Annotated in this window: 193 protein-coding genes and 1 pseudogene (1 of these 194 cut by a window edge); 98 read left to right on the forward strand and 96 right to left on the reverse strand. The window is 51.0% G+C overall.

Going from position 1 to position 230,686, the window contains the following annotated elements; translation table 11 throughout:
* A partial coding sequence (locus EHSB41UT_RS13305; RefSeq protein WP_165767133.1) for an IS3 family transposase occupies positions 1-96 on the forward strand: 96 nt, incomplete at its 5' end.
* A 56-nt stretch (positions 97-152) separates the two neighbouring features.
* Here EHSB41UT_RS13305 and cfa read toward each other — a convergent pair.
* Positions 153-1,316 (reverse strand): cyclopropane fatty acyl phospholipid synthase, encoded by a 1,164-nt coding sequence (cfa, locus tag EHSB41UT_RS13310; protein ID WP_087110634.1) that lies wholly within the window; start codon positions 1,314-1,316, stop codon positions 153-155.
* Positions 1,317-1,832: 516 nt separating this feature from the next.
* Here cfa and hflK point away from each other — a divergent pair.
* Together hflK and hflC are read left to right on the forward strand one after the other, a co-directional pair.
* A complete protein-coding gene (gene hflK / locus EHSB41UT_RS13315) occupies positions 1,833-3,044 on the forward strand; it encodes an FtsH protease activity modulator HflK (RefSeq protein ID WP_242667310.1) in 1,212 nt (403 codons plus the stop codon).
* A complete protein-coding gene (gene hflC, locus EHSB41UT_RS13320) occupies positions 3,041-3,916 on the forward strand; it encodes a protease modulator HflC (RefSeq protein WP_087110636.1) in 876 nt (291 codons plus the stop codon). Before hflK ends, hflC begins: the two co-directional genes overlap by 4 nt.
* A 66-nt stretch (positions 3,917-3,982) precedes the next feature.
* Here hflC and EHSB41UT_RS13325 read toward each other — a convergent pair whose 3' ends face one another.
* Both EHSB41UT_RS13325 and EHSB41UT_RS13330 read right to left on the reverse strand, forming a co-directional pair.
* The gene (locus EHSB41UT_RS13325) at positions 3,983-5,827 is read right to left on the reverse strand and encodes an NEL-type E3 ubiquitin ligase domain-containing protein (protein WP_087110638.1); all 1,845 of its coding nucleotides are present in this window, start codon (positions 5,825-5,827) and stop codon (positions 3,983-3,985) included.
* 72 nt (positions 5,828-5,899) lie between these two features.
* Positions 5,900-6,784, reverse strand: coding sequence for a LysR substrate-binding domain-containing protein (locus tag EHSB41UT_RS13330; protein WP_207626642.1), 885 nt, complete (start codon positions 6,782-6,784; stop codon positions 5,900-5,902).
* Positions 6,785-6,932: 148 nt separating this feature from the next.
* On the opposite strand from EHSB41UT_RS13330, the gene EHSB41UT_RS13335 reads away from it, so the two are divergent.
* The 6 genes from EHSB41UT_RS13335 to EHSB41UT_RS13360 all read left to right on the forward strand — a co-directional run bounded on the left by EHSB41UT_RS13335 (position 6,933) and on the right by EHSB41UT_RS13360 (position 12,405).
* A complete protein-coding gene (locus EHSB41UT_RS13335; protein WP_087110640.1) occupies positions 6,933-8,063 on the forward strand; it encodes an S-(hydroxymethyl)glutathione dehydrogenase/class III alcohol dehydrogenase in 1,131 nt (376 codons plus the stop codon).
* 53 nt (positions 8,064-8,116) lie between these two features.
* A complete protein-coding gene (fghA, locus tag EHSB41UT_RS13340; protein WP_087110642.1) occupies positions 8,117-8,959 on the forward strand; it encodes an S-formylglutathione hydrolase in 843 nt (280 codons plus the stop codon).
* A gap of 50 nt (positions 8,960-9,009) precedes the next feature.
* A complete protein-coding gene (locus EHSB41UT_RS13345) occupies positions 9,010-9,276 on the forward strand; it encodes a DksA/TraR family C4-type zinc finger protein (RefSeq protein ID WP_087110644.1) in 267 nt (88 codons plus the stop codon).
* Positions 9,277-9,458: 182 nt separating this feature from the next.
* A complete protein-coding gene (locus tag EHSB41UT_RS13350) occupies positions 9,459-9,650 on the forward strand; it encodes a DUF2065 domain-containing protein (RefSeq protein WP_087110646.1) in 192 nt (63 codons plus the stop codon).
* Between the two features lie 197 nt (positions 9,651-9,847).
* Positions 9,848-11,029: an ATP phosphoribosyltransferase regulatory subunit gene (locus EHSB41UT_RS13355; RefSeq protein ID WP_087110648.1), complete on the forward strand. Its 1,182-nt coding sequence runs from the start codon at positions 9,848-9,850 to the stop codon at positions 11,027-11,029.
* 74 nt (positions 11,030-11,103) lie between these two features.
* The gene (locus EHSB41UT_RS13360; RefSeq protein ID WP_087110650.1) at positions 11,104-12,405 is read left to right on the forward strand and encodes an adenylosuccinate synthase; all 1,302 of its coding nucleotides are present in this window, start codon (positions 11,104-11,106) and stop codon (positions 12,403-12,405) included.
* 50 nt (positions 12,406-12,455) lie between these two features.
* On the opposite strand, the gene EHSB41UT_RS13365 is transcribed toward EHSB41UT_RS13360, so the two are convergent.
* Together EHSB41UT_RS13365 and EHSB41UT_RS13370 are read right to left on the reverse strand one after the other, a co-directional pair.
* Positions 12,456-13,106, reverse strand: coding sequence for a hypothetical protein (locus EHSB41UT_RS13365; RefSeq protein WP_087110652.1), 651 nt, complete (start codon positions 13,104-13,106; stop codon positions 12,456-12,458).
* 151 nt (positions 13,107-13,257) lie between these two features.
* Complete coding sequence (locus tag EHSB41UT_RS13370) at positions 13,258-13,887, reverse strand: LysE family translocator (RefSeq protein WP_087110654.1); 630 nt, start codon at positions 13,885-13,887, stop codon at positions 13,258-13,260.
* A 130-nt stretch (positions 13,888-14,017) separates the two neighbouring features.
* Here EHSB41UT_RS13370 and EHSB41UT_RS13375 point away from each other — a divergent pair, with 130 nt between their 5' ends.
* The 4 genes from EHSB41UT_RS13375 to EHSB41UT_RS13390 all read left to right on the forward strand — a co-directional run bounded on the left by EHSB41UT_RS13375 (position 14,018) and on the right by EHSB41UT_RS13390 (position 19,372).
* The gene (locus tag EHSB41UT_RS13375; RefSeq protein WP_087110656.1) at positions 14,018-14,530 is read left to right on the forward strand and encodes a DUF2780 domain-containing protein; all 513 of its coding nucleotides are present in this window, start codon (positions 14,018-14,020) and stop codon (positions 14,528-14,530) included.
* Positions 14,531-14,692: 162 nt separating this feature from the next.
* Positions 14,693-17,467, forward strand: coding sequence for a ribonuclease R (gene rnr / locus EHSB41UT_RS13380; protein ID WP_087110658.1), 2,775 nt, complete (start codon positions 14,693-14,695; stop codon positions 17,465-17,467).
* Positions 17,468-17,627: 160 nt separating this feature from the next.
* Positions 17,628-18,386, forward strand: coding sequence for a 23S rRNA (guanosine(2251)-2'-O)-methyltransferase RlmB (gene rlmB, locus EHSB41UT_RS13385; protein ID WP_087110660.1), 759 nt, complete (start codon positions 17,628-17,630; stop codon positions 18,384-18,386).
* 89 nt (positions 18,387-18,475) lie between these two features.
* Entirely contained in the window at positions 18,476-19,372 is an 897-nt protein-coding gene (locus EHSB41UT_RS13390) for a LysO family transporter (protein ID WP_087110662.1), read from the forward strand.
* Between the two features lie 58 nt (positions 19,373-19,430).
* On the opposite strand, the gene EHSB41UT_RS13395 is transcribed toward EHSB41UT_RS13390, so the two are convergent.
* The 6 genes from EHSB41UT_RS13395 to EHSB41UT_RS13420 form a co-directional block, all read right to left on the reverse strand.
* A complete protein-coding gene (locus EHSB41UT_RS13395; protein ID WP_087110664.1) occupies positions 19,431-20,630 on the reverse strand; it encodes a PcfJ domain-containing protein in 1,200 nt (399 codons plus the stop codon).
* Between the two features lie 123 nt (positions 20,631-20,753).
* Positions 20,754-21,215: a GNAT family N-acetyltransferase gene (locus EHSB41UT_RS13400; RefSeq protein ID WP_087110666.1), complete on the reverse strand. Its 462-nt coding sequence runs from the start codon at positions 21,213-21,215 to the stop codon at positions 20,754-20,756.
* A 23-nt stretch (positions 21,216-21,238) separates the two neighbouring features.
* A complete protein-coding gene (locus EHSB41UT_RS13405; protein WP_087110668.1) occupies positions 21,239-22,108 on the reverse strand; it encodes an alpha/beta hydrolase family protein in 870 nt (289 codons plus the stop codon).
* Between the two features lie 42 nt (positions 22,109-22,150).
* Positions 22,151-22,660 carry a gamma-glutamylcyclotransferase family protein gene (locus tag EHSB41UT_RS13410; RefSeq protein WP_087110670.1) on the reverse strand — a complete coding sequence of 170 codons (510 nt, stop codon included), beginning with the start codon at positions 22,658-22,660 and terminating at the stop codon, positions 22,151-22,153.
* A gap of 129 nt (positions 22,661-22,789) precedes the next feature.
* Positions 22,790-23,143, reverse strand: coding sequence for a DUF805 domain-containing protein (locus tag EHSB41UT_RS13415; RefSeq protein ID WP_087110672.1), 354 nt, complete (start codon positions 23,141-23,143; stop codon positions 22,790-22,792).
* Positions 23,144-23,334: 191 nt separating this feature from the next.
* Complete coding sequence (locus tag EHSB41UT_RS13420; RefSeq protein WP_133060510.1) at positions 23,335-24,216, reverse strand: DMT family transporter; 882 nt, start codon at positions 24,214-24,216, stop codon at positions 23,335-23,337.
* 258 nt (positions 24,217-24,474) lie between these two features.
* On the opposite strand from EHSB41UT_RS13420, the gene cuyB reads away from it, so the two are divergent.
* Positions 24,475-25,173: a cysteate racemase gene (cuyB, locus tag EHSB41UT_RS13425; protein ID WP_087110676.1), complete on the forward strand. Its 699-nt coding sequence runs from the start codon at positions 24,475-24,477 to the stop codon at positions 25,171-25,173.
* A 46-nt stretch (positions 25,174-25,219) separates the two neighbouring features.
* Complete coding sequence (locus EHSB41UT_RS13430) at positions 25,220-26,137, forward strand: LysR substrate-binding domain-containing protein (protein WP_207626644.1); 918 nt, start codon at positions 25,220-25,222, stop codon at positions 26,135-26,137.
* A 1-nt stretch (position 26,138) separates the two neighbouring features.
* On the opposite strand, the gene EHSB41UT_RS13435 is transcribed toward EHSB41UT_RS13430, so the two are convergent.
* A complete protein-coding gene (locus EHSB41UT_RS13435; RefSeq protein ID WP_087110678.1) occupies positions 26,139-27,110 on the reverse strand; it encodes a LysR family transcriptional regulator in 972 nt (323 codons plus the stop codon).
* 316 nt (positions 27,111-27,426) lie between these two features.
* On the opposite strand from EHSB41UT_RS13435, the gene EHSB41UT_RS13440 reads away from it, so the two are divergent.
* The 3 genes from EHSB41UT_RS13440 (at position 27,427) to EHSB41UT_RS13450 (ending at position 31,629) form a co-directional block, all read left to right on the forward strand.
* Positions 27,427-28,728: an anaerobic C4-dicarboxylate transporter gene (locus EHSB41UT_RS13440; RefSeq protein WP_087110680.1), complete on the forward strand. Its 1,302-nt coding sequence runs from the start codon at positions 27,427-27,429 to the stop codon at positions 28,726-28,728.
* A 92-nt stretch (positions 28,729-28,820) separates the two neighbouring features.
* Positions 28,821-30,254, forward strand: coding sequence for an aspartate ammonia-lyase (locus EHSB41UT_RS13445; RefSeq protein WP_087110682.1), 1,434 nt, complete (start codon positions 28,821-28,823; stop codon positions 30,252-30,254).
* Positions 30,247-31,629: an MmgE/PrpD family protein gene (locus EHSB41UT_RS13450; protein WP_087110684.1), complete on the forward strand. Its 1,383-nt coding sequence runs from the start codon at positions 30,247-30,249 to the stop codon at positions 31,627-31,629. The genes EHSB41UT_RS13445 and EHSB41UT_RS13450 overlap by 8 nt, the downstream gene beginning before the upstream one ends.
* 67 nt (positions 31,630-31,696) lie before the next feature.
* Here EHSB41UT_RS13450 and gorA read toward each other — a convergent pair whose 3' ends face one another.
* The 3 genes from gorA to EHSB41UT_RS13465 form a co-directional block, all read right to left on the reverse strand.
* Positions 31,697-33,052 (reverse strand): glutathione-disulfide reductase, encoded by a 1,356-nt coding sequence (gorA, locus tag EHSB41UT_RS13455; protein WP_087110686.1) that lies wholly within the window; start codon positions 33,050-33,052, stop codon positions 31,697-31,699.
* A 216-nt stretch (positions 33,053-33,268) separates the two neighbouring features.
* Positions 33,269-35,236: a bifunctional 2',3'-cyclic-nucleotide 2'-phosphodiesterase/3'-nucleotidase gene (locus EHSB41UT_RS13460; protein WP_087110688.1), complete on the reverse strand. Its 1,968-nt coding sequence runs from the start codon at positions 35,234-35,236 to the stop codon at positions 33,269-33,271.
* A gap of 85 nt (positions 35,237-35,321) precedes the next feature.
* The gene (locus EHSB41UT_RS13465) at positions 35,322-35,816 is read right to left on the reverse strand and encodes a M48 metallopeptidase family protein (RefSeq protein ID WP_087110690.1); all 495 of its coding nucleotides are present in this window, start codon (positions 35,814-35,816) and stop codon (positions 35,322-35,324) included.
* Positions 35,817-35,972: 156 nt separating this feature from the next.
* Between EHSB41UT_RS13465 and EHSB41UT_RS13470 the strand changes: the two genes are divergently transcribed.
* A complete protein-coding gene (locus tag EHSB41UT_RS13470) occupies positions 35,973-37,385 on the forward strand; it encodes an SEL1-like repeat protein (protein WP_087110693.1) in 1,413 nt (470 codons plus the stop codon).
* Between the two features lie 69 nt (positions 37,386-37,454).
* Here the strand turns inward: EHSB41UT_RS13470 and EHSB41UT_RS13475 are convergent, their stop codons facing one another.
* Positions 37,455-38,726, reverse strand: a complete 1,272-nt coding sequence (locus EHSB41UT_RS13475) for a dicarboxylate/amino acid:cation symporter (protein ID WP_087110695.1) — start codon at positions 38,724-38,726, stop codon at positions 37,455-37,457.
* A 340-nt stretch (positions 38,727-39,066) separates the two neighbouring features.
* Entirely contained in the window at positions 39,067-39,372 is a 306-nt protein-coding gene (locus EHSB41UT_RS13480; protein WP_087110696.1) for an Mpo1-like protein, read from the reverse strand.
* A gap of 164 nt (positions 39,373-39,536) precedes the next feature.
* Here EHSB41UT_RS13480 and EHSB41UT_RS13485 point away from each other — a divergent pair, with 164 nt between their 5' ends.
* From EHSB41UT_RS13485 to selD, 5 genes are all read left to right on the forward strand, one after another.
* A complete protein-coding gene (locus EHSB41UT_RS13485; RefSeq protein ID WP_165767261.1) occupies positions 39,537-40,421 on the forward strand; it encodes a class I SAM-dependent methyltransferase in 885 nt (294 codons plus the stop codon).
* 180 nt (positions 40,422-40,601) lie between these two features.
* Entirely contained in the window at positions 40,602-42,911 is a 2,310-nt protein-coding gene (locus tag EHSB41UT_RS13490; protein WP_087111222.1) for an Orn/Lys/Arg family decarboxylase, read from the forward strand.
* 70 nt (positions 42,912-42,981) lie between these two features.
* Positions 42,982-44,409 (forward strand): APC family permease, encoded by a 1,428-nt coding sequence (locus EHSB41UT_RS13495; protein WP_087110700.1) that lies wholly within the window; start codon positions 42,982-42,984, stop codon positions 44,407-44,409.
* On the forward strand, positions 44,399-45,751 hold the full coding sequence (locus EHSB41UT_RS13500) for an amino acid permease (protein ID WP_087110702.1): 1,353 nt from the start codon (positions 44,399-44,401) through the stop codon (positions 45,749-45,751). Before EHSB41UT_RS13495 ends, EHSB41UT_RS13500 begins: the two co-directional genes overlap by 11 nt.
* A 109-nt stretch (positions 45,752-45,860) precedes the next feature.
* Positions 45,861-46,901, forward strand: a complete 1,041-nt coding sequence (gene selD, locus EHSB41UT_RS13505; protein ID WP_087110704.1) for a selenide, water dikinase SelD — start codon at positions 45,861-45,863, stop codon at positions 46,899-46,901.
* A gap of 77 nt (positions 46,902-46,978) precedes the next feature.
* On the opposite strand, the gene EHSB41UT_RS13510 is transcribed toward selD, so the two are convergent.
* From EHSB41UT_RS13510 to EHSB41UT_RS13530, 5 genes are all read right to left on the reverse strand, one after another.
* Positions 46,979-47,221, reverse strand: a complete 243-nt coding sequence (locus EHSB41UT_RS13510) for a hypothetical protein (protein ID WP_087110706.1) — start codon at positions 47,219-47,221, stop codon at positions 46,979-46,981.
* Positions 47,222-47,466: 245 nt separating this feature from the next.
* Positions 47,467-47,898, reverse strand: a complete 432-nt coding sequence (locus tag EHSB41UT_RS13515) for a secondary thiamine-phosphate synthase enzyme YjbQ (RefSeq protein ID WP_087111224.1) — start codon at positions 47,896-47,898, stop codon at positions 47,467-47,469.
* A 131-nt stretch (positions 47,899-48,029) separates the two neighbouring features.
* Positions 48,030-49,124, reverse strand: a complete 1,095-nt coding sequence (locus EHSB41UT_RS13520) for a glutathione S-transferase family protein (RefSeq protein ID WP_087110708.1) — start codon at positions 49,122-49,124, stop codon at positions 48,030-48,032.
* A 134-nt stretch (positions 49,125-49,258) separates the two neighbouring features.
* Positions 49,259-50,758 carry a glycerol kinase GlpK gene (gene glpK, locus EHSB41UT_RS13525; RefSeq protein WP_087110710.1) on the reverse strand — a complete coding sequence of 500 codons (1,500 nt, stop codon included), beginning with the start codon at positions 50,756-50,758 and terminating at the stop codon, positions 49,259-49,261.
* A gap of 52 nt (positions 50,759-50,810) precedes the next feature.
* On the reverse strand, positions 50,811-51,698 hold the full coding sequence (locus EHSB41UT_RS13530) for an MIP/aquaporin family protein (protein WP_087110712.1): 888 nt from the start codon (positions 51,696-51,698) through the stop codon (positions 50,811-50,813).
* Positions 51,699-51,952: 254 nt separating this feature from the next.
* Between EHSB41UT_RS13530 and glpA the strand changes: the two genes are divergently transcribed.
* The 3 genes from glpA to glpC are packed head-to-tail and all read left to right on the forward strand — an operon-like array spanning position 51,953 to position 56,222.
* Positions 51,953-53,638, forward strand: a complete 1,686-nt coding sequence (gene glpA, locus EHSB41UT_RS13535) for an anaerobic glycerol-3-phosphate dehydrogenase subunit A (protein WP_087110714.1) — start codon at positions 51,953-51,955, stop codon at positions 53,636-53,638.
* Positions 53,635-54,984, forward strand: a complete 1,350-nt coding sequence (gene glpB / locus EHSB41UT_RS13540; protein ID WP_087110716.1) for a glycerol-3-phosphate dehydrogenase subunit GlpB — start codon at positions 53,635-53,637, stop codon at positions 54,982-54,984. The genes glpA and glpB overlap by 4 nt, the downstream gene beginning before the upstream one ends.
* Positions 54,981-56,222: an anaerobic glycerol-3-phosphate dehydrogenase subunit GlpC gene (glpC, locus tag EHSB41UT_RS13545; protein WP_087110718.1), complete on the forward strand. Its 1,242-nt coding sequence runs from the start codon at positions 54,981-54,983 to the stop codon at positions 56,220-56,222. Before glpB ends, glpC begins: the two co-directional genes overlap by 4 nt.
* Positions 56,223-56,296: 74 nt before the next feature.
* Here the strand turns inward: glpC and EHSB41UT_RS13550 are convergent, their stop codons facing one another.
* Positions 56,297-56,596 carry a SemiSWEET transporter gene (locus tag EHSB41UT_RS13550; RefSeq protein ID WP_242667311.1) on the reverse strand — a complete coding sequence of 100 codons (300 nt, stop codon included), beginning with the start codon at positions 56,594-56,596 and terminating at the stop codon, positions 56,297-56,299.
* A gap of 292 nt (positions 56,597-56,888) precedes the next feature.
* On the opposite strand from EHSB41UT_RS13550, the gene EHSB41UT_RS13555 reads away from it, so the two are divergent.
* The gene (locus EHSB41UT_RS13555; protein WP_133060511.1) at positions 56,889-59,180 is read left to right on the forward strand and encodes a hypothetical protein; all 2,292 of its coding nucleotides are present in this window, start codon (positions 56,889-56,891) and stop codon (positions 59,178-59,180) included.
* A gap of 3 nt (positions 59,181-59,183) precedes the next feature.
* Entirely contained in the window at positions 59,184-59,654 is a 471-nt protein-coding gene (locus tag EHSB41UT_RS13560; RefSeq protein WP_133060512.1) for a hypothetical protein, read from the forward strand.
* Here EHSB41UT_RS13560 and EHSB41UT_RS13565 read toward each other — a convergent pair.
* Positions 59,651-60,709: a metal-dependent hydrolase gene (locus tag EHSB41UT_RS13565; protein ID WP_087110724.1), complete on the reverse strand. Its 1,059-nt coding sequence runs from the start codon at positions 60,707-60,709 to the stop codon at positions 59,651-59,653. The two genes, EHSB41UT_RS13560 and EHSB41UT_RS13565, sit on opposite strands and share 4 nt — an antisense overlap.
* 21 nt (positions 60,710-60,730) lie before the next feature.
* Positions 60,731-63,454, reverse strand: a complete 2,724-nt coding sequence (locus EHSB41UT_RS13570; RefSeq protein WP_087110726.1) for an ankyrin repeat domain-containing protein — start codon at positions 63,452-63,454, stop codon at positions 60,731-60,733.
* A 200-nt stretch (positions 63,455-63,654) separates the two neighbouring features.
* On the opposite strand from EHSB41UT_RS13570, the gene EHSB41UT_RS13575 reads away from it, so the two are divergent.
* The 5 genes from EHSB41UT_RS13575 (at position 63,655) to EHSB41UT_RS13595 (ending at position 71,552) form a co-directional block, all read left to right on the forward strand.
* Positions 63,655-66,315: an RING finger protein gene (locus EHSB41UT_RS13575; RefSeq protein WP_133060513.1), complete on the forward strand. Its 2,661-nt coding sequence runs from the start codon at positions 63,655-63,657 to the stop codon at positions 66,313-66,315.
* Positions 66,316-66,809: 494 nt separating this feature from the next.
* Positions 66,810-68,213, forward strand: coding sequence for a COG3014 family protein (locus tag EHSB41UT_RS13580; RefSeq protein WP_087110731.1), 1,404 nt, complete (start codon positions 66,810-66,812; stop codon positions 68,211-68,213).
* A 14-nt stretch (positions 68,214-68,227) separates the two neighbouring features.
* Entirely contained in the window at positions 68,228-68,854 is a 627-nt protein-coding gene (gene lpoB / locus EHSB41UT_RS13585) for a penicillin-binding protein activator LpoB (RefSeq protein ID WP_087110733.1), read from the forward strand.
* 71 nt (positions 68,855-68,925) lie between these two features.
* A complete protein-coding gene (locus EHSB41UT_RS13590; RefSeq protein ID WP_087110735.1) occupies positions 68,926-70,362 on the forward strand; it encodes a DUF6844 domain-containing protein in 1,437 nt (478 codons plus the stop codon).
* A gap of 14 nt (positions 70,363-70,376) precedes the next feature.
* Positions 70,377-71,552, forward strand: coding sequence for a CsgG/HfaB family protein (locus EHSB41UT_RS13595; protein WP_087110737.1), 1,176 nt, complete (start codon positions 70,377-70,379; stop codon positions 71,550-71,552).
* 111 nt (positions 71,553-71,663) lie between these two features.
* Here EHSB41UT_RS13595 and EHSB41UT_RS13600 read toward each other — a convergent pair whose 3' ends face one another.
* Both EHSB41UT_RS13600 and glnK read right to left on the reverse strand, forming a co-directional pair.
* Positions 71,664-72,938 carry an ammonium transporter gene (locus EHSB41UT_RS13600; protein WP_087110739.1) on the reverse strand — a complete coding sequence of 425 codons (1,275 nt, stop codon included), beginning with the start codon at positions 72,936-72,938 and terminating at the stop codon, positions 71,664-71,666.
* Positions 72,939-73,042: 104 nt separating this feature from the next.
* Complete coding sequence (gene glnK, locus EHSB41UT_RS13605) at positions 73,043-73,381, reverse strand: P-II family nitrogen regulator (protein WP_087110741.1); 339 nt, start codon at positions 73,379-73,381, stop codon at positions 73,043-73,045.
* A gap of 601 nt (positions 73,382-73,982) precedes the next feature.
* Here glnK and EHSB41UT_RS13610 point away from each other — a divergent pair.
* A complete protein-coding gene (locus tag EHSB41UT_RS13610) occupies positions 73,983-74,246 on the forward strand; it encodes an accessory factor UbiK family protein (RefSeq protein WP_087110743.1) in 264 nt (87 codons plus the stop codon).
* Positions 74,247-74,306: 60 nt separating this feature from the next.
* Here the strand turns inward: EHSB41UT_RS13610 and EHSB41UT_RS13615 are convergent, their stop codons facing one another.
* From EHSB41UT_RS13615 to EHSB41UT_RS13625, 3 genes are all read right to left on the reverse strand, one after another.
* A complete protein-coding gene (locus tag EHSB41UT_RS13615) occupies positions 74,307-75,656 on the reverse strand; it encodes a hypothetical protein (protein WP_133060514.1) in 1,350 nt (449 codons plus the stop codon).
* 118 nt (positions 75,657-75,774) lie between these two features.
* Positions 75,775-76,203, reverse strand: a complete 429-nt coding sequence (locus EHSB41UT_RS13620; protein ID WP_087110746.1) for a hypothetical protein — start codon at positions 76,201-76,203, stop codon at positions 75,775-75,777.
* Between the two features lie 38 nt (positions 76,204-76,241).
* Positions 76,242-77,210: a LysR family transcriptional regulator gene (locus EHSB41UT_RS13625; RefSeq protein WP_087110748.1), complete on the reverse strand. Its 969-nt coding sequence runs from the start codon at positions 77,208-77,210 to the stop codon at positions 76,242-76,244.
* A gap of 151 nt (positions 77,211-77,361) precedes the next feature.
* On the opposite strand from EHSB41UT_RS13625, the gene metE reads away from it, so the two are divergent.
* Positions 77,362-79,701: a 5-methyltetrahydropteroyltriglutamate--homocysteine S-methyltransferase gene (gene metE, locus EHSB41UT_RS13630; RefSeq protein ID WP_087110750.1), complete on the forward strand. Its 2,340-nt coding sequence runs from the start codon at positions 77,362-77,364 to the stop codon at positions 79,699-79,701.
* Positions 79,702-79,736: 35 nt separating this feature from the next.
* Here the strand turns inward: metE and EHSB41UT_RS13635 are convergent, their stop codons facing one another.
* Entirely contained in the window at positions 79,737-80,783 is a 1,047-nt protein-coding gene (locus EHSB41UT_RS13635) for a protein kinase domain-containing protein (protein ID WP_087110752.1), read from the reverse strand.
* 94 nt (positions 80,784-80,877) lie between these two features.
* Here EHSB41UT_RS13635 and EHSB41UT_RS13640 point away from each other — a divergent pair, with 94 nt between their 5' ends.
* On the forward strand, positions 80,878-81,396 hold the full coding sequence (locus EHSB41UT_RS13640; RefSeq protein ID WP_087110753.1) for a (2Fe-2S)-binding protein: 519 nt from the start codon (positions 80,878-80,880) through the stop codon (positions 81,394-81,396).
* A 108-nt stretch (positions 81,397-81,504) separates the two neighbouring features.
* Positions 81,505-84,147, forward strand: coding sequence for a hypothetical protein (locus EHSB41UT_RS13645; protein ID WP_133060515.1), 2,643 nt, complete (start codon positions 81,505-81,507; stop codon positions 84,145-84,147).
* A gap of 29 nt (positions 84,148-84,176) precedes the next feature.
* Here EHSB41UT_RS13645 and EHSB41UT_RS13650 read toward each other — a convergent pair whose 3' ends face one another.
* The gene (locus tag EHSB41UT_RS13650) at positions 84,177-86,240 is read right to left on the reverse strand and encodes an NADPH-dependent 2,4-dienoyl-CoA reductase (RefSeq protein WP_087110757.1); all 2,064 of its coding nucleotides are present in this window, start codon (positions 86,238-86,240) and stop codon (positions 84,177-84,179) included.
* 231 nt (positions 86,241-86,471) lie between these two features.
* Here EHSB41UT_RS13650 and EHSB41UT_RS13655 point away from each other — a divergent pair, with 231 nt between their 5' ends.
* On the forward strand, positions 86,472-87,338 hold the full coding sequence (locus EHSB41UT_RS13655; RefSeq protein ID WP_087110759.1) for a glycerophosphodiester phosphodiesterase family protein: 867 nt from the start codon (positions 86,472-86,474) through the stop codon (positions 87,336-87,338).
* Between the two features lie 63 nt (positions 87,339-87,401).
* On the opposite strand, the gene EHSB41UT_RS13660 is transcribed toward EHSB41UT_RS13655, so the two are convergent.
* The 4 genes from EHSB41UT_RS13660 to EHSB41UT_RS13675 form a co-directional block, all read right to left on the reverse strand.
* Positions 87,402-88,205: a hypothetical protein gene (locus EHSB41UT_RS13660; protein ID WP_133060516.1), complete on the reverse strand. Its 804-nt coding sequence runs from the start codon at positions 88,203-88,205 to the stop codon at positions 87,402-87,404.
* Positions 88,189-88,809, reverse strand: coding sequence for a hypothetical protein (locus tag EHSB41UT_RS13665; protein ID WP_087110763.1), 621 nt, complete (start codon positions 88,807-88,809; stop codon positions 88,189-88,191). The genes EHSB41UT_RS13660 and EHSB41UT_RS13665 overlap by 17 nt, the downstream gene beginning before the upstream one ends.
* 159 nt (positions 88,810-88,968) lie before the next feature.
* Positions 88,969-91,089, reverse strand: a complete 2,121-nt coding sequence (locus EHSB41UT_RS13670; protein ID WP_087110765.1) for an FAD-dependent oxidoreductase — start codon at positions 91,087-91,089, stop codon at positions 88,969-88,971.
* A 102-nt stretch (positions 91,090-91,191) separates the two neighbouring features.
* The gene (locus EHSB41UT_RS13675; protein ID WP_087110767.1) at positions 91,192-93,906 is read right to left on the reverse strand and encodes a ubiquitin carboxyl-terminal hydrolase; all 2,715 of its coding nucleotides are present in this window, start codon (positions 93,904-93,906) and stop codon (positions 91,192-91,194) included.
* A gap of 202 nt (positions 93,907-94,108) precedes the next feature.
* Between EHSB41UT_RS13675 and hemB the strand changes: the two genes are divergently transcribed.
* Positions 94,109-95,119: a porphobilinogen synthase gene (gene hemB / locus EHSB41UT_RS13680; protein WP_087110769.1), complete on the forward strand. Its 1,011-nt coding sequence runs from the start codon at positions 94,109-94,111 to the stop codon at positions 95,117-95,119.
* Positions 95,120-95,182: 63 nt separating this feature from the next.
* Complete coding sequence (gene ppk1 / locus EHSB41UT_RS13685) at positions 95,183-97,363, forward strand: polyphosphate kinase 1 (RefSeq protein WP_087110771.1); 2,181 nt, start codon at positions 95,183-95,185, stop codon at positions 97,361-97,363.
* Between the two features lie 81 nt (positions 97,364-97,444).
* On the opposite strand, the gene EHSB41UT_RS13690 is transcribed toward ppk1, so the two are convergent.
* The 3 genes from EHSB41UT_RS13690 to EHSB41UT_RS13700 form a co-directional block, all read right to left on the reverse strand.
* A complete protein-coding gene (locus tag EHSB41UT_RS13690) occupies positions 97,445-98,293 on the reverse strand; it encodes a Cof-type HAD-IIB family hydrolase (RefSeq protein ID WP_242667312.1) in 849 nt (282 codons plus the stop codon).
* A 112-nt stretch (positions 98,294-98,405) separates the two neighbouring features.
* Complete coding sequence (locus EHSB41UT_RS13695) at positions 98,406-99,221, reverse strand: hypothetical protein (protein ID WP_087110775.1); 816 nt, start codon at positions 99,219-99,221, stop codon at positions 98,406-98,408.
* 20 nt (positions 99,222-99,241) lie between these two features.
* The gene (locus EHSB41UT_RS13700) at positions 99,242-100,729 is read right to left on the reverse strand and encodes a YifB family Mg chelatase-like AAA ATPase (protein ID WP_087110777.1); all 1,488 of its coding nucleotides are present in this window, start codon (positions 100,727-100,729) and stop codon (positions 99,242-99,244) included.
* 62 nt (positions 100,730-100,791) lie between these two features.
* Here EHSB41UT_RS13700 and EHSB41UT_RS13705 point away from each other — a divergent pair, with 62 nt between their 5' ends.
* From EHSB41UT_RS13705 to elbB, 4 genes are all read left to right on the forward strand, one after another.
* On the forward strand, positions 100,792-102,423 hold the full coding sequence (locus EHSB41UT_RS13705; protein WP_087110779.1) for a hypothetical protein: 1,632 nt from the start codon (positions 100,792-100,794) through the stop codon (positions 102,421-102,423).
* Between the two features lie 52 nt (positions 102,424-102,475).
* Positions 102,476-104,407 (forward strand): hypothetical protein, encoded by a 1,932-nt coding sequence (locus tag EHSB41UT_RS13710; protein WP_087110781.1) that lies wholly within the window; start codon positions 102,476-102,478, stop codon positions 104,405-104,407.
* Between the two features lie 11 nt (positions 104,408-104,418).
* On the forward strand, positions 104,419-104,817 hold the full coding sequence (locus tag EHSB41UT_RS13715; protein ID WP_087110783.1) for a hypothetical protein: 399 nt from the start codon (positions 104,419-104,421) through the stop codon (positions 104,815-104,817).
* 70 nt (positions 104,818-104,887) lie between these two features.
* Positions 104,888-105,559, forward strand: coding sequence for an isoprenoid biosynthesis glyoxalase ElbB (elbB, locus tag EHSB41UT_RS13720; RefSeq protein ID WP_087110785.1), 672 nt, complete (start codon positions 104,888-104,890; stop codon positions 105,557-105,559).
* Positions 105,560-105,585: 26 nt separating this feature from the next.
* On the opposite strand, the gene EHSB41UT_RS13725 is transcribed toward elbB, so the two are convergent.
* Complete coding sequence (locus tag EHSB41UT_RS13725) at positions 105,586-105,975, reverse strand: hypothetical protein (protein WP_087110787.1); 390 nt, start codon at positions 105,973-105,975, stop codon at positions 105,586-105,588.
* Between the two features lie 348 nt (positions 105,976-106,323).
* Between EHSB41UT_RS13725 and EHSB41UT_RS13730 the strand changes: the two genes are divergently transcribed.
* The 3 genes from EHSB41UT_RS13730 to EHSB41UT_RS13740 are packed head-to-tail and all read left to right on the forward strand — an operon-like array spanning position 106,324 to position 107,993.
* Positions 106,324-106,938: a dual OB domain-containing protein gene (locus EHSB41UT_RS13730; protein WP_087110789.1), complete on the forward strand. Its 615-nt coding sequence runs from the start codon at positions 106,324-106,326 to the stop codon at positions 106,936-106,938.
* Between the two features lie 7 nt (positions 106,939-106,945).
* A complete protein-coding gene (locus EHSB41UT_RS13735; protein WP_087110791.1) occupies positions 106,946-107,386 on the forward strand; it encodes a DUF488 domain-containing protein in 441 nt (146 codons plus the stop codon).
* A 1-nt stretch (position 107,387) separates the two neighbouring features.
* Positions 107,388-107,993 carry a DUF4326 domain-containing protein gene (locus EHSB41UT_RS13740; RefSeq protein ID WP_087110793.1) on the forward strand — a complete coding sequence of 202 codons (606 nt, stop codon included), beginning with the start codon at positions 107,388-107,390 and terminating at the stop codon, positions 107,991-107,993.
* Positions 107,994-108,067: 74 nt separating this feature from the next.
* On the opposite strand, the gene EHSB41UT_RS13745 is transcribed toward EHSB41UT_RS13740, so the two are convergent.
* From EHSB41UT_RS13745 to mltA, 14 genes are all read right to left on the reverse strand, one after another.
* Positions 108,068-109,465 (reverse strand): TRAP transporter large permease, encoded by a 1,398-nt coding sequence (locus EHSB41UT_RS13745; protein ID WP_087110795.1) that lies wholly within the window; start codon positions 109,463-109,465, stop codon positions 108,068-108,070.
* Positions 109,465-110,034 (reverse strand): TRAP transporter small permease, encoded by a 570-nt coding sequence (locus tag EHSB41UT_RS13750; protein WP_087110796.1) that lies wholly within the window; start codon positions 110,032-110,034, stop codon positions 109,465-109,467. The genes EHSB41UT_RS13745 and EHSB41UT_RS13750 overlap by 1 nt, the downstream gene beginning before the upstream one ends.
* A gap of 159 nt (positions 110,035-110,193) precedes the next feature.
* A complete protein-coding gene (locus tag EHSB41UT_RS13755; RefSeq protein ID WP_087110798.1) occupies positions 110,194-111,186 on the reverse strand; it encodes a TRAP transporter substrate-binding protein in 993 nt (330 codons plus the stop codon).
* Positions 111,187-111,406: 220 nt separating this feature from the next.
* The gene (locus EHSB41UT_RS13760) at positions 111,407-112,450 is read right to left on the reverse strand and encodes an acyltransferase (protein WP_087110800.1); all 1,044 of its coding nucleotides are present in this window, start codon (positions 112,448-112,450) and stop codon (positions 111,407-111,409) included.
* Between the two features lie 104 nt (positions 112,451-112,554).
* A complete protein-coding gene (locus tag EHSB41UT_RS13765; protein ID WP_087110802.1) occupies positions 112,555-113,874 on the reverse strand; it encodes a flavodoxin domain-containing protein in 1,320 nt (439 codons plus the stop codon).
* Between the two features lie 3 nt (positions 113,875-113,877).
* The gene (locus EHSB41UT_RS24955; protein WP_278248153.1) at positions 113,878-114,003 is read right to left on the reverse strand and encodes a hypothetical protein; all 126 of its coding nucleotides are present in this window, start codon (positions 114,001-114,003) and stop codon (positions 113,878-113,880) included.
* Positions 114,003-115,208: an FMN-binding protein gene (locus EHSB41UT_RS13770; protein WP_087110804.1), complete on the reverse strand. Its 1,206-nt coding sequence runs from the start codon at positions 115,206-115,208 to the stop codon at positions 114,003-114,005. Before EHSB41UT_RS13770 ends, EHSB41UT_RS24955 begins: the two co-directional genes overlap by 1 nt.
* A gap of 76 nt (positions 115,209-115,284) precedes the next feature.
* Entirely contained in the window at positions 115,285-116,019 is a 735-nt protein-coding gene (locus EHSB41UT_RS13775; RefSeq protein ID WP_165767262.1) for a tetratricopeptide repeat protein, read from the reverse strand.
* Positions 116,020-116,033: 14 nt separating this feature from the next.
* On the reverse strand, positions 116,034-116,327 hold the full coding sequence (locus EHSB41UT_RS24635) for a hypothetical protein (RefSeq protein ID WP_165767263.1): 294 nt from the start codon (positions 116,325-116,327) through the stop codon (positions 116,034-116,036).
* Between the two features lie 13 nt (positions 116,328-116,340).
* Entirely contained in the window at positions 116,341-117,681 is a 1,341-nt protein-coding gene (locus EHSB41UT_RS13780) for a reductive dehalogenase (RefSeq protein ID WP_165767264.1), read from the reverse strand.
* Between the two features lie 125 nt (positions 117,682-117,806).
* A complete protein-coding gene (locus tag EHSB41UT_RS13785) occupies positions 117,807-118,604 on the reverse strand; it encodes a response regulator transcription factor (RefSeq protein WP_087110809.1) in 798 nt (265 codons plus the stop codon).
* Positions 118,605-118,757: 153 nt separating this feature from the next.
* Positions 118,758-120,152 (reverse strand): sigma-54-dependent transcriptional regulator, encoded by a 1,395-nt coding sequence (locus tag EHSB41UT_RS13790; protein WP_087110811.1) that lies wholly within the window; start codon positions 120,150-120,152, stop codon positions 118,758-118,760.
* On the reverse strand, positions 120,142-121,956 hold the full coding sequence (locus EHSB41UT_RS13795; RefSeq protein WP_087110813.1) for an ATP-binding protein: 1,815 nt from the start codon (positions 121,954-121,956) through the stop codon (positions 120,142-120,144). Before EHSB41UT_RS13795 ends, EHSB41UT_RS13790 begins: the two co-directional genes overlap by 11 nt.
* 70 nt (positions 121,957-122,026) lie before the next feature.
* Complete coding sequence (gene mltA, locus EHSB41UT_RS13800; protein ID WP_087110815.1) at positions 122,027-123,175, reverse strand: murein transglycosylase A; 1,149 nt, start codon at positions 123,173-123,175, stop codon at positions 122,027-122,029.
* 155 nt (positions 123,176-123,330) lie between these two features.
* Between mltA and EHSB41UT_RS13805 the strand changes: the two genes are divergently transcribed.
* The gene (locus EHSB41UT_RS13805) at positions 123,331-123,810 is read left to right on the forward strand and encodes a glutathione peroxidase (RefSeq protein WP_087110817.1); all 480 of its coding nucleotides are present in this window, start codon (positions 123,331-123,333) and stop codon (positions 123,808-123,810) included.
* A gap of 285 nt (positions 123,811-124,095) precedes the next feature.
* Positions 124,096-124,806: an OmpW/AlkL family protein gene (locus tag EHSB41UT_RS13810; protein WP_087110819.1), complete on the forward strand. Its 711-nt coding sequence runs from the start codon at positions 124,096-124,098 to the stop codon at positions 124,804-124,806.
* Between the two features lie 68 nt (positions 124,807-124,874).
* Here the strand turns inward: EHSB41UT_RS13810 and EHSB41UT_RS13815 are convergent, their stop codons facing one another.
* Positions 124,875-125,747 (reverse strand): LysR family transcriptional regulator, encoded by an 873-nt coding sequence (locus EHSB41UT_RS13815; RefSeq protein WP_087110821.1) that lies wholly within the window; start codon positions 125,745-125,747, stop codon positions 124,875-124,877.
* A gap of 96 nt (positions 125,748-125,843) precedes the next feature.
* Here EHSB41UT_RS13815 and EHSB41UT_RS13820 point away from each other — a divergent pair, with 96 nt between their 5' ends.
* Positions 125,844-126,347 (forward strand): lactoylglutathione lyase family protein, encoded by a 504-nt coding sequence (locus tag EHSB41UT_RS13820; RefSeq protein WP_087110823.1) that lies wholly within the window; start codon positions 125,844-125,846, stop codon positions 126,345-126,347.
* 17 nt (positions 126,348-126,364) lie between these two features.
* On the opposite strand, the gene mutL is transcribed toward EHSB41UT_RS13820, so the two are convergent.
* A complete protein-coding gene (gene mutL, locus EHSB41UT_RS13825) occupies positions 126,365-128,293 on the reverse strand; it encodes a DNA mismatch repair endonuclease MutL (protein WP_087110825.1) in 1,929 nt (642 codons plus the stop codon).
* Positions 128,294-128,405: 112 nt separating this feature from the next.
* Between mutL and EHSB41UT_RS13830 the strand changes: the two genes are divergently transcribed.
* Complete coding sequence (locus tag EHSB41UT_RS13830) at positions 128,406-130,256, forward strand: hypothetical protein (RefSeq protein ID WP_087110827.1); 1,851 nt, start codon at positions 128,406-128,408, stop codon at positions 130,254-130,256.
* A 7-nt stretch (positions 130,257-130,263) separates the two neighbouring features.
* On the opposite strand, the gene EHSB41UT_RS13835 is transcribed toward EHSB41UT_RS13830, so the two are convergent.
* On the reverse strand, positions 130,264-133,119 hold the full coding sequence (locus EHSB41UT_RS13835) for a hypothetical protein (RefSeq protein ID WP_087110829.1): 2,856 nt from the start codon (positions 133,117-133,119) through the stop codon (positions 130,264-130,266).
* Between the two features lie 122 nt (positions 133,120-133,241).
* On the reverse strand, positions 133,242-133,568 hold the full coding sequence (cyaY, locus tag EHSB41UT_RS13840; protein ID WP_087110831.1) for an iron donor protein CyaY: 327 nt from the start codon (positions 133,566-133,568) through the stop codon (positions 133,242-133,244).
* Between the two features lie 204 nt (positions 133,569-133,772).
* On the opposite strand from cyaY, the pseudogene lptM reads away from it, so the two are divergent.
* The 5 genes and pseudogenes from lptM to xerC all read left to right on the forward strand — a co-directional run.
* Positions 133,773-133,880, forward strand: a pseudogene (gene lptM / locus EHSB41UT_RS13845) (LPS translocon maturation chaperone LptM); the annotation flags it as partial.
* A 41-nt stretch (positions 133,881-133,921) separates the two neighbouring features.
* Positions 133,922-135,196 carry a diaminopimelate decarboxylase gene (gene lysA / locus EHSB41UT_RS13850; protein ID WP_087110835.1) on the forward strand — a complete coding sequence of 425 codons (1,275 nt, stop codon included), beginning with the start codon at positions 133,922-133,924 and terminating at the stop codon, positions 135,194-135,196.
* Positions 135,187-136,017: a diaminopimelate epimerase gene (gene dapF / locus EHSB41UT_RS13855; RefSeq protein ID WP_087110837.1), complete on the forward strand. Its 831-nt coding sequence runs from the start codon at positions 135,187-135,189 to the stop codon at positions 136,015-136,017. Before lysA ends, dapF begins: the two co-directional genes overlap by 10 nt.
* Complete coding sequence (locus EHSB41UT_RS13860; RefSeq protein ID WP_087110838.1) at positions 136,014-136,745, forward strand: DUF484 family protein; 732 nt, start codon at positions 136,014-136,016, stop codon at positions 136,743-136,745. The genes dapF and EHSB41UT_RS13860 overlap by 4 nt, the downstream gene beginning before the upstream one ends.
* A 17-nt stretch (positions 136,746-136,762) precedes the next feature.
* Positions 136,763-137,662 carry a tyrosine recombinase XerC gene (xerC, locus tag EHSB41UT_RS13865; protein ID WP_087110840.1) on the forward strand — a complete coding sequence of 300 codons (900 nt, stop codon included), beginning with the start codon at positions 136,763-136,765 and terminating at the stop codon, positions 137,660-137,662.
* A gap of 18 nt (positions 137,663-137,680) precedes the next feature.
* Here the strand turns inward: xerC and EHSB41UT_RS13870 are convergent, their stop codons facing one another.
* The 6 genes from EHSB41UT_RS13870 to EHSB41UT_RS13895 form a co-directional block, all read right to left on the reverse strand.
* Positions 137,681-139,756 carry a M13-type metalloendopeptidase gene (locus EHSB41UT_RS13870; RefSeq protein WP_087110842.1) on the reverse strand — a complete coding sequence of 692 codons (2,076 nt, stop codon included), beginning with the start codon at positions 139,754-139,756 and terminating at the stop codon, positions 137,681-137,683.
* Positions 139,757-139,784: 28 nt separating this feature from the next.
* Complete coding sequence (locus EHSB41UT_RS13875; RefSeq protein ID WP_242667313.1) at positions 139,785-140,237, reverse strand: DoxX family protein; 453 nt, start codon at positions 140,235-140,237, stop codon at positions 139,785-139,787.
* Between the two features lie 19 nt (positions 140,238-140,256).
* A complete protein-coding gene (locus EHSB41UT_RS13880; RefSeq protein ID WP_087110844.1) occupies positions 140,257-140,997 on the reverse strand; it encodes an HvfC/BufC N-terminal domain-containing protein in 741 nt (246 codons plus the stop codon).
* Entirely contained in the window at positions 140,997-141,911 is a 915-nt protein-coding gene (locus tag EHSB41UT_RS13885; RefSeq protein ID WP_087110846.1) for an MbnB/TglH/ChrH family RiPP precursor modification enzyme, read from the reverse strand. The genes EHSB41UT_RS13880 and EHSB41UT_RS13885 overlap by 1 nt, the downstream gene beginning before the upstream one ends.
* Positions 141,912-141,944: 33 nt before the next feature.
* Entirely contained in the window at positions 141,945-142,232 is a 288-nt protein-coding gene (locus tag EHSB41UT_RS13890; RefSeq protein ID WP_087110848.1) for a BufA1 family periplasmic bufferin-type metallophore, read from the reverse strand.
* A gap of 145 nt (positions 142,233-142,377) precedes the next feature.
* The gene (locus EHSB41UT_RS13895; RefSeq protein ID WP_087110850.1) at positions 142,378-142,713 is read right to left on the reverse strand and encodes a hypothetical protein; all 336 of its coding nucleotides are present in this window, start codon (positions 142,711-142,713) and stop codon (positions 142,378-142,380) included.
* Between the two features lie 175 nt (positions 142,714-142,888).
* Here EHSB41UT_RS13895 and EHSB41UT_RS13900 point away from each other — a divergent pair, with 175 nt between their 5' ends.
* The 5 genes from EHSB41UT_RS13900 (at position 142,889) to EHSB41UT_RS13920 (ending at position 148,635) form a co-directional block, all read left to right on the forward strand.
* Positions 142,889-143,593 carry an HAD-IA family hydrolase gene (locus EHSB41UT_RS13900; protein WP_087110853.1) on the forward strand — a complete coding sequence of 235 codons (705 nt, stop codon included), beginning with the start codon at positions 142,889-142,891 and terminating at the stop codon, positions 143,591-143,593.
* A gap of 188 nt (positions 143,594-143,781) precedes the next feature.
* Positions 143,782-144,780 (forward strand): BMP family lipoprotein, encoded by a 999-nt coding sequence (locus EHSB41UT_RS13905; protein ID WP_087110855.1) that lies wholly within the window; start codon positions 143,782-143,784, stop codon positions 144,778-144,780.
* Between the two features lie 164 nt (positions 144,781-144,944).
* Positions 144,945-146,528 carry an ABC transporter ATP-binding protein gene (locus EHSB41UT_RS13910; protein WP_087110857.1) on the forward strand — a complete coding sequence of 528 codons (1,584 nt, stop codon included), beginning with the start codon at positions 144,945-144,947 and terminating at the stop codon, positions 146,526-146,528.
* Positions 146,525-147,646 carry an ABC transporter permease gene (locus tag EHSB41UT_RS13915; protein WP_087110859.1) on the forward strand — a complete coding sequence of 374 codons (1,122 nt, stop codon included), beginning with the start codon at positions 146,525-146,527 and terminating at the stop codon, positions 147,644-147,646. Before EHSB41UT_RS13910 ends, EHSB41UT_RS13915 begins: the two co-directional genes overlap by 4 nt.
* Positions 147,647-147,660: 14 nt before the next feature.
* The gene (locus EHSB41UT_RS13920) at positions 147,661-148,635 is read left to right on the forward strand and encodes an ABC transporter permease (RefSeq protein ID WP_087110861.1); all 975 of its coding nucleotides are present in this window, start codon (positions 147,661-147,663) and stop codon (positions 148,633-148,635) included.
* An 86-nt stretch (positions 148,636-148,721) separates the two neighbouring features.
* Here the strand turns inward: EHSB41UT_RS13920 and tenA are convergent, their stop codons facing one another.
* Positions 148,722-149,390: a thiaminase II gene (tenA, locus tag EHSB41UT_RS13925; RefSeq protein ID WP_087110863.1), complete on the reverse strand. Its 669-nt coding sequence runs from the start codon at positions 149,388-149,390 to the stop codon at positions 148,722-148,724.
* Positions 149,391-149,393: 3 nt separating this feature from the next.
* Complete coding sequence (thiD, locus tag EHSB41UT_RS13930; RefSeq protein ID WP_087110865.1) at positions 149,394-150,230, reverse strand: bifunctional hydroxymethylpyrimidine kinase/phosphomethylpyrimidine kinase; 837 nt, start codon at positions 150,228-150,230, stop codon at positions 149,394-149,396.
* A gap of 202 nt (positions 150,231-150,432) precedes the next feature.
* Here thiD and EHSB41UT_RS13935 point away from each other — a divergent pair, with 202 nt between their 5' ends.
* Positions 150,433-152,505 carry a hypothetical protein gene (locus EHSB41UT_RS13935; RefSeq protein WP_087110867.1) on the forward strand — a complete coding sequence of 691 codons (2,073 nt, stop codon included), beginning with the start codon at positions 150,433-150,435 and terminating at the stop codon, positions 152,503-152,505.
* A 323-nt stretch (positions 152,506-152,828) separates the two neighbouring features.
* On the opposite strand, the gene EHSB41UT_RS13940 is transcribed toward EHSB41UT_RS13935, so the two are convergent.
* The 4 genes from EHSB41UT_RS13940 to EHSB41UT_RS13955 all read right to left on the reverse strand — a co-directional run bounded on the left by EHSB41UT_RS13940 (position 152,829) and on the right by EHSB41UT_RS13955 (position 157,107).
* Entirely contained in the window at positions 152,829-154,631 is a 1,803-nt protein-coding gene (locus EHSB41UT_RS13940; RefSeq protein ID WP_087110871.1) for a hypothetical protein, read from the reverse strand.
* Positions 154,632-154,963: 332 nt separating this feature from the next.
* Entirely contained in the window at positions 154,964-155,278 is a 315-nt protein-coding gene (locus EHSB41UT_RS13945; protein ID WP_087110873.1) for a hypothetical protein, read from the reverse strand.
* A gap of 71 nt (positions 155,279-155,349) precedes the next feature.
* Positions 155,350-155,955 (reverse strand): 1-acyl-sn-glycerol-3-phosphate acyltransferase, encoded by a 606-nt coding sequence (locus EHSB41UT_RS13950; RefSeq protein WP_087110875.1) that lies wholly within the window; start codon positions 155,953-155,955, stop codon positions 155,350-155,352.
* Positions 155,956-156,069: 114 nt separating this feature from the next.
* A complete protein-coding gene (locus tag EHSB41UT_RS13955; protein WP_278248155.1) occupies positions 156,070-157,107 on the reverse strand; it encodes a protein kinase family protein in 1,038 nt (345 codons plus the stop codon).
* Between EHSB41UT_RS13955 and EHSB41UT_RS24840 the strand changes: the two genes are divergently transcribed.
* The gene (locus tag EHSB41UT_RS24840; RefSeq protein ID WP_242667332.1) at positions 157,066-157,227 is read left to right on the forward strand and encodes a hypothetical protein; all 162 of its coding nucleotides are present in this window, start codon (positions 157,066-157,068) and stop codon (positions 157,225-157,227) included. The two genes, EHSB41UT_RS13955 and EHSB41UT_RS24840, sit on opposite strands and share 42 nt — an antisense overlap.
* Before the next feature lie 190 nt (positions 157,228-157,417).
* Here the strand turns inward: EHSB41UT_RS24840 and mutM are convergent, their stop codons facing one another.
* Complete coding sequence (gene mutM, locus EHSB41UT_RS13960) at positions 157,418-158,233, reverse strand: bifunctional DNA-formamidopyrimidine glycosylase/DNA-(apurinic or apyrimidinic site) lyase (protein ID WP_087110879.1); 816 nt, start codon at positions 158,231-158,233, stop codon at positions 157,418-157,420.
* A 139-nt stretch (positions 158,234-158,372) separates the two neighbouring features.
* On the opposite strand from mutM, the gene EHSB41UT_RS13965 reads away from it, so the two are divergent.
* A complete protein-coding gene (locus EHSB41UT_RS13965; protein WP_133060517.1) occupies positions 158,373-159,110 on the forward strand; it encodes a hypothetical protein in 738 nt (245 codons plus the stop codon).
* A gap of 37 nt (positions 159,111-159,147) precedes the next feature.
* Here the strand turns inward: EHSB41UT_RS13965 and EHSB41UT_RS13970 are convergent, their stop codons facing one another.
* Entirely contained in the window at positions 159,148-159,531 is a 384-nt protein-coding gene (locus tag EHSB41UT_RS13970) for a hypothetical protein (RefSeq protein WP_087110883.1), read from the reverse strand.
* A 151-nt stretch (positions 159,532-159,682) separates the two neighbouring features.
* Between EHSB41UT_RS13970 and trpS the strand changes: the two genes are divergently transcribed.
* The 8 genes from trpS to EHSB41UT_RS14010 all read left to right on the forward strand — a co-directional run bounded on the left by trpS (position 159,683) and on the right by EHSB41UT_RS14010 (position 167,476).
* Complete coding sequence (gene trpS, locus EHSB41UT_RS13975; RefSeq protein WP_207626646.1) at positions 159,683-160,708, forward strand: tryptophan--tRNA ligase; 1,026 nt, start codon at positions 159,683-159,685, stop codon at positions 160,706-160,708.
* 122 nt (positions 160,709-160,830) lie between these two features.
* Positions 160,831-161,724 carry a hypothetical protein gene (locus EHSB41UT_RS13980; protein WP_133060518.1) on the forward strand — a complete coding sequence of 298 codons (894 nt, stop codon included), beginning with the start codon at positions 160,831-160,833 and terminating at the stop codon, positions 161,722-161,724.
* Positions 161,725-161,795: 71 nt separating this feature from the next.
* A complete protein-coding gene (locus EHSB41UT_RS13985; RefSeq protein ID WP_087110887.1) occupies positions 161,796-162,458 on the forward strand; it encodes an alpha/beta hydrolase in 663 nt (220 codons plus the stop codon).
* A gap of 252 nt (positions 162,459-162,710) precedes the next feature.
* On the forward strand, positions 162,711-163,724 hold the full coding sequence (locus tag EHSB41UT_RS13990) for a type IV toxin-antitoxin system AbiEi family antitoxin (RefSeq protein WP_087110889.1): 1,014 nt from the start codon (positions 162,711-162,713) through the stop codon (positions 163,722-163,724).
* Positions 163,705-164,574 (forward strand): nucleotidyl transferase AbiEii/AbiGii toxin family protein, encoded by an 870-nt coding sequence (locus EHSB41UT_RS13995; protein ID WP_165767266.1) that lies wholly within the window; start codon positions 163,705-163,707, stop codon positions 164,572-164,574. Before EHSB41UT_RS13990 ends, EHSB41UT_RS13995 begins: the two co-directional genes overlap by 20 nt.
* Before the next feature lie 129 nt (positions 164,575-164,703).
* On the forward strand, positions 164,704-166,083 hold the full coding sequence (gene dbpA, locus EHSB41UT_RS14000; protein ID WP_087110893.1) for an ATP-dependent RNA helicase DbpA: 1,380 nt from the start codon (positions 164,704-164,706) through the stop codon (positions 166,081-166,083).
* Between the two features lie 49 nt (positions 166,084-166,132).
* A complete protein-coding gene (locus EHSB41UT_RS14005; RefSeq protein WP_087110895.1) occupies positions 166,133-167,170 on the forward strand; it encodes a hypothetical protein in 1,038 nt (345 codons plus the stop codon).
* Positions 167,171-167,254: 84 nt separating this feature from the next.
* On the forward strand, positions 167,255-167,476 hold the full coding sequence (locus tag EHSB41UT_RS14010) for a DUF2835 family protein (RefSeq protein ID WP_087110897.1): 222 nt from the start codon (positions 167,255-167,257) through the stop codon (positions 167,474-167,476).
* A gap of 6 nt (positions 167,477-167,482) precedes the next feature.
* Here EHSB41UT_RS14010 and EHSB41UT_RS14015 read toward each other — a convergent pair whose 3' ends face one another.
* The 9 genes from EHSB41UT_RS14015 to EHSB41UT_RS14055 form a co-directional block, all read right to left on the reverse strand.
* Positions 167,483-168,550: a hypothetical protein gene (locus EHSB41UT_RS14015; protein WP_087110899.1), complete on the reverse strand. Its 1,068-nt coding sequence runs from the start codon at positions 168,548-168,550 to the stop codon at positions 167,483-167,485.
* Between the two features lie 101 nt (positions 168,551-168,651).
* Positions 168,652-168,903 carry a YfhL family 4Fe-4S dicluster ferredoxin gene (locus tag EHSB41UT_RS14020; protein ID WP_087110901.1) on the reverse strand — a complete coding sequence of 84 codons (252 nt, stop codon included), beginning with the start codon at positions 168,901-168,903 and terminating at the stop codon, positions 168,652-168,654.
* A gap of 34 nt (positions 168,904-168,937) precedes the next feature.
* On the reverse strand, positions 168,938-169,462 hold the full coding sequence (coaD, locus tag EHSB41UT_RS14025) for a pantetheine-phosphate adenylyltransferase (protein ID WP_087110903.1): 525 nt from the start codon (positions 169,460-169,462) through the stop codon (positions 168,938-168,940).
* A gap of 107 nt (positions 169,463-169,569) precedes the next feature.
* Positions 169,570-171,180, reverse strand: coding sequence for a GMC family oxidoreductase (locus EHSB41UT_RS14030; protein ID WP_087110905.1), 1,611 nt, complete (start codon positions 171,178-171,180; stop codon positions 169,570-169,572).
* 31 nt (positions 171,181-171,211) lie between these two features.
* The gene (locus EHSB41UT_RS14035; protein WP_087110907.1) at positions 171,212-171,805 is read right to left on the reverse strand and encodes a hypothetical protein; all 594 of its coding nucleotides are present in this window, start codon (positions 171,803-171,805) and stop codon (positions 171,212-171,214) included.
* A 151-nt stretch (positions 171,806-171,956) separates the two neighbouring features.
* Complete coding sequence (locus tag EHSB41UT_RS14040) at positions 171,957-173,435, reverse strand: coniferyl aldehyde dehydrogenase (RefSeq protein WP_242667314.1); 1,479 nt, start codon at positions 173,433-173,435, stop codon at positions 171,957-171,959.
* Positions 173,436-173,556: 121 nt separating this feature from the next.
* Positions 173,557-174,594, reverse strand: coding sequence for a hydrolase (locus EHSB41UT_RS14045; RefSeq protein WP_087110909.1), 1,038 nt, complete (start codon positions 174,592-174,594; stop codon positions 173,557-173,559).
* Between the two features lie 24 nt (positions 174,595-174,618).
* Positions 174,619-175,260, reverse strand: a complete 642-nt coding sequence (gene rsmD, locus EHSB41UT_RS14050) for a 16S rRNA (guanine(966)-N(2))-methyltransferase RsmD (RefSeq protein ID WP_087110911.1) — start codon at positions 175,258-175,260, stop codon at positions 174,619-174,621.
* 76 nt (positions 175,261-175,336) lie between these two features.
* On the reverse strand, positions 175,337-176,737 hold the full coding sequence (locus EHSB41UT_RS14055; protein WP_087110912.1) for a cation:proton antiporter: 1,401 nt from the start codon (positions 176,735-176,737) through the stop codon (positions 175,337-175,339).
* A 240-nt stretch (positions 176,738-176,977) separates the two neighbouring features.
* Here EHSB41UT_RS14055 and ftsY point away from each other — a divergent pair, with 240 nt between their 5' ends.
* From ftsY to EHSB41UT_RS14085, 6 genes are all read left to right on the forward strand, one after another.
* Entirely contained in the window at positions 176,978-178,333 is a 1,356-nt protein-coding gene (gene ftsY, locus EHSB41UT_RS14060) for a signal recognition particle-docking protein FtsY (RefSeq protein ID WP_087110914.1), read from the forward strand.
* A gap of 32 nt (positions 178,334-178,365) precedes the next feature.
* Positions 178,366-179,049 (forward strand): cell division ATP-binding protein FtsE, encoded by a 684-nt coding sequence (gene ftsE, locus EHSB41UT_RS14065; protein ID WP_087110916.1) that lies wholly within the window; start codon positions 178,366-178,368, stop codon positions 179,047-179,049.
* Positions 179,046-180,149: a permease-like cell division protein FtsX gene (ftsX, locus tag EHSB41UT_RS14070; protein ID WP_133060519.1), complete on the forward strand. Its 1,104-nt coding sequence runs from the start codon at positions 179,046-179,048 to the stop codon at positions 180,147-180,149. Before ftsE ends, ftsX begins: the two co-directional genes overlap by 4 nt.
* 149 nt (positions 180,150-180,298) lie before the next feature.
* On the forward strand, positions 180,299-181,750 hold the full coding sequence (locus tag EHSB41UT_RS14075) for a hypothetical protein (RefSeq protein WP_133060520.1): 1,452 nt from the start codon (positions 180,299-180,301) through the stop codon (positions 181,748-181,750).
* 146 nt (positions 181,751-181,896) lie between these two features.
* On the forward strand, positions 181,897-182,751 hold the full coding sequence (gene rpoH, locus EHSB41UT_RS14080; protein WP_087110923.1) for an RNA polymerase sigma factor RpoH: 855 nt from the start codon (positions 181,897-181,899) through the stop codon (positions 182,749-182,751).
* Positions 182,752-182,893: 142 nt separating this feature from the next.
* Positions 182,894-184,303 carry an APC family permease gene (locus tag EHSB41UT_RS14085; protein WP_087110925.1) on the forward strand — a complete coding sequence of 470 codons (1,410 nt, stop codon included), beginning with the start codon at positions 182,894-182,896 and terminating at the stop codon, positions 184,301-184,303.
* Positions 184,304-184,371: 68 nt separating this feature from the next.
* Here EHSB41UT_RS14085 and EHSB41UT_RS14090 read toward each other — a convergent pair whose 3' ends face one another.
* From EHSB41UT_RS14090 to rep, 3 genes are all read right to left on the reverse strand, one after another.
* Positions 184,372-185,610: a protein kinase domain-containing protein gene (locus EHSB41UT_RS14090; protein ID WP_087110927.1), complete on the reverse strand. Its 1,239-nt coding sequence runs from the start codon at positions 185,608-185,610 to the stop codon at positions 184,372-184,374.
* A 68-nt stretch (positions 185,611-185,678) separates the two neighbouring features.
* Entirely contained in the window at positions 185,679-186,881 is a 1,203-nt protein-coding gene (locus tag EHSB41UT_RS14095; RefSeq protein ID WP_133060521.1) for a DUF4922 domain-containing protein, read from the reverse strand.
* A gap of 70 nt (positions 186,882-186,951) precedes the next feature.
* The gene (gene rep / locus EHSB41UT_RS14100; protein ID WP_087110931.1) at positions 186,952-188,958 is read right to left on the reverse strand and encodes a DNA helicase Rep; all 2,007 of its coding nucleotides are present in this window, start codon (positions 188,956-188,958) and stop codon (positions 186,952-186,954) included.
* 160 nt (positions 188,959-189,118) lie between these two features.
* Here rep and EHSB41UT_RS14105 point away from each other — a divergent pair, with 160 nt between their 5' ends.
* Positions 189,119-190,525, forward strand: a complete 1,407-nt coding sequence (locus EHSB41UT_RS14105) for an MFS transporter (protein WP_087110933.1) — start codon at positions 189,119-189,121, stop codon at positions 190,523-190,525.
* 2 nt (positions 190,526-190,527) lie between these two features.
* Here the strand turns inward: EHSB41UT_RS14105 and ppx are convergent, their stop codons facing one another.
* Complete coding sequence (ppx, locus tag EHSB41UT_RS14110; protein ID WP_087110935.1) at positions 190,528-192,030, reverse strand: exopolyphosphatase; 1,503 nt, start codon at positions 192,028-192,030, stop codon at positions 190,528-190,530.
* Positions 192,031-192,253: 223 nt separating this feature from the next.
* Between ppx and trxA the strand changes: the two genes are divergently transcribed.
* Together trxA and rho are read left to right on the forward strand one after the other, a co-directional pair.
* Positions 192,254-192,577, forward strand: a complete 324-nt coding sequence (trxA, locus tag EHSB41UT_RS14115) for a thioredoxin TrxA (RefSeq protein ID WP_087110937.1) — start codon at positions 192,254-192,256, stop codon at positions 192,575-192,577.
* A 464-nt stretch (positions 192,578-193,041) separates the two neighbouring features.
* Positions 193,042-194,301 carry a transcription termination factor Rho gene (gene rho / locus EHSB41UT_RS14120; RefSeq protein ID WP_087110939.1) on the forward strand — a complete coding sequence of 420 codons (1,260 nt, stop codon included), beginning with the start codon at positions 193,042-193,044 and terminating at the stop codon, positions 194,299-194,301.
* A gap of 84 nt (positions 194,302-194,385) precedes the next feature.
* On the opposite strand, the gene EHSB41UT_RS14125 is transcribed toward rho, so the two are convergent.
* On the reverse strand, positions 194,386-195,165 hold the full coding sequence (locus EHSB41UT_RS14125; protein WP_087110941.1) for a class I SAM-dependent methyltransferase: 780 nt from the start codon (positions 195,163-195,165) through the stop codon (positions 194,386-194,388).
* A gap of 147 nt (positions 195,166-195,312) precedes the next feature.
* Here EHSB41UT_RS14125 and ubiD point away from each other — a divergent pair, with 147 nt between their 5' ends.
* The 4 genes from ubiD (at position 195,313) to EHSB41UT_RS14145 (ending at position 200,699) form a co-directional block, all read left to right on the forward strand.
* On the forward strand, positions 195,313-196,779 hold the full coding sequence (ubiD, locus tag EHSB41UT_RS14130) for a 4-hydroxy-3-polyprenylbenzoate decarboxylase (protein WP_087110943.1): 1,467 nt from the start codon (positions 195,313-195,315) through the stop codon (positions 196,777-196,779).
* 123 nt (positions 196,780-196,902) lie between these two features.
* Positions 196,903-198,603 (forward strand): hypothetical protein, encoded by a 1,701-nt coding sequence (locus tag EHSB41UT_RS14135; protein ID WP_087110945.1) that lies wholly within the window; start codon positions 196,903-196,905, stop codon positions 198,601-198,603.
* 71 nt (positions 198,604-198,674) lie between these two features.
* Complete coding sequence (locus EHSB41UT_RS14140) at positions 198,675-199,403, forward strand: hypothetical protein (RefSeq protein ID WP_087110947.1); 729 nt, start codon at positions 198,675-198,677, stop codon at positions 199,401-199,403.
* A 102-nt stretch (positions 199,404-199,505) separates the two neighbouring features.
* A complete protein-coding gene (locus tag EHSB41UT_RS14145) occupies positions 199,506-200,699 on the forward strand; it encodes an MFS transporter (protein ID WP_207626647.1) in 1,194 nt (397 codons plus the stop codon).
* Between the two features lie 44 nt (positions 200,700-200,743).
* Here EHSB41UT_RS14145 and EHSB41UT_RS14150 read toward each other — a convergent pair whose 3' ends face one another.
* The 5 genes from EHSB41UT_RS14150 to parC form a co-directional block, all read right to left on the reverse strand.
* Positions 200,744-201,601 (reverse strand): ABC transporter ATP-binding protein, encoded by an 858-nt coding sequence (locus EHSB41UT_RS14150; RefSeq protein ID WP_087110948.1) that lies wholly within the window; start codon positions 201,599-201,601, stop codon positions 200,744-200,746.
* 32 nt (positions 201,602-201,633) lie between these two features.
* Positions 201,634-202,635, reverse strand: a complete 1,002-nt coding sequence (locus EHSB41UT_RS14155) for an ABC transporter permease (RefSeq protein WP_415837427.1) — start codon at positions 202,633-202,635, stop codon at positions 201,634-201,636.
* Positions 202,632-204,023, reverse strand: coding sequence for an ABC transporter substrate-binding protein (locus EHSB41UT_RS14160; protein WP_087110950.1), 1,392 nt, complete (start codon positions 204,021-204,023; stop codon positions 202,632-202,634). Before EHSB41UT_RS14160 ends, EHSB41UT_RS14155 begins: the two co-directional genes overlap by 4 nt.
* Positions 204,024-204,358: 335 nt before the next feature.
* Complete coding sequence (locus EHSB41UT_RS14165) at positions 204,359-205,039, reverse strand: cold shock and DUF1294 domain-containing protein (protein WP_087110952.1); 681 nt, start codon at positions 205,037-205,039, stop codon at positions 204,359-204,361.
* 62 nt (positions 205,040-205,101) lie between these two features.
* Positions 205,102-207,354 carry a DNA topoisomerase IV subunit A gene (gene parC, locus EHSB41UT_RS14170; protein WP_087110954.1) on the reverse strand — a complete coding sequence of 751 codons (2,253 nt, stop codon included), beginning with the start codon at positions 207,352-207,354 and terminating at the stop codon, positions 205,102-205,104.
* 224 nt (positions 207,355-207,578) lie between these two features.
* Between parC and EHSB41UT_RS14175 the strand changes: the two genes are divergently transcribed.
* On the forward strand, positions 207,579-209,039 hold the full coding sequence (locus EHSB41UT_RS14175) for a hypothetical protein (RefSeq protein WP_133060522.1): 1,461 nt from the start codon (positions 207,579-207,581) through the stop codon (positions 209,037-209,039).
* A gap of 23 nt (positions 209,040-209,062) precedes the next feature.
* On the opposite strand, the gene EHSB41UT_RS14180 is transcribed toward EHSB41UT_RS14175, so the two are convergent.
* Positions 209,063-211,276 (reverse strand): DUF1631 domain-containing protein, encoded by a 2,214-nt coding sequence (locus EHSB41UT_RS14180; protein ID WP_087110958.1) that lies wholly within the window; start codon positions 211,274-211,276, stop codon positions 209,063-209,065.
* 115 nt (positions 211,277-211,391) lie between these two features.
* Positions 211,392-211,568: a hypothetical protein gene (locus EHSB41UT_RS24640; RefSeq protein WP_165767267.1), complete on the reverse strand. Its 177-nt coding sequence runs from the start codon at positions 211,566-211,568 to the stop codon at positions 211,392-211,394.
* Between the two features lie 246 nt (positions 211,569-211,814).
* Between EHSB41UT_RS24640 and EHSB41UT_RS14185 the strand changes: the two genes are divergently transcribed.
* The 3 genes from EHSB41UT_RS14185 (at position 211,815) to EHSB41UT_RS14195 (ending at position 215,141) form a co-directional block, all read left to right on the forward strand.
* Positions 211,815-212,894 carry an AraC family transcriptional regulator gene (locus tag EHSB41UT_RS14185; RefSeq protein WP_087110959.1) on the forward strand — a complete coding sequence of 360 codons (1,080 nt, stop codon included), beginning with the start codon at positions 211,815-211,817 and terminating at the stop codon, positions 212,892-212,894.
* Positions 212,895-213,216: 322 nt separating this feature from the next.
* Complete coding sequence (locus EHSB41UT_RS14190; RefSeq protein WP_087110961.1) at positions 213,217-213,714, forward strand: hypothetical protein; 498 nt, start codon at positions 213,217-213,219, stop codon at positions 213,712-213,714.
* Between the two features lie 137 nt (positions 213,715-213,851).
* The gene (locus EHSB41UT_RS14195) at positions 213,852-215,141 is read left to right on the forward strand and encodes a pentapeptide repeat-containing protein (RefSeq protein ID WP_087110963.1); all 1,290 of its coding nucleotides are present in this window, start codon (positions 213,852-213,854) and stop codon (positions 215,139-215,141) included.
* 68 nt (positions 215,142-215,209) lie between these two features.
* Here EHSB41UT_RS14195 and EHSB41UT_RS14200 read toward each other — a convergent pair whose 3' ends face one another.
* Positions 215,210-216,685 (reverse strand): YfcC family protein, encoded by a 1,476-nt coding sequence (locus EHSB41UT_RS14200; protein ID WP_087110965.1) that lies wholly within the window; start codon positions 216,683-216,685, stop codon positions 215,210-215,212.
* 496 nt (positions 216,686-217,181) lie between these two features.
* On the opposite strand from EHSB41UT_RS14200, the gene EHSB41UT_RS14205 reads away from it, so the two are divergent.
* A complete protein-coding gene (locus EHSB41UT_RS14205; protein WP_087111238.1) occupies positions 217,182-218,426 on the forward strand; it encodes an acetyl-CoA C-acetyltransferase in 1,245 nt (414 codons plus the stop codon).
* A 10-nt stretch (positions 218,427-218,436) separates the two neighbouring features.
* Entirely contained in the window at positions 218,437-220,587 is a 2,151-nt protein-coding gene (locus tag EHSB41UT_RS14210; RefSeq protein WP_087110967.1) for a 3-hydroxyacyl-CoA dehydrogenase NAD-binding domain-containing protein, read from the forward strand.
* Positions 220,588-220,604: 17 nt separating this feature from the next.
* Here EHSB41UT_RS14210 and EHSB41UT_RS14215 read toward each other — a convergent pair whose 3' ends face one another.
* Positions 220,605-222,128 (reverse strand): FAD-dependent oxidoreductase, encoded by a 1,524-nt coding sequence (locus EHSB41UT_RS14215; RefSeq protein ID WP_087110969.1) that lies wholly within the window; start codon positions 222,126-222,128, stop codon positions 220,605-220,607.
* A 100-nt stretch (positions 222,129-222,228) separates the two neighbouring features.
* Entirely contained in the window at positions 222,229-222,633 is a 405-nt protein-coding gene (gene rbsD / locus EHSB41UT_RS14220) for a D-ribose pyranase (protein WP_087110971.1), read from the reverse strand.
* Between the two features lie 194 nt (positions 222,634-222,827).
* Between rbsD and EHSB41UT_RS14225 the strand changes: the two genes are divergently transcribed.
* The 6 genes from EHSB41UT_RS14225 to EHSB41UT_RS14250 form a co-directional block, all read left to right on the forward strand.
* Positions 222,828-224,012 carry a CaiB/BaiF CoA transferase family protein gene (locus EHSB41UT_RS14225; protein WP_087110973.1) on the forward strand — a complete coding sequence of 395 codons (1,185 nt, stop codon included), beginning with the start codon at positions 222,828-222,830 and terminating at the stop codon, positions 224,010-224,012.
* A 67-nt stretch (positions 224,013-224,079) separates the two neighbouring features.
* Positions 224,080-224,982 carry a hypothetical protein gene (locus EHSB41UT_RS14230; protein ID WP_087110974.1) on the forward strand — a complete coding sequence of 301 codons (903 nt, stop codon included), beginning with the start codon at positions 224,080-224,082 and terminating at the stop codon, positions 224,980-224,982.
* Positions 224,983-225,080: 98 nt separating this feature from the next.
* A complete protein-coding gene (locus EHSB41UT_RS14235) occupies positions 225,081-226,235 on the forward strand; it encodes an isobutyryl-CoA dehydrogenase (protein WP_087110976.1) in 1,155 nt (384 codons plus the stop codon).
* Between the two features lie 62 nt (positions 226,236-226,297).
* Complete coding sequence (locus tag EHSB41UT_RS14240; RefSeq protein ID WP_087110978.1) at positions 226,298-227,074, forward strand: enoyl-CoA hydratase; 777 nt, start codon at positions 226,298-226,300, stop codon at positions 227,072-227,074.
* Between the two features lie 130 nt (positions 227,075-227,204).
* The gene (locus EHSB41UT_RS14245; RefSeq protein WP_133060523.1) at positions 227,205-230,219 is read left to right on the forward strand and encodes a hypothetical protein; all 3,015 of its coding nucleotides are present in this window, start codon (positions 227,205-227,207) and stop codon (positions 230,217-230,219) included.
* 251 nt (positions 230,220-230,470) lie between these two features.
* Positions 230,471-230,686, forward strand: partial view of a putative ATP-dependent zinc protease gene (locus EHSB41UT_RS14250; RefSeq protein WP_087110982.1) — the 5' end (the start) only. It continues 495 nt past the right edge of the window; 216 of the gene's 711 nt are visible here — the first part of the coding sequence; it begins with the start codon at positions 230,471-230,473; its stop codon lies off the right edge, out of view.

Here is a 230,686-nt window from a genome sequence, read left to right on the forward strand (position 1 = left end):
GAATACATCACGTATTACAATACGCGACGTATCAAGGTGAAACTAAAAGGCCTGACGCCGGCGGAGTGCCGAAGTCAGGCCTTGCAAGCCGCTTAACCAAAGTGTCCAACTTTATGGGGTCACTTCAATCTGCCTTGGTTGGTTTTTCTGTTTCAGCGCACTGTATCGTAACGACCGGGAGCGCAGGTTGGGCGGAATACAATCTGCCATAGCTCTAGTGCCCGGGCACGAAAGGCTCCGGCGCACTGCTGCAGGTAATAGCGCCACATGCGGTAGAACGTCTGGTCATACTTATTCGGATACTGCTTGATCAGGTCAGGCCATGTCGCTTCAAAATTTTTGTGCCAGGCCATCAGGGTTTTGTCGTAGTCCGGCCCAAAGTTGTGCCAGTCCTCCATCACCAGCAACCCTTCATAGGCTTGGCTGATCTGTACAGCAGAAGGAATTTTTCCGTTCGGGAAAATGTATTTCTGTATCCAGGGGTCACATTCTGAGCTGGTGATATTTCCTCCAATCGTATGCAGAAGAAAAATGCCATCAGGCTTCAGACACTTTGAGGCAACCTTGAAGTAGGTCTGGTAATTTTTCAGGCCGACATGCTCAAACATGCCCACGGATACAATACGGTCAAAATGACCTTCCAGCTCTCGGTAGTCTTCCAGCAAAACAGTGATGGGAAGGTCTTTATGCTTTTGCAGAATGAGTTGCTGCTGTTCTTTGGAAACCGTGATGCCGACAACGGCAACGCCGTATTTCTCTGCCGCATAATGGGCCAGTCCTCCCCAGCCGCAACCAATATCCAGCAGAGTCATGCCCGGTTCCAGTTTTAGTTTGCGGCAGATCAGATCGAGTTTGTTCTGTTGGGCTGCGGCAAGATTGTCTGCGTTTTTCCAGTAGCCACAGCTGTACTGCATGTAAGGGTCAAGCATACGTTCAAACAGTTCGTTGCCGGTGTCGTAGTGATGCTCGCCCACATGGAAGGCGCGCTTAACGGACTGCTGGTTCCAGACATGGCTGACAATCCATAAATAAATATGCTGCCAACGGGTCATGGACTCACCATCCTGCTCTTTCATCAGCAGCCGAAAGAACAGTTCATCCAGAGCATCACAGTCCCACCAACCTTCCATATAACTTTCACCCAGGCCCATGGAACGCTCTCTCTTTATGCGATCCAGAAGGTCGGGATTGTGAACAGTGATATCCCAGGCTCTGGGGCCGTTGAGTTTTATATCCGCCTCTTCCAGCCATGTTTCGACAATGTCCGGTGCATCGGCGTGAGTTTGATTGATGGCTGAGTCGCTATTCAGGGGCATCGTTCAATACCTGCTGCAGTCACTGGAACGAATCAATCAGAAAGGAAGTTCAGGATAGTGCAGCTTTCCCGAGCTAACCTGCACTATCCGGAACTATGCTGTTAAGTGATGCTTATATTTGTAGGCATCCGAATCAGGTTTTTTGCTGTATAAGTAAGGAAGCAAAGATACGGGTTCCTGCTTCTTTTGTACGAATGGCGCAAGTAGCGAACAAGAAATGATCAGGCTCAGTTTTCTGCCAAGGTTGCGTCAGCTATGGCAGTAACTCTACAATTTGCTGCAATGGCCGCAGTTATCTGGATGCCGTGAACAGCGCACGTGCAGACATGAGGTCGTTACCTGACAGGAGTCCATTGTGTGCATGCCGGGACCTTTCAAGGATCGGCTGGATTTCTGGACACTGTTTGTCGTCAGGTCTTTGTTACAGTAAAAGTTGTAATAACGGGCTTGAACAAACCGGCTTGTATTAACATGGCCTGTGACAAATGATTGTGTGAACAGTGGATGACAACGCTGATGACGGAGAACCTTATGGCCTGGAATGAGCCGGGTGGTAATAATCAGGACCCCTGGGGGGGCGGAAATAAAGGCAACAATCAGGGACCACCTGATCTGGATGAAGCCTTCCGTAAATTCCAACAGACACTGAAAGGCATCTTTGGTGGCAAAGGTGGTTCTAACGGAGGAAACCATTCCCGTGGCGGATCTGCCGGTCAGGGTGGGGGCGCTGGTCTGTGGATTGGTGTACTCGTCATAGCCGTGCTGGCCTACATCTGGAATGCCATTTACATCGTTGACGAAAAAGAGCGGGCAGTCATTCTGCGCTTTGGTAAATATGTTGAGACTGTTGATCCTGGTCTGAACATGTACTTCCCGCCGGTTGAAAGCAAATTCCAATATCCGGTTACCCAGATCAATACCTATCGTCTGAGTCAGAGCATGCTGACGGAAGACGAGAATATTGTCGAAGTGGCCATGTCTGTTCAGTACAACATCGCGGATCTGAAAGATTACGTCCTGAACGATTCCAACCCTGAGCAGTCCCTGAAGGAAGCCACTCAGAGTGCCCTGCGTCACGTAGTGGGCAGCTCCGAGATGGATATGGTTCTGACCGAAGGTCGTGCCGGTCTGGGTGAGGAAGTGAAGGAGCGTCTGCAGGATTACCTGGATCAGTACGGTTCCGGCCTCAACATTGTTCAGGTGAACATCGAGAGCTCCCAGCCTCCCCGTCAGGTTGTCGGTGCGTTCGATGACGTAATCCGTGCCCGTGAGGAAGAGCAGCGCGAAAAGAACAAGGCGGAAGCCTACGCCAACCAGATTATTCCTGAAGCCCGTGGTGACGCCCAGCGTATTCTGGAAGACGCCGAAGGTTACAAGCAGGAAGTGGTTTCTCGTGCAGAAGGTGACGCGGCGCGTTTCTCCAATCTGCTGGGCGAGTACAAGAAGGCTCCGGGTGTAACCCGCGAGCGTCTGTACATTGAAACCATGCAGGAACTGCTGGGTTCTACCAGCAAGGTTCTGGTTGATGTGGAAGGTGGCAACAACATGATGTATCTGCCGCTGGACAAACTGATGGATAGCAAAAAAGCCAAGGCTTCTGCCACTGGTATGAGTGCTCCGTCTCAGGTGACTCTGACCCAGGATGAAATCAGTGCGCTGGCCGATCAGGTCACGGCTGAAATCAACCGTCGTGTCAGCAGCACCCGTCAAGGGAGGACTGCACGATGAGTAATCGTCTGATATCTATTGTTATCGTTCTGGGTCTGGCGTTTATTGTCGGTGTCCAGAGCCTGTACATTGTGAACGAGCGTGAACGTGCGGTTCTGCTGCGCTTTGGTGAAATCGTCGATCCTGACGTTGAGCCAGGCCTGCATGTGAAGATCCCGTTCATCGACAAGGTGCGTGTATTTGACGGCCGCCTGATGGCGCTGGAAGTTCCACAGGCCCGTTTCCTGACTCTCGAGCAGAAAGCGGTAATCGTGGATGCCTACATCAAATGGCGCATCGAAGATGTTCAGAAGTTCTACAAGGCGACCAACGGTGATCTGTTCCGTGTGAAGCAGCTGCTGACCGCGCGTACCGACTCCAGCCTGCGTAACAGCTTCGGTGGTCTGACTCTGCACGAGGTGGTCTCTGGCCGTCGTGAAGAGATGATGCAGAACATCTCCGAAAGCCTGAACAAGGTGGCGATGGAAGAACTGGGTGTGGCTGTACGTGATGTGCGGGTTAAGAAAATCGACCTGCCTGAAGACGTAAGTGACTCCGTATTCCAGCGTATGGCTTCTGCCCGTGAAAAGGAAGCTCAGGAATACCGTTCCAAAGGTAAGGAAATGGGTAAAGGTGTGCGTGCAAACGCAGACCGTGAGCGCCGGGTGATTCTGGCGGACGCTTACCGCAAAGCAGAGATTCTGCGCGGTGAGGGTGATGCCCAGTCTGCGGCAATCTACGCCAAGGCTTACCAGCAGGATCCGGAGTTCTACTCCTTCTACCGTAGCCTGCAGGCTTACAAGGAATCCTTCAACAGCCCGTCCGACGTGCTGCTGCTGGAGCCTGACAGCGACTTCTTCAAGTTCCTGAACAAGTCTTCAGGCAACAAGTAAGCAATAAGCTGTTATAAAAACGCCCGCTTCATTTGAAGCGGGCGTTTTTGTTGGAGCGTTCTGCTTTTACTGGTCGTCGAGATAATCTTTCTGAGTGTAAGGTTTGCGCGGGTTTCCATGGATAATATCTATGGCGATATCCTTGTAGAGTTTGTCCGTTGCCGCGTTCTGCTCAAGCCTGAGCGCCTCGGATCGCGTCCGGATCTCTTCATCTGAATCCAACTGGTAAACATCCTCCAGCCGTTCATGGAAGCTTTCGCTCAGCTTAGCTTCATATCCTGCGTAATCTTGCTGCATTCTTGCTTTAAAAGGAGGCCAAAGCAGGAGTTCATCCGCCAGAGCACCATCATTCATACTCTCGCTGTAGGCTTTCACCGTAGCGAGCGCATCATTGAGCATCTTCCGGGTTACATAGGAATAAGCCGCATAGCGCATTTTCTGGCCGGGAGGGATAGGCAGGTCGAGTGCTTTTTGCAGCTCAAGCAGATAGATGAGTTTAACCTCAACATGGTCAGGTTTTGGCCCCTGCGAGTGTTTATAGTCGTGGAGTTGTTTCTGATAGGTTTCCTCAACCAGTTCTTCGACCTTTTGCAGGCGAAGCTCGCCGCGTTTGAGCTCAACCAGATCTTGCAGAGTGCCTTCTTTCTGGATTTTCGCAAACCGGGCGGCGACATACATATCGTTCAACACCTGCAGAGCACCGTCGGCACAGGTCTCGTTTATCTCGATCATATGCTCGGTACAGGCTGCCATAATATCCGGGTCTGCCTGCATCTGTTCGAGGACAGTAATAAGTGTTCTGGCTTCCTCTCTTGCTTTGGAGGGATTGGAATAGTCTTTAAATTCCATCAACTTGACTAAATAAACATTAAGGGCTGTTAGCGTGCGTTCACTGAAGGTTTTCTCAAAATTGTCGGGAAGCCTTTTGCCAGCCAGATGAAACCAGAGCTGTAATTTTTCATTCAGCGACATACGGGACGCTGCAACGTTTTTGCGTGGGCTTCTTACCACAATATCCATATCTCGGGTGCGATGAGAGAACATCCACTCTGCGACTTGCATAGGGGTGGGATTGTTGTTGTAAAAAAGAATGCGGCAAGGCTCGTGCTGTTCAAGCTCCAGTAGCTGGTCCGGAACCCTTTCAAACAAGTTGTGCTGAAGTTCAAGGTGCTCGAGGTGCTTAAGCCTCCCTAGTCCGTCTGGCAGGGTTGAAAGCGCGTTATAGCCGACACAGAGCTGCTCCAGCCTCTTTAGTGAGATGATTTCAGCAGGTAACTCCGTCAGCTGGTTGTACCCCAGATCCAATACTTTAAGGTTCTTGAGTGCAGAAACTTCGGCTGGCAGGCTGTTTAGCTTACAGCTGGCCAGTCTCAGACTGGATATCCACGAGAGTTCCCAGAGAGTGTCGGGGAGGCTGCCAAGGGAAAGGTCGCAAAGATTAATGGTGCTTGATCCCTGATTTACAGCATTCATAATCCGATGGGAGGCCTCCAGACGATGGCTTTTTTCACTATCGTTGGCCGCCTCGCTCACCCAGCGTGTCAATTGCTCGCCCTGTGTCGGGGAGAGCCCACTCAGATAACCTATTGCCCGATCAGCCAGCCGAACCAGAGGCGGAGCCGAACTTATTAGCGAGCGGCTTTTCTTCAGAAGGTAAAGAACGGGCTTGCCGACCAGGGCGGAAACAACCCTTTTTGTGCGGCTTTGCTGAGGCACAAGAAAATTGGGCGCAGTGTCGCTGGCAGTAATTCGACGCTCCTGAATCGATCTCTGCTCGACAGGCCTCTCGCCCGAGGTTGGAATCTGCGGTGTGACATTGGTGCCAGATGGCGGCAATGACTCTTTGGGAGGCAGTGGTTCCAGAGGTTGAGGGCTGGCTGGTTGTCCGGAAGGGGGGATTCTTGGTTCCATAATTTTATCTGTCCTGATCCTACAGGAAATATCGGGAACCAGAGCCGGATCATAAGTGGCAGCTCACCAGCATCACAGAGATGCGGATGTTTTCAGCTGCTCTTCCACCATACCGACAAAGCAGCGCAGAGCCTGGCTGGGATGGCGGTTGTTGGGATAAACGGCCCAGATATCTTCGTGTAGAGGCCGATACGACTCCATCAGCCGAATCAGACTGCCAGACTCCAGAGCCCCCCGAACGTAATGATCAGGGAGCTGGGCAATCCCCAACCCTTTACAGGCCGCCTCGACCAGAACCAGCCCGCTGTTGCAGCGAAACTCTCCCTTTACTCTCAGGGCAATATCCTGCCCGCCCTGATGGAAGTGCCAGATATCCGAAGTGCCAATCAGGCAACGGTGTTGGGCTAACTCATCGGGTCGCTCTGGTGTTCCTGAGAGCGAGAGGTATTCTGGGGAGGCGCAAACTGTCAGCCCCCGGGTAGCCAGTCGGCGGGCTTTCATGGTGGAGTCTGGCAACTTGCCGGTGCGGATGGCCAGATCAATACCCTCTTCAACCAGGTCGAGGCGATGGTTGGTCAGTACCAAATCTGCTTTTACATCTCGGTAGATGGCACAGAATTGAGTAAGCACCGGGGCAATCATCTGTTCACCAAAATTGGCCGGCGCCGTGATGCGAAGGTTGCCTCGAGGCTCGCTGTGCTGTTCGCTGATCTGCTGTTGAATATCGGACAGCGCATCAAGTAGTGGACGACAATGCTTGTACAGCGTCCGACCGCTGTCGGTCAGGCTGACCCGGCGGGTTGTGCGATAAAACAGTTGCGTAGATAAGCGGCTTTCAAGAAACGACACTTGTCTACTGACCTGTGCCGTCGATATGGCAAGTCGCTGGGCCGCCTGAGTAAAGGACTCACACTCGGCCACAGCTATAAACTCGTTTATGCCTTCCCACTGAATCATAGGATTGTTACTGTCAGGTAAAAATGAATTGCGGTGTGGCTAGATTATCACCTTCGGCTGAAAGAATAGAATGCATTCCTATTGTGAGGCCGTGCACTAGACACAAGATGTCTGCATAAAAGCCTGAATCTGTATAACGAGGACTGACATGACTGCATCTGTTCTGAAATCCCGCGCTGCGGTTGCCTGGGGAGCGGGTAAGCCGCTGACTATCGAGACTGTCGATGTCGCTCCACCAAAGGCCGGTGAAGTCCGTGTAAGAATTGTGGCAACCGGTGTTTGCCATACTGATGCCTTCACGCTTTCCGGTGATGATCCTGAAGGTATCTTCCCAGCCATTCTTGGTCATGAAGGTGCCGGTATTGTGGAGTCTGTCGGCGAAGGTGTAACCAGCGTACAGGTTGGCGACCATGTTATTCCGCTTTACACCCCGGAATGTGGTGAGTGTAAGTTCTGTAAATCCGGCAAGACCAACCTGTGCCAGAAGATTCGTGAGACCCAGGGCAAGGGCCTGATGCCGGATGGCACCACCCGCTTCTCTATCGATGGTCAGCCTATCTATCACTACATGGGTACTTCGACCTTCTCCGAGTACACCGTACTGCCAGAAATTTCTCTGGCAAAAATTAACCCTGAAGCGCCTCTGGAAGAGGTCTGCCTGCTGGGTTGTGGTGTCACCACCGGCATGGGTGCAGTAAGCAATACCGCTAAAGTAGAACCAGGCGACACGGTTGCTGTATTTGGTCTGGGCGGTATTGGTCTGTCCGTTATTATCGGTGCTGCAATGGCAGGTGCTGGCCGCATCATTGCTATTGATATTAACGAGAGCAAATTTGAGCTGGCTCGTAAGCTGGGCGCGACCGACTGCATCAACCCGAAGGATTACGACAAGTCCATTCAGGAAGTGATTGTTGAAATGACGGATGGTGGCGTTGAGTACTCCTTCGAGTGCATTGGTAATGTGCATGTGATGCGCAGTGCGCTGGAATGCTGCCACAAGGGTTGGGGTGAGTCTGTCATCATCGGTGTAGCCGGTGCCGGTCAGGAGATCAGCACCCGTCCATTCCAGCTGGTAACCGGTCGGGTATGGCGTGGTTCTGCTTTCGGTGGTGTGAAAGGCCGCTCCCAGCTGCCAGAGTATGTTGAGCGTTACATGAATGGTGAGTTCAAGTTGGATGACTTCATCACTCATACTATGAGCCTTGATGATATCAATGACGCTTTTGATCTGATGCACGAAGGCAAAAGCATTCGCACCGTTATCCACTATAACAAGTAAAACCATCCAGTAGCCGGCTCTTCATTGATGAAGGGCCGGTAGAGGTATCAAGCATGTCCCGACTCACTGAAGTGAGTGCCAATCGCAGCTTTGGGGGTTGGCACAAACAGTTTGAATTTGATTCCCAATCGTTGAACGGTAAAACCCGTTTCGCGATTTATCTGCCACCATCTGCCACTGCGGAAACGCCGGTTCCTGTTCTTTACTGGTTGTCAGGTCTGACCTGTACCGATGAGAACTTTATGCAGAAGGCTGGCGCTCACCGTGCCGCGGCTGAGCTGGGGATTGCCATTGTGGCTCCGGACACCAGCCCACGAGGTGAAGGTGCAGCAAATGCCGACCAGTATGATCTGGGGCAGGGTGCCGGGTTTTATCTGGATGCCTCGCAGCAGCCATGGGCCGAGCACTTCCGTATGGAAAGCTTCATTGTCGATGAGTTGCGCCAGATTGTGGAAGAAAGCTTCCCGGTGACCGGTGAGCGTTTTATCTCCGGACATTCCATGGGTGGTCACGGTGCTCTGGTGCTGTCTCTGCGCCATCCGGGTCTGTATCAGTCCGTATCGGCCTTCAGCCCAATCTGTAACCCGGTGAATGTTCCCTGGGGTATTGGTGCCTTTACTGCCTATCTTGGTGAAGAACAGAACCTGTGGGCAAGCCATGATGCCAGTGAGCTGATGCGTGCCTCCCAACCGGAACAGCATTGCCCGACTCTGGTGTCTCAGGGGCTGGCGGATCAGTTCCTCGAAGAGCAGCTGCACCCCCATGCACTGGTCAGCGCCGCCGAGCAGAGTGGTTATCCGCTTACGCTGGAACAGCACGAAGGCTATGACCATAGCTACTACTTTATTGCTTCGTTTATCGAACAGCATCTGCGGTTCCACCACGCCCAGAGGTAAAGCGTGCTATAAAACTGCAGTAGTCAGCAGGGTCGTCGCGGGAGGTTGTTATGGCCGGCGGATTTGCTAAAGATGGTGCGGTTAATGACCAGATTGAGGCTTCCCTTGATGATGCGGTGCGTGCTGCCCGCGCACAGCTGGGGCAAGGGGAAAGCGCTGAGTTCTGTGTGGATTGTGATGAGCCGATCCCTGAAGCCAGACGCAGGGCTTTGCCCGGTGTCCAGCGCTGCCTGAAGTGCCAAAGTGCATTGGATGGGCAGTTTCAGGCCGGCGCCCTGTATAACCGCCGAGGCAGTAAGGACAGCCAGTTACGTTAGGGGTTATGTAAAGTAACAATGCCTCAGGCTAAACATCCGGTAATTAATGTTACTTCAGTGAAGAATAAGGATGTTTAGCGGTTAACGTGCGGCGATCTAACATGATATGATCTTGCAAACCGGGTAGCGAACCCGGTTTTTTCGTGTGTGGCGTATGCTCACGGGTTCACTTTGGAGGGGTCATGGATTTCTGGCAGGAGTTAGGCGTTGCCTTCTGTCTGATGCTTGTGCTTGAGGGCATAATACCTTTCCTGTACCCGCAACGCTGGCGGCAACTGGTAGCACAGTTGGCCAAAGTCGATGATCGCAGCTTGAGAATCACCGGGCTGATCAGCATGATCATCGGTACCGGTCTGTTGTATCTCATACGTTGACGGGCCACACACATGATTACGCTCACTCAGATAACAAATAGGAAACAGGCTGCCGTTTTATGCAGTCTGGAAATAAAATCACCCTATCCGAGCGTAATGGAGCTGCAAGGCTCCGCTGCAAATAATAAGCTTCGTTTAAGCATTTCCAGAATTACAAAAGCAGTACCTGTCAGCAACAGAAACAGGAGATGGGGAGTATGACAATAGCGGATCGCTGGCTATTGCCCGATGGCATTGAGGAAGTCCTGCCACCAGAAGCCTGGAAAGTTGAGCATATGCGCCGGGATGTGCTGGATCTCTACAGCAGCTGGGGCTATGACCTTGTAATCCCCCCGCATATTGAATTCCTGGAATCCCTCTCGACAGGTTCAGGCAGTGATCTGGATCTGATGACCTTTAAGGTAACCGATCAATTATCCGGTCGTACTCTGGGTCTGCGGGCTGACACCACACCTGCTGTTGCCCGTATTGATGCCCACACCCTGCGCAAAGATTGCCCGGTTCGCCTCTGTTATGCCGGCAGTGTTTTCCATACCCGTCCAGCTTCCCTGACTGCTTCCCGCACACCGATTCAGGTGGGTGCTGAGCTGTATGGTCATGCCGGTCCGGAAAGCGATATGGAAGTGATTGCCCTGATGCTGGAAACTCTGGCATTGGCTGGCCTGTGCGCACCTTCCATGGATCTTGGACATGTCGGTATCTTCCGCCAGCTGATTGAAGAATCCGGTATCAGTAAGGCTGTGGAAGAGCAGTTGTTTGATGCACTGCAGCGCAAAGCTTCCGGCGAAATGAAAGCGATTCTTGTTGATGCCGGCATTGATGGTGATTATCAGGCCATGCTGATGGCGCTGCCTGATCTGTGTGGCGATATCTCTGTTTTGAATAAAGCCCGCAAACTGTTTGCGAAAGCGTCTCCGATTATTCTGGAGGCGGTGGATACGGTTGAGGCGATTGCTAAACGTATTCAGGCTTCTTACCCGGCAGTGTCCCTGTATTTCGATCTCGGCGAGCTGCGTGGCTATAACTACCATACGGGTGTCGTGTTTGCGGCCTATATGCCTAATGAAGGGCAGGCTGTTGCCAAAGGCGGCCGTTATGATGGTATTGGCGCCTCATTTGGCCGTGCTCGTCCGGCAACCGGATTTAGTACCGATCTGAAAGTTTTATTAAGGCTTGGAAATGCTCAGGACACTGATCTGCCAAGCCCGATACTCGCACCACCTGAAGCTGACCCTGCGATTGTGCGTAAGCTGCGCAGCCAGGGAGAGCGCGTGGTAAACCGTCTCTATGATCGACCAGACGCTGCACAGCGCCTTGGTTGTGATCGGGAACTCAAGCATGTGGATGGCCAGTGGCAGGTTGTTCCTGTTACCAGCTGAACCCAGGCATGGAGAATGGCTGAGCCGTAGACGGAAGTAGACGGCTTCGGTTTTTTTTTTAACGAGAAGATGTGATGGGCAAGAACGTTGTCATTCTGGGCACCCAATGGGGTGATGAAGGTAAAGGCAAGATCGTTGATCTGCTGACAGATCAGGCTTCTGCTGTTGTACGTTACCAGGGCGGCCATAACGCCGGCCATACTCTGGTGATCGACGGCGAGAAAACCGTTCTGCACCTGATCCCTTCCGGCATCCTGCGTGAAAACGTGACCTGCTACATCGGTAACGGTGTGGTACTGGCTCCAGATGCACTGCTGAAGGAAATGGCTGGCCTGGAAGCTCGTGGTGTTCCTGTTCGTGAGCGTCTGCGTATCAGCCCGGCCTGTCCGCTGATCCTGCCTTATCACGTTGCTCTGGATCAGGCCCGTGAAATCGCTCGTGGCGAAGCTAAGATCGGTACTACCGGTCGTGGTATCGGCCCTGCGTACGAAGACAAGGTTGCCCGTCGTGGTCTGCGTGTTTCCGACCTGATGCACCCAGAGCGTTTCGCCGTGAAACTGAAAGAAGTTATGGAATACCACAACTTCGCGCTGGAGCACTTCTACAAGGTTGAGCCTCTGAACTACGAAGAGGTTCTGGAGCAGTCTCTGGAGTGGGGCCGTCAGATCGAATCCATGGTTGACCGTGTGACTGACAACCTGCACGAGCGTCGTCGTAACGGTGAAAACATCCTTTTTGAAGGTGCCCAGGGTTCCCTGCTGGATATCGACCACGGTACTTACCCGTTCGTAACTTCCTCCAACACCACTGCTGGTGGCGTTGCTACCGGTTCCGGCGTTGGCCCTCTGTACCTGGATTACGTTCTGGGTATCACCAAGGCTTACACCACCCGCGTAGGTTCCGGTCCATTTCCGACTGAACTGTTCGACGAAACCGGCAACCATCTGGGCGTGAAAGGTAACGAGTTTGGTGCGACCACCGGCCGTAAGCGTCGTTGTGGCTGGCTGGACGCCGTTGCTCTGCGTCAGTCCGTACAGATCAACAGTGTGTCCGGCATCTGCCTGACCAAGCTGGACGTTCTGGATGGTCTGGAAACCGTGAAGATCTGTACCGGTTACACCAATGCCGCTGGTGAAGCGATCGTTACCCCTAACGATGCGGAAGAGTGGGAAGAAATCACCCCAGTCTACGAAGAGATGCCAGGCTGGTCCGAGACCACATTCGGTGCCAAGACTCTGGAAGAGCTGCCAGCCAACGCTATCAACTACATCAAGCGTGTAGAAGAAGTGATTGGTGCGCCGGTTGATATCATCTCTACCGGTCCAGACCGCGTAGAAACCATCATCCTGCGTCACTCCTTCGATTCACAGATCTGATTGGATATGTGATCTTTGCTACGGCTGCCTTGGCAGCCGTAGCAGCCCTATCAGGCTGCCAGCCCTGCTGTTTTATAAGCAGCCGTCAGAATAGAAAACCGCCCGAAAATCCCCCGGATATCTTCATAGGTCGCGCTGGGCTTCAGTCCGTGATCGCCCTGAATAGCGCTGGAGAAGCGGAAGCAGTGACCCATCGTGTAGTAGTAATCCGGAATAGGGTTGCATCCCATCAGCTGCAGATGATCAGCGAAATTGGTGAAGTCTGCCCACCCGTCAACTTCCTCGACAATCAAACTGTTGATTTTGATAATCGCAGCAAAGGGCAGCACTGCGAGACCAGCCAGTAAGGCTCTTTTGCGTGAGCATGGCTCAACAGATAGGCCATCCTTGGTATACGTTGGTGCATTCTCGGTAACAATAAGTGGCGCACCCTTGGTAATTGTCGTGAACAGTGCACTACCGGCACGGTCACACAGGCGGCTGATATTGCTCAGAACGTAGAAAGGATTAAAGGCTCTGGCCACATTGCGGACGGTTAGAGACTTATAAATAAGGGAACCGAGAGATTCCTGTGTGCCTCGCAATACCTGTCCTTTTCCCGGAAAGCTTTGCACGGCTTCAGCAGATTTTCGCTCGGTCTGCTGTTCTGGAGTGAATACATTCGTCTCAACACTGGACTGCTTTCTGTAGCGGACAGCCATAGCCACCTCCTGATATTCCCTTTCAGACAATTCCTCACTTACTTGGATACTGGCAGGCTGTTTAAGTTGCTAACAGCGATGTTGGCTCGACTAACACTTCCGGCAGGAAGGTTGGGTGTTCTAAGACCAAAGTCGTATTGCGCAGCGATCTTTATGCCCGATGAATAATCAGCCCCGCACCCAGAGCGACCAGCAGACCACCAGTGAGACCGTGAAAGACCCGCTCCACTTTTGGGTTGGTTAGCCACACTCGGGCTCTATGGATCATCAGGGCGATAAGGCTCTGCCAAGCCATGGCGATCACAAAGTGTATGGCGGCTAGTGTTAGCGACTGGCTGATAGCGTTGCCGGCTGGATCGATAAACTGGGGAAGGAAGGCCATATAGAAAACGACCGTTTTCGGATTCAGGGCATTGGACAAAAAGCCCTCCCGGAAAGAGCGTAAAGCGGAAAATGTGAGAGGCTGCGTATCACTGGCCGAAAGGGATTGCCCGCTTTTTCTTATCTGCTTCAAACTGCCAATACCCAGCCAGATCAGATAAGCCGCCCCTGCCAGTTTGAGCAGACTGAACAAACTGGCCGATTGCAGCAAAATAACGGATACGCCGGCCGCAGAGACCAGCGCATGCATAAACAGGGCGCTGCAGATACCCAGGCTGGTGATCAGACCATCTGCCAAACCACCACGACTGGTGTTACGCATGACAATCAGCGTATCGGCCCCGGGGGCAAGGGAGAGCAGTATAAGGGCAATAATGGCGGGCCAGAGTTCTATCGGCATGATCCGTTGCTTACCGGTTGTTGAAATCGGATGCAGCTTAACCGATTTTGAGATGTCAGGTGCTTTGCATTTTTTCTGTCAGGCTGATCTACTGCGATCATCTTTCATCTGATACGCGAATGCGCGCCCTATGAGCTTGAGATCATTACCTTTCCGTACCTTGCGTCTTGCCGGTGCTTTGCTGTTGTCCACGTCCCTGATGCTGTCCGGTCCTGTTGCTGCGGAAGAGCAACCACCGGTACTGATGCCGGAAATTATGGAACAGCTGAATATTTCCAAAGAGCAGGCCAATGCAAGCATGACTGCGCTTTTGGCCTTTGCCAAAGAACAGATGGATGCCGGCCACTTCGACAAGTTGGTAGCCGCGATGCCAGAAACAATGGCGCTGGTACAGAGCCTGCCAGAGAAAGCTGAAGAGTCAGGCTTCAGCCTGAGCAAACTGACTGGCGGTGCATCCGAGCTGTTAAGCCAGCTACAGGAGCAGGGGCTGAATGCAGAAAAGATGCAGCAGTTTGTGGATATGATTGTGCAGTATGTGAAAGAGAATGATGCCGAGATCGCTCAAACTCTGAAAGAAACTATCCCAACCAATGTTGAGGATGCAAAAAGCGCGGTTTTGAAATTTCTGCAGGAGCAGGAATAACCCCCATCTTTCGATTTCAGGTGATGTCAGCTGTACTGACATCACTGTCAGTCACTCCCCCCAAAACTTTCCATAAAGTCCCTGTTTCCCTGCATCCTTGTCATCGCCTGAATCCCGCTGTGGGCGTATACTTGGCGACATAAACCGTTTTTAGAGAAAAATATGTCCACATCATGGCGGTCCGATGACCCCGATGCCGGCCTTGAGGCCAGCAAATATGATAATCCTGTTCCCAGCCGTACCCTGATTCTCCAGCATCTGGAGAAGCGTGGTGCGCCGGCTCACTATGAGCTTTTGGTTCAGGAGTTCGGGATTGACGACGCCGACGAGCAGGAAGGCCTGCGGCGCCGGCTGATTGCCATGGTGCGGGATGGGCAGCTGATTCAGACTCGCAAGGGTGCCTTTGGTCCGCTCGATAAGATGGATCTGATTGTCGGGACCGTTCAAGGCCACCGTGATGGTTTTGGCTTTGTTATTCCCAAAGAAGGTGGCGATGATCTGTTCCTGACGGCTCGTCAGATGAAGGAGTTGTTCGACGGAGACCGCGTAGTCGTGCGGGAAACGGATGTTGATAACCGTGGTCGTCGTTACTGTGCTCTTGTCGATATTATCGAACGCAGCGTGACTCAGGTTGTCGGCCCTTACCATGAAGAAGATGGTCTGGGTTTTGTGGTGCCTGAAGGCCGTCGGATGACCAATGAAGTGGTTATCGAGCCAGGTGCCTTAACACCGACTCCGGGCCAGATTGTGCTGGTGGATATCAAGGAATACCCGACCCGTCGCCATATGGCGATTGGTGTGATCCGTGAGATTCTCGGTGATCGTATGGATGCGGGCATGGAGATTGATATTGCCCTGCGCAGCCATGAGATTCCTTTTGAGTGGCCGGAGGCGGTCAAGAAGGCAACCAAAAGCTTCAAGCCGGAAGTCGCCGAGAAAGACAAACAGCATCGTATAGATATGCGTGCAGTGCCGTTTGTAACCATCGATGGAGAAGATGCCCGTGACTTTGACGATGCGGTTTATGCCGAGAAGAAGCGCGGTGGCGGCTGGCGTCTGTTTGTAGCGATTGCCGATGTTTCCCATTATGTGAAACCAGGCTCGGCTCTGGACGATGAGGCGGTGAACCGCGGTAACTCGGTGTACTTCCCGGGTTATGTGGTCCCGATGCTTCCGGAGGTTCTCTCCAACGGTCTGTGTTCTCTGAACCCTCATGTTGACCGTCTGGCGATGATCTGTGAAATGACCATCAGCGCCAAGGGCAAGATGAGCGGCTATAAGTTCTACGAAGGCGTTATCTGCTCACACGCTCGTCTGACCTACACCAAGGTCGGCAAGATGCTTCAGGAAGCCGAGACGGAAGAAGGTGCTGCGCTGCGTGCGGAATACGCCGATGTGGTCAAGCATGTCGATACACTATACGACCTTTACCATGTACTGCGCAGCGTACGTGATGAGCGGGGCGCAATTGATTTCGAGACGACAGAGACCCGTATCGTCTTTGATCGTAACCGCAAGATTGAAAAGATTGTTCCTGTCGTTCGTAACGATGCCCACAAGCTGATCGAAGAGTGCATGCTGTGTGCGAACGTGGCGACGGCCAAGTTTCTTGAGAAGCATGAGCTGCCGGCACTCTATCGTGTGCACGAAGGCCCGACCGACAAGAAGCTGGAAAGCCTGAAGTCTTTCCTTGGTGAGCTGGGCTTGAGCCTGCCGGGCCGTAACCAGCCAACACCGAAAGATTATCAGCAACTGTTGAACTCTATTGCTGAGCGTGGCGATGCTCATGTGATTCAGGTGATGCTGCTGCGTTCCTTGAGTCAGGCGGTATACGACCCAGAGAACAACGGTCACTTTGGTTTGGCCTACTCAGCCTATGCTCACTTCACCTCGCCGATTCGCCGTTACCCGGATCTTTTGGTACATAGGGCGATTCGTTATGTGATTCGTTCCGAGCGTGAAACCAAGCATGTAGAGCGAGCAGAAGGTGCGAAGCCTCTCAAGAAGAACGCTATCTTCCCGTACGACTTCGAGCAGATGATCCAGTTGGGTGAACAGTGTTCCATGACCGAGCGTCGTGCGGATGATGCCACCCGTGATGTGACCGATTGGCTGAAGTGCGAATACATCCAGAACCATATTGGTGATGTTTTTGAAGGTGTGATCTCCACCGTGACCGGCTTTGGTCTGTTTGTGGAGCTGACCGATATCTTCGTCACCGGCTTGGTACATATCAGTGCACTGCCAGGTGATTACTATCACTATGATTCTGCTCAGCAGCGCTTGGTAGGCGAGCGCACCGCCATGAGCTTCCGTCTGGGTGATCCGGTGACCGTTCAGGTTGTGCGGGTTGATCTGGACGAGAAGAATATCGACTTTGAACTGGCCAATGCACCATCGGCCAGCCGTAAAGGTCGCCGCAAGACCGCCAAAGACCGTGATGGCTTTGCCAAAGACAAGGCCCGTGAGCGTGCTCAGTCCCGCCGCGCAACAGGTCGTAAGCCAAAGCCCAATGCCCCGGTCGAGCCGACGACAGCAGACAGCAGCTACCGTATGCGCCTGCTGGAAGAGCGTGGGAGAAAAGACGACGAGGTTTGGGAAAGCCGTCCTCCCTCGAGAAAAGGGCGCAAAGGTGCGACCTCTTCGCAGGAAGAAGGCAGCAAAGGGCGTAAGAAGTCCAAAGTCCGGAAGGACAAGGGTAAGCGGTCATCTGGCAAGAAAAAGGCGGCGGGCAAAACCGGACAGGTGAAAGCCAGTCAGGCGAAAGAGAGTGGTGTAAAGTCCACCCGTAAAAAGCCATCTGGTGCTAAACCTTCTACCAGTAAGGCATCTATCGGTAAAGCGTCTACCGGCAAGTCGTCGAACAACAAGAAGAGTTCTTCGACTGCGAACAAGCCTGCCCGTACGCCACGTAAGCGTCCGGCAAAAAAGTCTTAAATTAATTTCTCGTTCCTACGGTCCTCCGTAGGAACGCATACCTATCAAGATTAAGTTGTGAGTGGTATGGGTTACCACGCGGAGCGTGGGAACCAGGTTTATCCGATTTATTGAAAAGTGTTGTGAAGCCTGTCTTGTATAAGGCAGGCGGAGAGAGTGAATGACTGACAACGATATTTCCTTTGGTGTTCACGCCGTTCAGGCGCTGCTGGAAAGTCATCCAGACCAGATTATGGAAATCTGGTTCCAGAAAGGCCGCCGTGGTGGTCGGGTGGAAAAGCTGATCGAGGAAGCCCGTGATTCCGGCATCCCGGTCAAGTTTGTGGATCGTGACCGTATCGAACGCAAGGCAGGCAGTGAGCAGCAGGGTGCTGTTCATCAGGGCGTTCTGGCGTTGGTGCGTGCAGCCAAGGTGTACCGGGAGAATGACCTGTTTGCCCTGCTGGATGAGCTGGACAAGCCGCCATTCCTGCTGATCCTCGACAGCATCACCGATCCGCACAATCTGGGTGCCTGCATGCGTTCAGCCGATGCGGCCGGTGTTCAGGCGGTGATTGTGGCTCGTGACAAGTCTGCGCCGCTGAACTCTACCGCCCGTAAGGTAGCCTGTGGTGCTGCAGAAACCGTACCGCTGATTACTGTAACCAACCTGGCTCGAACCATGCGCGATCTGCAGGAGCGTGGCATCTGGCTGATTGGTGCGGCTGGTGAGGCCAGCAGCAATATCTATACTACCGACCTGAATGGCTCGGTGGGTATTGTGATGGGGGCTGAAGGCTCTGGTCTGCGTCGCCTGACCCGTGAGCATTGCGATGCGCTGGTGCATATCCCGATGGTGGGCAGTGTGAGCAGTCTGAACGTGTCGGTAGCGACGGGTATCTGCCTTTTTGAAGCGCTGCGTCAACGCACCCAGCACTGAGAAAAATAAAATACGACATTGGCACGAAGAGAGTATTCTCTTCGTGCCCCACATCTTGATAAAAACCATTACTTATAGAGTGAGATGTCATGAGCTTCGGAACATTGATGTTCTTCGTAGCCTTGTTTGCCGGATATGGAATCAGGGTTAATCGACCATCCATTTTAAAATGGATCAGCCAGTCCCTGCTTTGGATTACTCTGGGTATTCTGTTCCTTATGGGTTATGGCCTGGGCTCGTTGGACAATGTTGCCGAAAACCTCATGGTTGCACTGGAAATGGCACTGCTATTCCTTGTGTGTATCAGTCTTGCCAATCTTCTGGGGCTGTTCCCAGTTATCCGTATGACCACGGGTGAAGCCAGCGGAATACGCCCGCCGTTTATGACCATGCTTATGGAATCCTTGATGTTTGCCGGGGTGGTTGTACTGGGTCTGATCGCGGGTGTTCTTCTGAATAAGCCGTTTGCCCAACAGGAGATGCTGGCGAATGGGTTGCTCTACTGCATGTTGGTGCTGGTGGGTATCCAACTGCGCAGTGGTAATGTCGCTATCAAAGATGTTTTGCTTAACAAAACGGGTATGCGTATAGCGGCAACCGTGACAGTTACTGCCTTTTTTGGTGGTTTGATTGCTGGCTGGATTGCCGGTGTACCCGCCAATGTGTCTCTGGCTCTTGCCTCCGGCTTTGGCTGGTACTCCCTGAGCGGGATTATGATTGGGGATCAGCTGGGGCCAGTTTATGGCAGCGTGGCCTTTATGGTGGACTTGTCCCGTGAGCTGGTGGCGCTGCTGCTGATTCCCTTTGTGATTCGTCGCAATGCACCTATGGCCATTGGTTATGGTGGCGCAACAGCGATGGATTACACCTTGCCGGTGATCGAACGAACCGGCGGTGTGCATTGTGTACCGGTGGCGGTTGCCAGCGGCTTTATTCTTAGCCTCGCCGCACCGCTGCTGATACCGATGTTTCTCGGTGTAGCCTGATCATCTAAATCATGTTGTATTAAAAGGGCCGAATAGTTTTGCTATTCGGCCTTTTTGTTTAGCGGCTGGAAAGTACTTCAGCCATCCAGCTTCTGACTATATCCATGGTGTCTTTGCTGGCTGAGGCGTTCAACCTTCCTTTAACCTGTTCCAGTTTGACAACTTTTCCATCTCGCAGATTCAGGCCAATTGTGACTCGTTGCGGTTCCATCATGTGGTAGATATAGCTCTTCCCCTCCTGCACAGTGCGAACATAACTGCCCACACAATGATGCATAACCGATCCTTCTTTGATGAGTTCATCAGGTGTAGTGATCGGTTTTATTAGATCAGTGCCCGGATGCGGCGGTGCTGGGAATGGCAGAGGGCTCCCGTTCTCGTCTTTAAGCACGGAGACTCTTGCATTGTTGTACCTGCCGCCGTAAAGCTGAACAGCATGCCGGTCATGGATGCGATTCAAGGATTCTATGGTTCGGCACTGACGTAGCTGATGGTCCGCTCTCAAGCCCATGCGCAAACAGTCACGGAATAGCAGTAGCGCCTCCTGACGTTGCCAGTGGCAGTTAAGTTCGGCCATTGCATAAAACAGAGGATGACCAATCAGGTTCTCATTGTGATGCAGAAGCCCAAGGTGGACTTCAGTGATAACCGGTACATGACGCAGAGTATCCAGAGCCTGTGGGCGACTCCAGAGTTTGTGAATCTTGCGGTTTAAAGCATCATCCAGAATATCGGGCTGCAGGCGTTTCAACATACGTACGCTGGATGATGTGCCATGCAGCCCCATAGCGGATAAAACATTGGGCTGCTTGGAACGGAGTCCTCGCAGAATTGTTGATTCGCTGGCCTTCCGCTCCTGACAAAACGCCACCCAGAGCCACAGTAGAGTGGGATTGGATTTAAGAAGGTCACGTGCTTCTGGCCACTGGCTGACCAGCCGAAGGATCACAAACTGGTAACGGTAAAACCCGGAGAGTGCCTCCAGAAGATCTGCGGGAATGGTCTTCTGCCAGGCTGTGATATATGGGTTGTCGGTAGGCTTAAGAAGATCAATCCCAGGCTCTTCCAGGAGGTGAGAAGGTTCTTGCTCATGATAGATTTCACTGTACCAGTTCAGGGCGTCATCCCAGCCGGGAATGTACAGTCTACATGGGTATCTAAGTGCCTCGCTCCAGTCGATAGATAGCGTTTTCGTCTGGCTGCACCATTGCATCGGGTCTGGAGAATCCTGGGGCAGTGAAACCTGGGCCAGCGACATAAACAAGCAATCCCTTTCTAAACAATATCCATCATCAGTCTTTTAATTTGCCCCGCCTCCGGACGTTTATCAAGCTGGGTTATCCGGTAGACGGGAGGGATGGTGATTCAGTTGCCACACAAATCAAACCTTATACAGCACCCGTGCCTGGGGCTTAAAGCCAAGGGAGTCATAAAAGCTTTGTGCCTTGCTGTTAAACTCCAGCACTTCCAGCCGCAGCTCCTTTACATCCCTTGAGTTAGCCCAGTCCTGGCAGGCTTCCATCAGCCGTTTTCCTACACCTGATGCTTGACGTTGGTGATCAACCACAATGGTATTGATCCAGCACACCGGTTCTTTGGAGAGAAAAGGAACGGTTTCATTTTTGGTAATAGAGGCCAGTACAAAGCCCAGAATGACACCTTCGTTTTCGGCAACCAGATAGGTCCGGCTGTCGTCCTCAAAATTTTTGAACAGGTACTCCTGATCCTGATCAGAAGGCTCGTTAAAAATGCGGGATACATGCTGATGGTGTAACGCATTAATTTGTCGGAACAGTACCGCAATGGCGGGGAAGTCGTCCGATGTCGCTTTTCTTACAATCATAAATACTTCAATGCTTGTTGTTTTTAGTCTGCCAGGAAGTCCAGAGTCTCCTGCCAGAGGCTTTCTTTAAATCTGTCTTTATAGAAACCTGAGTGGTCAATGCGGGATGTATTGATGCTTTCTGGAGAGACGATTTTCACCGTTTTATTGGCATTGGGATAATAGTGCATCAGCTTCTTAACATTGCGCGGCGGAGCAATATCATCATCGGCAAAGCCATAGGAGAGAATGGGCTGGTTCAGCTTGTTGTAACCGCTTCTGTCCAGGTTAAAGGATTTATCCAGCAGATAATCCGGGCGGCTCATCCACTTGGCCCACTGCTTTACGATCGGTGCCGGCATGTTCTGATTACCAAGCCCCATAGCAACAGTTGGAAACGGATCTTTTATGGAGGCCACCAGAGGCAGGATGACTTTGGCGGTGAACAGGATTTTCAGGTTGGCCGGGAAGCTCCAGCGCTTCCAGTAAGGTGCCGATGAGGCAACAAAGATCATCTTGCGCAGATCAGAAGCGGATTCCGCCAGCCCGAGAACCTGTCCGCCAATACTGTGGCCGATATAGTAAAGCGGCAGGTTATAGTCTTTGGCGAATTGAATAACTGTTTCAATGTCTTTCTGCCCCCACTCGGCCATATCCATCGGCGCTTTGTGGTTTTTGCTCGTGCTTCTGCCGGTGTGGCGATAATCAAAAGAAATAACGTGGTAATTATTATCACGCAGGTGTAGAGCAAACTGCTCATAGAACTCCTGCTTTATACCCAGCGCACAGCCAAGAATAACAACACCTTTGGCAACGGGTGACCGGTAAATGGTTGCGGCCAGAGGAAAGCCGTCAGGGCAGATGATGGTGCACGCTTCAGTTACAGAATGTTTGGTTCTTGAGCACTCAGTCATAAAGCAGGAGCCTAAGTCGTTTATTGTTTTTATGCGGTCAATCTAACCGATGGCTGCGGCTCTGTGAATAGCCCGTTGGTGGTTGTCGCGTTCGCGGTCCGGATCTTCAACTGTGGTGATGGTTTTGATTTTGGCCGTAACGTAGGAGCTTGGCAGCCGCTGCTCTAAAGCGCCGATCAGAACATGGTTTACATACCAGGAGAAGGGTTTGATCAGGGCGCTGGTGTGAGTGGCGATATAGGTATGGGCAGAGGTTGTAATGCCGGAAGGGTTGCTGACCTCAATCAGCTGGTCTTCATAGCCACGTCCAACACCTTCAATTTCATCCAGCGTTTGCTTATCGTGGGGAGATATTCGGAACAGAACACCGTGAATAATATCGCTGGGGTTACCGGTAAAGCAGGCATCGCACTTTCCTGAACCATCCTGGCCCACCTTATGAAAGCGCAGATCATGCTGAGCAAGCTGATGATGGCCGAGAGGTTCGGCGCTGGGTATTCGAGCTCTCAGACGAGCCAGTGACATATTGGAGCCGTAGGCGAAATAATACATTTGTCGTTTTAATTGTTGCCTGTATTGGCAGTTATTATCTCCTTTAGCTCAGGTTGTTCAACAGCAGAAACCAACAAGGGAGCCATTTGGCTCCCTTGTCTAACTGAGAAGTCTTAACTGTGCGGGCTATTACGCTGCAGCAGACAGCTTAGGATTTTCACCCCAGTTATTTTTCTCTTTGCTGTCCTGAACCATAAAGAACAGCAGGACCAGGGTGCCGACCAGTGGAATCAGAGAAACCAGAATCCACCATCCGGAGCGCTCAGTGTCGTGCAAACGACGAATAGTGACGGCCAGAGTCGGGATGAAAGATGCGAGGACGTACAGGCCAGAAAGAATACCTGGCAGACCAATGATTCCTTCGACAACAGCCAGAGCGATGAACGCCAGCATGTGGAACAGGGTGAACATCCAGTACTCTTTACGACGGGCGCGGCCACTGAATACTGCGTACTGTTGGAAAACTTTAAGGTACCACTCCATGGGGATTTCCTTTTCTTTTTTATCTGTTGTTATTCGTTTTGCGCTTAAGCGATGAGAGGCTTTACAGAAGAATTGTTGGAACAATAACCGGCAAAGCAGCGGTAGTTTTTAACATCTCCACATGACAGTAGCAATACAAAGTGAATTGAATTCAGGTTATCCCGGCAGCTTGTGCTGCCGGGATATTCGTCTTATCGACGGCGGGCAATAAACAGGGCGGCCATAATCAGACCGCAGCCAACGGTTTGCAAAGAGGTCAGGGATTCACTGAGCCAGAAGGCACTCATCAGTGCGGTCCAAAGGGGTTCCAGCGTCATGATGACGGCAGCGGGGCCGGAGTCCAACCGTTTCTGGCACCAGACCAGCAGGAAGTAACGCACCGCGGTAGCAATGACGGCACTGGCCAGAAACCAGAGCCAGATATTCATGGGCACATTGGTTAAATCCCACTCTTCCATAGCCGCAGAAGCCAGCAGACAGCAGACCGCGACTGTAGAGAACTGCACAAAGGTCAGGGCATTCGAGGGAATAGATCGACCATCCCGACTGGTGAAAACAAACTGCAGAGCGATACCAAAGGCCGCAATCAGGTACAGCGCCTGACTGATCTCAAATTGCCAGGACGCGCGCAGTGATAAAAGGGCCAGTCCGGCAATGGTTACAGGTAAAGCCAGCAGTGTTGGTCTGGGGATTCGTTCACTGTAGAGAATACGACCCAACAGTGGTACCAGAATCATGGCAGTGCTGGCGATAAACGCACCTTCCCCCAGACTGCTGGAGTTGCTGATCGCCATAATCCAAACCATCAGGGCAACGCTTTGTGCCAGACCAATTCTTATCGATAACGCCAGATGGCGACCATTCATTCTTTTCAGGCTGTTGCGGCAAAAAGGCGCGATCAGGGCTGATGACAAAAGAAAGCGCAGCCCGATAAACAACAGCGGTGGAAGGCCGGCAATAGTTTCCTTGGAGAAAATCCATCCCATGGCTGCCAACAGGGTGACCAGTACCAGCACAAGACTGGCGACGGTGGACTCATTATCCCCTTTGAGCACCGATTGATACGCACTCACACACCGACTCCTTCATAAAAACAGTGTCCAAATATAGAAGGGAAATTCCCAGAGAGAGGCAGGTCGATTAACCGGACTCGTAAAGCGAGCGCTTTATATCACGAGTTGCCGTCGGGCGTGAGCCACTTGTTGCCATTTCGGCACTGCTCTTTCCATTTGGGCATTTCACAGTCGGAGGCTCCTGCGAAATGATGGGCACCGCTAACCGGTTCCGAAGCAAAGGTTATCTCTTAAATCGTTTTGCATGGGAGCAAAACAATGCTGGGTATTCTCGGTGGAATGGGTCCGCTTGCGACCATCGACTTTATGCAGAAAGTAGTTCTGGGCAGTCAGGTCGGCTGTGACCAGGAGCATATCCCCATTCTTGTTCATAACGTGCCACAGATTCCTGATCGCACCCGCTTTATTCTTAGCGGTGGTGAAGATCCGTTTCCGGCCATGCTGGATGGACTGCGTCGTCTGGAAGCCAGCGGTGCTTCCTGTGTGGTGATTCCGTGTAATACGGCGCACTACTGGTTTGAACGTCTGCAGGCGGAAACCAGCATGATCATGATCAGCATTCTGGATTGTGTGCTGGAAGAAGTGGCACTTCGTGGTCTGCATAAAGTTGGTATTATGGCCACCTCGGCAACCGTATCTGCCGGGATGTACCAGAAGCGTCTCGAACAGCAGGGTTGTGAAGCCATTATTCCGGATGAACTGAATCAGGAACGTATGATGGCGGCAATCTATGCCGTGAAAGCTGGCCGTATGGCAGAAGGCACCGAGATGATGGAAGCCATCTTCGCCAGCCTGCAGGAGCAGGGGGCTGAGGCAGTTGTACTCGGCTGCACAGAAATTCCTGTCGGTCTGGCGCGTCTGGCACTGGAGCAACCAGAGCTGTGTCTGGATGCCACGGCACTGTTGGCGAATGCCTGCGTGTACTGGTATTACGATAGTCACGCATTGGCGGCCTGATCGCACTCTGAAATACTCTGCCGCAGACCTCTTTTAAGGCAGCGGCATGAATCTGGAAACAAAGTGGCTGGAAGATTTTCTGGCCCTTGCGGACCTGCGTAATTTCTCCCGCGCAGCGCAGCAAAGGAATGTAACCCAGCCTGCTTTCGGGCGCCGGATTCGTGCGCTGGAGCAGGCTGTTGGTTTTGAACTGATTGATCGAAGTTCAACACCGGTGGGTTTAACAACCCAGGGACGACTGTTCCGCACAACGGCCCGTAACCTGATCCGACAGATGGAAGAAGGCCTGAACCAGATTCAGGGCATCTCCGGCCCGGGCTACCAGCCGATAGATTTTGCTGCTGCTCACTCTCTCTCCCTGTCGTTGCTGCCAAGCCTGCTGGAAGAGATGAGTCAGTTTGATGTGGTCAGCCGCAGCCGTGTCGAAAGTATCGATATGGACCTGGCGGTTGAAGCTTTGCAGCAGGGGCGCTGTGACTTCCTGCTGGGCTTTGATATTGAAGCCCTGATGCAGCCTCCATTCCTGAGCTTGCCACTGGGTAAGACATTTATGCGGCCAGTGTCGGCTGTTGATGCCAGTGGCGACCCTCTCTATTCCCTTACCTTGAATGATTCCCTGCCTGTACTGCGCTACAGCCCTGGCTCACATATGGGGCGGCGGGTGAATACGCTGTTAGGACGTTCTACTCTGAAACCTTCCTGTCACTCGGTGATGGAATCGTCCCTGACCGATTTGTTGAAGGTTATGGCCGTTAAAGGCGAGGGCGTCGCCTGGCTGCCGGATTACTCGACCGTTAATGAGCTTCGTAATGGCACACTGAAGCCTGCGGGAGGTGAGGAATGGTGTATCCCCCTGGATATCGTGCTGTATCGCAATGATATTCGCCTGCACCCCGGAGCTGAGAAATTCTGGTCCGTGCTGTCAAAGCAATGTGCTAACGGTTGGTCACTGTCATCTCAATAAATTAATCCGGGCAGTGGGTTATCTGAAAATCCCGGGCAGTGAACCAGGGAATATGCCGGTGGATAATTGGAAACACCTGCGAGTGAAACAACTCTTCGATCGACTGAAGAATATATTTCACCTGCGCGATATTCATATCGTTCCGGTAAATCAGTTGCAGTTCACGGAAATAACCGGGTTCCTTTAACGGGGCAAAACGCACTTCTGAGAGATGTTCGGAAGCCTGAGCCAGACAAAGAGGAGTGATAATGGTCCAGCCCATACCCTCTTTGACCATAGCCATAAGAGCCGTGGACGAATCGAACTCGAAGGTATTTTCCGCTTGCAGATTAAAGCGTTTCAGATAGTTTTCGGTCCAGCAGCCGCTGGAAGACGAGTTGGTAAAACGTAGTAAAGGTCGCTGGTGGCAGAGGATATCCAGCCGAATATCGGGGTAAGGGTAATCTTTTGGGATTGCTAGCAGATAAGCTTCCATCAGCACCCGGGTAATCACGCCATTCTCCGGAATGGAATTGGGCCCCATAGTGATAATCATATCCAGATCACCCTTATCAAAGGCTTCATGCAGGTAAGGGGCAATACCTGAGCGCACCTTGATCTTGCCGGAGTGATCATTCAAGCGACGAACCAGACCAGCGCCGATTGTTGAAGCCACTGAATCCACCATGCCAATACGAAGGCTTGCCAGTCTTCCGTCATCTTCAGAATTAAGCTGGCGCGCCAGTTTTTTCGCACGGGTCAGAATTTCCAGAGACTGTTGATAAAACAAATCACCAGATGGGGTAATGGATATACCCTTTCCCTGCCGGTTAATTAGCGTGCAGGCAATATCTTTTTCCAGCGTGGCAATCGTCTGTGAAACTGCAGACTGACTCCAGCCAAGACGCTTGGCGGCTGCTGTCATTCCTCCGCATTCCACAACGGCCACAAAGGTTTCCAGCATGCGGAAATTAAAGGGAAGAGTGTCTTTCATGGTGGGCTTTTAAATCAAAGATCTGGCTGTAATCAGCATTGTAAGAATGCTGAGAATCCGGTTATTGATTCAAATTAAAAGACACTGAATAAGTAAAAACAGGCTTACAGATAAGTGCGCACTTATGGAAGGTTCGCTTAGGGCGGCAATATGACATGAATCAATAATTAACGGGTCATGGGTTGATAATTTTCCTCTCGCTTCGGAGCTGATGTTGATTCGCACACAATCAATCTATGACTCCTTGTTTGTGGATAAAAAACCATTGCAGTGAATCTGCCCATAAACAGGACGTTATAAATAACAGGGTTTTGTTATGGCTTTGGTTCATTTGGCGATTGTTCTGGCCAGTATCTGGCTGGCGGCAAAAGTAGGCAGTATTGCCGTTGGTCTGGCCGGCGGTCTGGGCATGATCTTTATGACGCTGGTTCTCGGCGTTCAGCCTGGCAGCCCTCCAATCGATGTGATGATGATCATCATGGCGGTTATTGCGGCCGCTTCCACTATGCAGGCTGCTGGTGGTACTGATTATCTGATCGATATTTCTGCAAAAATTCTGAAACGTAACCCTCGTCGCATTACCTATGTGGCTCCGGTGATTGCCTGGTTTATGACCTTTATCTCCGGTACGGGTTACACCGTGTTTTCCATTCTTCCGGTTGTTTCTGAAGTGGCCAAGCGTTCCGGCGTTCGTCCATCCCGTCCGTTGAGTATGGCGGTAGTGGCTTCCCAGCTGGCGATTTCTGCTTCTCCAATCAGTGCGGCAATGGCAGCTCTTCTGGCTTCTATCGAGCCACTGGGTGTGAGCTTCCTGCAGATTATGGCGATCTGTGTGCCTGCCTCGTTTATCGGCACCATGATCGCAGCTTTTGTTGCTGACCGTATGGGCGTTGAGCTGGATGTTGACGCTATGTATCAGGAGCGTCTGAAGAAAGGCCAGGTCACCAAGCGCGATCTGGAAAGCTTCGAGATCAGAAAGGGTGCCAAGTCTTCTGTTCTGCTCTTCCTTGCTGCGACAGCAATGATTGTTGTGTATGCCGCACTGCCAGAACTGCGTCCGGCGTATGCAGACGGCACCAGCATGAGCACCACCCACATTATCGTGGTTCTGATGCTGGGCTTCTCCTGTATCAGCCTGCTGCTCAATAAGATTGACCCTGCAGAAATCGTGAACTCTTCAACCTTCCGTTCCGGTATGAGTGGCATCATCTGCATTCTGGGTATTGTTTGGCTGGGTACCACTCTGGTCAGCAACTACCTGCCGGAAATCAAGGAAACGGCCGCTGGTATTGTTGAAGCACACCCATGGACACTGGCCTTCATGCTGTTCGCTGTATGCATGATGATGTTCTCCCAGGGCGCGACCTCTGCCCTGATGGTGCCAACAGCGGTGGCTATCGGTATCGATCCATTCGTTGTTCTGGCTTCCTTTGCTGCCGTAACCGGTCTGTATGTTCTGCCAACTTACCCAACCAGTCTGGCAGCCATGGAAATTGACGACACCGGTACGACCCGCATTGGCAAACATATGTTTGACCACCCGTTCTTCCTGCCTGGTATCACCGGTGTGGTTGTTGGGGTAGGCGTCGGCTTCCTGATGGTACCGATGGTGTCCTGATCCCTGACCGCAAATAAAACGTCCCGAATTTATTGTCCTGATTGTTGCTACAGGGCTGGTTAAGTCCGGCCCTTTCCCCAGAGAGTTGAGAAATGCGTAAAGAAGTAGATGCCCTCGGTGAAATGGAACTTCCCAACGAAGTGTATTACGGCATCCAGACCGAGCGTGCCCGCCAGAACTTTGATGTCTCCGGCATTACCCATTACCAGGCACCGCGTTATATCTGGGCGGTAGCAGCAATCAAGATGGCAGCGGCACGTGCCAATGCCCGAGTTGACGCACTGGAACAAGAGATTGCCGATGCGATTTGTCAGGCCGCACAGGAAGTGATGGACGGCAAGCATGCCGACCAGTTCCCGATCGATATGTATCAGGGCGGTGGCGGTACCTCCACCAATATGAACGTGAATGAAGTGATTGGTAACCGTGCCAATGAAATCCTGACCGGTGCCAAAGGCTGTGACCGTGTTCACCCGAACACCCACGTGAATATGGGCCAGTCCACTAACGACGTCATTCCTGCGGCCATGAAGGTCTCCACCTGGTTCAACCTGCAGGAGCTGCTGGGCAATATGCCGGCGCTGATCAGCACCCTGCAGACCAAGGTTGATAGCTACAAACACATAGTCAAGCTGGGCCGCACCTGTATTCAGGATGCTGTGCCGATGACTATGGCTCAGCAGTTCAGCGGCTATCTGTCTCTGGCCGAGCGTATGCACCAGAAGATCAGTGCTGCGGCTCAGGACTGTCTGGAGCTGCCATTGGGAGCGACTGCTGTTGGCACCGGTCTGAGTGCCCGCGATGGTTATCTGGAATGTGTTTACCCAGAGCTGCAGGAAATCACCGGTGCGGACTTCAAGCCGGAGCATAACTTTTTCGACGGTCTGCAGAACGGCGATACCTATGTGGATATCCACGCCAATCTAAAGAAACTGGCGATGGGCCTGTCCAAGTTCGCCACTGACCTGCGCATTATGTCGTCCGGCCCGCGTGCCGGTATGAATGAGGTTGTGCTGCCAGCTGTACAGCCTGGCTCTTCCATTATGCCAGGCAAGATCAACCCGGTGATGCCGGAGTTAGTGAACCAGATCTGTTATCAGATCTGCGGTAATGATGTTGCCATCGGCATGGCGGTTGAAGGTGGTGAGCTGGATCTGAACGTATGGGAACCGGTCATCATCAAGAATATGGGCGAGTCCTGCACTCTGCTGACCAATACCGTCAAACTGTTTAACGACAAGTGTGTGGCCGGCCTGGAAATTAATGAAGAGGTGTGTCGAAAGTACGCAGAAGACACCACTGCACTGTCCACTATGATCGCTGCGATTTACGACTACCCAACCGGAAGCCGTGTAGCGAAGAAGGCATTCAAGGAAGGCAAGAGCGTCGGTGCAGTCACTCTGGAAGAAGGACTGATGACAGAAGCTCAGGTAAAGGAATACCTGGACCCAATGCTGATGACTGATCCTGTTGCCAGCGCACTGGCCGTACGTCGTGCCCGCAGGGAGCTTGGCATCGATGGCTGATTTAGAAAAGAACAGCGGTACGGTTCTGGAGCAGGCTGCCGGATTTGTGAGTCAGGTGTCTTACGATGACTTGCCACAATCCGTGGTTGAGATCAGCAAACGTGCTCTGATTGATTATGTGGGTGTCACCCTGGCTGGCGCAGATATGCCGGTCAGCACTCAGGTTCAGGCGTTCAGTGAACTGCAGTCAACCGCCGGTGATATTGCTGTCTTCGGTACCGACAAAGTCTATAACGCCAGTCACGCGGCACTGTGTAACGGTACGGCTTCTCACGCGCTGGACTTTGATGATGTGAGTTGGACGACCATCGGTCATCCAACGGTCAGTGTGGCACCTGTGTCGTTTGCCTGTGCCCAGCAGAAAGGGCTGACCGGCAAGGATGTGATTCTCTCCTACGCTGCCGGCGTAGAGGTGATGCACAAGATTGCCGGTCTGGTGATGCCGCAGACCTCTGACAAGGGCTGGCATACGACTCCTGTCTTTGGCTGTATCGGTGCAGCGGCGGCTTCCGCCTGGCTTTATAAAATGCCGGAAGAGGAAACCCGTAATGCTCTGGGTCTGGCTGTGACCATGGCATCCGGCGTGCGTGCCAACTTTGGTACCCGCACCAAGGCTTTTCATGCAGGCTGGAGTGCCTACAACGGCATTCAGGCAGCGATGTTTGCCCAGGCCGGTATCAACTCCCATCCGAATGCCATTGAAGGTCAGGATGGCTTTGCGCAGACCTTTGCCGGTATGGAGCTAAGAGTTGGTGACGTTGGCTACGGTAAGGACTGGGATCTGGATACGGCAGGTCTGGTATTCAAGCAGTACCCTTGCTGCAGCGGCAGCCATCCGGCGATTAATGCCTTTGATGATCTTCTTAAGGAGAAGCCGTTCTCTCTGGAAGATGTCGACAGCATTCATGTGGGTGTCAGCCTGCTGGGTCCTCGTGAACTGGTCAGCAATCATCCAATCAATGCTGTGCAGGCCAAGTTCTCCATGCAGTACGCTCTGGCTTCAAGACTGATTTACGGACAAGTCAGCCTGACCGAGTTCACGGATGAGAAGGTGATGGCGGATGATGTTCAGAACCTGATTCCCCGTATCACCATGGAAGTGGATGAGGATCTGGCCAAGCTGGGCTTTATCGGCACGGCACCTGCCAAAATCAGGGTCAGGCTGAAGTCTGGAGAGGAACTCTACACGTCATGTGATCTGGCGAAAGGAAACCCGGAAAAGCCTCTGACGGATGAAGAACTCTCAGCCAAGTTTATGGCCTGCGCTGCGCCAGTGATTGGTGAGAACAAAGCCATGGCTCTGCTGGAGAAACTGTTCATTCTTGAACAGATTGATTCACTGGATGAAGTGCTGGAGGTGATGGTTCCGAATTGAAGTTTGTGAGTACATCCTGATCCGGTAGAAATCCCGGGCCTGATGGCCCGGGATTTTTGCATGGAGCTTAACGCATCGTCACAAACTCTTCCGCAGACGTCGGATGCAGTGCCACGACAGAATCAAAGTCCGCTTTGGTTGCGCCCATCTTGATAGCTACAGCAAAGCCCTGAAGAATTTCATCCATGGCATAGCCGATGCCATGCAGGCCAACAATTTTTTCATCCTTGCCCACACAGATCAGCTTCATACGGGTTTGCTGACGGTGTGCGGTGACTGCCGTATACATTGCGGCAAAGGATGAGTTGTAAACCTTCACACAATCATGGCCGTACTCTTCTTTGGCCTGATCTTCGGTCAGGCCAATAGTACCGATGGGTGGATGACTGAAAACGACAGTCGGCACCAGCGAGTAATCCATCTTGGCTTCTGTCTGGCCACCGAACAGACGTTCGGACAGTGCCCGACCGGCTTTAACGGCAACCGGGGTCAGCTCAATACCGCCTTCCATAATGTCGCCCACCGCATGAATGTGAGGAACATTGGTGCGCTGGTATTCATCGACCGGCACATAACCACGATCGTTCACCTGCACGCCGGCAGCTGCCAGATGAATGCTGTCTGTGGATGGTTCACGGCCGATAGCCCAGATCAGGCAATCGATATTAAGGCTGGCGCCATTTTCCAGATTCAGTGTCAGGCTGCCATCATCGTTTTTAATAACGTCTTTTGGCGTGGAGTTAGTGTGCAGGGTTGGCCCTTCTTCGGCCATGATCTCGACCAGAGTGTCGGTAATCATTGGGTCGAAGGTGCGCAGTGGTGCCTGCTTGCGAACCAGAAGATGGGTCTCGCTGCCGAGAGAGTGCAGTACGCCAGCCAGCTCAACGGCGATATAGCCTGCACCGACAACAGCAACACGCTTGGGTTGTTCTTTCAGGGCGAAGAAACCGTTGGAATCAATGCCGTGTTCGGCGCCTGGAATGTTTGGGATTACCGGACGACCACCGACAGCGACGAGGATATTCTCAGCGGTGTACTGTTCGCCATTAACCTCAATCGTTTTGCTGTCGACAAAACGACCAAAGCCTCTTACCAGATTGACGCCGTTGCTTTCCAGTCCGCGGTTATAGCCTTGATGAATACGATCAATATAGGCTTCCCGGCTTTCGATCAGCTTGCCCCAGTCGAAGCTGTTGATGGTGGTATCAAAACCGTAATCCGGTCCATAGAGTTTGATGGCCTCGGCCACCTGAGCACCATGCCACATAACCTTTTTAGGAACACAGCCTACATTTACACAGGTGCCGCCAAGCTCCTTGGCTTCGATCAACAGAACATTGGCACCACGCATGGCTGCGCGGTTGGCTGACGCGATGCCACCAGAGCCCGCGCCGAGAACGATGTAGTCAAATTGCTGTGCCATTCGTTATTCCTTGTAAGACCCTTTGAGAGGTTAGCCCAGAGTAATACGGTTGTTTTACTCCGATTGGATGCACAGCTCAAACGAAAAGCATTAATCGCGGTAATAGAGTGTCTGGTGAGTGGTTCTTAGTTTGTTCGCCCATCAGCTCGGGAGCGCGGTAGATTTAGGACTTACAAAAAAAGCCCCGGGTGGGGCTTTCTTTGCATCGAGTCAGACTTATGGAGTCAGATCGATAGAGTACAGCGCAAAGCCATTCTCGTCAGTGCCGGCCTTGGTCACAGGATAAACAGAGCGTTCCTTGATGAACTTCTCAGCCTTCTCGGTGTTTGCAGTTTCAAACACAACATTGAGTTCAGTCTCAGTGTTGATTGGAGCAAAGCGCCAGTTGTTATCGGCAGTCGGCTTCACTTCGCCCTGTTCCTTGCTCACCTTGGCGATGTAGGCCGCCAGTACGGAGCGGGACTCGTCCGGGGAGTGGAATGCAAGGTTTTCAGTGCCGTTGCCCGGGAAGCTGCCGCCACCGGATGCACGGTAGTTGTTGGTTGCAACCAGGAACACCTGCTTGTCATCAACCGGCTTGCCGTTCCAGCTCAGGTTCTTGATACGACGGGCCTCCTTGCTGACCACTTCACCTTTCTCGTTGTAACGGGAAGGCTGGGTAATATCGATTTCGTAGTTCACGCCATCGATTACGTCGTAGTTGTAGGTGCGGAAGGTATCCCAGTTCAGCAGTGCCTGCTGAGCGGTGGAGTTCGGATCAATCTGGTTGAACATACCGGCAGAGCGTTCCAGCCACTCACGCAGTTCAGCACCGGTTACCTTCACAACAGACAGAGTGTTCGGGTAGAGGTACAGGTCAGCCGCGTTGCTGAAGGTCATAACGCCAGACTCAACTTCGGTGTAGTTGGTCGGATCGTTCTTGCGGCCGCCGGCCTTGAATGGCGCACCGGCAGACAGGATTGGCAGATCGGCCAGGTCAGGATCACCCTGAACAAAGTGCTTCACATAATCAACCTGAGCCTGGTTGACTATCTGAATGGTTGGATCGTCCTGAACCAGCGCCAGGAAGCTGTACATCACATCGGATGCCTTACCGATCGGGCGGTTAACAAAGGCATTGGTGGCAACGCGATCGTCTTCAACCAGCATGGACAGCTGCTTGTCGGCGTCTACCAGAGCAGTGCCGTCTTTCTCGGCGATAGCGCGGGTTTCTACCTTGCTGTCGATAACTTCCCACTTGCCGCTGCTGTTATCCAGTTTCAGGTCAACAATACCGATATGGCTGCCCCAGAAGCCCGGCATAACGGAAGGAACACCGTTGATGGTGCCTTTCTCAACATCCACACCGCGGATGTTGTTGAAGTCCATGGACGGGAACAGCGCGTGGCTGTGACCAAACATGATGGCATCGATATCAGCCACTTCAGATAAGTAGTAAACAGAGTTTTCAGCCAGCGCCTTGTAAGGTTCGCTGCTCAGGCCGGAGTGAGGAATGGCGATAACAACGTCTGCGCCTTTCTTCTTCATTTCCGGAACCAGCAGGCGGGCAGTGGCGGTCATGTCCATGGCGGACACCTTGCCTTCCAGATTCTTGCGATCCCACATCATGATCTGTGGCGGTACAAAACCGATGTAACCCACCTTGATGGAATGTGCGTTACCTTCTGCGTCGGTCACATTCATCTCTTTGATGAGATAAGGATCGATCAGGTAATCGTTGGTAGCCAGATCACGCACGTTGGCGCTGATGTAAGGGAAGTTGGCACCATTAATGGCGTTGTGGAAGTATTCCAGGCCATAGTTGAATTCGTGGTTACCCACGTTGCCCACATCGTAGTTCATCGCGTTCATGACTTTGTGAGTCGGGTGAACGTCGCCTTTTTTCAGACCTTCCGCTGCGCGCCAGTCACCCATCGGGGAGCCCTGGATCAAATCACCGTTATCAACGAGAACACTGTTTTTCGCTTCTTCACGCGCCTGCTTTACCAGAGTCGCGGTACGCACAAGACCAATACGGTTGGACTGGGTGTTTTTGTAGAAGTCGAAATCGAGGACGTTGGAGTGGATGTCGGTGGTTTCAATAACGCGGAGGTCAACGGTGGCGGCAGAGGCCAGACCTGAGAACACGATGCCCGCAGTCACGAGAGAGACTGCCTTGAACAGCGGGGTGAGCTTGGTATTCATTATTGAGCGATACCTTTCGTGGATTTGGTCAAGGTTAAAATTTATTCGTGCCCCATCCTATTGGGGATTACCGACATTGTTTCGGTTAATACAGTGTTTCACCGGTATCCAGCAGGGTGAGGTAAAGGCGCAGATCCAGTTCCAGCTGGTGGTAATCCGGCTCCATATAATTACACAGCTGATAGAACGCCTTGTTGTGATCCTTTTCTCGCAGATGCGCCAGCTCATGGACGACAATCATTTTCAGAAACTCTTCCGGTGCCAGCTTGAACACGGAAGCAATCCGAATCTCTTTCTTGGCCTTGAGCTTGTTGCCCTGAATCCGTGACGTCGTGACATGCATCCCGAGAGCATGCTTCATCACGTTGATCTTGTCGTCATAGACCACTTTGGTGATCGGCTGGGACTGTTTCAGATAACGGCTTTTCAGCGCCTGGGTATATTTGTACAACGCTTCATTGGAGCGCACGGCATGTGCCTGCGGATACTTCTTCAGCAGGTAAGGTTTTAGTCTGTTGTTGTCGAGCAGGTTCTGAGCCTGGCTGACTAATTGCTCAGGGTAACCCTGAAGATATTTCATTTTTGAGAGTGCAGAAAATAATAGAAGGGAAATTGTTCCTGTTTCGGGCGGGTGTGGCAATACAGCTTTGTCAGGATGGCTAACACGGTTGATATGCACCTGCCTGAGCATTTCCGTAACTATTGCCGTTTGAACGGATAATGATGGGGATGTTGCGTGTATACCATCACACCAGCGACTTATTATCAGACTGTACCGGCTGCTCCGGATGGCACAAATAACAATACCTCTGAGGCTTCTGAGACCAAGAGTGAGATCTTTCAGGGATATCCTCTGGAAGAGAGTGGCAGCTTCGGTGAGCGCGTTATCACACATGTGAACACTGATGAGCCGGAGGCCATAGCCTCGGTTGTCACGGTTTGCACTGAGTCGTCTGAGCTGTCTGATCAGAGCGATTTGGAAGAGCTGCCTCCTGCTGATTTACCCCGGCCTGATGATCAGGTGAATCGAGAAGAGTTTCTCATGGAGTTCCGAGCGCGGCTGGAGCTCCCTAAAATCATCAAAAAGAGTCACAAGTCTTCGAGCAAGCTCTGGCTGAAGGGGTGCTGGTTCCTGCTTAAAAAATCTTACTGGGAAGCAAAGACCATTTTTGAGGAAGCCTGTAGCGTTAATAACGTAAAGGCTCAAACGAATCTGGCGGCCATGCTGGTTTATGAGCGCAAGGATCGGGAGCGGGCAAAGTCTCTGCTGAACATCGCCGCATGCGGTGGCATCTTACCTGCCATTTATCATCTCGGGATGATGGAATTACAGGATGGGAAAAAACTCCATGCTGCGCAATGGCTGGCACAGGCTGCGGCCAGAGAACACGAAGGTGCTCTCAACTGGATCATGGATTCCATGCAAACGACACAGGCGAAGTTTTATCCTTTCTTTCTGTATCTGGCCGCGTCTAATCATATGGGCGACAGTCGTTCCGACTTGGGTGTGCTTGGCGCAGCTTCCTTGAACGCCTGCCTGCTCCAATACCATCTGCTTAATCTTAATTCCGGTGAGTCTGATTCTGATGCCGGGTCGGAATCTGAAAGCTTCACAGTTCTTCCGGGCTTTCAGGGGATATCGGCAGATCATAAGCAGTCGTTGAAGACACTGGCCATAACGCTGGATGAACTTATGACCGGCTATAGCCACTTTCAGAGCAATAAGAAATTTCAGACGCTTATGAAAGATATGGCCGATGCTGGCGTACCTGAGGCCTGCATCTTTCATTCCCTGCATCTTCAACATCTTGGTAATAAAGACGAGTCGGATAACTACAGTCAGCTGGCTACCGATCTGTTTGATGAAGAGGTTGAGCGGGATAAGGAAATACATCGTCAGGTAGCGGTGCAGATGTCGGTCTGGAATGGCCGATTAAGGTCACGTCCACATCCGCATGCTTCAGACGATAAAAGACAAAACAAGCTGTTAATAAGCGCCTTGAGAAAGGCGGGTGTTCGGAAGGCGACTTTGAAAACCAGACGCAAAGTACATTTTGATAGAAAGGGACCCCGTAAAGCGTTGTATTTGCGGGGCAGTGAATATACCCCGGCGCAGTTATATAACGTCCCGGGGAAGCATGCTTATTAAGTTCTGTTGTACTCACCATTAAAAAACGCCCCGAGGGGCGTTTTTTAATGCCGGTAAGAGCCGTGCTTTTTAGGCAGCAACTTCTCTGGCACTGGTATTGGATTCTTCATCCAGATCTTTTTCAGTGTGAGCAACGATGGTGCTGACAGAGGTATCACCCACCACGTTTACCACTGTGCAGGCAGCATCCAGAATCCGGTCAACCGCGATGATGATGCCCAGTGCTTCCGCTGGCAGACCCAGAGTGTGCAGCAGAACACCGGTAGTCACAACCGCACCGCCTGGGATACCACCGGTGGCGATAGCCAGCAGGAAGGTGGTGAAGCCCAGAGTAACAAGCTCAGAACCGTTCAGGGTAATGCCGTAGGCGTTGGCAACGAACATGGTTGCAACGGCCATGTAGATGGCTGCGCCGGACATGTTCATGGTGGCGCCCAGAGGTACCGCAAAACCGGCAACCCGTGGAGAGACATTCAGTTTGTCAGTCAGGGTGCGCAGGGTCACAGGAATGGTCGCATTGGAGCTGGCAGTCGACAGAGCGAACATCACCTGCTCACGAATCTTCATGATGAATTCGATCGGGTTACGGCCAGTGGTCAGGCTGATAACCAGCGGGTAGAACACGAACAACCAGATCACCATCACTGCGAGGCTGGTACCGACATAGCCCATTACGCTCAGGATGCTGTCCATATCCAGAGTTGCGCCCAGCTTGGCGGTCAGGAAGAACACACCGTATGGCGCCAGAGACATGATCATGGTGATCAGCTTCATCATCACGCTGTTGGCAACGGCAAAAGCCTTGCTGGCAGAGTGAGTGTCGTGGTTTTCCAATTTCTTGATGGCAACACCGGTGATGATGGCCATAAACAGAATCTGCAGGATGTTGCCTTCAGCAAAAGCCTGGAACGGGTTGGTCGGGATAATGCCGACAACCATGGCCAGCAGGGAAGGTGGCTCTTTCACGTTAATGGTCATGCTGGCGTCGGCAAGACCCAGATCGGCACCCAGGCCCGGCTGAATGAGTGAGGCCAGACCGATCGCAGCTGCGATGGCGATAACGGTGTTAACCAGATAAAGACCGAAGGTCTTGAAGCCCAGGCGGCCAAACTGACCAATGTCTTCAAGTGTACAGACCGCATTCACGATGGATACAAAGATCAGTGGTACAACGACCAGTTTGATCATGGCTACAAACAAAGAACCACCGGTGCCGAAAATATTTTCGACCAGGATGGTCTGCATAAAGCCATCAGGTGCTGAAGAAACCTGAATTAATCCGCCAATGATGAGACCGCCAAACAGGGCGATCAAAATGCGAGAGGCAAGGTTACTACTCATGTGCTGTCTCCCGGGGCACCGATGTGCCGATTTATAAGTTTTCGTAGTACGGCACGCACTCTATATAACCTGTAGGTATTTCTCAACAGTCTGAAAAATAAGAATTTTTTCGATGATTCATCTAAAAAAAACGAAATTTCAAATTATATGACTGGTGTTTGTGGGTTGAAGTCAAAAATAAACTTAGGTGGATACTGGTTGAGCAATATGAAAGGTCTAAAGGAGATTTTTACTACGGATTATACGTATTTATTTTGATGGGGTTTTTGTGTGTGAAAATTTGTTCAAAGCCCTGCTTTTTAGCGGGGCTTTTGAATAAATCATGGTCGAATTTGTTTATTTATTTGCGAAATCGACCCAGCAGAAAATCCTTCAGCATGACCCAGTCACCGAGGAAACTATAGAGGGGATATTGAAAGGTTGCTGGTTTGTTTTTCTCGAAAATGAAGTGTCCGACCCAGGCAAACCCGTAACCAACGACTGGCAGGAGCCAGAGCAGTTTGTACTGTTCAGTAAACAGGGCGTAGCCCAGAAGAGTCAGAACCAGCGTGCTGCCAATGTAGTGCAGGGCGCGGCAAACCGGATTGCTGTGTTCTTCAAGGTAATACGGATAGAACTCGGCAAAGGATGAGAATGTCTTTTCCATACAGGCTTCCGTTTAGAATTTTTATTAGACGGTAGCTCCATTCTTGCTGAAAACCACCGGCGATGAAAGTACCAAACATTTACGGCGGATTGGCCGGTAAGTACAGGGGCCGACATCTACACTCACATCCGTCCTGTGATTCAACAAGGTGGGGTGATCAACCAATGGAACCAAAGCGGCGGAGCCGGTTTGCCGGATGGGTAGCAGCTGCATGTCTTTCAGCAGGTGCCGTTACCAGTGGAGTCTCTCTGGCTGAAACCGATGATCAGTACACATTAAGCAACAAGTGGGAGAGTGCACGTAAAAGACTTGGCCTGCTGGAGGATTTCTCCAACCCCTTCACCTTTGATGCACTGGAAAAGGCCAATATCCAGCCGGGTTGGCACTGTCTTGATGCTGGTGCTGGTTTAGGAGGGATTACCCGCTGGCTGGCCCATAAGGTGGGGCCGGACGGTTCCGTGGATGCATTGGATATGGAGCCGGGATTTTTGAAAGAGATTCCGGATAAGAATGTGTATGTGCTTGAGCAGAATCTGGTGAATGACGATCTGCCTGAAGCGACCTATGACTTTATCTTTGCCCGTGATGTTTTAATGCATATTCCCCAGCAGGAGCTGGTTATCAATAAGCTTGTAAAAGCTTTGAAGCCCGGTGGCTTTTTAATGACTGAAGATCTTGGCGTTTTGCGTAAAGGCATTGCCTTTCAGAAGCTGACCGATAATCAGGCCGTTAATGATCTTGGTGCGGAGCTGTTTGAAGCTATTCAGGAAGGTGGTCATATGTCGTTCAGGGCAACTTTCGACAGTCCGTTCTATTTCCGGGAGGCTGGACTGATTGATGTCGAAAGTAACGGCGCAGTTCCCTTGGCCAGAGGTGGTTCGATTGAAGGTGAGGTGACAGAGCTATCTCTTCAACAACTCAAGCCACTCTTTATGAAGAAGGGATATGACGAAAAGAATTATGACATCTACATGCAAAGCTTTATGAATGAGAAATCACTGTGGTGGGGCTTTATTCGCGTAACCACTACAGGTCGTAAACCTTCCTGAAGTTGTAACATGCCCTCAATCGGGCTGGCTGAATGTCAGCCCATATCCGGCACAAATCCCAAGCTGGGGCTATTCTCTAAATCCGGTTGCTTAATGACCTTATGCGTATGACATATAACTGTCGCGTAATGGTTCAGGGTATCCATGTTTTGTCGTCGAATATCTGCCATGAGGTTGACCATGAAGATCGACAAGAGAGACTGGCCTGTTCTGATTATCTCTGCCCAGTTTGATGCTCCCAATGATGAAGGTTTCCGGCTGCGGGAGCTGGTGGATAACCTTGAAGAGGTTCAGGATCTTACTGTTCAACCGTCGTACAGCTATGAAGATGGTCTGGAGATCTTCATGTCTCAGGCGGATCTTGGTGCAGTTATCGTTGATTGGGATCTCCCAGCTGAGGTTGCCGGTGAAGAGATGGACCCGGAAGACTTTGTGATTGCCGTACGTAGCCGCAACAAACATATCCCGATAATTCTGCTGACTGAGCGTCTGGCGGCGGCCAATATTCCCACCAAGGTCTTGGAAGTTATTGATGATGCGCTCTGGAAAACGTCCGACACCATTGATTTCCTGGCCGGGCGCATCGAAGTCTTTGCCTCCAAATATATAGAAGGCATCTACCCACCATTCTTTGGTGAATTGGTTGAGTACGCGCAGGAATATAAATATGCCTGGCATACACCGGGACATATGGGCGGGCAGGGTTTTCTGCATAGTCCGGCCGGTGTGGCGATGCACAAGTTCTATGGGGAAAACGTATTCCGGGCCGACCTATCCATCTCGGTGCCAGAGCTGGGTTCTCTGCTGGACCATACCGGTGTTGTACGGGACGCAGAGGATAATTCCGCCCATGTCTTTGGCGCAGACGACACTTATTACGTTCTGAACGGGACATCCAATGTTAACCAGATCATCTGGCGCAGCCAGCTGGTTGAAGATGAAATCGCCTTTGTGGATCGTAACTGCCACAAGTCCCTGAACTACGCGATGGTCATTACCAACGCATACCCTGTTTATATGGTGCCTCGCCGTAATAAACGGGGGACGATTGGCCCATGTCGTTTATCCGAGTTCTCCAAGGATCTTATCCAGAAGAAAATCAGCGATGATCCACTGATCCCGGATGACAAGAAGAGTCAGAAGGTCAAAATGTCAGCCCTGACCAACTCCACCTACGATGGTATCTGCTACAACGTGGTGACCATCAAGCAGGAGTTGGAGCAGAGTGTGGAAAACCTGCACTTTGATGAGGCTTGGTACGCTTATGCGCGCTTCCATCCTATTTATGAAAATCACTATGGGATGGCAGATAAAGACCGCACTGAAAAATACCCGCCCATCTTTGTTTCCCATTCGACCCATAAGCTGCTGACTGCTTTCTCACAGGCTTCCATGCTGCATATCCGAAGCGGCAGCGAGGTTTCCATCAATCGAGATGAGTTTAATGAGTCGTATATGATGCACGGCTCAACCTCTCCCCAGTACAGCATGATTGCTTCGCTGGATGTCGCCACCAAAATGATGGACGACAATGGCTATATCCTGCTGAACGACAACATTCTGGAAGCGATTCGCCTGCGTCAGAAAGTCACCCGTATTGCCCGAGAGAAGAAAGGGGAAGGCAGCTGGTTCTTTGAAATGTGGCAGCCACGCATCGTTGACTATAAAGGTGCCAAAACACCGTTTGAGGATGTACCGGAAGAGTATCTGGCGGAAAACCAGAGTGTGTGGGTATTTGACAGCAAGGATAACTGGCACGGCTTCGAGGATATGGAAGAAGACTACGCCATGCTTGATCCTATCAAGCTGACCTTCATGACTCCGGGGCTTGATGAACACGGCAATATGCAAGATGACGGTATTCCTGCATCCATTGTGACGGATTATCTGATCAATCATGGCATCGTCTGTGAGAAAACAGATTATTACTCCTTCCTGCTTTTGAATTCTCTGGGTACGACAAAAGCCAAGCAGTGTTCACTGCTGACCGCACTGCTGCATTTCAAAGAGCTCTATGATCGTAATGCTCGATTGGATGAAGCTTTGCCTGAACTGGCGAAAAGCTATCCGGAAACCTATCGCGGTGTCGGACTGCATGACCACTGTCGTGCTATCCATCAGTACTTCAAGGAACACAGCATCCTCGACAAGATGCAGGCTGCCTTCCAGATCATCCCTGATCCGGTCATGAAACCTTCCGATGCCTACCATGCTGTGGTGCGCAAGCAGGTCGAGTTTGTCGAGCTGGATGATGCTGTTGATCGTGTACCGGCGGTGATGGTAGTTCCTTATCCTCCCGGCATTCCGATCATGATGGGTGGGGAAGCTATGAATGATAAGGCACGGCCTATCTTTGAGTACCTTCAGACCCGTCAGAACTTTGAGAATGAGTTCCCTGGCTATTCCGGTGATATTCATGGTGTGGAACGGGATCAGCGGGATGGAAAGTCGTTTTTCCGCCTGATGTGCATCAAGAAGGATGCGGTCTGATGACGTAGGGAAGGCCGGATTGTTTTTTCCGGCCTTCATCTCTTGCGTGAACTGGTGACTAAATACCGTTATGAGTGAACCGTCATCCCCGGCAGCCGAGTCTGAAAGCCATCTGAGCCTGTTCACATTAACCATGATTAATGTGGCAGCTATTCTGGCTATGCATGCTTTGCCCAGTCTTGCCGAGTACGGTTGTGCGCTGGTGTTTTACCTCGGTGCGGCGGCTTTGGGCTTTTTTATCCCGGCAGCTTTGATCTCTGCAGAACTGGCGTCAGGGTGGGAAGGCGAAGGCGGTGTTTACCTCTGGGTGACGGAAGCCTTTGGTCCCAAATGGGGATTGGTGGCTATTTTTATGCAGTGGGTTGAGAACCTACCCTGGTTTGCCATGGTTCTTGCCTTTGCTGCTTCAGCGTTTGCCTATCTGTTTGATCCTGTACTGGCGACCAATAAGTGGTTTGTTGTCGCATTTATCTGGTTTGGGTTGGCGATATCCACCTTGGTGAACTTGAGAGGCCTGAAGTTCTCCGCCTTCCTCAGTACATCTGGTGTATTGATTGGCACCATTTTCCCCTGTCTTGTGATTATTGCTCTGGGGGCGGTTTACTGGTTAAGAGGTGAGCCGCTGGCTCTGCAGTTCTCAGTGCCGGCGATGCTGCCGGATCTGGAGAACCCTCAACAGCTGATGCTGCTGGCTGTGATGCTGGTGTCGTTTACGGGCATCGAAATGTCCGCTGTTCATGTGACGGAAGTTAAGGATGCCGGGAAAACCTATCCCCGGGCGATTTTTATCTCCTGTGGGTTGATTATTATCTTGTCGATGTTGGCCGCATTGTCGATTGCATTGGTTATACCGGCAGATGATGTCAGCCTGAGTGCCGGTGTTTATCAGGCTCTTGCCAAGTTCTTTGCCATCTTTGGCATGCCGATGATGGCCCCGATCATCACTTTTCTGGTGGCCTACGGTGCGATGGTGATGGTGATCACCTGGATGATTGGTCCGTCCAAAGGGATTCGTGAGGCGGCAACGGAGGGCTATCTTCCTGAACTCTGGCGCAAGAAGAACGAATTTGGAATACCCGTCCATGTGCTGGCACTTCAGGCAGTGGTCTCAGGCATTCTTTCCATTGCCATCCTGTTTATGCCTTCGGTCAGCAGTGCTTTTATGCTGATGAATGCACTGGCGGCGCAGCTGTACCTGATCATGTATCTGCTGATGTTCGCTGCCATTATCCGTTTGCGCTACACCCATCCTCATGTGAAAAGAAGTTATCAGGTTCCCGGAGGGAAGGTCGGTATCTGGCTGGTGGCCGGGATCGCTATTCTCTCCAGCTGTTTTGTGTTTATAACCGGCTTTATTCCAACAGGCTCACTGCGTGAAAGTGTGGCGGGCATTGTCGGTTATGTCGGTTTTCTGTTGGTGGGCTGTCTGGTGTTTACAGCCCTGCCTTTGTGGTATTTCCATCGTTCAGGGCAGAGGAGTACGCGCCATGTCCAGTGATGCAGCGAAAGATCGTACGTCGGCGAAAAAGCTTGGTCTGGTTGGGGCCACCTATTTGATTGTATCCAGCCTTGCCGGCAGCGGTGTGATTGCACTCCCCCAACAGCTGGCTTTTACCGGCTCTATTACTCTGGTGTCTTTTATTCTGGTGACGATAGGCGCCTTGTGTCTGACCATGGTGTATGTACGGGCCGGGGAACGGTTTGAAGACCCAAGCCCAACTGCACTGGCCTCGACTGTCAGTCCGATTATCGGAGCCAAATGCGGTTTCTTTTATGTGTATGGCAACCTGATATCCAATGTTTCGATATTGATTGCCGGGCTGGGTTATCTGGCCATGTTTATTCCGCAACTGAATGATCCGATTGTATTGGGGATAACCATTATTGCCCTGATCTGGCTGTTTGTCGGGATGTCGTTGCGAGGTGTGGGCATCATTTCTCAGGTGGTGTCGATCACGGTCACCTTCCTGCTGATCGCTGTTGTTCTGACCAGCGTTTTGGGTTGGGTTGATTTCAGTCCGGACCAGTTCGGCAAGAACTGGAATGTCTCAGGCAGCGGCCCGGCACCCGCGATCATGGCGGGCTTTGCGATTTTGATCTTTTCCTATGTTGGTGTTGAGAGTGTAGCGACCAATGCTGAACAGATTGAGAACCCCAAAAGGGTCGTGCCACTGGCTACGATTATTGGCTTTTTGATTGTGGCGGCTTTTTACATTCTCTCTACCACGGTGATTGAGGGGATGTTTACAGCCAAGGAGATTCAGGATGCTCCTGCTTCTTTTGCGCTCTCTATGGAGAAAATTTTTGGCTCCATGTATGTCGGACATATTGTTTCCCTGGTGATGTCCGTAGCCTGTATTGCCAGCTTTATGGTGTGGGGGCTGAACTCGGTGAGTGCTGCGAAAACCAGTGCTGATAAAGGCTTTCTGCCCAAGGCTTACACCTATACCAACAAATACGGTATCGCCAGCAAGGGGCTGGTTATCAACGGTGTGATCATGACAGTGGTTGAGCTGATTCTGATGATGCTGGGCAGCAATATTGCCGAGGCCTTTAATCTCTCAGTGACCATCTCGGTTCTGTTGTTGCTGTTCCCTTATTTCTGGTCTGGTATTGCGTTGATCAAGAAGGACTATCAGGAAGGCGTCAAATCGACAACCAACAAGGTTTATGTTGCTCTGTCGTCCATCTTTCTTATCTCAGCCTTTGCGTCAGGTAACTTCGATGAACTGATGATCGTTATCGGCCTGAATATGATCGTTCCAGGCGTCTATGCGATTTTGATTAATGTGAAATTCGTTACCCTGAGCGATGATTTGAAGCCAGGTGGTTCAACCTAGCCAAATAAAAAGCGTATATCTCCTGTGGAGGCAGCTGCTGCAAATCGTGCTACATTCGTCCGCTTCGCTCCCTATTGAACGGAGCATGCTTTGAGAAGGTTATCTCACGATGAGTGAAGTCAAGCTGACGGAATACAGCCATGGGGCCGGTTGTGGATGCAAAATTGCGCCACAGGTTCTGGACCAGATTCTGCAGAGTAATATCAGCCTGCCAGAGTTTCCCGGGCTGCTGGTAGGCAACAGCTCCAAGGATGATGCGGCTGTTTTTGATATGGGCAATGGGGAAGGTGTGATCAGTACCACCGACTTCTTTATGCCGATAGTGGACGATCCTTTTGATTTTGGCCGTATTGCGGCCACCAATGCCATCAGCGATATCTATGCCATGGGTGGCACGCCAATGATGGCGATTGCGATTCTTGGCTGGCCGGTCAACCTGCTGGGGCCTGAAGTGGCTCAGAAAGTAATTGATGGCGGACGCCAGGCCTGTCTGGAGGCCGGAATTCCTCTGGCGGGTGGTCACAGCATTGATGCGCCTGAACCGATCTTTGGTCTGGCGGTGACTGGCCGTGTGGCTCTGGAAAATATCAAGCAGAACAACACGGCTCAGGCTGGCGACAAGCTGTTCCTGACCAAGCCTCTGGGTATCGGCATTCTGACTACGGCTCAGAAAAAGAAAAAACTACAGCCTGAACATACCCACATTGCCCGCGATGCCATGTGCACGATGAACAAGCCTGGTGCTGTATTCGGCCAACTGCTGGGTGTGAACGCCATGACAGACGTAACCGGCTTTGGCTTTATGGGCCACTTGCTGGAAATCTGTGAAGGCAGTGGTGTCAGCGCCATTATCCATGAGCAGGCTATTCCGCTGCTGCCTGAAGTGGAGCATTACCGCGAACTGGGTTGTGTGCCTGGCGGTACTGATCGCAACTTCGCCAGCTATGGTCACAAGCTCCCAGAGCTGACCGAGCGCCAGAAGCAGGTTCTGTGCGACCCGCAAACCAGCGGTGGTCTTCTGGTCTGTGTGTCAGAAGAGGCAGAGCTGGAGTTTTTGAAACTTGCTGCTGAGCAGGGCCTTGATCTGGAGTGCGTTGGTTTCCTGAAACCGGCAAATCCAGACAGTGATTCCCTGATTACAGTTCTGTAAGGGCTGAATAAGCTGAATAAAAAAGACCCGCTTCAAATGCGGGTCTTTTTTGGGGGCATAACGAACTGTATCTGGTATCAGATAGGACGATTGCCGTAATTGGATTCTGGTTTCTTGGGAGGGTCTGCGACTACGTTAGAGGGAACTTCGTGGATTTTACCGCCGTTGGCGAGATATTCCTGAATCTGTATCTCCATGAGCTCACGAAGACGCTTTCTTGATTCAACGGTGCGCTCTTCCGGGCCTTCATCCTTACTACCCAAATAGGAGAAATCTGGTCCGTTCGAGTCGGCCTTTCTGGTGGGCTTTTTCCGTGCCATAGTCCAGTCCTCTTGTTTATTCGTAGTCTCCTCGAGCCTCTGATTTCTCAGGATTCGGGATCAACCACTCGTTTTATTATTCTTATTGTTAGCGCAGACTCCTTGTCGCGCATTTTCCATTTATAAATCCTTTTTCTGAATCTTGCCAATAAATTTTTACAAATTCTTTTCAATACCTATGCTGACAATCAACTAATTAATTTCGGTCAGTCATGGCGACTATTTAACAAAGCCTGCAAAAACCTTTAGTTATTCGAGAGTTGACCCTGCAGGGTTGCCACAATATGGCGATGCCCACCGTGTTCCCGGTGCTCTCCCAGCCAGATGCCTTGCCAGGTTCCCATAGCCAATCGACCGTTCCGAATCGGGATGGTAAGGCTGGCTCCCATCAGGCTGCTTTTGATATGAGCCGGCATATCATCCGGGCCTTCGTCCTTGTGGAGATAGTAAGGCTGATTCTCCGGTACCAGCTTGTTGATATGACGCTCCATATCTTCCCGAACCGATGGATCGGCATTTTCATTCAGTGTTAATGAGGCCGAGGTATGCTGGATAAAAAGATGCAGCAGGCCAACTTCACACTCTGATATTTCAGGCAGTTCATTGATTATCAGATGGGTTATCAGATGATATCCGCGCGGATGGGGAGAAAGCCGAATCAGTTTCTGGTGCCACATCATGAAGTGCCCGTGATGATGGAAGTGAATAGACAGAGTTTAAATTTAAATAACCGGGGTGCTAGTTTATTTTGGGAAGATTCAGTGAGCTGGCTAGCACTGATCTTCCCGATACTTTATTGGTTTGCTGGTTATATCGCTTTATATAAACGGCAACGCTCCAGCTTTACCGGCGGCAATGGCTCTTCCAGCATTGCGCCGATATTGAGGTAGGCCAGCTCACTCTGCACCTGTTGTCGGGTAGCATCATTAAGCTGATGGTAAGCCTGATGAACCCGCTGCCACATCCAATAGCCATAAGTCAGGTTCAGCCTTGTGGCTTCTTCACTACCAATCTTAAGGGTGGCTTTCCCTAGAACCCTGGGCAGTTTGGTCTGTTCCGGATTTTGCTGATGCCACTCTCTAACCGCTGACAGAGATTGCTGAAGGAGTGGGAGATGGGTATCCCGCCAGATTGCCATCAACGGTTGGATATTCTCCAGAACCGTTTGTGGCGGGAGTGTATCTCCTGAGTAACTCTGACCTTGCTTCTGCAGCGTATGAATCCAGTTCACAACATGCTGATAGGGCGTGAACAGATCATCAGGATCCGGATCACGATACAAGTGTGCGTAGAGGGGGCCGTAGAGAGAAAAGTCGGCGAGACACGGTGAGCTACCCATAATAAACGGCTGCGAACTCAGAAGTTGGTTTAGGGCAGAAAGTGTTTCGTGGGTATTCTGCTCGAGGGCTTTTTCCATATTCGGCTTAATGCCAAGAATAGGCAGATAGCCGGACATCTTGTTGCCAAATTGCTTCGCCACAAATGTCTGAATAAAACTCGGCCACCAGGGTAGGGCACTTTTTCCGAATTCACGCATGATAAACGGACGGTTGCCCGGATAGTTCCATCGGTAGTGCAGAGCCGCCATAGGCAGCCACTCATCAGCAAACATCTCCAGAATCAGTTCGATAATATGGAGTGAAGGTGAGTCTGAAAAAGCTTTTGGGTTGGGGTTTTGGGATTCCAGTGCGTCGATAATGACACTGCTGTCCTGCAGCGGCTGCTCATCCTGATACACCACAGGCATGATGATCTGGCCGGCATCCTTTTTAATTTTGCCATTCAGGGTAAAGGCGCTGGGTACAATTTCCCGGTAGGGAATATTTTTGAAGTCCAGATAAGCACGCACTTTGGCAGTGTAGGGGCTCACCTGCCAGCCGTATAACGAGAGAGGCTTGTCCATATTGTTGTACTGGTTATGTATGGAACAGACACCATAAGCCGGTATTGGGCAGGGGACAAGTGAACGGCTAGATATGAAAAAGGCCCGTTCTCTGCATTCAACAGGGAACGGGCCTTGGAGACAGTCAGAAAGAATTAGTCTTCCTGTTCCCACTTCAGAGCGCGGTCAACCGCACGCTGCCAGCCTTTGTACAGCTTCTCGCGCTTCTCTTCTTCCATGGAAGGCTCGAAGGCGCGATCTTCGGAGATCTTGTCGCGCAGCTGATCCAGATCTTTCCAGTAACCTACAGCCAGACCGGCCAGGTAGGCTGCACCGGCAGCTGTTGTCTCGATAACTTTCGGACGAACAACCTTGGAGCCCAGAATGTCAGACTGGAACTGCATCAGGAAGTTGTTGGCAACTGCACCGCCGTCTACGTTCAGTTGGTTCAGCTCCAGACCGGAATCCTTCTGCATTGCATCCAGAACATCGCGGGACTGATAAGCCAGAGCTTCCAGAGTGGCGCGGACGATGTGGTTACGGTTAGCGCCGCGGGTTAGACCTACGATGGTGCCGCGAGCGTAAGCATCCCAGTAAGGTGCGCCCATGCCAACGAAGGCAGGAACCACGTAAACACCGTTGGTGTCGTCAACCTTGCTGGCGAAGTATTCGGAGTCAGCCGCATCACGGATCAAACCTAGCTCATCACGCAGCCACTGGATGCTGGCGCCGGCTACGAATACGGAACCTTCCAGAGCGTAGTTCACCTTGCCGTTCAGACCGTAGGCAATGGTGGTTACCAGACCGTTGGTGGACTTAACCGGCTCTTCACCCGTGTTCATCAGCAGGAAGCAGCCAGTACCGTAGGTGTTCTTGGCCATGCCCTTTTCCAGAGCCAGCTGGCCGAACAGAGCCGCCTGCTGGTCACCGGCGATACCGGCGATAGGCACCAGACTGGTGCCAACCTTGGCTTCACCATAAACCTCGGAGCTGGATTTCACTTCTGGCAGCATGCTGGCAGGAATATTCAGCGCCTTCAGCATCTTTTCGTCCCACTGCAGGGTCTTGATGTTGAACAGCATGGTACGGGAAGCGTTGGTCACGTCAGTCACGTGAGTGGCACCACGGGTCAGCTTCCAGGTCAGCCAGGTGTCGATAGTACCGAATAGCAGTTCGCCGTTTTCGGCCTTCTCACGGGCACCTTCCACGTGGTCCAGAATCCAGGCCACCTTGGTGCCGGAGAAGTAAGCGTCAACTACCAGACCGGTGTTTTCACGCACATAGTCTTCCAGACCATCACGCTTCAGTTGTTCGCAGATACCGGCGGTACGGCGGCACTGCCAGACGATGGCATTGTATACAGGCTTGCCGGTGTTCTTATCCCAGACGACAGTGGTCTCACGCTGGTTGGTGATACCAATCGCCGCGATCTGGGAAGGGTTGATGCCGGTCTTTTCCAGAACTTCAGTCAGAACACCACGTTGGGTTGCCCAGATCTCGATGGCATCGTGCTCAACCCAGCCAGCCTGTGGATAGTGCTGGGTGAATTCCTGCTGGGCAACGCCAACAATTTCACCGCTGTGGTTGAAGATAATGGCACGGCTGCTGGTGGTTCCCTGGTCGAGGGCAACAATGTATTTGTGTTCAGTAGTCATATTCAGATCATCCTGTATCTTTGATAAACAGTATCAGCGATGAAAAAAAGAATCAGGCTGTTTTGCTTTCGCGGGTATCCACTTCACAGCCAGGGGCACCGCATGCTGTTGCATCCAGCTTTTGCTCAGGGGCGCGGGTGTCAATTTCGCAACCAGGCGCACCACAAGACAGTTCTTTCAGATCCAGTTGCTTTTCGATGCAGCGGGTGTAGATAAACGCACCCAGGCTGGCACCAACGATTGGGCCAAGGATCGGTACCCAGAAGTAAGGGTTTTCACGTCCACCGGTCATGGCCAGAGAACCCCAGTCTGCCACCAGGGCGAACAATTTTGGACCAAAGTCACGGGCAGGGTTCATGGCAAAGCCAGTCAGAGGACCGAAAGAACAGCCAATGACAGCGATCAGCAGACCGATCAGTAGGGCGCTCATTGCACCTTTAGGGGCACCGTTACGGTTGTCACCCAGAGCCAGAATACAGCCCATCAGCAGCGCGGTAATAAATACTTCAATCAGGAAGGCGTGGCCATTGCTCAAAACAGCCATCGGGTAAGTAGAGAAGATGCCGGCAGTGGCCAGGGTTGCACCATTGGCAGCGTGGAATTCGGCAAACAGCGGCTGGTACATGGTGTAAACCAGCAGGGCACCAGTAAATGCGCCAGCGACTTGAGAAACAATGAACGGAACAATTTTGGCTTTTTCAAAGCCCTTGAAGATGCTGAGTGCAATGGTCACTGCCGGGTTCAGGTGTGCACCGGATACACCACCAGAGACGTAAATAGCAATGCTGACACCCAGACCCCAGACAACACTGATCTCCCATTGGCCAAATGAAGCGCCGGCCAGAACGAGAGCGGAAACAACCCCCGCACCAAAGATAATAATCAGGGCTGTACCGATAAACTCGGCCAGGCACTCACCAGCAAGTGTGCTTCTGTTCATGTATTAATTCCTGGAGTTAACGGAATAAAACAATAATTAACAAACCGTGCTGATTATTCGGATTGTTTGATTTTGTTGGTTGACGAGTGTCAATAAAACGTAATGTTTTAAATTCTGATAAATTTAGTAGTTTTCCATGCTCTAATTGTTTGAATTTTCAAAGCTTTTTGTTTTGTAAAGTTTGTCACGAGTCAAAACTAAACAACATCAGACAGGTTATTTTGCGCGCAATATTGAGCATTGGAGTGTGAACAATGAAACGTCTGGAGACAGATGTTGTCATTATCGGCGGTGGTGCAACCGGAGCCGGTGTGTTCCGTGATTGCTGCTTGCGCGGCATGCGCGCGATTCTTGTAGAACGCCATGATATTGCGACAGGAACAACAGGCCGGAACCACGGTCTTCTGCATTCCGGTGCACGTTACGCAGTCACCGACGGACACTCCGCTGCGGAATGTATTCGTGAAAACCGGACGCTCAAACATATTGCCCGACACTGTATTGAAAGTACGGACGGCCTGTTTATCTCTTTACCGGAAGATGGTCTTGAGTATCAGGCTGAGTTTATTAAAGGCTGTGCGACAGCTGGCATCCCTACGGAAATTCTGACACCGCAACAGGCTCTGGCACTGGAACCTTCGGTGAATCCTTCCTTAATTGGGGCGGTTCGTATTCCTGATGGCACTATTGATCCGTTCCGAATCACCTCTTCCAATATTCTTGATGCCCGTGAACATGGCGGCACACTGCTGACCGATACCAAAGCCACGGGCCTGATTATTCAACAGGGCCGGGTAGAAGGTATTACCTGCTGCGACCTGCGCACCGGCGAACGTTTTGAAATCCGTTCCCGTCAGGTGATTAACGCCACGGGTGCCTGGTGCCATGAAATCATGGAGTATGCCGATCTTTCGGTAGATATGTACCACTCCCGCGGAGCCCTGCTGATTATGGGGCACCGACTGAATAACATGGTGATCAACCGCTGTCGTAAGCCAGGTGACTCCGACATTCTGGTACCGGGCGACACCGTTTCTGTTATCGGCACCACTTCGACTCATGTGGGGCGCGATGAGCTGGAAAAGCTGGAAGTGAATGACGACGAAGTTCGTATGCTTCTGGAAGAAGGCTGCAAGCTGGCACCGTCCATGGCTTCAACCCGAATTCTGCGCGCTTACTGTGGAGTTCGACCTCTGGTATCGCTGTCCGGTGGTGGCTCTGACCGGACTATCAGCCGTGGGCTGGTCGCCATTGACCATGCCGATAACGACAACCTTCCAGGTTTGATTACCATTACTGGCGGCAAGTTGATGACTTATCGCCTGATGGCGGAAGTCGCGACGGATATGGCGGCCAAACATCTGGACATCAGCACACCTTGCACCACGGCCAGCGAGCCTCTTCCCGGTGCTCGCACGGGTGATGGTGATCGTTACCAGCATCTGGGCAGCCTGCCGAAGACCGTTTCCGGTTCAGCCGTTTACCGCCATGGTGAACGTGCCCGTAAATTTATTCGTGAAGACAACGCACCGGAAAAGCAGACTGAACTGGATAAGCTGGAAAGCAGTCCAAAGTGGCGTAACGCCGTCGTCTGTGAGTGTGAAGTTGTGACTCGCGGCGAGATTCTTTACGCGGTTGATAAGCTCAATGCCCGTTCGCTCTCCGACCTGCGCCGCAGAACCCGTATTGGAATGGGACCATGTCAGGGTGAAATGTGTGCCTGCAGAACCGCATCGCTGCTGGCGGCAACCCGCAGTGAAGTTGTTCCTCCCCTGAAGACCCTGCATGAGTTTGTGGATGAACGCTGGAAAGGTGTTCGCCCGGTGCTGTGGGGTGATGGCCTGCGGGAAGCCGAGTTCAGTTACTGGGTTCAGGAAGGCCTGCTGGGCCTGGGAAGTCTGGAACAGGATGACGACGAGCAACAGGGAGAGGCGCCATGAGGCATGAATGTCTGGTTATCGGCGGAGGCCTTGCTGGTCTGACTGCAGGCATACGCTGTGCAGAAGCCGGCCTGAAGGTTGCCGTAGTCACTTCCGGTGAGAGTGGTTTGTCGTTTGCTTCCGGAGCGATTGATGTTCTGGGTTATCAACCATCCGACAGCAGCCAGCCGATACGCTTTCCCTTTGAAGGCATCAGTGAGCTGGTGGCTAATCATCCCGAGCACCCTTATGCCTTTGTGGGCCGTGACGGTGTGGCTGAGGCCATGGACTGGTTTCAGGGGCAGCTGGCTGAAGGCGGGCTGAAAACCTTCACCTCTTACAGTGAAGAAAGTAATCAGTGGCGGGTTACCGCCACCGGTGCTCTGCGTCCAACATGGCTGATGCAGTCCGGCCCGGATTGTCTGCCATGGATACCGGCCAAGATGAAACGTGTCGTGTTTGCCAATATCTCCGGCTTTCTCGACTTTATGCCAGAGCTGGCTGCTCAGGGTTTAAAACGACACCCGTCATTCAGAAATGTTCAGGTCGATAGCCTGACCATTGATCTGCCCCTGGTGAATGGTCTGGGGGCTACAGCGGATACCATGCGTGCTCCGCAGCTCTGTCGCGCATTGGGTTCCCGTGATTTCGATATTATTGCTTCAACGTTGATCGAGAAGGTGCAGGATGCATCGCTGGTTGTGCTGCCTGCTTGTCTGGACAGTACTCTGGAAACTGTCCATTTAAATGATCTGCGTCGTCGGACTGGTCTGAATATTGTTGATGCCGCAACTCTGCCTCCATCACTGCCGGGCATGCATATTCATCAGGCTTTGCGTCACCGGTTTGCGGCTCTGGGTGGCTTCCTGATTCCGGCCACTGAGATCCGCCATGCGTTGGTGAAGGATGGTCGTGTACTCAGTGTGAGTAACGGCGAAGACTTGCTGTCTGCCGATCATTTTATTCTGGCCAGTGGCAGTTTCTTCAGCAAAGGTCTTCATGTAAATCCTGATCTGAATGCCAGCGAGCCCTTCACCCAGCCTCTGCTGGTGCGCGAACCTATCTTCGATCTGGATCTGACTATGCCGACCACATCACCGGCGGAGTTTAGTGATCGAAAATTCCTGTCCCGCAAAGGTCATGGCTTTATCCGCACCGGTGTAAAGCTGAATGCGGATGGACAGCCGGAAGTGAAGGGCAAGGCTCTACACAATCTGCATGTGGCCGGAACCATTCTGGGTGGATGTGATCCTGTACAGGAGTGTTCAGCCGGTGGCGTGTCTATCAGTACTGCCTGGCGGGCTGCCGGAAAGGTGGTTGCCGAGGTTCAGGCCGCAGCTGTGAATAAGGGCGGAGAGCAACCATGAGTCTGTTTGCCATCTTAAAGAGTTCAGGAACACAGTCTGGCCGTCTGACAGACCGTTCCTTTGACCAGTGCCTGAAATGTACAGCCTGTTCTTCCCAGTGTCCGGTTGCGGCTGTTCGTCCCGATTATCCGGGACCGAAGCAGTGCGGTCCGGATGGTGAACGTCTGCGTCTGAAAAGCCCGGACTTTCTGGATGAGGCTTTGAAATACTGTACCGGCTGCAAGCGTTGTGAAGTGGCCTGTCCATCCAATGTGCGTATTAGCGATATTATCGCTGCTGCCCGAACTACCTATGGTGACCAGAAGTTCAAGGTGCGTGAGTTTATGCTCAGTCACACAGATCTTATGGGAACTCTGACCCGCGGCAGTGCTCCGCTGGTTAATAAAATGACCGGGCTTAAGCCGGTGAAACTATTGTTGGATAAAGGTCTGGGAGTTGATCAGCGTCGTCAGTTCCCGCCTTATGCCAAGACCAGTTTCCGCAAGCAGTTTGAAACTGTAGCTGGCAGTCAGCAGCAATATGCACGTCAGATTTCGTACTTCCATGGTTGTTCCGTGAATTACAACATGCCGGAACTGGGTATGGATCTGGTGCGGGTGCTGAATGCGATGAATATTGGTGTGCGCCTGCTCAAGAAAGAGAAGTGCTGTGGCGTGCCGCTGGTGGCCAACGGCTTCCCGGATAAAGCACGCAAGAATGGCACACTGAATATTGCCAGCTTTGAGCAGGCCATGACGGAAGGTAGTGAAGGGATTCTGTCCACCTCATCCAGCTGCGCATTGATGCTGAAAGATGAATACCCGCATGTGCTGGGGCTTGATAACAGCAAGGTGCAATCCAATATCAGCTTTATTACCCGTTTTCTGGCCCATGAGTTTGAGGCTGGTAATAAACCAAAGATGAAGCCGGTGAATCTGAAAGTGGCCTATCACAGCCCATGTCACCTGATTAAAGCGGGTGGCGTGCTGCACACTCTGAATGTGTTGTGGGAGATTCCCGGTCTGGAGCTGCAACAGCTGAACAGTAACTGCTGCGGTATTGCCGGTACCTATGGCTTCAAGAAGGAAAACTACGAAACCGCTCAGGCGATCGGCAGCCCGCTGTTCAAGCAGATTGAAGAGAGTGGTGCCGATTACGTGGTGACTGATTGTGAAACCTGCAAGATGCAGGTGGAAATGAGCACCTCGAAAAAGGTTCTGCATCCACTTGAGTTGTTGAGAATGGCGCTGGTTGATTAATTACAGTCTTGAATGAACAAGGCCGCGTTTGGAGATATCCGACCGCGGCCTTTTTAATAGTGACTCTTGGGTGACTAGAGAGTTGTGGACTGAGTTGCTGTCTGATCTTTTCTTTCCCGAAAAATATCGCGAATTTTCATAATCAAAATAGTGCTGGAAAGAGCAAGCGTAATAACGTTGGCCACCATAATGGGCGCATCTTTGATAATAATGCCGTAGACCAGCCAGAAGAATACGCCGGTCACAAAGATCGAATACATACCAAGTGAAATCGAGCGGGTATCTTTGGTTTTTAGAATATGCAGCACTTGTGGAACAAAAGAGCAGGTTGTGCAAAAGGCGGCCATATAACCCAGGTAAACAACATCAGGCACGTTAACCATCTCCATGGTGTCAGGGAGCGAAGGACCCCGGCAGCTTCCGGGTTAGAACTATTTATGCCAGATAATTATTAAGGTTTTATAGATAGATACCACTGATAGGCATGCTCTTGATGGATAAAGACAAAAGCATGCCTTGAGTCCTGTTCGCATTCGTACCACTTATGGAGTGGTGAGGCTGATCTTGAAAATGTGAGTTGGATTAACCATTTGGTTCGCAGTAAAACCATTTGTAGGGCTTTCTTATATCTGTTTATGAATACGGAAAGTGATACAGGTGGTGAATATGCATGCAGGCAGAGGTCGGCGAACCCCATCTTCTTCATCCTCGACCCGACCGGGGGCAAGTGAATATGGCAGCTCCTCCCGTGGAGGCGATCGGCGTACCGCAGGCCGGGGGCGTGGTGGACATCAGGTGAGCAAGTCTCCTGGACAAACATACTCACAACCCAGCTCACAGGGGCCGGTTCAAAGTCAAAGCTGCTCTCTTAACCAGAGAGATGCCCGTTCCAGAGATAGCTTTCTGAGGGAGCTGGCGGGCGCTGGTGCGGCGTACGCCGGTTTTAAAGGAATACCCGCCTGTTCACAACATATCTGTAAAGAGATCGCGATAGCTCTGAAAAACAACAAACCCTGGGCAGCCTGGCAGGGTTTGTTCCGGCTCAATCTGAGTTTGGGAGATGCCGACAAAGTCAGCCTGATCGACAGATTGACCCATGAGGTCATTACTAAACTTCTGGATTTCAACTTCCTTTCCAGCCGGGCCCATCACGATGAAGTCTCTTTGGGGGAGCTGTTCCTGTTACAGCTATTGCCATCCTGTCTGCTGACTCATCATTTTAAAAATGAGATCGAACAGAAATACCATCACTTTGGTGGCATTCTGTTTATGGATCGGATTGAAGAGTTGAGACAAAAATCCCTTCGGATTCCAGAAGGGCAACAAACACCGGAAGGGCAGGAAGTCTGTGATGGTTATGTTGAACTGCTGGCATTGTGGCGCCCAGTACTGAGTCAGGCCCGCCTTAATGCCATTGCACCCGCCTTTGCCCGCCTGCTCAAACCGGCCAAGATAAAACTTGTTCAGCAAGGGATTAAAGAAGATTACTGGGAGTCCCTGCAGGGCGTGATGAAATTGCTGCCGCTGATGGATGCTTATGACAAGTGTGATGAACGCGGTGCTGCAGCTTTTCGCGGCAGCTGTCTCACGGCACTGAACAAAGCCTTAAACAAGCTGCCGGATCAAATTGTGGATAATCCGGACGCAACAGCCTCTCAAGCTCTCTTTCTTCTGCGCAGTGTGCTGATATCAAAAGCCTATCGCTGGCAAACCGATGATGCCTGCTGGAATCAGGAAGCCTTTCTTTTGAAAATCTGGCCTGCAGTGAAAGGATTCCCCAAAGAAGGAATCCATATTGCGGTACCCGATGTGCCGGAAGGTGGGCTGGAATCCGGTTGGAATGAACTGGTCAAAAATATGAAGACCAGAGGTTCAATGACGTTCGGCTGTGAGAGAGAGGTGAAATCAACCGTAGTACAGTGCCGCAATGCCGGTGATGTCTTGAGCTGTTTTATCATCACTTCACAGTTACTCAAGAAATATCCGCAATGCTTTGATCCGAAAATCTGCCGGGTTCAGTTTGAAATATTTGATGCAGCTCTGGAAGCAGTGAGCAGCACTTTGCTTCTGGATTGTGAGTTGACCACTGCAAATCAGATCACTACCCGTAATGCTTTGCTGTGGCTCAACCGTATTCTTGGCGACTGGTGTGGTGATGCTCTGATGTTGTCACAAAAGAGCCGGTGGGCGTTGGAGCGCCTTAATATGAGGGTCTATCAAAAGCAGATTGCACCCCTGCTGGAGAAGGCGAGTGCGCAGCCTACAAAGGAGCTGCAGATGAAGGAGTGTTTAAGGCTAGAGAGCCTTTATAACTCTATTATTCCCCATGTGAAGCACCGTGCTCTGGAGCAACATGTCACCGGATTGCTGCCGAAATGTAACCGGGAACAGCTGGCGCAATCCCTGCCGGAAGCCTCGGATAGAGCCGTTCGCAGGCTCTTGGGAGATGCTGTTGCCGATGAGTTTAAGGCTCTCCGAGCTTCTAAGCCGACACCTGTTTCCGAGCCTGTAACTGTTTCCAAGCCTTCAAACAAAGACGCGGAGTGCCCTGATAATCAGGCCTTTGCCGGTGAGATTCGTCAGCTGGCAAAGCAAAATCGGTATTCTGAAGCTGTTAATCAGCTGTTGAAGGCTGAGAACTTTGATTTCAGCTCTCAGGATGGGCTGGAGCTTTACCGTCAGCTTTGCCATGAAGTGATTGAAGTCGTGGAAGTGGCTGCTAGAGATAGTGCCAGTGATAAGATGAGTTCGGAGACTGAGATGCTTATCAGGCAGTGCCAGATTCTGGCTGATGGGGAGAATGCTGATCTGCCGGATCTGCAGGAAACCCTTTCCCGCTTGTTGCCAACGGAAGTAGCGCGCAAGAAAAATTCGAGCAATTTTGTGGGGAAAGACTATGTTGTTCAGCGGCCGACGCCACGGAGAGGTTTTGGTAGGAATGGACGTGGCAGGCATTAAATAATGAACAATGAATACGAAAGCGCTTTTATGAGAATAAGTATGAGAACAGGATTATTTAATTTATTCACTGTGGGCGCTTTGGTGATTTCCTCAAGCCTGGTTCATGCTGCGCTTCCTCCTGGGGCTTATGAGCATCTGCAGGAAAATGCTGAAGAATCTCTAACGGTTTTCGTATGCAAGGTTAATTCTGAGTTTCAATTCAATCGCTCTTTTGTGAATGCAGAAGTTATTATTGATAGTGTTGAGCGATCGGCTTCAGAGTTACAACGCAGGCAAAGAATTCCGATTCAATATGACATCTATCACGGCAGGTTAATCGGCCCCAGAAAAGCATTCTTGCTGGAAACGGGCCATACCTATCAGGTTTATCTAAATAACAGTGATGATGGTTATACGCTGGCAGCTTATGGTGAATCTTTCGTTAAGCTTGATAAGAAAAATACCGATTTAAGCTGCCAACAGATTGATTAGGATGAAGTGTTTTGAGCAGAGATTGATGTGCACAGACCACAATCACTAAAGCCAGCATCGATAGCCTGATCGCCCAGCAAACGCTCCTTCATCTTGCCAAGATTTTCTTTGATCGACATGCCTTCCATGCGATCAAGTCGAGTCGGTGTATGCAGCTGCCAGCTCTGGTTTTCACCCTGAGTTGCAAACTCAAACCGAAAAGCCAGACTGCCAACGACACCAATACGCAGATCCGACACTACAAGCCGACCGTTGTCTTGCTGATAGCTGACAAAGTCATGGGTAAAGGTTCGCAGGTCGTTCAAGAGCGTTGGCGTTTGCTCGAGAGGCCATTCACCCCGCAGCTGACGAATAAAACGAACTTCGTCGTCTTCGTCGAACAAAGATGCCAGCCCTTCCCAATAACTGTTGCCATCAAGAACCACCACTCGCCAGAGCACGGTATTTAATGGAGTCGGAGTAATAAAGACTTTCTCCTGCGGCAAGCCAAGGGCTTGAAGCGTGTTTTCAACACGGTTCTTGATAATGCCTTGTGAAATCAGACTCCAGCCCAGATAGCCGGTGGACAGAACCAGAGCAATGGCACTGTATCGCGCGGCTTTTCTATACCGGCTGGCGATGCCAAATCCGAGGGCAATCAGCAGTGGCAGCGTGTAGAGAGGATCAATAATAAATATGCTCGAAAGGGCGTAATAACCCTGAAACGGCCAGAGCAGCTGGGTGCCGTAGTTGGTGAAATAGTCCAGTAGCGGATGCGTGACCAATACCAAGAGTATCAGCATGAACACGCGGGTAAACGACCAATCCTGTACAGGTCGGAAGCGATGAATAAGCCATGCCAACAGCAGGGAAAAGGGAGGCAGTACCAGCAGAGAGTGGCTGAAACCACGGTGCTTTACGGTATTGCTGATATCGTTGCCGTAGTTAATTAGCACATCCAGATCGGGCAGTGTACCGAGCAGTGCTCCTGCGATCAGAACCTTGCCATTACAACGTTTTCCGGCAACCACTGCCGCAACAGAAGCGCCCAGAGCCGCCTGGGTTATAGAGTCCACGCCTACCCACCTTAATCATTATCAGGGAGTGATGATGCCTTTCTTTTTAGCAAAGGTCATCAAGGCCTGGAGCACGGAATCATTGAACTGTTGGGTGATATGCGACTGCTGTAGCGTGTAATGCTGTCGTGTTGTGGAGGTGTCGTTTAAGCAGTCCTCTATATAATCAGCCATAGCATCGGAAGAAGGGTCCAGTACCTGCATAAGAGCTGTTTTTTCCAATGCTCCAAGGCGGCCATGCTTTCCCTTTTCCAGCAAGCCTGCGACGGTGACCTGCTTCAGACCGCTGGCATCAACACTGTCTTCTGAAGCATAGAGGTATTGCATGATGGCCAGAAATTGCTGGTTGTTCTGCAGGTAATCAATTGCCTCCGCAAACTTGTCCTGCCCAACCAGCTCTTTTACTTCCGTCAATTTCTCTGCATCTACAATTGCTGGAATCAGCCTTAATTTGTAAGAGAACGCTTCTGCTTTCAGAGCTTCCAGTGGGTAGCCCATCTCCTTGGGGATGGGTGTATTGCCAAAAGGCAGGACTGATAGATAAGGGTGGCCGGTTTCTAAAAGGTGAGAGGTCGTGTTTGCACCTTCCACCAGTGCCGGCAGGTCGGATGATTGGATCAGATGTTCAAACACCGGCTTTGGAAGCTCTGGCAGTGCGCAAATGACGGTGTCTTTGCTTTGCGCAAGTTCAGCCAGCTTGCTGTCCATATCATCTTTCCCCGGATAGATAACCGGTATCTTGTTTGTTTCCAGCCAGGCTTTCGTTGTTTCAGACAGGCGAGATGGGTGGACATAGAGAATGGAAGGCTTGTCCTGTCGTTTAACGGCCTTGATCCAGCTTCCCATAATGGCACCGGCATCCTCACTGACATAAGGATGGTGCAGGCCATAAATCATCCCGCTATGCACATCACCATTGCGACTTGCTCGACAGATTTGTGCCAGACCCTGCGCATGGCTGGTATCAATAGGGCCTGGTTTGCTGGCCTGAATGGTTGATGTGATCCAGTCAGTCTCGTCAGTCAGAGTCTCTGTACGTGCAAGGGATTTGGGCGAACGATCCTGAGGGAAGCTGTTGGGTGGAAGCTTCAGTGGAGCTTTATCTGTCAGCCCTTGAGCCATACCGGTAAACATGGCCTGAAACTCCGAGGAGAAGCGGTAGGCTTTGAGTTCCAGATAATTATCCGGTGCATTATCGGTTCCCTGGTAACTGCTCCAGGCGGGATCATTAAAGCCCATCTCCAGTGCAGGTTCCATCTCAGGCCGATCATCATAATCGACAATATGAACCGTGCTTTTTCCGATGGTAATGTCCTGAGGAAGACCTTGTTTCGGATCGAAGCCGCAGTTCTCTGGGAGCAATAGCGCCAACTTGTGCCGGCCGACCTCTTTCATATCCAGTAGCTTTTGTTTCTGGTCTTCAGAAAGCTCAGAGGGGTTCAGATCAGAAAGTACCCTGCCTTCGAGTGACTCAAACTTGTCCGGAGCCGAAAGACGAAGCTGTATTTTCGGCGCACCCAGCTCAACAAGTCGATTAACCAGCATGACGCTGGCATTTTCATCGCCCAGTGAATAAAAGTTATCTTTGGTTTCCTGAGGGAAACAGGTGACTCGGGCATGGACACCAATAACACCAAGTCCTCTAGCCAGTTGTCGTGCTGTCTCTTCCAGTCTGGCATTGCCGGCAGGAACAGACGATTCCAGATTCAAAGCCTCAAGTGATGAATGTTCGCCTGAGGATGTTTCTGAAGCCTGCTGTTTCGGGAGGGCCAGATCGAGTGCTTCCAGAGTACCTGATTGGCTGGTGTGATCCGCTTCAGGTTCTGCCGCGAGCTTGAGGGGCGGTGTTACGGAAGTGGGCAGAAACGAGCGCATAAACTCTTTCACTGTCTGGCTGACACCTGCATCCAGAGAGGTCTTGCGGACAAAACCTGGCAGGTTCTGCTGCAGCCCTTCAATCTGCATCATTGTCTCCAGCAGCTGACATTTTTGATCGTCGGTCAGCTTGGTCGACGTCATCAGCCGGGCAAAAGGCGAATCAATACCCTGTGCTTCCATAAATTGTTGATGTGATATTCGCTCCAGCAGAAGCTGACAATTTTCAAAGCAGTCTCTTTCGCAGGCATGGTGCAGAGGTGTTCTTCCCCGGTGATCCTTTACACACAATGCGTCATCCGACAGGCTACCAAGGATGTCCTTTGATACCTGACCGGGCTGCTGAGCCAGATAATGCAGAGCTGTTATGCCAGTCACACGGTCTTTTTCCAGCAAAGGCTGGGTACCTTTGATTTTCACCGCCTCAGCCAGTGCTCCAGCATATTCGGGAGAGGTACAAAGCTTGATGATCACATTGCCCTGAAATCCGTGGGAAAGCTTGCTGCCTTTCAGCTCAAGAAATTCCGGATATTTAGTAACCAGCCAGGGATCTGTTTTGCACTGTGCTACAAGGCTATTAATCCCCTTACGCTTTAGAGCCTCTTCAAACTGGGCCGAGAGGTTTATTTCTTCCTCGCTGGATAGGTGAGGAGCAAAGCGGGGCGCGACAGTACGCTCTGCAAGAGGCTTTTCCCCATTTTCTGAAGAAGCCGTGCTCTTCGTTGCATGAGTGGACCCCTGCGGGCTTGATTCTTCAACCTTACGACCATCCCGCTGACCGGTTTTCTTGATATTGGCTTCAGAGTCGGAGGTCTCAGGCGTGCTGACGATACCGGAGGTGCTTGTGGAAGGTCTGGAGGGATGAGGCATGTGGTTTATCTGATTGTTAGTCCGTGTCCTTTAACGGTAGCTGACGGGTACTGATTGCAAAGAGTGCTTCCGTTGCCGTTTTGAAAGCCTGAGTCTAAGGACTAAACCCGTTATTTTAATTGCTACGAACGTACTTCAAATAACCGCCTAACCATAACTTACGTTGACTAGACTGCTCTGCCTTGTAACTGGGTTGCATCATGGCACAGGCGCAAAGCAGAGCAATGAAGAAAAGTATTTATCGTCGTCATAACAATAAAACGATCAGCGTAACGATAAGCAAAATTTTCATCCCTTTTTTTCTTATCGTTTTATCGCTCACGGCATCTGCCGGGAAAGATGGTGTGAAGTTTGACAAGAGTTTGGGCGTCTCTCGCTATGAGATGAGTCATATCCCAGCAAACTCTTTGCCTGGCTCCGCAACACCTGTGACACCTCTGAAAGAGTGCTCTTTTTGTAGTGATATCCCGCGCATGTCGCCTTATATCTGTTCCTCTTGTTCTGTATATGCCTGTCAAACGTGCGTTTCTGATTATCAGAAACAGGTCTTGAGTCATCCCGGTGGGGGGATCATGAACTGTCCTGATTGTCATAAAAAGATAGTCAGCGTTGCTTCCTCCTCATCAGAATCCACAGGTTTGGAACCTGATGGAGAGTTAAGTTCCAGAGCCAATATCTCAGAGGCGGATGATGGTCAGGGCAGTCGTTATCATTTGGTGGATGGATGGGGTGAGAGTCTTGGTTCACTGGATGTCCTGTGTGGTAACGAGGGATGTAGCTGGACCATGAAATATGGTGATGGAGAGGGGAAGGCTGAGTCGGACAAGCATGCCCGTAACTGCTCTTATGGTGAGGATGATTGCACCGCCGGTTGTGGTGAAAAAGTGAAACGAAACAATCCGGACGAGCATCAGAAAACCTGTGCCCATGCATTGGTTCCCTGCCCGGACTGTAACGGTAATATTGCACGAAAGTTAGTTGATGAACATCAAGGTAGCGATGATTGTCGACTGGAAAAGGCCGCTCTTTACATAGGGCGCCTGCAGTTGGATTCACCCGATGCACGGACAGTATTTGAACTCCATCAAGAGTTAGTCCGCAGCATGAGCCAGAAGATGAATAATCTGGAAGAGGTTAATAAGCAACTTCAGGCAAAAGTTGATCAGCAGAACTACCATTTACAGCTGCAAGCCAACGTCAATAAACATGAAGGAGATCAGATAATAGTTTTAAATCTGGATGGCCCACCGGACACGCCACTACCGGAAACGGGTCAAACCTATTTTTCAGAGCCATTCCGGATTGGTGGAAACTTGCGTGGTGATGCCCTGTTGATGATTGCTGTTTCTTATCCTGATGCACAGAGTAGCGATACAGAAACGTCAGGTAACGCTTATATTTATCTGTTGGGCAGTCAGAACGTATTGGATAGATTGGTTAAGCAGCATGAAACCATAGACGTTGATCTGCTGCTTCTTTATGACGGGGAAAAGTCTCGATCACCCATGCGTTTAACCTACCACCTGAGCAGCGTAAGTTATCAGGCTATCCAGCGTGCTCCCAAGATTGAGGGGGCGAGGTTTATCCCTCTTGGCTATGGCTCAGACCCGGCACTCAAGGAATGGTTGGTTCGACCTCAGCATATCAAAACACGGCGTGCTGCCATGCTGGTAAGAAACCGTAAAGAGACAGTGTCTCTTATGCCGCCCAGTGAACTCTCCTCTGCCTATCAACAAAGCCCTGTCGCGATTAGCGATAATGAACTTCATATCGCTATCAACTTTCATCACTTCCTCAGTGGCGGGAGGATTGATTACCGTTTTCTACTCAATGGCAAACCTTATACCGTAAACGTTCAGCTTGAACAGATAGCTACTGGTGTAAACGAAAATCACTCAGGCCAAGGCCGTGCGGTACAAGACAGCCATGTGATACTGGAGTTTATTGAAGATAGTTGGCCGATGGAGCCAAGGATTGGGCAAGGGGGGATTAGCGCTCATATCAGCCAGATTCATTATCAGGGCAATTCACCAGGCATCTTTTCCAATCAGGCCATCAAAGTAGGTTCGGAATCTTTCAGGGTTCCTATAGGGGGGAATCATCTGGCATTCAAACAGTTTGTGATCCGCTTTGCTCAGGAAGGTTCGTCTGATCGTTTTTTATTGTCGGAATTACCGCTGTCGCAGCATTCGCATTCGGCCGCCCATGGCAACAGCAATTTCCAACTGAAATCCTTGTTGCTTGCGTCGCAGGAGCGCGCGAGAGCTAAAGAGCAGCAATTTCAGAAGATCCTGAGCAACATTTCAGCCCAGCAGGATATTCGCTATGGAACAGTCAGTATTGATAATCAGAACAGTGCAATCACATGGGTCATCCCTGAAATGGAAGCCTGTCTGGCTTTGCAGCTGAACGAAGTGAAAACGTTGGAAGCCCGGGTTGGGGATTTCAACTACTGGTTGCGTTTTTATCTGTACGGAAATGGTATGTATAACTTTGCTATCTACGCGAATCAGGCAAGCTTTTTCTTCGGTGATCAACCAGGCAGTTTTAATAAGATGCGCTTTCACATGGCTGGGAATACCACTGAGGTTTATGATCTTGATGTGGGCAAATCGGGGCTGATTTTTGGCTCGGATATCTGGTATGCCATTACGCACCGGGGTTATGGTTGGCCAGGTTTGGTAGGGCTTTCGGATAGTAGTGCTGAGGTTAAGCCGGATGCGCAGGGGCAGCTGAAAGTGACACTCGAGTTTGTCAACGATCGCCCGGCGAGAAATGCATCTCGGCGGACAGTATCCTCAAATTCCCGCACCCGTGTTGTTCGGAATGGCGAGGAAGCTAACCGGCCGGAGCCAAGGTAGTAATTCGAGAAAAGGGCTGGCAGGTAACAGAGAGCTGGGAGAGTTAAAAAGACCCCGGTAATACGACATGTCGTGTTACCGGGGTCTTCTAAATCACAGTGTTTGCGATGGTATTAAAGCCCTTTCTGGGGACTGTGGATGGCCAATAGCATACTGTGACTTCGGTAAACAGGCATCATACAGAAAATAGTCAAAGGCAATCATAATTTAACAATGGTTCAATTATGAAAGCATCTGACTGTTCCTGCGATAGAAGAAATATAAGGAAGCAACTCTTGGGAACAGGTGTTGTCGATAAAATCAATTCAAATTTCAATATTGCCTGCAGGCTTGTATTAATTTTTAAAAGCAGTTTGATGCTTTTGTAAAAGAAGGCTGCCTAATATTGGGCTAGATCAATTTTTGGGAGCGAATCAATACTTATAATGCCGCACCTGTGTAAGTAGTAGTCATGATTTCCCTTTCAGTTATCACTCGCCTTGGTAAGTTTTTGAATGAGAACGAAATTTTTTGCGGCCACTCTGTCTTTCGCATTTCTGAGTGGCTGTACCACTATGGTTCAGCAAGTGACCTACGGCAGCTATGAAAAAAGTATCCTCTCTGGTCAAGTAGACCTTGCCACTGATGCCGCTATTGCCAAGGCTGATGTCAATGCAGAGACTGGAAAGGCTGAAGATCTACTGTGGTCTCTGGAAGCTGGAGCCCTGCTGCGTTTTAGCAAAAAATATGATGAGAGCACTGGCTTCTTTGATGACGCTGAAGCCTTGATGAAGCAGGAAGATACTGAACATTTGGGTAGTGAGGCTCTTGATGGAGCCAGTAGCCTATTGGTGAACGATTCCGTTGCCGATTACGAGCAGGCTCATTACGACGGTATTATGGCTAATACTTACAAAGCCCTGAACTTTATGTTTAATGGCGATAATTCTAATGCGCGGGTGGAATGGAACCGTGTCGATGATCGCCAGCGCCGTGCAGCCGAAGACTTCGCTGAAAAGATCGCAAAACTAAAAGAAGAGATCAGAGCCGAAAATGAAAAAGAGGATAACGATCAGTACCGCGAGGTTACCAATCAGAGCATAAGCCATGTTGAAGAACTGGTTGCCTCTCAGGGGATAGATTTTAGCGAATGGAAGGCGTACGGAAATTATGTGAACCCGTTTAGCACTTACATGCATGGCTTGTTCTTTATGCTGAATGCCCAAGGCAGTGGTGACTTCAGCAAAGCCTATGACAGCATGCGTCGCGTGGCTTCCATGACAGGAAACAGCACCGCCAAGTCTGATATGGTGCTGGCAGACAATCTATACCGTGGCCGCACGTCTCTCAAAAAAATGAAACCTACCGTCTGGGTTGTGTTTGAAAACGGCCTAGGCCCGAAGAAAGATGAGCTGCGCATTGACCTGCCAGTGTTCCTGGCTAGCGATAATGTTTCCTACAGCGGCATGGCCCTGCCGAAACTGGTTGAGCGTGAGCAGGCCTTCCCAACTTTGAGTATCAATGATACCGAAACACGCATTCTGTCCGAGATGGATCGTGTTGTGCAGGCTGAGTTCAAGGCGGAATTTCCTTATATCCTTACCCGTGAAGTTACCCGAACCGTACTCAAGACTATTGCTCAGAAGCAGCTGAATGATAAAGATCCCATGATGGGGCTGGCCGGTGCTATTGCACAGATGGCCACCACTGGTGCCGACCTGCGTATCTGGTACAGCCTCCCAAAGGATTTCCAGTTGGCCAAACTGAACAAACCCAAAAATGGTGCGCTCACCATCACGGCTCCGGGTATGGAAAGCCCGCTTAACGTTCAGCTTGATCCCAAAGCAAGGTTCAGCATTGTGTACGTGCGCGCGGTCAGCCCAACGGTTACCCCATCGATTGACGTAGTGAACATTTAACAGGAAGTATAAATATGAAAATGAAAGTACTGGCTGGCGTCATGATCAGTGCGACATTGCTGTCCGGTTGCGCCACTAAAACCTATTACGTCGATCAGATGACTGGTCAGGCTACCAAACAGGAAACTGTTGCAGGTTTGAATTACCGCGACTTTAGCGATGCGGCCAGCCAAATGGTGCAGAGCATGCTGAACAACCCACGTCTGCGTCATAAGGATGCTGATAAAGGTGCGGTAAATATCTTGGTGGTTTCCAACATAATCAACGATACCACGCAACGTATTGACACCGACCAGCTGACCAAAAAGATCCGTATTGATCTTCTGAATTCTGGCCAGTTTATTACAACTACAGCTGTAGGTCTGAACGGCGCTGAAGATGAGATGAGCCAGCGGGTGCGTGAGCTAAAGAGTTCCAAACTGGTCAACCAGGCAACGGTTAAAGGCAATAATACAGTTATTGCTCCGGATTACAGTCTGAGTGGAAAAATTATTCAGCGTAACTTTACCTTGAGCGATGATAAGCAGGAGATTAACTACTACCTGCAGATGACCATGACCCATCTGGAAACTGGGCTGGCGTTCTGGGAAGGTGAAGTACCCATCGTTAAGCAGGGCGATGGACGTTCTGTAAGCTGGTAATCCCAACATCATTTTATAAACACACCGGAGCAGGGGCATCTGCTCCGGTATTCTTATTGCCTGGGGAAAATATGGAATTTCGTAAAAAGGCCACTGTTGTCGCAGTAACTTGCGCCCTTTCTACCCTGTTTATTCTTCCTGTTGTGAAGGCTGAATCTCAACCGGCACCTGTTGTAAGTGCAGCTTCTGATGTGACAGATATGGCCCAGCCCGCCCAAACCACTCAAGAGGTTGTCGCTGCAGCGGAAGCGGGTGTCGATGATGCGATGGCAGATGTCGATCAGAAAGCCCAGCATTTGGTTAACAAACAAAAGGCTGTTTTGTTAAAAGCTGGGCGTAAGGATGTCCGGATCATGTATGGCACGGCTCTCATCAATGCCAAACCAGCGGACAGTGGCTGGGGTGATGCCCGTGTTATTGCTTACCAGCGTGCGGTGATGGCTGCCCGGGAGAAGTTGTTGAAGCAGCTCTACACCGAGGTTTCCAGTGAAATGTTACGTGAAAACTTTAGAACAAATCAGTTGCCACAGTTTTCCGAGGAAGAACTGCAGAATCAGGTGAGGATGGATGCTCTTCTGGATGTAGTGGTTGCTGTGGCGGATACCGCTCTTGATGGTCGTATTGAAAAAATGGGCATTGACAGCAGTGCCTATAAAAACGCCAACCCATCCAAACGTAAGGTCATGATGAAAAAGGCCTTCAGCAAAAGTACCAGTCGCATGTCAGAAGGTGAGTTGAGTGGGACTGTTGTTACCAAAACCTATGAAACGACTGACAGCAATGGCAATACTGCCGTTGCTGTAGTGCTCAGTACTTCTAATAAAATGAAGAACACTCTTGAAAACCTACAGCTTAGCAAAGGGAATATTAACCCTGATCCAGCCAAGGCCCGTATGCCTATTGCGGACTATCTGGAGAAAAATCGCGGTAATTTGATGTACCAGTACGGACTGAACCTGATTTATGACGAGCAAGGGTATCCAGTTCTTATCTCTTTCGCTCAGGCTGGCAACGATTGTAATCCAGTTGACTATGACGAGTGTGTAGACAATCGCGAGTTTGCGTTTATCGAAGCGGAGAACGATGCGTATTCACACTTTGCGGAAGCTTACAATCTGGTGGGCAAGCTTCAAACCTCTACGACCAAAGGTGAAGAAAAAATCAAGGATGCCACTATCACTAAAACCGAAGAGGGTATGGATACAACGGAAGGCACCGTTTCCCGCATTATTAAGGAAACTCGTCAATTGTCCGAGCAGCGCTCCAGTGTGAAGGATCTGGTGGGTATTCAGGAAGAGATGCGTTGGACTGAAAAGCACCCGGTTACAGGAAGGGAGATTAATGGTCTCGTGCTGACCTGGCATCCGGTCAATGAACAATCCATTCGTGCGTTCAAATCCAATAAACCAGAGCCGCAGCCTCAGACTCAATCTCCCCGTCAGCCTTCTTCTGCAGCTTCGGTGAATCAGGGAGCCGGTATGGATACTTTCGACGCCAGTGACTTCTAAGCGGGAGTATAAAGGTGAAGTACTTTAAAGGCATTCTTCTTGCCGCTGCGTTACTGCCGGCTATTGCCGGCGCAGCTATAGTGCAGGTTCAGGTGAAAGGGACTGGGCTGAGTGAAGATACTGCGGTTGAGTCTGCTCTTGTTCAGGCTTTGCGGCAGGTTCATGGTATGGATATCAAGAGTGTCCAGCAGAGCAGTCAGTTCCAGCAAAAAGCTGATGGTAAAGCGACCACTGAAGTGAATGTAAACCGTCAGTCTCGTATCGAAGCGGGCGGACAGATCGCCGGTTACGATATTATTGATAGTCAGTGTGGTGCGGATGGTTGCACCGCATCCTTGAATGTTCGGGTTCATAAATATGAAGTACCGGGGCTGGCAGGTGATAAGCGTCGCCGGATTGCTGTGCTTCCGTTTACAGGGGGTAAGGAGTTCCGCAAGCTGGTGGCCAGTCAGGTTCAGGAGCAGTTGGTACAGAGCCGCCGGTTTGCTGTGCTGGATCGTGAGCAGGAAGAGGCCTACAACGCTGAGAAATCTCTTTGGCAAAGTGGGGATGTGCCTTTGGCCGAAAAGGCCAGGCTGGGTAAGGTGCTGGGTCTTGACTACATCGTGACGGGTAGCATTGAGAAAGCAGGTGTTCATCGTTGGGCGGATAATGTCGCTTTGACTGGTGAGAGGGAAGATCATGTTCGCACCTATGCGACAGTTCGCTACCAAATCATTGCTATTGCAAGTCGTCAGGTAAAATGGTCAGACACGGTGACTGTTTCACTGACGGGGGTGGATAATCTGGAGCAGGGCGCTGTAGTAACTGGCGGAAAAATAGCTCAAGAGCTGCTGGATAATATTTACCCGATGCGCGTTGTTAGTTCCAGCAATGGTGAAATTATCCTGAATCAGGGCGGTAAAACCGTGAAGGTTGGGAGCCATTACCATATCTATGCGCTGGGCGAGATGATCGTTGATCCCTATACTAAGGAGCCACTGGGACAGTCGGAAACAAAAATCGCTACGGTCAAAGTGGTTCGGGTTCATCCAAAGATGTCCTACGCAACATTAGTAATGGGTGATTTAAATTCTATTCAGAACGGTTTTATCGCCCGCTCTGGTAGGGCACCACACTCTGCGTCAGGTAAAGAAAAACCAGTGAAGAGTAATGTGGTTGTTCCTGAATCCGGGGGCGTGATTCTCTAAATCCCTTCAAATAAAAAAGACCCCGGTAACGTGTGTGTATAGTTACCGGGGTCTTTCAGGTCACAGCTCTAGCAATATTATTGTTATCTGCGCCAGACTGTTTTTATTCGTTTACTTGCTGGCGGTAAACTCCGGATAAGCTTCCATTCCGCACTCAGCCAGATCCACACCTTCATACTCTTCTTCTTCGCTGACCCGGATGCCGGTGATCGCTTTCAGAATGCCCCAGACAATCAGGCTGGTTACGAATACCCATACAAAGATGGTTGCAGCGCCAATCAGCTGACCGGAGAAGGTGGAGCCATCGTTAGTCAGAGGTACGATCAGCAGGCCGAACAGACCAACGACACCGTGAACAGAGATGGCACCGACCGGATCATCAATCTTCAGCTTATCCAGAGCCAGGATAGAGAAGACTACGATCAGGCCACCAACCGCACCGAACAGGGTTGCCTGAATTGGTGTTGGGGTGCTTGGCTCTGCAGTGATGGCAACCAGACCAGCCAGTGCACCGTTGAGGCACATGGTCAGATCAGCCTTGCCGAACATCAGGCGGGCAGTAACCAGAGCAGCAACCAGACCACCGGCAGCAGCAGCGTTAGTGTTCAGGAACACCATGGCAACGCTGTTGGCGTTGGCGATATCGCCCAGCTTCAGAACAGAACCACCGTTGAAGCCGAACCAGCCCATCCACAGGATGAAGGTACCGAGAGTGGCCAGCGGCAGATTGGCACCAGGGATCGCATTGATCTCACCGCTCTTGCCGTACTTGCCTTTACGGGCACCCAGCAGCAGAACACCGGCCAGTGCTGCAGCAGCACCTGCCATATGAACGATGCCGGAACCTGCGAAGTCGGAAAAGCCCAGGTCGCTCAGGGTGTACATGCCGAATACTGCTTCGCCGCCCCAGGTCCATGCGCCTTCCATTGGGTAGATAAAGCCGGTCATGACTACGGCGAAGATCAGGAAGCTCCACAGCTTCATACGCTCGGCAACAGCACCGGATACGATGGACATCGCGGTGGCTACAAAGACCACCTGGAAGAAGAAGTCGGAAGCACCGGAGTAGATGGAGCCACCTTCAAAGCCATCTTCACGCGCTGCGAAAGAGGCCAGGGTTTCCTCAACATAACCATCACCCGTCAGTACGCCGCTCAGCAGTACGCCGCCGCCATACATAATGTCGTAACCGACAATCAGGTACATGGTGCAGGAGATCGCAAACAGTGCGACGTTCTTGGTCAGGATTTCAGTGGTGTTCTTGGAACGGACAAGACCGGCTTCCAACATGGCGAAGCCGGCCGCCATCCACATAACCAGTGCACCACACACCAGGAAATAAAAGGTGTCCATTGCATATTGCAAATGGAAGATTTGATTTTCCACGTCAGTACCCCCTCAGGATATTGTTATCTGCGCTGTTCCTGTTACCGGTTCAGAGCCTGCGTCTGCTGCCCACATCAGCAGTCGCAATCGATTTATTCTTGGTTTTAGATCGCAGCGGTGCCGGTCTCTCCGGTACGGATACGGATGGCCTGTTGCAGCTCGGTGACGAAGATCTTGCCGTCGCCGATCTTGCCGGTATTGGCCGCTTTGGTGATGGACTCGATAACCTGATCGAGCAGTTCGTCGCCGATAGCGACTTCAATTTTTACTTTGGGCAGGAAGTCCACGACGTACTCGGCACCACGATAGAGCTCGGTGTGACCTTTCTGACGACCGAAACCTTTTACTTCGGTGACGGTAATGCCCTGAACACCGATTTCGGACAGCGCTTCCCGAACATCATCGAGCTTGAAGGGCTTGATAATCGCTGAAACTAACTTCATTGCATGTCTCCTGATTTGTATGCCGGCTCCCGTGTGGAGCAGAAGCCAGGCTTTATTTGCAGCTAAGGCTTTGGTTAGCTTTGGAATCAGACTGTTGTTACCCAGTGATGATTCCGGTTGTCCTGAGGGAACAGGACAAGTTTACGCCTTTGGCCCAGGTCTTATAAGTGTTGTGCTGTGCCTTACATCGTTTGGCACCACTTATGGCTGCGGGTTACCCGGTGTACTTCTTGGTGAGCCTTTTCCGGGAAGCCCTCTGCAGCACTCCTCTTTCTGTGTTCAGCTTGTGACAGTCTTCTTCAGCTATTCGTTATGTGTGCGTTCAGAAACGGTCTGGCCGATATCAGTGATTGGTGTTTTGCAGTCATCGTGCCACCCGTGAAAACCATCGATTTTTCAATGAGTTAGGTCGAATTTGTAAGAAGAAGGTGGGGGATGTGTGCTAAAGAGGTGCGAGCTGATGCACCGTGCTCAAGTCTGGTTGTGGATGAATGCACGGTTTTGGTGCGTTGTCTTTTCAGGGAATGCACCACCCTGCTTTACCCACACGAGTGACATAGGTATTCTGCCGGTAATAATAATCCGGATGCCGGAGAGTAAGATGGTTGATAAAGCGGATTTCATTAATTCAGTTGCCGGGAAATTGCAGGGGCTGGTAAGCCAGGGACCCGGACAGCCGTTTCGTGAAGATTTTGAGAAAAATGTAAAAGCGGTTCTTGCTGGTGCATTCGGCCGGATGGAACTGCTGACCCGTGATGAATTCGATGCTCAGGCTGCGGTTCTGCAGCGCACCAGAGAGATGGTTGAAGCTCTGGAGAAGCGGGTGGCCGAGCTGGAGAAGAATCTCGACAAGCCAGCAGAGTAACGAGCAGGTCAAGATAAAAGGAAGGAGGCCTCGGCCTCCTTTTATTGTGCAGGTTTGATTCTAATAAAAGTGGCTCAGGCTTTTATTGAGCAGAGTCCGATACAACAAGCTTCTCAGGGAGTTGACTGTCCGCCACAGACCAATCCCTTTTCCTGGAATCCGGTGATCCTCCAGATTTTTTAGCTCTTCAGGCGTAACCTTTTCTGCATCCGTTCTGGTATTCAACCAAAGAACAGGCATCGGCTTGACCGTGAAAATGTTGCTGTCATTAACAGTGAAATCGACCAGAAGAAAACCGTTATCACCATGGCCAAACAGCTGCATATTTTTACCCTTGATGGCGGGCACTGTCAGTTTCTCGCTGGCTATACCCGGCAACAGGCTCTGGCGATTAAGAGCGTCTTCAGGCTGATCGAGAAAGACCTGCCAGAACACCTGATCATTCTCTGCCTTCCAGGGTAATATCTCAGTGAGTCGTTCAAAGAGGCCTTCTGTCAGCGGAGAGTACATCTCGTCGGATTTCTCCGTGAGGCTTCGGCCGGCAATATGATCGGTGATCCAGTCTGCATCACCGATATCACCGTCAGACGGCTCCACTCTCAGAACATTGCAGATCTGGTGCTGTAAAGCAGAGTTGTTCACAGTGGTATGCTTGTAGCTACAGATATTCAGTACCTTTATACCGGCAACGTCGCCGGGGTACAGCTGCACCTCATCAATATTATGATCCTGCAGATGGCACATCAGTTTTTGTAGTGCATTATCTGGCTCCATCTGGCAGAGACCTTTCTGCAGGCGCTCTTTATTGGGCGACAGATGGAATCTGGAACTGCTGGTGTTGGAGAAATGGATATTGGCAAATTTGCTGTCTTTTTTGCCCAGATGAACTTTGGATTTCCCAATCGGTGGGTTCAGCTGTTCGGTCACCTCTACCAGGGAGGGCATGGCAATCAGGAGTTCAGCAAGAATATCCATAGTCTGCATGAAGCTCTGCAAATCCTTATCAAACCCAGATCCTTTGTCTTTATCTGCTGCAGGCAGGACTTTTACTGCGGCTACGGTCTGGCGAATGATAAAGTCCATCCAGTCATTCGAGGTCGAGTAGTTGACCATCAAGTTGGCACCAAACAGCAGCATGGATGGGGAAAACATACGAGGCATCGCTGCATTCAACACATAGCTGCCAGCGACAGCGCTCACCATCGCTGAAAAGTGATCAAATTCCCGCTGGATATGCCAGGAGGTAAGCGTCTCTCCTGCAGGAATAAGGTGTTTTTCAAAACCTTCCGGCTGAACCGCAGACACACGTTGAGCCTCAGCGCTTGCCGCCTGTTGGCAAAGAGATAGGGAGAGCAATACCCCGACTGTTGATAACGCTTTTAACACACCCACTCTTGAGGAACGGATCATGGCTGCCACCGGTTCATGCTTCTCAGGTGACAGAAGAGGTTAGACCTTCATCAAGGCCGTGGTGTTGCGTTTTGTAAAGGCGTTGTTACCCGCTGTAGGGATGTTTTATTGGGGTTAATTATTGCGATGGCGCGTTTTGTTGTTGCTCCATCTGTTGTATTTCCTGCTGCTGCGCCTGCTTGTCACCGGGGACAGGGATGTCTTGAACAGCAGTCTGAGTACTCTGCTGTGGAGGGGGCTCGCTATCGATAATAACAGCCTGCTCATAGATCACGCCGTCACCCTGAATAATGGTTTCGGAGGCACCTTCCACGACAGCATCATCAGTAGCAGAAGAGGGTTGTTGGGAGGACTGGCTGGTATTTGACTCCAGACCGGTATTCGGAAGTTGTTCAGGAGTAGGAGCGTTATCCTGAGCATCACAGCCCGCAATGCAACAGGTGATAACAGCGATTATGAGACCTGGGAAAAAGCAGCGCAGGAAATGATTTACAGAAACTGTGCCGTATATATTGCGATGCTTTCCACCGTGAAGATAGACGTGCATGGTGCTACTCCTGAACCTGTTCTCTGATGTCATAACGCTCAGAGAACTGTGCTTAGAGAATAGCTAACCTCATTGGTTTTGCAGGGCCGAATTCCATCCAGACGACTGAAGCAGGTTTCTTTTGCTGTTTCCAGAAAGTCGACAATGTAAGGCTGTTCCTGATGCTCCGCACGGATGGCAGCATAGAGCGTGCACCAGATGCCCTGCTCTCCCAGTGGACGACACTGGATGTGGCTTTTGTCGAGATACTCGGCCAAAGCCCAATTTGGCAGCGCGCAGACACCACGCTGGCTGGCCACAAGTTGCAGCATCATTAGAGTCATTTCTGCGGTACGGGTTGCCGCCGGTTCTTCTCCGGCTTTATCCATAAAGTCCTTGAATACCGCCAGACGACTGTGTTCAACCGGATAGGTGATTAACGTCTCCTGTCTTAAGTCTGTGGGTGCAATCCACTCTTTCTGTGCCAGAGGGTGACGACGTGAAACAGCCAGCAGCATTTCATAATCAAACAGCGGGATATACACCAGCTCAGGGCTGAGCAGCGGGTCGGAGGTAATAACCAGATCAAGCTCGGCTCTTGCCAGTGCTGGCAGTGGTGCAAAGTTAAAGCCGCTGGCAAAGTCCATCTCCACTTCCGGCCAGTGCTCGCGATAACTGTCGATGGTTGGCATCAGCCACTGGAAGCAGCTATGACACTCGATGGCCATATGCAGGCGACCAGATTCTCCTCCTGCCAGCCGTAACAGATCCTGTTCAGCCAGTCTGATCTGTGGCAACAGATCATCCGCCAGAGTCAGCAGGCGCAGGCCCGCACTAGTAAAACGCAGGGGTTTGGATTTACGAACAAACAGCTCCATTCCAATCCGGCTTTCCAACTCCTTCACCTGATGAGAGAGCGCCGACTGGGTGAGATGCAGCATGCGAGCAGCCTCAACCAGGCTACCGGTCTGCCGGAGCGCGTTAAGAGTTTTGAGGTGATGCAGGCCAAGGCCGATCTGGTTGCTCATGGGCTGGTTACGTGTGTTGTTCTTTTATTAGCCAGGCAGTGTATATCAATTTTTCTCATTTTTAATATGAGAATAATGAGTTTGATTCAATTTGCGTGCTCCCCGAGACTTTATCCAACAGCAGCAGAACAACAAAACTTCCGGGTGGGCTATGTCTTTAAATCAGTCGTCTTCTAATCAATGCACCGCACACAATCTCGGTTTTCCGCGGATTGGTGCCGACCGTGAATTAAAGAAAGCACAGGAAGCTTACTGGAGCGGGAAAATATCCCGCAGTGAGTTGCTGGCTGAAGGCGCACGATTAAGAGCCCTTCACTGGCAGCAGCAAAAGCAGCAGGGGGTGGATCTGATTCCTGTGGGGGATTTTGCCTGGTACGACCAGGTGCTGAATACCTCTCTGATGCTGGGGGCTGTGCCAGAGCGCTTTCAGGATAATGGTGTCTCCCTAAAAGAGCAGGCCGAGGATATCGATACCCTGTTCCGCATAGCGCGGGGCAGGGCGCCCACCGGCAATCCGGCAGCGGCAAGTGAGATGACCAAGTGGTTTGATACCAACTATCACTACATCGTACCTGAGCTGAATAAGGAACAAAGCTTTGCCCTGAGCTGCAGGAGTATTATTGAAGAAGCCAAAGAAGCCCTTGCTCAGGGGCACACGATTAAACCTGTTCTTATTGGCCCTTTAACCTGGCTGTGGCTGGCAAAGATCAGAGGTGAAGACTTTGAACGGCTGGAGCTGCTGGAATCGCTTGTTGAGGTGTATGGAGAAGTCTTAAGTGAGCTGGCGGCACTGGGGGTTGAGTGGGTTCAAATCGATGAACCGATTCTGGTGCTTGAACTTCCATCCCGCTGGCTGAATGCCTTTGAAACGGTTTATAACCAGTTGCAGAGTGCGCCGGTTAAAATTCTTCTGGCCACTTATTTTGATGATCTGAATGGTCATACGGCTGTGGCAGCAAGCCTTCCCATTGCCGGGCTTCATATCGACCTGATTCGTGCTCCGGACCAGCTGACAACCGTGGTTGATAAACTCTCGCCCAATGCGGTGCTCTCGGTGGGTGTTGTGAATGGCCGCAATATCTGGCGAACAGATATCAGCACGGTGGTTGATCAGTTAAAGCCAGTGGCTGAACGTCTGGGAGAACGTCTCTGGATTGCACCATCCTGCTCGCTGCTACATGTACCAGTCGATCTGAACAGTGAGCAAGCCTTAGATGATGAGCTGACATCCTGGCTGGCCTTTGCCGTGCAAAAGTGTCGGGAAGTTTCTGTAATTGCCCGTACTCTTGGTGGTCAGGCGACACCGGAAGATAAAGCTCTGCAGGCCGAGGCTGATAGTGCACTGGCAAGCCGGGAACGTTCTTCAAGAGTCCATAACCCGGCTGTGGAACAGCGCGTTGCCGGTATGACTGGTGATATGGACCACCGACATGGGGCTTACCCGGAACGAGCGGCACGACAAAGGGAGAAACTGCATCTGCCGCTGTTGCCAACCACCACCATTGGTTCTTTCCCTCAGACAGGCGAGATACGCAAAGCCCGTCGCCAGTTCAAGAAAGGTGAGCTGAGTGAGCAGTCTTATCAGCAGGCCATGGAAGCCGAAATTTGTGATGCGGTTAAGCGGCAGGAGCAAATAGGTCTGGATGTGCTGGTGCATGGAGAAGCCGAACGTAATGATATGGTCGAATACTTTGGCGAGCAGCTGGATGGCTTTGCTTTCACCAATTATGGCTGGGTACAAAGTTACGGCAGCCGTTGTGTAAAACCTCCGATTATTTATGGTGATATTTCACGTCCGGAACCCATGACCGTGAACTGGAGCCGGTTTGCCCAGCAACAGACCAAACTGCCGATGAAAGGCATGCTGACCGGACCGGTGACTATCCTGTGCTGGTCTTTCCCCCGTGATGATGTGGACCGGAAAGAGTCCTGCCTGCAGTTGGCGCTGGCACTGCGTGATGAGGTGACTGATCTGGAGCAGGCTGGTATTGGCATTATTCAGATTGATGAGCCTGCAATTCGTGAAGGCCTGCCGTTGAAACAGCGCAACTGGCCGGCTTATTTGAATTGGGCGACAAAGTGCTTCCGTATCAGCGCCAGTGGGGTGAAGGATGAAACCCAGATTCACACCCATATGTGCTACAGCGAGTTTAACGACATTATCGAGTACATCGCCTCGATGGATGCGGATGTGATTACTATCGAAACATCCCGCTCGGATATGGAGCTGCTCGATGCCTTTGAGCAGTTTGAATACCCGAATGAGATCGGACCGGGTGTTTACGATATTCACTCCCCAAACGTGCCGGACAAAGCCTGGATCAAGCAGTTAATTCTTAAAGCTGCAGAGAAAGTTCCAGTAGAGAGACTGTGGATGAATCCAGACTGTGGCCTGAAAACCAGAGACTGGCCGGAGGTGGAAGCTGCGCTGGGCAATATGGTGGCCGTAGCCAGAGAGCTGAGAGAAGAGTTCCAGAAAAAGGCAGGGTGACTTTGATAGGGCGGTGGATCAGTCTGAACGTTATGTTACGTCTCAGACTGATCTATAACCTCATCAATCAGTGTGATGATGGCAGGAATATTCTGAGGGCGCTTGTCCGGGTTGAGACGCAGGCAGGGGCGAACAAGCTTTTCCATGCATACAGCCGCTGATCTCATATCCTTGTTTTTGAATTTTGGATCCGGGCTTGCCGGTGACTGTCGTACATCGGTGATGCTTTTCTGAATGGTCTTCTTTGACTGCTTCGTACCTGCCGTGGGTGGAGCCATTGCAACGACTTGTTGTTGCCACTTTGGGAGGATATGTCCGGTTACAAGGTCACAGGCAATATTACCAATGCCCCATATATCAACGCTGCTGGTGACTTTATGGGGGCTTTGATAATGATACTCCGGAGCCATGTGTTGGCAGACGATGCCAATTTTTCTACTTTTGATGGTGTGTTCATCGCGCGCCAAACCCAGATCAATAATTTTGGCGGTGCCGTCTTTGTGAATCATGACATTGGCGGACTTTACATCGCTATGACAGTGACCGGTCTTTCTGAACAAAAATTCCAACCCGCTGCAGACACCTTTCAGATATCCCATCCGGGTTCTCATTCCAAACAAGCGCAGTCCCTTTCTGGCGCACCGAAGAATCTTTTCATGGAGCGAGATATCACAGTGCTCCATCACCATAAGTATTCTGGTGCTTTGTGGTTCTTCAATGCGTGCACCGCCATAGAAGGCAACTATGTTTGGATGGCGGGCGCGCGAGAGCAGCTTCATCTCATTGATAAGAAAGCAGGGTTTTTCCGGCGTTAGATCTTCTTTTACCGCAAAGCTTTGCTGCTGGTGGTGAGGAACCCCACAGACAACTTTATACACCCTGCCAAAACCGCCTTCACCGAGAAGAGGGTTTAGGGGTTTGAGTCTATCCAGCACCTCACTGATTTCCTGATACGAGGAGTGGCCTTTGCACCAGGTCACTCTGCGGTTATCACGGGTGACTGATTCCATAACGTCATCAGTAGGAGGAGTTTGCTCTGAATAGGGTTTGCCAACCTGTTTGGAGAGTACCGGTGTCTGCATAGGTCAAGTTTTCCAAAATGATCAGGGCAGGCTATAGAGAAAGGCAGCAGTGCGGTATGACGAATGTGTTAGCAGGCATAACAGGTACGGAGCTATGGCAGAGATTGAGTTTTCGGTAAATGGTCAGCCGGTTCATGTACCTGAAGATAAGCAGGAGATGAGCCTGCTGGAATACCTGCAGGAAGAGATGAGGTTGACCGGTACCAAGTTCTGCTGCGGCATTGGTGTCTGCCAGGCCTGCACTGTCGCAGTGAAACAGAAAGGTAAGGATGAGCTGAAACCTACCGTCACCTGTGTCACGCCACTGAAAGCGGTTGATGGCTGGCGGATTCAGACAGTCGAAGGTGTTGCCTTGCCGGATGGCACGCTCCATCCGATACAGGCCGCCTTTCTGGATGAGTTCGCTTTTCAGTGTGGTTATTGCACGCCGGGTTTTCTGATGGCGTCGATCGCGTTATGGGAAAAACTCAAGAAGAAGCCTGTGCCCAAAGATAAGGTAAAAGATGTGGTCATGGATGCCATCGGTACCCATATTTGCCGTTGCACGGGCTATGTGCGTTATCACCATGCCCTGAGAAAAGTCATTCTGGCAGAGCCGGGGCTTACCGTATAAGCGTCAGTACCAGTTTTTATTTTGCCGTAAGACTGAAGAGCCTGAATCTCTTGTCTACACTCCTGCCCCCTTTATAGCCCCCACTAATAGAATCTTCAGGGCAGACTGGTGACTAAAACGATCAAAGGCTTCATGCCCGCTGGTAGCCATTGTCTTTTTATCATGAAGTGTCTGGCGGTCTGTATGGCAGTGGTGTGCTTTTCCAGCTATGTACTGGCAGGCAGTAAAGGTTTGCCATTTGACCAGCAGCTCGGTATCTACCGCTATGATCTCGACAGATTAACAGCCATCACCCCACATGAGGCTGGTAAGCAGGTTGCCCCTGTCGGTGTGTGCGCTCTCTGTAAAGACATTCCCGCCGCTGCGCCGCTTCACTGTTCATCCTGCACGGCTTATGCCTGTAAAAAATGCCTTGCTGATTATATCCAGTACAACATCGGAAGGCTGACCTGTCCGCAATGCAGTAGAAAGATTGTCAGTGCGACCACTAAGAGCAATGGACTCGCTCAGGAAGCGTCATCTTCAGAAACCGGGGATATCGATTTTTACCGTAAAGCACCGGAGGAGTCTCTTGAGCCGCAGGAGGTGCGTTACAACCTGGTCGATGGCTGGGATAAAAGCCTTGGAGCTATCGATGTTCTCTGCGATAACGAAGGCTGTCACTGGACCGTGGTTTATGGCGAGGGTGAGGGGGCTGAGGCCTATCAACAGCACAAAGATGAGTGCGAATATCAGGATGTTGACTGCCCACAGGGGTGTGGGGCGCAGGTTGTAAAAAACAGCCTTGATCTACATAAAGAGGTTTGCAGTAAGTCGGTTTTGAACTGCCCGGAGTGTGACCAAGCTTTATCTCGCGACGAACTGGAGCAACATAAGAACAGTAATAGTTGTAAGGTGCAGAAAGCGGCATATCTACTGGGGCAGATGTCGCTGGAAAGCTCGGACTCTCAACGTGTGATGAAAGAGCTACTGGCTGTTCAAAATGAACTGGCGGCCAGTATGCATAACCAGATTCAGGCGCTGGAAGCAGAAAGATCCAGTCTGGTTGCCAAGGTTGAGGCTCAGTCTCGCCAGCTGCATTTTTCATCTTCCCTGACCAGTCTGGAAGGCTGGCAGTTTGTTACTGTCAATCTGCTCGGAGAACCGGGAGCATCATTTCCGACGATGCGGAAAGTATATTACTCGGAACCTTTTACTGTGGCCGGCAATATCCATGGGCAGGCCCGGCTGGTTATTGCTGTGATCTATCATGGTTCCGCAAGGTTTGGCCATGGTTCTCCAGAAACCGCCGATGTTTATCTGCTAGGTGAACAGGCGCTTCTGAACAGAGTCAGGGATCAGCAGGAAACGGTCGAGGTTGATCTGGTATTTCTGTCACCGATCGATGCACAGGAATCCAGCCCGACATCGTCGATATTTCATCTGACTTCGGCGGGTTATCGGAGAACTGCGAATGCACCCAACACCGAGCTGATAAGCAAGCCCGGATTCCATCCCCTGAGTTATGGCAGCCATGCCAGTTATCGGAAATGGCTGATGGCGGATGAACATATCAAGTCACGGGCGGCTTCTATTTTTGTGCGCAATTCGCGCGGCGGCAGCCACAGGCTGGATCACCTGAGCCTGACACCGGCAGCCGGACTGGTATCCCGCTACCAGAGCAGTCCGGTGACTGTTTTTGACAGTGAGCTTCACATCCTTATTGCCCACAAAGATATTTTTGCTGGTGGTTACATCACCTACCCGCTGCTTATCGGTGAAAGAAAGTATGTTCTCTATGTGGGGAGACTTTCAGATACCCATCTCCAGATTCGATTTAATCGTGCCAATGGGGTTGAGAGAGCACAGAGAACCAGTCAGAACGCCATATTTGGCACAATGCTGATAACAGGCATCCAAAACGGAGTACTGTCTAAAGAATCCGTCCACACATGGGATCTTGAAACCGAGCACATGACGATTGCTAAAAGAAGTGGCGAGTATTCGGCATCCCAGGTTGTTCTCAGCTTTGCCAAGAGCCTTAATGAAGCTGCCCCTCGGCTGACTCTCTCGGATATACCTGAAGAAGAACGACCGCTCTCTGTCGCCCATCAAAATACCAATATTCAACTGAAATCCATGCTGCTGCAGCAGAAGGGAGAGTTACAGCAGCAGGGGGAAATGTATGACCGACGATTGAATCGCAGAGACCAGCAGCTCCAGCTGTTCCTTCGTACAATGGCACGAAATCAGACGTTGAGCTTTGGGGTCGCTCAGGTTAGCCGTGAAGCACAATCCATTATCTGGACAATTCCAGAGATGCAGCTTTGTATGGAGTCCCAGCTACAACGATTCAACACAAAGTCGGTCCGATTGGGGAATATGGAGTATTGGCTGAAATTTATCAGGGAAGATGACGGTGTTTATGGGATGTACCTGCGGGCAAAGCCTAAGGGTTGGCACTCCGATGGTCAGCCATCTTCTTTCAATAAAATTAATTTCACTTTCCAGAATACCGGCGCTGAATGGACGATGGATGTCGGGCATTCAAGACTTTTCCGTGATTCCGCAGTGTGGCGCGGGATTGTTGATACCGGGCATGGCTGGAGCCGCTTTATCAGCGTATCAACAGGAGATGGCTTAATGGAGACGAACGCCGATGGTCAGCTGACGGTTAAGGTACAGTTTATCCAAGAGCGTGCGGCAGCTGGCCGCCGACGTTTATCCAGTGGTGTAGTCGAGGACGAAAGAAGACCTCTGATGACAAACTGAATCAGAGGTCCGCTTTCTTATAGCGTGGTTTATAAAGCAGCCGCTAACTCACTGGCCAGACGAATAGCCCGCTTGGCATCCAGCTCGCCGGCAAATTCAGCACCGCCCACCAGATGCAGTTTGAACGGGCTGTTTTGCTCTTTGCCTAATTCCTGATGCAGCTGGTTCACGCTCACCTGACCGGCACACAGCACGACATGATCCACATCCAGTACTCGGGTCTCTTTCACTTCCTGACCCTGCTTACCGGTCGTGACGGTGATATGCAGACCTGCATCATCAACCTTGTCGTAGCTGACACCGCCGATGGTTTCGACCTTCTTCATCTTTACGACTGCACGGTGTACCCAGCCGGAGGTTTTGTTCAGCCCCTTACCGAAGTGTGTGCTCTTGCGCTGGAGCATGTAAACCTTGCGGGGAGATGGTTCAATCTCGGCAGGCTTCAGACCACCACGAATCTCGTTGGTGCTATCGACGCCCCACTCTTTCATCCAGGCTTCTTTATCCAGAGTGATCGAGTGGCCTTCGTGGGTCAGATATTCACACATATCAAAGCCGATACCACCGGCGCCCATAATGGCGACCTTGTTGCCCAGCTTCAAACCTTTGCTCAGCACTTCCTGATAGGTCACGACTTTCTCATGGTCCACACCCGGCATATTCGGGATACGTGGCGCGACACCGCTGGCGATAACGATATCGTCAAAGCCCATGGCTTTCAGTTCGTCGGATGAAACCTTGGTATTAAGCTTCAGATCAACATTGTGAATTTCGATCTGCTTCAGGTAGTAGCGAATCGTTTCACGGAACTCTTCCTTACCCGGAATCTTGCTGGCGTAGTTGAACTGGCCACCAATCTCGCTGTTGGCTTCAAACAGCGTCACATTATGTCCACGCTGTGCGGCAATGGTGGCACAGGCCAGACCGGCAGGACCGGCTCCGATAACCGCAACCTTGCGGGCATTGAGAACCGGCGTATAGAGCAGCTTGGTTTCATGGCCGGCACGCGGGTTGACCAGACAGCTGGCGCGCTTGTTTTCAAAAGCATGATCAAGGCAAGCCTGATTACAGGCGATACAGGTGTTGATCTCGTCAGCATGCCCGGCTGCGGCCTTGTTGACCCACTGTGGGTCTGCCAGGAACGGACGGGCCATGGAGATCATGTCTGCAGCACCGGAGCTGATAACTTCTTCGCCGGTATCCGGCATATTGATGCGGTTGGAAGCGACAACCGGGATTTTAACGGCGGCTTTCACCTTGGCAGTGACATCGACAAAGGCTGCACGAGGAACTGAGGTGACAATGGTCGGAACCCGAGCCTCATGCCAGCCGATACCGGTATTCAGTAGGGTCACACCGGATTGTTCCAGTGCCTGAGCCAGCTCGATGACTTCTTCAATCGTGGAGCCACCTTCCACCAGATCGAGCATGGACAGGCGGAACATAATAATAAAGTTCGGGCCGACGGCTTCACGGGTCTGGCGGGCAACTTCCAGGGCAAAACGCATCCGCTTCTCGTAGGTTCCGCCCCATTCATCGGTACGGTGGTTGGTACGGGCATTGAGCATCTGGCAGATGAAATAACCTTCCGAGCCCATAATCTCGATGCCATCGTAACCGGCTTTCTGAGCCAGCTTGGCGCAGCGCACATAGTCGTCGATGGTTTTGTAGATGCCTTTGCTGCTCAGCTCTTTCGGCTTGAATGGTGAGATCGGAGCCTTGATAGCGGAAGGCGCAACATTCAGCGGGGTGTAGCCATAACGGCCGGCATGGAGAACCTGCAGCAGAATCTTGCTGCCAGCCTCGTGTACAGCTGAAGTGACTTTCTTATGAAGCGGAACCTGCCAGCCACTGATCAGCTTGGAACCAAACGGCAGAAGATCACCAGCGCGGTTGGGAGAGAAACCACCGGTCACCATCAGGCCAACACCACCGCGAGCACGCTCGGCAAAATACTCGGCCATCTCACCGAAGTGCCAGGGGCGATCTTCCAGGCCAACGTGCATGGATCCCATCATCACCCGATTCTTCAGGGTGGTGAAGCCAAGGTCCAAAGGTTCCATCAGATGTGGGTAGTGGGTGTCGGTAGTCATCGGCAACTCTCAATCTTTGTTATGGCTTATAGCTTGTTATGAGCAGAACTATAGGTGGCTGAGAGTTCGGGGTAAATGATCGAACAGAGCAGAATACTGGCTAAATTGAGCAAGTTTTGTGATCAGCAGACACTGGTCTGGTATTCGTGGCCAGCGTAAGGATAATGGCGACAGGTTGTATAAAAAATAGCCGTTCGACCCATAGAATTATTAAAAGTATCAGGGCACCCGATGAATCGAATGACCAAAGGCCTTATTGGTGTGGGCGCAGTTTTGTCTGTAGCTTATCTCTGGCCAACCCCTCCCGCAGTAGAACATCCTTATTTTTCTAAGGTTTCAGAGCCGGAAATTATCGCCCATGGTGGCGGGCTGGGAGTGAGACCGGCCAATACTCTGGCGGCACTGGAACAGGCTGTTTCCGATAAGGCTGATGTTCTGGAAATCGATGTGCAGCTCACCAAAGATAATGAGCTGGTGGTTCTGCACGATGCCACGCTGGATCGTACAACTGATATAACCGGTGCGGTGCTGGAAATGACCCTGGCGGAAATCAAGAAAGCCAATGCCGGCGCTCATAAAACTCCTGCAGGCGAGGATTTCAGCCAGTTAAATATTCGCGTTCCAACGCTGGATGAGGCCCTGATCCAGTTCCCAGATAAGCGCTGGGTTATCGAGATAAAGAACTCCGGCACCAAGGGCGCGGCAGCACTGTGTGAACGTATTAAAAAATATGGGATTACCAATCAGGTGTTGGCGGCATCTTTCCATGATGATGCGATCGCAAGCTTCAGGGAGCAGTGCCCGGATGTTGCCACATCATCCTCCAGCGGAGAGTCCAGACTGTTTGTAATTGCCGCCAAGGTAGGCTTGTCACATCTTGTGCCAATGGATGCCGTTGCTATGCAACTGCCTCCTTCCAGTGGAGGGATAACAGTGCTGGATGCACAACTGCTGCGTGCAGCAAAAGCGCGAGGTATCAAGGTTCATGCCTGGACAATCAACGAAGCGGAAGAGATGCAAAGGTTGCTGGATATGCCGGTGGATGGAGTGATCACCGACTTTGTCGCGCGGGGAAATCAGGTGAAAAGTAGTCTGTGACAGACCGCGCTTATTTACTCCATCAATAGCAATGCACTCATTGATATTGATGGAGTTGCGAGGTTATTTCATGTTCATAGGTGGCGGAGTATTTGAGTCGCTCAGGATATGAAAGATGTCATCCGGAAGCTGTTCCTGGAAGTTGGGCTGAGCTTCAATATTTTCGTTAGCGGAATTCCATATTTGATAGGGGGTTACTCCAGACATGGTACTTGCCGTCAGGCCGGTCAAATTACCATCTGTCACACTAAGCCCTTTTACTTCCTGATAATGCTGTAGCTCATCACGCAGCTTTTGACTCATCCATGTGGTGCGTGTTCCGTGAGCCAGGCCTTCTACATTAAAGTGGTTGCCGGCAGCCTGATAAGCTTTCTGCTCAAAGACCCTGGAAGCCTGCGGGTTTGATGTTCTTAATGCCGCTGCCAGTTCCGTAAACACCTGACTGGCTTCTGCAGCACGATCTTCCTGCTCAAGCCGGATGCCAACTGCCGCCATGGCAAAGTTCAGTTCTTTTTTGGCTACGGGAATAGGGTTTTTAACTAAAGGACATCTGTGCCAGGAGTCTTGCTCATAGAGGTAAGATGACGGCATAACTTTAATGAAATCCCCGCTCTTGCAGGGAGGCATTATTTGCAGGTCACCCTCACTATTACTGAATAACTCTTGCCCTGAAGACGAGCCTCCGCGGAAGATCGTGGCTGTTTTAATGGCTACCGGACTACCGTTAACCTGATCAATGAGTTTGATCCAAATGTTATCCGGTTGTGTTGGTTGAGGTGTGTTTCCATCGACTACGTCTGTAGCACTAAGGTTGGCACACCAGAATACACCTGTCAGTAGAGCTAAAACCTTAGTCGACTGCATCATCCTTGTTCTCTATTTTGTTGATGGTTTGTGGCGCTTTTCTATTAGTAATCGCAATAATTATTTCAATAAAAATATAGATAGCTAGTAACAAACAGAGTGCAAAAAACCAATATAACATGAGCGTCGTTTTGTTGCTGATTAAATAACTCTCAATAGTTGGCAGGGTCATTTTAACAGTTGATTCACTTGTGAAATTCATGGAAAACCCGGTCTCTGATAGTACTGGTATAACTATCTCTACCCCGGCACCAGGTTGTAATTTAGGGAGCAGGGTTGAGTAATCATCACTTGAAGAGCATTTTGTTTTTATCTTGTTGGATTCTTCACGACTATGTAGGGTATGCCCGTGGTACTTGAAGTTAATATCTCCCTTTTGGTCACAGACACCCTCTGTATCTGCTTTAAAGTACAGGTCAATATCGTTAAAGCTCTTGTCTGTAGTTAAGTTATAGAACGATATGCTCCACGTTTTGCTCTTGTCATCATAGCCTGAAATCGTATATTCAATGATTGGTTGCTTGTTTAACTCGGCTAGAAGTTCGTTTCCAATCCAGCCTATTACAGACAGTACAATACCGGTTAAAAAGGCCGTATCCCTGATCATTAAGGTAAATTCCGTTTATTCTATTTTTAATTGTTTGTACGTTATCAAAATATGATGAATTGATAAAAGTGCCTGAGTGATTGATGACTTGAATATCGACACGTTGTTGAGGTCACGCCAAAGCCCGCATAAATTTGCGGGCTTTGGGTTTAAGAGGCTTTAGCTGCGGCTCCAGCGATGGAATTTTTCCAGTAGGTTCAGAACCTTCTCTGGTGCATGTGCTTTCTTCCACTCGCCCGCTGCGTACTTGTTGGTTTCCGACAGCGTTGGGTAGATATGAATGGTGCCAAGAATCTTGTTTAAGCCAAGTCCGTGCTTCATGGCAGTAATGTATTCGGTAATCAGTTCACCGGCGTGATAGCCCACGATCGTGCAACCCAGAATCTTATCCTTACCCGGTACGGTTAACACCTTGATAAAGCCTTTGGCCTCGCCGTCGGCCAGTGCACGATCGAGGTCGTCTATGCCGAAGCGGGTCACTTCATAAGCGATACCCTGCTCTTTCGCTTCTATCTCATTGAGGCCAACACGCGCGACTTCTGGATCAATAAACGTGGCCCAAGGCATCACCGAGTAATCGACCTTAAACTTCTTGAAACGTCCGAACAGGGCGTTCACTGCGGCATACCAGGCTTGATGGGCAGCCGCGTGGGTGAATTGATAAGGCCCGGCCACATCGCCGCAGGCATAGATATTTGGGTATCGGGTTTGCATGTACTCGTTAACGGTGAGCGTGCCGTTCGGGTTGGTTTCCAGTCCGAGGTTTTCCATACCCAGAGTCGATGTGTTGGCTTTGCGGCCTACGGCGAGCAGCACAACATCAAAGGCGATCTGGATTGTTTCGCCATTCTGTTCGGCGTCCAGCCACTGTCTGCCATCTTCCTTATGGAAGGCTACAGCCTTACAGCTGGTGCGCAGATCAATGCCATCTTTCCGGAACTGAGCCATTACGGCTTCAGCCACATCGGCATCTTCTCTCGGCAGAATCCGTTCGGATTGGTCAACCTGAATAACCTGTACGCCAAGACGCTGAAAAGCCTGAGACAGTTCTGAACCAATAGGCCCACCGCCCAGAACCAGCATTCGTTCCGGCTTCTCGCGAAGATTCCAGATGGTATCGGAGGTGTAATAGTCCACCTGATCCAGCCCGGGAATATTCGGCACGAAAGGCTGGCCACCGCTGGCGATAATAATGTTCTTCGCGGTAATGGTTTTGTCGCCGGTTTTTACTTCCCAGGGGGAAACCAGAGTGGCTGTGCCCTGGACACATTCCACGCCCAGACCTGTGTAGCGTTCTACGGAATCGTGTGGTTCCACCTGCTTGATAACATTTTGAACGCGCTCCATCACTGCCGGGAAATCAACCTCGACTTTAGCATTCTTAAGGCCAAACTCTTCGGCTCGTTCAACGTAATGGTGAATACGGGAAGAACGGATCAAAGCCTTGCTGGGCACACAACCGGTGTTCAGGCAGTCACCGCCCATCTTGTGCTTCTCAATCAGGGTGACTTTGGCTTTTACTGCCGCCGCAATATAGGCACTGACCAGTCCGCCGGAACCGGCGCCGATCACGGCCAGATTGGTATCGAAGGTGGTCGGCTTGTTGAACGGCTTATACACCTTGCGGCTGTTGATAAAGGCCATCAAACCTTTGGCAACCCAGGGGAAGGCTGCAAGCAGTACGAAAGAGAGGATCAGCTCCGGTGTGGCGATACCTTTGACGGAAAACTCTTCCACCTGACCGAGCTTAACACCGGCGTTCACATACACTGCGGTTCCTGCCAGCATGCCCAGCTGGCTGACCCAGTAATAGGTCCAGATCCGGATGCGAGTCAGGCCCATCACCAGATTGATCACCATAAACGGTACGGCAGGAATCAGACGCAGGCTGAACAGGTAGAAAGCCCCATCCTTTTCGACACCGCTATTGATGGTTTTCAGATAATTGCCAAAGCGACTCTGCACCCAATCCTGCAGGAGTGTGCGTGAAACCAGCATCGCCAAAGTGGCACCAATGGTGCTGGCAAAGGAGATGATTAACAGGCCTTCGGCAAAGCCGAACAGAGCACCGCCAAATAGCGTCATCACCGAGGCTATAGGGAGGGATAGGGCGGTCACCGTCACATAGATCAGAAAGAAGATAGTGGCGGTCAGCCCGGGGTTGTCCTGCTTCAGCCCACTGAAAAATTCAAAGGTCAGGTATTGAGACAATCCAAGACCGTAGAAAGCACCGAGTGCGGCCAGAATCACCGCCAGCAGCAACAGTTTCGATATTCTCATAAATACTGGAATCCATATTGGGGGTGGCTCTTATTGAGCCTTACGGCTTTAACCCGTTTATGGATTCAGTATGACGCTTTCAATGATTGGTGGCGATAAATGTTAGTGGCGATAATGGATGATGTAGGGATCCAGCTCCTGGGCTTCGATATAACTTCTCAGCACCTCCATGGGCGAGTGACTCCAGAAGCGGGCACTGGAGCTGAGCCGAGTGGCATAGGTTTGGGTATCGTCGTAAATAATCCACTCTCTGCCGCTGCGCACTGCGGTTATGTAGTGGCCGCCGTACAAGGTGCTGCCCTGGTGGAGAACCATGGCATCCGGTTCCATGGTGACGGTGTTGGTATGCGTTGCGGACAAGTTGCTTACCGGAACGGTAATCGCACCATTGCCCTTGAACAACCGACGAGTGAAGGTCCTGATCTTGCGGCCGTATTCTCCATAATTAAACATCTTGAACTGAATGCTCAGATGCTGAAGCTTGCCTGCCCGCTCGTTAGCAAGGAACTGACGTTTATAAAACGGCACTTTGACATTGGATACCCCTTTCAATCCCATGACAGCAGCATCAGCGGCATTGATGTGCAGGCGTTCCGAGCGTTCTCCGACCCACTCTTTTTTCAGGAAGTGCTTGTTCAGAAGAGCGTTCACGTCGTTAATTTTCTGAGCCTTGATATCCCGTTCATTCGGGAGATCAACGGGCAGAACATGAAACTGGTTTCGCTTATCCACATGGATTTTACTGCCTACCTGACCGTCGATGTGTACTTCCTTCTCATCAGCAATCACAACACTGCCAGCGGTGTTGCGCTGGAGCTGGAAGATATCCAGCAGCTCGGACATAAACTCCTGTGCATCTTCCTGGGAGAGGCGGTTCATGCGTTTGGGAGCAAGTATGCTTTCAAGTACTCCATACTCACCCGGAGTCGTATTGATAAACGCTTTGATTGCGTCGTACAGATCCCTCTGTAGCTTGTCTCTTTGTGCCTTAGTAAGTGCAGAAAAGCTTTCAAGTTTCATGCTGCGCATCAGGCCCAGAAAGGCTTCTTTCAAATCCTCATAAGCCTCTTTGGCATCGGCATCATCCATCAGGCGTTCAAAGAGTGTTTCGGAAAGATAACGGTCATGCTCAATGGCGTTCAGCTCTTCTGGCTGCAGAGTATGAGCAAGGTAAGTCAGGGTGGAGTTAAAGAAGCAGTTATTCCCCATATGCGTCAGGGTCGGTTCACCGGTCTGTTCCTCAACATATACATCACTGGCTGGCGCTTTTGCTCCGCCACTGGCTTCCAGTGCATGAACCAGATGCTGCTCCAGTAAAGTGGCCGACATATAATCGGAGGATTCCTTGCTGTGGCGACCGTAGTCATCATCTCCACCACCGCCAGAGCCACCTCCACCGCTCCCACCATAGCCGCCGCTTCCGGAAAACGGCCACAATCTGAACGGCCTGCTTGAGTGCGAAGTCTCAGCAACAGCATTTCCCAATCCCCATGCTCCCAAACCGCCGGTCAGCACAGAGGCACTGGCCACGCCGTAGTAACCCAGCCCTTTGCTCAGCAGGAGATCAGTTAGCAGATAAGCTGCGGTGTACGGAGCCAGAGACAACAGATCCGTCTGCCAGGGCTGTACTGTTTGCATCATCAGTGGCTGCACTGGAGCCACACGTTTGGGAATATCCAGCAGCCGTTCCGGTTCGGTGTAAAGCAGCAGAGGTTCATAGGCCGGAGGCATATAGTCTGCTGCTGGAAGGTTCAGAGCGCTGATATTCCAGGTCAGGGTCATCGGGCAGAGCAGCTTGTCCCGGCAGGGAGGCAGGGGAACCAGATAACGTTTCCCCAGAACCTTACCGGTGACCGGACGCAGCTCGATATTGTCTTCCGATTGATAACGATAGTAGCGGGTGCTTCCCGAGCGGGATTCCAGTTGTAGTGCGCCATTTGCACAGAGTTGTCTGCCACCTTGCTGTGTAGTGAGACATTGCAGCAATGAGCTGATCAGGTTTAGGCCGGCAGGTTGCAGCAGAGACAGAATCGGTGGAAAAAAACGGGCATCGACCGAGGCGAGATTATCAGTCAGAGCTGGCAAGGTAATAATATTGGTAATGCCTGAACCGTGCCCTGCGGTGATTTGCAGCGCCTGCTGCTGTTCGTGCCAGTAAATGCTGAGAAAATCACTGCCCTGCCTATCGAGTGTTTGTATGAAGTGGCTCAAAGGGGAGTTTGTTGTCAGTGTTTCATTGTCCAGACCGGTCAGAGTGACCGGTGGCAGTCGAAAGATCAGCTGCTGCGTCTGGTATTCCCGTCGAACCTCGATAGAAACTCTATTGGCCAGAGTCGGGTTATCGACAATGGCAATCCGATTGGATTGCCATTGCTCATTATTATTCCAGTGTTGCCAGAACAACCACCCCGGCAGGGCAAAGGCGGCCAGGCGGCCGGTCAGGGTTGGAAAAGCTCCGGTATAGCCCAGGGTTGTGGGAAGCTTGGCAACCGCTGCTGCTGATAAGGCTGCCAGAGAAACCAGAACGGTCTGACGGTTCAGGTGGCGATTATCAAAAAGCAGGCCACTCTTATAACCCGTCATCAGCCAGGAGCCGGACAGTCCTTCTCTGTAACTTTGTGGAGATAGGGCTGACGAGGTATGAGCTTCTGTACCGGGGGCGGAATCGGAGCTTCCACGAACAGCCTGATCATTAAACTGTTTAACCAGTCGGGCTTTTGCTGGAGATGGGTATAAAGCAGAAATAGCGAGCAGCAGAGTAAGCATGGCTGACAAAGCCAAGGAAAAATGCCACTTTTTTATTTCTGTAACTGGCATTTAGGACTCAGGTGCTCCCCCTCAAAAGAGCATTTAAAGTAGCAGTTTGTCCGGCTAATTCCCGTGCTGTGAAAAAAAACAATGTAACAGGTGTAATCCAGCATTCCCGCTGGTTTCATGGCTTAGGGAAACACGCCATAATAGGCGAATACCGAAGCCTCAGAATCGCCTCCAGAGAGGGAGTGCAGCAGGAGCCCTTGAAGTGAAATCTGTCCATCGTCCTTTTCCCGCCAGCCGTCCTCGCCGTATGCGTCGTGATGATTTTTCCCGTCGCCTGATGCGTGAGACCCGCCTGTCTGTTGATAACCTGATTTACCCGGTCTTTGTACTGGAAGGGGAACAGCAGCGTGAGCCTGTGGCCTCCATGCCGGGTGTCGAGCGGTTGAGCCTGGATGAATTGCTGAAAGATGCAGAAGAGTGGGTTGCCCTGGGTATTCCCGCGCTGGCGATCTTCCCTGTGGTGTCTTCTGATAAGAAATCTCTGGATGCCAGCGAAGCCTGGAACCCGGATGGTCTTGTGCCTCGCACTATCAAGGCTCTGAAGGATCGCTTCCCTGAGCTGGGCGTGATTACCGATGTGGCTCTGGATCCTTACACCAGCCATGGTCAGGATGGTCTGCTGGATGACACCGGCTATGTGATGAACGATGAAACTGTAACCGCTCTGGTTAAGCAGGCTTTAAGCCATGCCGAAGCCGGTGCGGATATTGTTGCACCTTCTGACATGATGGATGGTCGGGTCGGTGCAATCCGCACGGCACTGGAAGAGTCCGGTCATATTCACACCCGCATTCTTTCCTATGCCGCCAAGTATGCTTCCAGCTATTACGGTCCATTCCGTGATGCTGTGGGTTCAGCCGCTAACCTTGGTAAAGGTAACAAGTACAGCTACCAGATGGATCCGGCCAATCGTGAAGAAGCTCTGCACGAAGTCGCCATGGACCTGGAAGAAGGTGCCGACATGGTCATGGTGAAGCCGGGCATGCCTTATCTGGATGTTGTGCGGGATGTGAAAGAGAACTTTGGTGTGCCTACCTTTGTCTATCAGGTCAGCGGTGAGTACGCCATGCATATGGCCGCGGCTCAGAATGGCTGGCTGGATGGTGATGCGGTCATGATGGAAGGTCTGCTGGCCTGTCGTCGTGCCGGAGCAGATGCGATTCTGACGTACTTTGCTCCCCGCGCTGCAAAGATGCTCAAGGATCAGGGCTAAGCTTTTTCAAGGAATTTTCCAGAGCTCCGGGCAGGGGCTCTGACTGGGGGTTAGGGAGGCGTTATGAGTGATGTAGAGGTCGCAGGAAAAGAGAAGCCGGTAAGCGACACTGCCGAGGTAAAAGCTACCGAGGTTAAGGCTGCAGAGGTTGAGGCTCCAGAGCCCCCGCCCCTGTTGACGGATTACGACAACCCGGAATATTACATTAACCGGGAATTGAGTCATTTACAGTTCAATATCCGTGTTCTGGAACAGGCTCTTAACGAAGAACATCCATTGCTGGAGCGTCTGCGCTTTCTGCTGATTTTCTCCAGCAACATGGATGAGTTCTTTGAAATCCGTGTGTCCGGCCTCAAGCGCCAGATTGAGTTCTCCCGTGAGCAGGTTGGCCTGGACGGTATGCGTCCTGCTGATGTGCTTAAGGAAATCAATCGCATTACCCATGTTCAGGTTGAGCGTCAGTACAATATCCTCAACGAAATTCTGCTGCCGGAACTGCGTAAGAACGGTATCTACTTCCTGCGCCGGAATGAGTTTACCGATGCCCAGAAGAGCTGGATTCGCACCTTCTTCTTCCAGGAAGTGATGCCGATTATCAGCCCGATTGGTCTGGACCCTGCCCACCCGTTCCCCCGTCTGGCCAACAAGATTCTGAACTTTATCGTTGAGCTGGAAGGTAAAGACGCCTTCGGTCGTGAAACCGGTATGGCGATTATTCCTGCTCCGCGTTCATTGCCACGCTTTGTTCAGCTGCCTCGTCAGGTCTGCGACAAAGAAGGCGACCATTATGTATTCCTGTCGTCCATTATTCACCAGCATGCCGGCGACTTGTTCCCGGGCATGACTGTGAAGGGCTGTTATCAGTTCCGCCTGACCCGTAACAGTGACCTTAGCCTTGAGAATGATGAGGTTGAGGATCTGGCAACCGCGCTGCAGGGTGAACTGCTGTCCCGTAGTTACGGTGATGAGGTTCGTCTGGAAGTCGTGGATAACTGCCCACGTTATCTCTCGGACTTCCTGCTGAAACAGTTCGACCTGACTGAGGACGACCGTTACGAGATTAACGGTCCGGTTAACCTGACCCGTCTGATGGATGTCTGCAACAGCGAAAACCATCAGCATCTGCAGTTTGAACCGTTCACGCCGGGTTATCCGAAAGGATTGCCAACCAAGAGCGATCGCCTGATGGATGCTATCCAGAAGGAAGATGTTTTGCTGCTGCATCCGTTCCAGTCCTTCACGCCTGTTGTGGATATTCTGCGTCAGGCTGCCAAGGATCCATCGGTTCTGGCTATCAAACAGACGCTGTACCGGACCGGCGCTCACTCGCAGATGGTGGATGCGCTGGTGGATGCTGCCCGTCACGGTAAAGAAGTGACAGTGGTGGTAGAGATTCGCGCCCGCTTTGATGAGGAAGAGAACCTCAAGCTGGCCCGTCGTCTACAGGAAGCCGGAGCCGTTGTCGTATATGGTGTGGTAGGTTACAAGACCCACGCCAAGATGATGCTGATTGTGCGCCGTGAAGGTCGCAAGATAGTTCGCTATGCCCACGTCGGTACCGGTAACTATCACCAGGGTAATGCTCGTCTGTACACAGATTACAGCCTGCTGACCTGTGATCCGGATATCACCAGTGATGTGCATAAAGTCTTCCAGCAGCTGACCGGTATGGGCAAAGCTCTGCGGGTGAAGAAGCTATTCCACGCACCGTTTACCCTGAAGAAAGGCATTATCGACCTGATCAATCAGGAAGCCGAACGGGCACGTGCGGGTGAGAAGGCTCATATCATTATCAAGATCAATTCGGTCACTGAGCCGCAGGCGATCAAGGCTTTGTACAAGGCTTCTCAGGCCGGTGCCAAGGTGGATCTGATTGTGCGTGGTATCTGTTGTCTGCAGCCGGGAATTCCTGGGCTGTCAGAAAATATTACCGTGCGCTCGATTATCGGTCGCTTCCTTGAACATACCCGTGTCTTCTACTTCTATAACGGCGGTGAAGAGAAGGTGTATTGCGCCAGTGCCGACCTGATGACCCGTAACCTGGATCATCGTGTCGAAACCTGCTTCCCGATTGAGCATCCAAAGCATGTGATTCGCGTACGTCGGGAGTTGTCTGCTTACCTGTCTGACAATACTCGCAGCTTTATTCTGAAAGGCGATGGTGAGTACGAGCGTCGTGTGCCGGTACGGAATCAGAAGGAGCGCAATGCCCAGCTGACCCTGCTCGAGACTCTAGCTGTTTAAGTGCAGGCTGTTTAAAACGCAGACCAAAAAAGACCCCGGTCCACTCAGTGAGCCGGGGTCTTGTTCTATCAGGTCTGTAAATCAGGCTGTTTTGTACTTTGAGAGCAACTCTTCAAAATCACTTCCGCTGCGTGCTCCCTCAATAATCAGGTCCAGCACATCCAGAACGCCACCTTCATTGTTGCTGGCTGCGATAAAGCGGGCGGCAGCCTTGGCCTGCTCGCCAGCGTTATCCATGGCGAAGCCGAAGCCAGCGTGGGCCAGCATTTCCACATCATTATTGTTATCACCAAAGGCGATCACTTCACTGCGGTGGATATCAAGATGGCTCAACAATGCCTCAAGGCCATGTGCCTTGTGAACGCCCGGGATAATCAGATCGACAAACTGATGGCCGCTGGTCACCGGAATCAGGATACCCGGCAGTTCCTCGGTGATTGCGGTATTAAAGGTTGTCTCGCAGCCACCTTCCATATGGAGCGCGATTTTCATAATAGCGTCGTCGATCTCGCTATAGGAGCTGACAATCTTTAAGCGACCGTAGTAGCGCTTTGCCAGTTCCAGCTCATCAGGATTGATGGAATCCAGAACATAGGCACTGTCTTTACCGCAGATAATCGGTCGCAGGTTGGTATGGCTTTCGATAAAGCGGAAAACCTTTTGGGTGTCTTCCGGAGTCAGGTGGTCAATGCGCAGCTCATTGCCGCCATGGGTGACGTAAGCGCCGTTCTCAGCCACATAGGAAAAGTCGTAGCTATAGTCGTCAAAGTAGTTGTGCAGACGGTAGAGCTGGTTGCCACTGGCAACTACAAAGTGGATACCCAGCTCTTTCAACTGCTCGTACTGCTGCTGAAAACGAGCGCGGTCGTATGTTTTATCATCACGTAAAAATGTGCCGTCCATATCAACGGCGATCAGCTTGATAGTCATAGCTGTTATTTATAAACCTCAACCCACTGAGCGCAATGCCTGCCGCATTATTGGCAGATTTTCATTCGGTTAAAAATAGGCAATCGCACAATTTTATTGCGTTGGATCAGGGTTAGACCTCAGTTTCTCTAGAGGGACTATCCCCCGGCTTTTTAGGGGAAGGTGGCAGACTTCTAATAGCCGCTGGCGGTTCCTGCTCCATAGGTAAGACGGAAACAGGTCTGGATTTCGCTTTTGCTATTAACGCCGGGAGTTGGGACAGTACAAGGGTATTGCCTTCTAGTGTTTTTCCGATGCCTTTTAGTCGAAGCTTCTGATCCTTGTATTCAAGGTCATGCTGCTCTGAGGCTAGCATTTCAGTGAAGTTTGCATCGCTATTCATCTGCTCATCACACCAGCTGTGGAGATACTGGCACCAGAAGTTGGACACGGATTCATAAGAGGATTGATCCTTCTTCTCCTGAAAATAGACCAACAGAAACTCCATGCGCTGAAACTTCTCGATATTGCTGCACACGCTTTCTTTGTAGCCTTTGATCTTCTCCAGCTCTTTCTGCAGGGCCTTAGCCGGAGACTCACTGGAAAACTTGATCGAGGTGGGAATCACCTCGGCTTTATCCACAACCTTTGTGTCGAATATTTCACGGCAATTATTGGAGCAGGCAATACCTTCCCGGATATCTGCTGAGTGCGTCGCATTGAATCCAACTTTCCGTTCCCGGATACACTTTTTGGCATGCCGAACGGAGATCCCGTCAGTCTGGTCCGGCTGAATCCATGACAGTTTTTTGGTTGCCTTTAACAGGGCGACCTTATTTTGTGATGACGACGACTCGGAGAGAGGAATCGCGATAACTTTATTGTCTGCCGTTATCCCAACCAGGTGATCGCTGGGAGGGAGGCTCTTGATTTGAGTAAGTGGACCCATCGTAAAGCCTTCTCCAATGGCTAAAGGCGAAAGCCTGCAGCCTCTAATATATGGGAACGAGCAATATGCTCACTTCTTTCCATATCGGCCAAGGTGCGGGCAACCCGCAGTAATCGATGAATGCCACGACCAGATAAAGCCAGCTTCCCGGCAATGGTTTCCAACAGTTGGTGTTCTTCATTCTCGGTGCGGGCATGGTGCTGAAGTTGCTGTGGCGTCAGTGAGGCATTCAGGCATCCCTGACGAGCAAGGCAGTGCTCACGTATCCTGGCTACCCGCTCCCGTACGGCTGTCGAGCATTCCGGGGCATGATCAGGCCGGTTCAGCAAGGCACTGGCAGGAAGGCGTCCCACCTCTACTTGCATATCAATTCGGTCCATTAACGGCCCTGATAATTTTCTTCGGTACCTTTGCACCTGCTCCGGTGTGCAGGTGCAGGACTTGTCTTTGTCGCCCAGATACCCGCAGGGGCAGGGGTTCATGGCGGCCAGCAATTGGAAACGGGCGGGAAAGGTTACTTGGTGGTGGGCTCGGGAGATAACAATCTCCCCGGCTTCCAGCGGCTGGCGCAGAATCTCCAGGCTACGGCGGTCAAACTCCGGCAGTTCATCAAGAAATAAAACGCCTCTATGAGCAAGGCTAATCTCGCCTGGACGAGGATGTGAACCTCCGCCAGTCAGAGCCGTGCTCGAGGCTGTATGGTGAGGGGCTCGCCAGGGAGGTTGCCGCCATGCAGGAATCTCCTGGCTGCAAAGTGAGTGAATACTCGCAACCTCCAGGGCTTCCTTTTCAGAGAGCTTGGGGAGAATCGTGGGCAGACAGCGGGCGAGCATGGTCTTGCCGGTTCCGGGTGGGCCGCTAAACAGCAGGCCATGTCCACCTGCTGCTGCGGCTTCCAGCGCTCGGCGGGCTTTGAAATGCCCTTGAACTTGGGACAGATCATCCTGAAATGTGGTGAGTTCAAGTGCGGATGTTGAAACTGTCGGCTCCAGACGTCGGGAATGGTTCAGGTGACTGGTCGCCGCCAGCAGACAGTTGGCTCCAAACACCACAGCCTTGCTGCACAGGCTGGATTCCTGTGTGGAAGCTGACGGGATCAAAATATTCCGGCCCAGCTCACTGGCCGCCATCACGGCCGGAAGGATGCCGGGTACTGGCCGGAGTTCCCCTCCCAGAGCCAGTTCTCCCATGCATTCATAGTTCTCAAGAGCTTTGGCCGGTAGCTGGCTGGAAGCCATCAATATGCCCAGGGCGATTGGTAGATCGAATCTGCCGCCCTCCTTTGGAAGATCTGCCGGTGCCAGGTTAACGGTTATGCGCCTCGCAGGGAATTCAAAGCCCGCATTCAGGATCGCGCTGCGCACCCGATCCTTGCTTTCTCTCACGGCTGTTTCCGGCAGGCCGACAATATTAAGTGCTGGCAGTCCATTAGACAGGTGGACTTCAACCTGAACCTCCGGGGCGCTGATGCCCAGACGGGCTCGGGTACGGACAACAGCCAGTGACATAGGCTCGGTTCTCTCCAGGGTGGAAGAAAGCCGGCAAGTCTAGGCAATCAGGCAAGGATCGTATGGCAAGTGGAATTCAGGGGCCGTTGCTCCCTCCCAATCTCAATAACTTTCAGTCGAATGTGCAGTCCTTTGGCAATGTGGGCGCCTTTGGTGGGCACAATGTGTTTCAGGTTCTGGCTAATGTGAATATGCTGCTGAGCAATATTCAGATGCCTCAGCCCTATCAGTCCCGTCCCATCTTCAGTTATCAGTGCCAGCCGGCAGTCGTGACTTATTATGTCCAACAGCCTCCTTATCAACCGCCTGCACTTCAGCAGCGTCAGATTATGCCAATGCCGCCGGCCATCAGTTACTACCCGACTTATCCACCGCTGCCGCCAGCTCCGCCGATTATGAACCGGCCGGTCTATCCCATGCCCAATGCCATGCCGAGGCTGCCGCCGCCATCACAGCAGCTTTCACCGCAATTCTCGCCACAAATCACACAGCCCGCTGTACCGAAGCCTCCAATAATGGGGCAGCAGGGACCAGGGAAACCGCTGCCAATAGCGGCATCACCAAAGCCTGCGCCGAGCCCTGAAGCTCCCAAACCGCAGGAAGCAAAGCCAGCTCCTGAAGGACGTGCTGCTCCACAGCCAACAAAAGAGGTGGCGATTACAGAAGGCGGGATGTATCCGGACCTTTCCGAATATATGACGCCGGAAGCCAAAACGACCTCGGCTCCTCAGGAAAAGGCCCAGCCAGTAGCACCTGCACCACCACAGACCAGCTCTCCACAAGAGGGCACTCAAAAAACATCAGTACCGCCCCAAGCACCATCGTTGGATGGGCTGAATGATTTTATTAATCAAAAGAAGGCGGGTAAAAAGCCGGAGGCAAAGCAGCCAGAATCAGCCCCGCAGCCACAGAGTGGGCAAAAGACATCTGCACCACCCAAAGCACCTTCGCTGGATGGGCTGAATGATTTTATTAATCAAAAGAAGACGGGTAAAAAGCCGGAGGCCAAAAAGCCTGAGCCAACCCTGCAGCTGCAGGGAGGTTCAAAGACATCTGCACCGCCCAAAGCACCATCACTGGATGGTTTGAATGATTTTATTAACCAAAAGAAAGCAGGTAAGAAGCCAACCTTGAAATCTGAGGGGCAGGCTCCTCCTCCGCCGCCTGCACCTGAGATAAAAACGGGTAAGCCAGGCGATATTCCACAGCCACCCCCCATGGAAGACTTCAATGCTTTTGTTTCTAACCGAGGTAAGAACGCGAAGCCAAAAGTTGAGAACGAACCGGTTAAGCAACAGTCACCAAAGCCTCAGGAAAAGGAAGTTAAGAACTCCAGCGGACTGCTGTTCACAGACAGTGATCTTGAGAATGCTAAAACCAAGCTGAAGCCTTCATCTCAGCGTAAGGTGCCACCGAAGGAAGAAAACAAAAATACTTCGCGGGTTGGGCCCCATGGCATCTCGCTAGATGATCTGAAAAAGGGCCAGAAAGCTCTGAAAAAGGCATCGGTCCCCGAGAAAACAGAGAAGACTGAGAATAAAAAAGAGGCGGATACAGGCAGCCCTCTGTGGGATGTGGTGTCAAAGAATATGGAGGCCCGCAGAAGTGCCATGTTTGGCTCGGACAATATTGATGAAAACGGCAATATCATCGATGAGGGGAATGCTGGTGATGACTCTAAGTGGGATGACTAGCTCCGCTATATAGAGACTAATCTTTTAATAAACATGATTGCAGGGATGCAGGATGGCGTACGGGCCAAATAGTGCCGGAGGCGTACAGGTTACCTCCATTTTCCAGAATGGGAATTTGTCCCATGTACAGATGCAGCCAATGGTTGGGACGTTTGGACAGCACCATGTTCAGGCTCTGCAGCGCCCGCCAACCTACTATATGGCTCAACAGTGGCCGCCTTTCCCGGGGGGCTTTACCCAAACCTCCATGGTGAATCGGAATGTCAGTGTTCATGTGATGACGAACACTTACATGACGCCTCCCAAGCCTGCGGCCTACCCTCGGCAGGCTATGTCACAGCAGACTATGCCTCAGCAAATGCCTTCCTATGGGAACTGGACGCCACAGCCGCCACGGCCTCAGTATCAGCCAACGCAATACTATGCTCCGCAGCCTCAGCAACACTATTCTCAACAGCCCCAGAGCCGCCCCCAGCATCAGCCGGTGAATTATCAGCCTCCTGGTACAATGCCGCAGCAACAGCATCGGATGCCTACGCCTCCTCCGCAGACCGTTCCTACAAAGCCTGCTCCTACAAAAGCTGCGCCTCAAACTGCACCAAAGCCTAACCCTAAGCCGGTTCAGACAAATAATTATCAGGGCTATCCGGCACCTACCCGGACCAAGCCTGCTGTTGCCCCTAAGCCTGTCCGCACCGAGGTGAAGACTCCGGCTCCACAGCCGCAAAACAACGAGAAAACCCAACAGCCAGAGCAGACAAAACTAAAGACGGAATCCGCACCCGTTAAAACAGAGTCTTTTGATTGGCAGAAGCCTGCACCTCCCAAGAACTTCCGTGCGCCAGACGTTGCTCCTGAACCCAAGACGAAGCAGCCAGAGCCGGAAGTGGACCTGGGGTCATTTCCTGATGTTTCCACTGGCGATATTTATGAAACGATACCAGCCAGAGAGACTCAACAAAGCCAGAGCTTGCCTTCCTCTGACCAGCAGGAGGTCGCGGGCCAGAAGAAAAAATCGAAGAAAAAAGGTTTGGGCAGCAGGATCAAACAGGCTTTTACCCGGCGTAAAAACAAGGACTCTGGCCCAAGAGAGTTGGAAAGACGAGCTGCGCAACAGGGACCGAGAATCGAGAATATTTACAGCCCAGCCCCTAAAGGTGAACCGATTTATCAAAACACAGAAGGACGTGATCTGAAGTCTGAGCGGAAGCCGGTTGATCCAAATTACGCAACAGTGCTGAAGCGGGAAGAAAGACCGGAATCACCACTGTATGCAGACCCCAGTTCCCCCGAACTGCCTCCTCGCAGTTACATGCAGGATGACAAGTTTGTTTCGGAGCAGATCTACGATAATGCTCAGCTGAAAAGTAGGCCGGTGGAGCCTGAAATTGTGCAGACATCCGTTCCGGACGAGACTTACGAGCCTGTCGGAACCCCTCCAGTTGAAGAGATGGAAAGCAGTTTTATCGAGAGTGACGGTGATCCGATTTACGATAGCCTCAGATTCTCTTCGGCTGAGCTGGAAAGGCAGCAGCAAGAGTTTGATGCGCAGGTTAAAGGCAAAAAGTCTGTTATTCAGACCTTTACGAAGGCCAGAAAGAGTTACAACGGGAAAGTTGAGAAGCATGTAAAGCTTCTTAAGCAGATGAAAGCCGCTTTTGACAAAGGCGATAGTACTAAGGCCGGGCATCTTATGCAGAAGGCCAGTAATGGTCTTCAAGCTTTATCCAATGCAAATACAGCTATGGCCCTTGCTCAGGCTCAAGCAGGCACTGAACTGCTGGATGAGTTAACCCATGATTTGAGCAATGACACCATTAAAGACTTCCAGGCCCAATCTCAGAGATCAAACCAGCTGCTTGAATCGGTGCAGAGTTATCTCGAAGGCTATCAGCAGCATAGGTTTGTGGACAAGCAAACCCATTCAAAGCTGATGGCGAATGCCGATGCACTGGTTAAGGCTTTTGAGAAACATAAAAACTGACAGGACATCCCATGAGTGATTTAAGGACGAATCAGTCAACCCAGAGTGCTTCCCTGTGGGATAAAGCGATCAGCTTTTTTAAGGGTGAAGATATTGATAACAGCAAGCCTTCAGCGGTTGAAGGCAAGAGCTATCTCTCCAAATCTGGGAGTACAGCGCAGGGCACCAGACTGAGTGAGCGTAATATTCGTCGCCTCGATCAGCCGGCAGAGAAACCTTCCCCTGAAATGTATCAGGAAGCCATGGATGTGATTAGCCTTCGCGGTGCTATTCATGAGGCCAAAGACCAGCAGAAACTGGATGCTTTGCGTAATCAGATTAATAACGACCCCATGATCGACGGCCCCAACCGATCCTCCCTGAACCAGGCTATCGATAAGCGCGCCGAGAGTCTTATCAAAGCTCATTAGCCCTGCTCTGTTCAATCCTGCCAACCGGCTATATGCTGATGGCATCAATAAAGAGGGGTTGAGCAGAGCGATGTCACAAGAAAATACACCTAAAAAAGTTGCTGTTATCCTGTCTGGCTGTGGTGTCTATGACGGCTCCGAAATTTATGAAACGGTGCTGACCCTGCTGCGTCTTGACCAGAACGGCGCGACCTATCAGTGCTACGCTCCCGATGCTAACCAGCACCATGTGGTGAATCATATTACCGGTGAAGAGATGGCAGATACCCGTAATATGCTGGTGGAGGCTGCCCGCCTTGCCCGTGGTGATATCCGGGTTCTTAGTGATCTTGATAGTGCCAAATATGATGCACTGATTATTCCGGGTGGATTTGGGGCCGCTAAGAATCTGTGTGACTTTGCTTTCAAGGGCAAGGATGTGGAAGTACGTGCTGATGTGAAAGCTGCAGTGCAGAGCTTTAAGACTGATGGAAAGCCGGTTGGGCTGATGTGTATTGCGCCGGTGATGTCAGCGCATCTGTTTGGCGAGGGTGTTCAGTGCACTATCGGTAATGATGCCGATACGGCAGCAGCTGTATCCGCAACAGGCGCCGAGCACCAGGAGTGCCCGGTGCACGATATTATTGTGGATAGCTCCAACAAGCTGGTAACCACACCCGCCTATATGCTGGCCGGTTCAATCAGCGAAGCCGCCAGCGGTATCTTCAAGCTGGTGGATACCGTGCTTGGATTGACTGACTGATTTTGTTCTCTGCTCTGTATTGATGATCAATCAATGCAGAGCGTTCCCTCTACCACGCCGTTGGTCACCATCGTGTTGCAGCCGAAGCGATGGGTCGATGACATACATTGCCCCACAACCTTTGTGCCCGGTTCCACATGTTCCTCCACAATACAGCCGACCTGACACTCGCTGCTATCGGTACACGCCTTGCCGGCATCCGCAGTCGGCAGCACACAGGCAAAGGCTTGCAGTCTTCCCACTTTTCTCCAGGTTCCACTTTCCGCTTCGCAGGCCTGTTGGGTTTTGATGCTGTAGGCTCTGTCTGACAAAGACAGGGATGGATCAATCTCTGAAACAGTAGGCGACTGAGTTGTGCAGGCGGCCAGAAGAGTAGAGAAAGCAGCGATGGCTGCGATTTTCAGGGTGTTATTCATTGCGTTGTCTTGCGGTATCTGCGAGCTGAACGGGTTGTAGAACCATTCTATCCACAACACGGCCAGCAAAACAAAAAAGGGCCCTTGCGGGCCCAAACATGCAGTGCATGGTTACTGAAAGGCGGTTAGTAGCCTTTCAGTGAATCGATGTAATCTAGCCGCTATGTACGGGACCATACATAGCGGGATGGTATTAAAGGTGTGTTCCCTGATATAAATCAGGTTGTGGCAGTTAAACAAATAGTAGATTCATTGGATACACAGCTAAAGGAATTAGCCTTGTAGCAGTCCTGAAGCAAAAAAATTCAATCTAAGCCTTTGTTTGACAGAGGTTGAAGTTTGGTAAGTATGGAAAGAAGAATAATAGCTGTATTAGCAAACTCGGTTAAAAATCACGCACATTGTGTGGCGGGAAAGTGTATAAGGACAGGGGTGTGGATAAGGCCGGTATCCACACCTACGGGCGGAGGGTTAAATGATCAGCAGATACGTTATACGAATAAATATGGCTCTTACTCTGTAAAAGTTTTGCAGAAAATCGAGATGGAGTTTTCCGCTCATGCCCCATTAATTAATCAGCCAGAAAATTTCTTGATAAGTCATGTTCCTTGGCTGCAAAGATATAAGATTGATCCTTCTGAAATAGGCCAGTATCTGGACTATCCCTACAGTCTCTGGGGCGAGGGCGATAATGTTATTTTTGATTTTATTGCTAAGGGAGAGATAAAAATTGAACAATCCCTTCAGCTTGTGAGGGTGGACGGACTTCGGTTTTATCTCAATGCTAACAATAAAAGAAGAGCTTCATTTTTTTACAACAATATTCACTATGATCTAGCCGTTACGGATCCATTTTTTCATGAATACATCAATGGTGCCAAATCTCCAAATGGTATTCTTTGTATAAGTCTTGCTGGTGCTTGGGAAGGTCGGTGCTACAAGATTGTCGCTACAATATTTTAAGGTCTCTATGGATATTTATACGATTGGATTCACTCAAAAAAAAGCTGAAAAATTCTTTGGCTTCTTACGTACTCATGACATTAAAACTTTAGTTGATGTCAGGTTGAATAATGTTTCTCAGCTGTCAGGCTTTGCTAAGCGAGACGATCTTGCATTCTTTTTGAGAGAGCTATGTAATATTGACTATGAACATTTGCCAGAGTTAGCGCCCACTAAAAATATATTAAACGCCTACAAAAAAAAGGAGATATCTTGGCAGACTTATGAAGATAAATTTCTTAATTTAATGGCACAGAGAAATATTGAAAAAAGTGTAGCTCCTCAGCTTCTGGATAATGGTTGCTTGCTGTGTAGTGAGCATGAACCTCACTTTTGCCATAGAAGGCTCGTGGTAGAATATTTAAATGAAACGTCTGATCTTCAACTGTTTGTAAAGCACCTGTATTAGTATGAATGATGTATTAATTCTTTATCCCGCTGAGTTTCAGTGCTTCTCAAAGTTTGAGCGAAAAGTTCTGAAAATACTGTCGAATCTGCAGTTATTCCGGATATCTACTCTCTCGGATCATAATGGTTTTATTGCTCGACTGTGTCGAGAGTCTTTGACTCATGTGTCATACGCACAGCATGAGGTGGTTCCTTACAGTGAGGTAACTCACGCCATTATCTTTGATGATGGAGAGGAGTTTACGGAGGCGCAGGTACAGCTGAAGGAACAGGGTACACCATTTCGTATTATCCCTATTCAAATTACACGGGTTATCAACATCAAAAGGGAACAAGAGTACCAAGGTCTAAAAAGCACACCCAAATACGAATATATTGGACGTGGTGCAAAGTGGGGTAATCCTCACTCAATGTTTGAGGGGGGAGATGATAGAGAAGAGGTCATAAGAAAGTACGAGTATGATTTTCAATACGATAAATTCCCGCATCTAAAAAAAGACGATGTTTACGAACTCGCAGGTAAGCGCTTAGGGTGCTTTTGCAAGCCGGCCAGCTGCCATGGTGATGTGCTTGCAAAATACTTAAATAGTTGGGATGACGGTAAATAAGGATATTTAATTTATAACCCCAAAAAAGGGCCCTTGCGGGCCCAAACATGCAGTGCATGGTTACTGAAAGGCGGTTAGTAGCCTTTCAGTGAATCGATGTACTCAGGCAGCCACAGTGAGATCTCGGGAACATAGGTAATTAGTCCCAGGAAGATCAGCAACAGGCTCAGCCATGGCAGACAGGCTTTGATAACCCAGCCCATACTCTGTCCGGTTATCCCCGCCGTCACGAAGAGATTGAGTCCGACCGGCGGCGTCAGCATTCCTATCTCCATATTTACCACCATAATGATGCCGAGATGGATAGGATCGATACCCAGCTGTACGGCTATCGGGAACAGGATTGGCGCCATAATCAGCAGGATGGCTGAAGGCTCCATAAAGTTACCCGCCAGCAACAGCAACAGGTTTACGACAATCAAGAATGCCCAGGGTGGCAGCCCCATACCAACAATGCTTTCAGCGATAGCGTGAGGAATGCGTTCGGTAGTAAGTACATGGGCGAACAGGAAGGCGTTGGCAATAATAAACAACAGCATCAAACTGGTTTTGACCGCATCGCCAATAACCTTGTTCACTTCTTTATCTGTGGCAGAGCGGGGCAGTGCCAGAACCATCATGAACAGGTTACGGAAACCGGAACCGATAAGGGATTCACCCTCTTTGCGCCAGGCGACACCTTTCAACGGGCCGATATCCCGATAACCCAGCACGGCAATCAACCAGGCATAGATCGCAGCCACTGCCGCAGCTTCGGTTGGGCTGGCAATACCGCCATAGATAGAACCCAGTACGATCACGATCAGCATCAGGCCGCCCATGGCCTTAGCACCGGTGCCCATAAGGTGACCAACGCCTGGGAAAGGCTGGGATGGCAGGCCTTTAATGCGGGCAGCAATGTAGATGGCGATCATCAGGATACCGCCCATCATCAGACCCGGAATCATACCGGCCATAAACATCCGGGCAGCGGAGACTTCCGTGGCGGATGCATAAACCAGCATCACAATAGACGGCGGAATCAAAATACCCAGCGTACCTGCATTGGCGATAACACCGGCAGCAAACGACTGCGGATAGCCGGAGCGCACCATACCGGCAATAACAATACTGCCGATGGCCGCAACTGTGGCTGGAGAGGAGCCAGATACGGCGGCAAACAACATACAGGCCATAACCGATGCCATCGCAAGACCACCACGGATATGGCCGACACAGGCAATAGCAAAATCAATCAGACGTCGTGCAACACCACCGGTAGAAAGAAATGCAGACGACAGAATAAAGAAAGGAATCGCCAGCAAAGTGTAATGTTCAGAGGTCGCCTCGAACATTTTCAGGGCAACGGAGGCCAGCGAGTCATTGGAGCAGGCCAGTATGGTGACAATACTCGATAGACCCAAAGCAATCGCAATCGGCATGCCAATGAACATGCACAGGAACAGCAGGATAAACAGAGTTGCAGTAGCCATTAGCGCGCACCTCCGTTATTCATGCCAATCTCTTCATTAATTTCATCAGCCAGTTTCATACTTTCCTTGGCTTCATCGGCATGGTTGAAGCCATCGGCTTCCCCGGTAATCAATTGTTTCAACAGAACCAGCAGGCGAACGGCAAGCAGGGAAAAGCCAATCACGAGAATGGAGAGGGCTATCCATTTCGGGAAGGGCAGATCTTCCATCTCAATGCCGATCATTTTTATTTTGCTGACATAGATCCAGCCGCCATAAACAAACAGGCCGGAGTAAACCAGTCCCATCAGTACGGCGATAATGCCGGCAATACGACGAGGGAAGTCTGGAAGGAGTTTGACGAAGGCATCAACCCCGATATGAGCACCGGAGCGGATACCCCAGGAGGCACCAAACAGAACAAACCAGGCTGCCATATAGAGTGTGGCTTCCTGTGCCCACAGCAGGCCTGTGTCAAAGCCAAAACGAAGAACGGTTTCGGTAAAAACCAGTAAAGTTATGGCAACCAGAAGCAAGCGTAATATTGCTTCCTCCAGCCAGTGCAGGGAGTGAAGAAGGCGCGACAGCATGGATAGACCTTTCTTGTTCTTATGGTAATTGCGGCATCAGGGTATGGATTGATGTTGCCAAAGGCCATGGATGGCCTGAGAGCTTCGCAGGGCAGGATAGCCCTGTCGAAGCGGGCATAAATAATCCATACCCTGATGCCTTGGTAGCACGATAAATCGTTACTTCTGGTTTGCAGCCAGAGCCGCGTCGATCAGGTCTTTGCCGATCTCGTCTTCAAACTGCTTCCAGACAGGCTTCATGGCTTCAACCCACTGCTGACGCTCTGCATCGGTCATGGCGATAACCTTGCTGCGGCCAGAGTCGATGATGGCCTGACGGTCAGCCTTGGTCTTCTCGGCAGCGACTTCGTTACCGTAGGCGATAGCCTCTTTCAGAGACTTCTCAACAACCGGACGGATGTCGTCTGGCAGTCCCATCCAGAACTCTTTGGAGGTTACAACCATGTAGTCCAGCAGACCGTGGTTGGATTCGGTGATGTAAGGCTGAACTTCATGGAACTTCTTGGAGTAGATGTTGGACCATGGGTTTTCGGTGCCGTCTACAGCTTTGGTCTGCAGTAGAGTGAATACTTCAGAGAACGGCTTCTTCAGCGGGATGCCGCCAACCTGTTCAAACTGGGCGGCCAGAATGTCGGAAGTCTGGATACGGAACTTCTTGCCCTTGGCATCGGCTGGGGCTTTCAGAGGATCGTAGGCGGACAACTGCTTCATACCGTTATGGATATAACCGATACCCATCAGACCTTTGCGCTCAACAGACTTGAGCAGGCCCTGGCCGACTTCGCTCTGCTGGAAACGCTCAACGGCTTCCATATCTTCAAACAGGAATGGCAGATCGAAAACCTGCAGCTGCTTGGTGTACTTCTGGAACTTGGAGAGAGAAGGTGCAGCCAGCTGTACATCGCCCAGCAGCATGGCTTCCAGAACCTTGTTATCACCGAACAGCTGGGAGTTTGGGTAAACCTTGACGTCTACTTTGCCCGGCAGGCGTTCTTCAACCAGCTTTTCAAAGCGGATGGCCATTTTGCCTTTTGGGGTGTTTTCCGCCACAACGTGAGCGAACTTGATTTCGATAGGAGCAGCGTTAACAACAGGTGCGGCGAGAGCGGTGCAGGCTACGGCAGAGGCCAGCAGGGTTTTGATCATTTTCATGGTTTGGCTCTTATTGTTTTATTGGCTGTGATTTTTGTTTTGTCGGTAGTGATAAGAGCAAGAGCTTTGCCAATTTGCTGTTTTCTATGTTTAGTCTTTTAAAAACAATGGGTTATCTTTTTTTTGTTAAGGGCTGACATGATTTGAAATGGGTGGATAGCCACCCATTCTCTGTTTTTGTGTGTAGAGTAAACCACCCATTTTGTATGTTTGGTGATGGCTAAGCCGGAACCAACCAGGCTGTTGCCTTGAAACGAGACATTATCCAGACCAGTAACAAAGTCAGAGTGGTAACAATACCTGCCATCAAGGGAATGGTGAGCAGAGCAGGTTCAGGGGCAAAGTTCAGCTGACGAATCGGCCATAGAACAACAGGATGCAGCAGGTACAAGCCAAGGCTATAGCGACCAATAAAGCGCACCAGCGTCTTCCATCGTCCGGTAACCGCTGAGCCGTAATAATAAGCCAGCATAAATACCGTTGCGGCCACGACAGCGGTATTGAGTGTTTTGTAAGACGTCAGGCGTCCGGTGGTGTATTGCCCGGTGATATTGGACTGTTCCCAAATACCATAAACGCTTGAGAGCAAAGCCATTCCAGCCGCAAAGACGAGAGCCGTTCTGTATTCCTGTGCTATTGGCAATCGAATCAATGCATAACCGAGTACCAGATAACCGCCGTACATAACCGCATCGATCATCCAGGCAGATTTCACTCTCAGCAAATACAGCAAGGTCAGCGTCAGCCAGCCAAGAACCAGCATACGTAACTGGTCATCGCTTAGCTTCTGCACCCAGGGTGTCAGGAACGGTATCAGCAGATAGAGCGGGATAAAGTAGTAATAGAAACCAAGGTGATACCAGGTGGCTTTGCTCGGCAGATTTTCCAGCAAAGGCCATACCGGAGCGAAGTCATACGTCAGTTCTGTTCCATGCAATGTTGCACCGGCAAGGAAAGCGTAAAAGATCGACCAAATCAGAAAAGGAATCAAAACCTTGCTGACTCTGCGGGCCAGAAAATAGCGAAGATTGAACGGGCGGGTATCAGACAGCATCAGTGCACCGGTGATCATAATAAAGATCGGTACAGCCCATCGGCTGGCAACATTGAGACTGACGGCTGATAGCCAGTCGAAGGCTGGGATGACATCCAGAAGATCCCGGTAAGGACCGAGAACATGGATGATCACTACTGCGATGGCTGCAACAGCTCGCAGCAGCTCAATATAAAAGTAATCTGGACGGGTAGGCGTTGACTGACTCATGACATCCGGGCAACCACTCCAAGTTATAAACCGGAAGTTTACGGTCTTTGGAGTGGGCCCAGAATAGAGGTTTTTAGTATTTCTGCATTACTGCTGAAGCGAGCTTAGAACAGCTCGAAGCAGATTTGCTGGTCACGTTCCATGGCTTCCAGCTTCAGGGTGATGTCTTCAGAAGACAGACCACGTTCCGCCAGTGCCTGACGTGCCTGTCCAAGAATGGCATCACGCAGATCCTTACGACCACAAACGTACAGCTTGGCATTTCTGTCCAGAAGCCATTCAGCCAGACGCTCACGCTGCTGACCGAGTACATCCTGTACATAGACCTTGGCTTCGCTGTCACGGGAGAAGGCTGTCTCAAGGTGAGTCAGCTGGCCCTGTTCCAGCATGGCTTCCAGTTCATCCTGGTAATAGAAGTCAGCGGATGACTTGCGGTTACCAAACAGCAGCCAGTTCTCACCGGTGTGCTTACGATGCAGACGCTCCTGCAGCAGACACATCATTGGTGCGATACCGGCACCGGTCGCTACCATGATCATTGGATCTTCGGTTGCTGGTAGAGTCAGACCGCCACCGGCTTTCCACTGTGCTTTCAGCTGTGTGCCTGGCTCCAGATCGGAAGTCAGATAACGGGAGCAGGCGCCGTAAACCGTTTGACCATCCTGTTGATAGGACAGCAGGCCAACACACAGTTCGACATGGTTCTCACGAACGGAAGGACCGGACGAAATAGAGTAGAGACGCTCACGGTTATCACCCGGCGGAATCAGACCTAGCAGGTCACCAGCCTGATACTGGAATGCTGTCTCTTCGTGAATCTTGAACAGCAGGCGGTAGGCAATGTTACCTTCGCCAGTTTCGCCACACTCTTTACCCAGCTGCTTACGCTCAACCAGTTCGAGAGTGAGCTCTTTGGAAGTCTCTTCAATAGTAGCTGCGGCGCTGTTGATAGACAGCTTATCCTGCAGCCAGACCTGCATAGGCTCTACCGGATTGCCATCCACCAGAACCAGATCTTCCTCAAAGGATGCGCCCTGGTTAATCAGCTCCTTGTGGAACAGATGGCCGGCTTCACAGAACTTGGCATAGGCTTTGTCGCCAAGGGCAAACAGAGCGACCCTGGCATTCAGGGTTGGCAGTTGTTGCAGCTGGTCGTAGAACGCTACACCGTTGTCGGGTATTTCACCTTCACCACAGGTGCTCACCAGCATCAGAACCTGTTTGAAACGCTCCAGATCGGTTGGTTTCAAGTCAGCCAGAGAGCTGACTGATGCAGTCATCCCCTGAGAACGGATAATATTACCGGCCTGTTCAGCCAGATTCTTCGCGGTTCCGGTCTGGCTGGCGTAGCAGACCAGGATATCCCCTTCCTCATAAACCGGCCGGAACAGCAGGTTCATCAGAAAAAATTTCAGACGATCCATGTTTTACAGCCATCCCGACAGAGAGTTGATAAGGAACAGAGCGATAAAGCCTGTGGCAATCAGCATCAACAGGGTGGAGAGTGTGGTTCCAACCTTGGTCAGCTTGTTGTTAGAGCTGGTATTAGCCATTACTTCTTCCCGCCCTTGCACTGATAAACGACGCTGTTACGGATAGCAACCAGACGGTTCAGAGCCTCACCGGCCGGACACAGGTAACGGCAGAACATATTGGCAATAAAGAATGAACCGATAACGGTGGCCGGCATGATGTACCACTGCAGGCCTTCACCCTGCAGGGAGAAGATCATACCGAAAGGTTCGTAGGCACCAGCGGTCGGGTTGGCAGTCAGCAGACCGATAAACAGACCGGCCCAGAGACCAACCTTGGCCAGGGTGCGACCATAACGACGTACCATCGGATGCATCGGCAGGTTGATGTTGCCGACTTTGTTCAGCAGGAACTGCACGGCATGGAACGGGCAAATGTTACCGCAGTAGATATTCCGACCCAGAACAATAATGCCGCCAAAGACAGCACCCAGCAGAAGCCATAGACCCGGGTTTTCAGCGAGGCTTGGGACAAAGCCCATGATCAAGGCAGAGAAATTGGCGACACTGATCATCTGGTTAGCCATAAAGCCCAGCACTACAAGGCTGGACAGGGTGATACCGGTTTTCAGCCACTTGTTGTTGAGCTTGATGTTGATCAGTACCAGAGCAATCAGCAGGGCGAGAAGGCCATGGTTGAGGTTCAGATCCATCTCTTCGGTCAGTTCAACAGGGTCTTTGCCAAACTGTTCCGCAGCCAGATAGTGAGAAGCCATGACGTTGGCTTTCATAATCGCGTTGGAGCTGAGGGTGGCGCCGCTGACAATGTCGTAGTCTTTGCCGGGAACCGGAGTGATGTCAGCAGGCTTGCTTTCAAACTGGCGGGAGAAGGCTGCGTTACGCAGTTTCTGAATATACGCAGGCGTATCTTTGTGGGCGAGGATATCCAGCTTCTTGATGGTGCCATCCTGGTCAACAGTTGTTGCCAGAGTCAGTGGGCCGCCATAGCTGTTCTGGGTAGAGAGTGTGACCCAGTAATTCTGTTCACCGTCCTTGACCGACCAGGTCTGATCGAACTGTTTGGACTTTTCGATCTGTGCTTTTGGATACAGCGCCTGTATATCCTGTTCCCAGCCTGGTTCGTTCAGAGCTTTGCCAACAAAATAAGCGCCAATAAGACTTAATATGGCCAGTAACCGAAACAGCTTGCCAAGGTCGAACTCCCACCGTATTGGCTGCTGAACCGTGTTTTTGGCGCAGGATGATGTACAACCCTGACAGCTCACACGTATAACCTTTTCAGAAATTTAAAATAATAAAAGCATTCCGCCATCAACTTGACGGAATGCCTATGTTCAATGATTAGGAGTCAGATAGGGAATGGAGGGGAATACGTACTGCTTTGCGAGCTAAACGTACCTCTTCGCTATAACGACTGCGAATGGCCGGGTCTTGTACGACCAGTGTCTCATAGAGTTCCATGGCTTCGGCAAATTGCTGGTTGCGGTGCAGAGCCAGGAACAGCATTTCCATGGTTTCCATACGGTTTGGTGACACCCGGTCGGACTGGTTGAAAGCCTCTACGGCTTCTGCCGGCTTTTCCAGTTCCAGATAGCAGACACCCAGATAGTGCTGAGCCATCCAGAAGCTGCTGTGATCCTGTGGGATCACAGCAAAGTCTTCGATGGCCTGTTGCAGATCGCCAGACTCGAAGCGGGCCAGTCCACGGCCAAGGTGCGCATTACCTTCAGCAGGAGCCAGCTCCAGCGCCTTGGAGAACCAGGCAATGGACTGTTCCATATTATTCAGGGCCAGCGCGCACTTGCCAGCATTGAGGTAACCGGCGGGAACCTCAGGAGCAAGGCTGATAACTTGCTCAAAAGCCTCCCGCGCCTGTTCCATGTCCCCTTTCTGGAACAGACAGATACCACGGTTATAGTGGGCACCCGGAAACTCGGGTTGCTGCTGACAAACCTGGTCAAACATCATCAATGCCTGAGCCTGGTCGCCTTCCGCCAGGAACTGTGTACCCTGATGAAACAGCTGTTCTGTCGTGTTCTGCTGAACCTGTGCATCCAGCGTGGCTGATCCGCTCACTGTTAAATCCTGTGTTACTTCATTTGCTGAAAGGCTAAACGACCGCCCAGCGTGGTAATGACCAGGCCTGGCAGGAAGATAACCATCAGCCCCATACTGCCTGCCTGTGGTTCGCCTTCCAATACAGAACTTACGCACCATGCGATGGCCGCAATGATGGTCACCAGACCGATACCCAGAACAGACAGGCTGTTCATGCGCACTGGGTGATTCATTTTCAGCCAGATCAGACCGCCAACAGAGAGTGTGGTCAGCACACCCAGCATGAAGAACAGGACTTCAATACCGGTAAAAATTCCCAGAAACATAATCTTCTCCTTATCAGGCCCGGCCGTCGTACATTCTGTTCTTAGGACTCCAGAACTTGTCTACGGCCTTCGTGTTGAAGGTGTCGCCGAAGCCAAACCAGATATCCATCTCACGCATAAAGGTGTGCAGAGGTCCCGGCATAATAGAGTTCATCTTCTCGATCATGCGGTGCTGCCAGAAGTCCGGCTTGTTGTAAGGACAGGAAGTAATACAGGTTGCACAGTCGGTGCCACTTTCATGCCAGTAGTCACGGCACTTGCGGGCATCGGCGTACCACTTTTCAATACCCGGGTTATGGAAGTGCTGGAAACCACCTTCCGGTGCATCGAAGGTTGGCTTTTCATCACGACTCAGAGCCTTGGACGGGCAGGCATCGGAGCAGCGCTGGCAGCGTTCACAGAAAGACTTCACACCAAAGGTTTTGGCTTTGTCGTATTCAAAGAAGTCGAGGTCGGTATAGACCTTGGCCAGACGAACACGAGGGCCGTACTTGTAAGTCACCAGCAGGCCCATGCGGGAAGATTCACCCAGACCGGCGGAGATAGCATAAGGAACGCTCAGACCGAGGTCGTTACCACAGGCAACAGCGTTGTGTCCCATACCACGGATAAACTCGGCCAGCATACCGGCCGTGTGTTGCATACGGGCATAGCCGACAGCTGTCGCTGCACTGGAGACCTGAGTAGGGCCGGCTGACAGACTCTCGTAGTCCATCTCAAAGGCCATCACGATCACGCTCTTGGGCTTGAACGGAAAGTCATCCCAGGTCAGGTTCTCACCAGTGATGAAGTCATGGTGAGCGGAGTAGTCCCAGCGCCAGTCCTGACGGGTTATACCCACAAGGTCAGCACCGTACAGACGGGCGGCACGCTTCACGACATCAGAAGCCAGCTGACGGGACTCAAACTGATAAGGTTCACCTTGTGGTTTGAAGTGCCAGCCGTACTCACCCTGGTTCGGCTGACAGTACATGGAGAAGCCGGTGTTGCGGCGCTTAACACTCCATGGTGCAGCATTCATGGCGCTTTCAAAGCGGCGGAAGCCAGGCTGGGTGGTATCAATTTCAATACCGGTTGGCTTGGATTGGCCGTACTTGGCCATGTTCCGGCGATGGTTCTGAACAAACTCGTTGTTTTCAGAGTGGAACTGCTTGTAGTCAGGCTTAACCGGGTATGGAAAATCATCATGCTCAATAACCGGGAAGCTGGCAGACTCTGTGCCGGTCTCAGCGGCAGCAACGTTTGCGCTTAATGCTTGCCCTGCCAGCAGCATGGAACCACTGGCTACCCCGAACTTCAACAGACCACGACGGCTGAGGCCGACAGGTGCCTGATCGGTATTCTCCGCAGACATACTCATCACCCAATATGCGTATAAATTAACCTGGGTGTGGATTTTCAGGGAATGAGGGGTAAATAGAGACTAGGAATTTTTATAGTTTACCGAACCTTCACAAAACCTTGAGGGATGTAGGGTTTTTAGGACGGAATCACTCCCAGTCTATATGCCTGACTGACCAGATGGGTGCGGTTTTTGGCTTCCAGTTTGATCCGCAAATTATTAAGGTGATAGTCAACGCCCTTTTCCGTCAGGTTAATTTTATTGGCAATCGCTTTGGTCGAGTATCCTTCAGCCAACAGTTCAATAATCCGGCGTGCCTGAGGATGCATGTGCAGTTCCTGACTGTTCAGCGGTTTGAGCTGCTCGGCATATTGATCCATCAATTCAAGATACAAATGTCGTATCTCTTTGCTGAAAAAATACTTCTCTTTGCGCAGCCAGGGTTCCAGCTCACTGTTGTGCATGACACTGTGGAGCACGATACGCAGTTTCCAATCGTGCAGGGATTCGTTGGCGTCGCTGTGGCAGACCGGAACGATGAGTGTCGTTTTTAGGCCACGGCCAAAATAAAAATCCTGGCAGCCAGAAGGTGCGGTATCAAAGTCATACAAAAAGCTTTGTTGGGTTTGAAATGACCGATGATAATTCGCATCGGAGGATGCAAAGGTCTGCAGGTATTCCGCCCCAAAGGAACCAATGCTGTTTTGGTAGTTCTTATCAATAAACTTTAAACGCAACTTGTTGCCGAGAGTGTTCTCGAGTTCATTTGGCAACAAAGAGCCGGTATTTAGCTGCTCCGGGATACCCATGATCTTCACGGCTACCAGACCGGCCTGCTCCATTCGGGACAGGAAGTAATCAAGGAGTGATTCCGGGGATTCAGGCCGCAGGCCTGGCTCAATAAACGCCAGTTCATTACATGAGGATGATGTCACGCGTTAAACCTGATGGAGGTGGCCTTATAGGATTAGGTGCTGCTGTTGAATCATTTCCAGGCGGTTAGATGCAGCAATACCCCTATGTTAAACAGAGTTGATTGCTGCGATTTTGATGCAGGTCAGAAACGTGTCCTCCTCGCTGGTGCTGGGTCAAGGACTCTTAAACTGTTCTTTTTCCAAACCGTACTTTTTCATTTTTTCATACAGGGTTTTGCGGGCCACACCGAGATCGACCAGCGAGTCTTTGATCTTACCATGGCGCTCTTTCAGTGTTTGCTCAATTACCATGCGCTCAAACTGCTCTACCCGTTCCTGCAATGAGTTGCGGGATTGAATTTCCCTCTCAGTATCATCCGGCCGAAACTCGAAGTTCTGCATACATCCGGTAATAACGTGCCTTTCTGCCGTATTGCGCAGTTCCCGAACGTTACCCGGCCAGTGATGTTGCAGCAGGGAATCAACAAAATGAGGTTCCGGCGGTTGGTAGGTGCGTTGATAGCGCGCAGCCGCAATTAAGGCGAAGTGTTCAAACAGCAGTGGTACATCGCTGATACGTTCCCGTAGTGGTGGAATAGGCAGAGTCACCAGGTTCAAACGGTAATAGAGATCCTGGCGGAACTCGCCCTTGTCGGCCAGGGCCAGAAGGTCGGTTTTGGTGGCGGCAACAATGCGGATATCCAGAGGAACCAGACTGTTAGTTCCCAAAGGTTCAACAGCTCGCTCTTCCAGCACCCGCAGAATTTTAACCTGCAGGGATAAAGGCATGCTCTCGATCTCATCGAGGAACAGCGTACCTTTATTGGCATGTTCAAACTTTCCGACCCGTTTCTTCTCCGCGCCGGTAAAGGCGCCGGCCGCATGACCAAACAGTTCGGATTCAATCAGGTTCTCGGGTACAGCACCGCAGTTAATCGCCACAAACGGATGGTTGCGGCGTGTGCTTTGCTCATGCAGATAGCGGGCAACCAGTTCCTTACCGGTTCCGGTTTCACCATGAATCAGAATATCTGCCGGTGTATCAATCACCTGATGAATCTGGTTACGCAGACGACGAATGCCAGGCGTATTGCCAAGAATGCGGGGGCCGGGAGCGGATTGGGCTTCCAGCTCCAGACGCAGCTCACGATTCTCCTGTATCAGACGTCGCCGTTCCAAAGCCCTCTGCACGACGGAGATCAGATGCTTATTGGTGAAAGGCTTCTCAATAAAATCATGGGCACCTTCCCGCATAGCATTTACGGCGGTGGAAATATCCCCGTGGCCGGTTATCAGAATGACTGGAATATCCGGATCTATCTGGTGGGCCTGTTCCATCAACTCCAGACCATCCATGGGCGACATATTGATATCGGTGACAATCACCCCGGGGAAGTCCCGCTCCACATGTTCAAGAGCTAACGTGGCACCGGAAAAACACTGGCTGTGAATATCCGCCAGTTCAAAGGTCTGGGACAGACTGTTAAGAATGGCTTTGTCATCATCCACGACGATGACATGCTGGCCGAATCCCGAGTCAGTGCGTGAAGTGTTGGCATTATTCGGCATAGCACGGCTGCTCTGTTATTTGTTTCTGATGCCCAGTGTTGGTGTTGTTAGTCAGGGGCAGATGTACGGTAAAGCATGTACCGCTGTTATTTGTTTCACCGGTTGGACGGGCGGTAATAGTGCCATCCAGAGACTGAATAATATGGCGGGTAATGGATAACCCCAACCCTAAACCCTGATCAACAGTTCGTGTGGTGTAGAAGGGTTCAAAGATATTCTCAGGATCGTCATCTGGCAGGCCATGACCATTATCAATCACCCTTAATTCGAGATGTTGGTCGGAGCCGGTAAGCTGGATCAGGATTTCCGGTGACGGTTCTTCCCGAACAGCCTGAATCGCATTGGTGATCAGGTTCACGATTACCTGCTCCAGCCGAACCATATCACCCCGTACAAACAGGTTCGGGGTGTCAGAAATCTCCTGTACAAGAGCAACACCACTGCTTTTGAGGGAAGGCGCAAGGATTTTCAGGGAAGCTTGAATGGCTTCCGGCAGGCTGGTGATCTGATGGGTGTCATCGCTCTTTCTGGCAAAGGCCTTCAGCTGATGCACGATACTGCTCATGTGATCGGTCAGGTGTAGTATTTCATGCAGATTACTCTGAGCTGTTTCCTGCTTTCCTCTTTCAAGGAAGGCAATGGCATTTTCGGTATAGCTGCGAATCGCCGTAAGAGGCTGGTTCAGCTCATGGTTGATACCTGCTGACATCTGCCCCAGCACAGCCAGCTTGGCTGTCTGCACCAGTTGATGATTGGCGGCGCTGAGTTCTCGGGTGCGTTGCTGAACCTTGGTATTCAAAGTGTCACGGGCTTTTTGCAACGCCTTGAAACGGCGCCTGCGTTCACGCCAGTACAGCCAGCCGAACAGGGCCAGAATCAGAAAGCCTGCAGTAATCAGGATACTGACCAGCATGGTGGAATAGACAGAAGTCGTGCGGATAAACAGATACAGTTTCCAGTCGGCATCAGCCATGGACACCCGCTGCACCAGGAACTGCTCCGGAATCTGGCCGGGGATGCCGACCCTGCGAATCTCACTGTTGGTGCCTCCAAGGCTGTAAGGCTGAGATTGTTCCAGAAAATTCAGCAGCGGCAGGGTTCTATTGTCGTAGCGTCGTTCATTTTCCAGCTGCTTCTGCTGCTGTAGGCTAAGAGGTTGTAAGGTATGAAAGCGCCACTGCGCACGGGTACTTATAAACACGACACCATTGCTGTCGGTCACCACAAAGGCCGCTTCGTGTTGATCCCACGGGCTTTCCCAGGCGACTTCAATACCATCAAGATCCAGTTTAACCACCAGAACCCCGGCGGCTTTACCATTAATATCAATACGACGGGCAAAGTAATAACCACGGGTTTTGGAGGTCGTGCCCAAAGCTGAGTAATAACCTTCACCCTCAGCCATTGCCTGTTGGAAGTAGGGGCGGAAGCTGAAGTTCTTACCGAGAAAGTTAACCGGGGATTTCCAGTTGCTGGCGGCAATGGTATTGCCTTCGGCATCCATCAGATAGATCACCGAGGCATCAGAAGCTCTGGCCATCTGCTCTAAATACAGATCAATGTCGTGTTGATTACTCGGGTTCTGTAAACCATCAACCAGACGGGGGTTGCCGGCAATAATTTCCGGTAGTGGTTGATAACGTTCGAGCAGATATTGAATGGAATTACGGTAACGGAACAGTTCGTTCAGCGCGCTTTGCCGTAACTCCTGATAGCTGATCTGTCGGCCACCCCAGCCTGCCAGCACAATGGTAATAATGGCCAATGCACAGAAGACGATGGGCAGTTTTGTTTTATTTATCATGGCTCCCCCTGCGGCGCATTTTATCAGCGCAGGGAGAACCAGTCACAGGGCAGAGCTATACAAGAAAGCCTTAAAGCGTTTGTTTTGGCACCATGATAAACAGCTGTCCGCCGGCATTCTGATAACCGGCTTTCTCTGCTGCAGCATCACCAGCACCAAAGAAAATATCCGCCCGGACATTGCCACGGATCGCAGAACCGACATCTTGTGCCACCATCGCGCGGGCAAAGGTGGAGTTATCGGCTGTCAGAGTAGTGCTCAGCCAGAGTGGCGTTCCCAAAGGGATAACGCTGTCATCAACAGCTGCACTGTGCTCTGGAATCAGACGAGTACCCTGAGCGCCAATAGGGCCTGGCTTGCCCAGTTCCGAAAAGAAAATAAAGTCCCGGTTGGTGTGCAGCACTTCATCAAGACGATCAGGGTTGTCGTCCAGCCACTGGCGAATGCTCTGCATGGAAACTTTCTCCAGCAGACCGTTGCGCTTGAGATAGCGACCAATGGCAAAGTATTCGTAGCCATTACGGCCGGAGATACGAACCTGAACATCTTCGCCGGTATCCAGCTGAACTGTGCCGGAACCCTGAATTTGCAGGAAGAAACGATCTACCCGATCATCGACCCAGTACAGAACATCATTGTCGTAATCCCCTTTAGCTGCCCGATCGTTGATACCTTCACGATCATCGTAGGGAACCATCCAGCCATTACGCACTTTGGCGGCCAGCATGCGGTTCGGGCGATCTTCATCAATACGCTCAAGCTCGAAGTCCTTGGGATTAAACCGGATAAGGTCGGAAGGCACTTTCAGCAAAGGTGTTGAATAACGCTCAGACTTCTCGCGGCTGCCGTGGAGTAGCGGCGTAAAGTATCCGGTGAACAGGCCTTCATCTGTTGGATTGATCTGGTACACAACGAAGTTGTTCTCGAAGAATGCGGGTAGGGCTGTTGCCTCGATCTGCGGCAGAGCTTTGCAGAGTGGATGCCACTGCTCATAGGTGCCAAACAGCGTATTGTCGTTCACTTCACCACTGCGCTTTGTATAAACCTTGCAGCTTTCCTGAAGTGCTGTACTTAGCCCGGCAGCCTGCTGTTCATTCCAGCCGTTAAAATTCTGGAAACTGGCCGGTACATACAGATCCTGCGGTTTGTCTTTTGTCTGGAACAGGCTGCAGCCGGAGAGTAGCACTGAAAATAAAACAAGCGGTGTGAAAGCTTTCATGCCCAAGTAACCCAAAGTCCGTTTAGACCTAGTGTAAACATCTTGTAGTTTGTTTTATATCGAAAGCGTTTTCGCTGTAAGGTAGATCCAATTGCAGAGCTGTGCCGTATTGGTCAAACAAATCCATTAATAAATAGAGTGTGGGGGAAGAGTGGATGAGCGTATTTGATTTTGATGCTGTCACGATTAAGGGCAAGCCGGTGTCACTGGAGCAGTACCGAGGCAAGGCCCTGCTGATTGTGAATACCGCCAGCAAGTGTGGTTTTACTCCGCAGTACAAAGGTCTAGAGTCCCTCTATCAACAATATAAAGATCAGGGGCTGGAGATTCTGGGCTTTCCCTGTGACCAGTTTGGCCATCAGGAGCCGGGCAGTGACAGTGAGATCACCGAATTCTGTGAGTTGAACTTTGGGGTAACATTTCCACTGTTCAGCAAAATAGACGTTAACGGGAAGAATGCACATCCGCTGTTTACGTTCCTGAAAGAGCAGGCTCCTGGCGTAATGGGTACGACTGGTATCAAATGGAACTTCACAAAGTTCCTGGTTGATCCTGAGGGTAATGTCGTACAACGTTTTGCACCTAAAGATGCACCGGAAAAACTGGCTCAACCTGTAGCTGAGCTTTTGAAATAACGACTGCGCGCGTATAAAAAGAGAGCTGCTCTGTCAGCTCTCATCCCTTCCTTTATTCTTCCTGTTTGTCACTTTCGTACAGAATTTTTGTGAAACCCTTTCTGTGTTTTGGCGAATTCGGGAAGCTGTGCCTAGACTGCTGTCAGTAGTTGAATGCAGGCATGCCATGTTTGTTGATGCGTTCCACCGGAAGTGGGGGCAGTACGCGTGTCTGGATGTTGTGTGAACTCAAGCCAAGAGCCAATGGAACCGGCATTGCTTTTGTCAGATTGAGGTACAACGACGATGTTACGCAGTGCAAAAACAATACTGGCCTCTGTTATCGCAGCAGGTGCGACTATAGGAGGGATGCAGTCTGCATCGGCAGCCTTGCAGGAAGGTGATGCTGCGGTGATGGTGGGTGGCTCGTATATTTACATGAATGAGACGTCATACAAGTTCCGGCCTGATGGTCAGGCAGAATACAACACCAAGGTGAAGCTCAAAAAAGATAAAGATCCATTCACCGCCAGCCTCGATTTTTTGATTATGGCTACTGATGATATTGCGGTGAATGTAGGTACCAGCTGGCCTGCTACAGTAAAGCGTAAGTTAAAGGATCCGGTTGATGGCAATGCAGGGAAATCTCAATATAAGATAATGCCTTTTCATGTTCTTGGTCAGTATTACTTCCTTCCCCCTCAAGAAGAACTGCGGCCTTATGTCGGTTTTGGTCTGCACTATACTCACTTTAGTGACTTCAAATCTGGTAGTGAAAAATGGGATAAAGTCGAGTTCGACAAATCTTATGGGGTTGTCGGTAAGTTGGGGCTTGTATTCAATATTGATGAAGAAAGCTTTATTGATGCCTCTGCCAGTTGGTATTACCTGGAGCCAGACGGCAAGGTTAAGCTGAAGGATCCTGGTGGTAGTGCTACAGGGGACATAAAAGGTAAGTTAAAAGATGCCAAGATGAACCCTTGGATCTTTAACGTAAGCTTTGGTTTCAAGATCTGATATCGATGAGTCGTGAGTGTTTATAAAGAGCCCATTTTCAAGGGCTCTTTCTCTTTGTACAAAACACCCTACGACAACTCCTGTTCAATCAGTCCAATAAGGTGAGTAATGCGTGCGGGTTGGTTGTCCCATTGTCGTTTAGCCAGATAGATTACCTCTTCCACAGGAGTAATCAGGTTGTGGCTGGTAATCAGATGCTGATCTGGAAAAGCCGCCACAGCATGAGCGGGTAAAACGGTAAAACCCAGATTGCGAGCAACGGGCTGCAGGATCATGGCGATCTGATTCGAGAATCCTTTCTGTTCAAACTGTCCGGTTTCATGGAATTCTGGATAGTTGGCTCCCAGCAACAGGCTGGCATGATGCGCTCCATCGGGATGGTCGATATAACCAAGCTTCAGAAGAGACTCCCAACTGATATCGGTAACCTGTGAGCTGGTCACCAGACAGAGTTGCTCGCGAGCAATAGGCACGCAGGTAATACTGGAATGGCTGGACGGACGGGTGATCAGGCCAATATCCAGCTTGCGCTCTTCCAGTGCCTGTTCAATACCCAGGTTGGAAGCAAAGGTGTAATTGATATTCAGTTTTGGATGGCTTTGCTGCCAATCCAGAATTTTGGGGTAGAGCTTCAGGCCAACACTGCCAGGGCTGGCTATACGACAGCGCCCACTAAATGGATCATCCACTTTCAGGGTTGTTTCCAATTCATTCAACTGCAGCAGAGTTTGTCTTCCCTGCTTGTAAACAGACTCACCCGTCTCTGTGAGGTGAAAGCGTTTCCCTTCCCGTTGTATCAGGTGGTGCCCAAGGTAACTTTCCAGCTTCTGAATGTGTTGGCTGACTCCGGGCTGAGTCATGGCCAGCTTTTCTGCCGTTCGGGTGAAGTGGCCTGTTTCAATCAGGGTGCAGAAGGTGTTGAGCCAGACAAGGTTAATCATTAGCAGGCGTTATCAATAAAATCACTAATGATAATTTCAGGCCGGCATTTTTGCCCGCTATTCTTCCGGCATCACTTCTTCCCCTGAGAGAACGTTATGTCTGAGCAACGCTATCCACGCAGCCTGTCTCATATCGGTATTTCTGTGCCTGACCTGGAAGCGGCCGTAAAGTTTTATACGAAAGTTATGGGCTGGTATTTGATTATGAAGCCTACTGAAATTATTGAAGACGACAGTGCAATCGGTGAAATGTGTACCGATGTATTCGGTGCAGGCTGGAAACGCTTCAAAATCGCACATCTATCCACAGGCGATCGCATCGGTGTAGAGATATTTCAGTTTGATGGCGCTGAGAACCCGGAGAACAATTTTGAGTATTGGAAGACCGGTGTATTCCATTACTGCGTGCAGGATCCTGATCTGGAAGGTCTGGCTGCAAAAATTGTCGAGCATGGTGGCAAGGCCAGAATGAAGGCGCCTCGTTTTTATTATCCGGGCGAAAAGCCTTACCGCATGATTTATATGGAAGATCCGTTCGGCAATATTGTTGAAATCTACAGCCACAGTTATGAACTGACCTACTCAGCAGGTGCTTACTGAGCAGGTCATACCGGGAGTTAGCGTCCTCGCAGGAACAGCTTATCCAGCTCCGACATGGTCAGTTGTGTCCATGTCGGACGACCATGGTTACATTGTCCGCTTCTTTCCGTCTGCTCCATATCCCGGAGCAGACCGTTCATTTCAGGAATCGTCAGCTTCCGGTTGGCTCGCACTGAGCCATGGCAGGCCATTGTCGCCAGCATTTCATCAATATGCGCTTTCACCTGATCGCTGGAACCATGTTTGGCAAAGTCTTCCAGCAGTTTTCTCACCATATCGGCGACATTGGCTCCCCGCAGAAGAGCCGGAATCTGACGAACGACAATGGTTTCCGGCCCCATACGCTCCAGGGTAAAGCCCAGCTTGGTAATGTCATCAGCGAATTCATCCACAGCATCGGCCTGTTCCAGACTGACTGCGACAGATTCCGGCACCAGCATTGGCTGGGCGGTAATACCCGCTCCATGCCATGCGGTTTTCATACGCTCATAGGTAATACGTTCGTGGGCGGCATGCATATCCACCAGAACCATACCGTTGCTGTTTTCGGAAAGGATATAAATACCTTTCAACTGGGCAACGGCAAAACCCAGTGGTGGGACGTCCTCATCCTTCGTTTCCGGTAAGGCCTGCGGCGTTGCAGATGCTGCTGGCTCGTGCAGCTGCTTATAAACATCAATCTGATCCCGAACCGCCATTGGGGACGGTTGTTGCTGCGGAGTAAAAGCCGCTGCGGCCTGTTGGCTGTATCCGGAACCGGAGGCTGAAGTTGCCACAGGTGCTGTTGATGGCGTGAACGATGTCGAAGCTTGTGAAGAAAAGTCCACCTGTGCCTGAGGATTCAGGTTGATACGTTCCTGTGCCGCAAACTCGCCACCCTGAATGCCTGTGGCTGATGGTGAGGCTGGAGCATCAAGTGTTGCGGGGGAGAGTTGATCTTCCGGGCGCACGGAAGCCAGTGCCTTGTTCAAGGTGCTGAACAGGAAGTTGTGGACAGAACGGCCATCCCGGAAGCGAATCTCATGTTTGGTCGGGTGTACGTTTACATCCACCTGCGCCGGGTCCAGCTCAAGATAGAGAACGAAAACAGGATGACGGCCACCGTAAAGAACATCACGGTAAGCCTGACGAATCGCATGGGCAATCAGGCGATCTTTTACAGCCCGGCCATTGACATAGAAATACTGCAGATCAGCCTGAGCGCGAGAGAAGGTTGGCAAACCGACCCAACCCCACAGGCGTAGATCAGGAGATTCCATATCAATCACCACGGCGTTATCCATCAGCTGTGGTGACAGCAGGGTGGCAATACGACGCTCCATCTCAACGCGGGTTTTGGCCGGGCGTAGCTGGTGGATGGTCCGCTGGTTATGGCGCAGAGTGAAGCCCACATCGTAATGGCTGAGTGCCAGACGTTTTACCACTTCTTCCAGATGACCAAACTCGGTCTTTTCCGTGCGCAGAAATTTGCGGCGAGCCGGCGTGTTGAAGAACAGGTCACGCATTTCTACGGTTGTGCCGATCGGATGGGGTGCCGGAGATGAAATGGTTTCCATATCCCGGCCTTCGGCGAAAACCTTCCAGCCGGTGTCTTGCCCTTCAGAGTTGGCCGTTAGTGTTAAGCGGGAAACAGAGCTGATCGATGCCAGTGCTTCACCCCGGAAACCCAGGCTGCCTACGGCTTCCAGATCTTCAAGTGCACTGATTTTGCTGGTGGCGTGGCGAGAGAGTGCCAGTGCCAGATCATCTTTCGGTATGCCGGAACCATTATCTCGAATACGAATCAGGCGAACTCCGCCATTTTCGACTTCAATATCAATCCGGTTGGCACCAGCGTCTATAGAGTTTTCCAGCAGCTCCTTGACCACCGAAGCCGGACGTTCGACAACCTCACCGGCCGCGATCTGGTTGGCAAGGCGAGGACTGAGCTGCTGAATTCTGCGCATGAGTTATTTTACGTGTGCTGAAAAGAAAAGAGTGTACCGCGAAACCGTCGGCTTTTTATATGCCGGCTTCTCGACTCAAACGTGTGCGTTATTTACCTGAACAGGTGATGGCATGATCAGCTTGATAAAGAAAGGGTATGCAACGGCGTTATCGGTACTGGTTTGCACGCTGGTTTATGGTGTTGTGTCCTGCTATCCGCTGGTGGTGATGGCAGGAGGAACACCAGAGTTGAAGAGGGCTACCCAACGGGGCTCCTCTTCAGCACCACCGGCTCAGGGCATTCAGCAGGGTGGCAGCAGCAGACGTGTCAGTCTGGACGCAAGGGTGCAGGCGGGAGGGCTCAACAGGCTGGAGCAAAAAATTGATGAGGATCTGGCCTCATTTATCGATGGCATGCCCTATGACCGGCAGCAGGTGTTTATCGATATGCTGCAGTCTCCGAAGAATGCTCTCTTATTGATGATGGCCGCCAAGAACCCAGTTTTTGCAGAAACTCTTCAGGCTTATATGGAGATTCCGGATGAGCTGCAGGAGTCTTATCAAAAATTCCGGAATGAAACTTCGGCAGCTTTTCAGCAGATTCCCAAGGCTTATAAGTCTTCATTTAACAGTCATGATGTCAGCGATCTGCCGCTGAGTGCCGGGCTGGTGGAGTCGGTGCAGAAGGGGATCTCGCAAAATAATATTTACTGGGTCTACTTCTTTCTCAGTCTGCTGGGCTGGGGAGGCGCTGGTCTTGCGGCAGCGTTTCAGCCGGCGTTGCTTCCGGCCATTGGTGGATCAGACGCGATAGCGACAGTTTATGAAACGAATATGCGGCCGGTTTGTCGGCTGGTTGGTGAATCTTTTCAGATTGAAGGGCCGCTGCGCTCGCTGCGTTTGTCCTCCAACCGGCTTCTGCAGTCAACCTGCGTAAGTGGGGCAATCGCAGCCATACCCGGTGTGACAGAAAATATTTTTATGCCATTGGTCATGACAGGCGTACTCACGGGTTTGAAAGCTTACCTGGCTTATCAGGAACATCATGGACGACGCCAGCTGGAAGATTCTTCCCTTGAGAACCTGGGGGATCTTGTTGAGCGGGTTGAGGCACAGTTACAGGGGGATCTTGAAACCACTAAAACACTGATTAAATCGCAGGAAACTGCTCACCTGCTGGATACCATCGCCCAAAGACCTTCTCTATTACTGCCAGTGGGCGCCGCATTCAGCCGTATGAAGCCGGATGAGTTTAATAAGGTCAGCCAGGCTGTCATGGCTGTCTCTGCCAGTGTGGGGGACCCGGATCTGCCGGATAGCGCCTGGGGCAATTATGTGGAACGGGTTCTGGATATTAAACCGCATATCAAAGGTGTAAATCCGCGCACATCCGGGATTTTAAATGCCCTATATAACGTCTTTAAAGATCGGAAAACAGCGTCCATTTATGGCCCTTTGATTACCGGGTTCGCGCTTGTCTTTATGCTGCATACCGGTATTCCTCTGGCATTTGGAGTTGTTGCTCCCTATATGCAGGTGATTGGTAACTCGACCGCCACCATTATTCCGACTTCCAACCTGACGCAAGTCTGTGCAGGGCTGAACTTTACTGTTCCCGGTCCTGTTGGTGCAGAAATTGTTGGCGAGGTTGTGGATGTTGCTGGCTCTACGCTAGGTGGTGTTTTAACAGCACTGACAGCGAATACTGTAACCCTGTTTATCCGGGCGATGTATTCTCCTTGCCAGTGGATCTTATCCAGTCCGTCACTGAAACGAGCGGCCAGCGGCTGCTTTGGCTGGTTACGCTATCTGTGCTGCCGGGGAAAACGTCCGAATCGGGAGCAAGATGATAGTGATGAGCTGACTGATATCCTGATTCAGGAGAAGGCAACTCTGCTAAACCCTCAGCAACAGGGAACACCTCCGGGTACGCCAGCACCTGCTTCATTCGGTTCGTCATCGGATGATGAGAGTGCGGTATAAATAAAAATTATTTTTTTCGATCCATAAACGAGCGAGATGTACTGACTTGGAAGCGGGTGTTCTGAATTGATAAAGGCTGTACGGCTGAAGGAAGAGCTTTGGGCCCCAAAGATACACCAGAGTAGCTGATGCTTCGTACCCGGCTGCTCTCCTGCAGATCTGTGCCGTACTTTCCCCAGTTAGGGATCAGGGCTTCTGGAGCGAAGTCTTCTGCTGTCAGAAGCTGCGCAGGCTGAATTTCACCGGAAATGATAGCTGCCATAAGTCGTGTATTTTCAAGGTCAAAGTGCGTTTCACCGGTACCGATTGCGATCTGGGTGCGGGATGTGGGGGAACAATAGACAGACAGGCGAGTGAAATCGATTGGGTCAACGCCATCGGTTAGTGACAGCAGTTGTCTGGTTTGGTCATCTATCTTCGGTGCTGTTTGTTTGCTGATAACATCTTTTTTGGTGGCTCCTTCTCCTTCTTTGAGTGCTCTCTTTATTGGAGTTTTGGTCTCCAACATCAGTTGATGCACGTCGTAGGTCAGTCTGGGCATTGAGTCATCAAAAATAATGGTTTCAAAAATGGACTCCAGACCCGCTTGACCGACCAGGGCCGTCAACAGCTCCCGTTTTTTCTCCTTTGAAAGCGTTGCAAGCATGAGACGTATGCTTTCGTTATTAAGGGGCTTGCTGGTATTGGCCTGTTGTAACAGGAACAGGGTGAGCACCAGCTCATCGGTCAGATTCTCCAGAGGATCATGACTTTTCAGGATGCGGGACAGGAACTGACTGACTTCAGGTCGGCTGAAAAACACACCAAGGTCTTCTATCTCTGCGGGCAATACTGTTGCCGGTGGCAGGTATTCCAGATCCTTTGTGTTGTGAATGAACCATGCCGATATAGACGATAAGGCTTGGCTTATTACTGCCAGAATATATTCGAGCTGTTTGTGGTCTTTTGTTTGAGTGGCTTGTTCCCAGATTTCCGGCAGTCGGGTAACAAACGCTGGGAGCGGCCATTGGAGCGTCGGTGATTCAAAGCTTTCCGGTGCCCTATATCTGGCTTTAACCCGCCATTCCGCCAGTTGTTTAACCAGTGTGACCTGCGTATCCATCAGATTCAGATCCGCCATAAAGCCGGTATACAGAGGATGGCCAAGTATTAATGAAGACAGTTGATTAACCGTTGCAGCACCACCCTTAACAGGAATAGCTGTGTTCTTACTCGTTTGTACTTTCTTCAAGGAATCCAGAATGGTAGGTACATGATTTTGCCAGTCAACAATGCTGATCTTCTCCGTCTGGCAGGTAAGCAGAGCATCAATAATGTTAAAGAACTCTGTGCTGCAGCTCTGTGCTGACATTAGATGAGACAATTGTCGTCCAGGCTCCAGCTGCATGGCCTGGATGTCTGGAGTACTGGCTGTCATAAGGATTGAGGTGGATAGAGTCTGACTGTATTGGGCATCATCCCAGAATGCCGGTTCTTCTTTTGGGACAACGGCCATCCATAGTCCAGCCTGATGGGTCACTGTCAGCTCGGCTTCAGAATATTCGATCTCCGTACCTTTGGGTTGATAGACGGTATCTTCATCAACTGCTGACGATGCCGGACCAACACCAACATACTGCTGCCGTTTAATAAAGTTGGCTGAGCCCACACCATCGATGACACCGACTGCCCTTAAAGGCGCTATCTCTTCTTTTTTTCTGTGGACGCTATTTCGACCATCCTCTGCAGCAGGTTCTGGAATGATGATAAGCCGGCTTTTTTGGGATGACTGAAACCTGTGCTCTGTAAGTGGCGGTATAGGGAATGCATGTTGTAACTCTTTGCCAGGATCCAATAAAAGATCACTTTCCAGCTGACTCTTTAATTCTTCAAACAGCGCAAGCACCTTGCTTAGGTTTTCTTGTTGCAGTTTTTGATAATCATCAGGAGCTCCAATAATTTCCGGGGTTTGGATACCAAACATATAGCCACCGGCATAACCAAGAAATACCGGTGATGTTGTTTGAGCGGCCAGCCAGCGCGCTGTTCTTTGTGGTCCCATCATCTGGGTTTCCAGTTCATCATCAATAACCAGTATTTCAATATGCGGGTACAAATCACGTGCCGCCTGCTCTTGCTCCTTGCTGGCCTTAACGGAGGGGGAGGGCGTGGTAAGTTCGATTTCCATTGGAGGCGTATAACGATCGTCAACGGCTATCAGATCCTCATCATCTTCGTCCTCTGAAAGGCTTTCGAGCGTGACCTGATGCCGGTCATCCTTGTTTTCCTCATCCTCCTGCGGGATTGGCTCGCCTTTCCGAAAGTAGATGGTTACAAAGACTATTGGACGCTGAAGGATGGCTGGCGCAGCAAACGTTTGCAGCAGGTCAGGAGGTGTCGGGTTTTTCGGCAGCTGCTTTTTTTCGTTTGCGTTTAATGTTTCCAGTAACGTATCGAGCTTTGGATATTGTGTGGAAGCTGGCAGCAGGCTGTTGATGCCGCCCAATGGTGGGATATTTCCTGTCATTGGCGCGGTGAGTTCTGCAACTTCAATGTTGGCAACAGTTGCAGACTTCTCTTCCAGCCATTGTATAACGCTTTTTCGCAGGCTCACTGCTTCCAGGCCGGCAAGATCGGCAATAAGGGCCAGAGGACTGCTGCCGGGAGGTGGCAGGAGAACAGGTAAGCCTGTTGGTGTATGTTCGGCAGGAGCTGCTTCTGCCCCGGTCGGTGGTGGTTCATCAGTCTGTGTTGAAGGCATGATTCCCCGGAGTTGCCAGTAGGTTTTCCAGGCTTTGTTATCGGTATTGTTGGCGTGCAGAGAAAGGGAATAGAAAAGGCACAGAAACGTAGCCAGGGCAGCTATGCCAAGTGTTCGGTGCATGCCTATATCTGTTCAGATGGGAAAGGGGCGCAGAGTGTAGTTGGGGATAGGAACAGGTCGAGATGAATTATTAGACATTTCCGGCCTGAAAACTCAGGCCGGGAACTGTTCGTGTTATAACGTCAGGCTATATCGAGTTGAATCTCTTCGCCGGACTGCTCACTGGCACAGTTGTTCAGCAGAGAAACCAGCTCTTCACCATTGCTGTCGCAGATCCACAGCTGCTGCTCTTCATCAAAATCAAAGTGAAAACCACCACTGCGGGCGGCAACCCAGAGTTGGGTGAGAGCGGCCTGACGGCTGAGGATGATCTGGCTGCCATTCTCAAACGTTAAAGTGAGAATGCCGCCGGCGTTCTCATAATCAATATCGGTTTCTAATTCTTCGATCGCATCTTCAATGGCAATCATCAATTCGTCGATTTGATCGTTAAATTCATATTCGTTCATAAGGTAATTCGGTTATTCCAATTCATTAAATGCAGATGTTTTGGCTATCTGCCGATGCTGGGGTGGATTGTCGTACACAGAATCCCGGTGAGCAATCCAACAGACAATATTGTCGGAATTAATCGGTACTGTAGGTATCTGTCCTGCCTTTGATTACGCAGGTATACTGGATTGATATTGCGCGCAAATTATCGGGAGCTCATCATGAAACGCATACTGGCGTTTATCACACTGGGAATCTTGCTGGCAGGCTGTGGTCAGAAAGGGCCTTTATATCTGCCACCTGCAGACAGCGCCGGTTTCCAGCAGACTATTGAAGCCAAGTCTCCCGATGAAGGAGGCGTCAGTAGCTGATGAGCACGCAGTACTCCGATTTTTTCCCTCTGGTTGATGGTGCTCTGCAGGCCGAAGGTGTGCCTCTGCAGCAGATTGCAGAAACCGTAGGAACCCCAGCCTATATCTATTCTCGGGCCGCGATTGAATCCGCCTGGAACAGCTATGCCAAGCCGCTGGCTGATATCCCTCATCTGGTTTGCTTTGCCGTGAAATCCAACTCCAATCTGGGCGTGCTGAACGTTCTGGCGGAGCTGGGTGCCGGGTTCGATATTGTTTCCGTTGGTGAGCTGGAGCGGGTTCTGGCCGCTGGTGGCAATGCCGGTAAGGTGGTGTTCTCTGGTGTCGGCAAACAGGATCATGAAATGCGCCGCGCTCTGGAAGCCGGTGTGTTCTGCTTCAATATTGAATCCATCCCCGAGCTGGACCGGTTGCAGGCTATTGCCGCTGACATGGGTGTGACTGCTCGCATCTCCCTACGCGTAAACCCGAATGTGGATGCCCAGACCCACCCTTATATCTCTACCGGTCTGAAAGACAACAAGTTCGGTATCGATATTGAGCGCGCCGAAGAGATTTATCAGCGTGCCGACAGCCTGCCCAATATTGAAGTGACGGGTGTGGATTGCCATATCGGTTCCCAGCTGACGAGTCTTGATCCGTTCCTGGATGCGCTGGATATTCTGCTGGCACTGGTTGATAAGCTTGCAGCTCAGGGAATTGTTCTGTCCCACCTTGATCTGGGTGGTGGCCTTGGCGTCACCTACAAGGACGAACAGCCGCCTGAAACCGATGAATATATCCGCGCCGTTCATGAACGCATTGGTTCACGCAATCTGACTCTGGTGTTTGAACCGGGCCGTTCCATTGTCGCGAACGCAGGTGTGCTGCTGACCCGTGTTGAGCTGCTCAAGCATACCGAACATAAGAACTTCGCCATTATTGATGGCGCGATGAACGATCTGATCCGTCCGGCACTCTATGGTTCATGGCATGATATTTTGCCGGTGGTGCCACGTTCCGGTGAGGAACTGGCTTACGATATTGTTGGTCCGGTGTGTGAAACATCGGACTTCCTGGGTAAAGGGCGCGACTTGTGCCTGAAGGATGGAGACCTGCTGGCGGTGATGTCGGCAGGTGCTTATGGAATGGTAATGGCCTCCAATTTTAATACCCGTGGCCGGGCTGCCGAAGTGCTGGTATCCGGTCAGACTGCCGACATAGTTCGCCGTCGGGAAACGATTGCTGATCAGCTGTCGCTGGAATCTCTGCCGGGAGAAAACCCATGCTTCTGAAGTTCACCAAGATGCATGGTCTTGGCAACGATTTCATGGTGATTGATGGCGTCACCCAAAATGTGCGCCTGACGCCGGAGCAGATCAAAGAGCTGGGTGACCGGCACTTTGGCGTGGGTTTTGATCAGCTGCTGCTGGTGGAGCCGCCGGGTGATCCGGATATGGACTTCCGCTATCGCATCTTCAATGCCGATGGCAGTGAAGTGGAACAGTGTGGCAACGGTGCCCGTTGTTTTGCCCAGTTCGTTCGGGATCGCAAACTGACTGCCAGCCGGCGTATTCGTGTACAGACATCCAAAGGCAATATTGAACTGCGGGTTGGCATGGATGATGAAGTCACTGTCGATATGGGGCGCCCGGAACTGGAGCCTTATGAAATCCCGTTCAAGGCAGATCGTCAGTCCATTACCTACAAGCTGGAGATTGAAGGCCGGGAGCATGAAATCTCCGCGATTTCCATGGGCAACCCACATGCAGTATTGTTAGTAGACGATTGCAAAAATGCTCCGGTTGAGCTGCTGGGCCGTAAGATCCAGCGTCATGCGCGTTTCCCGGAAAACTGCAATGTTGGATTTATGGAAATCGTAAATCCGGGTGAGGTGAATCTTCGGGTTTATGAACGGGGTGTGGGAGAAACCCTGGCTTGTGGCACGGGAGCCTGTGCTGCAGTAGTCGCCGGACGTTTACAGGGGTTGTTGGAGCCCACTGTTAAAGTCACTCTTCCTGGCGGTTCGCTGACAATTACCTGGCGAGAGGAAGATCAGTCGGTACTGATGACAGGACCGGCTACGCGTGTCTACGAGGGACATATAAGGATATGAGCGACGACGGTCTGGAAATCCCCGTCCTGCTTTCGGAAGAACAGGTGGCCGAGTTTCTCTCGGCCAACCCTGAATTCTTTCGTGATCGGGATGAACTGCTTAGCAAACTGACCATCCCACATCAGCGTGGCGATGCTATCTCTCTGGTTGAACGACAGGTTTCTGTGTTGCGTGAACGCAATGCTGATCTGCGCGAACGCCTGAATAATCTGCTGAGTATTGCCCGGGATAACGACCGTCTGTTTGAGCGGGTGCGTCGATTGGTATTGTCAGTGATGGAAGCTCAGACTCTCGATTCTCTGATTGATGCTGTTGATGACAGCCTCTCCCACGATTTTCGCATTGAATACGTTAACCAGTTTCTGGTCTCGGACATCTTCCCTGGCGTTTCCCGGGTGGATTGTTATCCCAAGCAGGAGATTTGCAGCAATGTTGGAATCTCTGATTTGCTGGATGGCAATCGGGTTGTCTGTGGCAAGCTTAGAGAGAAGGAGTTGAAGTTCCTTTTCCCTAATCACTGGAAGCTGGTGAAATCCTCTGCGGTTGTTCCTCTGCACTGCCAAAGACCTTTGGGTGTGCTGGTTGTGGGCAGCCGGGATGAGGAAGACTTCCGGGTGGGTACCGGAACCGTTTATCTCAGCTTTATCGGTGAGGTTCTGTCTCGGGCTTTGGCGGACTTTATCCCCGTAAAAAGCACTTCTGAGACATCAGCTCCCGAGAAAATTTAAAGGTTCCCCGAGCCATCATGAGCTGTAAACAGCGCTCTCGCCAGCTGGATGCCTGGCTGGATTACCTTCGTTATGAGCGGCGACTGTCGCCCAATACCTGCTCTGCCTACCTGCGCGACCTTCATCGTCTTGAACAATCATTGGATGACAAGCAACGTTGGTCTGATGTTAAAGAATCCGATCTGAGGCAGTTAATGGGGGAGTTGAAGCTTGCAGGACTGGAGGCTCGCAGCCTTCATCGCTGGCTCTCGTCTATCCGAAGTTTTTACGACTTTCTGATTCGGGAAAATCTTTGCAAGCTCAACCCAGCTCGCAGTCTTCAGGCTCCCAAGCGCAGTAAGCCACTTCCGAAAACACTGGATACCGACCAGATTGCCAGCCTGCTGGATGTTGTTCCTGATTCGCCACTGGCTATCCGTGATCATGCCATTCTGGAACTCTTCTATTCAGCGGGAATGCGTCTTACGGAACTCTCCAGTCTTGACCGGTCAGATATCGATTTCAGTTCCGGTGAAGCCAAAGTGACTGGTAAGGGAAATAATGAACGCATAACTCATGTTGGCAGCAAGGCTGCGGAGTCCTTAAAACGCTGGCTTAAAGAGCGCAACGCGTTGATCAAAGATGGTGAAACTGCGTTGTTTGTTTCCCAGCATGGCAACCGCCTTAGCCAGCGACAGATTCAGGTACGGATTAAAGCCTGGGGCAAGAAGCATGGGCTGGATATTCCTCTGCATCCCCACATGCTGCGCCACTCTTTTGCCAGTCATATGCTGGAATCCAGTGGTGAACTGCGAGCTGTTCAGGAGTTGTTGGGACATAGTGATATCTCTACGACCCAGATCTATACCCATCTGGATTTCCAGCACCTTGCTGATGTGTACGACCGGGCACACCCCCGTGCCCGGAAGAAGAAATAACGCCGATTGAGAATAACGTTACCAGATCTCTATCCGGTGCTCAGGAGCACGGTACATTTTATCTCCTGATGCTACCGGATAAATCTTATAAAACAGCTCCAGATTCGACAGCACACCATTGACCCGAAACTGCGCTGGGGAGTGTTCGTCAGATTCAATATCATCCTTCAGGGCTGATGGCGTTTCTTTTGTGCGCCAGAGCTGGCCCCAGCCGAGGAGGAAGGTTTGGCTGTCTTCATCGGTCGGAGCTTTTCGCCCTAATGACAGGCGGTAAGCATCCCAGGCAATACTCAGACCACCAAGGTCGGCAATATTTTCTCCGAGTGTCTGCTGACCATCGATATGAACCTTGGGAAGCGGGAGATACTTGTCATATTGTTTGGCAAGCTGTTTAGACAGATTCTTGAAGGTCTTGAAGTCTTCCGGTTGCCACCAGTTAGTCAGACGCCCTTCGCCATCAAAGAAGCTACCGTTGTTATCAAAACCATGGGTCATCTCATGGCCAACTATGGCTCCCAGCGTACTGAAAAGAACGGCCGGATTAGCTGAAATATCAAACAACGGTGATTGCATAATGGCAGTAGTGACAACAATCTCATTACGGCTTGGATCGTAATAGGCGTTCACTGTCTGCGGTGTCATATCCCACAGGTCCTTGTCGGCCGGCTCATCCAGCTGCTTGATCATCTTGTCGTAACGGTTGTTGCGCAGATAGCTGATCATGCCAAACAGATCGGATTCGTCGGGCGTATATTGTGGTGTTTTTGGCCAGCGCAGAGGCTTGCCAACTTTGACATTAATCTTTTGCAGTTTGTCGAAGGCGGCCTGCTGGGTTTCCGCTGTCATCCAGTTGCGATGTTTGATCCTCTGGGCAAAGGCATCTCGCATATGGTGAACCATGTTGCGGCCCATCTTCTCCGTAGCGTGGTTCAGGTTTTTATCGGTGTAGAATCTTGCCAGTGGCCACTCCAGTAAGTCATTGCAAAGGTCTACAGCTCGTTTCTGGACATGGGTTGTTCTCTTGTAGCCGCCCAGCTCAACCTCATAATAAGTCAGATATTGTTGGGCCAGCTCTTCGCTCAGATAGGTGGCGTTGGTATCCAGCAGTTGCCAGATCATCCATGCCTGCCACTGCTCAAGAGAGTGCTTATGAAAGAGTTTTCCAAAGGATTTAAATGGATCCAGCGGACCAGTCACAATCCGCTGCTGGTTGGGAATGCCTGCCTCAGCGGCAAAGTCGCTCCAGGAAAATGATCCAAGAACATCAGACAGCTCTTCAACTGTGCTGACTTTAAAAATTTGTATGGGAGTGTCGGTATTGCCTGCGGGCAGATCATCCATGCCACTCTGGATAGTGTTAATCGCTTCAATGGCTTTAGGGATATTGGGAACGTTAACCGCCTGCAGCATCGTTGCCATCAGTTTAATCAGGCCTTTGGCATCGTCATCAATATCTGAGTCTTTCTGTGCTTTTATGGCCGTAACAGCACTTTCCGACTTTTTGAAATGCCTTTGGTTGGTTGTTTTTCTGAGTCGAAGAGTGGCATCGCTGGTATCCAGAAACACCATATTCAGATCAGGATTATCAACATCCGGCTGGACATCGATCATCAGTGGGCTACTGACACCTTTGCGCAGCAGTGTGGCAAACATGGCCGGCAATTCGTGCTTGGAGCGAAGATTCAGAATGGCATTAATATCATCCTGAATTGGTGCAAAACCCAGCTGGTTGCGTTGGTGTGTATCTCGGTAGCCTCGATAGAGGGCAAGCAGTTTGGCTTCATCTGTGGAAGGGGCGAAGTGCCCGCGCTGATCGAGATGTTCGAGAATATTGGTCAGATCACGGTCAACCTTGTTACCGACTGCGGTGAAATGGCTGACCTCTGTCTGGTTCTCAGGGATCTTTGTATGTTGCAGCCAGAGGCCATTGGCGTAGAGATAAAAGTCCTCTCCCGGCTGTACGGAATGATCAATAGCAGAGAGATCGGGCGTATGGTGTTTCTGTCGTGCGAAGGAGAGATTCGATATACACAGAGCAAAAACAACAAGAAGAAATGCCAGCCGAAATCTGGCTGGCAGGATAGGAGCGGTCATGACCTGAAACTCTCATGCCAGATTGGGCTTAAGAGCTTAGAAGAGAATCAAGAGAGAGCTTGCCGGCACCCCACAAAATATTTATTCCCAGAATCACACCCCAGAGAATATGCAGGGCAAGAGCGGCTGGAGCGATTTCTGCAAGGCTGATAACGGCGACAACATTTACCACCGAAAGCCCCAATGCCGAAAAGCGGGTGAGCAGGCCAGCAAACAGTAAAACGGGGAGTATCAGCTCTCCAGCTGTGCCCAGCCATGCTGCCACTTCTGGCGATAACAGGGGGACAGCATACTCAAGCTCGAACAGAAACAGTGTGGTTTCCCAGTCGTCTATTTTGGTTAGGCCTGAGGCGAAAAAGACCCAGCCAACATAAAGGCGCGCGGCTAGTAACGCCAGGGGCTGAAGGTTGTTGAACAAGCGTGAGAGAGCCTGGTCAAAACGGGCGGCCTGTCTGAGAGGTAACAGCAGGTTATTCATCATTGTTGTCCTTGTTCAATTTTTATATCTGGAAACCGGTAATGATCTGGTCGGCTATGGCTTCTGGCAGCCAGGTGTCGAAAGGGAAGTTGCTATTGTTTTCAAAAGCGGTGTCGAGGCTTTGTTCCTGCAGAATCGCATTCATCCATGCAGCTTCTGCAGGTGAGAGAAGCTTTACTTCAGCTTTCCAGTTTTTACGCCATAACAACGCGGTTTGTTTTTGATCTTGCTGAAGCAACTGCTTGAGATATTGGAGCTGCTCACTGGATGGCGAGCCAGCGTCGTGTATCTGATAGATATCCACAATGGGATAGTCGGATGTCATCAGGCGTGTCTGCTCATGGCATTGTAAAAAACCGTTGAGAGCATCTGGTGAGGCCAGCTGTTCAAACGACTGAGTATTGATAGTGACATGACCTGCACGCTCAATAGAGTGAACGGTCCAATCCAGCCGTGCACAATCAGCCAGATAAGGGTAGTGCTCTGTAATGGGGTGCTGTTCAAGCCAGCCTGGAAAGCTCTCCCCCCAGGCTGCCCAATCTCCACCAGTAAGCGGCAATGTTTTAATAAAACCCTGTGCCAGCTGAAAAAGGATACTTTCACCGACCAGCGCCGTAATCGTTGGATAGGTTATGGATAAGGAGCGAGCAGCGTTGGCCGCCAGGTTATTCTGGTAGATAGCCAGCCCTTCATTATCAAACTGTTCATCTGGCTTTTGGGAATAGATCGCTTGCAATAGAAGTGACTGTTGGCAGATTGTCATCAGGCTACCTCACAAATATTGAGTGTGCGATGAGCTATAGAACGCGCTTTGCGGGCCTCATCCATCAATGTTTGCCAGTCTGGGAGGTTGGTGTCCCATTCAATTAATGTGGGAACCGCACCAAAACGCTGAAGTGCCAGTTCATAGCCTTTCCAGACAATCTCGGAAGTAAAATAGCCATGGTCATCAACCATAAAGCGTCCAGCTTGATCGGGAGAACAGCCCGCCAAATGCAGCTCTCCTACAGCATGCTCCGGAATCTCATTCAGCCATTGCGATATAGCTGTTAATGGATTGGCATCCAATGTCGTGAGTGTATGGAGTTGATTGTTATGGGCGTTCACGGCCAGATTGTTGATATCTACCAGCAGTTGGCAACCGGTACTTTGGGTAAGTTCAGTCAGAAACTGGGTTTCCGAGAAGGTGCTTCCTTCCGGCGTGATGTAGGCAGAAAGGTTTTCAATCAGCAAGGTTCGTCCCAAACGCTCCTGAATGCGTTGCACATTGTCAGCCATACATTGCAGGGTGATCTGGTTAAAGGGGATTGGTAGCAAATCACCGGAATGCATAACCTGATGGTCGTTTGTTCCCCAGGTAAATGCGGCGTGCTCTGAAACCAGTAGTGGATCAATAACGTCTACCAGTTGTGCAAAATTGGTGAGGTGTTGATCCGGAATTCCGGCCAGTGATCCCAGCCCCATGGCGGTACCGTGGATGCTGACGGGATGTATGCTGGCGATGTCCTTGAGTATTGCAGTGGCAGCACTCTCGGGAGCAAAGAAGTTCTCTGCATGAACTTCTAGAAAATCGATAGAGTCAGGCCCGCCGGGATGACACTGCAGGGCATCCTGAAAATGCGGGTGCCGCAATCCAACGCCAACAGTGATTGGTGGTGAGTTTGGTAAATCGGTCATAAGCAAGGCCTGTCTATCAAGGCAGCAAAGGGCTTAGCCCTTCATTTCCTTTTGCTTTTTCAGCAGCTCTTTGGCTTGAGCCTTGCTGTAGCCACCCATTTCTTCACAGGTGCCAGCCTTCACAGCTTTCCAGTCATCAAGGGCGTTATCTGTCTTGGACTGGCCTGCGCAGGAGTGGGTACCGGAGATGTTGGCGCAGTCGTTCTGACCAGCTTTGGCAATGCCGTAGCACTTCTCTTTGGAAGCCGCCTGGGCTGTAGAGATGGCGCCGATGGAAAGGGCGGCAGCGAGACCAGCGGTAACGATGGCTTTCTTGTTCATTGGTGTATCCCTGTTTCTTTGAATTTATGGAGAGGCATTTGCGCCTCTCACAGGGAAATACCTGTGCTCAGTGGATATGGATTCACCTTGTCGTTAAAAAAATAGAAATTGCTTAAAAACCGGCGGGAGCCGGCTTTGGCAGTTATTAATTTCTGTGACCGATATCAGAGCGCAGGGCGAGTGTTTTGGGTGTGCTGGTTCCCATGCGGGTTTTCGCCTGCATGGTGTAGGAGCCTGGGGCCATCAGCCCATTAATAGCGACCCGGCCATAACGGTTTGTTTTAAGTGTCTGCTTCAGGTTGCCGCCATTGCCGTAAAGCATGACTTTGGCATTTCTGGCGGGACGGTCATCCTGAGTCACCAGTACATAGATCACACCTGTTTGGGCTCTTTGCACAATAGTTTCTGGCTGGGAGGCTTGGGCGGTGTTGAACAGAGGGAGCGCAAGAGTAGAAAGCAATACGGTTGGCAAAAACTTCATGGCAAGCTTCCCTCCTGGAAAGGAACGGTGTGGAATTAACGGCGCGGGTAACTGTAGATCATCATTGTGGGAATCAAAGCATCAACGACAGAGGTCTTTGAAAGCGGTTATCTCGACACAAAGAAGGGATTTCAATAGGCTAGTCTGATCGTTCATTCTGAATGCCTGCCACTCCATGATAAAACTCATCACCTTTGACCTAGACGACACCCTTTGGGATAACGGACCGGTTATCCGCAGGGCGATCCATGAAGGATATAGCTGGCTTCTGGAGCAGCACCCGGCGCTGGCCGAAGTTCACGATATTGTCTCCTTGAATGCGTTAAAGGATGAAATCAAAAACAGCACGCCTGAACTGGAGCACAGAGTCAGTGAAGTGCGCATCGTCGGTATTCAAAGAGCATTAATGGAGCTGGGTTACGGCGAATCGGAAGCTCGCCTTGCGGCCGAAGAGGCATTTGGTCATTTCCACCATTGGCGTCATCAGGTCGAGCTGTTTGAAGGTGTGCAGGAATGTCTGCAACAGCTTGCAGAGAATTACCGTCTGGCTGTTATTACCAACGGCAATGCCGATGTGAATCAACTCGGTCTTGGGCACTTTTTTGAGTTCAGCATTAATTCTGAAGAGATGAATCGCAGCAAACCTGATCCGATTATGTTTACCACGGCTTTGGAACGGGCTGGTGTGCTTCCGGAAGAAGCACTGCATGTTGGTGATAATTTAATCACCGATGTGAAAGGTGCGGCAGACGTCGGTATGAAAACTTTGTGGTTTAATCCTGAGCAGAAAGAATTGTTAGAAAATGATCGAATTCCGGATTTAGTTGTAAATTCGGTGTTGGATATGCCGCTAATGATTAAGTTGCTGTACAGATTTTGAGCAGTAGTAAAACTGTATGTTTTATAACGAAATAAAGTGAAAATTGCGGTAAGTAACTAGTAAAAACGGTTGTATTTCTGTTCAGTCTTGTTGGGTTTTCCTTTAGGATAATTGGGATAATCAAGGTGGTGACCGCACCCGGGTCACAGGACTATCACCCCAAAATAACCAACTCACAAGGTATCTTTATGCGTGCTGCACTAAAAAAAATGGCAACAGCCATTGCCATGAGTGCTGTAGCGGTGGCTGCTCAGGCAGAGATCAAGCCATCCGTTATCTATGATATGGGTGGTAAGTTTGACCGTTCTTTCAACCAGGCCAGCTACTCCGGTGCAGAAGCCTTCAAGAAAGAGCACGGAATCAACTACACCGACTTCGAGATTACCAATGAAGGTCAGCGTGAGCAGGTTATGCTGCGTTTCGCTCAGCGCGGTTACTCTCCAATCGTTGTTGCCGGTTTCCAGCAGGCTCCAATCGTTGCCAAGATTGCTCCTCAATTCCCTCATCTGAACTTTGTTACCATCGACGCTGTTGTTGATCTGCCAAACGTTCGCTCCGTTATCTTCAAAGAACACGAAGGCTCCTTCCTGGTTGGCGCTCTGGCTGCCATGAAGAGCAAGAACAACGCTGTAGGCTTTATCGGTGGTATGGACATCCCTCTGATCCGTAAGTTTGGTTGCGGCTATGAGCAGGGCGCCAAGTTTGTGAACAAGGATGCTCTGGTTATGCAGAACATGACCGGCACCACTCCTAGCGCCTGGAACGATCCAACCCGTGGTGGTGAGCTGGCCCGTGCCCAGTTCGAGAAAGGTGTAGACGTTGTCTTCGCTGCTGCTGGCGGCACCGGTGTTGGTGTTTACCAGACCGCAGCTGACGCTGGTAAGTACGCAATCGGCGTTGACTCCAACCAGAACTACCTGCACCCGGGCAAGATGCTGACCTCCATGGTTAAGCGTGTAGACCTGGCCACCAAAAACGCGTTTGAAGACGAGAAGAACGGTGAATTCTCCTACGGTCTGCAGGTGCTTGGTCTGGCAGAAGAAGGTGTGGCCTGGGCTCTGGACGAGCATAACAAAGGCCTCGTAACTGAAGAGGATATCAAGAAGATTGAAGATATCCGTCAGAAGATCATCGCTGGTGAAATCAAGGTTCATAACTACGAAGACACCGGCTCCTGCACTTACTAATTGTGTCGCAGGTTTGATGTAAGGAAGCAGCAGCTGGTCCGAGAGGGCAGCTGCTGTTCTTGCATAAGGGCGTGTTGAGTTTTTAGTTCTCGCCCTAAAAACAGGCTGTTTAATTTGGTTATTTAAAAGACCAGTCTTGAATAAAGACTGGGGTATCAAGTGTTATGACTCCAGCCATAGAACTCTCCTCCATTAATAAGCAGTTTGGTCCGGTTTGGGCCAACCGCGACATCGATCTCAAGATCATGCCGGGAACCATCCATGGGATTGTCGGCGAGAACGGTGCCGGTAAATCCACATTGATGTCGATACTCTATGGTTTCTATACCGCAGATTCCGGTGATATTCATGTGAATGGCCGCAAGGTCACTATCCGCAACAGCCACCATGCGATCGATCTGGGTATAGGGATGGTGCATCAGCACTTTATGCTGGTGGAAACCTTCACTGTCCTTGAGAATATTATGTTGGGTATGGAAGGCGGCAGTCTTCTGTTCAAGGCCCGCAGTCGTGCCCGTAAAGCACTGGAAGAAATTACTGAAAAGTACGGCCTGAACGTTGACCCTGATGCACTGGTTGGCGAATTGCCGGTTGGTCTGCAGCAGCGGGTCGAAATCCTGAAAGCTCTGTACCGTGGCGCCAAGGTTCTTATTCTCGACGAACCTACCAGCGTACTGACGCCTCAGGAAACCGGGCAGCTTTTTGAAATCCTGCGTACCTTGCGCAGTCAGGGTGTAACAGTTCTGATCATCACCCACAAACTCAAAGAAATTATGGCCATTACTGACAATGTTTCAGTAATGCGCGGTGGCTGCATGGTCGCTCATCGCCAGACTTCTGAAACCTCCACCACCGAGCTGGCCGAATTGATGGTTGGGCGGACTGTTCTGCTGCAGGTTGATAAAGAGGTTGCGGTACCGGGACGGACTCGCCTGAAGGTTGAAGGCCTGAGTTATACCGACGAGCGTGGTGTAAAACGTCTGAAAGACGTCAGCTTCCATGTACGTGCCGGTGAAATTCTGGGCCTGGCCGGTGTGACCGGTAATGGTCAGTCTGAGCTGATGAAAGTGCTGGCCGGTTCTCTGCCGCAGGACAGTGGTTCTTTCACTCTGGATACCTCAAACGGCGTCTACACATTCAATGTGAATGATTACCGTGATGCGGCGATGATGCGTGACTGCAGCGTTGGTCACGTACCGGAAAACCGTCTGGTGCAGGGTGTCGTGAAATCCTTCCCGGCTTCCGAGAACGCCATTCTTGGCTACCAGAACAAGGAAGAGTACGGCTCACCTTTGCTGGATCCTGCCAAGATCGTTGCGGCTACTGAAGAGATGATGGAAGCCTACGATGTGCGTCCTCGTCTGCCCGGCCTGAAAACCGCCAACTTCTCCGGTGGTAACCAGCAGAAACTGGTTCTGGCCCGGGAAATGATGAAAGAGCCTGAGCTGCTGCTGATCGGTCAGCCAACCCGCGGTGTTGATATCGGTGCGATTGAAGCCATTCACCGTAATCTGATTGATGCCCGTGATAAAGGCGCAGCCGTACTGCTGGTTTCTGTGGAACTGGATGAAATTATGTCGCTCTCCGACCGTATCATCGTTATGAACGATGGCATGATCACCGGGGAGGTGAACGCTGCAGATACCAATGAAATGGAACTTGGTTTGTTAATGACTTCGACTAACCGTAAAGACGACGAGGCTATGGCAACCGCTGTTGAAACCCCAAAAGCGGAGGCAGTCGCATGAATCCGGTTATGGCAGAGAGCCCGGCATGGGTTCGCGTTGCACTGATTCCTTTTTTACAGCTGGTTCTGGCGCTGGCGATTTCCAGCCTTGTGGTGTTGATCATCGGTGAAGACCCGATTCACGCCTTCCAGGTGATGATCCGTGGTGCAACCAACACCGATTTTGGTGGTATCAGTAACACCCTTTATTACGCGACAAACTTCATCTTTACCGGTCTTGCGGTAGCTGTCGCTTTCCACGCCGGCTTGTTCAATATCGGTGGTGAAGGCCAGGTTTATGTGGCCGGTCTGGCTGTGGCTCTGCTGTGCTTGGCTTTGGACAGCACGCTAAACGCCTGGTTTATGGCGCCGCTGATCATCATCGGCACTGCGTTGTTTGGTGCGATCTGGGGTGCGGTTCCCGGCTACCTTCAGGCCCGCCGTGGTTCTCACATTGTTGTGACCACCATTATGTTCAACTACATCGCCATGGCTTTCATGAGCTACATGCTGGTTGAATATATCTCCAAGCTGGGTGGTAACTCGACGGACAGCCGCTACTGGAATGCCGAAGCGGTTATTCCAAAGATGCATGAGATCAGTTCCAGCTTTCCATACTCCCTGCTGAATCCGACCATCCTTCTGGCTCTGGGCGTAAGTGCTGCGGTTTGGGTTCTGATCTGGCGTACCCGTTTAGGCTTTGCCATTCGTACCGTGGGCAGCAACCCTGAAGCGGCCAAGTATGCCGGTATTGATGCGGGTCGTATCATCATTATCACTATGGCGATTTCTGGTGCACTGGCCGGGATGATGGCGGTGAATGAAGTGTATGCAGCCCAGAGTCGTCTGATTCTGAACTTCCCTAACGGTGCCGGCTTTATGGGGATCGCGGTTGCTCTGATGGGCCGTAACCACCCGGTTGGTATTGTCTTTGCGGCTCTGTTGTTTGGAGCGATGAATCAGGGCGGTACGGAGCTTCAGTTTGAGATTCCAAGCATCAGTCCGCAGGTGGTTCTGGTTATCCAGGCGCTTGTCGTCTTCTTTACCGGTGCTCTGGATCAGCTGTTGCGTGGTCCGATTGAGAACTGGTTCCAGCGTCGGGCAATTGCCCGTTCACAGCAAGCGGCAGCGCAAGGTTAACGGGGAGAAACACGATGGAAATGTTTGATCAGCTTTTCTCCCTGCTGGGAGCCACGATCCGGATGGCGACGCCGCTGATCTTTGCGGCGATGGCGGGTATCTTCTCCGAGCGTTCCGGTATCATCGACATCAGCCTTGAAGGTAAGATGCTGATGTCTGCGTTTGCGGCGGCTGTCGTCAGCTATGAGACCGGCTCTCCGATCTTTGGTCTGGGCGCAGCGTTGTTTATCAGTATGATGCTCTCTCTGCTGCACGGTTATGCTTCCATTACCCAGAAAGGTAACCAGACTATTTCCGGTCTGGCGGTTAACTTCCTGGCTTCCGGTCTGACCGTAACTTTGGGACATGCCTGGTACAGTCAGGGTGGTCTGACTCCAGCACTGAAGAATGAGCAGCGTTTTACTGCCATTGATCTGCCGGGTGCAGAGTGGATGGGTGAGAATATTCCGGTACTGGGTTCCTTCTACGAGAGGGTTCTGTCCGGGCACAATATTCTCGTTTATCTGGCGTTTGTGGCAGCAGCTGTCTCTTTCTGGGTTCTGTTCCGTTCCCGCTTTGGTCTGCGTCTGCGGGCGACGGGTGAAGAGCCGAACGCGGTAGACAGTGCGGGTATTTCCGTAGCCTGGGTACGTTACCGTGCGATTCTGATTGCTGGTAGTCTGGCTGGTTTCGCCGGTGCCTATCTTTCGATTGCTCAGAACGCGTCGTTTATTCGTGAGATGACATCCGGTCGGGGTTACATCGCGCTGGCTGCGGTTATCTTCGGTAAGTGGCACCCTCGCGGCGCATTGCTGGCATGTCTGCTGTTTGGTTTCCTGCAGGCGCTGGAAACCCGGATGCAGAATGTCGAGCTGCCGCTGGTCGGTGAGCTGCCAACCCAGTTGTTCTCTGCGATTCCTTACATCATCACAGTGGTGTTGCTGGCTGGCTTTATCGGTAAGGCGATTGCGCCGAAAGCCATTGGCCGCCCTTATGTGAAAGAGCGTTAATAACGCTTGAGCAAAACAAAAGGCGTTGGGAGCACTTTGAAGAGAAGTGACCTCAACGCCTTTTTTGTTGGAGCTTCGATCTTTATTTAGGATGCGAGCGCTTCATAACCCTGTTCCCAGAAGGCCACTTCCATGCAGGTCGCGCTTCGGAAAATCTTCTTGATACGTGCTGCACTGCGGCTGTCGTCTGGAATCTCAGCCAGCAGCTCATCCAGCTGTTCCTGCGAGGCCTGCACGCCTGCCTGATACTCTTCACCGTTGTAGGTTTCGATCCATTCCCGGTAAGGGTTACCTTCCCACACGGTATTCGGGCTGTTGGCCAGCCAGCGACCAATATGACCGTAACCAATGGAGCAAGGTGCCAAGGCAGCGTACAAATCGGTCAGTGAGCCGGATTGCCCAGCATCGAGAACCAAACGAGTGTAAGCCACGGTTCCAGTCGCTTCTGGAATATTCATCATATCCTGTTCGGTCAGTCCCCACTGCTCGCAATACTCAACATGCAGGCGGGTTTCGTGGCTGATCAGACCGTGCAGAGCTTCCAGCGGTTTACGCATTTCGGCAAAGTTATCGCTCTTATAAACCGCCAGTGCATAAGCCCGGGAGAACTGGATCAGAAACAGATAATCCTGCTCAAGGTAGTGCTGGAACACTTCCTTTGGCAGAGTGCCATTCCCCAGCTCTATCAGAAAACGGTGGCGGGTATAGTCATTCCAGTCCTGCTGGCAGCTGGCAATCAGGTCGGCTGTGTTCATGGCTTAGTGTCTCCAGAGATCAGCAAAGTGGTGAACAGGGCCATGGCCATGACCGATCTTCAGTTCGTCTGCATGGGCGATCGCATTGGCAATGTAGCGCTTGGCATAATCAACAGCGGCATGCAGTTCAAAACCTCGTGCCAGCAGTGCTGTGATCGCAGACGACAGGGTGCAGCCGGTACCATGGGTGTTTTCGGTGTGATAGCGAGGTGAGGTCAGACGATGCAGGGCTTTGCCATCATGGAACAGATCGACACTTTCCTCGCCGCCATGTTCACTGTTGCAGAGGTGGCCACCTTTCAGCAGAACCGAGCGTGAGCCGAGAGCCAGCAGCGGCTCGATCATGGCTTCCATCTCTTCCATACTTTGCGGAACTGGCTGATTAAGAAGAACCGTCGCTTCCGGCAGGTTGGGAGTGATCACTGTTGCCATTGGGATCAGGCTCTCTTTAAGAGCAGCAATGGCATCATCCTGCAGCAGCTTGTCGCCACTGGTTGCCACCATCACTGGATCAACCACCAATAGCTCTGTCTGGTTCTTCAGACCTTCAACGACAGCGTGAATCACACTGGCCTGGCTCAGCATGCCCACTTTGACAGCCTTCACGCTGATATCGGAAAAGACCGAATCCATCTGCGCCCGGATAAATTCCGGCGTCACATCAAAGATGCCCTGTACACCCTGAGTATTCTGGGCGGTCAGAGCTGTAATCACCGAGCATCCGTAAGCACCCAGAGCGGAAAAGGTTTTCAAATCAGCCTGGATTCCGGCGCCGCCACCGCTGTCCGAGCCGGCAATGGTCAGAGCGATGGGTGTTGTATGGGGAAGATGTTGAGCCATAACTATCCGAGCACATTATTGTTTGCGTACCTGATTTTAGGGAGAGCACTTCTCAGGAACAAGGCACTGAGGGCAAGAGAGGGCTAAATTTAAAAATGTAGGGAATACCGGAAGGAAGGACTCCTTGGATAGCTTGCCACCAGACTCTTCTCCCAGAATGAGGCGCCACGCCCGGCAGCTGAGGAATACTTTAAGAAATGCCTTGAAAGCCCTGCGCTTATCCTCAGGGCGTACAGTTGATGTTGTCAGTCGCTCTGAAACTGACCCGTCTGAAAGCAGCCAGAACGCCACGAAACATTCTACCGCCGGAAAAATGCTGGTGAAGCGTGAGAGTGATATCAGTGCACTTTCATCTGTTAATGTCAGCCCAGATAGAAGCCCTCTGTTAAGACGTTCGACCAGTTCTCTGAGTAGCAAAGAGTCCGGCGACTCAGGCATTGCGTCAACTCCAGAGGAAGGCGAAGAGCCGTTTCATGTTATCAAGGTGGCCGCTAAGAACCCTCTGGGGAATGTTCCGGAACCACAGCCTTATGCTGAGCGCCATTTGGGGGAAGGGTCTCTGGAGAGTGTTGATGTCAGGCGCACAGGCTATGGGCTGACCAGGGAGGAATGTATTGATCCCAAGCCGTCACTGTTGAAGAGGTTTCAGCAGAGAGTGCCGCTTTCCTATGCAGACCTGCGCGTAAAGTCACTCATGTATGTTTTTCTTCACCAGCACAACCCAGATGTTATCCCGTTTGAGTGGGTTCCCGAGTTTATGGGGTTTGCTGAAGCTATGACTCCTATTGGAGGAGAGGGAAGTTGTGAGCTGATGAGTTACTCCACCTGGTCTGATGCCTTCGGTTTTATGATGCAGGAGGTGAATAAAAAAGGTGGGGCCTACAGTTCGCTGACCGAGTTGATGATTGAATATCTGCGATTGAGCGGGGAAAAGGCCATCTACAGGGGAATTATTTTAAAAAGCCTGAGCGCCAAGATTAACCGGGAGCTTTTTGCCGGCAGCGTTCACGGGCATTTTCATCTTTTTACGACCGACCAGCTAAAGCATTTACTGAAAGGTGATGATCAGGACGTTCTGTATCAAAACAACCGCGATCTGGTGGAATCTACACCAACAGGACAGCTGATTAAGCAACATCTCAAGTATGCCAAGCCTTCCAAAGACTCTGGGTCAGAAGATAAGGCCAATACAGAAAGTGAGCAGTACAAGAGCCTGAAGAAGGCCTATTTCGATATTCTGGATGCAACCGGTGGAGAGTGGGCTCGATTATGTCACCCAGCTCTGAAAGGCATGCTGGCTCTTATTCATGAGCGAGAACAGGATGCCTCTCAATTTCCGCACAGCCTGCGTGCTCAACTGGAAAACTCCCAGCATGTGGCTTTGAGTGAGCGGGAGGCTCAACGGCTTGAACTCATGATGGAGGGTATGCCGAGACCAATGCAAAGCCGTGAAAACCTGGACAATCTGGTCAATACCGTCGCCTATGGCATTGGTGAATCTTATGGAAAGAAAACCGGTGCAGAATCCGGGGACGAGTCGGTGAAAATTGCGCTGTCGGAATCATTGCGACGTGCCAGTGAAGTGGACCTCTATCATCTGGATGAAAGCGATGATGTCTGGGATGAACTGGAACCCTTAAGCGACTGGATTTTTTTGACCCTTCGTATTGCCAGTATGGATCCGAAAGTAAGGCCGCAGATGGAGATGCTGTGGGCTCAGCGTTTCAAGGAGTATATGCTGTCGCGCTTTGTTGATGCCATTGTTGAAGGTCATGCCGCTCAGGCATTCGAGCGGCAGAAGAAAGCCATGCAGGGCGCTCCGGATTATTATTTCACCGAGTCTCCCTCTATTCAGACGGCTGAGCTTAAAAACCTGAAAGTCTATCTGGCACGTAAACCTGAGCAGTTTGAAACGATCTGCCAAACCATCTTCTCCCGAATCGCTGGCTCCCCTGAAGCCCGCTGGCTGCAGACTCAGGAGCGTTTGTGGGCACAGAGGGATTTGGCCAACATTTCCGTTAACTATCAGCTCCGAAGTGGTCCTGGTGTGGACAATCTATACAAGACACTGAGTCGTGAGCTGAACCTTATCTGGCCATTTCTGGAACAGAAAGAAGATGGAAGCGTATGGCTTGATCAGTTTTTGCCCACGCCTAGAGACTGTAGGAAGGGAGTGTTGCTCGCTGTGAAACAGCATCCGGAGATCTGTGCCGACTCTTACAAGAAACTTTTCAAGACCCCAGATAGACAACACCCCGCACGAGGCGGGGTGTAAAAGGAAGCAAATTTATTATTCTTATTGTTGGTCTTCTTCTTTTTCTAACTTGTCTACTTTGCAGGAATTTCTTTTTCTTCGGACTTTATTATTTTTATTAATGTCCGCTTTTGGCCTGCAGGGTGATTCTCTTGGTGGAACCTTTACCCTCGTACACTTTAGATATTGCAGTTGGTGTGCCAACTTTTTGAAAATCCAGTAATAGCAAGGGCTGCAGAAGAATACGGGTGAAAAATGGGTGTTAGGTATTGTTACGTACGATGAGTGTGTTACCTGTCGTGTTACCTCGATGGGGAACAGGTAACAGTTGTCTTGTGTTCCCGTTACTGCTTTCGACGCTGCGGGTGATTACCTGACTTTGGATTGACGCCTCGAGTCGCTTGATAGTGGCTGAGAAGTGTTGTCTTGTTGTGTTTCGTTAGCAGTCTGGCAATAACATCGTGAGACCATCTGGACTCGCCTTTTGGAACGGGGATCCGTGCATTGTTCAGGTTGCGTGCCAGATAGATATTTTCGGCGGTGCGATCTTCAATCTTCGCTTCGAGATAGGCGAGCAGAAGCCATTCATTATTTGTTATACGAATCCCTTTGGTAATCATACGACCGGCATTGGCACAGCTGACGTGTGTCTTGATATAGCTTCTGATGATCTGCAGCCATTGTCGTTTTTGCGTTGGGGATCCGGTTTGCTGGATAAAGTCGACCAGATCGCCCAAGGTGACTTCAGCTTCTCCAGATGTGCGTTGTCCCAATTGTGCCTTGTGGCGATTCAACTCTTTAACGATACGGCTTAAAGGTTTCTGCCTGTCGCGCAGATCTTCAAGGCACTGCCAGATCACCGCCGTATTTCCTGAACGACACTCATTCCATACGGATTCACGACCATGGCCGACAGTAGGTTTAAGCTGTTGCTCCTGACAGAAGGTAATCAGGCTTTTCTGTGAGAATGGCGTGTGATGATCAGGCATCACTACCCCCATCCTGCTCATATTGGCAGCAATGCTGGAAACACGTTTTCCCTGACTAAGTTTGGCCCGCAAGGATTTATGCAGTTGTGATTTATCGTCAGTTTCCTCTTGATCACCGACAATAAACTCCATAGGCATGACTGCACCTTCTTCCAGTGGTGGGAGGAGGTTGTGATCTGTACAGAGGCGGTAGACGTCACTGTAATTCCATGTGGTGCTGTGGTTATAAATATTATGCTGCTGAAAACGATTCAGACGGTCACAGAGGTTGTAAATCACCCTGTGGGAGAGTTGTCTTTCCTTCTGGTACAGCACCGATACGATAAAAGCTTCCAGAGCTTTAGGGTGTTCAATTTGTAATAGCTGGTTTTGCAGACTGTAACGTGTTGGTGTTGCTTTCAGCTGCCTGAGGATTTCAATAATCTGGAGCGCTGTGGGTGTTTTATCATCAGAAAGCTCTTCAATAATAGAATCCGGAGTTTGATGGAAAAAGCAGCCGTTCTGTTCCCGGTATTTTTCCCCTTTTGGGTCCTGAGCCTTCAGGGTGGCCTTTATTTCTTTATCAAGAACCGCAGCAGAATCGATATGTATGTGAGATGTGTCGTTTGCAAAGGTGTATTCAAATAGCAACTCTTCTCCGGTTTTGATAGGCGCAGCTGCCACTGCAAATACATGAAGCTGTCGTCTGTGGAGTGGGTGTGGTTTCAGAATGACCTTGTCATTCTTAATGCAGGAGACCAGTGCCGGATCAATGATGGTTTTGATTTCAAGATTGCTCTGTCCGCCTGTTATTGAGCTGTTCATAAAGCGGGCCGTGTTCACAGGTTCAATACCATAAGTCAGCTGTGGCAGATGTTGGCCCTTCAGGTCTGGCTGTTGCAGCCCTCCCAGCAGAAGGATATGGCGATCATCACGGTAGATTTCCGCCTGATGCTGACGTACCTGAAGAGAGACATATTTTCCTGAAGCCTCATCCTGAAAGGAGTGTACCAGCGGACCTTTCACCTCCATCACGGCTTCACCCTTGTCGAACGAACGACAGGCAACAACACCTGCACCGGCATTGGGAAGCGGGCTGATCTCTTTTTTAACGTTGGCCTGTTCACAGAGTGCGAGAGATATACGTTGGGCTTTGCCAAAAGTGCAGGGTTCGGGCAAAAAAAGTGATGTGCTTTGCGGGGTTGGCGGTGTTGAACTCTTCAGCCTGCTCCTGCTTTCAGGCTTGCACGGTTTTAGCACTCTGCCTCTCATCGCCCTGGATGAATGCTTCCGAATTTGGCGAGCTTTTGCATAAGCAGGAATGGATGAGCGTCTGCTCCTTTGCAACCGTGTTTTCATAGCTCGTTCCGGGGATTTATACCGTGGACATCAGGAGTAAATCTTGGAGCCGTACCGGAAAGGAGAGTTCAACGAGATAACGAAGCTGTTATTAGCAAAGGGCCAGAAACGAGAAAGCCCGGTAAAACCGGGCCATCAGCAGAGCAGGAAAATCAAAGACCTTCGTTATTAGGCGATGTACAGCCCAGGCAACGTTTGAAGGTTGCATTGAAGGGCTCAACCACGAGGGTCTGACCAGTCTGGTCCAGATTTCCACCCAAGGCGGCAAATGGGGAGCTGATAACATAAGCAACAGCACCAACCGCAGTTGTTGCCAGCATCAGCGGACGAGCAACAAGCAGATCACCAGTCATAGCCAGAAAGCTTGGATTTTCCGCTTCGGCCTGGGTGCTGCTGGCCATAACCGGAGTGCTTACCACCGCTGTTACGGACAGTGCCAAAGCCAGTTTTTTAAAGTGTCCTTTCATTGTTATCACCGTCCTTCCCCAAAGGATGTTACGTTTTATGAAACTATATCACTTCCCAAGCTAAATGCACTTCAGCTCTGGTTGGTTCTCTTGTCAAAAGGCCCGTACCAGGCGTTCTCGGGCCGCTTTGGTGGGTGCTTGATAAAGAAAGAGTGCAGATCATGAAGAGCCTGCTCTTCGGCATCGGCCATTGTCATCGGCGTACTAATTACCAGACGGCGAGCCTGGAAGTCGAAGGCTATAGGGACAACCGGTACATCCGCACCTTTGGCCATATGGTAAAAGCCCATCTTCCAGCTGCTGACAGGGCTGCGGGTACCTTCAGGAGCGAGTGCGATAACACACTCTTCGTGCTGGTCGAAAAAGTCCACGATCTGGGCGACAACATTATGGGACTTGTCCCTTTTCACCGGAACACCGCCCCAGTAACGCATCAGCCAGCCGAGAGGGGGCTTGAATAGGGTGTGTTTGCCCAAGAATCGCAGGCGGAGCCGAAGAATAATTTTAGCCATCAGCCCCACAACAAAATCCCAGTTGGATGTATGGTGGGCGACAACAATTATGTATTTCGGGATGTTGGGCAGATTGCCTTCAATCTTCCACCCCATAAGGCGGTAAACAAACAGGGCAAACCCCTGATAAAAGCGATTAGGCGGAAATTTATTATTATGCATCATCCTTATTCCACTGCAGGACTTTGATTGATCTTGGCAGCTTGCCAGCACTGGTTAGTGCGTTGGATGCCAGAACATTATTTATTATCGCCCAGTTTCAGGAGAAAACGACAGTTTTCAGGACGTATGTTCTGTTTCTGTTTGTAGCTCCGCTGTTTTCTGTGACGGGGTCAACTGCTCTTCCAGGCTCAGCGAACCGCATCCTAAAAGCTCAACACGCTCTAGCCTTGTAGCGATTGTATCTGCAGTTGGGCGAAGCCTGGGCAGGACGTTCTGGCAAGCCGAACAGACTGTGGCTAACTGTTTGAAATCCTGGTAGGCAGGCTCATCCTCTTTGATATTTCGCAGGTTACAGGCTTTTGTCAGGATTCTGTCCAGGCACGCACTTTCCGTTTTTGTGGCTGCTGGTGTCAGGGTTTGTGCAAGAGTTTGCAGCCACTGATGCAGATCGCCTGCTTCAACCCTTGTCAGCAGGCGAATCAACATTGCACTGAAGGCCCAAATATCATTGGCCGTGTTTGTTTTTGGGGTTGCTTTCAGTAATCCGGGAAATGCACTTTTCCATGCGGATGAAATCTCAGGAGGCAGCTGGGGCACATTGGCGATGTCACGTTTGGTTCCGGAAGGTTGGCAGGAACCCATATCACCGACCTTGAAAATATAATGGTCTTCCCCAAGCGTTCTAAACAAGACATTGCCATCATGAAAGTCCCCGTGAACCCATTGTTTGCTATGGATATAGGTTAATGCCTGAATCGTATCCTGGCTGATTCGGTAGATCATGTTTGCAGAAAAATAGCCTGAGGAGAGAGTATCAAGATGAGTCAGATCCCCTTCCATTCTCTCCATGGTAAGTAGACAACCCAGAGATGGGTGCTCAAAGGCCCCGATGCAAACGACGATGTTATCGTGCTGGAGAACCTGTAACGCTCTGGCTTCACGCTCTAGCTCCTGCTGCCGTTCTACCTGCGTCCTTAATTGCTGGAGAGACGACATCTTACTGAGATCCTTTGCATCCAGAGGCTTTGCAGCCTTAACCACATAGCCTTTGTAATCGCCTTCTCCAGCAACCGGTTCTACTTTCCAGATGCGTGCAAATGAGCCTGAATCGTCATGGGGATGAGTGTTGATATGGGTGCTGACGTCCTGCTTCAACTGGCTCTCGAGAGGAGTCAGGCAGGAATAATCAACCTTGTAGCGGCTCAACTTCCACTGTGCGAAGCGACCCGTTACAGCCGGGCCGATGGAGAGAAGAAGGCCACCCAAATCGTTTGATAGGGTACTTCTGTCAGCTAAGGAGGAATCTATTGGTGTAGCCATGACAATCCCTGCTTTTTTGTGTAGGTGCATAGTGGGATTGATTGGCGGGGATTATGTTCGAGGGAAGAACAGAATTGTTGTAAACGCTGACAATGCTGTTATTACGCATCCGGGCCTTACAACCCGGATGCAAGCCGCGAATAACTCAGGTCTGACAGGATGGGCAGTAACAGGTGCTGCGATTATTTAATCGAATTTCACGAATTGTTGTTCCACACTCTTTGCAGAACTCGCCGCCTCTGCCGTACATAGAGAGCTCAATGGCAAAGTAGCCGGGCTTGCCGTCACCACCCACAAAGTCTTTCAGAGTTGTTCCGCCAACTTCGATGGCTCTGGTAAGGACTGCTTTAATCGCCTGCGCCAGCTCTTCGTAACGGTGTCGTGAGATATTTCCGCAGGCACGATCCGGACGAATACCCGCCATAAATAACGCTTCATTGGCGTAAATATTCCCGACCCCGACAACGGTGTGGTTATCCATAATGAAGGTTTTCACCGGCTGTTTACGCTTGCGGGAAAGCTCATAAAGCCGTTCGCCGGTAAATGCATCGCTGAGTGGTTCTGGTCCCAGCTTGCGGATCAGGTCGTGTTGTTCAACAGGTCTATCCGTCCAGACCATGGCTCCAAACCTGCGCGGGTCTGTTAGCCTGAGTATCTGACCGTTATCGAAAACAATATCCACATGATCATGTTTTTCTGCAGGCGTGCCTGCCGGAAGAACGCGCATGGAACCGGACATACCCAGATGCCCAATCAGTGTTCCATTGGGAAAGTGCAGCAGAAGATATTTGGCCCGCCGGGTAATACTCAGTAATGGCTGTTCAAAAAGCAGGGCGGGAAGGTCCGGATTCACCGGCCAGCGCAGACGGGGCTGACGCACCTCTACACCAATCACTTTATTCCCGACGGTATGGGGAGCAATACCCCGCAGGGTTGTTTCGACTTCTGGCAACTCTGGCATTGGGTTCTGGCCTGATAACAACAAAAGCTGGAAGAACCCTAACAGATTCGCAGCCTGCTGAAACCCTGCTAGTTTGTCTGTCTTACTCAGAAAAAGAATGCAGAGATGTTCGGGGATTCTTTAAATGGGGGATGTGGCTTTGAATAAGCGTAGGCTGGCTATTGTTTCAGTATGGGTACTGTTATTGCCATCGCTTGTATGGGGGCAAGAACCTGAAAGCCAGAAGTTAGAAACCTCATGGCATGATTACACGCCAGCCCTTTATACCGCAGGGCGGTATGCGCTGGGGGCGGGTGCCTTGATTGGTTTGGCGGCCATGCAGTCGGTGGTTGAGAGCAAGCTGCGAGGTTATGGCTCTCTAGCCAAGATGGGACATTACATCTTTTATCCTCTGACCATGTCCGTTTCGTTGGTGACATTGACACCTTTTCAATCCTGGCTGGGACATTACATTCATGGTGTGCTGGCGCCTGCAGAAAACAAGGATGAAGAAAAAGGCGATGACTACACCCTGGAAGGACTTTGGTTTCGCACCTATCAGGCCTACAGCATGAATGCCCAGATGAGTCGTAATGTTGTTATGGCCCTGAACACTATGTCTTTTCTTTATCTTGAAAGAGTTATGCTGCATTTATCCGCGGGGCGGTATGAGGCTGCTGTAGATACTCAGGCTCACTTCTTTCGGATGGCCAAGAAATACTATGCCGAAATAGGCTTCACCTCACCGGTCTGGGATGAGGTGTTTATTCCCCATGCCCGTCCTATCTGGAAGCCTTATCGGGATAGTGATTTATGCCGGGATCTGGATGAACAGCTCATACCAGAAGCCCGGACATTAATGTTGGAGAAAACCCTGCAATGCGGAGAGTTTGAATAGTTGTGGAGAGGTTGGAGAGATTGAATAGCCCGGTGGCCTATCGGTCACAGAAGCCGTACTCCACAAGATCATTCAGTAGGGTTTCCCAGCCACCCCGGTTAAATGTTCCGGCCAGATAGTCTCCAAGATCCCAGTAATCGGGTTCGGAGCCACAGCGTTCGCGGAGGTCATTTGCGAGACTGTAATCAAAATAAGCACTCAGGCAGCTCTCTTCGCCATCTTCCGGAGCCATCTCGTGCTGGACAGTATTATTTTCATACCATCTGGCATTGCCCTCTCTGGGCTGATCGAAAATCAGGGCAAGATGTGATTCTGAACAGGTGTAGCCACCAAATTCCTTGAAAGGATATTCCGACGTATAACCGCTGGTGGATGCCAGCAGAAGTCCTGAGAATGCCAATGCTGAGAGTGTTTGTTTCATGGGAATCTGGCCCGGAGCTTTTCAGACCGCGGAGAAGATAGGCCAATTTGGGGAATGGGTGTCGTAGGGCTACAGAAAATTACTTATAATTTCTTCCTTTCCGGGCCCTGAGAGAGAATCTTTGGGCCAGAACTCAGCTATGCGGTCACTCATGAGCAAGATTTTGCAACCAGTTAAGACTCTGACCGGCATTAAGCCTACCGGTGTTCCTCACCTGGGCAACTATGTTGGTGCTATTCGTCCGGCTATCGAAGAAAGCCGTCGTGAGGACATCAAGTCCTACTACTTCCTGGCAGACTACCACGCCATTATCAGCACCTGGGATCCTGCTCAGGTTCACGAGTCTACCCGTAACATTGCTGCCGTCTGGCTGGCGCTGGGTCTGGATACTGATCGCGCGACTTTCTACCGTCAGTCCGATATTCCTGAAATCCCGGAACTGACCTGGATTCTGAACTGTATGTCCGCCAAGGGCCTGATGAACCGTGCCCACGCTTACAAAGCGTCTGTGGATAAGAACATTGCCGAAGGTAATGACCCTGATCTTGGCGTAACCATGGGCCTATACAGCTACCCTGTGCTGATGGCCGCGGACATTCTGATGTTCAACGCCAACCGCGTACCGGTAGGTAAGGATCAGGTTCAGCATATCGAAATGGCTCGTGATATCGGCGGCCGTTTCAACCACGTTTACAAGGGTGAGTATTTCACTCTGCCGGAAGCGATTGTTGGCGAGAACACCGCTGTGCTGAGTGGTCTCGATGGCCGCAAGATGAGTAAGAGCTACGGTAACGTGATTCCGCTGTTCTGCCCTGAAAAGCAGTTCCGCAAGCACATTATGAAGATCGTAACCAACAGCCTTGAGCCGGGTGAGCCGAAAGACGCAGATACCTGCACCCTGTTCCAGATCTTCTCCGCCTTTGCCAAGGATCAGTCCGAGATTGATGCCAAGCGCAAGCAGTACGAAGAAGGCGCTGGCTGGGGTGCTCTGAAGCAGGAACTGTTCGAGTACCTGAACGAAGAGCTGAAAGAGGCTCGCGGTGAGTATGACCGTCTGATCGCTGATCCGGCCTTTATCGAAGCCGAGCTGAAGAAGGGCGCAGATAAGGCTCGTGCCGAAGCGTCTCCATTCCTGAAGACAATTCGGGAAGCGGTTGGTCTGCGACCTTTGGCTTAATTCGCCATAACTGATTGAAAAGCCGGGCTTTTGTCCGGTTTTTTATTGCCTGCTAAAAAGTGAACTTCAGATATACCGCAGAGGTCTAAATAGGTGATAGCCAACTGTGAATGGAGTCACTGATGTCCAAGCCTCTGCCCAATATCCTTTTGCTTACTGTTCTGTCTCTATTTGGATTGCTGATCCCCATGGCGGGCATGGCCGATTGTTCTGGCTACGAGTCGGGCAGTGAAGAAGCGGCACATTGCACAGCGTTGAATGCTGTGGAAAACAGTTTGTGCCCTCCTGAGCAATGTGTGCCGATGCTGACCGCGACATTCACCAATACACTGGAAAGCGGCAAGGCTGCAGCAACGGCTTCTGATGTTTTTCATGGCACCTTTGAGCCGATCAAAGCTCAAAGCCCAGCCTATGCCGAAGGTTTATTTGAGCAGTACTCAGAACACTTTCGGGAAAGCCCCTGGGCTCAGACCGCTTTTAAGAAGCTGGTGGATGCTGTATTCACAGTTGATAAAGGCACAGTAAAAACAGTTTTGATTCCGCGAACAAAAGCTTTCTCTGAGTTCGAGGCTCTGCAGGATTTATTTGAATTGGATATGACCATAACCGCGGGTGTTTCCAGAGATATGGCGACTTATGAGGAAGTCGCGACTTATCACCGTTATCTTCTCCGTGGCGGGTATCTAGATTGGGAGTGGTTGACGGCTCCAATACGTGACGGGCAGTGGATCACTTTTACGACCGGTTATGATCTGGTTTTGTTACCTCACCCTGAATTTGACCAGAGCGGGACACTATTGCCGGAATGGCAGAGTATGATTAACCATGTCATTAAACCTGATATAGCTCAGAGTTATGTTTTGGTGGTTACCAAATCCGAGCTGGAGAAGGATGCTCTTTCCTCTTATATTCAGCAGCAGGCTCCTGAACTGAAGCCGGTGAATCAGGTGTGTACGGATGGTATCGCGCTTGGGAAAGATCGCATCTATACCTGTTCTGTTTTGCTTAAGCGGTAAGTTAAATCGAATCTGGTAATTGTTGATTGTTCAAGGCATCCTGCGAGCGGATACCACAGTGAACAATAACGATGAATAATACCTCCCTTCAGTTTCTGGCGAATAAGTCAGCGGGCGATAGCCGTACCTGCGTCATTCTGTTTCACGGCTATGGCGCTTCCATGCAGGACCTGTATGGCATCTCCGATTTTATGGATCCTAACAAAACCTGTGACTGGTTTTTCCCTGATGGCTGGCTGGCGGCTGAAGGTGGAATGGGCCGGGCATGGTTTCCTATTGATGCCCAGGCTTTGCAGATGGCTATGCTGACGGGCCAGCCAAGGGATCTGCGTGATAAGGTTCCGGAAGGCTTCGACGAAGCGATTAGTCTTACCAAAGCGTTTATCGAAGAACGTCTGGATAATTATGACCGGGTGATTATCGGAGGCTTCTCTCAGGGCGCGATGATCACTTCTCATATTGCTCCCATGATCAGTGACAAACTCGATGGCCTGCTGCTGTTTTCCGGTAACCTTATTGCTGAATCCCTGCTTGTGGATAAGTTGCGCGAAGCCAGTCCTATCAAGTTCTTCCAGTCCCATGGGCAGCAGGATCCTGTGCTGGGTTTTGACTATGCCAAAGACCTTTATGATCTGCTGATTAAGCATGGTCACACGGGTGATTTCCTGCCATTTCATGGGCAGCATGAGATCACTGGGCCGGTTCTGGAAGAGGCTGGCAAGCTGATTTTATAGGCATAAATTCCCAGAGAGACCGTATATTGACTCATCTCTTTTTAGCACTGGAGTACGCTTTTTTACTTCTTTTTGTTCGTTTTTTTAGCATGTTCATTTTTTGTGAACATTGTATAAAGTTGAACAAATTTGCTTTTTTGGGGCATTATTCCATAGTTTTTAGTTGGGGATAATGGTTTTTGTTCATTAATTGTTGTTGTTCACTTTTTGGCGTGTTGGAATAGGAGACACAAAGAGACTGGAAAGCTCATCATGCTGGATGAAAGAGAAATCACAATACTGACAGAGGCGATATCTGCCTTTAGGCAAAGAACAGGTCTGTCTCTGGTTACTTCTGACGAAATAGACAGCTCTCACGCTATAGGTACTGAGCTATATCTGGAAGGCTATATCTCTCTGCAAGCTGAGGTCAAGAAAGGTGTGCTGGGGAATATTGGAGCTGTAATACGGAGGCTACAAAAGCTTGGCTCAAAAAAAGGGATTCTCATTACGCCTTATATCCCACCACCTCAGGCTGAAAAACTTAAGCTAGCCAGTATCCAGTTTATCGATACTGCTGGAAATGCCTTCATTTGTCAGCCGCAGTGCTTTGTTTATGTCCAAGGATATAAAGCCGCAAAGGTAAGAGAGACAGCAGAACTGAAAGGTAAGGCTTTTAAAGCAGCAGGGTTAAAGCTTGTTTTTGCCCTTATGCAGAAGGAGGAACTTCTCAATGCTCCTTATCGTAACATTGCTGCGTATGCGGATGTTGCTTTGGCTACAACTGGAGCAGTTTTGGAAGACCTTGAAGAGCAAAATTTTCTTAATACTCTAAAGAAAGGGCAAAGGAAATTTATTAATAAAGGCAGATTAATCCGTAAGTGGGGAGAGTCCTATCCTGCTCTGCAGAAAAAGATCTATATTGGGACATTTACGACAGATATTCCTATTGACCCTCAAGGTATCAACCTTTCGGTTCTCGGTGGTCAGTGGGGAGGAGAGGTTGCGGCCGCACGGTATACTAATTATCTAAACCCTAAAGATATCAGCGTATTTGTACAGAATAATAAACTACGAGATGTAATGTCGGGGCTAAGGCTGCGTAAGCTTAAATCTGGAGAACATCCAGATTACCGTATTGATCTCTATCATGTATTCTGGAATGGCCTGTTGGGTACAGAGTTAACATGTGTACCTCCTTTGCTGGTTTATGCAGAGCTTGTGGCATCCGGTGACCTCCGTAATATCGAGACAGCCCAAAGAATCTATGAACAGTACCTTGATTGATATATCTGGAAAGTTGAATGCTGGCCTAATTGAGTTATATGTCGATCTTAAAAAGCACACGGATTCATTGAATATCTCAATGCTTGTTGTTGGGGCAATGGCTAGAGATCTGGTACTACATTATGGCTTCGGTGCGGCAATTGAGCGAGGTACACGGGATGTCGATTTTGCCATCAGTGTTTCCAGTTGGGAGGATTTTTCCAATCTTCGGAAGTTGCTTTTGGCATCTGGTTACGTAGCGCATAGAAAGCACCTCCATAACTTTAGTTTTGTCAGTAGCGATGGGCTTATGTGGGAGCTTGATGTTGTTCCCTTTGGTGATATTGCTGAAAAGCACGAAATTAGTTGGCCGCCAGAGCACGAATTTCATATGAGTGTTCTGGGCTTCCCGGAAGCATTGAGTGCAGCTTTGCAGGTACGCATTTGCCGGTCTCCTGAGTCGATTATTTCTGTAGCATCTCCGGCTGGTATTTGTCTTTTGAAGCTTATCGCCTGGACTGATCGTGCGGTTGAAAAGCGACCCAAGGATGCATCTGATGTCAGGTATCTGATTGATAGTTATGCCAAGATTCCGAGCATATCAGAAGCACTTTATACCGAAAATTATATGGAGCTATATGACTTTGATGAAACGCTGGCAAGTGCGGTGAAACTTGGGGAGGATGCAGGTGCGATTGCACTACCTGAAACTGTGAGTGCTTTGAAATTAACTCTTTTTGAGAATGAAAAAAACAAAGTTCACTTTGCCCTGGACATGCGGAGTCCAAGGCGCATTAGCCAACCGGTTGATACGGGTGAATTGTTTGATTTACTTATCCAAGGCTTCCTTTCTAAAGCAGAAGAGGGGTGAAAAGGTGGAGATATCATAAAACCCCAGCATTTGGTTTGCATGCAATCTTTATATTTTTCAAGCAACCTCGGAAGCCTGAGCGGTAAGCTGTTATGATTGCGCTCTTTAGCTTACCCGTTGTCTCCCTCCATGACTGAACACTCCTTTTCCAAATTGCCACTGTCGCGGGAAATGCTCGATAACCTGGAGTCACTGGGTTATAAGACCATGACGCCGATTCAGGCAGAAAGCCTGCCGTTTATTCTGGATGGTAAGGACCTGCTGGCGCGCGCCAAAACCGGCAGCGGGAAAACCGCAGCCTTCGGTATCGGGCTGCTGTCACGCCTGAATGTCTCCCGTTTCCGGATTCAGGCTCTGGTGCTGTGCCCAACCCGCGAACTTGCGGATCAGGTGGGTAAAGAACTGCGCCGTCTGGCCCGGGCTACCCACAATATCAAGATTCTGACCCTGTGCGGTGGTATGTCATTTGGTCCACAGATTGCCTCTCTGGAACATGGTGCCCATATCATCGTGGGTACCCCGGGGCGCATACTGGAACATATGCGTAAAGGCCGTCTTCCGCTTGTGGATATCTCCACGCTGGTGCTGGATGAAGCGGACCGTATGCTCGATATGGGTTTCCGTGATGCCATTGAAGAGATTGCAGCTGCCACACCAAAGAACCGGCAGACTCTGCTGTTCTCGGCAACTTATCCACAGGGCATTCAGGCGATCAGCAAGTCTTTCCAGAACAATCCTGTGGAAGTCAGTGTTGAATCTCATCACGATGATAGCGTAATTGAACAACGCTTTTACCCGACCACCAAGGAAGGACGCCTGGACGCACTGGTCAAACTGATGCGCCATTACCAGCCGGAATCCACAGTGGTGTTCTGCAATACCAAGGTGGGTTGTGAAGACGTTGCAGAACGTCTGCGTCGTGAAGGTTTCCATGCCGCCGCGCTGCACGGTGATTTGGAGCAACGTGACCGTGACAAGGTGCTGGTGCAGTTTGCTAATCGTAGCAGCTCCGTGCTGGTGGCCACCGATGTGGCGGCCCGTGGTCTGGATATCAAAGATCTACAGGCGGTGATCAACTATGAAGTGACCCGGGATTCCGAAGTGCATGTGCACCGTATCGGTCGTACTGGCCGTGCAGGGAAAAAGGGGCTAGCACTCAGTCTTTACACTGAGAGCGAGCAGTACAAGGTTGATGACATTGAAATTTATCAGCGCAAACCTGTGGAATATGGTTCGTTGGCGAAGCTAAATGCGGCGGCCGTTGTGCTCGAGCCAGCCATGGTGACGCTGAATATTGATGGCGGCAAAAAAAACAAGGTTCGCCCTGGCGATATTCTTGGTGCTCTGACCGGTGATGCCGGCATCGCCGGAAGCTATGTTGGCAAGATCGACGTTTTTGATTTCACGGCCTATGTCGCTGTTGACCGGACTGTTGCTAATCAAGCCCTGAAAAGGCTGCAGGCTGGCAAAATCAAGGGACGCCAGTTCCGGGTTCGTAAACTACGCTGACAACCTATACTGCCAGTCTCCATTCATTGCTGAATACGAGGCTGGCAGTATGTCTCTCTCCTCTCCTGAATTCTTGCCGTTCTGGCGGAAGCTCTCCCGCACTATTTTTACCCGCACAGCTATTACCCGCACCGCTACCTGTCTTGTTATGACAGGCATGACCTCAATTGCTGCAGCCATGACGGGCGAGTTCGAGAAGAGAGTATTTGATGTGACATGGGCTGGTGTTGATGAAAGCTCACAGCTTATTTTGACTATGCTGCCATCATCCGGTGTGTACACGTATCAAAAAGAAGGCGAAACGGAAGAGGTTGCGCGCTTTCGTGAGGAGTTGGTGAATGGCCTCTTCAAGGCTGATGATGAATCCAAAGTAAAAGATGAATCCGGGATAGAAGAAAAAGATGAGCCAGAGTTCAGTTGGACGGAATTGATTGCCTATGCACTGGCTCTTCATGAACGTAAGACTGATGATGGCGAAGAGCATAATAAACCGTTTTTAGCTCAGGCCGACGATCCGGTGCTTGGCTCTATTGCTGAAGCCCGGTTTGAGTTTCGTGGCTCTATAGTGAATCAGGTTAAAATCGGAGATGATGAAGACAAACCCTTAAAAAAGATGATTTTTTTCGGGAAAGATAAGAATGAAGTGTCTTTAGAGATAGAAGTTGTCATTCTGGACGACTCTGTTCATGGCATTTCCATTCTTGAGAACACCGATCTCCCTGGAGGCGGAAAGAAATCTCTGGCGCTTTCTTCAATGGATTTGCAGTTAGTCGCAGAAATGGATAAGGGTAATGAATCTGATGGCGAGGAAGCCCTGACTGATCATGTCAGCACTTCAGAGAGTGCGAGTTCGCCGGAACCGGATTCTCCAGAGGCTGTACCCTTACAGAAAGACCAAGACCAAGACCAAGTCTATGTATCTCGCCCCAGTACAGGTTCCAGTTTCAACTCCGAACTTCCAATACCGCCAGCAAAGAGAGTGAAACTCAATAATGGGGCGGTTGAATCGGCCAATACGTCGGGCGTATCGTCGCCTGCGAGTTCGCCGGCTGGTTCTCCCATTCAGTCGTTAAATTCTCCCAAATAACCACAAATTCAGTGGGTAAAAAAAGCTCTGATCTTTTCTATGCTTATGGATAATGGGGAAGTAATAAAGCAGGGATGCTGAAATATGCGTAAATCAGTAGTTACTATCAGTCTGAACTCCGAACAGGTTCTGATGTTCTATAAAAGGCAGAAGGAGCGCGTACGGGCCGTATCCGAGGATGGCACCAGTATCAGCCTGCCCTTCGACATTATTGCCCAGTTCGTCAGCCATCATGGCATTCACGGACGTTTTGAAATCAGCTACGACAGCAGTGGCAAGTTTAAGGGTATCCGCAAGGTTGGTTAGTGTAAGTTAGTGCAGACTGACAAGTCGAAGCAGGCGTACAAGTCTTGTGCGCCATAACAACTCTCCAGCGCCTCTCTCCCTCTCCGCCAGCACAGTGTAAATCTGGCAAAGCGCCAAAGCCTCAAACTCCTCACGCAGTTCATCCTCTGAGTACTTCAGAAAGGAATGTTCTCTGTAGCCATCAAGGCTGGCATCAATATCGGTGAAGTTGCCTGTCGAGAGCAAGGTGACGAGATCCCATACCGGTGAGTGAATGGTCGCCTGGTCAAAATCAAAAAGCTGCGGTCTTTGGCTTTTGTCGTCAGGTAGCCAGAAGTGATGAAGTAAGCAGTCACTATGGCTGATTGTTATATTCTTGAAGTATTTAAAGCGTGGGCGAAGTGTGGCATTCCAAAAATATACGGCATCCAGCAATCGTTCTTTGATCTGATGCTTGTGGGACGGTGAAAGCAGATCATCGGGAAAGCTGTTAACCAGATACGAGCTATAGGTAATGGATTCAAGCAGCGGCAATGTGTGATCTCGGTAGCGCCCAAAGCCCAGCCCGGTGATTTGTTCTTTAAGTTCTTCGTCTTTTAAAAGCTCTGCAGCCTCATTGTGAAACTCAGCCAAGGTCTTGATGATTGCGTGCTGAAGATCCTTGTCAGGTTGAAAACCAGTAAACGTATCATTGATATCACAGGGTAAATGATGGGTCTCGGTGTTATCCGGCATTAACAGAAAGCAGCAATCAAAGTCGGTGAGTAAGCCGGCAGCATAAACAGGTGCAACCGTATTTGATGCGCTTGATTGCCAGATCTGATGGAACAGAACTTCGGCATAACCCTGCTCAACCGGTCTGAGTTTTAAAACCAGACGTAAAGGTTTGGCAGTGGATGACTGAATATCAAGATAACCAAGCCAGGAGCTGTGATGGCCGGGAATGGTTTCCAGTGAACAGCTGAGGATGGTTTCAGGTAGGGCGGTTATCTGAAATTCACCCCGGAACCATTTGAGAAAGTCCGGATTCCTAAAGTTATCAAGCAGGTTCTCAAGTAGAGATGTGGCAGGCTCAGATGTAGAAAGCATCAACATGAAGTGTGATCTTGCCCCGTCCGTGAGTGATCACTTATCAGCTTAGCTCCAGAAACAATAAAGCCACCCGAAGGTGGCTTTATTGGAGGTATGAGAAGCTATCAGGCGTTACCAGTAATAATCTGGTACTTCTCCATCAGCTCTTCCTGGGTTTCGACGTTGTCCGGATCCTTTGGAATACAGTCAACCGGACACACCATCTGGCACTGTGGCTCATCGTAATGGCCTACACACTCAGTGCACAGGTTCGGGTCGATTTCGTAAATTTCTTCACCCGGAGAGATTGCACTGTTCGGGCATTCCGGTTCACAGACATCACAGTTGATGCAGTCGTCAGTGATAATAAGAGCCATGTCTATCTCTGTAACTTATCTGCTTAAAAGCCAATCAGGCTTTCTTGCCGAACTTTTTGGTCAAAGCTTCTTCAACGGCCGGGGTTACGAATTTGGAAACGTCGCCCTGCAGTGAAGCAATTTCACGTACCAGTGTTGAAGAGATGTAGGAAAACTTCTCGGACGGAGTCAGGAAGAGGCTTTCAACGTCTGGTGCCAGTACGCGGTTCATATTGGCCAGCTGGAACTCATATTCAAAGTCGGAAACTGCACGCAGACCACGCAGGATCACGCCAGCGCCAACATCACGGGCAAAGTCGGCCAGCAGATTGCTGAAACCCTGCACTTCCACATTGTCGAGATGGGAAGTGGCATCTTCGGCCATTTTGACGCGCTCTTCCAGCTCGAACAGAGGACGTTTCTTCGGGCTTTCTGCAACAGCAATAATAACCCGTTCAAACAACTGGGATGCTCGCTCGACAAGATCGCAATGCCCACGGGTAATGGGATCAAAAGTGCCCGGGTAGATAACTGTTCTCTTCAAGGCCCTGAGTTCCTCTTGTTCGCGTACAGCTGACATAAAAACCGGTAAAGCGAGCGATGCTAGCGAACCAGAGCCCGCTACACAAGACCGGAAATTTACGCCAAACCAAAACAGATGGTGGTTCTGTTACTGTTATACCGCAATTATGTGGTGGATATTACCGGAGCGCCCAGTCTTTGTTTCAGATGCGTTGCCATCCGGACTGCCTGACCATAGATCGACAGTTGCGGGTTGGCACCTATGCTGGTCGGGAAAACAGAACCGTCAATAACGGACAGGTTTTCCAGATAGTGGTGCTCGCCCAGGCTGTTAACCAATGTTCTTTCTTTGTTCTCACCCATTGGGCAGCCGCCCATCACATGGGCCGAGCCAATCAGAGTATCGTATGGCCGAAGGTTAAGTGACTCTATGGCCGTTTGTGCCTCTTTCCAGCTTTTGTAATGAGGCGCGCCGTAATGATGCGGGCGTACGGATTTGGCACCGGCGGCAAACTGGATTTCTGCCATGGACAGCAGGGCATGACGTGCGCCCTCCCAGATGTACGGCGTGATTTCATAATCCAGAACCGGAGTGCCATCGTTGCGAATCTCAACCTTGCCGCCCTGACTCTGCTCGTGGAAGCCATCCCGCAACAGCGCCAGCATGACATTGGCGTTGGGAAGGTCATCCATATCGTGAGCCAGATCCTGCCCTTTGGCCCGGAACAGAGCTGCGGCCAGTTTTGGCTGCAGTGGCGGAACTTCCAGCTTGTAACCCATGGCACCGCTGACACCATCGCGCCACAGGAACTCGTTGCTGTAGATGGTTTGTGGTGCGCCGTAGTAACCATCAACCTTCTCCGGCATGATCGCCAGAGACATGGGCACCGGATGCAGGAAAGTGCGCTTACCGGTCAGCTGATAAGGATCTGGGGCTGAAGAACGCAACAACACGGCGGGGCTGTTGATGGAACCGCCTGACAACACATAGTGTTTGGCCTTAACAAAGATCTTCTTGCCGGTGGGTTCTACACACTTGCTGTCCATCGCATGACAGACCAGCCCGGAAATGGTGTCTCCGTCATGAACCAGGTGATTGGCCCGGGCCAGGAACAGCAGTTCGGCATTTTTCTTCAGGGCTTCCGGGATCGTGGTGACCAGCATGGACTGCTTGGCATTAGTCGGACAGCCGGTTCCACAGTAACCAAGGTTCCAGCAACCTTTGGTATTGCGTGGAATCTGCTTCCATTCATGGCCCAGCTTTTCACAGCCGCGCTGGAGAACCGCGTTGTTGGGGTTGGGTGGAACCTGCCAGGTTTCCACGTTGAGCCGCTCTTCCCGGTCTTCAAACCAGCTTGCCATCTCGGCATCGGAGCAGCCTTTAACGTCAAACTCGCTTTCCCAGAAATCGAGTGTGGGTTTAGGAGTGCGGAAGCTGGAGGTCCAGTTAATTACGGTTGTGCCGCCAACGGCCCGTCCCTGAAGAATGGTGATAGCCCCATCCTTGCTCTGCCGGCCAATCGCTTCCTGGTAGAGTGTGCTGTAGGCATCCCGCTCATCCATATTGAAATCATTGGAGGACTTCAGATGACCTTCTTCCACCATCAGTACGCGCAGCCCGGCCTGGCTTAATATTTCCGCCGTGGTGCCACCTCCGGCACCGGTGCCGATGATGACCACATCGGTTTCAAAGGTTTGGTCTTCAGTAAAGCGTGAAGCGTTGTGAACCTTCCAGCCACTGGCAACACCTTCAGCAAACAGATCTTTAATTGCCATTATTCTTATCCTGCCTGTTGTCTGGATTCTGTCAGTAGTTATTCGGTTCTGTCACCAGAACCTCTGGATACAGTGGCCCTGGGTAGTGGCTTACGGAGAAGGATTCCGGCTGGCCATACCAGACCATAGACGACAGCTGTACCAGCGAGGCGTGTGCCATGCGGAACAGGAAAATCCGGCTGTTTTTCCAACGCTCCATAAAGGTCTGAGCGGTTGCCAGATCCACAGTCTCCCAGTCTTGCCAGACACCCGTCGTAAGCCCGCGTGTCAGTGGCAGCGTTGCCACATCAAGAAGCTGACGCAGAACCTTTTGCATAGCGGTAGAAAGATGGCTGCAGTGCCAGTCAAACTGAGTCAGAGCGATTTCCAGAGCTTTATCAAAACCGGCATCGGACCGTGAAAGCCCCGGTTCCTGAGTAGCCAGCAATACAGCTTTGACGAATGGAATATCGTCAGGGGTAAAAAACTGGAAACCACTGGCGCTGTTGGCTACGGCCTGACCAGTAAAGGTGAATGCTGTAGAGGTTGTAGCGAGGATGGCACCACCGATTAACCCTGTACGCAGGAATGTGCGTCTGTCCAAGTTAATCGTGTTGTTCTCATCGGCGGTGTAGTGATCTTTCATTATTATTTTCCCGTCACACCGTTTGACAAATAGGGTGAAACTTTTGGACTAGGTTACTTTGGCAAAGCACAAAAAAAAATAGCAGGGCTGAATTGACGCGATTTTGCGTCCTTTCTGCCCTGCTATTTATCAGCGTTGTTAATTTAGCTGATCAGCGAACAAACATCTTGAAGATCATTTTGCCCAGTGCACCGCCGTAAGGAGGGTACATGAACTTGGCAGCATTGAACTTGCCTTTGCTCAGAGTGCCCTTAGCTTTGGAGAAGGTCAGGAAGCCTTCATGGCCATGGTAATGACCCATGCCGGAAGGACCAACACCGCCGAACGGCATATCATCAACAGCCACGTGCAGCAGTGTTTCATTGACGCAGACACCACCAGAGTGGGTTTGCTCCAGAACGCGACGCTGGCAGTCTTGCTCATGGCTGAATAGATACAGAGCCAGCGGACGAGGACGGTCGTTTACATAGTCCAGGGCTTCGTTCAGATTGTCGTAAGGAATCACGGGCATAACCGGGCCGAAAATCTCTTCCTGCATAACCCGCAGATCATCGGACGCATCGGTAATGATATGCAGCGGCATACGACGGCTGCCGTCATTGATATCGCTCTCACCAATCACGTGAACACCGGCGCCGGCTTCTTTCGCTTCCGTCACCAGACTTTGCAGACGCTGGTGCATGCGCTCATTAACAATGCTGGTGTAGTCGGCATTGTTGTTCAGCTTGGGATACATGGTATTGAAAACCTTGCGGTAGGTTTCAATAAACGCATCCTGTTTGCTGCGCGGGCAGAGAATGTAATCCGGGGCAACGCAGGTCTGGCCGGCGTTAAAGGATTTACCAAAGCAGATCCGCTCAACAGCCTCGGTCAGATCAACATCATCACTGATGATGGCCGGAGACTTGCCACCCAGTTCGAGGGTGACCGGCGTGAGGTTTTCTGCTGCAGCGCGCATAACGATACGACCAACCTGAGTTGAGCCGGTAAACAGCAGATGGTCAAAAGGCAGCTTGCTGAATTCGGTGGCAACATCCACTTCACCGGTAACAACCGAGATCAGCTCTTCGGAGAAGTGATCTTCCATCAGCTTGGCGAACAGCTCGGCAGTCTTGGGGGTGAACTCGGACATCTTCACCATTACCCGGTTACCGGCTGCAAGCGCGCCAACCATTGGCAACACTGCCAGCTGAACCGGATAGTTCCAAGGTACCATAATGCCCACAACGCCCAGAGGCTGATAGTTCACAACCGCTTTGGCAGGCTGAAGATGCTGACCCACATGGCGCTTGCTGGGCTTCATCCACTTTTTCAGTTTTTTGCAGGTGTAGTTGATGTCCTGTGCGATAGGCATCAGCTCACCAAGAAGAGTCTCATCCCGGGAACGGCCGGCGAAATCTTCGCTGATGGCATCGATGATGGCATCCTGATTGTCCAGCAAGACAGTCTTTAAACGCTGCAGGTTCTGGATACGTTCCTCGCGGGAAGGCATGGGCGCAGAGCGGAAGGCGCGCTTCTGGCGATCAAACATCGCACGCAGCTGCTCCTTGGTGGAGGTTTCCGCCATGGTGACTGTGGCCGTGCCACTTGCCTTAACATCAGTCGCTTCAACTTCAATCGTTGCTGTCATCACTTTCTCCGCTTCAGCCTGCCTGTTATGAGGCCTTTCTTATTAATATTGTTAGGAACTTAGAGGGGCAAGGGGTAAATGTAAATGGCCTTTATGGCCAACTGACGGCCGAAATGACCGTTCAGCACCATCCTGGGAAATTTATTTGGCCTGCTCCTGTAAAAAAACGGGGGATACGCTGTTCCAGCCAGTATTCATTGCGCAGGCCGTTACGACCAATAAAGCCAACATGCCCGCCACCCTGTGTCAGTTCCAGGGTTGTTGATGCGCTAAGTTCTGAAGTTTCCGGAACCGAATGAGGATAGAGGAACGGATCGTCGGCCGACTGCAGGATCAAAGTGGGTGTGTCGATGGTCGATAGCCAGTTTCGGGAGCTGCACCGTGAATAGTAATCTTCTGCGCTTTGGAAACCATGCAGTGGCGCTGTGACATGATCATCGTAATCGTGGAAGGTGGACAGCTTATCCAGGGTCCCCAACTGCTCAAGCGTGTTCAAACGGTCTGACCAGCCCTGCATGCGGAAGTGCTGCTTTTTGGCTTCAATGTAAGCCACCATATCTTTCAGGAAACGATCACGGTAAACCTTTGAGAAGCCTTCATTAATACGCAGCGAGCACTGGTCCAGTTCAAAAGGTACAGACACGGCCACCGCAGCACTCAGTTGGCTATCCTCACCTTCTTCACCGAGATACTTGAGCAGGACATTCCCCCCAAGAGAATAACCTGTGGCCATCAGCTGTCGTGCAGGCCAACGTTGCTTAAGAGACTGGATAACCAGTTTAAGATCACTGCTGATACCTGAGTGATAACCGGTGGTCAGATCGTTCGGCTCACCGCCACAGCCCCGAAAATTCATGGCCACGCTGGGCATGCCCTGCAGGGCCAGAGCAGTCTGCAGGCCAATAATATATTTGGATTGTGAGCAGCCGGTCAGGCCATGAAGCAGAATGATTAAAGGCTTATCCGGAGCGTCCGGGCCATACCAATCGAGATTAATAAAGTCGCCATCCGGAAGTATCAGTCTTTCCCTTTGCCGGTCTGGCAGTGGCTGATTACGAAACAGGGGAGACCAGATGGTCTGCAGGTGAGCACCACGCAACCACAGGGCCGGGGAAAAGGTTTTGTCCGAGGCGAAGGTTGTGGCTGCGGGTTTGTTCATGAACCGTCCGGGTGTCGTATTTGTTTATTCTTCCTGAGCGGCTTTGCTGGCTTTGAAAAGACGACAGCTTACCTGACCTGCGCTTTTCTCTTTCCACAGCTGCCAGTGCTTGGGAACATCCGGCATGCCCAGTGTGACTTCTGACTCAATATAAACCAGAGCGTTGTCGCTCAGATAGCCGTTAGCCTGCAGCTTTTCACAAACCGGGGCAACCATACCTTTATGAAAGGGTGGATCCAGAAAGATCAGGTTGTAGGGCTGGGCCGGTTTCTGTTCAAGCCACTTGAGTGCATCGGTGTTCACAACCTCACCGGAGGAGCATTTCAGCGTGGCCAGATTTTCCTTTAACAGCTTGGCGGCGACAGGTGAGTACTCAAGAAAGGTGGCCTGACTGGCACCGCGGGACAGACACTCCAGTCCGATAGCGCCGGTACCGGCAAAACCATCCAGACAGCGTGCGCCTGCCACCCAGCCAGTCAGCCAGTTGAACAGGGTTTCACGAATACGGTCTGGCGTTGGTCGCAGGCCTTCGAGGTTGGCAACAGGCAGTTGCCGGCTTCGCCATTCGCCACCAATAATGCGTAGCTTCCCTGCGCCGGTATGTTTACCGGATGAAGGCTGCTGGCTGGAACGTTGGGGATGTGAAGGTCTGCGGCGTGGAGGCATGGAGAATCAGCGAAAACAGGAAAAATCCCATTTTATCACAGCCACACCCAAGGATAAGGCCGAAGCATCATTAACATTAATGATGAGCCGTTTTCGGCAGTAACTTGTTCAGCAGCGGCTTCATAGTGGTGCCCTGAATCAGCAGCGTCCAGAGAATCACGGCCAGCGTCATATTGAAAATCAGTCCGCGTTGAGGGAAGTCTGCCGGCAGTGAAAGCACCAAAGCCATAGGGACTGCGCCCCGCAGTCCTCCCCAGAACATAATGACCTGATACTTTGAGCTGATATATTTTTTCTTGCGGCTGAACTGACGTACACCAAGGTTATAACCCGGTACCAGCAGATAGATAACAATCAGTCGTGCCAGCAGCACAGCGACTATGGCAATCAGCAATGAGCCTGCGGATGGAGTGACTTCCCCCCGGAGCAGTAGTTCTTCTTTCAAGCCCAAAAGCAGGAATACATAGGTGTTGGCCAGGAAAGTGGCATAGGACCACCAACGATGGGCAAACAGCAGTGTGCGCATGCCCAGCCGGGTACGGGCGTAGTAACCACACACCAGTCCGGAGGCCACACAGGACATCACACCAGAAAGGCCGCAGTAATGATCCGCCAGCACAAAGCTGCCCCAGGCCGCTGCAACGGAAAGGGTAATCTGCACATTGCGATCATTGGGTTGGAGGCTGGCGATCCAGGAGGTAACCAGTCCGACCAGAGCACCCACCAGGATTCCGCCAAAGAAGATCAGAATAAAATCCCAGATGGCATCAAGAACCGTTGTGTTGGTGATAATGGGAATAGCGATCAGCCCCATCATCACCTGAAACATCACAATCGCCGTAGCATCGTTAAACAGGCTTTCACCATCCATCAAAACAGACAGCCGCTCAGGCGCATTCAGTTCTTTAAACAGTGCGATAACGGCTACCGGGTCGGTGGCGGATATCAGGGCACCAAAAACCAACGCCGGCATCAGTACTAGAGGCGTCAGCCAGCTCACCAGCCCACCCACGATAAAGGTGGATATCAACAGCCCGACAACCGCCAGAATCATGATGGGAACCAGGTTGCGTTTCAGCAGACGGATATCGATGGAAAGACTGGCCTCATAAACCAGAGGCGGGAGCAGCACATAAAGAATCAGGTCATGGCTTAGGGTAATATGGTTACGAATTGCAGACACTTCAAAGGAACTTGAGGGCGCAATGTAATCGGCCAGCACACCGATTACCAACCCGGCAATGACCAGCCCGATCGTATAGGGGAATCGGTAATGCTGCAGAGCCATGGTGGCAATGGAAGCCAATAGCAACATTGCGCACAGCGTCATAACGGGGGGCGCTATGGAACCCAGCTCAACAAGTGGCAGAGGAAGGGTTGCCTTTCCCCAGACCAGTGCAGGTATTGAGGCAGAAAATACAAACAGCAACAGCGAGCATGCAGCAACTACAGCTCGGGATTTTAATGTGTCCTTCATGCCATCAAACAGCTACAGGCAGCTATCAAACCATTGCGCAATGATGGCTCAAGGTTAGTTCAGTAATTTCAAAGTTCACGATTTCCTGCTGCGAAGTGTTTGTGTTGCAGCTTCCCGCAAATATTTCTGTTGTTTTCTCTCATATCACGGGTTTCCGGCTGTCAGTACTGTCGTATGGTGTTAATATTGCGGGCTTATTAACCCCGCATTCTCGCTGGGATTCCGGAATTAGCGAATACGATGTTTGGTTCCAAAAAAGACGATAAACAGGGTGGCGCAAAGCGCAAATTCTGGCCCTGGGGACGTAAATCCGAAGAGGTTACCCCGAACGTAACAGAAGCACCTGCTGAAGCCGCTGTTGATACTGCTGAAGTGCCGGTAGCCGAACCAGTGGTTGCAGAACAGCCGGCTGTGGTTGAAAAGGCAGTAGAAGAGGTTGTCGTTGAACAGCCGGTCGAAACAGCAGAAATCACTGTTGAGCCAGCTCAGGAACAACTCACACAGGAACAGCCAGCGGCAGAACCTGTTGTTGAAGCAGAGCAGCCTGTTGCCGTTGAAGCGGTTGTTGAAACCGTGGCAGAGCCGGTTGCTCCACAGGTTGTAGCGCCTGCTGTTCAGCCTGAGCCGGTGAGAGAAGAGCCGGCTCCTGAGGCCAAGGCTGAGAGCTCAGGTGGTTTCTTTGCCCGGATGAAGTCCGGTCTCTCCAAAACTCGCGCGTCTCTGGTCGAGGGCGTCACCACGCTCTTTATCGGTAAGAAAGAGATCGATGATGATCTGCTGGAAGAGCTGGAAACCCAGCTGCTGGTTTCCGATGTCGGTATGGAAGCAACCCGCCGGATCATCGATGGCCTGACCAAGCGTGTGGCCTACAAAGAGCTGGATGATGCGGATGCGCTGGTTAACGCGCTGAAGGATGAACTCAGCAAGATTCTTGAGCCGGCAGACAAACCTCTGGTTATCGATACCAGCAAGAAGCCTTACGTAATTCTGGTTGTTGGCGTTAACGGTGTTGGCAAGACCACCACTATCGGCAAGATGGCCCGCCAGTTTCAGATGGAAGGCAAGAAAGTCATGCTGGCAGCCGGTGATACCTTCCGAGCGGCAGCCGTTGAGCAGCTGCAGGTGTGGGGTGAGCGCAACAATATTCCGGTTATTGCCCAGCATACCGGCGCCGACAGTGCATCGGTTCTGTTTGATGCTTTGCAGGCCGCCAAGGCTCGTGACGCAGATATCCTGATTGCCGATACCGCAGGTCGTCTCCATAACAAAGACAACCTGATGGAAGAGCTGAAAAAGGTTAAGCGGGTTCTGGGCAAGATTGATCCGGAAGCGCCGCACGAAGTACTGCTGGTTGTGGATGCCGGTACCGGTCAGAACGCTCTGAACCAGGCGCGTCTGTTTGATGAGGCTGTTGGCCTGACCGGTATGGCGTTAACCAAGCTGGACGGAACCGCCAAAGGTGGTGTGACCTTTGCTCTGTCGCAACAGATGCAATTGCCAATCCGCTTCCTGGGTGTAGGCGAACAAATTACAGACCTGCGGCCATTCAACGCCAAAGAGTTTGTTGATGCCTTGTTTGCTGACCTGGACGTGTAAGCAGGACTAAGGCATTGGGCAGGGAGTAGCCGATGATTATTTTCGAGAATGTCAGCAAGCGTTTCCCCAACGGTCATGTTGGTCTGGAAAATATCAATCTGCATATGGCCCGGGGGGAAATGGCTTTCCTGACCGGGCACTCCGGTGCCGGAAAAAGTACCCTTCTGAAGCTGATTATGCTGATGGATCGTCCCAGCAATGGTCAGGTTCAGGTGGGTGGCTATCGGCTATCCCAACTGCGACGCGGACAGATTCCAGCCCTGCGTCGTAATATTGGTGTCGTCTTTCAGGATCACCAGCTGCTTTTTGATCGTTCTGTTTTCGACAATGTTGCCATTCCATTGATGGTGGCGGGCTTTGATTTTGACGACATTGGTCGTCGGGTGCGGGCAGCTCTGGATATGGTTGGTCTGCTTGATCGAGAAAAACTGAATCCACTTTCTCTTTCCGGAGGTGAACGTCAGCGTGTGGGTATTGCCCGTGCTCTGGTTAATCGCCCGGCTGTTTTGCTGGCGGACGAACCGACCGGTAACCTCGACCCTGATCTCTCTGCCGATATTATGAAGCGCTTTGAGCACTTCAATCAGGCCGGTGTAACGGTTTTGATCGCGACTCACGATCTGGATCTGGTGCAGCGTATGGGTCACCGGACTATTCGACTGGAGCGTGGACGTCTGGTCACTGCCGGAGCAACCACCGGGGAGGCGGTCGAGTGAGTCAGGACAGAACAGGACCTCGCCGTAACGAGATGGGCCGGGAAGGCAAGAAGAGTGCTGTAACAACCTGGCGTAAGACACCACATGTTGATGCGGCAGCAGCCAGAACATCCTCAAAGAGTCAGGGTAAAAAAGCCGAGGCTCCTCGCAAGGGCGCAGCCAAGAACGGCAAGGTTTCAGAGGCCGGACGCTGGTCCAATCTTTGGCGTCTTCACCGGCAGTTTGGGCGTGAGTCTCTGCAACGTTTGCTGGCGACTCCGGCGGCGAGCTTAATGACCGTGCTGGTATTGGGAATTGCACTGGCACTGCCCGCTGCACTGTCTCTGACTCTGGAGAACCTCAAGACAGTTGCGGGCAACAGCAATGTCACCAGTGCCCGCATCTCTCTGTACCTGGAAAATCAGGTCAGTGAGAAGGACGCACGACGTATGCGTGAAGATTTGCTGAAGGATTCCGGGATTGCGGCGGCTGTTTATATTTCACCGACTCAGGGGCTGGCGGAATTTGAAAAGTATTCCGGCCTGGGTGATGCCTTACGGCTGCTCGACAGCAACCCTTTGCCGGGGGTGATAGAAGTTGAAGCCAGTGACTCTTCCCCTCTTGCGGTAAGCAATCTTCAAAACCGGCTTAAGCGTGTGGATGGCGTTGCAGAGTTGCGTGTAGACAGTGAGTGGCTGAAAAAGCTGAATGCCATTGTCACCCTGGGTGACCGTATTCTGACCGGACTCTCTGTACTGATCTGTTTGGCCGTCCTGTTGGTGGTCGGCAACACCATTCGTTTGCTGGTTGTAAATCGCCGGGATGAAATCCGGGTGATCAAGCTGGTGGGTGGCTCTGATGGCTTTGTGTTACTGCCGTTTCTCTACAGTGGTTTTTGGTACGGCCTTGCCGGTGGCGTGCTGTGCTGGTTGATTGTGGCCTGCCTGTGGCTTGCGGTATCGGGTCCAGCTTCTGATCTGGCAACGCTTTATCAGAGTACGTTCAGACCCGAATTCCCCGGTTTGAATATGACCCTGCTGCTCATTGGCGGTGGTGCGTTTATGGGCGTGAGTGGCGCTCTTCTCTCCAGCTGGCGGCAGCTGCGGGATATTGACCCCTGAAGTCTGATCTGTCCGTGGGCCAGCCTGCGGACACGCCTTGTTTTTATTCTTTCTGACAAGACGTTACACAGTGTTTCCGTTTTTGAAGGAACCGCAGGCCTTTCTTTGAGTCTTTGCTGTATCTATTCCGATTTGTGGAGTTGGGTACAGTGAGCAAGCCATATCAGACAGCCTTTCAAGCACTCGTTCTTTCCGGGGCCATCAGTGCCCTGTGTCTTACCTCTTTTGTAAACGCCGAATCCCTTGAGGATGCTCCCGATGAGGGGCCAAGCCTTGGGACCATATTTGATGACTTTGCTGAGAGTGTCAGCTACGGCGCAAACTACGCCTATGAAGAGGCTGGTAACCGTTTTGTATATGGGGAAAATCCCCATGCCAAGGAAGAAGCGATTGTTGTGAGCGAGGAGGCTTTGGTTCCTTTTGAGGCTGCGCTCTGTTACATCGGTCACTGGCATACTGCGAACGAATTACGCAACCGTGAGGATATGAAGTTTCTGGGGCACAGAATCGCACATGTTGAATCCGGATTGGGCAAGCCTCTTATCATGCTGGCTGATGGAGATATGCAGTCCCTTGGGCTGGAAGTCACCGGTAATGCCGGAAGCAACAGCCAGCAGTTTCGTCAGTCTGATGGTGACGCACAAAAGATCGGCTCCTGGTGCTTTGGTTACACCAGTTACAAGCAGGACGGGATCTTTGATCAGCTGAAGGCTCTGGGCTGGCTGAATGACTCCAGGCGTATTACCTGGATTGAGGATGGCGACAAGGTCTTCCGTCACAGTGGCTCTGGACTGGTGATCGCATCTCACCCCGAAGGTCACAGAAAGGCGGCACAGTGGGTTGAAAGTGCTGAGCTGGCTGCGAAGGAAACCATCTACTTGCTGGATAAAAAAGGTTCCATTGGTCGGATCAGCCCATCTGATCTGGGCAACTATGCCGAGAAAGGGCTCGGGACGCTGGAGCTGGTAGACCCAACAACCATTCAGGCGGATTACTATTACAAAGTCTTCAGTATGATGCGCTATGCCTCGATGAAAGGCTTTCTGGCGACGGCTGCTTTGGGAACCGCAGCAGCTTATACGTTCTCGGTAGGTGCCACCGGCGCGCTGGCTGTGGGTGGCGTTGTAGGTCTTGCCGCACCGGTGGTTGCGCCTTATGTGCTTCCAGAGCAGGCTCTTCAGGATCTGGGGCCCATTGAGTTGCCATTGGCAACGATTCAGGCACTGGCCGGTTTGGGCGCTCAGGGGCTGGGTAAAGCTGCGCAGTTGACCGGTAAGGTACTTTCAGGAATTGGACATTCTATAACTCCGGCGAATGAACAACAGATCAGTTTTGCCAGTAGCTATGTTGGTGCTGCGATCTTGTTTGGTACGCCGCTGGTCCTCAAGGGATTGAATTTTGTAACGGTGGGCTATGCCGGTGCTGCGATTAAACTGCTGGTTGGTGGTGGTGTTTTTGCGACAGGTGCAATGGGTGCCTGGGCTTTGCGGAATAATATAAATCTGCTGACGGTAACGGATTGGTCAATGATCGGAAAGATAGGCGTAATAGCGAACGTCTTGAGTCAGGGCAGCCAGCAAACTACGAACAGTAACAGGTAATAACAGGCTCAAAAGCCCATCATTTGTTACACTGTGAATGAAAGAGAATGAGATAAAAAATTTCTTTTCAGGAACTTTTTTATCTATTCAGTGTCTCTGAAAAATAGTGATAGACTATACGCCGAATAAGTATATGGAGTCCTTTAATGGCAACCAGTCTGCAACCGGTTGATGCGCTGACACCAGGCCAGAATCTTGAGGCCTACATTCAAACTGTCAGCAGTATTGCTGTGTTGTCTGTTGATCAGGAAAAAGAGCTCGCCGAGCGTCTTTACTTCGACAACGATCTTGAAGCGGCCCGCCAGCTGGTTATGTCCCATCTGCGCTTTGTCGTTCATATCGCCAAAAGCTATTCCGGCTATGGTCTCCCTCAGGCTGATCTTATCCAGGAAGGTAACGTCGGGCTTATGAAAGCCGTGCGTCGTTTTAATCCTGAGATGGGTGTGCGTCTGGTGTCTTTTGCTGTGCACTGGATCAAGGCCGAGATTCACGAATTTATTCTGCGTAACTGGCGTATCGTTAAGATCGCCACGACCAAGTCCCAACGTAAACTGTTCTTCAATCTGCGTTCCAGTAAAAAGCGTCTCGGCTGGCTGAACCAGGAAGAGACCAACGCTGTTGCCAAGGATCTTGGTGTTGAACCGCATGTCGTACAGGAAATGGAAAGCCGTATGGCTGGCCAGGACACGGCCTTTGACGGTTATGCCGATGATGACGACAGTAGTTATCAGGCTCCTGCCCAATATCTCGAAGATCGTGCTGCCGATCCATCCATGATGGTTGAAGATGCCGACTGGGATCAGGACTCTACCTCCCGCCTGCAGTCCGCTCTGGAAGGGCTGGATGAACGCAGTCAGGATATTCTCAAAAGCCGCTGGCTGGATGAAGAAGGCAAGGCCACTCTGCACGAGCTGGCAGCGAAATATAATGTTTCTGCTGAGCGTATCCGTCAGTTGGAAAAAAACGCTCTGAAAAAACTCAAGGGTGTGCTCGCCGCCTGAACTTCATCAGGTGAGTGTTAAGGAGGCTGCTGATGCAGCCTTTTTTATTGCTCTGTTCATTTCCACGCACACCTGCTTCCCGGTTATATAAGCACAGCGGTCTATTCTTTTTTCTGTACTTGGAGAAAAGAGACATGATTTGATGGACCACACAATCGCTGGCTCAGCTGGTAAACGAGTCTCGCTGGAAAAAACAATGAACCCTGCCGGTGTGCTGGCACTGGCTATTGGCTCCATTATTGGTTGGGGTTGCTTTATTCTTCCTGGCAGCATGCTGCAAACCGCTGGTCCATTGGGCGCCGCAACGGCCATCCTCCTGGGTGGATTGGTGATGCTGATAATCGGCAAGAGTTATGGGCATATGATTGCCAGACTTCCCGTTTCCGGCGGGGAGTTTGCCTATGCGTACCACGGCTTTGGCCGTAATCATGCCTTTGCCTGTGGCTGGTTTCTGGCTTTAGGTTACGTCAGCATTATCCCCTTGAATGCCACAGCGCTTACGCTTCTTGTTCAGTTTATTGCACCGGACTTACTGAATTGGGGTTACCTCTATAGCATTGCCAATGACGATATCTATCTTGGTGAGCTGGCCATGGCAGGCGGCGCTATCTTGCTGTTTGGCATTCTGAACTTTGTGGGTTCAAAGCTGGTATCACAAACGCAAACCTATATGGTGGCTTTGCTGGTGATTGCAGTGGTTATTATTGCGGCGGGAGCCGCAACATCAGAACAGGCTTCGATCGGCCATCTTGAACCTGTATTTGCTCAGGATACGGCACCCTGGGCCGGCATCTTGAAGGTGCTGGCGATTGCTCCCTTTCTGTTTGTTGGCTTTGATACGATCCCTCAGTCAGCAGAGGAATATAAGTTCTCCCCTTCATTGGCAAGCAAACTGATAGCCTGGTCCATTGTGATTGGCACCCTGATCTATGTGGCCGTTCTGCTGGAGACAGGCGTTGTGATTCCATGGCCGGAGCTGGTTTCCGAAGAGCGCAGCTGGTACACAGGTTTTGCTTTGGAGGCCGCTGTCGGTAAGGCGGGGATTGTCTTTCTGGCTGTAGCTATCTGTATGGGAATCTGTACCGGGATCAATGGCTTTATGGTGGCAACCAGCCGCCTGCTGTTTTCCATGGGGCGGGCTAAAGTGCTTCCAGACTGGTTTACCCGGGTGAAAGGAGAGCATCGGGTTCCCCGTCATGCCATTGTGTTCTCGGTTGTTCTGGCTTTGGTGGCTCCGCTGTTTGGCCGCAACGTTATTATTTGGGTTGTGGATATGGCCGCGCTGGGAACTGCTTTTGGTTATATGTATACCTGCTTCAGTGCCTGGAAGGATGGTCGAAAGCCAGTCGCACTGTTTGGAGGGCTGCTGTCGTTGGGAATATTGTTGCTGCTAACCCTACCTGGAAGCCCCGGTTTTATGTCGGAAGAGAGCTGGTGGGCCTGCCTTGTCTGGGTAGTGCTTGGCACTGTCTTTTATCTTGGAGAGCGTAAGAAGCTGGCGAGTATTCCAAAGCAGGAAATGGATTATCTGATTCTTGATCAGGAGAGCTGATTTCTTTGCCAACAGCAGGAAGGCTGGTGATCGCTGGCCTTCCTGCCCGTTTCTTTGCGAGAAGTGAGTTAACTAATGGCTTTAAAGGCTTCTCTGGCCGCGTCTGGTGTAATGCGCTTTTCCGGGTCAAACCTCACCATTGCTTCCACTGTGCTGACCAGCCTTTTAGCTTTCTCATCCTCCGCGAATGCTGCTTTGAGCTCTAGTTTAATATCTTTGCCGTGGCTGTAGGTTCTGGTCCATGACTGATCAATGATGCCGCAATCCATTAAGGCATCAATCATCGATCGCCCTGCGCCATACATATCTGAGGCGTAACTCTGCTCCTGTCCTGCCAGTGTCTCCGGCGCCGCGTACTTGGCTGAGCCTGCGGAATCAGAGGGAAACCCTTCACCGCAGTCTACGGCTTCGCCAAAATCAATCAGGCAAATATCCTGGGAGTCGGGTCGTATCAGCAGGTTGGCGGGTTTTAAATCCCTGTGAAGAACCTCTCGAGTCTGAAAATAGCCAAGAGTATCTGCTATCTGTGCGCCCCAGTTCGCAAGAACATGCATTTGCTCCGGTTCAGGAATGCCTTTGGCAACATTACTCATCGTGTTACCGGCAAACTCCATAATCAAAACGACTTCTGTTTCATCCTGATAATCCCGAACTTCAAAGCCTTGAACCGTCACGATGTTGGGATGCTCAAGAATGCTCAACAGTTTGTATTCATCTGCATCCGATTGAATGATGAGAGGAATATTTTTGTTACCAAGGGGAATGGCACGGGAGCGTTCGACCCATTGCTCTCCATCAGGGGTTTGCCATAGGGAAACAGTGAGTTCACCGGCCTTGATGTCAATAATCTCTGCTCCTCCATCATCGCCATCATCGTGAACAGATGTGTCCAGATCATCTTCATCGTTAACACTTTCCTCGAGCTCTATAAACTGAGCCTGGGCTGTGTCAGGTATCTCCCCTTCAGACTGCCGAATGGTATAGGGCTGTGGAAGGAGGGCTTCATCGCTGTCATCCCAATCGAATTCATCGTCTGAAATATCGCTGGATTGCCGGGAGCCGGTGAAGTAACCCTCGGAGGAGATACTTCCAGAGCTGATGGAACGCTTATAGATACTGGAGTCTGTTGAGTATTCAGAGTCGGAGGATTGAACGCTGTCAGTAGAAGATTGGCGACTGGTGGAAACTCTATAGCCTTTTAATGAGCCTTCACGTCCGGTACGTGAATTTGTTCTGGTTTTACTGCGAGACCTGCCAGTATGGACAGGTCTGTTAGGGCTGGAGCCGGTTGCGCCTGAAGAATCCATTCTTATGTACGCCCATTGTTGTGCATGCTGTGGTGCCGATTTGCTCAGTATAGCTGTGCAGTTGGCCGCTATGGCGAGTCATGCAGGCTCTTCTCAACCAGTTCCAGAATGGCCTGGCTGTTCTTGAAGGGATTAATGCTACGCATGAAATCCTGAATGGTCTCTTCCCCTTCGGAGATCAGGCGCTCTCTGATTTTTTCTGTTTTGGGCTGTGGCATAACCAGCATACCTGCGAGTTCCAGCCAGCCCATGGGCTCACTTTTTATCGAAAGCAGATGTTTAGGGGGGCGGTAGCGAGCGCTTCTCAGAATAATCCGGACTTCATAGCTTTCGCCCTTTTTTCGTATAAGAAGATTGACGGTGTTCTGGTTTCGATCCTTTTTTTTCCAGGTGCGAATAAGTTGCCCGGCCTGACCTGCTATCGCCTCTGTGTCCTCCCCCGCCAGAAGCACAACGGCTGCAGGAAAGTGAAGAACCGAGAGGGATACGCCATGGTCTTCGGTATAACGGATCATTTCCTGCTGTTCATCGTCCAGGGCGACAGAGGCTAGATAGATGGGAAGAGGCTTCTCTTGCTCGTTTCCGGAATAATAAGCCTGATAATGATGGTGGCCGGGAATGGAGCAGCCCGTCCAGAAATAACAGGAGTTGGACGCAAAAGTGTACTCGGGCGCTTGTGAAACAAAATCCAGCCCATCTTCCACATTCTGCTGGTCAGCTCTCATCCGGCTGTGTTCATGGGGAATCAGTACCAAATGATTTTTTAGCATGGGGAATGGACTTTCCTGAAGAAAGTATTTCTGGTCGTTCAGTGTGAAGTCATAAGCACGCAGGTTGGGCTTTTTCTCTGATTCAATATTGTGATCACAGATCTTGCACTGGCTGGCAAGTGTTTCCCGATAACGGGGCAGCTTGGGCATATAGTTGCCGCGCAACGGATTTATCTGTATGCGCCAGGGCAGGTTGTATTCGGCAAGCCAGAAGCTATTGGTCTCAACCTTGTGGCGGTCTTTGGAAAGGTAGCCGTTTGTTGTATTCAGCCTGTGCAGATGTTCAACCACTGTCGCAATGGGTGATGCGGCTCCGGCTGCCGATGCAATGACCTTTAGCTTTTCAGAGACGGTGGCCTGGCTGTCTTTAACATGTAGAACCGAAGACTGATCGCTGGCAACGGGCGGCTTAAAACCACCCCATGACCATGAAGCTCCGAGCAACAGCAACGAAAAAATAATGAACAGGCATAGTGGCTGTTTCTCTGCCCGGTTCAACATGATGATTTCCCGCGCTGCTGGATCTGCGGGAGTATAGATGCCAGAAATCTCTGGCACCGATTATTGGTTATTACAGATCGAGGCCCTTAAGGATGTCGTTAAGAGCTTCCTGTCCGCGGGCGTAGCGCTGTTCCGGGGTTGAACGCTGATCCCAGCCTTCGTAGACAAGGTCTTCCTGAGGCAGCTCATCGAGGAAGCGACTTGGTGTGGTATCCAGGTTTTCACCGTACTGGCGACGCGTTGCAGCCAGCGTCATAACCAGCCGTTCACGAGCCCGGGTGATGCCTACGTAAGTCAGGCGGCGCTCTTCCTCTATATTGTCTTCCTCAATGCTGGTGCGATGAGGCAGCAGGTCTTCTTCCATGCCCACCATAAAGACATTGGGATATTCCAGCCCTTTGGACGCGTGCAGAGTGAGCATCTGTACACGATCATCATCTTCTTCCTCTTCCTGGCGTTCCATCATATCCCGCAGGATCAGTCGGGTGATGGCATCTTCCAGAGAGGCTTCTTCATCAGCACGTTCCAGGGTGCTCTGGATGGAATTGACCAGAAAGTTGATGTTGCCCATGCGCTTTTCAGCGACCACATCGCTCTTGGTCTGCTGATAGATCCAGCTTTCGTAATCACTTTCGGCAACCAGCTGGTGAACAGCTTTCATCGGATCATGTTCACTGTTGCGGGAGAGCGTATCCATCCAGCGGGTGAAGCTGCGCAGCTTTTCCACATAGCGCATCTCCATCACCTCTTCGAGGGCTGCATCATGGCAGGCTGAATAGAGGCTGACATGGTGCTCGTTGGCGTAGGTGCCCAGCTTTTCCAGAGTGGTGGCGCCGATCTCACGACGGGGCACGTTTACAATACGCAGGAAGGCGTTGTCATCATCCGGGTTCACCAGCAGCCGCAGGTAAGCCATCATGTCTTTGACTTCTGCGCGGGAGAAAAACGACTGACCGCCGCTGAGCTTGTAGGGGATCTGGTGTTCCTGCAGCTTCATTTCCAGAAGACGCGACTGAAAATTACCACGATACAGGATGGCGTAATCCCGCCAGTGGGTATCGTGTCTCAGTCGGTGAGTCAGAATCTCTGTAGCCACCCGTTCGGCTTCACTGTCTTCATTGCGGGTGCGGATTACGCGAATTTCGTCGCCTTCACCCATCTGGCTCCACAGGCTTTTTTCAAACACGTGCGGGTTGTTGGCAATCAGTACGTTGGCAGCGCGAAGGATACGGCTGGTGGAACGGTAGTTCTGTTCCAGCTTAACCAGTTTTAATGCCGGGTAGTCTTCATTCAGTTGAATCAGGTTTTCCGGTCGCGCGCCACGCCAGGCGTAGATTGACTGGTCATCGTCGCCTACCACCGTGAACTTGGCGCGGGTACCAACCAGCTGTTTCACCAACAGATACTGACTGGAGTTGGTGTCCTGGTACTCATCCACAAGCATGTAGTGAATTTTTTCCTGCCAGCGGGCCAGCACATCAGGATGGTCGCGGAACATCTGTACCGGCAGCAGAATCAGGTCATCGAAATCGACGGCATTGTAGGCTTTCAGTGTACGCATATACGCGCTGTAAACGTTAGCTGCCAGCAGATCCTGCTCATTGCGCACACGGTCCATGGCCTGCTGCGGGGAGACCAGATCATTTTTCCAGTTGGAGATGGTGTGCTGCACAACATCAATGCTGTCTTCTCCATCAGTCAGATGCTTGTGCATCAGTTCCGCCAGCAAAGCGCGGGCATCCTGCTGATCAAAGATAGAGAATCCGGGTTTAAAGCCCAGTGTCTTGTATTCCTTGCGGATAATGTTCATCCCAAGGTTGTGGAAGGTGGAAACCGTCAACCCACGCGCACCAGGGCCTTCAATCAATTTACCAACCCGCTCCTTCATTTCCCGTGCGGCTTTGTTGGTGAAGGTTACGGCAACAATGTTGCGACCTTTCAGCCCGCATTCACGAATCAGGTAGGCAATTTTCTGGGTAATAACGCTGGTCTTGCCACTTCCCGCGCCAGCCAGAACGAGAAGGGGGCCAGAGACATATTTTACCGCTTCTTCCTGGCGCTCATTCAGTCGGGCCACAGTCGGGAAATCTCCAAAACAGTTAAACCAGCATTGTAAGGGTTCAGGGGCTTTCGCTGAAAGTGAGTGTTTCTATCGACCAGAAAATAGAACACGCACATTCGTGAGTGTCTGCTATTTTTTCGCTCAATCTTTTCATGGTAATCCTGCTCCATAAATTATGAGACTGAAAAAAACGCCTGAAATACCTGTGGGTTATACCCGGACTCAGGCCAACGAATATTCGCGTATTCGTCTTCAGGTTCTTATCAGCGTATTTCTTTGTTATTCCGCCTATTACCTCGTCAGAAAAGACTTTGTCCTGGTCGTTCCGGACTTGGCCGCCGAAGGGTGGAGTAAGCAATATCTTGGGCTGGTCATGGCCGTTATGACGGTTTCATACGGTCTTAGTAACTTATTTATGGGCTTTCTGGCAGACAAAGTCAGCATCAGACGACTCATGCCTGTTTGTTTGGTGGTTTCCGCCTGCGCTTCGCTGGGATTGGTTTGGGTGACGGCAACCAGCTGCTCGCTGATCCTGATTCTGATTTTAATGTTTATAAATGGCTGGATGCAGGGCGTTGGCTGGCCATCCAGTGCCAAGGCCATCGCGCACTGGTTTCAGAAAGAGGAGCGTGGCAGGGCAACCAGCTTCTGGAACCTGTCGAACAATCTCGGTGCGGGGTTGCTGGGGCCTTTGGCCATTCTGGCTGTCGCTGTTTGCTCCTGGTGGCAGTGCAAACTGCTCTTCCCTGCTGTACTGGCTCTGACGACGGCTTTTGTCTGCTGGCGCTGGATTCGTGATCGTCCTGAAGACTGTGGTCTTCCGCCTTTGCAGGACACTCAAGAAGCTAATCACACTGAACATGAAGAAGAGGCCGACAAAGCGGAAAGCGGGCTGCGAGGATTTGTAGCGTGTTGTTTGAAACTCCCGGAATTGTGGTTGCTGGCCATCCTGAATGTGTGTGTCTATTTCATCCGCTTTGGGGTTATAGACTGGGTTCCCCTCTACATGATCGAGAAGTGCGGCGTCAGCTTTGAGATTGCCAGCTGGGCGTTCACCACCTTTGAATTTGCCGCAATACCGGGAACACTGCTGTGTGGTTATGTCTCGGATAAATTATTCAAAGGTCGTCGTGTTCCGGTCAATCTGCTGAATATGTCGCTGGTGCTGCTGGCGCTTCTGGGCTATTGGCAGTGTTCAGATGAACACTGGATCGTGCCTATTCTGATGCTGGGCATTATCGGTTTTCTGATTTACGGCTGTGTCGTGCTGTTGCATGTGCACATTATCGATATTGCACCGAGACGCTACGTTGCTGCCTGCGTTGGTTTTTGTGGGTTGTTTGGCTATTTGTTTGGAGCTTCAGGGGCGAATCTGGTGCTGGGTGGAGTGATAGACAGCTGGGGATGGGATGGTGGTTTCCAGCTGATTACCTCTATCGGGATTGTGGCTGTGTTGATCTTACTGCTGCTGTGGCAGATGGATAACAACCGTATTCGGCCGGATGAACAGCCGGTAGATAAAGGCAAGACAGAGCCATCGTTAAACAATGGCCCTGTTGCAGAACGTGTTATACAGGTTTGAGCTTAGACAAACTTGAGGCGGTAGCCAGCACGAACGATATAAGAGCTTTCCTGGTCGAAGTCGGCCGCAGTCAGCGGGTTCGCTTCCAGCCAGCCTTCAGGGAAGGTAAAGGTGATATAAGGCCCGTCCAGCTCGAATACAAAACTCAGGGTCTTGTCACGTTTGGAGCGGCTTAGCAGCGTAGCCAGACGCAACAGGATCATCAGCTTCAGCAGCTTCTGACACTCTTCCCGTGGTAGCTGGAAAAGAGACTGCAGAGGAAGAGAGCGGCGATGACCTCGCACCAGCATGGAGAGGTTCTGTTGCTGTCGCTTGGTGAAACCCAGCAGGTCAGCATTTCTCAGAATATAGGCACCATGACGGTGGGATTGGGTATGGGAAATATCCATGCCCACGTCCTGCACCATGGCCGCACTGCGTACCAGGTCGCAATCATCATCACTCAGGAACCATTCAGGCTGGGCAGTTTCCAGTAGGATGTTGAGATTCTTAAGGACTCTGTCGCTGAATTTGGTGTTGACGTGATAACGCTTCTGCATAGCCAGAAGGGTACGCTGACGCACATCTTCATGGTTTTTTCGTCCGGCCATATCGTAAAGCAGGCCTTCACGAAGCGCGCCGTCGGAGAAGCCCATTTTTTCAATTTTAAGGCTGTCGAACAGGGCGCACAGGATGGCTAGACCACCCGGGAATATATTGATACGTTCCGGCTTCAGGCCCGGGAAGTTGATGCGGCTGATCTTCTTAAAGCGCAACAGCTCTTCTTTCAGGCTCAGCAGCCCTTCACGGGTAATGGCATCCTCACCGCGTTGGGCAAGAATGGAGGAAATCGACTTGATCGAACCGGATGAGCCGGTGACATGATTCCAGCCCAGATTACGGAAGGCTTGCTCGATGTGAAGCAGCTCAAGACGCGCGCCATAGTAGGCTTCATCAAACTGTTTGGCTGTTACCAGACCGTCCTTGAAATACTTCTGGGACCAAGTGACGCAGCCCATATGAAGGCTTTCCAGCAGCAGCGGCTCAAAGCGCTCACCAATAATAAATTCGGTGGAACCACCGCCAATATCGACAACCAGCTGCTTGCCGCTGTCGTCGGATTGGGTATGGGCAACACCCAGATAAATAAGACGGGCTTCTTCCCGGCCGGCAATAATATCGACGGGATGACCGAGAACCTTTTCGGCCCTGCGAACAAATTCCTGGCTGTTACGCGCTTTTCGTAGAGCGTTAGTTCCAACAACTTTGATGCGGTTGGCAGGCATATCGGCGCAGTATTGTGCCAGTTTGCGCAGGCAGGACAGCCCACGTTCCATGGCTTCTTCGGTCAGGTTGTCGTCCTGATCAAGACCGGCGGCCAGTTGTACTTTTTCACCAATGCGCTCCACAGGGCGGAGTTCGCCATGGTCCAGACGGGCCACGATAAGGTGGAAACTATTGGAACCAAGATCGATAGCAGCGATCAGAGGTGAGTCATCGACCCGTTCAGAATGCGTCAGGCTCATGGCCAGTTACTGTCCTCTTTCTCCTTAAGTCCCTAGCATACCAGAGGGGCTGCACACTGTTGAGATTATCTGGCTGTCGGGAGAGTTAGGGGAGCATAAGATCGGTTTGTCATTGATCTGCCTCAGAAGGATGTAAAAAAGGTGGGGTTTATCCCTTTAATATCACAATGCTATGATTGCTCCCTTGCCGTATAACCCGAATGCAACGTGAGGAACACATTCCATGAGCGAGATCGTCAACGTCACGGATGCCAGTTTTGAAGACGAAGTGCTGAAGTCCGACACCCCAGTGCTGGTTGATTACTGGGCTGAATGGTGTGGTCCCTGCAAAATGATTGCCCCGGTTCTTGATGAAATTTCCCGGGACTACGCGGATCGCCTGAAGGTCTGCAAGCTCAACATCGATGAAAACGAAGCTACCGCACCTAAGTACAATGTACGTGGTATCCCAACTCTGATGTTGTTCAAAAATGGTAATGTAGAGGCCACCAAGGTTGGTGCTCTGTCCAAGTCTCAGCTGACCGCTTTCCTGGACAGCAATCTGTAAGACTGTTTGTTCCGGACATTTGTTGCACTGATTTATGATGTTCTGTGTCGACATGTGTCCGGAAATAACAGTTTTATCCCGTCATTTGTGGTGATTTTGCAAAAAAATAAATAATGCTCAAAGCAGGACAATTTTTTCTTGCTTTCCTGTTGTCTTCCGTACTATTTTGTCAGGACTGATGCTGGACGCTTCAGTTTTACAGTGATAGATTTACAAGAAACCGCCTCACTCCGTAGCTTCTTTTTTTAAATATCTTTGGGCTTCGGTCGTGAAACAGCAACGCCAGATTTCTCGAAAGTCGTCATTCAATACCCTGTGACTTAAATCGAGGGAAGCTGTCGGTGTGCAGCGGACAGGTTTACAGGCTAGTATTACCTTACAAGTTATAAAACGAATTCAAGCCTGAAGTTCCCAGCGAAAGCCACAGAATATTTCCTTTCAGAAAGTAACCCACACGGCCAGTTATGCATCTTACCGAGCTTAAGAAAAAGAGTGTTCCGGAGCTCCTGAAAATCGCGGAAGAAATTGGGTTAGATAACCTTGCCCGTTCTCGTAAGCAGGATGTTATTTTTACCATTCTCAAGCGCCATGCCCGTAGCGGTGAAGATATCTACGGTGATGGTGTTCTGGAAATCCTCCAGGATGGTTTCGGATTCCTTCGCTCCTCTGACAGCTCCTACCTCGCTGGTCCAGACGATATTTATGTATCACCAAGCCAGATTCGCCGATTTAACCTGCGTACCGGTGATACCATCTCCGGCAAAATCAGACCGCCAAAAGAAGGCGAACGTTATTTTGCCCTGCTGAAAGTTAACGAAATCAACTTTGACCAGCCTGAAAACGCCCGTAATAAAATTCTCTTTGAAAACCTTACCCCATTGTTTCCTCAGCAGCGTCTGGTTATGGAAATGGGTAACGGTGCCACTGAAGATTTAACCGGCCGTATCATTGATCTGGTTGCTCCAATTGGTAAAGGTCAGCGTGGTCTGATCGTTTCCCCGCCAAAAGCGGGTAAGACCCTGATGCTGCAGAATATTGCTGCCAACATCACCCGTAACAATCCGGAATGTCATCTGATCGTTCTGCTGATCGACGAACGTCCGGAAGAAGTAACAGAGATGTCCCGCTCTGTGCGCGGTGAAGTTGTGGCTTCCACCTTCGACGAACCACCTGCCCGTCACGTACAGGTTGCGGAAATGGTTCTGGAAAAGGCCAAGCGTCTGGTTGAACACAAGAAAGATGTAGTGATCCTGCTGGATTCCATCACCCGTCTGGCTCGTGCCTACAACACCGTTATTCCTTCCTCCGGTAAGGTTCTGACCGGTGGTGTGGATGCACACGCCCTGGAACGTCCAAAGCGTTTCTTCGGTGCGGCCCGTAACATTGAAGAAGGCGGCAGCCTGACCATCCTGGCAACCGCTCTGGTTGATACCGGTTCCAAGATGGATGAAGTTATCTTCGAGGAATTCAAGGGCACCGGTAACATGGAACTGCACCTTGATCGTCGTATCGCTGAAAAGCGTGTGTTCCCGGCCATGAATATCAACAAGTCCGGTACCCGTCGTGAAGATCTTCTGACTACTGAAGAAGAACTGCAGCGCATGTGGATTCTGCGCAAGCTGCTGCATCCTATGGATGAAATCGCAGCAGTTGAATTCCTGTTGGATCGTATGAAGCATACCAAGACCAACAATGAATTCTTCCAGTCTATGAAGCGTAAATAAGCGTTTTATGGAAATTAAAAAAGCCCTGATTTTTTCAGGGCTTTTTTATTAGTGTCTGTTCAATGTTAAACAGTTTTATTGTTTTTAAATTTTTTTAGCAATGATTCGGATTTGATCGTGATCACCATGATCCCACATTGGATAATGTGGAGCGGGCCCTGATTGCAGGTGTTCAACTTTAAATCCGTTCTTCTCAAACGTTTCTGCTAATTGGTGTTTATTAAACAGGTTAAATCGGGAGTGCGGCATCAGGGAACGATAAAACTCAATACCTTCCTGAATATCATCCGCTGGCAGTTTGTACGAACGCAGGCCTTTTTCCATCAGAGAAAGGATGTCATCTATATGATGAAGGTGATCAGGCTCTTTTTCTCTTTTCTTTTCTTGTGCCTCAACAAACCCTGTCTTCTGTAAGGCTTTGGCGTCTTCACTGCCACAACATACGACCATGGTGCCTTCAGGTTTCAATATCCGGTGAACTTCGCTGAGTGTGCCCAGTACCTCGTCATGGGTCAGAAAGTGCAGGACCTCTGAGCATAAAACTCCGGAAATACTTTCCTCCATAAAAGGAACCTCATCCGGAAGTTTCACGTAATGGAAGCTCAGGTTGTTCTCGTGACCGTGTTCCTGCTCCAGGCTGGCGATGGTCTGATGAGACATTTCTCCCGCCAGCACTTTGGCTCCCTGCTGAGCAGCAGCAATCGCGTTGTTACAGTTTCCGCAACCGATATCCAGCAGAGGTTTTTTGGTATCCCAGCTGGCAATCCAGTGATCCAAAAGTACATTGGTGCCGTCAAAGGCCATACCGGCCTGATGTTTAACGGGGGAAGAGGATCGGTAAACGAGAAGATCCTGAATATTCATGCTGACTCCATACTACCCGCGTGCTGGTTGTTGTGGTTGGTTGTAGTTGTATGGATGGCAGTATAGACAGGCCCTCGCGGGAGCGGCTTCGCTCTGAGGGTATTTACAGATATGATATCTGCGCCGTCAGACCATAAAGAGTTACGAATGAAATACCGGGACTTGCGGGACTTTATCGACCAGCTGGAAAAGCTGGGCGAGCTAAAACGAATAAAGCAGGAAGTTGATCCTTATCTTGAAATTACCGAGATCAGCGACCGCACCCTCCGCAAAGGCGGACCGGCCCTGTTATTCGAGAATGTGAAGGGCTCAGACATCCCGCTGCTGGCCAATCTGTTTGGTACGCCACGGCGTGTGGCTTTGGGGATGGGACAGGATAATACCGACGCTCTGCGGGATGTCGGTAAGTTGATGGCCTATCTCAAGGAGCCTGATCCTCCCAAGGGTTTCAGGGATGCGCTGGAGAAACTGCCGATCTTCAAGAAGGTCCTGAGTATGGGGCCAAAGAATGTTCGCAACGCGCCTTGCCAGGAAGTGGTTCTCAAAGGTGATGAGGTTGATCTGACCAAACTGCCGATTCAGCACTGCTGGCCGGAAGATGTGGCACCACTGGTCACCTGGCCGCTGGTTATCACCAAAGGGCCGTTAAAAGAACGCCAGAATCTCGGAATTTATCGTCAGCAGCTACTCGGGCCGAATCGCCTGATTATGCGCTGGCTCTCCCATCGTGGTGGCGCTCTGGATTTGCGCGACTGGCAGGAGCAACATCCGGGTGAACCCTTCCCGGTTGCTGTGGCTTTGGGCGCAGATCCGGCCACCATTCTGGGAGCAGTGACGCCGGTTCCGGATGCGCTGTCGGAATATGCCTTTGCCGGTTTGCTCCGCGGCTCCCGTACTGAACTGACCAAAGGTCTGATTACTGATCTGCAGGTACCGGCCAGTGCCGAGATTGTGCTGGAAGGTTATATCTACCCGAATGACTTTGCCGAAGAAGGTCCTTATGGCGACCATACCGGTTACTACAATGAAGTAGAAAGCTTTCCGGTGTTTACCGTGGAGTGTATGACGTATCGTAAAGACCCGATCTACCACAGCACTTATACCGGTCGTCCACCGGATGAGCCCGCTATGCTGGGTGTGGCACTGAACGAAGTGTTTGTGCCGATCCTGCAGAAGCAGTTCCCGGAGATTGTAGATTTCTACCTGCCGCCGGAAGGCTGCTCTTACCGGATGGCTGTGGTCACCATGCGTAAAGAGTATCCGGGCCATGCCAAACGGGTGATGCTGGGCGTCTGGTCATTCCTGCGACAGTTTATGTACACCAAGTTCGTGATTGTCTGTGATGACGATGTGAACGCCCGGGACTGGAATGATGTGATCTGGGCCATGACCACTCGGATGGACCCGAAGCGAGACTCTGTGTTTATTGAAAGCACCCCGATCGACTATCTGGACTTTGCATCGCCGGTAGCAGGACTCGGTTCCAAGGTTGGTTTCGATGCCACTAACAAGTGGCAGGGGGAGACTGATCGGGAGTGGGGTAAACCTATCGTCATGACCGATGAAGTGAAGCAAAAGGTTGATTCCATTTGGGATGAACTGGGCATCGACTGACAGCTCCTGAGACAGCTCCTGAACCTCAGCCCTGTTTGTTAGCAGGGCTGACACCCTTGATAGGCGAACGCTTGAGAAAATCCGTTTCAATTAGCCTGAATTATTCTATTCAGGTATCCGGCAATGGATTCTGCCCAATCACTTGTAGCCTTTGACCAGACAGACGTAGTGGCCTCTTATATAGAAGTGGAAACCTGCGACTCGCCGGTTATATCACAGGTGCCAACCGATCCCTCTCTATCGGCAGCAGATACATTTCCATCATCGAGCAAACCCAGCCCAAAGCCTGTCAGCACAAGACAGTGTGTAACGGTTGATGATCAGCTGAACCTAAGTCGTTTACATCACTTCGTGAAGCCTGATGAAAAGGCTTACCTTGAAGCTATCGCCAATGATCATGCTCGCTGGCAACCGGTGTTTGATCAGCTGGTGCGGGAAGGTTTGGAGAGTGCGCTGTATAGCGATCCTGATACCTGTGATCTTCTGTATTGGGCCTGGCGCAATGAGCGTTTAACAGACAGACAGTTTCTGGAGTGCTACCACTACCTGACGTTAAACCTGCTGATGTGTACCCGTTATTTTGGCGGGGCGGAAACCTACGCAGAATCTATCGAGATTCAAAGCTCTTCCCATGTTCAGCCCGGCCTGTGGAACCTTGATCAATGCAGCTATACGTGCGAATTGCAGGGACATTTCTCTGCTGGATTTGATCCGGTGAAAACCAAAGACGAAATTTTGGATGGGCGATCCTACGAGCATCCCGATGCCCGCAAATTCAGTGCAGCAACAGCCATCTTTATATTCTGCCGGGATGCGCCGGAACTGATGAAGCGATCGGGTTCACAACTTCGCATCCTATCCCTGTCAGCGGCAGCCGCTAAAGCTCATGGTAAGACTGACCCTGTTCTTATCATGCCCTGCTTTGGCTTCGGAGATTTTAAGGCTCTTCGGGATCTGCGTAAGCAGGATGAGCACCCGTTTGCCCTTTGGCATCCTAAGCTGCGCTCAATGATAACCCCGGATGGTTACTGGATGGGATCATGTACCCACTGGCATGACTTTTATCATGGCCGGCTGCTTAACCGTCTGCCAAAAAACATGCGGGACTATTTTTTAAACCTTGATGAAAAGGTTGTGTCCCCCCGGCTGGGTTTTATGCGCCGGGCTGCAAGAGATGTTCTCTCAAACGACGACTACCTGTTTATAAATGGTTTCAATCAGATGCTCAGAGTTATCAAACGGATTGATGACCCTTTTGAAGATACGGAAGAAATCTGTGATACCTATCCCTGGAGTCTCTCTTTTCTGGAACTCCATCAAAAGCAGGTCAACGATCGCCCCTTTGTGGATCAGGATATTCATGAGCCTGGCAAGTTTGCCGGTATGAAGATTGGTCTGCAGGAAATATTTCAGGCAGTCAGCGGGCAAAATATTCAAAAAATATTTGAAGCCAACTACCTGATTTATTCCCTGCTGGAGAAGGGCGAACATCACTTGCTGCAGGATCTGCTGAAGTGTGACATTCAGGAATATCCTGATTTACGGAATTGCCTGCTCAAAGGCTCTTATGAAGGAATATTCTTTTCCGTTTTTGATGCGGCAAAATGGTACGTGGATTATTGGGTGCTGAGGAAGTCTCGTCCCGAGATCTCACATACCATTTATGGGCGACTGACGCGTAAGTCGACTAGTTCCAATGAGCGCAGGAGGTTCAGCCCGGAATCCCGTCGTAAACAATTCAAGACAGATGCCGCTCATAGCGAGGCTGGTTCATCAAAGCGTCTACTCTCAGAGAAAAAGAAGAGAAAACACCGGAAGTTATAAACTCTTAATTTGCCTGCCGGGGGGATTGCTCGTTAACATTCACCAGATACTCAAAGAACGCAGGGGGTCAGGTGTCTGATCAAGCAGTACAGAGAACCGTGAAAGTTGAGCGGCTCAGTAATATCTCTGGTGATATCTATCAGGTCATTCTGGTGCCTGCCGACGGCCAGCCCATGTTCTGGAATGCCGGCCAATATCTTGAAGTGGTTATGCCAACCGGATACCCATGCGCCTACTCCATTGCTTCTGCGGCAACGGATGGGCTCTCTCTGGAGCTACATATCCAGTGCTTCCCCGGCCATGAGCGTGCCCGCGAAGTGGTGGACTATCTCCAGGCCTCCGAGACAGTGAATATCAATATCCCGAAAGGGGATTGCTTCATCGACAGCTGCTCGGATAACCCGCTGGTATTTATCGCAGCCGGCACGGGCTTTGCCCAGATGAAAGCCATGATTGAGTACAGCTTTATGAACGGTTGTCCTCATCCTGTGCATCTGTACTGGGGCAGCCGCAACCCGACCGGCTTTTATATGCCGAGTCTGCCTATTTACTGGGCCAGTGAAAAAGGTATTCACTATCACCCTGTGGTGAGTGATCGTGATGCGGAAACGGACTGGGAAGGTCGTCATGGTCTGTTGTATCAGGCTGTACTTGAAGATATTGCCGAACTGATGAGCGCGCATTTCTACATCAGTGGTTCACCGGAAATGGTTTATGCAACACTGGATGCCTTGGTGGAAGCCGGTATCCCGGAAGCGCATGTTCACTCCGACGTGTTTGCCTATTGCCCAAGAAAATAAAAAGGTACGCGGCGGTTTAACGGAAGATTGATAACCACAGCTTTGGCTGTGGTTATATTTTTATGGCAGAGGAAACTCTGCACGCGTGGATAGATACTTTTAATGAATAAATGGAAATCGCCTTTCGGCTTTCTGGCCATCTCATCGATCATCATGACGCTGTGCTTTTCCAGCTGGAATGCGATGCTGAATAACTTCGCTATCGAGATGGCGAGTTTTGATGGTGCCAAGATTGGGATGCTGCAATCCTTGCGGGAGATTCCAGGGTTTCTGGCCTTTACCGCTGTTTTTGTGTTGCTGGTGTTAAAGGAGCAGACATTTGCTCTGATCAGTCTTGCTCTGCTTTCGATCGGTGTCACCATCACTGGCCTGTTTCCCACCATGTACGGGCTTTATGCCACGACGGTGCTGATGTCGATCGGTTTCCATTATTTTGAGACTCTGAACCAGTCACTCTCCCTGCAGTGGTTTTCCAAAGCCGAAGCGCCAGCCATGCTGGGGAAACTGTTATCGATTAAATCCGTTGCCGCATTAGGGGCATTTGGTCTGGTATGGCTCGGCTTTACCGTACTCAAACTGGATTACATGGTGATGTATATCATCAACGGCGGAATCGGACTGCTGCTGTGCCTGTATCTGGCGATCTTTATGCCACGCTTTGATCAGAACTCTACGCAGAGAAAGCATCTGGTTTTGCGTAAGCGTTATTCCCTGTTTTACCTGCTGACATTCCTGTCCGGTGCCCGTCGTCAGATCTTTGTCGTCTTTGCCGGCTTCCTGATGGTTGAGAAGTTTGGTTATGACGTTTCAGAAATTACTCTGCTTTACATGCTTAACCATCTGATCAACTTCTTTATTGCACCAGCTATTGGGCGCTGGATCGGTCAGATAGGTGAGCAAAAGATTCTGACCATTGAGTATCTGGGCTTGATCTGTGTATTTGTCGGCTATGGGCTGGTAGACAGCGCAGAGATGGCGGCAGTGCTTTATATCGTGGATCACCTGTTCTTTGCCATGGCGATTGCCATCAAGACCTACTTCCACAAGATTGCCAACCCGGGTGATATTGCCTCCAGCGCTGGGGTCAGCTTTACCATCAACCATATTGCTGCCGTGTTTATCCCGGCCGCTTTTGGTCTGGTCTGGCTGGTGAATCCGTCACTGGTTTTCTATATGGGCGCCGCTATGGCTTTTGGCAGTCTGGTTGCCAGCCAGTTTATCAATCGTGATCTGGTTAAAGGGCCGCTGGAGATTGATGAGCCGGATCAACCTGTTGCTGTTAAATCTGCAGCATAGTGTTCATCAAAGAGGCTGCGTTTGCAGCCTCTTTTGTACCACCATCAGGCTGCTGCGGTTTTCTCTGGTGTTTTCTGCGGTTTGGTTTTCTCTGCATCTTTTTGCCCGCGCAAAGGCTCAACCTTACGCTGCTTTTCATACAAAAATTTCAGAACTTCGGAACGCAGGCGGTTGTATTCCGGGTCATCCGCCAGTGCCAGACGATTACGTGGGCGCTCAAGGTTAACCTCAAGAATTTCACCCACGGTCGCCGCCGGGCCGTTAGTCATCATCACAATGCGGTCGGAGAGCAGAACGGCTTCATCAACATCGTGAGTAATCATAATCACGGTGTTGTTTAGTTCGTTCTGAATCTCCATCAGGGAATCCTGCATATGGGCGCGGGTCAGTGCATCCAGTGCGCCAAAGGGTTCATCCATTAACAGAACATCTGGCTGCATGGCGAGTGCTCTGGCGATACCAACCCGCTGTTTCATACCGCCGGAAATCTCACCGGGTCGTTTATCCATGGCATGGTCCATATGCACCAGTTGCAGGTTGTACTCAATCCACTCCCGGGTTTCCTGTTTGCTTTTGGTCTTTCCGAACACCTGTTGCACCGCCAGCTCGACATTCTCATAGGCCGACAGCCAGGGCAGCAGAGAGTGGTTCTGGAACACAACAGCCCTTTCAGGTCCGGGCTCCGTGACTTCTTTGCCGTTCAATACCACACCACCTTTGGTTGCTTGGTGCAGGCCAGCAACAATATTCAGAACTGTGGATTTGCCACAGCCAGAATGACCAATCAGGGAGATAAACTCCCCTTTGGCAATATTTAGGCTAACATCCTTCAGAGCTGTAAATGGGCCAGTGGGTGTTGGAAACTCCATATCCACATGGTCGATATTCAGAATAAAACTCATGGTCAATTCCTTATCAAAGCTGTGAGTGTTAATTAACGCACTGCGCTCGATTTATCCCAGGACACAAGCTTCTGAAGCTGCAGCATAAAGCGGTCCAGCAGAAAACCGATAAAGCCAATGGTGAATACGGCGGCCATAATCCGGCTCAGGGATTCCGAGCTGCCATTCTGGAACTCATCCCAGACAAACTTACCCAGCCCTGGGTTCTGGGCCAGCATTTCTGCGGCAATCAAAACCATCCAGGCAATACCAAGGGACAGTCGCATACCGGTAAAGATCATCGGTACAGAAGCGGGCAGAACAATTTTGCGGACATGGGTGAGGGCTGAAAGGCGCAGTACCTTGCTGACATTCACCAGATCCTGCTCAATAGAAGCCACACCAACAGAGGTGTTGATCAGCATGGGCCACAGGCAGCAGAGGGAGACAGTGATCAGCGAGTTCACAAAAGACTTGGCAAACATCGGGTCATCAGAGGTGTAAACGGCACTGACAACCATGGTCACCAAAGGCAGCCATGCCAGTGGTGAAACTGGCTTAAAGGTCTGGATGATCGGATTGATTGCCGTGTTCAAGTTCTTGTTCAGGCCAATGGCAATACCAAGAGGAATGGCAATAACCGCCGCCAGAAGAAAGCCGCTGGCAACGGTTATCAGACTGGTGCCGATCTGGTCGAGAAAGGTTTCCTTGCCTGTGTATTTACGAATCTTGGGTTGGTAATCCGGGTCGGCTTCCATCCGTTTGGCGTTGCGGGCCTCCTGTCGTTCATAGAAGGCTTCCGCCTTAGCGCGTTCGGCTGTGTGCTCGGCGTACAGGCTTTTAAACTGGCCGGCTACGGCTGTAGGTCCGGGGAATGCTCCCAGTGACGTATTAATGTTCTGTGCGGCAGCAGACCAGACCAGAAGAAAGACAACTATACCTACAAGGGAGACGACGCTGGTCTTCAACCAGTCTCCGGAGCTTGCATACCAACTGGATAGCTTTGCCAGAACCGGGGAGCGCCCCGGTTCAGCTGCTGTTGAGATGGCGTTCAAAGTACATCTCCCGACTTCAAACCAATGGGGAAGGTATCTATATAGGCATTGGGCTTCTGGCCGTTGTAGACAATGTCATCGATGAAGTGCTTCTGCGGTGGGCGGAAGCCATCTTCGGTTGCAAAGTTAGGGAACTCATCAGCCTTGGCCATGCCTTCAGCAATCAGGGATTTAGCGGCGCGCTCATAGATATCCGGGCGATACACCTTCTTCGCCATATCGAAGTACCACTCATCCGGCTTGTCTTCGGCAATCTGGCCCCAGCGGCGCATCTGGGTCATATACCAGACAGCGTCTGAGTAATACGGATAGGTGGCGTTGTAACGGAAGAAGACGTTGAAGTCCGGTACCTCACGCTTGTCGCCTTTTTCGTATTCAAAGGTGCCGGTCATACTGTTGGCGATTACATCGTAATCCGCGCCCACATAGTTGGATTGAGAGAGAATCTTCACGGCTTCCGGGCGGTTGGCATTGTTGTTCTCATCCAGCCACATGGCGGCGCGAATCAGGGCGCGGGTTAAGCGTACGGTGGTGTTGGGGTACTTTTGGGTGAACTCTTCACTCAGACCAAAGACCTTCTCAGGATTGTTCTTCCAGATTTCATAATCGGTTACCACCGGCACGCCAATACCTTTAAATACCGCTTGTTGGTTCCAGGGTTCACCTACGCAGTAACCATAAATGGTTCCGGCTTCCAGTGTGGCGGGCATTTGCGGTGGAGGCGTGACTGACAAGAAGGCATCAGCATCAATCTGACCAGACGTGTCGCCTTTATGGGGCGCGTAAAAACCCGGGTGAATACCACCGGCAGCTAGCCAGTAACGCAGTTCATAGTTATGGGTGGAAACCGGGAACACCATACCCATATTGAACGGTTTGCCTTCGGCGTTGTACTTCTCAACAACAGGCTTCAGAGCATCAGCCTTGATTGGATGAACAGGCTTGCCGTCGTCCTGCTTGGGAATATTGACCTTCATCTGTTCCCAGATCTTGTTGGAAACGGTGATGCCGTTGCCGTTCAGATCCATGGAGAAAGGTGTGACGATATTGGCTTTGGTGCCATAACCCATGGTGGCGGCGATAGGCTGCCCAGCCAGCATATGTGCGCCGTCCAGACGACCATCAATTACGCCATCAAGCAGAACCTTCCAGTTCGCCTGAGCTTCGATGGTGACGTAAAGACCTTCGTCCTCAAAAAAACCTTTTTCGTAGGCAATGGCGATAGGTGCCATATCCGTGAGTTTGATAAAACCGAACTTCAGCTCTTCTTTTTCTGGCCAGCCCAGTTTGTCCTCGGCTATCGCCAACCCTGGAAGGGTAAAGCCGGTAGCCAGTGCACAGGCCAGTACGGATGTTTTTAGAAATGATCGTCTTGTCTTCTGGCTCATGTCATGGCTCCCTTGTGTGGCAACTTTTCGTGCGGCTAACAGGGATTTAGCAATGGCTATGCCAGAAACTGCGCAGGCTTAACGGGAAGAGTGTATGAGCTATTTTGGTGCCTGGCAGGAAAGGGCAGAGCAGCCCGTCTGCAATGGGGCTGCGCTTTGAAATTGGATTACGGAATGTCGTAAATGATCTTAGGCATATGTTTTTGGGAGCCCCAAAATTGTGCGGTATTTAACTGATATTTGTATGCACCATCTTTGAACTCCCTATGGCGGGAAATTGTGACTCATGCTCCACAAATGAACTGTTTTGGTACGGCTAATAAACGCCGAGTGCCTTATTTTAGGTTCCTTACCACCTCTGCCAAAGACTGCTTTAAATCGATAATGTTCGTATAAAGGAAATACTCGCCATTATTGGTAAACGTCCAGAATACAAACGAGCCATGGGCCACAACCGTGACCCAGAACATCGCACGAAAGGATTGTTTGGTGGTTTTATGGTTGAACAGGGTTTGTGCTAAAGCTGCTCCGGGCCAACCGCCCAGAATAGAGAACAGGTGCAGTGTATTTTCCGGCGTTCGCCAGTTCCCTTGTTGGGCAGACCATTTATCTTTGGCGTAAAGCAGAAAGCTGATAACACTTGCGCCGCCAATCAGATAGAGCATCTCAAGCGGATAGCGATTGATGAAAACGGCATAACCAATAAATGCGATAAATCCGATGCCAAGAATAAGAGCCAGCCAGTTCTTCGGCATACTTTTGGGTGATTGGCTGCGTGCTTGCTTCTGTGCTTTTTTATGAGTAGAAGCCTGAGTCAGGCGTACATCAATAGCGCAGACTCGCCCCTCTTTGTCTTTACCTATGCCGAACGAGACTGTTTCCCCAACGTGTTCTGCATTGAGTTTGCTTTGGCAGCTTTTGATATGGACAAAGACATCGCGATTGCCGCCATTGGGCCGGATAAAGCCAAACCCTTTGTCTTCATCCCAGCGGCGTAGTGTTCCTTCGACTTTCATTATTCTTTACGTCTTTTGGAGTACGAAAAGGGGAAGCCAGATTGCCCGGCCTCCCCATACCATCACATATTCACTTCGATCTTATCGACCTTCTGGAAACCACGGGGCAGCTTGTTGCCACGGCGGCCACGTTCACCACGATAGTGATCAAGGTCTACTGGCTTAAGCGTCAGATGACGTTTGCCAGCAAAGACTGTCAGGCTTTGTTCGGCACTGATCACCTGCATGGCAACCATAAACTCTTCGCGGGCGGCAGCGCGTGCCGATGGAATGCTGATCAGCTTGTTGCCCTTGCCGCGGGACATAACCGGCAGATCCTTCAGAGGGAACAGCAACATGCGGCCTTCATTGCTGATGGAGATCACAAACTGATTCTCGGCATCCTCAACCTTCACCGGATGCATAACCCGGGAGAACTTCGGTAGAGTCAGAGTTGTCTTCCCCGCTTTCTGGCGAGACACCATATCCCCAAAGGTGGTCACGAAACCGTAGCCTGCATCACTGGCCAGCAGGTAATGAGCCTTCTCATCATCGATAATCGCAGCCTCAAACACCGAGCCAGCCGGAGGGTTTACCCTTCCGGTTAACGGCTCGCCCTGGCTTCTGGCTGATGGCAGAGTATGGGTCGCGATGGTGTAGGTTCGGCCGGTGGAGTCGAAGAAGATCGTTGGCTGGTTACTGCGGCCTTTGGCGATAAAGCCGAGCTTGTCACCGGATTTGTAGCTGAGTTTCTCGGCTTCGATATCGTGGCCCTTGGCGGCACGTACCCAGCCCTTCTCGGACATAACCACAGTAATCGGGTCGGCAGTCATCAGCTCGGTTTCGGACAGCGCCTGAGCTTCCTGACGCTGAACGATTTTTGAACGACGCTCATCACCATACTGCTCGGCATCCGCCATGATCTCTTTCTTGATCACAGTCTTCAGACGACGGTCAGAAGCCAGAGTCTTCTCCAGATAATCACGTTCTTTGTTCAGTTCATCCTGCTCAGCACGCAGCTTCTGTTCTTCCAGGCGGGCAAGATGACGCAGTTTGAGTTCCAGAATGGCTTCGGCCTGACGGTCGCTCAAGCTGAAGCGTTCCATCAGTACGGCTTTTGGATTGTCTTCGTGGCGGATGATCTCGATGACTTCGTCAATATTGAGGAAGGCGACGATCAAACCATCAAGCAGGTGCAGACGACCAAGCACCTTGTCCAGACGGTGCTGTAGACGACGGGTGACAGTGGTCTGACGATAGCTCAGCCACTCGCGCAGCATAGTATCGAGAGACTTCACCTGTGGGCGGCCATCAATACCGATCATATTCATGTTTACACGGTAAGTGCGCTCAAGATCGGTGGTGGCGAACAGGTGGTTCATCAGCTGATCCACATCTACACGGTTGGAGCGTGGAGTGATCACCAGACGGGTAGGGTTTTCGTGGTCAGATTCATCACGGAGATCGGCAACCATTGGCAGCTTTTTCTTCTGCATCTGGTCGGCGATCTGTTCCAGAATTTTGGCACCGGAAACCTGATGAGGCAGGGCGGTAATAATGATATCGCCCTGTTCCTTGATGTAGACCGCACGCATACGCAGGCTGCCGCGGCCGGTTGAGTACATCTTGCGGATATCTTCAGGAGAGGTAATCAGCTCGGCATCGGTCGGGAAGTCCGGCCCTGTGATATGTTCACAGATCTCCTCAAGGGACGCTTTCGGGTTATCCAGCAAATGAACACAAGCTGCGGCGACTTCCTTCAGGTTGTGCGGCGGTACATCGGTCGCCATACCGACGGCAATGCCGGTGGTGCCGTTCAGCAGCAGGTTTGGCAGACGCGCCGGCAAAGTGGCTGGTTCATCCAGGGTGCCATCAAAGTTTGGCAGCCAGTCGACAGTGCCTTGGCCCAGTTCGCCCAGCAGCACATCGGCATATTTGCCCAGACGTGCTTCGGTATAACGCATGGCGGCGAAAGATTTCGGATCGTCCGCCGAGCCCCAGTTGCCCTGACCATCGACCAGCGGATATCGGTAAGAGAATGGCTGAGCCATCAATACCATCGCCTCATAACAGGCGCTGTCACCGTGAGGATGGTATTTACCCAGCACGTCACCGACGGTACGGGCCGATTTCTTGTACTTGGCGGTGTTCTTCAGGCCAAGCTCGCTCATGGCGTAAACAATACGACGCTGAACCGGTTTGAGGCCGTCACCGATGTGCGGGAGGGCCCGGTCCAGAATGACGTACATGGAATAATTCAGGTAGGCCATTTCGGTATAGGCCTTGAGCGACTGGCGTTCTACACCGTCATCGCCAATTACAATCTGGTCCGTCATCAGGCTGTCCGTGGGGCTGTTAATTAATACCAATCACACTGGTACCAATAAAATTGCTGCGAATGTGTCAGGGTAGATAAGGAAACCGTGAACACAAACTTTTAACCGGTAAGTGTGCCAGCTCAGAAGAGTGCTGTCAGGCTCTGAGCGGGTAAATTTCCGGTTGGTAAAAAACTATCTGCTAATCTGGGACGCTCATCCAAAAGTCATCAGTAGGTAGCGACATGGGCAAGAGCACCAGGTGGTCTATTCCTTCAGGCTTTGCATTGCGGGTTTTATTACTTGGAGCTTTGGTTCTGTTGACGGGGATGAAGGATACCGGTCCTGGCTCAGTCCCTCCGTCGGGTGCGGGAGCTGGCCAGTCGAAAGCCCAGACCTCTGGGCAAGAAAGCTATAAGGTTCGGGACATTAAGCGAAGCAGCCTGCCAGCACCTATTCCCTATCTGTTAAAAAGCCGCTGCCTGCATTGCGTGGGGTTGGCAGGGGAATATCTGTTCTCCCGCGCTGCCGGTTACCATTTCAGCCTGAAAGGTGTGGCCACAGGGAAGCATTACCAGTTCAGTTTCTACCCGCTGCCGGATAAAGATGCTTTTCTGGGCGAGCTGGGACGCATTAGGGGGCCGGGAGGGCGGGAGTTCCTGGCCTACTTTGTTATGGAACAAAAGAACGTGAAGGATCAACAGACAGGGCCATTGCAGCAAACCATCAGCGTGTATGCCGTTCCCTATACCAGAAAGCTGGAGCCCAACCTGCGGTTGAATGATTGCCAGTTCGTTGTGAATGCGACCTTCCGTCCCGTAAGAGATACGGGGGGCAGACCCAGGTACATGCGTATAAGTCTCAGGATGGAGAGAAGCGGTAAAGCCCGGCTGATGCAGGATGCCGGGAGTTTTTTGGAGAGTGAAAGCACCGGTACATCGGTCAAGGATGTCACAATTCCTGATTCCCTTGGTATACCCGTCTTATGGCCGGATTTCACTCGGTTAGGATATGAAAATGGTATTTATATGCTCCCCAATCGGAATGCTCTGCGTGATCTGCTGATGGATCATTTGAAGAAGGTCTATGGAAACAAAACTATTGAGCAGGTTCGAGAGGAATATAAGACCGAGACTGATGAGCCTGATTTGCTCAACCTGTTTACCAGTCTCCAGGCGTATAACCATCAGCTGTCATTTCTGACCTTCCCTGAAAATAGAGAACCGACACCGGTGCAACTTGATTGGCACAATGCGCATCATCAAATTCCACAAGGTGGCAAAAACAGTCCGACAGTCGCCCGCAAAGCGCAGCGCAAGAAATCCTCTCTGGCAAGGCCGGTTTTGAAGAGGTATGGCGGGGAACAGAAGGTGGCCACAGAGGCAGAAGGGAAACCCTTCCAGATGCTGGATGATAAAACGGTGAAGCAGCTTGAGAGAAAGGTTCAGGGGAAATTCAACAGGGGTATGGATGGCTATCAAGCCTATGCTGAAGCCATAAATGAGTTAGGGCTCCCGGAAGCAGAATTGCTGAGTGAGTCCCATCTGGTCATCAAGGAAAAGATGCAGGAAATGGCGGATACCCATGCGGATTTTCTGGCCTCAAAGCGAGGTGGTAAACGCCCAAAAGCCAGAACTAAAAGTGGCACTCTGACAATTCAGAATGAGACTGGCGGGTTTAAGCTGACGATTCAGAAAACCCGCTGATAGTCTTCACTCGCTGAGTGAGATCAACGTTCGTTACGGCTCTGGAGGTCAATAATCACGGACTCCAGGGCCCGATCAAACAGCACACCATCGTCAAGCTGGTTAATCACACCGTCTTTCAGGTTCCTGGCCAGCTCTTCTCTGGTTTTCTCGGCGATCTTCATACCGGCACGGTTTACAAAGATATAGGTGTCAGTGGCTTTGATAATCGCAGCAAGACGACAGCGTACCTTTGATTCCTGCTCTCTTGATTCAAACCAGCAACCGGTTCTCAGGCGGTCTACCTGATTCAGGAAGAACTTATCTTCCGATGTCAGCTGAACCACATTATCAGGAGTGGCTTCCTCCTCAACAGGTTGTTCAACTGCGATAGGCTCTGGGTTCTGCTCTACAGGTGCAGGCTTACGGGCATCCTGCAGTCTCTGCACATAGAAGGCTTTGAGATTGGCAAACAGTTCTTTCTGCAGGAACGGATCAAACGATATTTCTGCCAGACCAGTCTGGAGACGCTTGCCTAAAACCGGGGTTAACCTGACCAATTTGTGTTGGTTCTCTTTATCCAACGATGCCGTTGCACTCCAGATAAGATCACGGGCAGTGGTCAGTACGCTCTTCCACTCTTCACTCTTGCCGCCCTGATTAATAAGGGTCAGGAACAGAACCCGGTTCCAGCCTTCATCAATAATACGGGCAACAGGCTCAGGCAGTGTTTTGCCACCGGTCAGCTTGTGCAGGGTTTTCTCAACCAGCTTGTTGGCCTGCTCTGAACGGGCCTTGCCTTTGGCGGCTTCCAGTGTTCTTTTTTCAAGAATCTCTGCCCGACGCTGCTCACCCTGAATAAAGGCCGAGAAGTCTGTCAGCAGAGTTTCAAAGATGGCCGTGTCCGCCTCAAAGTCATTGAGGACAGAGCGCACGACACCCTGAATCTTTTTGTAGAGTGGATCCTGACCATTACCCTGCCAGCCCAGAGCTGCCATCGCCATTTCATTTAACAGGCGACGAGCCGGGTGGTTTTTGTTGTTGAAGAAGGTCCGGTCGGTAACGGCAACCTTAATAATCGGAATCTGCAACTGACCAAGCAGAACTTTCATCTCGGCCGGAAGGCTGCGGTCTTCGAGAATAAACTCGAACAGCATGGTCACCAGATTCATAACATCTTCTTCCGGCTGTGCGACGGAAGACTGCTGGTCTGGTGTGATACCGGTTTTGGCTGACACAACATCCGCATGTTCGAGCGCGGAACGCTGGTTTTCCAGAATCTGGGTTTGCTGATGCTGCAGCTGGGAGAGCATGCCCATCAGGTCAGACATATTGGTCTGTTGTGGACGTGGCTGAGGAACAGCCGCTTCACTATTCCCAGGCAGCATCTGCTGCTGGTTGTGCAGCAGAGTACGCAGGGTCGGAAGGATCTCTTCTTCCGGTAGATTATTCAGCACACCACTTTGTTCCTGTGGGGCGCTTTGATTCTGAGGGACACTTGGATTCTGAGCTGGTGCCGGTTGTCTCTTTGTGGTGTTGTTCTGCTGCAGGGATGGAAGAATGTTCTCATCAATAAGCAGTTGGTTGGCCGCATCATAGACTGGCGACAACTGTTTAACGACGTGGTTCTCAAACAGCTTAAAGATAATGAGCTTGTTCTTGAGGCTGTTTTTTGCGTCTTCTGCTTCACCGTCCAGAGAGTTGGCCGCGTGTACAAAAGCGGAACAAAGAGTGTCGGGGCCAAGCGGGTTGTTATCGTTATAAACCTTGGTGGAAACCAGACTGTCCATTCTGAGTGACAGGTACTGAATGCTTTCCCCGTAGCTCTGATTGGCCTTGGTAATGATGCTGCTGACAGCCAGCTTCTCTTCCAGTTCGTTTTCCTGAACCAGTGAGAGGCTGTCCATATCCCAGCTGCCTTCGGCTTCGGATTCATCCAGCTGGGGATTAACCAAAACTTCAAAGCCGTCTTTCAGCTTCTGCTCAAAACTGGTTTCAACAACATGTTTTTTCAGGCGCAGCTGACGCAGAAAACTGAAATAACGTTCCTGTTCCTTTTCGCCGGAAGCATTGGAGTAAAGGTCGAAAAATTTATCGTCGGCTTTTTCAAAGAAGGTGTTGAGGCTGGTGCGCAGCTCGCGAACCGCCAGATCCTGAACCCGAAGAAGAGCCGCAGGAACAGCGACACGTTTGCGTCTGGCTGCGATATTCTCTTTCTTGTTCTGTATCAGAGAGACGACAGTTGAAGTCTCGGACATAAGCAAACACCCCCTAGCCTATGGAGACAGTATGCACATATCGGAAATGGCAGACTAGAGGGGGCTACGAGACTTTTGTCACAGACCGGAGCCAGGAAAAGTCGACTGGTTCGCGTTACCAGTCAAAGTCGAGGTCATCCATATCCAGCAATTCTTTCAAACGCCGGCGTTCAAGGATCAGGTCGGCTTTCTTGCGCTTGCGCTCATATTCTTCATAGCGCAGTCGCTGTAGTTCCCGACGGCCGACCTCTTCGGCTTCAAAGTTTTCATAAAGGGCTCTGCTATCTTGCATGACAATTCACCCGTGGAAATGAAATAAACCGAAACGAACTCTCAGACAAAAATATGAACGGGTAAATAGAATTTTTTTTGTGGTGATGATTAAAGAAAATGATCGGGATAAATAATGAGCTGCATAGCCTTTAGGCGCTAATAAAAGGCTCTGGTAATTATAGTAAGTTGTATCAGTGCTTGCGCCTCCGATGGTAGGAGTGAAACAATCTCCTTTGCCATACAGACAAGGTCTGGAAAGCATCACATGCTGATAAAAGAAGAACGATCAAACAGAACAATTGCCGGTATTTTTGTACGGGGATGTCTGGCCGGTTATATCGGTCAGGGGCATGACCCGGAACGGCTGTTAGAACAGTGTGATATTGATACCGGAATCCTCGAGAGTCCGGGGTTGCGTGCCGAGCCTGAAGCCTACAGCAAACTGATCAGGGCACTCAGCACGGAGCTGGATGATGAATTCTTTGGCCTGTCCGGACAGCGTTGTCCACCGGGCGCATTCGCCATGATGGCCCGCGCCTGTATCACCAGTGCGACCTTGCAGGATGCTCTGCGCACCAGTTTCCGCTTCTTTCATATGGTGGCCCCCAGCGTTCAGTTTGCGCTCTCAGTTCAGGGCGAAGAGGCGGTTGTCACCGTCAATCATGTTTCCCCAGGCAGCCTGAGTGACCAGTTCCTGATAGAGTCTCTGTTTATCTGCCTGATTCGCTGGAGCAGCTGGAGTATTGATCGTCACCTGTTACTGAGTCGGGTTGATTTCTGCTGCCCTGAGCCTCGGGATGCCGATGAGTACAGCCTTCTGTTCCCCTGTTCACGCACGTATCAGCAGCCGGTTAATCGTATTGTCTTTGGTGCCCGTTATCTGCAGATGCCGATAGTGCAGGACGCGCGAACCCTGAACCTGTTTCTTGCTGAAGTACCAGGTAATCTGCTGACCCGTTATCGCCACGATGACAGCCTGACTGCCCAGATTAAACGTCGCCTATCTTCGACTCGTTACGATGAGCTGCCCTCTTTTGAAGAGATTGCCAGCCATATGAATATGTCCACCCAGACCCTTCGGCGCAGACTGAAGGCTGAAGGAAACTCCTATCGGGAGATTAAGGACAGTATTCGTCAGGATATCGCTATCTATCATCTGTTACGTCAGGATCTGTCGATCAATGAGATTGCTGAACTGACTGGTTTTGCCGAACCCAGCACCTTCCATCGGGCCTTTAAAAAGTGGACCGGACTGACGCCGGGAGCATGGCGGGAAGAGCGTTCTCAGCAACCTACTCGGGTAAATGATCCGGAACCTGCTTTAGGGTCTGTGGACATTTGTTGATGCGACTCAGTGAGACTGTAAACGGCTTATCGTTAGAAAGGCTTGTGAAAATCGTAGTTGTTCTACATTAAACAAGTCTGACGCAGCGAGAAACCGTTTACAGCCTCACCCGAAGGGCTTTTCCGAGAGCTTCCATTGCGTTGTTGCAGCGATTTGAAAGAGAACCACTATTCCTTCATCACTGCGCCTAGCCCTGAAAGCTCTCGGAAAAGCTGAGTGCGATCAGCAAATGTCCACAGACCCTAAGTCGTAAGTTTGTCTGCCCTTTCTTTCTTCGCAAAGGCAGGGTTAAACTGAAAGACCTTAAAAGGAGGGGAACGCCATGATAAATAAAAAAAGCCCCGGCCCTGATCGTGATGACCATGGAACTGTTGCATCGCGCCATCAGGAACTTTTGGAGATGTACCGCCACTCTGGCCAGACTCCTCAGGAGTTTGTCACTGACTGTTTGCAGAACCGCATGTTGTCCGGGGCTGATGCTCTGGAGCTGATGAGTGTTCTGACCTCAAAAACCACAACCCGCTCTTTTGCACTGGCTGATCTGACCGATGAGGAATTCTTCCGGATGGGTTTTTATGAAACCACCCGTGAAGATACCGAGAACAGCCCGATATTTATCATGCAGTTCAATAATGAACTGGTTGAACACTCTGAAGCCATTCAGACCATGCTGGAACAGTTCTCCCGTGATCTGGCTGAGCTGATTACTGAAAAACAGGCGCAGGATGAGGTTGTCGTTGCAACCGACCCTGGTATCTCAAGAGAAGAGGCCATGAGTGCTGTTATGGCCACACTATCTTCTGACGCTGTCCGACACTGATCCTTTCTATTAATGAGGGAGAGCTCTCTCCCTCGTTTCTCTTCTCTCCTCTCCACCCATCTCTCACTATCGCACCTAAAGAGCTATAACTGTTCTTAGAGCTAAGGAAGCTCGGCCAGCACCAGGGAGAGGGAAATATGGCAATTCCAGGAGGTCCGAAACCGTCGGGGCCAACATCTGTGCAGCCTCCAGTGGGAACGCCGGAGGGTAGTAAGACAGATGGTGTTGAATCAGATAAGGCCGGATTGTTTGGTAATAAAACAGTCAAGACTGCCAGCCCGACCCTTAATGTATCAACAGCTCCTGTTGAGACTGCTCGGCCGCAGAAGAAATCACTCCTTGAAAGGATGGTCGCCGTTCGTTTTGTCGGCACCATCGTTAAGAAAATTGTGGATTGGGCTATTAAGCATGACTTCTATCGGCCTAAATTTGCTGAAAAGCCTATGGGCGGGGATGAGCTGGTCAAGCAGTTGCAGGACCGGTCTTCCGAAAGTAATCCTGTCCGGCTGGATTTGCAGGGATTAAAGCTTCAGCATGGTGGTGATGCCAGTTCTGTGAAGGCTGATCTATTTCAATCGGCGACTGCACAGCAGCCTCTTATTGTCAGGAATGTGGATTTCAGCGGTGCAGACCTGAGTGGGTTGGATCTCAGCAATGTGCAGTTTCAAAGCTGTGACTTCAGCCATGCCAATCTGAGTGGCTGTAAAGTGAGCCAATCTTCTGATCAGTACCAGTGGGTGGGCTGTAGCTTTGATCATGCGAATCTGGAGTCAACGTCCTTCTCTGGTGCGAAAATCCGGAACTGTGATTTTTCCCATGCCAGTCTGAAGGACAGCACGTTGAAAGACTGTCACTTCAAGGAGTGTGGTAGTGATAAGAAAACCTCGTTGGAGCATGTCACGATTTCCGACTCAGATATGACAGGCCTACCTCTGGCTGGCGTTACCATGCTCTCAAGTCATATTGCTAATTCCAAACTGGAGAGCTTGCAGTTATCTGGGAGCTTGAATAATTCGACTCTGGATAATGTCAGCTTCACCCGCTATGCCTTGCCCCATGAATGGGCCGCCAGAGGGATCACATTTAAAAATATGGATATGGCGTTTAATCCAGCGGTGGATATTTATGATCCATCCAGTATCAGCTTTGCCAAGTTTTCTGGCTGTCTGTTTGAGAGCTGCAATGTCGCGATGAACAACCAGCACTATCTGATGAATAGCTGTACGTTTAATGATTGCCCCACACTGGCTATGGATCCGGGTTTTTCCACACAGGTGAAATATTGCCGGTTTAATTCCTGCCCGGATATACAGATTCAGTGGGGCAAGCTTTATGAGTTCAGTGGCAACCAGTTCAGAGATAGCTCAGTAAAGCCCGAAGATATTCCCCAGAAACGGGATTTCAGTAATAACGCCTTCCTTAAATAATGGTGTTATGAAGCAAAAAAGCAGCCCTAAGGCTGCTTTTTTGTGGTCGTTTATTGGCTGCTGATAAATCAGGCGGCAATAAAGAGCATAACCAGAGTGGTAACCAGTACGGCAACCAGAATTGGGCTAACCCACTTCAGGTAACGGTCGTAAGGGATCTTGGCCAGAGCCAGACCGGCAACCAGGTGACCAGCGGTAGGAGCAAACATGTTGATCCAGCCGGAAGCAGATTGGTAGGCAGTGATCATGATGTCACGACCAACACCGGCGAAGTCAGACAGCGGACCCATCAGCGGCATGGAAACAGTGGCCAGACCGGAAGTTGATGGGATGAAGAAAGACAGTACGATGTGCACCAGGTAGGAAACAATGGCGAACAGACCGTTAGATTCCAGACCGGAGATCATGCCTTCTGCCCAGCTCAGGATGCTGTCGATGATCATGCCGTTATCCATGACCACGTAGATACCACGGGCAACTGCAACCACCAGAGCAACACCGATCAGGTCTTTGGCACCTTCCAGGAAGCTCTTCATGAAATCGCCTTCAGGCATGCTGTTGACGAGGGCAACCAGGATGGAGCAGGTCAGGAACAGAGTGGAAAGTTCATCGAACCACCAACCCAGTTCTGGCAGTGCAGTAATACCCAAAGAAGACAGTGGCATTACGCTGTAGATCATGATGATGAAAGACAGGAAGAAGATACCCATGGTCAGCTTTCTGCGACCGGTAAACTCTTCAGCCTGGACCGGACGGCTGAACTCATCGGTGAATTCGATATCGGCCAGAACAGAAGCGCTCTTGTCAGCTTTCACCTTGGCGGCATAACGCATCACGTAAGCGATGGCGATACCTTCCAGAACCAGGAACATCAGCACCCGCAGGCCGATACCATCACCCATTGGGATGCCGGCAAAACCGGAAGCGATACCTGTCGCGAATGGGTTAACTGTGGAGCAGAGTACACCGATACCGGAACCCAGCAGGATAACGCCAGCAGTCACCATCCGGTCGTAACCGGCAGCGGACATAACCGGCAGGATCAGTGCCCAGAAAGCCACAGTCTCTTCGGCCATACCGTAGGTTGAGCCACCCAGGCCGAACAGAATCATCAGTACCGGAATCATGATCTGTTCCCGGCCCTTGAAGCGGTTAACAACTGCGGCAACGCCGGCATCCAGCGCGCCGCTCTTCATGATAACGCCGAGATAACCACCGATAACCAGGATAAACAGCGCGACATCAACCGCTCTATGGAAACCCTGAATCGGGGCCATGAGGATATCAGTGAGGCCTTGTGGAGATGATTCCAATTCCTGGAAAGTACCCGGAACAGGAAGTAGTCGTTCATCACCCGAATAATCAAGAACTTCTGCAGCTGGAATTAACTGATTAGTGTCTGCAGTCACGTAGTCGTATTTACCAGCCGGCAAAATCCACGTGAGCAAAGCAATGATCGCAATAATGGCAAACAGAATCGTATAGACAGTTGGCATCTGAAACGCTTTTTTCTTGGGCGCAGTGCCAGTTGCAGTGGAGTCCATACTAACCCCCGGTTCTAGTGTTGTGAGGTCTTGGAAAAACCGATATCGCTTCGCCGGAGATGGAGGCGAAGTTCATATCAGAGAATTTTTTTTGGTGAAGGACTTAGTGTTTTAAGGCGATAGTAACAGCCTCCGTTTTGCGGAGATTGTCTTAAATCAAAGGAACAGCGAAAGTCATTTCACGGAAGTGGGGATGGGCTTCATCGGACAGCAGAGCGAACAAACAACACGAATGCGTTTCCTTACGAGAGAGGGGGAAGGTTGATTGCGAGATTATTGTTTTCATCAATTTCAGGCAAACCGAAAATGTAATGCCAGTTAAACAACTCTAATGAGTTTTGATGTCTATCAAGTATTTCTTATGCGTGTCTTATGTGTGGGCGCACTTTTCCCATCAGGTAACGGCTTCTAAGGTCAAAGCCTCTGTCGGCTTTGGTCATTGTCCCCCGCCAGTGAAACGCTATGTTGTAAACAACAATTGAAGGGGGAAATGCGTATGCCAGACTCAGCCGCTCACGAAGCTTATATTTACGATGCGATTCGCACGCCAAGAGGGCGCGGTAAAAAGACCGGTGCCCTGCACGAAATCAAGCCGATCACTCTCCTCGCCGACCTGATGAAAACCCTGCAGGAGCGTAATGGCTTCGACAGTGCCGATGTTGATGACATTGTGCTGGGCTGTGTAACTGCTGTGGGTGACCAGGGCGCAGATATAGCCAAGACGGCGGCGCTGGCAGCTGGCTGGAATGATGATGTGGGCGGTGTGACCCTTAACCGTTTCTGTGCCTCCGGCTCCGAGGCTGTGAATCTGGCGGCCATGAAGATTCGCTCCGGCTGGGAAAACCTGGTTGTTGCCGGTGGTGTGGAATCCATGTCCCGCGTACCGATGATGAGCGATGGCGGTGCCTGGGCGCTGGATCCGGAAACCAATATGCAAACCGGCTTTATGCCACAGGGTATTGGCGCTGATCTGATCGCCACCCTTGAAGGATTCACCCGCATCGATGTCGATGCCTACGCTGTGGAATCTCACAAGAAAGCTGCAGCAGCCTGGGAAAAGGGCGCGTTTGAGCGCTCCGTTGTGCCGGTGAAAGATCGTAACGGTCTGACAGTTCTGGATAAGGACGAACTGGTCCGTGCTGACAGCTCCGTTGAAGCGCTGTCCGGCCTGAAGCCTTCTTTCCAGATGATGGGCCAGATGGGTTTTGATGGTGTTGCCCGCGAGAAGTATCCACAGGTTGAGCGTATCGACCATATCCACCACGCCGGTAACTCATCCGGTATTGTTGATGGTGCAACGCTGGTTCTGCTGGGCAGCAAAGAAGCCGGTGAAAAGATGGGCATGAAGCCTCGTGGTCGTATTGTTTCCACTGCGGTTGTGGGTACTGACCCGACCATCATGCTGACCGGTCCTGCTCCTGCCACCTATAAAGCACTGAAAGTCGCCGGCCTGAGCATGGATGATATCGATCTGTTTGAAGTGAACGAGGCCTTCGCTTCTGTTGTTATGCGCTTCCAGAAAGAGACCGGTGTGCCTTGGGAGAAGATCAATGTAAACGGCGGCTCCATCGCTATGGGCCACCCGCTGGGCGCAACCGGCGCGATGCTGGTGGGTACCGTTCTTGATGAACTGGAAGCCCGTAATCTGCGTTATGGTCTGGTCACCCTCTGTGTTGGTGGCGGTATGGGTATTGCGACTATTGTCGAAAACGTTGCTGCAAATGTCGCAGAGCACGCATAAGGAGGGAGCCATGAATAACCAATCTACAGCTATCCGTTACGAAAAAGACGCAAATAATATTGTTCACCTGATCATGGATAATCCCAACGGCTCCGCCAATGTGATGGACAGGGATTTCCAGGACAGTTTCTCTGCCGTGACCGCGCGTCTGGTTGAAGAAGCCGCTGATGTGAAAGGCGTGATCTTCCGCTCTGCGAAAAAGACCTTCTTTGCCGGGGGCGACTTGAACAGCATCTATAAGGTGACTCCGGCCGATGCTGAAGAGTTCTTCGCCATGGTGGAAAGCCTGAAGGCCAACATGCGCAAGATCGAAACTCTGGGTAAGCCGGTTGTTGCTGCCATTAACGGTGCGGCTCTTGGTGGCGGCTGGGAAATCTGCCTGAGTGCTCACCACCGTGTTGCACTGAATGATGAACGCATCAAGGTTGGCCTGCCAGAAGTGACTCTGGGCCTGCTGCCGGGTGGTGGCGGTGTGGTTCGTACCGTGCGTATTCTGGGTCTGGAAGCCGCTTTCCCACTGCTGTTGGAAGGCAAGCAGGTTTCTCCATCCAAAGCACTGAAGATGGGCCTGATGTCCGAGCTGGCAACTGATGCCGATGATCTTCTGGCCAAGGCCGTGGCCTTTATTGAAGCCAATCCAAAGTCTGCCCAGCCATGGGATCAGAAGGGTTACAAGATGCCTGGCGGCAAGCCAAGCTCGCCGGCGATGGCGCAAAAGCTGGTTATCGCTCCGGCCATGCTGCGTGAAAAGACCAAAGGCTGCTTCCCGGCTCCGGAAGCGATTATGTCGGCAGCGGTTGAAGGCGCACAGGTAGACTTCGAGACTGCGACCCGTATCGAATCCCGTTACTTTACTGATCTGGTTGTTGGTCAGGTCAGCAAGAACATGATCGGGACCTTCTGGTTCCAGCTGAATGAAATTAAAAACGGCGCTCGTCGTCCGAAAGGTGTAGAGCAAAAGCCGGTGAAGAAGGTCGGTATCCTCGGCGCCGGCATGATGGGCGCGGGTATTGCCTGGTCCTGTGCGAGCAAGGGTATTGATGTTGTTCTAAAGGATGTTTCTCAGGAAGCGGCTGATAAGGGCAAGGCTTACTCTGAAGCTCTGCTGAAGAAGCGTCTGTCCCGTGGCCGTACGACTGAAGAGAAAAGTGCACAGATTCTGTCTCGCATCCTGCCAACCGACTCTGCGGATGATCTGAAAGGTTGTGATCTTATTATCGAAGCGGTGTTTGAAGACCGTGGCCTGAAGGCCAAAGTGACTCAGGAAGCCGAAGCTCAGCTGGACAGCAGTGCAATCTTTGCTTCCAATACTTCCACTCTGCCAATTACCGGTCTGGCTGAAGCCAGTGAGCGGCCAGAGCAGTTTATTGGTCTGCATTTCTTCTCACCGGTCGACAAGATGCCGCTGGTGGAAATTATCTGTGGTGAACAGACCTCCGACGAAACCCTGGCTTTTGCCTATGACTTTGTTCTGCAGATCGCCAAGACGCCGATTGTTGTAAACGACAGCCGCGGTTTCTTTACGTCCCGTGTGTTCGGCACCTTCCTGAACGAAGGTGTAGCCATGCTGGGTGAAGGTGTTCCTGCAGCTGCTATTGAGAATGCTGCACTGCTGGCGGGTATGCCGGTTGGTCCTCTGGCGGTGGCCGATGAGGTAAGCCTGGAACTGACCACCAAGATCCGTAACCAGACCATCAAGGATATGGAAGCGGAAGGCAAAACCTATGTGCCGCATCCGGCGGAAGCAGTGATCGACCGTATGTTGTCTGTTGATCGTAAAGGCCGGGCTGCGGGTGGTGGCTTCTATGAGTACAGCAAGGCTGGTAAGCAACTGTTCCCGGAACTGAAAACTATGTTCGGTGGTGAAGAACTGTTGCCACTGAAAGATATCAAGGAACGTCTGCTGTTTATTCAGGCGGTCGAGACAGCCCGTTGTTTTGAAGAGAACGTGCTGACGGCAGTTCGTGATGCCAATATCGGTTCTATCTTCGGTATCGGCTTTGCGGCCTGGAGTGGTGGCGCTCTGCAGTACATCAACCAATATGGTGTTGCTGAGTTTGTGGCCCGTGCCCAGGAACTGGCAGCTGCCTATGGTGAGCGTTTCGAGCCACCGGCACTGCTGGTGAAGATGGCTGAAAATGGAGAAGTCTTCAGCGACTAAGAGTTGACGATTTTCTGTTAACGATAAGGGCGGTTATTGAGCAGCCAGTTACTGGCTGCCATTGCCGCCCTTTTTCCTGCTGCGGCCGCAGTAATGGCCTGATTTACAGAACCTTTCACCGCATCTCCTGCCACAAAGATTCCCTCCTCTGGGGATCGGACATCCTGCAGATCATCGGATGGTGATGCACTCTCATCCATTATCAGTGTTTTGCTGATGATGGTTCCTTCACTGGTTGAAACCTGCCAATAACCGTAGAGGTGGGACATAACAACCTGCGTGTCGTTATCGATAACTCTGACCCCGGCATGAGTCACCTGCTTTCGCATACGTGCCTTTAGTGTCTGAACATTGATAGACCCGAAATCCGGCCAGAACACAGAGCTGTGGCTGGGATTGTTCGGCCAGGGGATCAATGTCACTTTATAGTTATCTCGTGCCGCATATAGTGCAGCACTGTATGCACCGGCTGAGTCGCCAATGATGATGACATCCTGTGTATTGTTATGGTTTGAACGTGTGAGCAGATTTTGCTGGAGCTGGACGAAGGTTTTGACACCTTCGGAAGCCTGGACGATATCAAAGGGGTTTGGGCTGCGTCGTGCAATTTTCAGCAGGGCCGAGCTGGTTACCTGATGTGGGTTCTGGCGGTTGCGAAGATAACCTTCTCTATCAAGCAGGGTAGCATCCACAAACTCGGTCACAGGCGTTTGGCCGGTGGCGATAAACAGAGCATCCACATCCAGGTGAGAATCAGTTGGCTGGCTTGAGTTCAGTTTCAGCCTGAGATTGTGCTGAATGTTCTGTAGAAAGTGTGAACGGTGGGTAATATTTACCGCCTGAGTCTCATAAAGAATGGTGACTCTTGGGTTCTTTTCGAGTTCCTGCCGATAGGTTTGCTGGGCCCGCAGCGTATCTTTACGTACCAGAAGAAAGACCTGTGAAGCGATATTGGCCATAGTCAGCGCCTGTTCGGCAGCGGTGTTTCCACCGCCAATAATCGCAACCGGCTGGTTCTGGTAATTAAATCCGTCACAAAGAGTGCAGGTATGGATATTGTCCCCGGTAGGCAGGTTGTCGCGGGTCATAATCTGCATGGGAATATTGGGTGACGCGCCGGGAGCTGCAATCACAGCGTGAGCAAAGTACACGCCCATGTTGGTACGCAGGGCAAAGTATTCTCCCTGCTTCGCTATACCATCCACATACAAAGACATTTTGACTCGATTGGTACTGAGACTGTGCTTTTTCATACGTACGATAAGCTCGGCACCGGATAAATGGTTGGGCTCACCGGGCCAGTTATCCAGAGTCGGAGTGCGGCTGATCTGCCCGCCAATATCGTTACCCGTCAGATGCAGCACACTCAGACCTGAACGTGTTGCTTCGATGGAGGCAGAATATCCGGAGGGGCCATCACCAATAACCGCGACATCCCAGATTTGGGGTTCAGCAAATGCAACTGCGCTCATCATCAGCAGGCTGCTGATAAACGTTCTGGTGATGGTCTGGTAAGTCTTGCTGAAAAAAGCCTTCATCATCCCTGCCCAATTAATCCCTTCTCTTCAGGAGTAATTGGACAGGTTTGCTTGCAGGAGTGTCCGTAGCGGCGTCAGCCTGTCAGCAATACTGACTGTTGTGTCAGTAGAACAAGCAGCCGGACTTAAGAATCACATTGGCAAAGGGCGTAAACTCGCCGGTACGGATCACCGAGCGGGATTCATCGGCCTGATGTTTGAGGCTCTCATGGGAGACGGTGGTTACGGTGATATCGTAAGGAGCCAGAGCATCCATCAGAGCGGCATAGATATCGGGACTTTCCTGGGACATTGCCGAAGCGATAACAGCTTCATCCACCTTCATCTCGCTAAGGATAACGCGCAGGGTATCAATAAAGCCGGGGATGCCTTCCGCCAGTGCCAGATCAACGCGAGGCGTTCCCGGTGCCACCGGCAGGCCGGCATCGGCAATCGTCAGGGTTTGGCCTTGTCCGATCTCTGCAACAATGCGAGAGAGTTCCGGATGCAACAGTCGTCCTTTTTTCATGATCTCCCCAGATTACTTGTTACTTTTGTTGGTATCACTCTACAAACACTGGCGATCAAAGTAGTTGACCCGTATCACCAAATAACAACAGGTTCTAAAAGCCAATGGTGCTGTCGGATTCAGCAATTCTCGCAAGGGTGAGAACACTTTATTCTGATCGCAGCGAGTTATTTAAGAATCCAAGGGAAATAACAATGTCACGCCCACTCTCCGGTTTAAAAGTCCTCGATTTATCCACACTGCTACCCGGCCCTTATGCCACGCAGTTGCTGGCAGATATGGGCGCGGAAGTGCTGCGAGTCGAGGCTCCGGAACGGGCAGACCTGGTTCGCAATATTCCTCCCTTTGTTGGCAAAGGCATTACTGCGGCTCATGCCTTTTTGAATCGCAACAAGAAGGGTATTGCCCTGAACCTGAAGAAGCCGGAAGCCGTTGCTGTCGTGCATAAGCTGGTGGAAGAGTATGACATTGTGGTGGAGCAGTTCCGCCCCGGTGTTATGGATCGCCTTGGGCTGGGCTATGAACAGCTGAAAGCCATCAACCCGAAATTGATCTTCTGTTCGATCACAGGTTACGGCCAAACCGGGCCTTATAAGGATCGTGCCGGGCACGATATTAATTATCTGGCTCTGGCGGGTTTGTCATCCTACAGCGGGCTTAATGATGGCCGGCCAGTTCTGTCCGGTACTCAGATTGCTGATATTGCCGGCGGCTCCCATCATGCAGTGATGGGGATTCTGGCTGCGGTGATTCAGCGCAGCACAACTGGTGAAGGTCAGCATATTGATATCAGCATGACCGACTGCGCTTTTGCGCTGAATGCCATGTCCGGCGCTTCCGCACTGGCAACGGGCAGTAAGCCAAAAGCCGGCCAGGAGATGCTCAATGGCGGCATCTTCTACGACTATTACCACACCTCTGATAATCGCTGGCTCTCTGTTGGCAGCCTGGAACCGCAGTTTGCCATGGGACTGTTTAATGCTCTTGGTCATCCGGAATGGGCGATGCGGGCCGCCAAAATGGCAGCTGAAGACCAGGCTTCACTCAAGCAGGATATCCAGCAGGTTCTGGCGACCCGTACCTTTGAAGAGTGGATGGCAGTGTTTGCGGAGCTGGATGTGTGTGTCGAGCCGGTTCTGGATATGCAGGAAGCCGCCGCACATCCTCAGGTTCAGGCACGGAATATGGTGGTTGAGGTTCCGGCTGGCGAAGAAACCGTGCGGCAGTCAGCTGCACCCATCAAGTTCTCTGGCAGTGAAGCGGCTTACAACCATATCGGTTCTGCGCTGGGAGCGGATACCGTGCAGGTGCTGCGCGAGCTTGGTTATAGAGAAGACGAGATTACCTCTATGCAGAGTGAAGGCGTTTGCCGAGGCTAGAACCCCACAGGGAGCTAACTGCTATTCTGGCTTAATACTGAACGGATAAAACAAGCGGGTTTCTGAAATGGACTTCAGACGCGTTTTTGCTTTTGCAGCTTTACTGCTCTCATGTGGAAGCTTTGCCGAGTTTCGTGAAAGCGATTGTGATACCAAAACCTGTATTGATCAGGTGCCGCTGGTAAAAGACAAATACTGGTCCACCGGCATTCTTGTTGGTTCCGTGTCGGCAAGCCTGAAAACCGGTGGTGTGTTTTATACCTCGGGTGAGCTGGAGTTCCTTTTGGGTGGTGGCCTTCCCGATAAATTCATTGGGAGATATCCTCCTGAAATCTACGATGTCTCCGTCGTCGAGGAAGATGAGGCGCTTTGGTACATCCTGCGAGGGTTGGATGATAGAGATATGGTGGTGCTGAACTATACCTATCCGTTTGTTCACAACCCGTTGAAGAGCAAAACCAAGTATCTGATTTATTCCTATGACGCTAACGAAAGTTTCGATTTCTCCAAGTCTTACCAGCGTTATCCTGACGGGATTGTTGATCGTGCCAGCTACAAGCAGGAAGCCTTGTTTAATCGGGATGGGCTGGCTGCCGGGCTAATCCTGCATGTTTCCCGCTGGGGACTTTCGCCTTACAAGCGCCGGTGTACAGTTTATCTGCATCGTGGTGGGATGAGGGTCATCACCCGCGATAAGTACTTTAAAGAAGATGTGAGCTATGTGGATGGCAACGGTGATACTCAGGTGCGCAAGGAATACAGAACAGAGCCGGTCAAGGAGCGAGTCCCTCATCTGATGATGTTGAATACCCTGAACGAAGATGTCTGTGCCTATGCAGAAGATGCGGCCCGGGGCGTAAAACGAGTGAGAATTGAGTTTTCCGGTTCAGAGTCTTCGCAGCCGCAGTATCTTACCGGTGTGGTGCTTCATAGTATTGCCGTTATTGAGGAGTCTCAGGATGCACAGTGATCTGTTGGTGATTTGTTAACAGCACTATCGTGACGCTGCTGCAGGCTCTAATATGAAGCCGTAAAAGTAAAAGAATAAAAAAGTAAAAGAGAGCCGTTATGAATTTTGAACTCACTTCTGAGCAAAAGGCTTTTCAGAAGGCTGCCCGGGATTTTGCCCGTCAGGAGCTAGCTCCCCACGCTGCAGAATGGGACCGAACCAGTCACTTCCCCGTTGATATCATCAAGAAAGCCGGTGAACTTGGCTTTCTCTCCATCTATACCCCTGAACATGCCGGTGGCATGGGACTAAGCCGACTAGACGCCAGCCTGATCTTTGAAGAGCTGTCTGCCGGTTGTACAACCACTGCTGCCTTTATGACCATCCACAATATGGCAACCTGGATGGTGGCGACTTTTGGTAATGAACAGGTGCGTGATACCTGGTGCCCGGAATTGGTGACCGGTGAGAAGCTGGCTTCTTACTGTCTGACCGAGCCCGGTGCCGGCAGTGATGCCGCCTCCCTGAAAACCACAGCAGTCAAAGAGGGTGATCACTATGTGATCAATGGCAGCAAGTGCTTTATCTCCGGAGCCGGCAGTACCGATGTGTTGGTGGCAATGGTGCGTACGGGCGAAGCTGGCCCCAAAGGTATCTCCACGCTAGTGATTCCTGCCGATGCCGAAGGTATCAGCTATGGCCGCAAAGAAGAAAAAATGGGCTGGAACTCCCAGCCAACCCGCACCATCACCTTTGAAGATGTGCGAGTGCCGGTTGCCAACCGTCTGGGCGAGGAAGGCGAAGGCTTCCGCTTTGCCATGAAAGGTCTTGATGGTGGCCGCATCAACATTGCCACCTGCTCGCTGGGTACCGCACGGGCGGCAATTGAGCAGGCGCGTACTTACCTGCACGAGCGCAAGCAGTTCGGTAAGGAGATTGGCGAGTTCCAGGCCCTGCAGTTCAAATTGGCTGATATGGCTACCGGGCTGGTGGCCTCAAGGCAGATGGTACACCTTGCGGCAGCCAAGCTGGATGCCGGTGATGCGCAGCTTTCATCCTACTGTGCCATGGCCAAGCGGTTCGCCACGGATACCTGTTTTGATGTTTGTAATGATGCCCTGCAGCTGCACGGCGGCTATGGTTATATCCGTGAATATCCGCTGGAGCGTTTTGTCCGTGACAGCCGGGTACACCAGATTCTTGAAGGTACCAATGAAATTATGCGGGTGATTATTGCCCGTCGTCTGCTGTCCGATGAAACCTTTCAGGTTTAACCTAGCTTCTTAGGTAGTGACGCCTTTTTACAATGACAGGAACAGGAAAGAGGATAATAACAATGAGTGAAGCCCTGATTCTGGAAAAGCGTGGTTCGGTTGCCACGATTACCTTGAACAACCCTCCAGCCAATACCTGGACGCTGGATAGCCTGAACCAGCTGGAAAAAATCGTTCAGGAGCTGAACGTCGACAGAGAGATTGTCAGTCTGGTTATTGTCAGTGACTCTCCGAAATTTTTTTCTGCCGGAGCGGATCTCAAACAGTTTGCCGACGGTGATAAAGAGCAGGCCGCTGAGGTGGCTCAAGCCTTTGGTCGGGCCTTTGAAACCCTGACTGACTTCCGGGGCGTTTCTATCGCTGCCATCAACGGTTATGCCATGGGTGGTGGTCTGGAAGTGGCTTTGGCCTGCGATCTTCGCATTGCCGGAGATCAGGCAGTTATGGCCTTGCCGGAAGCTTCTGTTGGTTTGCTGCCTTGCGCTGGCGGCACCCAGAATCTGACTTTGTTAGTTGGTGAGGGCTGGGCCAAGCGTATGATTCTGTGTGGTGAGCGAGTGAATGCTGAACAGGCTCAGACGATTGGTCTGGTGGAAGAGGTTGTCGCCACTGATGATCTTCGTGCCCGAGCTCTGGAACTGGCCCATCAGGTTGCCAAGCAAAGCCCTGACAGTATCGCGGCCTGCAAGCAATTGGTACAGATGGGCCGCAGCCTGCCGCAACGTCAGGTTCTGCCTGCGGAAAGAGAGCTGTTTATTGCTCTGTTTGATGGCGAAAATCAGAAAGAAGGCGTGAACGCGTTTCTGGAAAAACGTACTCCTGCATGGCAGTACGACTGATAGCTGTCTAATACGACCCTGTTATCCACCCTGACCGGTCAGCGCTGCTGACCGGCCTGTGATGTATTCCCCTTTTCAGCCTGATTAGCCTTGCCCGCTGGATACCTTTATCTGCAGGCAGGTGATGCTAATGAATGCACAAATCAGACCTCGGCGCGCACTGCGCTCTTCTAATCCACTCCCTCCTACCGGGACAGAGCCTTCCACAGGGAAGGGGAAAGGGCGCGCTAAAGTCAGTAAGCGTGATACCAGCACTGCGCAGATTCCTGCCGGACCATCGAGGTCTGGTAACACATCGACTCGCCAGCGTCGGGTCAACCTTCCTCCGAAAAATGATGGCTGGTTACGTCCAGGAACCATTGGCCAGACTTTTATGCAACTGCCTAACAACTTTGGCGGCAAGACTTGTGGTATCAGTGCCGGTCAGGCCTTCTTATCTTTTGCTGTCAGTGATCAATTGCTTGGTGAGATTAAAGAGCGTGAGTGTCCGGAAGAACTCCTGACAGATCGGGCTGCGGATGAAATCCCGGCACTGCAGGATTCCTGGGAACGCCTGAGAGACAGCTTTGTTGATTACCAGCTCGCCTTACGATGCCCTGAAGAAACAGAAGATGAAGGCGAAGAATCACCTCTGGATGCCAAGCTGATCGAGCTGATTGAAGCGAGTTATGTGTTTCACCAGATCTCCGGTGATCACCGTCTGGCTGATGTGCTCCCTTTTGAGGTTGACGTTGATAACAGCAGGCAGTCTGGGTTTCTCAGCAATGAAGTGTTGAACAAGATTCAGCAAGGTGATGTTGAAGAGTTTATGGAGTTTCTTCTGAACAGTATGGGTATGCTGCAGGGAGGGACGCGATGGAGCAACTTCCTGGAAGTCGAGTGGGGGCATCGTTACGAGCTGGGTATTGCTGGTGGTGAGCCGGTCTACCTGGATAAGCCTTTTGCTGTCCCGCTGCCGGATTACTGGATAGAGATTCCTTTTGCCACCAAGGCCGGGGAGTATCGTCCCACAAGTTTGCAGGACTATATCGGGAGTCGGGTTTACCAGTTACCGGGCGAGCCCATGAACTTTGATAATGGAGATGAAAGTCTCGCAAGAACCACAATAGAGAATGAAATTCAGGGCTTGTCACGCCGGCGTCTGGGTGCCCAGAAGAAGCGTCAGGTAACCCGGGAGCTGGAAGCGTTGAAGGTCAAAGAGTGGAATGGAGCCTGTGTTCCTCATGCTTCTCTTGTCCGACTGCGCATCGGTGAAAATAATGATGGCCTTTGTATTCGTCTGAACGTGGGAAAAAGTTCAGGTGAGCAGGAGAAAAGCAGTTTTGATAATGGCGAACTGACTGCAGCGGATACTGAACGCCCAGAGCTAAACATTTCACCGGTCGTGACCGGCAAAGAGCTGTTCAAGGAGTACTACTGCCACGAAGAACGTGAAAGTAGAAAGGATGAAGACGGAGCGTCTGTTGGCACCACCGATAAAATTTATTTTGTCTCCCAGGCCATGCCTCAGGAGCAGGGCGCAGCCTGCCAGTTAAGTCAGGCTATCTATGAGATGTTCGGCATGCAGGTCGCCCGTCTGACGCCTATCCGTCGGCGAGAGAAAAGCTCAAAGAGGGTATCTTTGAATCCGGATGGTCGGGTGATGCATGCCATGGATGTGCTCCCTGAACCGGCTGATTACACCAAAGTCGCGGTCAATCAGGCGATACGCAATGGCGTGTCTAATCAGGAAGCCGTTGTCGTAGATGCGTTGCTGGGGAATCTGGATGTTGCCAGCTCACGTCTCGCGGTTATGGAACAGGTGGTTGATGCCGCAGGGCAGACCGGGAATGTACTTTACCGTACCGACTTCTCCGGTTGTATGGGTTACAACCGGGAGAAAGGTTACCAGAAGCATGCTAATGGCTTTGATCGAAACCGTTTCGGTCTGGATGCTTCCAAAGATCTGCTGAAACTAAAGCGGGAAATGAATGCCAGTGATGAGAGTCTTCGCAAAGGTATGGCGCTGCTCTCACAGCTGACTGACAGTGATATCTGTGCGCTGGTTGCCTATCACTTGTCAAAGTACAAGACCGGAAGTCAGAGTTCTCAGCAAGATCAGGAGCAGGTGGTACGCACATTAATCAGTCGGCGGGACAGTCTTCTGAAGATGGCCCAGTTCAAGCCTACGGCTCAGGATCTGGATGAAGCCCACAAGATCGCTTTCTCCAGCCGTAATAAATCCCACCATGAAGTGGCATCGGCACTGGCTGGCAGTGATGGTCGCTTTGAGTTGCCGGAGGTTTATAACCTTGGGCAGGGCTCGGTTTATCAGGGACAGATTACCGCGATGGTGTGTCAGGTTGGTGATACTTCGCGCTCTGGCCACCTGATTACGCTGTTTGAGTATGGCGGTGAATGGATGGTGGCGGATGATCTGTGCAAGAGCCATGAAGCCGTGCTGCTCAGTGACTACTTGGATGACACCGTGAAGGGACATCTGGTAGATCAGAATGCTCCGAATGGCTGGGGAACCCTGGCCAATATGCTTACCAAGGATATGAAGCTGGTAACTCCATCCCTGCTGTTTGTTCGTCGGGTGGGTGAACAGTGCAGGCCGGAACTGGAACCGGAGTTTATGCGGGGACGGATGCAAAGCTGGCTGGATAATAATGCGCCAGACTCATCTGACGATCAGGTTGAAGCTATGGATGAGGAGCGCCCAGGCGCCTCGGATCCCCAGTCATCGGAAACCGACGAAATCTTTATAGTAGAAGACCCCGGCTCCGAAGAAGAAATGGAGCTGGTTGTTCTCGAAACCCGCAAACGCGGCCGAGGCTTCCAAAAGCCTGCACATCCAAAGGCGGTCAAAAAAGTCAAACTTGAACCGGTTGTGGTATCCAGCGATGAGGATGATACACAGGCTGATGATGAGTCCGAGGATGAGCCGCAACCGAAAGCAGTGAAAAAGAAAAAGACTCATAGCACGCGCAAAAGGGCAGTCAGTCCTGAGCGATCGTCATCGGAAGAATCTGCATCGTTCGATGACGAGGAACCGGTCAAAAAGAAAACCTCGATCAAGACGAAAAAGGTTCACAAGAGAAAGCTGCGACGCTCGACTATTAAGGAGCAGACCAAGCCGGTGATTCGACGCAAGCACTTCTAGATGGTCAAACGAGGGTACTGTTAATTCTTGTATTTAGGCCGTTGAAAATACGCACAGATAGGTTGCCATAATCTGATAAAATGAGTATGGCTACTTGTTTTGTGGGGGGCTCCCTCATTTCAAAAGCAGGTATCTGAGTATTGTCTGGTATGTGCCGTGTGTTGTGGGTTTTGCGCAGAGCCGTAAAACTTGTCTAGCAGGTTGGCAGGGCACTTCACCAGAGCTAAACATTTTCAACAGGATCTTACTCTATGCCTGCCTGTCGTATCCGCTGGTATAAACTATTGTGTCTGGCATTTGCCGGTTCTTTTCTGACTGCCTGTCAGTCTATTGCACCGGTGTTATCTCAAGACACCGCGCCACCAACGGTTATGGATAAAAAGCCCCAGGCAGAACAGGCCGAAACCGGTGAGAAGGAGCCTTCGCTCACACCGGAAACCAAGCCTCTGCCACTGTGCAAGCCTGTT

The sequence above is a fragment of the Parendozoicomonas haliclonae genome (assembly GCF_900174585.1).
Classification (GTDB): Bacteria; Pseudomonadota; Gammaproteobacteria; order Pseudomonadales; family Endozoicomonadaceae; genus Sansalvadorimonas; species Sansalvadorimonas haliclonae.

Excerpts from the sequence above, each read along its gene's own strand:
- cfa (WP_087110634.1), bottom strand. The coding sequence starts at position 1,316 with ATGCCCCTGAATAGCGACTCAGCCATCAATCAAACTCACGCCGATGCA.
- hflK (WP_242667310.1), top strand. The coding sequence starts at position 1,833 with ATGACGGAGAACCTTATGGCCTGGAATGAGCCGGGTGGTAATAATCAG.
- hflC (WP_087110636.1), top strand. The coding sequence starts at position 3,041 with ATGAGTAATCGTCTGATATCTATTGTTATCGTTCTGGGTCTGGCGTTT.
- EHSB41UT_RS13325 (WP_087110638.1), bottom strand. The coding sequence starts at position 5,827 with ATGGAACCAAGAATCCCCCCTTCCGGACAACCAGCCAGCCCTCAACCT.
- EHSB41UT_RS13330 (WP_207626642.1), bottom strand. The coding sequence starts at position 6,784 with ATGATTCAGTGGGAAGGCATAAACGAGTTTATAGCTGTGGCCGAGTGT.
- EHSB41UT_RS13335 (WP_087110640.1), top strand. The coding sequence starts at position 6,933 with ATGACTGCATCTGTTCTGAAATCCCGCGCTGCGGTTGCCTGGGGAGCG.
- fghA (WP_087110642.1), top strand. The coding sequence starts at position 8,117 with ATGTCCCGACTCACTGAAGTGAGTGCCAATCGCAGCTTTGGGGGTTGG.
- EHSB41UT_RS13345 (WP_087110644.1), top strand. The coding sequence starts at position 9,010 with ATGGCCGGCGGATTTGCTAAAGATGGTGCGGTTAATGACCAGATTGAG.
- EHSB41UT_RS13350 (WP_087110646.1), top strand. The coding sequence starts at position 9,459 with ATGGATTTCTGGCAGGAGTTAGGCGTTGCCTTCTGTCTGATGCTTGTG.
- EHSB41UT_RS13355 (WP_087110648.1), top strand. The coding sequence starts at position 9,848 with ATGACAATAGCGGATCGCTGGCTATTGCCCGATGGCATTGAGGAAGTC.
- EHSB41UT_RS13360 (WP_087110650.1), top strand. The coding sequence starts at position 11,104 with ATGGGCAAGAACGTTGTCATTCTGGGCACCCAATGGGGTGATGAAGGT.
- EHSB41UT_RS13365 (WP_087110652.1), bottom strand. The coding sequence starts at position 13,106 with ATGGCTGTCCGCTACAGAAAGCAGTCCAGTGTTGAGACGAATGTATTC.
- EHSB41UT_RS13370 (WP_087110654.1), bottom strand. The coding sequence starts at position 13,887 with ATGCCGATAGAACTCTGGCCCGCCATTATTGCCCTTATACTGCTCTCC.
- EHSB41UT_RS13375 (WP_087110656.1), top strand. The coding sequence starts at position 14,018 with ATGAGCTTGAGATCATTACCTTTCCGTACCTTGCGTCTTGCCGGTGCT.
- rnr (WP_087110658.1), top strand. The coding sequence starts at position 14,693 with ATGTCCACATCATGGCGGTCCGATGACCCCGATGCCGGCCTTGAGGCC.
- rlmB (WP_087110660.1), top strand. The coding sequence starts at position 17,628 with ATGACTGACAACGATATTTCCTTTGGTGTTCACGCCGTTCAGGCGCTG.
- EHSB41UT_RS13390 (WP_087110662.1), top strand. The coding sequence starts at position 18,476 with ATGAGCTTCGGAACATTGATGTTCTTCGTAGCCTTGTTTGCCGGATAT.
- EHSB41UT_RS13395 (WP_087110664.1), bottom strand. The coding sequence starts at position 20,630 with ATGTCGCTGGCCCAGGTTTCACTGCCCCAGGATTCTCCAGACCCGATG.
- EHSB41UT_RS13400 (WP_087110666.1), bottom strand. The coding sequence starts at position 21,215 with ATGATTGTAAGAAAAGCGACATCGGACGACTTCCCCGCCATTGCGGTA.
- EHSB41UT_RS13405 (WP_087110668.1), bottom strand. The coding sequence starts at position 22,108 with ATGACTGAGTGCTCAAGAACCAAACATTCTGTAACTGAAGCGTGCACC.
- EHSB41UT_RS13410 (WP_087110670.1), bottom strand. The coding sequence starts at position 22,660 with ATGTATTATTTCGCCTACGGCTCCAATATGTCACTGGCTCGTCTGAGA.
- EHSB41UT_RS13415 (WP_087110672.1), bottom strand. The coding sequence starts at position 23,143 with ATGGAGTGGTACCTTAAAGTTTTCCAACAGTACGCAGTATTCAGTGGC.
- cuyB (WP_087110676.1), top strand. The coding sequence starts at position 24,475 with ATGCTGGGTATTCTCGGTGGAATGGGTCCGCTTGCGACCATCGACTTT.
- EHSB41UT_RS13430 (WP_207626644.1), top strand. The coding sequence starts at position 25,220 with ATGAATCTGGAAACAAAGTGGCTGGAAGATTTTCTGGCCCTTGCGGAC.
- EHSB41UT_RS13435 (WP_087110678.1), bottom strand. The coding sequence starts at position 27,110 with ATGAAAGACACTCTTCCCTTTAATTTCCGCATGCTGGAAACCTTTGTG.
- EHSB41UT_RS13440 (WP_087110680.1), top strand. The coding sequence starts at position 27,427 with ATGGCTTTGGTTCATTTGGCGATTGTTCTGGCCAGTATCTGGCTGGCG.
- EHSB41UT_RS13445 (WP_087110682.1), top strand. The coding sequence starts at position 28,821 with ATGCGTAAAGAAGTAGATGCCCTCGGTGAAATGGAACTTCCCAACGAA.
- EHSB41UT_RS13450 (WP_087110684.1), top strand. The coding sequence starts at position 30,247 with ATGGCTGATTTAGAAAAGAACAGCGGTACGGTTCTGGAGCAGGCTGCC.
- gorA (WP_087110686.1), bottom strand. The coding sequence starts at position 33,052 with ATGGCACAGCAATTTGACTACATCGTTCTCGGCGCGGGCTCTGGTGGC.
- EHSB41UT_RS13460 (WP_087110688.1), bottom strand. The coding sequence starts at position 35,236 with ATGAATACCAAGCTCACCCCGCTGTTCAAGGCAGTCTCTCTCGTGACT.
- EHSB41UT_RS13465 (WP_087110690.1), bottom strand. The coding sequence starts at position 35,816 with ATGAAATATCTTCAGGGTTACCCTGAGCAATTAGTCAGCCAGGCTCAG.
- EHSB41UT_RS13475 (WP_087110695.1), bottom strand. The coding sequence starts at position 38,726 with ATGAGTAGTAACCTTGCCTCTCGCATTTTGATCGCCCTGTTTGGCGGT.
- EHSB41UT_RS13480 (WP_087110696.1), bottom strand. The coding sequence starts at position 39,372 with ATGGAAAAGACATTCTCATCCTTTGCCGAGTTCTATCCGTATTACCTT.
- EHSB41UT_RS13485 (WP_165767261.1), top strand. The coding sequence starts at position 39,537 with ATGGAACCAAAGCGGCGGAGCCGGTTTGCCGGATGGGTAGCAGCTGCA.
- EHSB41UT_RS13490 (WP_087111222.1), top strand. The coding sequence starts at position 40,602 with ATGAAGATCGACAAGAGAGACTGGCCTGTTCTGATTATCTCTGCCCAG.
- EHSB41UT_RS13495 (WP_087110700.1), top strand. The coding sequence starts at position 42,982 with ATGAGTGAACCGTCATCCCCGGCAGCCGAGTCTGAAAGCCATCTGAGC.
- EHSB41UT_RS13500 (WP_087110702.1), top strand. The coding sequence starts at position 44,399 with ATGTCCAGTGATGCAGCGAAAGATCGTACGTCGGCGAAAAAGCTTGGT.
- selD (WP_087110704.1), top strand. The coding sequence starts at position 45,861 with ATGAGTGAAGTCAAGCTGACGGAATACAGCCATGGGGCCGGTTGTGGA.
- EHSB41UT_RS13510 (WP_087110706.1), bottom strand. The coding sequence starts at position 47,221 with ATGGCACGGAAAAAGCCCACCAGAAAGGCCGACTCGAACGGACCAGAT.
- EHSB41UT_RS13515 (WP_087111224.1), bottom strand. The coding sequence starts at position 47,898 with ATGTGGCACCAGAAACTGATTCGGCTTTCTCCCCATCCGCGCGGATAT.
- EHSB41UT_RS13520 (WP_087110708.1), bottom strand. The coding sequence starts at position 49,124 with ATGGACAAGCCTCTCTCGTTATACGGCTGGCAGGTGAGCCCCTACACT.
- glpK (WP_087110710.1), bottom strand. The coding sequence starts at position 50,758 with ATGACTACTGAACACAAATACATTGTTGCCCTCGACCAGGGAACCACC.
- EHSB41UT_RS13530 (WP_087110712.1), bottom strand. The coding sequence starts at position 51,698 with ATGAACAGAAGCACACTTGCTGGTGAGTGCCTGGCCGAGTTTATCGGT.
- glpA (WP_087110714.1), top strand. The coding sequence starts at position 51,953 with ATGAAACGTCTGGAGACAGATGTTGTCATTATCGGCGGTGGTGCAACC.
- glpB (WP_087110716.1), top strand. The coding sequence starts at position 53,635 with ATGAGGCATGAATGTCTGGTTATCGGCGGAGGCCTTGCTGGTCTGACT.
- glpC (WP_087110718.1), top strand. The coding sequence starts at position 54,981 with ATGAGTCTGTTTGCCATCTTAAAGAGTTCAGGAACACAGTCTGGCCGT.
- EHSB41UT_RS13555 (WP_133060511.1), top strand. The coding sequence starts at position 56,889 with ATGCATGCAGGCAGAGGTCGGCGAACCCCATCTTCTTCATCCTCGACC.
- EHSB41UT_RS13560 (WP_133060512.1), top strand. The coding sequence starts at position 59,184 with ATGAACAATGAATACGAAAGCGCTTTTATGAGAATAAGTATGAGAACA.
- EHSB41UT_RS13570 (WP_087110726.1), bottom strand. The coding sequence starts at position 63,454 with ATGCCTCATCCCTCCAGACCTTCCACAAGCACCTCCGGTATCGTCAGC.
- EHSB41UT_RS13575 (WP_133060513.1), top strand. The coding sequence starts at position 63,655 with ATGGCACAGGCGCAAAGCAGAGCAATGAAGAAAAGTATTTATCGTCGT.
- EHSB41UT_RS13580 (WP_087110731.1), top strand. The coding sequence starts at position 66,810 with ATGAGAACGAAATTTTTTGCGGCCACTCTGTCTTTCGCATTTCTGAGT.
- lpoB (WP_087110733.1), top strand. The coding sequence starts at position 68,228 with ATGAAAATGAAAGTACTGGCTGGCGTCATGATCAGTGCGACATTGCTG.
- EHSB41UT_RS13590 (WP_087110735.1), top strand. The coding sequence starts at position 68,926 with ATGGAATTTCGTAAAAAGGCCACTGTTGTCGCAGTAACTTGCGCCCTT.
- glnK (WP_087110741.1), bottom strand. The coding sequence starts at position 73,381 with ATGAAGTTAGTTTCAGCGATTATCAAGCCCTTCAAGCTCGATGATGTT.
- EHSB41UT_RS13610 (WP_087110743.1), top strand. The coding sequence starts at position 73,983 with ATGGTTGATAAAGCGGATTTCATTAATTCAGTTGCCGGGAAATTGCAG.
- EHSB41UT_RS13615 (WP_133060514.1), bottom strand. The coding sequence starts at position 75,656 with ATGATCCGTTCCTCAAGAGTGGGTGTGTTAAAAGCGTTATCAACAGTC.
- EHSB41UT_RS13620 (WP_087110746.1), bottom strand. The coding sequence starts at position 76,203 with ATGCACGTCTATCTTCACGGTGGAAAGCATCGCAATATATACGGCACA.
- EHSB41UT_RS13625 (WP_087110748.1), bottom strand. The coding sequence starts at position 77,210 with ATGAGCAACCAGATCGGCCTTGGCCTGCATCACCTCAAAACTCTTAAC.
- metE (WP_087110750.1), top strand. The coding sequence starts at position 77,362 with ATGTCTTTAAATCAGTCGTCTTCTAATCAATGCACCGCACACAATCTC.
- EHSB41UT_RS13635 (WP_087110752.1), bottom strand. The coding sequence starts at position 80,783 with ATGCAGACACCGGTACTCTCCAAACAGGTTGGCAAACCCTATTCAGAG.
- EHSB41UT_RS13640 (WP_087110753.1), top strand. The coding sequence starts at position 80,878 with ATGGCAGAGATTGAGTTTTCGGTAAATGGTCAGCCGGTTCATGTACCT.
- EHSB41UT_RS13650 (WP_087110757.1), bottom strand. The coding sequence starts at position 86,240 with ATGACTACCGACACCCACTACCCACATCTGATGGAACCTTTGGACCTT.
- EHSB41UT_RS13655 (WP_087110759.1), top strand. The coding sequence starts at position 86,472 with ATGAATCGAATGACCAAAGGCCTTATTGGTGTGGGCGCAGTTTTGTCT.
- EHSB41UT_RS13660 (WP_133060516.1), bottom strand. The coding sequence starts at position 88,205 with ATGATGCAGTCGACTAAGGTTTTAGCTCTACTGACAGGTGTATTCTGG.
- EHSB41UT_RS13665 (WP_087110763.1), bottom strand. The coding sequence starts at position 88,809 with ATGATCAGGGATACGGCCTTTTTAACCGGTATTGTACTGTCTGTAATA.
- EHSB41UT_RS13670 (WP_087110765.1), bottom strand. The coding sequence starts at position 91,089 with ATGAGAATATCGAAACTGTTGCTGCTGGCGGTGATTCTGGCCGCACTC.
- EHSB41UT_RS13675 (WP_087110767.1), bottom strand. The coding sequence starts at position 93,906 with ATGCCAGTTACAGAAATAAAAAAGTGGCATTTTTCCTTGGCTTTGTCA.
- ppk1 (WP_087110771.1), top strand. The coding sequence starts at position 95,183 with ATGAGTGATGTAGAGGTCGCAGGAAAAGAGAAGCCGGTAAGCGACACT.
- EHSB41UT_RS13690 (WP_242667312.1), bottom strand. The coding sequence starts at position 98,293 with ATGACTATCAAGCTGATCGCCGTTGATATGGACGGCACATTTTTACGT.
- EHSB41UT_RS13695 (WP_087110775.1), bottom strand. The coding sequence starts at position 99,221 with ATGGGTCCACTTACTCAAATCAAGAGCCTCCCTCCCAGCGATCACCTG.
- EHSB41UT_RS13700 (WP_087110777.1), bottom strand. The coding sequence starts at position 100,729 with ATGTCACTGGCTGTTGTCCGTACCCGAGCCCGTCTGGGCATCAGCGCC.
- EHSB41UT_RS13705 (WP_087110779.1), top strand. The coding sequence starts at position 100,792 with ATGGCAAGTGGAATTCAGGGGCCGTTGCTCCCTCCCAATCTCAATAAC.
- EHSB41UT_RS13710 (WP_087110781.1), top strand. The coding sequence starts at position 102,476 with ATGGCGTACGGGCCAAATAGTGCCGGAGGCGTACAGGTTACCTCCATT.
- EHSB41UT_RS13715 (WP_087110783.1), top strand. The coding sequence starts at position 104,419 with ATGAGTGATTTAAGGACGAATCAGTCAACCCAGAGTGCTTCCCTGTGG.
- elbB (WP_087110785.1), top strand. The coding sequence starts at position 104,888 with ATGTCACAAGAAAATACACCTAAAAAAGTTGCTGTTATCCTGTCTGGC.
- EHSB41UT_RS13725 (WP_087110787.1), bottom strand. The coding sequence starts at position 105,975 with ATGAATAACACCCTGAAAATCGCAGCCATCGCTGCTTTCTCTACTCTT.
- EHSB41UT_RS13730 (WP_087110789.1), top strand. The coding sequence starts at position 106,324 with ATGGAAAGAAGAATAATAGCTGTATTAGCAAACTCGGTTAAAAATCAC.
- EHSB41UT_RS13735 (WP_087110791.1), top strand. The coding sequence starts at position 106,946 with ATGGATATTTATACGATTGGATTCACTCAAAAAAAAGCTGAAAAATTC.
- EHSB41UT_RS13740 (WP_087110793.1), top strand. The coding sequence starts at position 107,388 with ATGAATGATGTATTAATTCTTTATCCCGCTGAGTTTCAGTGCTTCTCA.
- EHSB41UT_RS13745 (WP_087110795.1), bottom strand. The coding sequence starts at position 109,465 with ATGGCTACTGCAACTCTGTTTATCCTGCTGTTCCTGTGCATGTTCATT.
- EHSB41UT_RS13750 (WP_087110796.1), bottom strand. The coding sequence starts at position 110,034 with ATGCTGTCGCGCCTTCTTCACTCCCTGCACTGGCTGGAGGAAGCAATA.
- EHSB41UT_RS13755 (WP_087110798.1), bottom strand. The coding sequence starts at position 111,186 with ATGAAAATGATCAAAACCCTGCTGGCCTCTGCCGTAGCCTGCACCGCT.
- EHSB41UT_RS13760 (WP_087110800.1), bottom strand. The coding sequence starts at position 112,450 with ATGAGTCAGTCAACGCCTACCCGTCCAGATTACTTTTATATTGAGCTG.
- EHSB41UT_RS13765 (WP_087110802.1), bottom strand. The coding sequence starts at position 113,874 with ATGGATCGTCTGAAATTTTTTCTGATGAACCTGCTGTTCCGGCCGGTT.
- EHSB41UT_RS24955 (WP_278248153.1), bottom strand. The coding sequence starts at position 114,003 with ATGGCTAATACCAGCTCTAACAACAAGCTGACCAAGGTTGGAACCACA.
- EHSB41UT_RS24635 (WP_165767263.1), bottom strand. The coding sequence starts at position 116,327 with ATGTTTCTGGGAATTTTTACCGGTATTGAAGTCCTGTTCTTCATGCTG.
- EHSB41UT_RS13780 (WP_165767264.1), bottom strand. The coding sequence starts at position 117,681 with ATGTCTGCGGAGAATACCGATCAGGCACCTGTCGGCCTCAGCCGTCGT.
- EHSB41UT_RS13790 (WP_087110811.1), bottom strand. The coding sequence starts at position 120,152 with ATGCCGAATAATGCCAACACTTCACGCACTGACTCGGGATTCGGCCAG.
- EHSB41UT_RS13795 (WP_087110813.1), bottom strand. The coding sequence starts at position 121,956 with ATGATAAATAAAACAAAACTGCCCATCGTCTTCTGTGCATTGGCCATT.
- mltA (WP_087110815.1), bottom strand. The coding sequence starts at position 123,175 with ATGAAAGCTTTCACACCGCTTGTTTTATTTTCAGTGCTACTCTCCGGC.
- EHSB41UT_RS13805 (WP_087110817.1), top strand. The coding sequence starts at position 123,331 with ATGAGCGTATTTGATTTTGATGCTGTCACGATTAAGGGCAAGCCGGTG.
- EHSB41UT_RS13810 (WP_087110819.1), top strand. The coding sequence starts at position 124,096 with ATGTTACGCAGTGCAAAAACAATACTGGCCTCTGTTATCGCAGCAGGT.
- EHSB41UT_RS13815 (WP_087110821.1), bottom strand. The coding sequence starts at position 125,747 with ATGATTAACCTTGTCTGGCTCAACACCTTCTGCACCCTGATTGAAACA.
- EHSB41UT_RS13820 (WP_087110823.1), top strand. The coding sequence starts at position 125,844 with ATGTCTGAGCAACGCTATCCACGCAGCCTGTCTCATATCGGTATTTCT.
- mutL (WP_087110825.1), bottom strand. The coding sequence starts at position 128,293 with ATGCGCAGAATTCAGCAGCTCAGTCCTCGCCTTGCCAACCAGATCGCG.
- EHSB41UT_RS13830 (WP_087110827.1), top strand. The coding sequence starts at position 128,406 with ATGATCAGCTTGATAAAGAAAGGGTATGCAACGGCGTTATCGGTACTG.
- EHSB41UT_RS13835 (WP_087110829.1), bottom strand. The coding sequence starts at position 133,119 with ATGCACCGAACACTTGGCATAGCTGCCCTGGCTACGTTTCTGTGCCTT.
- cyaY (WP_087110831.1), bottom strand. The coding sequence starts at position 133,568 with ATGAACGAATATGAATTTAACGATCAAATCGACGAATTGATGATTGCC.
- lysA (WP_087110835.1), top strand. The coding sequence starts at position 133,922 with ATGAGCACGCAGTACTCCGATTTTTTCCCTCTGGTTGATGGTGCTCTG.
- dapF (WP_087110837.1), top strand. The coding sequence starts at position 135,187 with ATGCTTCTGAAGTTCACCAAGATGCATGGTCTTGGCAACGATTTCATG.
- EHSB41UT_RS13860 (WP_087110838.1), top strand. The coding sequence starts at position 136,014 with ATGAGCGACGACGGTCTGGAAATCCCCGTCCTGCTTTCGGAAGAACAG.
- xerC (WP_087110840.1), top strand. The coding sequence starts at position 136,763 with ATGAGCTGTAAACAGCGCTCTCGCCAGCTGGATGCCTGGCTGGATTAC.
- EHSB41UT_RS13870 (WP_087110842.1), bottom strand. The coding sequence starts at position 139,756 with ATGACCGCTCCTATCCTGCCAGCCAGATTTCGGCTGGCATTTCTTCTT.
- EHSB41UT_RS13875 (WP_242667313.1), bottom strand. The coding sequence starts at position 140,237 with ATGATGAATAACCTGCTGTTACCTCTCAGACAGGCCGCCCGTTTTGAC.
- EHSB41UT_RS13880 (WP_087110844.1), bottom strand. The coding sequence starts at position 140,997 with ATGACAATCTGCCAACAGTCACTTCTATTGCAAGCGATCTATTCCCAA.
- EHSB41UT_RS13885 (WP_087110846.1), bottom strand. The coding sequence starts at position 141,911 with ATGACCGATTTACCAAACTCACCACCAATCACTGTTGGCGTTGGATTG.
- EHSB41UT_RS13890 (WP_087110848.1), bottom strand. The coding sequence starts at position 142,232 with ATGAACAAGAAAGCCATCGTTACCGCTGGTCTCGCTGCCGCCCTTTCC.
- EHSB41UT_RS13895 (WP_087110850.1), bottom strand. The coding sequence starts at position 142,713 with ATGAAGTTTTTGCCAACCGTATTGCTTTCTACTCTTGCGCTCCCTCTG.
- EHSB41UT_RS13900 (WP_087110853.1), top strand. The coding sequence starts at position 142,889 with ATGATAAAACTCATCACCTTTGACCTAGACGACACCCTTTGGGATAAC.
- EHSB41UT_RS13905 (WP_087110855.1), top strand. The coding sequence starts at position 143,782 with ATGCGTGCTGCACTAAAAAAAATGGCAACAGCCATTGCCATGAGTGCT.
- EHSB41UT_RS13910 (WP_087110857.1), top strand. The coding sequence starts at position 144,945 with ATGACTCCAGCCATAGAACTCTCCTCCATTAATAAGCAGTTTGGTCCG.
- EHSB41UT_RS13915 (WP_087110859.1), top strand. The coding sequence starts at position 146,525 with ATGAATCCGGTTATGGCAGAGAGCCCGGCATGGGTTCGCGTTGCACTG.
- EHSB41UT_RS13920 (WP_087110861.1), top strand. The coding sequence starts at position 147,661 with ATGGAAATGTTTGATCAGCTTTTCTCCCTGCTGGGAGCCACGATCCGG.
- tenA (WP_087110863.1), bottom strand. The coding sequence starts at position 149,390 with ATGAACACAGCCGACCTGATTGCCAGCTGCCAGCAGGACTGGAATGAC.
- thiD (WP_087110865.1), bottom strand. The coding sequence starts at position 150,230 with ATGGCTCAACATCTTCCCCATACAACACCCATCGCTCTGACCATTGCC.
- EHSB41UT_RS13945 (WP_087110873.1), bottom strand. The coding sequence starts at position 155,278 with ATGAAAGGACACTTTAAAAAACTGGCTTTGGCACTGTCCGTAACAGCG.
- EHSB41UT_RS13950 (WP_087110875.1), bottom strand. The coding sequence starts at position 155,955 with ATGATGCATAATAATAAATTTCCGCCTAATCGCTTTTATCAGGGGTTT.
- EHSB41UT_RS24840 (WP_242667332.1), top strand. The coding sequence starts at position 157,066 with ATGGGGATGAGTGTTGATATGGGTGCTGACGTCCTGCTTCAACTGGCT.
- mutM (WP_087110879.1), bottom strand. The coding sequence starts at position 158,233 with ATGCCAGAGTTGCCAGAAGTCGAAACAACCCTGCGGGGTATTGCTCCC.
- EHSB41UT_RS13970 (WP_087110883.1), bottom strand. The coding sequence starts at position 159,531 with ATGAAACAAACACTCTCAGCATTGGCATTCTCAGGACTTCTGCTGGCA.
- trpS (WP_207626646.1), top strand. The coding sequence starts at position 159,683 with ATGAGCAAGATTTTGCAACCAGTTAAGACTCTGACCGGCATTAAGCCT.
- EHSB41UT_RS13980 (WP_133060518.1), top strand. The coding sequence starts at position 160,831 with ATGTCCAAGCCTCTGCCCAATATCCTTTTGCTTACTGTTCTGTCTCTA.
- EHSB41UT_RS13985 (WP_087110887.1), top strand. The coding sequence starts at position 161,796 with ATGAATAATACCTCCCTTCAGTTTCTGGCGAATAAGTCAGCGGGCGAT.
- EHSB41UT_RS13990 (WP_087110889.1), top strand. The coding sequence starts at position 162,711 with ATGCTGGATGAAAGAGAAATCACAATACTGACAGAGGCGATATCTGCC.
- EHSB41UT_RS13995 (WP_165767266.1), top strand. The coding sequence starts at position 163,705 with ATGAACAGTACCTTGATTGATATATCTGGAAAGTTGAATGCTGGCCTA.
- dbpA (WP_087110893.1), top strand. The coding sequence starts at position 164,704 with ATGACTGAACACTCCTTTTCCAAATTGCCACTGTCGCGGGAAATGCTC.
- EHSB41UT_RS14005 (WP_087110895.1), top strand. The coding sequence starts at position 166,133 with ATGTCTCTCTCCTCTCCTGAATTCTTGCCGTTCTGGCGGAAGCTCTCC.
- EHSB41UT_RS14010 (WP_087110897.1), top strand. The coding sequence starts at position 167,255 with ATGCGTAAATCAGTAGTTACTATCAGTCTGAACTCCGAACAGGTTCTG.
- EHSB41UT_RS14015 (WP_087110899.1), bottom strand. The coding sequence starts at position 168,550 with ATGTTGATGCTTTCTACATCTGAGCCTGCCACATCTCTACTTGAGAAC.
- EHSB41UT_RS14020 (WP_087110901.1), bottom strand. The coding sequence starts at position 168,903 with ATGGCTCTTATTATCACTGACGACTGCATCAACTGTGATGTCTGTGAA.
- coaD (WP_087110903.1), bottom strand. The coding sequence starts at position 169,462 with ATGTCAGCTGTACGCGAACAAGAGGAACTCAGGGCCTTGAAGAGAACA.
- EHSB41UT_RS14030 (WP_087110905.1), bottom strand. The coding sequence starts at position 171,180 with ATGGCAATTAAAGATCTGTTTGCTGAAGGTGTTGCCAGTGGCTGGAAG.
- EHSB41UT_RS14035 (WP_087110907.1), bottom strand. The coding sequence starts at position 171,805 with ATGAAAGATCACTACACCGCCGATGAGAACAACACGATTAACTTGGAC.
- EHSB41UT_RS14040 (WP_242667314.1), bottom strand. The coding sequence starts at position 173,435 with ATGACAGCAACGATTGAAGTTGAAGCGACTGATGTTAAGGCAAGTGGC.
- EHSB41UT_RS14045 (WP_087110909.1), bottom strand. The coding sequence starts at position 174,594 with ATGAACAAACCCGCAGCCACAACCTTCGCCTCGGACAAAACCTTTTCC.
- rsmD (WP_087110911.1), bottom strand. The coding sequence starts at position 175,260 with ATGCCTCCACGCCGCAGACCTTCACATCCCCAACGTTCCAGCCAGCAG.
- EHSB41UT_RS14055 (WP_087110912.1), bottom strand. The coding sequence starts at position 176,737 with ATGAAGGACACATTAAAATCCCGAGCTGTAGTTGCTGCATGCTCGCTG.
- ftsY (WP_087110914.1), top strand. The coding sequence starts at position 176,978 with ATGTTTGGTTCCAAAAAAGACGATAAACAGGGTGGCGCAAAGCGCAAA.
- ftsE (WP_087110916.1), top strand. The coding sequence starts at position 178,366 with ATGATTATTTTCGAGAATGTCAGCAAGCGTTTCCCCAACGGTCATGTT.
- rpoH (WP_087110923.1), top strand. The coding sequence starts at position 181,897 with ATGGCAACCAGTCTGCAACCGGTTGATGCGCTGACACCAGGCCAGAAT.
- EHSB41UT_RS14085 (WP_087110925.1), top strand. The coding sequence starts at position 182,894 with ATGGACCACACAATCGCTGGCTCAGCTGGTAAACGAGTCTCGCTGGAA.
- EHSB41UT_RS14090 (WP_087110927.1), bottom strand. The coding sequence starts at position 185,610 with ATGGATTCTTCAGGCGCAACCGGCTCCAGCCCTAACAGACCTGTCCAT.
- EHSB41UT_RS14095 (WP_133060521.1), bottom strand. The coding sequence starts at position 186,881 with ATGTTGAACCGGGCAGAGAAACAGCCACTATGCCTGTTCATTATTTTT.
- EHSB41UT_RS14105 (WP_087110933.1), top strand. The coding sequence starts at position 189,119 with ATGAGACTGAAAAAAACGCCTGAAATACCTGTGGGTTATACCCGGACT.
- ppx (WP_087110935.1), bottom strand. The coding sequence starts at position 192,030 with ATGAGCCTGACGCATTCTGAACGGGTCGATGACTCACCTCTGATCGCT.
- trxA (WP_087110937.1), top strand. The coding sequence starts at position 192,254 with ATGAGCGAGATCGTCAACGTCACGGATGCCAGTTTTGAAGACGAAGTG.
- rho (WP_087110939.1), top strand. The coding sequence starts at position 193,042 with ATGCATCTTACCGAGCTTAAGAAAAAGAGTGTTCCGGAGCTCCTGAAA.
- EHSB41UT_RS14125 (WP_087110941.1), bottom strand. The coding sequence starts at position 195,165 with ATGAATATTCAGGATCTTCTCGTTTACCGATCCTCTTCCCCCGTTAAA.
- ubiD (WP_087110943.1), top strand. The coding sequence starts at position 195,313 with ATGAAATACCGGGACTTGCGGGACTTTATCGACCAGCTGGAAAAGCTG.
- EHSB41UT_RS14135 (WP_087110945.1), top strand. The coding sequence starts at position 196,903 with ATGGATTCTGCCCAATCACTTGTAGCCTTTGACCAGACAGACGTAGTG.
- EHSB41UT_RS14145 (WP_207626647.1), top strand. The coding sequence starts at position 199,506 with ATGAATAAATGGAAATCGCCTTTCGGCTTTCTGGCCATCTCATCGATC.
- EHSB41UT_RS14150 (WP_087110948.1), bottom strand. The coding sequence starts at position 201,601 with ATGAGTTTTATTCTGAATATCGACCATGTGGATATGGAGTTTCCAACA.
- EHSB41UT_RS14160 (WP_087110950.1), bottom strand. The coding sequence starts at position 204,023 with ATGAGCCAGAAGACAAGACGATCATTTCTAAAAACATCCGTACTGGCC.
- EHSB41UT_RS14165 (WP_087110952.1), bottom strand. The coding sequence starts at position 205,039 with ATGAAAGTCGAAGGAACACTACGCCGCTGGGATGAAGACAAAGGGTTT.
- parC (WP_087110954.1), bottom strand. The coding sequence starts at position 207,354 with ATGACGGACCAGATTGTAATTGGCGATGACGGTGTAGAACGCCAGTCG.
- EHSB41UT_RS14175 (WP_133060522.1), top strand. The coding sequence starts at position 207,579 with ATGGGCAAGAGCACCAGGTGGTCTATTCCTTCAGGCTTTGCATTGCGG.
- EHSB41UT_RS14180 (WP_087110958.1), bottom strand. The coding sequence starts at position 211,276 with ATGTCCGAGACTTCAACTGTCGTCTCTCTGATACAGAACAAGAAAGAG.
- EHSB41UT_RS24640 (WP_165767267.1), bottom strand. The coding sequence starts at position 211,568 with ATGCAAGATAGCAGAGCCCTTTATGAAAACTTTGAAGCCGAAGAGGTC.
- EHSB41UT_RS14185 (WP_087110959.1), top strand. The coding sequence starts at position 211,815 with ATGCTGATAAAAGAAGAACGATCAAACAGAACAATTGCCGGTATTTTT.
- EHSB41UT_RS14190 (WP_087110961.1), top strand. The coding sequence starts at position 213,217 with ATGATAAATAAAAAAAGCCCCGGCCCTGATCGTGATGACCATGGAACT.
- EHSB41UT_RS14195 (WP_087110963.1), top strand. The coding sequence starts at position 213,852 with ATGGCAATTCCAGGAGGTCCGAAACCGTCGGGGCCAACATCTGTGCAG.
- EHSB41UT_RS14200 (WP_087110965.1), bottom strand. The coding sequence starts at position 216,685 with ATGGACTCCACTGCAACTGGCACTGCGCCCAAGAAAAAAGCGTTTCAG.
- EHSB41UT_RS14205 (WP_087111238.1), top strand. The coding sequence starts at position 217,182 with ATGCCAGACTCAGCCGCTCACGAAGCTTATATTTACGATGCGATTCGC.
- EHSB41UT_RS14210 (WP_087110967.1), top strand. The coding sequence starts at position 218,437 with ATGAATAACCAATCTACAGCTATCCGTTACGAAAAAGACGCAAATAAT.
- EHSB41UT_RS14215 (WP_087110969.1), bottom strand. The coding sequence starts at position 222,128 with ATGATGAAGGCTTTTTTCAGCAAGACTTACCAGACCATCACCAGAACG.
- rbsD (WP_087110971.1), bottom strand. The coding sequence starts at position 222,633 with ATGAAAAAAGGACGACTGTTGCATCCGGAACTCTCTCGCATTGTTGCA.
- EHSB41UT_RS14225 (WP_087110973.1), top strand. The coding sequence starts at position 222,828 with ATGTCACGCCCACTCTCCGGTTTAAAAGTCCTCGATTTATCCACACTG.
- EHSB41UT_RS14230 (WP_087110974.1), top strand. The coding sequence starts at position 224,080 with ATGGACTTCAGACGCGTTTTTGCTTTTGCAGCTTTACTGCTCTCATGT.
- EHSB41UT_RS14235 (WP_087110976.1), top strand. The coding sequence starts at position 225,081 with ATGAATTTTGAACTCACTTCTGAGCAAAAGGCTTTTCAGAAGGCTGCC.
- EHSB41UT_RS14240 (WP_087110978.1), top strand. The coding sequence starts at position 226,298 with ATGAGTGAAGCCCTGATTCTGGAAAAGCGTGGTTCGGTTGCCACGATT.
- EHSB41UT_RS14245 (WP_133060523.1), top strand. The coding sequence starts at position 227,205 with ATGAATGCACAAATCAGACCTCGGCGCGCACTGCGCTCTTCTAATCCA.